This is a genomic window from Alteromonas sp. AWQ4_252, assembly GCF_056158205.1.
Genome location: NZ_JBSWSV010000001.1, coordinates 2,479,192 through 2,709,877, shown reverse-complemented (window position 1 = coordinate 2,709,877; position 230,686 = coordinate 2,479,192). Strand labels below are relative to the sequence as shown.

At 45.5% G+C, this 230,686-nt stretch carries 179 protein-coding genes, 6 tRNA genes and 1 pseudogene (2 of these 186 running past the window's edge); 87 read left to right on the top strand and 99 right to left on the bottom strand.

Going from position 1 to position 230,686, the window contains the following annotated elements:
- Positions 1–875 carry the 3' portion of a helix-turn-helix transcriptional regulator gene (locus ACXACM_RS11975; protein ID WP_474821962.1) on the top strand. 133 nt of this gene lie to the left of the window's left edge, so only the last 875 of its 1,008 coding nucleotides appear in the window; the start codon falls outside the window, past its left edge; it ends in the stop codon at positions 873–875.
- Positions 876–904: 29 nt separating this feature from the next.
- On the opposite strand, the gene ACXACM_RS11970 is transcribed toward ACXACM_RS11975, so the two are convergent.
- The 5 genes from ACXACM_RS11970 to ACXACM_RS11950 form a co-directional block, all read right to left on the bottom strand.
- Positions 905–1,990: a cell division protein FtsZ gene (locus ACXACM_RS11970; protein ID WP_474821961.1), complete on the bottom strand. Its 1,086-nt coding sequence runs from the start codon at positions 1,988–1,990 to the stop codon at positions 905–907.
- A gap of 213 nt (positions 1,991–2,203) precedes the next feature.
- Positions 2,204–2,280 (bottom strand) — tRNA-Val (locus ACXACM_RS11965).
- 131 nt (positions 2,281–2,411) lie between these two features.
- On the bottom strand, positions 2,412–3,614 hold the full coding sequence (locus ACXACM_RS11960) for an MFS transporter (protein WP_474821960.1): 1,203 nt from the start codon (positions 3,612–3,614) through the stop codon (positions 2,412–2,414).
- A 268-nt stretch (positions 3,615–3,882) separates the two neighbouring features.
- Entirely contained in the window at positions 3,883–4,974 is a 1,092-nt protein-coding gene (locus tag ACXACM_RS11955) for a patatin-like phospholipase family protein (protein WP_474821958.1), read from the bottom strand.
- Positions 4,975–5,031: 57 nt separating this feature from the next.
- On the bottom strand, positions 5,032–5,400 hold the full coding sequence (locus ACXACM_RS11950; RefSeq protein WP_474821956.1) for a VOC family protein: 369 nt from the start codon (positions 5,398–5,400) through the stop codon (positions 5,032–5,034).
- A 294-nt stretch (positions 5,401–5,694) separates the two neighbouring features.
- Here ACXACM_RS11950 and ACXACM_RS11945 point away from each other — a divergent pair, with 294 nt between their 5' ends.
- From ACXACM_RS11945 to ACXACM_RS11920, 6 genes are all read left to right on the top strand, one after another.
- Entirely contained in the window at positions 5,695–6,078 is a 384-nt protein-coding gene (locus ACXACM_RS11945) for an ACT domain-containing protein (protein WP_474821955.1), read from the top strand.
- A gap of 10 nt (positions 6,079–6,088) precedes the next feature.
- Positions 6,089–6,583, top strand: a complete 495-nt coding sequence (locus tag ACXACM_RS11940) for a PTS glucose transporter subunit IIA (RefSeq protein WP_474821954.1) — start codon at positions 6,089–6,091, stop codon at positions 6,581–6,583.
- Positions 6,584–6,720: 137 nt separating this feature from the next.
- Entirely contained in the window at positions 6,721–7,074 is a 354-nt protein-coding gene (locus ACXACM_RS11935) for an ArsC family reductase (protein WP_474821952.1), read from the top strand.
- Positions 7,067–8,194 (top strand): succinyl-diaminopimelate desuccinylase, encoded by a 1,128-nt coding sequence (gene dapE, locus ACXACM_RS11930; RefSeq protein WP_474821951.1) that lies wholly within the window; start codon positions 7,067–7,069, stop codon positions 8,192–8,194. The genes ACXACM_RS11935 and dapE overlap by 8 nt, the downstream gene beginning before the upstream one ends.
- Positions 8,191–8,868, top strand: a complete 678-nt coding sequence (locus tag ACXACM_RS11925; RefSeq protein ID WP_474821950.1) for a M15 family metallopeptidase — start codon at positions 8,191–8,193, stop codon at positions 8,866–8,868. The genes dapE and ACXACM_RS11925 overlap by 4 nt, the downstream gene beginning before the upstream one ends.
- Positions 8,865–9,008, top strand: coding sequence for a DUF2897 family protein (locus tag ACXACM_RS11920; protein WP_474821949.1), 144 nt, complete (start codon positions 8,865–8,867; stop codon positions 9,006–9,008). Before ACXACM_RS11925 ends, ACXACM_RS11920 begins: the two co-directional genes overlap by 4 nt.
- 18 nt (positions 9,009–9,026) lie before the next feature.
- On the opposite strand, the gene ACXACM_RS11915 is transcribed toward ACXACM_RS11920, so the two are convergent.
- The 7 genes from ACXACM_RS11915 to seqA all read right to left on the bottom strand — a co-directional run bounded on the left by ACXACM_RS11915 (position 9,027) and on the right by seqA (position 17,405).
- Complete coding sequence (locus tag ACXACM_RS11915) at positions 9,027–9,350, bottom strand: heavy metal-binding domain-containing protein (protein WP_474821947.1); 324 nt, start codon at positions 9,348–9,350, stop codon at positions 9,027–9,029.
- Complete coding sequence (locus ACXACM_RS11910; RefSeq protein WP_474821946.1) at positions 9,347–9,763, bottom strand: HIT domain-containing protein; 417 nt, start codon at positions 9,761–9,763, stop codon at positions 9,347–9,349. The genes ACXACM_RS11915 and ACXACM_RS11910 overlap by 4 nt, the downstream gene beginning before the upstream one ends.
- Positions 9,756–10,793 (bottom strand): succinylglutamate desuccinylase, encoded by a 1,038-nt coding sequence (astE, locus tag ACXACM_RS11905; protein WP_474821945.1) that lies wholly within the window; start codon positions 10,791–10,793, stop codon positions 9,756–9,758. The genes ACXACM_RS11910 and astE overlap by 8 nt, the downstream gene beginning before the upstream one ends.
- A gap of 72 nt (positions 10,794–10,865) precedes the next feature.
- Positions 10,866–12,176, bottom strand: coding sequence for a putative bifunctional diguanylate cyclase/phosphodiesterase (locus tag ACXACM_RS11900; RefSeq protein WP_474821943.1), 1,311 nt, complete (start codon positions 12,174–12,176; stop codon positions 10,866–10,868).
- Positions 12,177–12,362: 186 nt separating this feature from the next.
- Positions 12,363–14,849: a glycogen/starch/alpha-glucan phosphorylase gene (locus tag ACXACM_RS11895; protein WP_474821942.1), complete on the bottom strand. Its 2,487-nt coding sequence runs from the start codon at positions 14,847–14,849 to the stop codon at positions 12,363–12,365.
- A gap of 227 nt (positions 14,850–15,076) precedes the next feature.
- Complete coding sequence (gene pgm, locus ACXACM_RS11890; RefSeq protein ID WP_474821941.1) at positions 15,077–16,729, bottom strand: phosphoglucomutase (alpha-D-glucose-1,6-bisphosphate-dependent); 1,653 nt, start codon at positions 16,727–16,729, stop codon at positions 15,077–15,079.
- A gap of 46 nt (positions 16,730–16,775) precedes the next feature.
- A complete protein-coding gene (gene seqA, locus ACXACM_RS11885; RefSeq protein ID WP_474821939.1) occupies positions 16,776–17,405 on the bottom strand; it encodes a replication initiation negative regulator SeqA in 630 nt (209 codons plus the stop codon).
- 200 nt (positions 17,406–17,605) lie between these two features.
- Here seqA and ACXACM_RS11880 point away from each other — a divergent pair, with 200 nt between their 5' ends.
- From ACXACM_RS11880 to ACXACM_RS11870, 3 genes are read left to right on the top strand one after another with little or no spacing between them, the layout of a single operon-like run.
- Complete coding sequence (locus ACXACM_RS11880) at positions 17,606–18,523, top strand: AAA family ATPase (RefSeq protein WP_474821938.1); 918 nt, start codon at positions 17,606–17,608, stop codon at positions 18,521–18,523.
- Between the two features lie 2 nt (positions 18,524–18,525).
- Positions 18,526–19,488 carry a DUF58 domain-containing protein gene (locus ACXACM_RS11875; protein ID WP_474821937.1) on the top strand — a complete coding sequence of 321 codons (963 nt, stop codon included), beginning with the start codon at positions 18,526–18,528 and terminating at the stop codon, positions 19,486–19,488.
- Entirely contained in the window at positions 19,485–21,500 is a 2,016-nt protein-coding gene (locus ACXACM_RS11870; RefSeq protein WP_474821935.1) for a transglutaminase TgpA family protein, read from the top strand. Before ACXACM_RS11875 ends, ACXACM_RS11870 begins: the two co-directional genes overlap by 4 nt.
- A gap of 176 nt (positions 21,501–21,676) precedes the next feature.
- On the opposite strand, the gene fusA is transcribed toward ACXACM_RS11870, so the two are convergent.
- From fusA to ACXACM_RS11845, 5 genes are all read right to left on the bottom strand, one after another.
- Positions 21,677–23,764 carry an elongation factor G gene (fusA, locus tag ACXACM_RS11865; protein WP_474821933.1) on the bottom strand — a complete coding sequence of 696 codons (2,088 nt, stop codon included), beginning with the start codon at positions 23,762–23,764 and terminating at the stop codon, positions 21,677–21,679.
- Positions 23,765–23,930: 166 nt separating this feature from the next.
- A complete protein-coding gene (gene rlmM, locus ACXACM_RS11860) occupies positions 23,931–25,007 on the bottom strand; it encodes a 23S rRNA (cytidine(2498)-2'-O)-methyltransferase RlmM (protein WP_474821931.1) in 1,077 nt (358 codons plus the stop codon).
- Positions 25,000–25,380: a DUF423 domain-containing protein gene (locus ACXACM_RS11855; protein WP_474821930.1), complete on the bottom strand. Its 381-nt coding sequence runs from the start codon at positions 25,378–25,380 to the stop codon at positions 25,000–25,002. Before ACXACM_RS11855 ends, rlmM begins: the two co-directional genes overlap by 8 nt.
- The gene (locus ACXACM_RS11850) at positions 25,374–26,009 is read right to left on the bottom strand and encodes an alpha/beta family hydrolase (RefSeq protein WP_474821929.1); all 636 of its coding nucleotides are present in this window, start codon (positions 26,007–26,009) and stop codon (positions 25,374–25,376) included. The genes ACXACM_RS11855 and ACXACM_RS11850 overlap by 7 nt, the downstream gene beginning before the upstream one ends.
- Complete coding sequence (locus tag ACXACM_RS11845; RefSeq protein WP_474821928.1) at positions 25,999–26,898, bottom strand: transcriptional regulator GcvA; 900 nt, start codon at positions 26,896–26,898, stop codon at positions 25,999–26,001. The genes ACXACM_RS11850 and ACXACM_RS11845 overlap by 11 nt, the downstream gene beginning before the upstream one ends.
- A gap of 215 nt (positions 26,899–27,113) precedes the next feature.
- Here ACXACM_RS11845 and ACXACM_RS11840 point away from each other — a divergent pair, with 215 nt between their 5' ends.
- A complete protein-coding gene (locus ACXACM_RS11840) occupies positions 27,114–27,380 on the top strand; it encodes a hypothetical protein (protein ID WP_474821927.1) in 267 nt (88 codons plus the stop codon).
- Positions 27,381–27,444: 64 nt separating this feature from the next.
- On the opposite strand, the gene kdsA is transcribed toward ACXACM_RS11840, so the two are convergent.
- Genes kdsA through hemA form a run of 6 tightly spaced genes read right to left on the bottom strand, consistent with a single transcriptional unit; the run spans position 27,445 to position 33,527 of the window.
- Complete coding sequence (kdsA, locus tag ACXACM_RS11835) at positions 27,445–28,299, bottom strand: 3-deoxy-8-phosphooctulonate synthase (protein WP_474821926.1); 855 nt, start codon at positions 28,297–28,299, stop codon at positions 27,445–27,447.
- A gap of 15 nt (positions 28,300–28,314) precedes the next feature.
- On the bottom strand, positions 28,315–28,689 hold the full coding sequence (locus ACXACM_RS11830; RefSeq protein WP_474821924.1) for a SirB2 family protein: 375 nt from the start codon (positions 28,687–28,689) through the stop codon (positions 28,315–28,317).
- Complete coding sequence (locus ACXACM_RS11825) at positions 28,690–30,261, bottom strand: DUF3369 domain-containing protein (protein WP_474821923.1); 1,572 nt, start codon at positions 30,259–30,261, stop codon at positions 28,690–28,692.
- A 49-nt stretch (positions 30,262–30,310) separates the two neighbouring features.
- Positions 30,311–31,162 (bottom strand): peptide chain release factor N(5)-glutamine methyltransferase, encoded by an 852-nt coding sequence (gene prmC, locus ACXACM_RS11820; protein WP_474821922.1) that lies wholly within the window; start codon positions 31,160–31,162, stop codon positions 30,311–30,313.
- Positions 31,162–32,247: a peptide chain release factor 1 gene (gene prfA / locus ACXACM_RS11815; RefSeq protein ID WP_474821920.1), complete on the bottom strand. Its 1,086-nt coding sequence runs from the start codon at positions 32,245–32,247 to the stop codon at positions 31,162–31,164. Before prfA ends, prmC begins: the two co-directional genes overlap by 1 nt.
- A 14-nt stretch (positions 32,248–32,261) precedes the next feature.
- Entirely contained in the window at positions 32,262–33,527 is a 1,266-nt protein-coding gene (gene hemA / locus ACXACM_RS11810) for a glutamyl-tRNA reductase (RefSeq protein ID WP_474821919.1), read from the bottom strand.
- A 140-nt stretch (positions 33,528–33,667) separates the two neighbouring features.
- Between hemA and lolB the strand changes: the two genes are divergently transcribed.
- The 9 genes from lolB to ACXACM_RS11765 all read left to right on the top strand — a co-directional run bounded on the left by lolB (position 33,668) and on the right by ACXACM_RS11765 (position 41,080).
- Positions 33,668–34,273, top strand: coding sequence for a lipoprotein insertase outer membrane protein LolB (gene lolB / locus ACXACM_RS11805; RefSeq protein ID WP_474821918.1), 606 nt, complete (start codon positions 33,668–33,670; stop codon positions 34,271–34,273).
- Positions 34,273–35,139 (top strand): 4-(cytidine 5'-diphospho)-2-C-methyl-D-erythritol kinase, encoded by an 867-nt coding sequence (ispE, locus tag ACXACM_RS11800; RefSeq protein WP_474821917.1) that lies wholly within the window; start codon positions 34,273–34,275, stop codon positions 35,137–35,139. The genes lolB and ispE overlap by 1 nt, the downstream gene beginning before the upstream one ends.
- Before the next feature lie 4 nt (positions 35,140–35,143).
- Positions 35,144–35,219, top strand: a tRNA-Gln gene (locus ACXACM_RS11795).
- 31 nt (positions 35,220–35,250) lie between these two features.
- Positions 35,251–36,198 carry a ribose-phosphate pyrophosphokinase gene (locus ACXACM_RS11790; RefSeq protein ID WP_474821916.1) on the top strand — a complete coding sequence of 316 codons (948 nt, stop codon included), beginning with the start codon at positions 35,251–35,253 and terminating at the stop codon, positions 36,196–36,198.
- 141 nt (positions 36,199–36,339) lie between these two features.
- Positions 36,340–36,738, top strand: a complete 399-nt coding sequence (locus ACXACM_RS11785; RefSeq protein WP_474821914.1) for a hypothetical protein — start codon at positions 36,340–36,342, stop codon at positions 36,736–36,738.
- Positions 36,739–36,916: 178 nt separating this feature from the next.
- The gene (locus ACXACM_RS11780; RefSeq protein ID WP_474821912.1) at positions 36,917–37,546 is read left to right on the top strand and encodes a 50S ribosomal protein L25/general stress protein Ctc; all 630 of its coding nucleotides are present in this window, start codon (positions 36,917–36,919) and stop codon (positions 37,544–37,546) included.
- A gap of 5 nt (positions 37,547–37,551) precedes the next feature.
- Entirely contained in the window at positions 37,552–38,148 is a 597-nt protein-coding gene (gene pth, locus ACXACM_RS11775) for an aminoacyl-tRNA hydrolase (protein WP_474821911.1), read from the top strand.
- A gap of 23 nt (positions 38,149–38,171) precedes the next feature.
- Entirely contained in the window at positions 38,172–39,263 is a 1,092-nt protein-coding gene (ychF, locus tag ACXACM_RS11770; RefSeq protein ID WP_474821910.1) for a redox-regulated ATPase YchF, read from the top strand.
- A gap of 257 nt (positions 39,264–39,520) precedes the next feature.
- A complete protein-coding gene (locus tag ACXACM_RS11765; protein ID WP_474821908.1) occupies positions 39,521–41,080 on the top strand; it encodes a sodium:solute symporter family transporter in 1,560 nt (519 codons plus the stop codon).
- 52 nt (positions 41,081–41,132) lie between these two features.
- Here the strand turns inward: ACXACM_RS11765 and ACXACM_RS11760 are convergent, their stop codons facing one another.
- Entirely contained in the window at positions 41,133–42,440 is a 1,308-nt protein-coding gene (locus ACXACM_RS11760) for a short-chain fatty acid transporter (protein WP_474821907.1), read from the bottom strand.
- A 312-nt stretch (positions 42,441–42,752) separates the two neighbouring features.
- On the opposite strand from ACXACM_RS11760, the gene ACXACM_RS11755 reads away from it, so the two are divergent.
- The 5 genes from ACXACM_RS11755 to ACXACM_RS11735 all read left to right on the top strand — a co-directional run bounded on the left by ACXACM_RS11755 (position 42,753) and on the right by ACXACM_RS11735 (position 44,714).
- A tRNA-Met gene (locus tag ACXACM_RS11755) sits at positions 42,753–42,829 on the top strand.
- A gap of 29 nt (positions 42,830–42,858) precedes the next feature.
- Positions 42,859–42,943, top strand: a tRNA-Leu gene (locus ACXACM_RS11750).
- 4 nt (positions 42,944–42,947) lie between these two features.
- Positions 42,948–43,023: transfer RNA gene (locus ACXACM_RS11745), tRNA-Gln, on the top strand.
- A gap of 36 nt (positions 43,024–43,059) precedes the next feature.
- Positions 43,060–43,135, top strand: a tRNA-Gln gene (locus tag ACXACM_RS11740).
- A gap of 175 nt (positions 43,136–43,310) precedes the next feature.
- Entirely contained in the window at positions 43,311–44,714 is a 1,404-nt protein-coding gene (locus tag ACXACM_RS11735) for an alanine/glycine:cation symporter family protein (protein WP_474821905.1), read from the top strand.
- 46 nt (positions 44,715–44,760) lie between these two features.
- Here ACXACM_RS11735 and ACXACM_RS11730 read toward each other — a convergent pair whose 3' ends face one another.
- Positions 44,761–45,315 carry a carboxymuconolactone decarboxylase family protein gene (locus tag ACXACM_RS11730; protein WP_474821904.1) on the bottom strand — a complete coding sequence of 185 codons (555 nt, stop codon included), beginning with the start codon at positions 45,313–45,315 and terminating at the stop codon, positions 44,761–44,763.
- A gap of 144 nt (positions 45,316–45,459) precedes the next feature.
- Here ACXACM_RS11730 and ACXACM_RS11725 point away from each other — a divergent pair, with 144 nt between their 5' ends.
- Positions 45,460–46,035 (top strand): TetR/AcrR family transcriptional regulator, encoded by a 576-nt coding sequence (locus ACXACM_RS11725; protein ID WP_474821902.1) that lies wholly within the window; start codon positions 45,460–45,462, stop codon positions 46,033–46,035.
- Positions 46,036–46,198: 163 nt separating this feature from the next.
- Here the strand turns inward: ACXACM_RS11725 and ACXACM_RS11720 are convergent, their stop codons facing one another.
- The gene (locus ACXACM_RS11720; RefSeq protein WP_474821901.1) at positions 46,199–47,371 is read right to left on the bottom strand and encodes an FAD-dependent monooxygenase; all 1,173 of its coding nucleotides are present in this window, start codon (positions 47,369–47,371) and stop codon (positions 46,199–46,201) included.
- Between the two features lie 292 nt (positions 47,372–47,663).
- Here ACXACM_RS11720 and miaB point away from each other — a divergent pair, with 292 nt between their 5' ends.
- From miaB to ACXACM_RS11690, 6 genes are read left to right on the top strand one after another with little or no spacing between them, the layout of a single operon-like run.
- Positions 47,664–49,106 (top strand): tRNA (N6-isopentenyl adenosine(37)-C2)-methylthiotransferase MiaB, encoded by a 1,443-nt coding sequence (miaB, locus tag ACXACM_RS11715; RefSeq protein ID WP_474821900.1) that lies wholly within the window; start codon positions 47,664–47,666, stop codon positions 49,104–49,106.
- Between the two features lie 16 nt (positions 49,107–49,122).
- A complete protein-coding gene (locus ACXACM_RS11710; RefSeq protein ID WP_474821898.1) occupies positions 49,123–50,190 on the top strand; it encodes a PhoH family protein in 1,068 nt (355 codons plus the stop codon).
- Positions 50,187–50,660: an rRNA maturation RNase YbeY gene (ybeY, locus tag ACXACM_RS11705; RefSeq protein WP_474821897.1), complete on the top strand. Its 474-nt coding sequence runs from the start codon at positions 50,187–50,189 to the stop codon at positions 50,658–50,660. The genes ACXACM_RS11710 and ybeY overlap by 4 nt, the downstream gene beginning before the upstream one ends.
- A 33-nt stretch (positions 50,661–50,693) precedes the next feature.
- A complete protein-coding gene (gene corC, locus ACXACM_RS11700; RefSeq protein WP_474821895.1) occupies positions 50,694–51,551 on the top strand; it encodes a CNNM family magnesium/cobalt transport protein CorC in 858 nt (285 codons plus the stop codon).
- 4 nt (positions 51,552–51,555) lie between these two features.
- Positions 51,556–53,082 (top strand): apolipoprotein N-acyltransferase, encoded by a 1,527-nt coding sequence (lnt, locus tag ACXACM_RS11695; RefSeq protein WP_474821894.1) that lies wholly within the window; start codon positions 51,556–51,558, stop codon positions 53,080–53,082.
- A gap of 1 nt (position 53,083) precedes the next feature.
- Entirely contained in the window at positions 53,084–53,530 is a 447-nt protein-coding gene (locus ACXACM_RS11690; protein ID WP_474821892.1) for an Hsp20 family protein, read from the top strand.
- 16 nt (positions 53,531–53,546) lie between these two features.
- Here ACXACM_RS11690 and ACXACM_RS11685 read toward each other — a convergent pair whose 3' ends face one another.
- The 5 genes from ACXACM_RS11685 to dapB all read right to left on the bottom strand — a co-directional run bounded on the left by ACXACM_RS11685 (position 53,547) and on the right by dapB (position 60,688).
- Positions 53,547–54,545, bottom strand: a complete 999-nt coding sequence (locus tag ACXACM_RS11685) for an alpha/beta hydrolase (RefSeq protein ID WP_474821891.1) — start codon at positions 54,543–54,545, stop codon at positions 53,547–53,549.
- A 94-nt stretch (positions 54,546–54,639) separates the two neighbouring features.
- Complete coding sequence (gene greA / locus ACXACM_RS11680; RefSeq protein ID WP_474821890.1) at positions 54,640–55,116, bottom strand: transcription elongation factor GreA; 477 nt, start codon at positions 55,114–55,116, stop codon at positions 54,640–54,642.
- 114 nt (positions 55,117–55,230) lie between these two features.
- Positions 55,231–58,452 (bottom strand): carbamoyl-phosphate synthase large subunit, encoded by a 3,222-nt coding sequence (gene carB / locus ACXACM_RS11675; protein ID WP_474821888.1) that lies wholly within the window; start codon positions 58,450–58,452, stop codon positions 55,231–55,233.
- Between the two features lie 13 nt (positions 58,453–58,465).
- The gene (gene carA / locus ACXACM_RS11670) at positions 58,466–59,596 is read right to left on the bottom strand and encodes a glutamine-hydrolyzing carbamoyl-phosphate synthase small subunit (RefSeq protein WP_474821887.1); all 1,131 of its coding nucleotides are present in this window, start codon (positions 59,594–59,596) and stop codon (positions 58,466–58,468) included.
- Positions 59,597–59,887: 291 nt separating this feature from the next.
- Positions 59,888–60,688 (bottom strand): 4-hydroxy-tetrahydrodipicolinate reductase, encoded by an 801-nt coding sequence (gene dapB / locus ACXACM_RS11665; RefSeq protein ID WP_474821886.1) that lies wholly within the window; start codon positions 60,686–60,688, stop codon positions 59,888–59,890.
- Between the two features lie 216 nt (positions 60,689–60,904).
- On the opposite strand from dapB, the gene ACXACM_RS11660 reads away from it, so the two are divergent.
- The gene (locus tag ACXACM_RS11660; protein WP_474821884.1) at positions 60,905–61,585 is read left to right on the top strand and encodes a cytochrome b/b6 domain-containing protein; all 681 of its coding nucleotides are present in this window, start codon (positions 60,905–60,907) and stop codon (positions 61,583–61,585) included.
- A gap of 47 nt (positions 61,586–61,632) precedes the next feature.
- Here ACXACM_RS11660 and ACXACM_RS11655 read toward each other — a convergent pair whose 3' ends face one another.
- Positions 61,633–63,531 (bottom strand): propionyl-CoA synthetase, encoded by a 1,899-nt coding sequence (locus tag ACXACM_RS11655; RefSeq protein WP_474821883.1) that lies wholly within the window; start codon positions 63,529–63,531, stop codon positions 61,633–61,635.
- Positions 63,532–63,922: 391 nt separating this feature from the next.
- Complete coding sequence (locus tag ACXACM_RS11650) at positions 63,923–64,405, bottom strand: c-type cytochrome (RefSeq protein WP_474821882.1); 483 nt, start codon at positions 64,403–64,405, stop codon at positions 63,923–63,925.
- Positions 64,406–65,008: 603 nt separating this feature from the next.
- Between ACXACM_RS11650 and ACXACM_RS11645 the strand changes: the two genes are divergently transcribed.
- Complete coding sequence (locus ACXACM_RS11645; protein WP_474821880.1) at positions 65,009–65,863, top strand: family 16 glycosylhydrolase; 855 nt, start codon at positions 65,009–65,011, stop codon at positions 65,861–65,863.
- A gap of 96 nt (positions 65,864–65,959) precedes the next feature.
- A complete protein-coding gene (locus ACXACM_RS11640; protein ID WP_474821879.1) occupies positions 65,960–67,606 on the top strand; it encodes a glycoside hydrolase family 43 protein in 1,647 nt (548 codons plus the stop codon).
- A 101-nt stretch (positions 67,607–67,707) separates the two neighbouring features.
- On the opposite strand, the gene ACXACM_RS11635 is transcribed toward ACXACM_RS11640, so the two are convergent.
- Positions 67,708–70,920: an Ig-like domain-containing protein gene (locus ACXACM_RS11635; protein WP_474821878.1), complete on the bottom strand. Its 3,213-nt coding sequence runs from the start codon at positions 70,918–70,920 to the stop codon at positions 67,708–67,710.
- A gap of 335 nt (positions 70,921–71,255) precedes the next feature.
- Here ACXACM_RS11635 and ACXACM_RS11630 point away from each other — a divergent pair, with 335 nt between their 5' ends.
- A complete protein-coding gene (locus ACXACM_RS11630) occupies positions 71,256–72,011 on the top strand; it encodes a hypothetical protein (protein ID WP_474821877.1) in 756 nt (251 codons plus the stop codon).
- Positions 72,012–72,104: 93 nt separating this feature from the next.
- On the opposite strand, the gene ACXACM_RS11625 is transcribed toward ACXACM_RS11630, so the two are convergent.
- Positions 72,105–73,733 carry an apiosidase-like domain-containing protein gene (locus ACXACM_RS11625; RefSeq protein WP_474821876.1) on the bottom strand — a complete coding sequence of 543 codons (1,629 nt, stop codon included), beginning with the start codon at positions 73,731–73,733 and terminating at the stop codon, positions 72,105–72,107.
- A complete protein-coding gene (locus tag ACXACM_RS11620; protein WP_474821874.1) occupies positions 73,730–76,654 on the bottom strand; it encodes a glycoside hydrolase family 2 TIM barrel-domain containing protein in 2,925 nt (974 codons plus the stop codon). Before ACXACM_RS11620 ends, ACXACM_RS11625 begins: the two co-directional genes overlap by 4 nt.
- A gap of 366 nt (positions 76,655–77,020) precedes the next feature.
- On the opposite strand from ACXACM_RS11620, the gene ACXACM_RS11615 reads away from it, so the two are divergent.
- Complete coding sequence (locus ACXACM_RS11615; RefSeq protein WP_474821873.1) at positions 77,021–78,574, top strand: alpha-L-fucosidase; 1,554 nt, start codon at positions 77,021–77,023, stop codon at positions 78,572–78,574.
- 114 nt (positions 78,575–78,688) lie between these two features.
- Here the strand turns inward: ACXACM_RS11615 and ACXACM_RS11610 are convergent, their stop codons facing one another.
- From ACXACM_RS11610 to ACXACM_RS11600, 3 genes are read right to left on the bottom strand one after another with little or no spacing between them, the layout of a single operon-like run.
- On the bottom strand, positions 78,689–80,218 hold the full coding sequence (locus ACXACM_RS11610; RefSeq protein WP_474821872.1) for a sulfatase family protein: 1,530 nt from the start codon (positions 80,216–80,218) through the stop codon (positions 78,689–78,691).
- A gap of 54 nt (positions 80,219–80,272) precedes the next feature.
- Positions 80,273–81,145, bottom strand: coding sequence for a helix-turn-helix domain-containing protein (locus ACXACM_RS11605; protein WP_474821870.1), 873 nt, complete (start codon positions 81,143–81,145; stop codon positions 80,273–80,275).
- Positions 81,146–81,176: 31 nt separating this feature from the next.
- Positions 81,177–82,985 (bottom strand): sulfatase-like hydrolase/transferase, encoded by a 1,809-nt coding sequence (locus ACXACM_RS11600; protein ID WP_474821869.1) that lies wholly within the window; start codon positions 82,983–82,985, stop codon positions 81,177–81,179.
- A gap of 108 nt (positions 82,986–83,093) precedes the next feature.
- Between ACXACM_RS11600 and ACXACM_RS11595 the strand changes: the two genes are divergently transcribed.
- On the top strand, positions 83,094–85,295 hold the full coding sequence (locus ACXACM_RS11595) for a glycoside hydrolase family 3 C-terminal domain-containing protein (RefSeq protein ID WP_474821867.1): 2,202 nt from the start codon (positions 83,094–83,096) through the stop codon (positions 85,293–85,295).
- 88 nt (positions 85,296–85,383) lie between these two features.
- Here ACXACM_RS11595 and ACXACM_RS11590 read toward each other — a convergent pair whose 3' ends face one another.
- The 3 genes from ACXACM_RS11590 to ACXACM_RS11580 form a co-directional block, all read right to left on the bottom strand.
- Entirely contained in the window at positions 85,384–86,727 is a 1,344-nt protein-coding gene (locus tag ACXACM_RS11590) for a family 16 glycosylhydrolase (RefSeq protein WP_474821866.1), read from the bottom strand.
- Between the two features lie 41 nt (positions 86,728–86,768).
- A complete protein-coding gene (locus ACXACM_RS11585; protein ID WP_474821865.1) occupies positions 86,769–88,340 on the bottom strand; it encodes an alpha-L-fucosidase in 1,572 nt (523 codons plus the stop codon).
- A gap of 159 nt (positions 88,341–88,499) precedes the next feature.
- Positions 88,500–88,856 (bottom strand): L-rhamnose mutarotase, encoded by a 357-nt coding sequence (locus ACXACM_RS11580; protein ID WP_474821864.1) that lies wholly within the window; start codon positions 88,854–88,856, stop codon positions 88,500–88,502.
- A gap of 188 nt (positions 88,857–89,044) precedes the next feature.
- On the opposite strand from ACXACM_RS11580, the gene ACXACM_RS11575 reads away from it, so the two are divergent.
- The 3 genes from ACXACM_RS11575 (at position 89,045) to ACXACM_RS11565 (ending at position 95,712) form a co-directional block, all read left to right on the top strand.
- On the top strand, positions 89,045–92,266 hold the full coding sequence (locus tag ACXACM_RS11575) for a glycoside hydrolase family 2 TIM barrel-domain containing protein (RefSeq protein WP_474821863.1): 3,222 nt from the start codon (positions 89,045–89,047) through the stop codon (positions 92,264–92,266).
- A complete protein-coding gene (locus ACXACM_RS11570) occupies positions 92,263–94,134 on the top strand; it encodes an arylsulfatase (RefSeq protein ID WP_474821862.1) in 1,872 nt (623 codons plus the stop codon). Before ACXACM_RS11575 ends, ACXACM_RS11570 begins: the two co-directional genes overlap by 4 nt.
- Positions 94,135–94,197: 63 nt before the next feature.
- On the top strand, positions 94,198–95,712 hold the full coding sequence (locus ACXACM_RS11565) for a sulfatase family protein (RefSeq protein WP_474824325.1): 1,515 nt from the start codon (positions 94,198–94,200) through the stop codon (positions 95,710–95,712).
- A gap of 10 nt (positions 95,713–95,722) precedes the next feature.
- On the opposite strand, the gene ACXACM_RS11560 is transcribed toward ACXACM_RS11565, so the two are convergent.
- Positions 95,723–96,607, bottom strand: coding sequence for a helix-turn-helix domain-containing protein (locus ACXACM_RS11560; RefSeq protein WP_474821861.1), 885 nt, complete (start codon positions 96,605–96,607; stop codon positions 95,723–95,725).
- 166 nt (positions 96,608–96,773) lie between these two features.
- On the opposite strand from ACXACM_RS11560, the gene ACXACM_RS11555 reads away from it, so the two are divergent.
- Genes ACXACM_RS11555 through ACXACM_RS11540 form a run of 4 tightly spaced genes read left to right on the top strand, consistent with a single transcriptional unit; the run spans position 96,774 to position 104,035 of the window.
- Complete coding sequence (locus tag ACXACM_RS11555) at positions 96,774–98,168, top strand: c-type cytochrome domain-containing protein (protein ID WP_474821860.1); 1,395 nt, start codon at positions 96,774–96,776, stop codon at positions 98,166–98,168.
- A gap of 2 nt (positions 98,169–98,170) precedes the next feature.
- Positions 98,171–99,376 (top strand): NHL repeat-containing protein, encoded by a 1,206-nt coding sequence (locus tag ACXACM_RS11550; protein ID WP_474821859.1) that lies wholly within the window; start codon positions 98,171–98,173, stop codon positions 99,374–99,376.
- Positions 99,377–99,384: 8 nt separating this feature from the next.
- Complete coding sequence (locus ACXACM_RS11545; protein WP_474821858.1) at positions 99,385–102,606, top strand: DUF1553 domain-containing protein; 3,222 nt, start codon at positions 99,385–99,387, stop codon at positions 102,604–102,606.
- A 10-nt stretch (positions 102,607–102,616) separates the two neighbouring features.
- The gene (locus ACXACM_RS11540) at positions 102,617–104,035 is read left to right on the top strand and encodes a DUF1501 domain-containing protein (protein WP_474821857.1); all 1,419 of its coding nucleotides are present in this window, start codon (positions 102,617–102,619) and stop codon (positions 104,033–104,035) included.
- Between the two features lie 51 nt (positions 104,036–104,086).
- On the opposite strand, the gene ACXACM_RS11535 is transcribed toward ACXACM_RS11540, so the two are convergent.
- From ACXACM_RS11535 to ACXACM_RS11520, 4 genes are read right to left on the bottom strand one after another with little or no spacing between them, the layout of a single operon-like run.
- Positions 104,087–104,479: a hypothetical protein gene (locus tag ACXACM_RS11535; protein WP_474821855.1), complete on the bottom strand. Its 393-nt coding sequence runs from the start codon at positions 104,477–104,479 to the stop codon at positions 104,087–104,089.
- Positions 104,480–104,492: 13 nt separating this feature from the next.
- Positions 104,493–105,335 (bottom strand): family 43 glycosylhydrolase, encoded by an 843-nt coding sequence (locus ACXACM_RS11530; protein ID WP_474821853.1) that lies wholly within the window; start codon positions 105,333–105,335, stop codon positions 104,493–104,495.
- The gene (locus tag ACXACM_RS11525) at positions 105,332–106,246 is read right to left on the bottom strand and encodes a 3-keto-disaccharide hydrolase (protein WP_474821852.1); all 915 of its coding nucleotides are present in this window, start codon (positions 106,244–106,246) and stop codon (positions 105,332–105,334) included. Before ACXACM_RS11525 ends, ACXACM_RS11530 begins: the two co-directional genes overlap by 4 nt.
- A 38-nt stretch (positions 106,247–106,284) precedes the next feature.
- Positions 106,285–107,637 (bottom strand): family 43 glycosylhydrolase, encoded by a 1,353-nt coding sequence (locus ACXACM_RS11520; RefSeq protein WP_474821851.1) that lies wholly within the window; start codon positions 107,635–107,637, stop codon positions 106,285–106,287.
- A 671-nt stretch (positions 107,638–108,308) separates the two neighbouring features.
- On the opposite strand from ACXACM_RS11520, the gene ACXACM_RS11515 reads away from it, so the two are divergent.
- The 5 genes from ACXACM_RS11515 to ACXACM_RS11495 all read left to right on the top strand — a co-directional run bounded on the left by ACXACM_RS11515 (position 108,309) and on the right by ACXACM_RS11495 (position 116,015).
- The gene (locus tag ACXACM_RS11515; protein ID WP_474821850.1) at positions 108,309–111,956 is read left to right on the top strand and encodes a TonB-dependent receptor; all 3,648 of its coding nucleotides are present in this window, start codon (positions 108,309–108,311) and stop codon (positions 111,954–111,956) included.
- Positions 111,957–112,028: 72 nt separating this feature from the next.
- Complete coding sequence (locus ACXACM_RS11510; protein WP_474821849.1) at positions 112,029–113,729, top strand: Ig-like domain-containing protein; 1,701 nt, start codon at positions 112,029–112,031, stop codon at positions 113,727–113,729.
- An 89-nt stretch (positions 113,730–113,818) separates the two neighbouring features.
- A complete protein-coding gene (locus ACXACM_RS11505) occupies positions 113,819–115,321 on the top strand; it encodes a tryptophan halogenase family protein (RefSeq protein ID WP_474821848.1) in 1,503 nt (500 codons plus the stop codon).
- A 26-nt stretch (positions 115,322–115,347) separates the two neighbouring features.
- Positions 115,348–115,767, top strand: coding sequence for a hypothetical protein (locus tag ACXACM_RS11500; RefSeq protein ID WP_474821846.1), 420 nt, complete (start codon positions 115,348–115,350; stop codon positions 115,765–115,767).
- Positions 115,764–116,015 carry a putative glycoside hydrolase gene (locus ACXACM_RS11495; protein ID WP_474824323.1) on the top strand — a complete coding sequence of 84 codons (252 nt, stop codon included), beginning with the start codon at positions 115,764–115,766 and terminating at the stop codon, positions 116,013–116,015. Before ACXACM_RS11500 ends, ACXACM_RS11495 begins: the two co-directional genes overlap by 4 nt.
- Positions 116,016–116,211: 196 nt before the next feature.
- Here the strand turns inward: ACXACM_RS11495 and ACXACM_RS11490 are convergent, their stop codons facing one another.
- From ACXACM_RS11490 to fucP, 4 genes are all read right to left on the bottom strand, one after another.
- Positions 116,212–118,758 carry a glycoside hydrolase family 2 TIM barrel-domain containing protein gene (locus ACXACM_RS11490; protein ID WP_474821844.1) on the bottom strand — a complete coding sequence of 849 codons (2,547 nt, stop codon included), beginning with the start codon at positions 118,756–118,758 and terminating at the stop codon, positions 116,212–116,214.
- Positions 118,759–118,896: 138 nt separating this feature from the next.
- Positions 118,897–120,444, bottom strand: a complete 1,548-nt coding sequence (locus tag ACXACM_RS11485; protein ID WP_474821842.1) for a tryptophan halogenase family protein — start codon at positions 120,442–120,444, stop codon at positions 118,897–118,899.
- The gene (locus ACXACM_RS11480; RefSeq protein WP_474821841.1) at positions 120,422–121,942 is read right to left on the bottom strand and encodes a tryptophan 7-halogenase; all 1,521 of its coding nucleotides are present in this window, start codon (positions 121,940–121,942) and stop codon (positions 120,422–120,424) included. The genes ACXACM_RS11485 and ACXACM_RS11480 overlap by 23 nt, the downstream gene beginning before the upstream one ends.
- A gap of 94 nt (positions 121,943–122,036) precedes the next feature.
- Positions 122,037–123,461 carry an L-fucose:H+ symporter permease gene (gene fucP / locus ACXACM_RS11475; protein ID WP_474821840.1) on the bottom strand — a complete coding sequence of 475 codons (1,425 nt, stop codon included), beginning with the start codon at positions 123,459–123,461 and terminating at the stop codon, positions 122,037–122,039.
- 229 nt (positions 123,462–123,690) lie between these two features.
- Between fucP and ACXACM_RS11470 the strand changes: the two genes are divergently transcribed.
- Both ACXACM_RS11470 and ACXACM_RS11465 read left to right on the top strand, forming a co-directional pair.
- Positions 123,691–123,870 carry a hypothetical protein gene (locus tag ACXACM_RS11470; RefSeq protein WP_474821838.1) on the top strand — a complete coding sequence of 60 codons (180 nt, stop codon included), beginning with the start codon at positions 123,691–123,693 and terminating at the stop codon, positions 123,868–123,870.
- 20 nt (positions 123,871–123,890) lie between these two features.
- Positions 123,891–124,010, top strand: a complete 120-nt coding sequence (locus ACXACM_RS11465; RefSeq protein ID WP_474821836.1) for a hypothetical protein — start codon at positions 123,891–123,893, stop codon at positions 124,008–124,010.
- 175 nt (positions 124,011–124,185) lie between these two features.
- On the opposite strand, the gene ACXACM_RS11460 is transcribed toward ACXACM_RS11465, so the two are convergent.
- The 4 genes from ACXACM_RS11460 to ACXACM_RS11445 all read right to left on the bottom strand — a co-directional run bounded on the left by ACXACM_RS11460 (position 124,186) and on the right by ACXACM_RS11445 (position 128,194).
- Positions 124,186–125,121 (bottom strand): aldo/keto reductase, encoded by a 936-nt coding sequence (locus ACXACM_RS11460; RefSeq protein ID WP_474821835.1) that lies wholly within the window; start codon positions 125,119–125,121, stop codon positions 124,186–124,188.
- 10 nt (positions 125,122–125,131) lie between these two features.
- Positions 125,132–125,962 carry an amidohydrolase family protein gene (locus ACXACM_RS11455; RefSeq protein ID WP_474821834.1) on the bottom strand — a complete coding sequence of 277 codons (831 nt, stop codon included), beginning with the start codon at positions 125,960–125,962 and terminating at the stop codon, positions 125,132–125,134.
- A complete protein-coding gene (locus ACXACM_RS11450) occupies positions 125,959–126,978 on the bottom strand; it encodes a zinc-binding alcohol dehydrogenase family protein (RefSeq protein WP_474821832.1) in 1,020 nt (339 codons plus the stop codon). The genes ACXACM_RS11455 and ACXACM_RS11450 overlap by 4 nt, the downstream gene beginning before the upstream one ends.
- Before the next feature lie 439 nt (positions 126,979–127,417).
- A complete protein-coding gene (locus tag ACXACM_RS11445) occupies positions 127,418–128,194 on the bottom strand; it encodes an IclR family transcriptional regulator (RefSeq protein ID WP_474821831.1) in 777 nt (258 codons plus the stop codon).
- A 243-nt stretch (positions 128,195–128,437) separates the two neighbouring features.
- On the opposite strand from ACXACM_RS11445, the gene ACXACM_RS11440 reads away from it, so the two are divergent.
- Entirely contained in the window at positions 128,438–130,051 is a 1,614-nt protein-coding gene (locus ACXACM_RS11440) for a sulfatase family protein (protein WP_474821829.1), read from the top strand.
- A 202-nt stretch (positions 130,052–130,253) separates the two neighbouring features.
- Here ACXACM_RS11440 and dnaJ read toward each other — a convergent pair whose 3' ends face one another.
- The 3 genes from dnaJ to grpE form a co-directional block, all read right to left on the bottom strand.
- Entirely contained in the window at positions 130,254–131,384 is a 1,131-nt protein-coding gene (gene dnaJ, locus ACXACM_RS11435; protein ID WP_474821828.1) for a molecular chaperone DnaJ, read from the bottom strand.
- 180 nt (positions 131,385–131,564) lie between these two features.
- Positions 131,565–133,493 (bottom strand): molecular chaperone DnaK, encoded by a 1,929-nt coding sequence (gene dnaK, locus ACXACM_RS11430; RefSeq protein WP_474821827.1) that lies wholly within the window; start codon positions 133,491–133,493, stop codon positions 131,565–131,567.
- Positions 133,494–133,603: 110 nt separating this feature from the next.
- On the bottom strand, positions 133,604–134,230 hold the full coding sequence (grpE, locus tag ACXACM_RS11425; protein WP_474821825.1) for a nucleotide exchange factor GrpE: 627 nt from the start codon (positions 134,228–134,230) through the stop codon (positions 133,604–133,606).
- 231 nt (positions 134,231–134,461) lie between these two features.
- On the opposite strand from grpE, the gene ACXACM_RS11420 reads away from it, so the two are divergent.
- Positions 134,462–137,842 (top strand): PAS domain-containing hybrid sensor histidine kinase/response regulator, encoded by a 3,381-nt coding sequence (locus tag ACXACM_RS11420; protein ID WP_474821823.1) that lies wholly within the window; start codon positions 134,462–134,464, stop codon positions 137,840–137,842.
- A 78-nt stretch (positions 137,843–137,920) separates the two neighbouring features.
- Here the strand turns inward: ACXACM_RS11420 and ACXACM_RS11415 are convergent, their stop codons facing one another.
- The 5 genes from ACXACM_RS11415 to ACXACM_RS11395 all read right to left on the bottom strand — a co-directional run bounded on the left by ACXACM_RS11415 (position 137,921) and on the right by ACXACM_RS11395 (position 145,484).
- Positions 137,921–140,431, bottom strand: coding sequence for a TonB-dependent receptor (locus ACXACM_RS11415; protein ID WP_474821822.1), 2,511 nt, complete (start codon positions 140,429–140,431; stop codon positions 137,921–137,923).
- 193 nt (positions 140,432–140,624) lie between these two features.
- On the bottom strand, positions 140,625–141,653 hold the full coding sequence (locus ACXACM_RS11410) for a FecR family protein (RefSeq protein ID WP_474821821.1): 1,029 nt from the start codon (positions 141,651–141,653) through the stop codon (positions 140,625–140,627).
- Positions 141,654–141,688: 35 nt separating this feature from the next.
- A complete protein-coding gene (locus ACXACM_RS11405) occupies positions 141,689–142,297 on the bottom strand; it encodes an RNA polymerase sigma factor (protein ID WP_474821819.1) in 609 nt (202 codons plus the stop codon).
- A gap of 107 nt (positions 142,298–142,404) precedes the next feature.
- On the bottom strand, positions 142,405–143,046 hold the full coding sequence (locus ACXACM_RS11400) for a response regulator transcription factor (protein ID WP_474821817.1): 642 nt from the start codon (positions 143,044–143,046) through the stop codon (positions 142,405–142,407).
- A 116-nt stretch (positions 143,047–143,162) separates the two neighbouring features.
- Positions 143,163–145,484 (bottom strand): TonB-dependent receptor, encoded by a 2,322-nt coding sequence (locus ACXACM_RS11395; protein WP_474821815.1) that lies wholly within the window; start codon positions 145,482–145,484, stop codon positions 143,163–143,165.
- A 184-nt stretch (positions 145,485–145,668) separates the two neighbouring features.
- Between ACXACM_RS11395 and ACXACM_RS11390 the strand changes: the two genes are divergently transcribed.
- From ACXACM_RS11390 to nadK, 5 genes are all read left to right on the top strand, one after another.
- Positions 145,669–146,964, top strand: a complete 1,296-nt coding sequence (locus tag ACXACM_RS11390; protein WP_474821814.1) for a GntP family permease — start codon at positions 145,669–145,671, stop codon at positions 146,962–146,964.
- 7 nt (positions 146,965–146,971) lie between these two features.
- Positions 146,972–148,150: an E22 family MetX-like putative esterase gene (locus tag ACXACM_RS11385; RefSeq protein WP_474821813.1), complete on the top strand. Its 1,179-nt coding sequence runs from the start codon at positions 146,972–146,974 to the stop codon at positions 148,148–148,150.
- Between the two features lie 9 nt (positions 148,151–148,159).
- Positions 148,160–149,155, top strand: a complete 996-nt coding sequence (locus ACXACM_RS11380) for an extracellular catalytic domain type 2 short-chain-length polyhydroxyalkanoate depolymerase (RefSeq protein ID WP_474821811.1) — start codon at positions 148,160–148,162, stop codon at positions 149,153–149,155.
- 8 nt (positions 149,156–149,163) lie between these two features.
- Entirely contained in the window at positions 149,164–149,928 is a 765-nt protein-coding gene (locus tag ACXACM_RS11375; protein WP_474821810.1) for a 3-hydroxybutyrate dehydrogenase, read from the top strand.
- 70 nt (positions 149,929–149,998) lie between these two features.
- Positions 149,999–150,874, top strand: a complete 876-nt coding sequence (nadK, locus tag ACXACM_RS11370; protein ID WP_474821809.1) for an NAD(+) kinase — start codon at positions 149,999–150,001, stop codon at positions 150,872–150,874.
- Here nadK and ACXACM_RS11365 read toward each other — a convergent pair.
- Positions 150,871–151,515 (bottom strand): sulfotransferase family 2 domain-containing protein, encoded by a 645-nt coding sequence (locus tag ACXACM_RS11365; protein ID WP_474821808.1) that lies wholly within the window; start codon positions 151,513–151,515, stop codon positions 150,871–150,873. The genes nadK and ACXACM_RS11365 overlap by 4 nt on opposite strands.
- A 102-nt stretch (positions 151,516–151,617) precedes the next feature.
- Here ACXACM_RS11365 and ACXACM_RS11360 point away from each other — a divergent pair, with 102 nt between their 5' ends.
- Positions 151,618–152,058 carry a nuclear transport factor 2 family protein gene (locus tag ACXACM_RS11360; RefSeq protein WP_474821807.1) on the top strand — a complete coding sequence of 147 codons (441 nt, stop codon included), beginning with the start codon at positions 151,618–151,620 and terminating at the stop codon, positions 152,056–152,058.
- 146 nt (positions 152,059–152,204) lie between these two features.
- Here the strand turns inward: ACXACM_RS11360 and ACXACM_RS11355 are convergent, their stop codons facing one another.
- The 4 genes from ACXACM_RS11355 to ACXACM_RS11340 form a co-directional block, all read right to left on the bottom strand.
- Positions 152,205–153,614, bottom strand: coding sequence for a TolC family protein (locus ACXACM_RS11355; RefSeq protein WP_474821805.1), 1,410 nt, complete (start codon positions 153,612–153,614; stop codon positions 152,205–152,207).
- A gap of 4 nt (positions 153,615–153,618) precedes the next feature.
- Entirely contained in the window at positions 153,619–155,580 is a 1,962-nt protein-coding gene (locus tag ACXACM_RS11350) for a MacB family efflux pump subunit (protein WP_474821803.1), read from the bottom strand.
- 1 nt (position 155,581) lies between these two features.
- The gene (locus ACXACM_RS11345; RefSeq protein WP_474821802.1) at positions 155,582–156,760 is read right to left on the bottom strand and encodes an efflux RND transporter periplasmic adaptor subunit; all 1,179 of its coding nucleotides are present in this window, start codon (positions 156,758–156,760) and stop codon (positions 155,582–155,584) included.
- 227 nt (positions 156,761–156,987) lie between these two features.
- Positions 156,988–157,164 (bottom strand): hypothetical protein, encoded by a 177-nt coding sequence (locus ACXACM_RS11340; RefSeq protein WP_474821801.1) that lies wholly within the window; start codon positions 157,162–157,164, stop codon positions 156,988–156,990.
- A 47-nt stretch (positions 157,165–157,211) separates the two neighbouring features.
- Here ACXACM_RS11340 and ACXACM_RS11335 point away from each other — a divergent pair, with 47 nt between their 5' ends.
- Positions 157,212–157,814 carry a hypothetical protein gene (locus ACXACM_RS11335; protein ID WP_474821800.1) on the top strand — a complete coding sequence of 201 codons (603 nt, stop codon included), beginning with the start codon at positions 157,212–157,214 and terminating at the stop codon, positions 157,812–157,814.
- 492 nt (positions 157,815–158,306) lie between these two features.
- Positions 158,307–162,032, top strand: a complete 3,726-nt coding sequence (locus tag ACXACM_RS11330; RefSeq protein WP_474821799.1) for a TonB-dependent receptor — start codon at positions 158,307–158,309, stop codon at positions 162,030–162,032.
- 87 nt (positions 162,033–162,119) lie between these two features.
- On the opposite strand, the gene ACXACM_RS11325 is transcribed toward ACXACM_RS11330, so the two are convergent.
- The 3 genes from ACXACM_RS11325 to ACXACM_RS11315 all read right to left on the bottom strand — a co-directional run bounded on the left by ACXACM_RS11325 (position 162,120) and on the right by ACXACM_RS11315 (position 166,319).
- On the bottom strand, positions 162,120–162,380 hold the full coding sequence (locus ACXACM_RS11325) for a hypothetical protein (protein ID WP_474821798.1): 261 nt from the start codon (positions 162,378–162,380) through the stop codon (positions 162,120–162,122).
- Between the two features lie 196 nt (positions 162,381–162,576).
- Entirely contained in the window at positions 162,577–163,407 is an 831-nt protein-coding gene (locus ACXACM_RS11320; RefSeq protein WP_474824321.1) for a CheR family methyltransferase, read from the bottom strand.
- A 2-nt stretch (positions 163,408–163,409) separates the two neighbouring features.
- The gene (locus ACXACM_RS11315; protein ID WP_474821796.1) at positions 163,410–166,319 is read right to left on the bottom strand and encodes a methyl-accepting chemotaxis protein; all 2,910 of its coding nucleotides are present in this window, start codon (positions 166,317–166,319) and stop codon (positions 163,410–163,412) included.
- A gap of 647 nt (positions 166,320–166,966) precedes the next feature.
- Between ACXACM_RS11315 and ACXACM_RS11310 the strand changes: the two genes are divergently transcribed.
- Entirely contained in the window at positions 166,967–167,701 is a 735-nt protein-coding gene (locus tag ACXACM_RS11310; protein ID WP_474821795.1) for a dienelactone hydrolase family protein, read from the top strand.
- A gap of 75 nt (positions 167,702–167,776) precedes the next feature.
- Here the strand turns inward: ACXACM_RS11310 and ACXACM_RS11305 are convergent, their stop codons facing one another.
- Positions 167,777–168,706, bottom strand: coding sequence for a bifunctional helix-turn-helix transcriptional regulator/GNAT family N-acetyltransferase (locus ACXACM_RS11305; RefSeq protein ID WP_474821794.1), 930 nt, complete (start codon positions 168,704–168,706; stop codon positions 167,777–167,779).
- A gap of 256 nt (positions 168,707–168,962) precedes the next feature.
- Between ACXACM_RS11305 and ACXACM_RS11300 the strand changes: the two are divergent.
- Both ACXACM_RS11300 and ACXACM_RS11295 read left to right on the top strand, forming a co-directional pair.
- Positions 168,963–170,060, top strand: a pseudogene (locus ACXACM_RS11300) (PAS domain-containing protein); the annotation flags it as partial.
- Between the two features lie 9 nt (positions 170,061–170,069).
- Positions 170,070–170,705 (top strand): methyl-accepting chemotaxis protein, encoded by a 636-nt coding sequence (locus ACXACM_RS11295; RefSeq protein WP_474824319.1) that lies wholly within the window; start codon positions 170,070–170,072, stop codon positions 170,703–170,705.
- 198 nt (positions 170,706–170,903) lie between these two features.
- Here the strand turns inward: ACXACM_RS11295 and ACXACM_RS11290 are convergent, their stop codons facing one another.
- From ACXACM_RS11290 to ACXACM_RS11280, 3 genes are all read right to left on the bottom strand, one after another.
- A complete protein-coding gene (locus ACXACM_RS11290; protein ID WP_474821792.1) occupies positions 170,904–172,814 on the bottom strand; it encodes a TonB-dependent receptor domain-containing protein in 1,911 nt (636 codons plus the stop codon).
- A 239-nt stretch (positions 172,815–173,053) separates the two neighbouring features.
- Complete coding sequence (locus ACXACM_RS11285; RefSeq protein WP_474821791.1) at positions 173,054–174,547, bottom strand: methyl-accepting chemotaxis protein; 1,494 nt, start codon at positions 174,545–174,547, stop codon at positions 173,054–173,056.
- Between the two features lie 61 nt (positions 174,548–174,608).
- A complete protein-coding gene (locus ACXACM_RS11280) occupies positions 174,609–175,487 on the bottom strand; it encodes a diguanylate cyclase (protein WP_474821790.1) in 879 nt (292 codons plus the stop codon).
- Positions 175,488–175,957: 470 nt separating this feature from the next.
- On the opposite strand from ACXACM_RS11280, the gene ACXACM_RS11275 reads away from it, so the two are divergent.
- Entirely contained in the window at positions 175,958–176,632 is a 675-nt protein-coding gene (locus tag ACXACM_RS11275; protein ID WP_474821788.1) for a hypothetical protein, read from the top strand.
- A gap of 22 nt (positions 176,633–176,654) precedes the next feature.
- Here ACXACM_RS11275 and ACXACM_RS11270 read toward each other — a convergent pair whose 3' ends face one another.
- A complete protein-coding gene (locus tag ACXACM_RS11270) occupies positions 176,655–177,512 on the bottom strand; it encodes an SDR family oxidoreductase (RefSeq protein ID WP_474821786.1) in 858 nt (285 codons plus the stop codon).
- A gap of 107 nt (positions 177,513–177,619) precedes the next feature.
- Between ACXACM_RS11270 and ACXACM_RS11265 the strand changes: the two genes are divergently transcribed.
- The gene (locus tag ACXACM_RS11265; RefSeq protein WP_474821785.1) at positions 177,620–178,531 is read left to right on the top strand and encodes a LysR family transcriptional regulator; all 912 of its coding nucleotides are present in this window, start codon (positions 177,620–177,622) and stop codon (positions 178,529–178,531) included.
- Between the two features lie 225 nt (positions 178,532–178,756).
- Here ACXACM_RS11265 and ACXACM_RS11260 read toward each other — a convergent pair whose 3' ends face one another.
- Both ACXACM_RS11260 and ACXACM_RS11255 read right to left on the bottom strand, forming a co-directional pair.
- Entirely contained in the window at positions 178,757–180,529 is a 1,773-nt protein-coding gene (locus ACXACM_RS11260) for a sigma 54-interacting transcriptional regulator (RefSeq protein WP_474821784.1), read from the bottom strand.
- A 105-nt stretch (positions 180,530–180,634) separates the two neighbouring features.
- Entirely contained in the window at positions 180,635–183,064 is a 2,430-nt protein-coding gene (locus ACXACM_RS11255; protein ID WP_474821782.1) for a TonB-dependent receptor, read from the bottom strand.
- Positions 183,065–183,633: 569 nt separating this feature from the next.
- Here ACXACM_RS11255 and ACXACM_RS11250 point away from each other — a divergent pair.
- The 4 genes from ACXACM_RS11250 to recN all read left to right on the top strand — a co-directional run bounded on the left by ACXACM_RS11250 (position 183,634) and on the right by recN (position 189,166).
- Entirely contained in the window at positions 183,634–185,094 is a 1,461-nt protein-coding gene (locus tag ACXACM_RS11250) for a benzaldehyde dehydrogenase (RefSeq protein ID WP_474821781.1), read from the top strand.
- Between the two features lie 122 nt (positions 185,095–185,216).
- A complete protein-coding gene (locus ACXACM_RS11245) occupies positions 185,217–186,317 on the top strand; it encodes an NAD(P)-dependent alcohol dehydrogenase (RefSeq protein WP_474821780.1) in 1,101 nt (366 codons plus the stop codon).
- A 37-nt stretch (positions 186,318–186,354) separates the two neighbouring features.
- Positions 186,355–187,215 (top strand): alpha/beta fold hydrolase, encoded by an 861-nt coding sequence (locus ACXACM_RS11240; RefSeq protein ID WP_474821778.1) that lies wholly within the window; start codon positions 186,355–186,357, stop codon positions 187,213–187,215.
- 268 nt (positions 187,216–187,483) lie between these two features.
- Positions 187,484–189,166 carry a DNA repair protein RecN gene (gene recN / locus ACXACM_RS11235; RefSeq protein ID WP_474821777.1) on the top strand — a complete coding sequence of 561 codons (1,683 nt, stop codon included), beginning with the start codon at positions 187,484–187,486 and terminating at the stop codon, positions 189,164–189,166.
- Positions 189,167–189,262: 96 nt separating this feature from the next.
- On the opposite strand, the gene ACXACM_RS11230 is transcribed toward recN, so the two are convergent.
- Together ACXACM_RS11230 and ACXACM_RS11225 are read right to left on the bottom strand one after the other, a co-directional pair.
- Positions 189,263–191,503 carry an alginate lyase family protein gene (locus ACXACM_RS11230; RefSeq protein WP_474821776.1) on the bottom strand — a complete coding sequence of 747 codons (2,241 nt, stop codon included), beginning with the start codon at positions 191,501–191,503 and terminating at the stop codon, positions 189,263–189,265.
- Between the two features lie 253 nt (positions 191,504–191,756).
- Positions 191,757–193,541 (bottom strand): diguanylate cyclase domain-containing protein, encoded by a 1,785-nt coding sequence (locus tag ACXACM_RS11225; protein WP_474821775.1) that lies wholly within the window; start codon positions 193,539–193,541, stop codon positions 191,757–191,759.
- Positions 193,542–193,779: 238 nt separating this feature from the next.
- Here ACXACM_RS11225 and ACXACM_RS11220 point away from each other — a divergent pair, with 238 nt between their 5' ends.
- A complete protein-coding gene (locus ACXACM_RS11220; protein WP_474821774.1) occupies positions 193,780–194,139 on the top strand; it encodes an outer membrane protein assembly factor BamE in 360 nt (119 codons plus the stop codon).
- 62 nt (positions 194,140–194,201) lie between these two features.
- Here ACXACM_RS11220 and ACXACM_RS11215 read toward each other — a convergent pair whose 3' ends face one another.
- The 4 genes from ACXACM_RS11215 to dkgB form a co-directional block, all read right to left on the bottom strand.
- Positions 194,202–195,383, bottom strand: coding sequence for an endonuclease/exonuclease/phosphatase family protein (locus ACXACM_RS11215; protein WP_474821772.1), 1,182 nt, complete (start codon positions 195,381–195,383; stop codon positions 194,202–194,204).
- A gap of 91 nt (positions 195,384–195,474) precedes the next feature.
- Positions 195,475–195,921, bottom strand: a complete 447-nt coding sequence (locus ACXACM_RS11210) for a DUF3859 domain-containing protein (protein ID WP_474821771.1) — start codon at positions 195,919–195,921, stop codon at positions 195,475–195,477.
- Positions 195,922–196,020: 99 nt separating this feature from the next.
- A complete protein-coding gene (locus tag ACXACM_RS11205; protein WP_474821770.1) occupies positions 196,021–197,313 on the bottom strand; it encodes a DUF445 domain-containing protein in 1,293 nt (430 codons plus the stop codon).
- Between the two features lie 84 nt (positions 197,314–197,397).
- Entirely contained in the window at positions 197,398–198,201 is an 804-nt protein-coding gene (dkgB, locus tag ACXACM_RS11200; protein WP_474821769.1) for a 2,5-didehydrogluconate reductase DkgB, read from the bottom strand.
- A gap of 326 nt (positions 198,202–198,527) precedes the next feature.
- Between dkgB and ACXACM_RS11195 the strand changes: the two genes are divergently transcribed.
- A complete protein-coding gene (locus tag ACXACM_RS11195) occupies positions 198,528–199,313 on the top strand; it encodes a type 2 periplasmic-binding domain-containing protein (protein WP_474821767.1) in 786 nt (261 codons plus the stop codon).
- On the opposite strand, the gene rluB is transcribed toward ACXACM_RS11195, so the two are convergent.
- Genes rluB through ACXACM_RS11170 form a run of 5 tightly spaced genes read right to left on the bottom strand, consistent with a single transcriptional unit; the run spans position 199,292 to position 203,123 of the window.
- Positions 199,292–200,173, bottom strand: coding sequence for a 23S rRNA pseudouridine(2605) synthase RluB (gene rluB / locus ACXACM_RS11190; RefSeq protein ID WP_474821766.1), 882 nt, complete (start codon positions 200,171–200,173; stop codon positions 199,292–199,294). The genes ACXACM_RS11195 and rluB overlap by 22 nt on opposite strands.
- A gap of 1 nt (position 200,174) precedes the next feature.
- Entirely contained in the window at positions 200,175–200,801 is a 627-nt protein-coding gene (gene scpB / locus ACXACM_RS11185) for an SMC-Scp complex subunit ScpB (RefSeq protein WP_474821765.1), read from the bottom strand.
- Positions 200,785–201,633 carry a segregation and condensation protein A gene (locus ACXACM_RS11180; protein WP_474821763.1) on the bottom strand — a complete coding sequence of 283 codons (849 nt, stop codon included), beginning with the start codon at positions 201,631–201,633 and terminating at the stop codon, positions 200,785–200,787. The genes scpB and ACXACM_RS11180 overlap by 17 nt, the downstream gene beginning before the upstream one ends.
- A gap of 12 nt (positions 201,634–201,645) precedes the next feature.
- The gene (locus ACXACM_RS11175; protein WP_474821762.1) at positions 201,646–202,266 is read right to left on the bottom strand and encodes an L-threonylcarbamoyladenylate synthase; all 621 of its coding nucleotides are present in this window, start codon (positions 202,264–202,266) and stop codon (positions 201,646–201,648) included.
- A gap of 17 nt (positions 202,267–202,283) precedes the next feature.
- Positions 202,284–203,123, bottom strand: coding sequence for a PHP domain-containing protein (locus ACXACM_RS11170; RefSeq protein WP_474821761.1), 840 nt, complete (start codon positions 203,121–203,123; stop codon positions 202,284–202,286).
- 266 nt (positions 203,124–203,389) lie between these two features.
- Here ACXACM_RS11170 and ACXACM_RS11165 point away from each other — a divergent pair, with 266 nt between their 5' ends.
- The 7 genes from ACXACM_RS11165 to ACXACM_RS11135 are packed head-to-tail and all read left to right on the top strand — an operon-like array spanning position 203,390 to position 210,328.
- The gene (locus ACXACM_RS11165) at positions 203,390–204,979 is read left to right on the top strand and encodes an anthranilate synthase component 1 (RefSeq protein ID WP_474821759.1); all 1,590 of its coding nucleotides are present in this window, start codon (positions 203,390–203,392) and stop codon (positions 204,977–204,979) included.
- 1 nt (position 204,980) lies between these two features.
- Positions 204,981–205,595 (top strand): aminodeoxychorismate/anthranilate synthase component II, encoded by a 615-nt coding sequence (locus tag ACXACM_RS11160; RefSeq protein ID WP_474821758.1) that lies wholly within the window; start codon positions 204,981–204,983, stop codon positions 205,593–205,595.
- A complete protein-coding gene (gene trpD, locus ACXACM_RS11155) occupies positions 205,588–206,622 on the top strand; it encodes an anthranilate phosphoribosyltransferase (protein WP_474821757.1) in 1,035 nt (344 codons plus the stop codon). Before ACXACM_RS11160 ends, trpD begins: the two co-directional genes overlap by 8 nt.
- Positions 206,615–208,012 carry a bifunctional indole-3-glycerol-phosphate synthase TrpC/phosphoribosylanthranilate isomerase TrpF gene (trpCF, locus tag ACXACM_RS11150; protein ID WP_474821756.1) on the top strand — a complete coding sequence of 466 codons (1,398 nt, stop codon included), beginning with the start codon at positions 206,615–206,617 and terminating at the stop codon, positions 208,010–208,012. The genes trpD and trpCF overlap by 8 nt, the downstream gene beginning before the upstream one ends.
- Positions 208,013–208,033: 21 nt before the next feature.
- Complete coding sequence (gene trpB, locus ACXACM_RS11145; RefSeq protein ID WP_474821754.1) at positions 208,034–209,227, top strand: tryptophan synthase subunit beta; 1,194 nt, start codon at positions 208,034–208,036, stop codon at positions 209,225–209,227.
- Complete coding sequence (gene trpA, locus ACXACM_RS11140; protein WP_474821752.1) at positions 209,214–210,026, top strand: tryptophan synthase subunit alpha; 813 nt, start codon at positions 209,214–209,216, stop codon at positions 210,024–210,026. The genes trpB and trpA overlap by 14 nt, the downstream gene beginning before the upstream one ends.
- Positions 210,027–210,028: 2 nt before the next feature.
- On the top strand, positions 210,029–210,328 hold the full coding sequence (locus ACXACM_RS11135) for a YciI family protein (RefSeq protein ID WP_474821751.1): 300 nt from the start codon (positions 210,029–210,031) through the stop codon (positions 210,326–210,328).
- Between the two features lie 242 nt (positions 210,329–210,570).
- On the opposite strand, the gene ACXACM_RS11130 is transcribed toward ACXACM_RS11135, so the two are convergent.
- Both ACXACM_RS11130 and ACXACM_RS11125 read right to left on the bottom strand, forming a co-directional pair.
- Complete coding sequence (locus ACXACM_RS11130) at positions 210,571–211,551, bottom strand: helix-turn-helix domain-containing protein (RefSeq protein ID WP_474821750.1); 981 nt, start codon at positions 211,549–211,551, stop codon at positions 210,571–210,573.
- A 787-nt stretch (positions 211,552–212,338) separates the two neighbouring features.
- Positions 212,339–213,379 (bottom strand): hypothetical protein, encoded by a 1,041-nt coding sequence (locus ACXACM_RS11125; protein ID WP_474821749.1) that lies wholly within the window; start codon positions 213,377–213,379, stop codon positions 212,339–212,341.
- 871 nt (positions 213,380–214,250) lie between these two features.
- On the opposite strand from ACXACM_RS11125, the gene ACXACM_RS11120 reads away from it, so the two are divergent.
- The gene (locus ACXACM_RS11120; protein WP_474821748.1) at positions 214,251–215,771 is read left to right on the top strand and encodes a M20/M25/M40 family metallo-hydrolase; all 1,521 of its coding nucleotides are present in this window, start codon (positions 214,251–214,253) and stop codon (positions 215,769–215,771) included.
- A gap of 278 nt (positions 215,772–216,049) precedes the next feature.
- Here ACXACM_RS11120 and ACXACM_RS11115 read toward each other — a convergent pair whose 3' ends face one another.
- On the bottom strand, positions 216,050–216,709 hold the full coding sequence (locus ACXACM_RS11115) for a hypothetical protein (protein ID WP_474821746.1): 660 nt from the start codon (positions 216,707–216,709) through the stop codon (positions 216,050–216,052).
- Positions 216,710–216,814: 105 nt separating this feature from the next.
- On the opposite strand from ACXACM_RS11115, the gene ACXACM_RS11110 reads away from it, so the two are divergent.
- From ACXACM_RS11110 to ACXACM_RS11100, 3 genes are read left to right on the top strand one after another with little or no spacing between them, the layout of a single operon-like run.
- Positions 216,815–217,093 carry a PepSY domain-containing protein gene (locus ACXACM_RS11110; RefSeq protein ID WP_474821744.1) on the top strand — a complete coding sequence of 93 codons (279 nt, stop codon included), beginning with the start codon at positions 216,815–216,817 and terminating at the stop codon, positions 217,091–217,093.
- Positions 217,093–217,767: a response regulator transcription factor gene (locus tag ACXACM_RS11105; protein ID WP_474821742.1), complete on the top strand. Its 675-nt coding sequence runs from the start codon at positions 217,093–217,095 to the stop codon at positions 217,765–217,767. Before ACXACM_RS11110 ends, ACXACM_RS11105 begins: the two co-directional genes overlap by 1 nt.
- Positions 217,764–219,095 (top strand): ATP-binding protein, encoded by a 1,332-nt coding sequence (locus tag ACXACM_RS11100; RefSeq protein WP_474821741.1) that lies wholly within the window; start codon positions 217,764–217,766, stop codon positions 219,093–219,095. Before ACXACM_RS11105 ends, ACXACM_RS11100 begins: the two co-directional genes overlap by 4 nt.
- A gap of 46 nt (positions 219,096–219,141) precedes the next feature.
- Here the strand turns inward: ACXACM_RS11100 and ACXACM_RS11095 are convergent, their stop codons facing one another.
- Entirely contained in the window at positions 219,142–220,182 is a 1,041-nt protein-coding gene (locus tag ACXACM_RS11095) for an AI-2E family transporter (protein WP_474821739.1), read from the bottom strand.
- An 85-nt stretch (positions 220,183–220,267) separates the two neighbouring features.
- Here ACXACM_RS11095 and folX point away from each other — a divergent pair, with 85 nt between their 5' ends.
- Both folX and ACXACM_RS11085 read left to right on the top strand, forming a co-directional pair.
- A complete protein-coding gene (folX, locus tag ACXACM_RS11090) occupies positions 220,268–220,633 on the top strand; it encodes a dihydroneopterin triphosphate 2'-epimerase (protein ID WP_474821738.1) in 366 nt (121 codons plus the stop codon).
- A 9-nt stretch (positions 220,634–220,642) separates the two neighbouring features.
- Complete coding sequence (locus ACXACM_RS11085; protein WP_474821737.1) at positions 220,643–221,542, top strand: TIGR01777 family oxidoreductase; 900 nt, start codon at positions 220,643–220,645, stop codon at positions 221,540–221,542.
- Between the two features lie 18 nt (positions 221,543–221,560).
- Here ACXACM_RS11085 and ACXACM_RS11080 read toward each other — a convergent pair whose 3' ends face one another.
- Positions 221,561–224,086 (bottom strand): ABC transporter permease, encoded by a 2,526-nt coding sequence (locus ACXACM_RS11080; RefSeq protein WP_474821735.1) that lies wholly within the window; start codon positions 224,084–224,086, stop codon positions 221,561–221,563.
- Between the two features lies 1 nt (position 224,087).
- The gene (locus ACXACM_RS11075) at positions 224,088–224,783 is read right to left on the bottom strand and encodes an ABC transporter ATP-binding protein (RefSeq protein WP_474821733.1); all 696 of its coding nucleotides are present in this window, start codon (positions 224,781–224,783) and stop codon (positions 224,088–224,090) included.
- A 22-nt stretch (positions 224,784–224,805) separates the two neighbouring features.
- Between ACXACM_RS11075 and ACXACM_RS11070 the strand changes: the two genes are divergently transcribed.
- The gene (locus tag ACXACM_RS11070) at positions 224,806–225,468 is read left to right on the top strand and encodes an arylesterase (RefSeq protein WP_474824317.1); all 663 of its coding nucleotides are present in this window, start codon (positions 224,806–224,808) and stop codon (positions 225,466–225,468) included.
- 44 nt (positions 225,469–225,512) lie between these two features.
- Here the strand turns inward: ACXACM_RS11070 and ACXACM_RS11065 are convergent, their stop codons facing one another.
- From ACXACM_RS11065 to ACXACM_RS11050, 4 genes are all read right to left on the bottom strand, one after another.
- Positions 225,513–226,790 carry an amidohydrolase family protein gene (locus ACXACM_RS11065; protein ID WP_474821732.1) on the bottom strand — a complete coding sequence of 426 codons (1,278 nt, stop codon included), beginning with the start codon at positions 226,788–226,790 and terminating at the stop codon, positions 225,513–225,515.
- Positions 226,787–228,208, bottom strand: coding sequence for an amidohydrolase (locus ACXACM_RS11060; protein ID WP_474824315.1), 1,422 nt, complete (start codon positions 228,206–228,208; stop codon positions 226,787–226,789). The genes ACXACM_RS11065 and ACXACM_RS11060 overlap by 4 nt, the downstream gene beginning before the upstream one ends.
- Before the next feature lie 114 nt (positions 228,209–228,322).
- Positions 228,323–229,273: a tRNA-dihydrouridine synthase gene (locus ACXACM_RS11055; protein WP_474821731.1), complete on the bottom strand. Its 951-nt coding sequence runs from the start codon at positions 229,271–229,273 to the stop codon at positions 228,323–228,325.
- A 76-nt stretch (positions 229,274–229,349) separates the two neighbouring features.
- Positions 229,350–230,686 carry the 3' portion of a methyl-accepting chemotaxis protein gene (locus tag ACXACM_RS11050; RefSeq protein ID WP_474821730.1) on the bottom strand. 988 nt of this gene lie beyond the right edge of the window, so only the last 1,337 of its 2,325 coding nucleotides appear in the window; its start codon lies off the right edge, out of view; its stop codon occupies positions 229,350–229,352.

The following is a 230,686-nucleotide window of genomic DNA, read 5'->3' as shown; positions in this document are numbered from 1 at the left end:
GGGACTTAGTCAGCCTAGAAAATATTGGACTATTTGGGTTAGACGTTGATAAGCGCTCAAAACCCTACGGCTGGTTTATAAACGCTAACTTTAAGAAACTCAATTTAAGCTTAATGGACGGCAATACTGCACTTGCATTTAAGGTGCTTGAACAATCAGGTGCCACACTACCAAATTCTACACTTAAAGAAATGCAGCCTTATTTTGCAAAAGCGAGCCAGGTCTTAGAGCAAGATAGTGATTCTTTACTTACAAACTGGCTAAGATCGGTGGCCGATTCGCACGTTACGCAGCCGCTCATCCCCCCAGAAATAGATGCTGCTTCGTTTGAACGATTAAAAAGTGCAATATTTTTTAAAAAACAAATCTCTGCAGATATTAAGCGTATTTTCAGTGGTGGAAACGAAATGGTTTGGAAGCATTACGAAAAAGTTAACCCTATGGGGTTGGTTAAACAAGATGGCAGGCAACTCTTTGTATGCACTTTTGGATCGTTACACACAAGGCGATACGCATTGCCTTTACAATTTATTAGAAACGTTACCGTGACGGATGAAGACTGCCAGCAAGAATTTGGTGAACAGGAAAATATTCAAACCTTGTCAGCTAACAACAAAGAAGACATTCAGCTTAAGCTATTGGTTAAAAATAATTCTCTATTTTTACTTCACGGCTACAGACTGAGTAACGACCAAGTCATTACGCAATCTATTCAGACAGATAAATCTCTGCTGACTGCGACTGTTAAAGATACTAATAAATTACGAGCATTTCTGAGAGGCTTGGGCGACAACATAGAGGTCATCGCCCCTCAAAAACTGAGGCAGTATTTCAGCGAACTTTCTGAAAAGTTGTACTTCGCTTATCAGGAATAATCTGTGCGAAACAAGCAGATGTTTAATGATTAGCTAAACTCCCTACCCTGCAACCTCACAAAAGCAGGGATATCCAGGTATGCTGAATCCTTTTTTGATGATGTTGATATAGATACCTGCTTCATGGATATCACATTTTTCTCCTGTTCGAAGTTTTGGGCCTCAGAAGGCACACCTGTGGCGATAACTAAGACTTCACCAAAGTGCGGTAATTCTGGCGATAAGGTTACGCCTGTAATAATAAGAGTTTGAGGGCCATCAACTAAAGATTGGAGTGTCGCTAGCATTTCTTCATACATTGCTAAGCTAGGCTCTTCTTTGCACGTAAGCTGCGCAATAACGCCCTGCGCCCCAATTATGTTTTGCTTGTCTACTAATGGGTTTTCCAAAGCATGTTTTAATGCTGCGCTTAATGAACTGTCATCTTCAGCAATACCCACTCCTAACGCAGTATCCCCTTCTAGAGACAGAATGTGACTGAAATCATTAATGTCGACGTTGATATAACCCGTATTCGTAAGCATTACGATAATAGCTTCGACAATTCTGTGCATTTGCGTGTCACAATGACGAAATGCAGAGAGAAGCCCTACGGTTTCATCTAGTGCAGAAAGCAATGAATCGTTAGACATTACGAGTGTAGCGTTCGCTTTGCTTCGTATTGTTTCGAGTGCGTTTCTAGCAATGTCGCTTCGCTTGCCTCCCTCGGCTTTGAAAGGAAGCGTAACAAAACACATCACATCGATGTCGCTCTCTTTTGCTAAGTCAATTAGGATTGGCGTTGCACCGCTTCCAGTGCCACCTCCCAGGCCAGCGATAATGATAATAAGGTCAGCATCTTTTATTAATGTCGTTAAGGCATCTTTACTCTGAATGGCAGCATTGCTTGCTACATCCGGGTCAGCCCCAGCGCCATAACCCTTTGTTGTCGCTTCACCTATCAATACCACTTCATGATTTGTACATCTATGTAAAGCGGCGATATCGGTGTTAACAGAGCTAAACCTGATATTTTCATGTGAGCAAAGACTGGCCATGTTGCTGACAGCATTACCACCACAGCCTCCTATGCCAATAACGTGAATATTAATTTGTTCAGTTCTAATGTTTTGCATGTGCTTACTTTTGTACAACTAACGTTTTGTAAGCATGAAACAACTATGCGACAAAACATGACGCACTGAGTAAACCACAATGTTATTTATTCTTAATATGGAAACCGCAGTAAAAAAAGGAATACAGGAAATTATTTGATAAAACAGGAAGCTATTTCAAGAATGAATTAAGAGAGGCAAACAACGATGAGATATGGCGGCTTTAGAAAAAAATGGTGCGTCTACCCTGACTCGAACAGGGGACCTCTACCATGTCAAGGTAGCGCTCTAACCAACTGAGCTATAGACGCATTGAGATGTAATCAGCGATTGCTGAGAACGGCGCGTATAATAGCCGCGCCTATCATGGGGTGCAAGCAGTTTTTGACATAAACCGTTTAAACGAATAAGTTTTGCTCAGCTTGGTGCGTGCAGGCCACCTTTAAGAGGCAACCTGCAGGGCAACGTCGTTGCGGTTTCGGATTTGTGCATAACTCAATGCCCACATTACAAATCCTCCAAGGAACAGTAATGCTGAAGCATAACCCGTCATATTGAAGCTGCCACCAGAGGTTAACACCACGCCGCCCAGCAGTGGGCCAATAGCGTTTGCAGTATTAAACGCGCATTGAACTAACGCACCAATCATCGCGTGGCCTGTGGGGGATACGTCAAGCAACATAGACTGAATTACCGCAGCCAACCCTACGCTTGCTCCTAAACAAAATACGCTGATATACACCAGGTAAATATTGTGCGCAGCAAAGACGTAGAGTATTGAAATGCCAATGCTACACAAGAGTGCAATACCGGTGGTAGCCAGGGGCGAATGATCAGCCAATTTACCGCACACCAAATTGCCAATGGTCGTACCCACACCGAACATCATCATAGCGATTGAAATTGTTACCTCTGGCGCTTCAGTTACGTTAAGGATTGTGTCTGCAAGGTAGGTATAAATACAAAACACGCCACCAAAACCGATAAAAATAATGCCGGAAATAGACCAGATGAGCTTGTTCTTTAATACGCCAAATTCTTCTTTAAGCCGTGTGGGAGTTTTAATTGGGCTACTTGGTACAATGAAGTAAATGAGAAAAGTGGCGATAAAGGCCATTACGGCAACAATACCCATACACACGCGCCAACTGATATTTTGTCCTATCAAGGTTGCCATGGGTACGCCGACGATGGTTGCAATGGTTAACCCAGCAAAAACCTTAGACATATAACTAGCGCGTTTACCCTTAGGGGCCATTTCAGAGGCAATCAGCAACGCTGTGCCAAAGTAGGCTCCGTGGGGCAACCCGCTTAGCACCCGATAAAAAACCAGCTCTGGTAATGAAGTTGCAATAGCACTAAACGCATTAGCGATACACATCATTGAGGCAAATAGAATTAACGATGTACGACGGTTCGTTCTATTGGTGAGCAACATAAATAATGGCGCACCGATAACCACACCTATTGCATACCCACTTATGGCATTACCGGCTTCTGATGGTGTGATACTCAAGGATTCAGCAATGAGAGGCAACATGGACATGGACGAGAACTCAGTAAGCCCAAGAATAAACGACCCCATCGCCATAATAAATATCGGCCAAAAATGTGACCGCGTTTGTGCAGTATTTATAACTGTCATAACTACCTTTCAGGTTATTGCAAGATTTAACACAACAGCAATAGCTCACCTGGATTTAACCATGGCGGAAGCATTGATATTGACACAATTAAGAATGTAGGAAATTGTCGAAAGGATTATTTTATGATGTCCGCAGTTGTCACGACAAACAACGACGTTTTATTCTATTCTGTTTTTGCGAATTATACCGGCTGACAGCTATCCTTGAAAAGTCCTTTCGACCCTGAAAAATCTGCGTCCCGGCGCTCAGTGTGAGAAAAACGATTAATCAACCGGGTAAATCTGGCACTAACTTAAATGGAAGAGGCTGTATTTTGTCCATAATAGTGCCGTTGGCTGTGATCTCCATGAAGTATTCACCTAACCGATCTGTTTCTTCTAACACCTGCTGCCAATATTTAATTCGTGTAGCGGCATCCAGTTTTTTAAAATCATTCCTGTCTGGAATTTTACCATAAGGCAAGGACGCAACGAATTCGCTGGAGGGAACAAGCATAACCACATTATTGTAGCTACTGGCATGAGGTAATCGCCGTCTTATGCCCTTATCAAACCAGCCAGGAACGGGCGTTGGGTAAAAGTGTGGATATAACACTAGCCCCTCCTTTGGTCCGAATGACAGATCAAAGTGATAATCCACAATGCCGCCATCACGGTACATTCCCTTGGGCGCTTCCAATATATTTTCCACCCCTTCAAGCACTAATGGTATTGAGCCAGAGGCAAGAAGTACTTCTTTGACATTGACAAAACACAACTCGGAAATTTCAGTCTTGAGGTTGTACGGATCATTTATTTCAAAATCACTGCCTGGCGCAGAAAAAATATGACGGGAATAAAACGTCCCCAGGGCTTTTCGGCTTACAGCATTAGCCGCAGCGCTCATGGCAAGACCATGCATCTGGGTAAACCGTCCCCGGCTAGCCATGGCGTGATAGCAACGAGATACAAATATTTGAGCTTTAAAGCGCGGATTATTAAGAACATCCATCACACCATCTGAGCCCATAACAGCGGAAATGAGACTACGTGCCTTACAGGTAATTTCATTTGCTGATGGTTTTGCAGAATAAACTGTCTCAGAATAATGTTTGGCGAGGGCATTAATCGCTTTTAAAGGATCACTTTGAACGGCGCAAGCCGCTCTGAACGCCCCTGCGGAAGAACCTATCACCTGTACCTGTCCACCTCTGTTATTAAACCACTCGGGAAACAACACGCGGTCGAGCCCGGCAAGCACGAACCACTTAGGACCACCGGACGCGCCCAGAAAATAATTGAATAACAGAGGATAAAAGCCGTGCTTTTTAAGTGTCGCCAGCGCGCCTGGGCCAGCGTAAATATTCAGCGGCGCGGTCAATGGATAGTCCTTTACCTTATGGTCAAACCTTTACTCTACCAGCGCATCTGCGCTTTGTCATGAACACTCTCCATATAAAGCAAAACAAGCGCCGGACGGATCGGTAATATAAACAAACTGCGCATTCCCGTGTTGTCTTACTTCGCCCATTACCGTTGCCCCCTTCTCTTTAGCTTTGTGCAAGGCTTCATCAAAATCAGATACCGTAAAATACGTGATCCAGCCGCCCGGCACATCAGCATTAGCGCCTTGCCGATGACAAATTCCCCCCATAACATTCCCTGTGGCATCTTTCATGATGTAATCGTGATAGCCGTTCATGTCGACAGGTTCTTTTTCCCAGCCAAGTACATCCTGATAGAATTCACTCAGCTCATCGGCATTAGCAACGGTAAGATCACGCCAGGTTTCATTTGAATTGCTCATTGTCGTTCCATCTTTCAATTAATGTGTCAAGGTTTACAGAGTAAAGAAATTTCTCATTTTTCCAAATTTTTTTATTTAAAAGGTAGACATAGCCTGTGGAAAATGCATCTAAAAATACCAATGTTATCCACTGAACAATGTTTGACCTATTAAATTAATTCATATTTAACAGCAACCTACAACTTTAACACACACTACTCAACAAACTTATCCACAGATAAAGTGGATAACACAGGGTGAAGTCTTTTCTATAATCATTTAGAATTTACCTACTCACCACCAAACGTAAAATCAATGAGCAAACAAACTCTGGCGATTATCAACGAAGAATTTACCATCCACGCATTTGACCCTCACAGTGCTATTCCAGCACAAGTTTTAAACAGTCGTTTATTCTTTATTGGCAAAACTGAAGACACGCTTTCAATTGTAGTACCCAGCGCCATAAACCTCGTTTCTCTGGAATCAGATAAAGGCTGGCGCGCACTGGAATTACTGGGGCCTCTGGCTCTGTCGATGGTAGGCATTATGGCTAACCTGGGATCAGTACTGGCAAAAGCAAAGGTGAGCATGTTCATCGTCTCCACTTTTGACACTGACTTCTTTTTAGTGAAGGCCGACAAGCTGGATGATGCCGTTACTGCGTTAAGAGAAGACGGCTACACAATAATTGATTAGGTTGCCTGCCATGCCATGGATAAATCAACGCCCGCCAAATGCAAAGCGGGAGATAATACTCACCGCACCTGTGAACGGCACATTGGCCGAGCCTGGTGAAATTAACGCGCCGTTAGCGACCAAAGGGCTCTGGGGGCCAGCTTGTTTCTTTCACGTCGCCGGGCATACGTTAGTTGCACCCATTAACGCTACCGTGATTTCTCTGCCTCGCAATGGGTACGAAGTCACGCTCAAAACACCTTTTGGCCTGAAATTGTGGATAAGTCTGAATTTATCTAATCGCACGTTAATGGGTGAAAAGTGCGAGTTTTTATGTCGTGAAGGTCAAACGCTCAAAGCAGGCGAACCGATCTTCCGTTACCAATTGAACTGGATGAAACAAAACAACATTTCAACCGCCGGAGCCTTGGCTATGGTCAACGGAGAAAAATGCGCGGGCTTGAAAAAAACGCCATTGCAGAACGTCACCGCGGGTGTCGACCCCCTCGTCTACGTTTATCTTTAAATTACGTTTGTCGCAGCGCGATTTCACTTTTTTGGTCTTTCACCGCTGTGAAAAGAAGTTTGCCCGTGCCAGGCTTTGCATCCCTCGGTTAACAAAGCTAGACTGGCTGCACGTAAAAGCTAAGCAAATGTATATCTATGAGTACTACCCTTTATGGTATCAGTAATTGCGATACCATTAAAAAAGCCAAAAAGTGGCTTGAGCAACACAATATCTCTTATACCTTCCACGACTATCGCAAAGACGGGTTAAGTGAAGAATGGCTAAAACAAACGGCCTCTCAACTAGGGTGGGAAAACCTGCTAAACAATAGAGGGACGACCTTTCGCCAATTACCTGAGGCAGACAAAACGAACCTCGATGAACGAAAAGCCCTTGCACTGCTTTTGGCCAATCCCGCAATGATCAAGCGTCCTGTGCTTATTCACGACAATAGTTATCACCTGGCGTTTAAACCGGCGCAGTATGAGGAAATTTTTGCTGATGAGTGACGTTATCGACGTAGCCAAGAATCTTATCAACCGACGTTCCGTTACACCAGAAGATGCAGGCTGCCAGGAATACATGCAGGACTGGCTCAGCGAGTCTGGGTTTACCCACGAAACCATGGTGTTTGAAGACACTACCAATTTGTGGTCACGTCGCGGTACCCAAGGCCCTGTATTTTGTTTTGCAGGCCACACGGATGTCGTACCAAGCGGTCCAGAAGACGCCTGGCAGACCCCTCCTTTTGAAGCCACGGAAAAAGCAGGTTATTTACACGGTCGTGGTGCGGCTGACATGAAAGGGAGTTTAGCGGCGATGATGGTTGCTACCCGCCGTTTCGTTGCCGATCACCCTAACCACAAAGGCAGCATTGCTTATCTCATCACAAGTGATGAAGAAGGGCCGTTTATCAACGGTACCACCCGCGTGATCGACACCCTTGAAGCCCGTAATGAAAAAATCACCTGGTGTCTCGTTGGAGAACCTTCTTCTACTGAACAAGTGGGTGATATTGTCAAAAACGGACGACGGGGCTCGCTTACAGGCGATTTGACAATAAAAGGAGTGCAAGGTCACGTTGCCTACCCTCACCTCGCCAAAAACCCGGTTCACGATGGCGCTCCTGCGCTGGCAGAGCTAAGCCAGACTCACTGGGATAATGGCAACGCGTCGTTCCCTCCAACGAGTTTTCAAATATCTAACATTCACGCAGGCACAGGCGCAGGCAACGTTATTCCGGGCTCTTGCCAGGTATGTTTCAATTTCCGTTTCTCTACAGAAGTAACCGACAAACAATTGATTGAGCGGACCACCACCATATTAGACAAGCACGGCTTGGACTATGACATAAAATGGACATTTAATGGTCAGCCGTTTCTCACTGATAAAGGCGATTTGGTTGAAGCTACACAGTATGCGATTGAAAAGGCAACAGGGTATGAAACCAAACTTTCTACCGCTGGCGGTACGTCAGATGGTCGTTTTATTGCGCCTACAGGTGCTCAGGTTATTGAATTAGGACCGGTTAATGCCACTATCCATAAAATAGATGAGTGCGTCAAAATGCGTGATTTAGACATCCTCGTGGATATCTACTACGGTATCTTAGTCAGGCTGTTGGCATGATGCAGGACACCGCTTGGTTAGGCTTAGACAACCCTTATCTTACCTCTCTTGACAATGGTTTTGAGATACACCAGGACGTGATGGAAGACTGGCTTGCGTTGCAGCACGCCGCCCAGCGGGAAGGCATCGACTGTCAGCTGGTGAGCAGCTATCGCAACTTCCACCGTCAGTTGCAAATTTGGAATAAAAAGTGGCGTGGAGAAGCAACCCTGTTCGATAAGCACGGGGATGCTCTGAACCACCAACTGTTGGATGAAGATGCCAAAATTGACGCAATTCTAACCTGGTCGGCGTTACCGGGAGGAAGTCGTCATCACTGGGGCACTGACATCGATGTGTATGATAAACATGCCGTGGAAGCTTGTGGACAAGGCTTTGATCTCGTTGATGCAGAGTATCGGCAAGGTGGCCCTTGCTATTCATTGGCTCAATGGCTGAATGACAATATTGACAAGTTTGGCTTCTTTCGCCCCTTTATGAAAGACAACAATGGTGTCTCTGTGGAACTGTGGCACCTAAGCCATGCAAAGACCGCAAAGGCATTTGAACAACTACGCAGTGTAGACACTCTGGCTAACGCCATTTCCAGTGCTGACATGGAAGGCAAAGACGCTGTGCTTAATCGTATGGATGAGCTGTTTCACCGTTACGTATTAAATGAAGGTTTACAATGAGTATTGGTTGGGTACTTCTTATCATTGCATTGGCAATGGGGTTCATTATCGGTAATGTATTGTGGTTGAAGTCTTCTTCGAAGTTTTCTGTACCAAAAGGGTTTAAACCGCGAAAGTGGGAAGACGACGAGGACGATTGACCCCGTCACATTCTATTATTACTCGGCTATTCGAACGGCAGTACCTGCGATACTCACCATCAGCATACTGCCTTTATCGCCAATAACCTGATAATCAATATCAATACCAACCACTGCATTAGCACCCATGGCTCTGGCTTCCTGTTCCAATTCAAAAAACGCCAACTTCCTGGCTTTGGTTAATTCGTCTTCGTAAGAACCTGAACGCCCGCCAACAATATCCCGTATAGACGCAAATAAATCTTTAAATAAGTTTGCCCCCATCACCGCTTCACCCACCACAATGCCGTGGTACTGAGCAATAGTTTTTCCTTCAATTGTAGGTGTAGTGGTTAAGGTCATAGTTTTTCCTTGGTAATAAATGCCGCTTTAAGGCGACTGACATGGTCATTAAGTTCTTCAGTTCCGTAATGTATCGCCGGTTGTCTTCCCCAAATAGGTGCCGGCCAGGCGACATCACTTTCAAAACGCGCTACATGATGAACGTGTAGTTGTTTAACAATATTTCCCAAGGCAGCGATATTTAGCTTATCAGGCGTATAAAGCACCGACAGAATTTCGCTGCACAATAAGGATTCACTGGTATATTGGGCTATCTGTTCGTCGTCTAAATCGGTAAACTCTGTTGCGCCATTTACCCTAGGTACCAGAATGACCCAGGGAAATTGGGAGTCATTCATCAACAGAACTCTGCAAAGGGGTAAATCAGTAATAAATACCGTATCATTGTTGAGCCTGGGATCAAGTTCAAACATGTAAATCCTCCAGTTTAGTAGGAACAACCGTGAGCAATGCCCGTTGACCTAGCGCCACACTAGCATTCGGAAACACAATGGCTTCTCCCTCGTATTCTGCCACAAACGATTTGTCTCCATCCTGAGCCAAACAAACTCCCTTACTGAAGCCTGCAAAATTTGGCGTTGATGAATCGAAATGCAAGGTAAAGTCTTCTTGTGTCCTGTTTATCACCTGGTTAACTCGAAACAATTCCAGTGAATCTTTTTGCACGCTATACACCACATCCTGCTCACTCATCAGTCTCATTAAGGCATGCCTGGCCTCTTCAAAACGAGACATATCATTCTGTCCAAATGGTCTGACCTTACCTAACTCTACAGTGAAAGCGTGGGCTGCACACTGCTTGGAAGAAAAATAGCTGAATGTGGTAGTAGGCGACTCTGACAACAGTATCGTATTAACACCACAGGCTTGAAGAAACCCTATTTGCGCTAAGCTGTACGGTTGTCCGTGTAAAAATGGATAAACCGCAAATTTTTCGTTTTTAGACTCTTTAATGGCGGTGTGAAGGTCGTAGTGTAAACGGGTATTATCTGCGCCAGACATAGCAAAAAAATCTGTGACGGCATCTTCTAACTGTTTCGCGCGGAGGCGTTCAGGATTAACTTTTCCATCGCCCTGGCTGTGTGCGCCACTGAACAGACGGTTCATATTCTCTTCCACAAACCGCTCAGCGATGGCCATGGCAGGTAAATTCCCGAACAAGAACAATACGGGGTGAACCGGTTTCAAGGCTCCGGTAAAGATCTGTTTGACGAAATCATCACAGATTTCTATGGGTGCAGTTTCGTTGCCGTGAACCCCACAAGACAACACAATGAATTTACTCTTGTCATCCACAGCAGCAGGCATGAACTGCACAATGCCAGGGCCGATAATGGTTGCGGTAACGCCTGATGTCAGACTTAATGTTTGCGATTGAACAAGGTCGGGAGAAAAACGGGAAAGATTGAGAAAATCACCATGGGCAAGCAGTCGGCTTTGCATTATTGTCCTGTTTTGGCAGCAAATAAAAACCGATCATATCGACTTATGTCGAAAAAACAAATACTGAACTTGTTAAACTAGCATCCTGCGTAAAGGAGAGCCTCCAACCATCACTTCCCCTCGCGCCAGTTCCACGAATGCTGAAAGTGGCACTGCCCGCGAAAAGAGATAGCCTTGCCCGGTGTGTATGCCAATATCCCGAAGTATATGCAATTGCTCTATTGTCTCTACGCCCTCTGCTACTACCTCGCAGTTCTTTGCCTGGCCGATGACTTTCGCAGCTTCGATAATGGCACGGTTTACCGGGTTTTCGGTTAATTCCATTACGAAAGTTTTATCAACTTTAAGTACGTTTATATCCAGATCCCGGATATAAGCCAGATTAGAGTAACCTTTTCCGAAGTCATCAACCGCAATTTCAATGCCTAGCGCACCGAGTTGATGTAATTGCTTTTTCACCATTAACGAGTTGGATAGCGCTACATCTTCCGTTAATTCCAATTCGAAATTCGATAGCGGCAGGTTGTACTTATCTCGTAAGCGAGTCAAGTTAGGTATGAGCTTGCTATCGTATAGTTGTGTGGGTGAAATATTCACAGACAGGGAAACGTCAACGCCCTGCTGCTTCAAACGTTTCATACTTAAAAAAGCCTGCTCGAATGTCCAGTAAGCCAGCTCGTTCATCATATTATAAGATTCAGCTGCCTCAATAAGTGGGCCGGGAAAGAGCACGCCATCAAGAGGATGATTCCAGCGAAGCAAGCACTCAGCACTGACAATTTGCAAGGACCGTAAATCGACTTTTGGCTGGAAGTATAATTCGAGTTCGTTTTGCAATAGCGCTCTTTTCAGATCCGCCTTTAACGCTAAACTACGCCCGGTTTCGGCTTTTTCTTCCATAGTCATCAAATGGAAGTTTTCGTATTTATTTTCTTTAGCCTGTTTAAGGGCCGCCTCAGCCTTAGATACAAAAGCAGTTAACTCAAATCCATCTTGCTTACCAGCAACAGCCCCCACGTTAAAATCTGCAATAAAAGCGTGATTTTCATGGTGCATTGGCGTTTTGAAGTGCTCGACCAGATAATTAAAATTGGCTTGCAACTCACCGCTCTGAGTTTGGTTTGGAATCACTAAACCGAAGACATCACCACTAATGCGCCCAAAATAAACAGAATCGTCAAACAGCAAAATAATGCGATTTGCAATTTCCAGCAGAAATTGGTCGGCGACCTTGATACCAAGGCTGGTGGTGACATCAGAAAAGCGCACCACGTCAATCAGCATCAAGGAGAACTGCTCGTAACGGGATGCACATTTATCGATGGTATCGATAAACGCGTAGCGATTCGGTATGGTGGCCAGGCTTCTGTGTAAACGACTCATCTTATTTTCCGGCGTTAAAACAACGGCTAATGTCGGTAAACCTAATAAAAACACGGCTGTGGGAACTGAGCAAGGGTTATTTCGTATTGGTAACTATACCTGGCTATAAATCCCGGTTTACTATTTCGACACGGCATAAAAAAGAGGTGTCCATGGACACCTCTCTGGTCATAAGATTGCGCAGACTTATTTCACTGCGCAGGAATCCAACTGCCAAATACGCTCAACGTAATCAGAAATAGACCGGTCAGAGGTAAATTTCCCCATTTTTGCCGTATTAATAATAGCCATTTTCGCCCAGCGCTCTTTATCCCGATATGCCTGATCCACAAGTTGTTGGGCATCAGAGTACGCACGGAAATCGGCTAAAACTAAGTACGGGTCGCCGTGATCAAGTAAGCTTTGCTTAATTGAAACCAGCGCACCAGGTTTACCCGGCGTGAAGTAGTCTGTTTCCAGCCAATCCAGTACTGCTTTGATTTCAGCGTCGCGATAGTAATAGTCATAAGGGTTGTACCCTTCTTCCTTCAGGGCGTGCACTTCGTCTACGGTCAGTCCGAAAATGAAAATATTGTCGTCGCCAACTTCTTCAGCAATTTCGATATTCGCACCGTCAAGAGTACCAATGGTTAACGCACCATTAAGGGCCAGCTTCATATTTCCTGTACCCGATGCTTCTTTACCCGCTGTACTTATTTGCTCAGATAAATCTGATGCTGGAATCATCTTCTCCGCTAATGACACCCGGTAGTTAGGTAAAAATACCACTTTGAGTTTGTCATTCACCCGGCTGTCGTTATTGATCTTATCGGCCACCATATTGATGGCGTAAATAATGTCTTTGGCTAACTTGTAGCCCGGTGCAGCCTTGGCCCCAAAAATAAATACTCTCGGGTGCATGTCGTAATCAGGGTTTTCCAACAACCTGCGATATAACGCCATGATATGTAACAAGTTGAGATGTTGACGCTTGTACTCATGCAACCGTTTAATCTGTACGTCAAAAATTGCATTAACGTCTACATCAATTCCCAACGAGTTTTTGATCTCTTCAGCAAGCAGGCGCTTGTTTTCAAGCTTGACCTTCATAAATTGTTTCTGGAAGGTTTTGTTCTCTGCAAATTTAGCCAGGCCTTCAAGCTTCTTAAGGTCTGTCGGCCAATCTTCACCGATTTTCTTATCAATCAGCTTCGACAACGCAGGGTTGCAGGCCTTCAACCAACGACGAGGAGTAATACCGTTAGTAACGTTGGTTAACTTACCAGGCCATAGCTCATCAAATTCAGGGAATAAATTCTGCTTTACCAATTTAGAGTGAATTTCGGCCACACCATTGACAGCAAAGGATGCAATAACCGAGAGGTTACCCATGCGCACCATTTTCTCATTGCCTTCTTCGATAATAGATAATTTGATCTTTTTCGCATTATCGCCAGGCCATTTTTTATCAACCTCAGCCATGAATCGGTGGTTGATTTCATAGATGATTTCCAGGTGACGGGGCAGAATCTTTTCAAGCATACGGGCTGGCCATTTCTCCAGTGCCTCGGGCAACAAGGTATGGTTTGTGTATGCAAAAACTTTCGTACAAATGCCCCATGCACTATCCCAGTCGAGCTCAGCTCTATCAACCAAAATACGCATCAATTCCGGAATCGCAATAGCCGGGTGTGTATCGTTAAGTTGGATAACAACCTGATCGACAAACCTGCTCCAATCATCTCCGTGCGCTCGCTTGTAACGACGGATAATGTCTTTTAATGAACAACTGCAGAAGAAGTATTGCTGGATAAGACGAAGCTCTTTTCCGGCTTCGGTCTCATCATTAGGATAAAGTACCTTAGAGATAGTTTCAGCCTGCACGTTTTCGCGCTGCGCATCAACATAACCACCAGCGTTAAATACATCCCAGTTAAAATAGTGGGAGGATTCACTCTTCCACAAACGCAAGACATTTACCGTATTGCCGCCATAACCCACAACAGGAATGTCCCAGGGTACGCCTTTAACAATTGAACCAGGGTGCCACTCTTTTTGAATACGACCATTTTCACCGTATTTTGTCTCAACGTAACCGTACAGAGATACTTGCTGAATGGATTCAGGACGACAAATTTCCCACGGATTGCCGAAATCTCTCCAGCTGTCTGGACGCTCTATCTGCGCGCCGTTTTGTATTTCCTGGCGAAACAACCCGTGTTCGTAATGAATACCATAACCAATAGCAGGAAGCTCCATGGTTGCCAGAGAATCAATAAAGCAAGCAGCCAGACGCCCTAACCCACCGTTACCCAGAGCCATGTCGGGCTCTTCTTCCATAACGTCGGCGAGTTCTATGCCTAACTCTTTCAACGCATCGTTAGCAACGTCGTACAAGCCAAAGTTTTGAAGATTGTTTGATAACAAGCGACCCATTAGAAATTCCGCAGAAAAATAATGTACTGCGCGGGTGTCATTCATGTAATGGGTTTTCTGCGTTTTGCGCAGTCCCTCAAGCACCTGTTCTTGCATTGCAGCACAAGTCGCCTTCCACCAGGCGTAATTATTGGCTTTGTTTTCGTCCGTACCCAAGGTGCAATGAAGGTGACGGATCACAGCCGCTTTAAAGTCTTTTTTGGTACTCGCACTTACCGTTACTGGTACTGAAGCAGTTTTCGTAGTCTTCGCGTTCATATCAATTCTCTTTTTGCTATGAAAGGGATTAAACGACTATAAAGCAGCCGTTTTTCGTAATTTAATTACAACTTATCACGGTGATATGACAGGAATATAGCAGTGTTTCAAACGAAGTTTTGTAATTTTTTTGTTAAAATTACAAAAAAAAACGACTCCCTCGCGGAAGTCGCCTTTTAATTTACACAAAATTAACACTTATGCATCAAAAAAATTGCATTTGGCTTTTATTTGATTATTTTAGCCACCAGTGCTTCGGCTTCTTCAATTAGGTTTTGTAAGTGACTTTCACCGTTGAAGCTTTCAGCGTAAATTTTGTAAATTTGCTCAGTGCCGGATGGGCGAGCGGCAAACCATCCATTTTCCGTTGACACCTTCACACCACCAATAGCTGCATTATTTCCAGGTGCATGGGTTTGCACAGCAGTAATGGCTTCTCCCGCCAGGCTATCATTGGTCACTACTGATTTATCCATGGCAGAGAGTTTTTTCTTCTCATCCAGCGATGCAGCCACATCCACACGTTGGTAGCTGGGAGCACCAAATTTTTCCGTCAGTGCGTCGTAATGTTGGCCAGGATCTTTGCCTGTGACGGCGAGAATTTCCGCAGCCAGTAAACACATAATAAAGCCATCTTTATCTGTGGCCCATGTCATGCCGTTGCGTTGTAAGAAGATGCCACCAGCACTTTCCTCACCGGCAAAACCGATGTTATTGTCTGCCAAACCTTGCACAAACCACTTAAAACCAACAGGCATTTCCGCTAATTCTCTGCCTAAGTCAGTGGCAACACGGTCGATCATCGAACTTGAAACTAATGTTTTGCCGATTTTCAAATCAGCCGACCAATCCGGTCTGTGTGTATACAGATACTGAATAGCCACCGCGAGATAATGATTGGGGTTCATCAATCCGTGACTGGGGCAAACGATGCCATGGCGGTCAAAATCAGGGTCATTACCCCACGCCAAATCAAACTTATCTTTAAGTTCAATTAACCCAGCCATTGCATACGCAGACGAACAATCCATCCGCAATTTGCCATCTTTATCGCGACGCATAAAACCAAACTGGGGATCGACATTGTTATTTACTACAGTGATATCCAGATCGTATTTTTCCGCAATACGCGCCCAGTAGCCCACACCAGCACCGCCGAGTGGGTCCGTACCCAGTTTGAGTTTTGCCTTGGCAATGGCCTGCATATCGACAACATCGGCGAGATCATCAATATAGGCTTCCATAAAATCGGCTTCCTGCACCCGCTCTTCAGCGCGCGCCGTCTGAATGCCCATCCGCTTAACAGCTTTGCTGTTATCAGCAATGATCTCATTGGCGCGGTTTTGAATGATGTTTGTGACGTCACTGTCAGCAGGTCCGCCGTGTGGTGGATTGTACTTGAAACCACCATCAGAAGGTGGATTGTGAGATGGCGTGATCACGATGCCATCAGCTAACCCCGATGTTTGATTGCGGTTGTAGCGAATAACCGTCCGGGAAATTACCGGTGTTGGCGTGTAACCTCTGCTAGCGTTGTCACTGCGCTGAATGACGACCTGCACATTATTGGCACACAACACCTCGATGGCAGTAACCATTGCTGGCTCTGACAATGCGTGGGTGTCTTTACCAATATACAAAGGACCAGTGATGTTTTCAGACTGCCGGTATTCTGCTAATGCCTGGCAAATTGCAGCAATGTGAACGTCAGTAAAGGTCGTATTCGCTGCTGTCCCTCTGTGACCGGAGGTGCCGAAGCTTACCGCCTCCGCCGCTACTCCAGGAGTGGGTTGGTAGCTAAAGTACTGCGTAATTAACTCTGCAACATTAATCAGTTGCTCGGGTGCTGCGGGTTGTCCTGCCTGAGGGTGTAATGCCATTTTTCATCCTTTTATCACTATGCGTCGTGCTGACTTTTAAATAATGTTATGCAAACTTAGCAATAATTGCGCCGACTGCATCATCACTGTAACCCAAGGTTTCTACTACCTGTTTGAGCATAGCGACTTTTTTGGCGGTATTGTTGTTAGTCACTACCCAATAGTCACTATTTGGGATCTGTTTTGGATTGGTGCTACTGCCTGTACTTAATAGCGCTTCTTTACTGGTGGCAAAATAGATGCGGTTTTTACCTTTTATCTCTTCCACTTTAGAAAATTCACTTTTATGTAAATCGTGCAGTTCAGAAAGAATAAAGAGAAATTGGTCTACCCGCTTCGTATAATTTGCCAACGCTTTATCATTTATTCGATTTTCAATATCGCCACTGCCATTAACAAAGGCAGGCTCTGGTGCAGATGTTCTGGTAGCAGATTGGCGTTTTGGCGCCATCGCTTTTTTGCCTTGCGTTTTTGGTTTGGCAGATTGGGGCGCGTTATCCACCGTATTAACCGTCGCTGATTCCTCTACTACCGCAGATTCGACAGACACAGCGTCAGAATGATCAGCGTCTGTAATCAACAAGCGTCTGAGGATCTCAGAGGCACTCTCGCCGATGTGCTTAGTCTGGCTGGCGATAAACGTATAGAGTTCATCATCTATTTCTATTATTTTCATAGCTTACTTCCTTAACAATCCAGGTCATTATAGACAACCGCAACTGCGAAAACAGCACTTAATCTGCCTCGATTGCTGAATGGCTATTTTTCCATCAAAAAATACCCGTGTCCGTCTATACTCAGGTATTAATTCCCTAACCAATCGCTGACAGAATGTTGATACCATGGACAAATGAGCATTAGGATACAGGACACCATATGCGCCCCGAATTTAAAACGATTATTGAGGCATTGTCCGATGTTATTATCGGCAAACCCGACCAACTTAAACTGGCTGTTGCATGCATGCTAGCCAAAGGCCATCTGCTTATTGAAGATCTTCCAGGAATGGGCAAAACCACCTTGTCTCACGCTCTGGCAAATATATTTGGTTTATCGTACAGCCGTATTCAGTTTACCTCTGATTTACTGCCCACAGACATGTTAGGAGTGAATGTATTTAACCAGCAGGAGCATGCTTTCCATTTCCACCCGGGCCCTATATTTAATGAGTTGGTGCTGGCAGATGAAATTAATCGAGCGTCGCCTAAGACCCAAAGTGCACTGCTCGAGGCTATGGAAGAAAACCAGGTGAGTGTTGACGGTAAAACACGACCGCTTCCGGCGTTGTTTTTCGTTATCGCAACACAAAACCCGACTTTTCAAGGGGGCACTTTTCCCCTTCCTGAATCACAACTCGACCGTTTTCTTATGCGTATTTCCCTGGGATATCCTTCTTGGGATGCAGAAAAAGCTATGTTGAAAACAACTCAGGGACGGGAACGCCAGCAATTAGAAACCGTGATGTCCGGCGACAAATTTAAGCAATATCAGGTTGCCGTGCAGGATGTGACCACCAGTGATGCTGTTTTAAACTACATTTTGAATCTGGTTAATGAAAGCAGAAACAACAGTGCTTATCCTCACCCGCTATCTCCCCGCGCCAGTCGTGCACTACTCAATGCAGCCAAAGCATGGGCTTTTATTCACAACCGAGATTATGTAGTACCTGAAGATGTGCAGGCTACCTTTGTCGCAGTTGCAGAACACCGCCTGCATACAAGTCAGCACAAAAATACGATTGAAACTAGTTTGAGCCAGCAACTATTGGCCAGCGTCGATCCATTGGCTGCGTAGCGATGGGTCTGCGCCAAAACCTGAATATGATGTCAGACCATTGGCTTGACACACGGATCCCTCCCAGTGCCACTGTCCAGTTAAATAGAAAAAATATTTTTATTTTTCCCGGGTTGTTTGGGGGCTTCTACCTTGCCATGACAATCTGTCTGTTCGTTCTTGCGGTAAATTACCAAAACAATCTATTGCTGTTTTTAAGCCAGTGTTTATTGAGTTTATTTCTAATCGCCCTTTTCAGCGCTTATAAAAATTTCGCCCGGCTGGCGGTTTCAGCACAAACGCCCACGGCAGTACACGCCGGTGAAACCGCTTATTTACTGATAAAAACCCAAAAAGCGACTCCGGCTCCTGCAGGCATACTGGAGGTGGGATTAAAAAACCACAAACACACAAACTATCTCAATCTAGACGCAGGGGAATCAAAACTCGCCTTGCCGATCACCACTGATACCCGGGGGAAACGCCGACTGCCACGGATCACACTTCGAAGTGCTTACCCTTTGGGTATAGTGAGATGCTGGACGCATCTTGATTTTGACCAGGATCTCTGGGTTTATCCCAAACCCAAAGCCACTGACCATGCCTTCACTGAACACAACGACTCCGATGGCGATGCAATCAATAGTAGCTCTGGCAACGATGATTTCTTTGCGTTACAACCGTTTCAAACCGGCGACCCGCTGAATAAAGTTGCATGGAAAAAAGTTGCTAAAGGCGGAGAATGGGCGAGCAAGGTGTTTGTTCGCCAGCACGCGACTATTACCTGGCTTGACATAAATGCCTTAAACGCAGACACAGAGCAAAACTTATCAATGCTGTGCTGGCAGGTTAACCATTTAACTGAACTTAAATACACCTTCGGACTGAAGCTGGGAGACGTTATTATACCTCCTTCCAGTGGCAAAATTCATCAGCAAACCTGTTTAGAGGCCTTGACACTATACCCGAAAGGGCTTTCACAATGATGCACGCTCAACTACCAGTAGCCCGCTACTTACCAGGTTTTTTAATTGCAATATTCTACGCCGTTATTAGTGTATCACTGGTTGCGGATCTTCATTTTTGGATCTTACTGTTATGCTTCTGTGCCTGCATAGTCAGGTTTTTTCTCTACCTGGGCTGGTACAATCACGCACCGGGTAAACGGACAATAAACCTCCTTGCTTTACTGGCTTCGGCGGCACTCATTACCACCAGCGATGATATAGATATCCTCCATATCATGGTGAACTTGCTACTGCTGGCATGCTCCCTTAAGCTAATGCTGTTAAATCGTCGACGGGACTTTTATCAACTTGTGATAAGCGGCGTATTTCTGGTTGCATGCGGCTTTATATTTTATCAGTCATTGGTGCGCTCGCTTTTTTATATCGCGGCATTTGGCCTTCTTATTGTGGTTCTTCTTGCAGCACACACCCCCAACCTGCGGCTGTCGCAGCAAAGTAGAAAAGCTTTTGTACTGCTATTTCAGGCTCTTCCCATTGCAGTATTATTGTTTGTTTTCATGCCTAAAATTCCCCCTTTCTGGAAAATGCCTGAAGGAAAATCAACGGAAACAGGCTTGTCTGAACACATTACTCCCGGCGACATTGCCAACTTAACCAAGTCTGAAAAACTGGCATTTACTGCCTCTTTTGACGGCCCAATCCCAGCTCCACACCAGCGCTACTGGCGGGCTATAGTGCTAGAAGACTTCGATGGTGAAAGCTGGTCTGTCAGTGAAACACGACGTTATGCATCCGCTCAATTACAGGAGATGGGAAGACAATTTAGTCCGCAAGTAAAAGGTGAACCTTTTAGATACGAAGTTATCAGTGAGCCCACACAACAGCGCTGGCTATATGCACTGGATACTGCAGTACCCGCCTCGGAAGAAAGTAAACGAGACATCATTCAGGGATGGAACTATCAATTGCTTGCTAACCAACCTTTGTTTAGTCGTTTTTCCTATTCGGTAAACTCATTCCCAGACACCCCTCGCGATCAAGGCATTGTATCAATTGATAACCGGGTGAATTTACAGGCTCCAGTGCAGACAAATACACAAACTCAGCTATGGGTGAAAGAGCTTCGTGCTCGTTATCCTGATAACGAAGCCTATGCCAATGCAATAATGAATTTCTTTAAGGATAATGAATTTGAGTACACTCTGGCGCCGTCTGCCATGCCTTATAACCCTATCGATAACTTTTTGTTTACCCATAGAGCTGGCTTTTGTGCCCACTACGCCAGCGCAATGGCATACGCCTTAAGGCTTGCGGGGATCCCAGCACGAGTAGTGTCAGGTTACCAGGGCGGTAAGCAAATAAACGATACCACCATTAATGTTTATCAATACGATGCCCACGCTTGGGTAGAAGCCTGGTTGGATGATACTGGATGGCAAACTTTTGACCCGACCACTCAGGTTGCCCCAAGTCGGATCAGCGCTGGTTTTGAAGAAGCAGCTCGGTTTTCCGGTGAGTTAATGGGAGAGCACCCCTTTACAGGTTTAGGCCACTTGGAAGCCTTTGCCTTTTTCAGAACACTCTCGGCACAAATGGATTTCTTGTGGGGTAAATGGTTTTTAGGCTTTAACAGCGAAAAACAAAATGCCTTTTTCTCCAAACTATTAGGCGATCTCTCACCATGGAAACTATCATTACTGGGAATTGTGATAGTGCTTGCCATTCTCAGTGCACTGGCACTTTACTTCTTACCTGACTGGCGACGCAAAAGCCGGCCACCCCATTATAAACTTTACCTCGGGGCTACAGATCAGTTATACCGTCACTGCAATATTGCGCGGAAAAACCAAAGTCCGGGTGAACTACTGCATACGCTGGAAACCGAGCTCTCACCCATGGCACTGGCACCATTTCGCGTTATTACTGCTTATTTCGAACATTGTGAATATGGTGGCCCAACGGTGAGCGCAGCCGAAGCTAAAGTGGCATCAAGAAAATTTATTAAAGCATTAAAAAGAAGTTCGCGGTAGTTTATCAGTTCGCTCTTATCCTGTTGTTTAGGAACCGTCGCTCTTGCGATATCGCCTGGATCTTTTCGTGCCGTGCGTGATCAATGAGAGTAAATAAACTATTTTCAACCTACTGATAATTTCAGACAACAAAAAACCCGCCAAATGGCGGGTTTTTTAATCAAACAAGCAAAATATTACTTGGCGTTTTTACGCGCTTTTGCTTCTTCAATTACTTTTTCAGCTACGTTGTTAGGACATGCTGAGTAGTGGCTGAACTCCATAGAGAACTGACCACGACCTGACGTGATAGTACGCAGGTGTCCGATGTAACCGAACATTTCAGACAGAGGTACGTCTGCCTTGATGCGAACGCCAGTTGCGCCAGCTTCCTGGTCTTTGATCATACCACGACGACGGTTAAGGTCACCGATCACGTCACCAACATTGTCTTCAGGGCTGAACACGTCAACTTTCATTACCGGCTCAAGCAACTGAGGATTAGCTTTTGGAATTGACTGACGGAATGCACCGCGAGCTGCAATTTCAAAGGCAACAGCAGAGGAGTCAACGGCGTGGAAGCCACCGTCGTACAACTCAACTTCTACGTCAAGTACTGGGTAACCAGCAAGTACACCCTGGTCCATCATAGACTTAAAGCCTTTTTCGATAGCAGGGAAGAATTCTTTAGGTACGTTACCGCCCACAACTGTAGAGGTAAAAGTAAAGCCTGAGTTTTGCTCACCTGGGCGAATGCGGTAATCAATTTTACCGAACTGACCAGAACCACCAGATTGCTTCTTGTGCGTGTAGCTATCTTCTACAGGTGTAGTGATAGTTTCACGGTATGCAACCTGAGGTTGACCTACTTCCAATTCAACGCCGTAAGTACGCTTCAGGATGTCTACTTTGATGTCCAGGTGAAGCTCACCCATACCTTTAAGGATGGTTTCGCCTGAATCTTCGTCAGTTTCAACCTGGAACGAAGGATCTTCTGCAACCAGTTTACCGATAGCGATAGACATCTTCTCGTTAGCGCCTTTATCTTTAGGCTTAACAGCAATCGAGATTACTGGCTCAGGGAAGATCATTGGCTCTAGTGTACATGGGTGCTTAGGATCACATAGCGTGTGCCCTGTTTGAACGTTCTTCATACCAACAACAGCGAGGATATCACCCGCTTGCGCTGAAGTCAGTTCTGTACGCTCATCGGCGTGCATTTCAACCATACGGCCGATACGCTCAGTCTTACCCGTTGCACTGTTAAGTACAGTGTCGCCTTTGTTTAGCTTACCAGAGTAAATACGTATAAACGTAAGGGCACCGAAGCGGTCGTCCATGATTTTGAACGCCAATGCACGGAACGGCTCGTCAACAGATACTGTTGCAACTTCACCAGTGGGCTCACCAGTCTCTTCGTCAGTAAGCTCCTGTGGATCAACTTCTGTTGGAGAAGGTAGGAAATCTACAACCGCGTCCAGTACCAACTGAATACCTTTGTTCTTAAATGCAGAACCACAGTAGGTTGGGAAGAACGCCAGGTCACGGGTACCTTTACGGATACAACGCTTGATGTCTTCTAGAGACGGCTCTTCACCATCCATATAAGCCATCATCAGGTCGTCGTCCTGCTCTACAGCAGTTTCGATTAGTTGCTCACGGTATTCGTTCGCTTTTTCAACCATATCTTCTGGGATATCTACCACTTCGTAGTTCTCTGGCAAACCAGAGTCATCCCAAATGTACGCTTTCATATCCAGCAGGTTAACAACGCCTTTGAACTCGTCTTCGATACCGATTGGCAGTGTCATTACCAGTGGGTTAGCTGCAAGTACTTTCTTAACCTGGCCAACAACACGGTAGAAATCTGCACCCATGCGGTCCAGTTTGTTTACGAAGATTACACGTGCAACTTCTGATTCGTTAGCATAGCGCCAGTTTGTTTCAGACTGAGGCTCAACACCACCGGAACCACAGAACACACCGATACCACCATCCAATACCTTCAGTGAACGATAAACTTCAACAGTGAAGTCAACGTGTCCTGGAGTATCGATGATGTTCATGCGATGGTCGTTCCAGAAACAGGTAGTCGCAGCAGACTGGATAGTAATACCACGCTCAGCTTCCTGTTCCATGAAGTCGGTAGTTGACTCACCGTCGTGTACTTCACCCGTTTTATGGATTTTACCGGTAAGCTTCAAAATACGTTCTGTAGTGGTAGTCTTACCCGCGTCTACGTGGGCGAAGATACCAATGTTTCTGTAATGAGATAATTCTGACATTAGTTCACTTTCGTTGGTTCAGAGTAAAAAAACGGCCGGATTATAAAGGATTTCAATACCAGATTTATAGTCCTTTGCGAAAAAAGTCTAAAACTTATTCAACATTTTCGCGCCAAGCCAGTGCTTTTATGTTTATAAACATAAAGTTACCGTCAAAAAAGCAAAATTAACCTTTTATGACAGTAACGGTAACCTCGTCGCGATTGTGGTACAGATGCCGGACAGTAAACTGATAATCCTTCATTTTCTTACCTAATCGCGCTTTTATTTCCTCGATAGCAGATGTGACGGTCTCATAGCGTTTTTTCATGGGTAACTTCAGATTGAAGATGGCATGGTCTGCCCACCCTTTTTCAAGCCATTCACTCATTAGCACCGCTACCCTATCGGGGCGCTCTATCATATCACACACCAGCAAATCTACACGGCCAAATTTTGGCTTATAGGTAAAACCGTCTTCCGCGTAATGGTCAACAAGGCCGGTGGCCATAAGAGATTCGTCAATACTGCCATTATCAATGGCTTCAACCGTCATTTCCCGAGCAACCAATTGATAAGTCCAGCCTCCCGGACACGCCCCCAAATCTACCGCTCTGGCGCCTTCTCTGAAAAGGCTCGCCCGATCATTGTCATTCAACATAGTTAAAATGGCTTCTTCTAACTTTAAAGTAGAGCGACTCGGGGCTTTAGGCGGGAATTTCAATCGACAAATGCCATGGGCAAACGGACTTCGACAATCCGGATAAGAGTGACCAATATAGCAGTAGTCATAGTCGGTAAAGAAAACGTGTAATGCCCGCCCATCGTCCCTTTCTTTATAGGTAAGGCGTCCTTGCTTACGAAGCCCCTGACGCAGCGGTACGGTGAACTTCCGACAAAATTTCGCCAACGCTTTACCTGCTTCTGTATCGGCATGCTCTACGAACAACAAGGTGTTTTTCCAATCGTCCGAGTCTGCCTCGCCTATGGCATCCAAAACCGGACCAGCGCGATTGCTTTTGTCGAGAGCCTCAAGAAAAGCAGTCACCACAACAATTTGGCGAGGGAATATGGTATCAGACACAGCCAGGCGCTGGCCGACTCTGTCAGCATCACCGGGCTCGTAAAAGTGAAACAAAATATACCCTTGGTCTGGCTTAAACTCAGGATAACCGTAAATAGAGAAAGATACCGAGACGGACGCAATTTCATTTGCCGTATCGGCTTCATAACCTGGCCTGCAGTAAATTAACAAGCTATTCACTGTCTTGCCCCTTTGCTATACCCACAACTAACGCGCCCCATCCGACCATAAAACATAGTCCGCCTAGCGGCGTTGCAGGCCCGACGAATCGCCACTCCAGTAACGTTAGAAGATAAATACTGCCGCTGAATAATACAGTGCCAAGTACAAAACATAGCCCTGCAAATTTGAGCCAATTGTCTTTAACAAAGCGCTGTAATGCGGCTAAACAAAGCAACGCCAAAGCGTGGTAGAACTGATAATCGACCGCTGTATGAAACGCTGTCAACTGGGTTTCTGACAACACCGCTTTCAATGCGTGGGCACCAAAAGCGCCAAAAATTACAGATGCCAATGCTGACACTGCGCCTACAAGTATATAAGGTTTTAGCATGAAAGATGCCCGTATATAAATTTTGAGGCGGTATCAGCCGCAGCTATTAAATGCTCACTGTACTGATGGCCGCTTGCTTTGCGAGGCTTCAGGCTGTGATCGCCATCGGGAAGAAAATGCACTTTCACTTTATCAGATAAGCTGTAAGCCGCCACTTCCTGTTGGGTACCAAATGTATCTCTTTCACCCTGAACAATACAAACCAGCTTACTTATTTTTTCAAGATGCTCTGTGCGAAGCTTATCGGGCTTACCTGGTGGATGAAAAGGATAGCCAAAAACGATAGCGCCGGTTGCGCCTGACTTTTCAAGTACTCGCGTAGAAACTCTACCCCCCATCGATTTTCCTCCAATGAAAACCGGAACAGCTGCCGAACTTGCAATAGCTTCCGTTAGTGCTAAAAAATGCGCCTCAAGTTTGTCTATTTTATCCGGCGGTCTGCGTTTATTCGACTCAACCATGGTTTGCATATAAGGAAAATTAAAACAAATCACTGTAATGTTGCGTTCGCACAACAGCCTTGCCATGTCCTGGATAAATTCAGACGCCATGCCAGCGCCAGCACCGTGAGCAAAAATAAACACCGCTTGTTCTTTTTCGGCGCTAAAGGTTTGTGTACTAAACGTCATACTGCTCCTCTTCAACCTGAGCCAGGATCCAACTTCTGAAAGCAGCAATTTTACCTAAATCCGCCTGCGCTTCATCACAAACCAGGTAAAAAGCATCACGACTTGCCACTTTTTCTTCAAAAGGCATGATCAATCGCCCTGCATCTAACTCGGGTCGGGCCAAAATGGTGTTACCTAATGCAATACCCTGCCCCAGAGCCGCAGCTTGCAACACCAGCATAGAGTGACTAAATACCGGCCCCTGATTTACGTTAACACCATACACACCAACGCTTTTCAGCCAGTTTTTCCATGCTTCCCGACTCATATCGTGAAGTAGAATGTGGTGCCTTAAATCACTGAGTTTTTGCAGCGGTTTCGGCCCACTGAACAACAGTGGCGAGCATAATGGAGTCAAATATTCTGTATGAAGTTTATCGGCCTTTAGCCCGCTCCATCGCCCTTTGCCATAATAAATGGCAACGTCCACATCATCAGCCAGAAACCCTTCATCAAAATCCACCGCTTTAATCCGTACGTCGATGTCTGGATGCGCCAGGCTAAACTGGCTGATGCGCGGCACCAGCCATTGACTTGCAAAACTCGGAGGCATAGCCACCGTAACCGCCCCTTTACTTCCCTTCGCCAACAGCCTTTCGGTAGCTTCCTGCAGACTTTTAAAAATGTCTTTTAGTTCAAGAAAATATGCCTGCCCCTCTTCTGTTAACAACAAGGTGCGGTTTCGTCTTAAGAAGAGCTTCATAGATAAGAATTCTTCCAGCGCTTTGATCTGATGACTGACCGCCGCTTGGGTCACAAACAATTCATCAGCAGCCTTGGTAAAGCTCAGATGGCGCGCTGCAGCTTCAAAAGCCTTGAGCGCGTTTAGCGGGGGAAGACGTCTGTGCACAAATACTCCATTAAAAATGACAATAAGGTGAATTAAACATTAGATATACTAATGCGAAAACAACAATTTTATTCGGTTTAAGTACACTACAAAACTGTTTATTATTCACCCGCTTCCCAATTAGCACCATTATTTTCAATATGTTATGAGAGCGCATTGTTAATAAAAGGCACTAATTGTTAATTAATTTTAAATTATTTTTATTAGGTGTGAAAATGACTAAATTCAAAAAATTTATTAGCCAAATGGCTATAATCCTTGCATCAACCACTGCTTATCCAACTATTTCTGAGGAAGTTTCCACAGAACAAACCATGACGCCGGTTATCAATACTATTGACCTCAGTAGCCTTACTATTAATGTTCGCGCTGAAGTCACGCAAATTTTGACCACTGAGACTGAAGTGGCTCTTGCTAAACAGTTGCTCGCCATGAATGACAAAGAACAGCCAAAAGAGGTTTCTTCAGAAAAATCTGAATAACCTTCGTCCACACCTGATACGACTGCCAGCTCTGCTACAGAGCTGGCAATCGCCATCAGCGTTCCTAATCAGCACTAGTATCGAGTGGTGCAAACCCTTTAATCAATTCATCCATCGCTTTCATCTGCTCTAAATAAGCCTCCAGCTTAGATAACGGTAAAGCACAAGGACCGTCACATTTTGCTTCATCAGGATTCGGGTGTGCTTCAATAAATAACCCAGCTAAACCCAGTGCCATCCCACTACGCGCCAACTGAGCCGCTTGTGCTCGTCTGCCATCCGCTGACGTCGCCCGACCACCAGGCATCTGCAATGCATGAGTGGCATCGAAAATTACCGGGCCATATTCTTTCATGGCATCCATGCCCAGCATATCTACCACTAAATTGTTGTAACCAAAACAGCTGCCGCGCTCACAAAGAATAACCTTATCGTTACCTGCCTCATTGAGCTTGCCAATAATGTGGCGCATTTCATGAGGCGCAAGGAACTGGGGCTTCTTCACATTAATGACCGCGCCGGTTTGGGCCATTGCGACGACTAGATCCGTCTGACGGGCAAGAAATGCAGGTAATTGGATAACATCTACAACCTCAGCCACAGGTGCTGCCTGATGAGGCTCGTGAACATCGGTGATCAGCGGGACATCAAAAGTGCGTTTAATTTCTTCGAAAATCTTTAGCCCCTCTTCCATACCTGGCCCGCGATAAGAGGTAACAGATGAACGATTTGCCTTGTCAAAAGAAGCCTTGAACACATAAGGAATATTCAGCTTAGTGGTGACCTCTTTATAGTGCTCAGCAATTTTCATCGCCAGATCACGGGATTCCAATACGTTCATTCCACCAAAAAGTACAAAGGGTTTTTCATTATTAACAGTTATATTTCGAAAAGAAATTTCATGTTTGGAGTGGGTCATTTCGTTATTCCAAATCTAAAAAAACAAAGGTTGCTTAGTCACCGCCACATGGGCAATAGCAACAATACATGCCAGGGCACCGATAAACGCCGCCCATCTAACAATTGCAGTTCGCCCTAGTTTTAACGCTACTAAGCCGAGAAAAATATAGGCAACCAGACCAACGACTTTGAATGTGAGCCAACCTTGAGCCAACGGATACTGACTCAGGATGAAACAAAGCCAAATTGCACTACCCAGCAAAACCGTATCTATGACATGGGGTAATATTTTTGCCCACTTTTTTTGTAGTATCCCATTATTGTACTGCGACCAAAGAAAACGCAGGACGAAAAGAAATACACTCAGCGCCACTGCGGTGAGGTGTATGTGTTTGGCCATCATATACATTTAGTTTTCCTTATTAACGGCGTGCTTGTCTGACAGGCTGTGTTGGATAGCATCGAATCGAGGTGCATTATCTATTAACAACTTAACCAACTTCGGATCGAAATGTCTGCCGCTTTCATCGGCAATTGTTTTCAGAGTTTTTTCAAGGGTCCAGGCTGGTTTGTAAGGACGTTCATTACGCAATGCATCAAAAACGTCCACTAACGTGGCAATGCGGCTTTCAAGTTTTATGGCTTCACCTTTTAAGCCCGCCGGATAACCCAACCCGTCCCAACGTTCATGATGCTCTTTGGCAAGCAAAGAAGCCAGTTGTACAGTCGGGCTATCGGAGTCTTTAAGGATCTGGTAACCAAATTCGGCATGTTGACGGATTGAAAAACGCTCATCGTCTGTCAATTCGTCAGTTTTCATCAGTATTTGCGACGACACATTAGTATTGCCAACATCATGAAGGGGAATGGCCATTCTAAGGGTATAAACCTGAGTTTCTGTTAAACCTGCATAGCGCCCCAACAGATCTGCCATTTCTACCATGCGTTGAATATGCTTACTGGTATTAGTATGGCTGTCCATCGCTTTCCCCAAGCGCTCGATAATTTCCCGTTGCGTGCTTTCTACATCCTGGGTTATCAGCACATTCTCAAATGCCAGCTGAACATTATCGGAAAACAGTTTGAGTAAGTGCATACTGGTAGGCGTTAGCTTTCTTGGCACCCCGGATAAATACAACACAGCGCCTTTATGATGTTTGCTGTAGCAGTAAGCAGCTACATAGTCATCGCCAAAGATAATACGCTTTTCTCGCAATGCTTTAATGCACAGGTCGTAAACGTCAGCTGATATGCTTTCTCGGAGTTGCTGACCTTCAAAACCCGCATATTCACCATTACCGGCGAACACAAATAATTCATCTTCTACCGGGTCTGAATTTAACGGGCGAGAAACTGCAACAGCGTTCGTAATATAGGCTGCGTCCTGGGAAAACCCCATAATAGAGGACAGTTGCTGAATGAGCCCTTGCATAAATTTCTCTAAGGAGCGCGAGGTGAATAAGTCGGCAGAGGCATCAATTATTTTTTCAAGCCCGGCGCGACTTTCCTCTATTACCACTATATCTCTGTACGATCGCAGAGACGATATCATCGCAGTAAAAAGTTTTTGCGCGGTTAATTCTGTTTTGGATTTGTAGTCGTTGATATCGTAGTCGACAATAACCTGTCTTTCTGGCGCTTGTCCTGGTTGACCGGTTCTCAGAATAATGCGGGTGAAGTGATTATCAAGCTCATTGCGAATGTACTCAGCGACTTCCAAACCTGCGTTGTCTGTTTCCATTACGACGTCAAGAAGTACTACTGCCACGTCATCGTGTTGTCGGAAATACGCTTTAGCTTCATCACCGGTATAAGCACTAACAAATTCAAGGCGTTTATCATCGAGAAGAAAGTCACCTAAAGCTAGCTTGGTCATTGCATGCACTTCGGGTTCATCATCAACGATAAGTACTTTCCAGGTGCCCACTACCGGTAGTGTTTCCTCGCCATCATCATCGGCAAACAAAAAGTCATCGCTCATTCATACTATCCATGATTGTTTTAACACTAAAAGCATACGCAAAGTATGCCTATTCGCAAGTATTGTATTTACCCAGCGTGATTCTATCCAAGCCAGCAAGGTCTTGTATTGTCTCAACTTCACAATATCCAGCTGCTTCAAACAGGCTGCGAATAGCACTTCCCTGGGGATATCCATGCTCTAGTAATAACCAACCGTCAGCTTGTAAATGAGCAGTGGCACGGTGAATAATACGTCTTATATCTTCGAGCCCATCCAAACCGGACGTCAGTGCCGAGCGGGGCTCAAATCGCACATCACCTTTTTGTAAGTACGGGCTGTTTTCTTCCACGTAAGGCGGGTTGCTGACAATCATGTCAAATTTTGTAGTACCAAGTGCTGCAAACCAGTCACTTTGCAAAAACTGAACATTACTAAGCTGATTCAACTCAGCGTTTTGCTTCGCCAGTAGGATAGCGTCTGCCACCTTATCAACACCAGTAACAGTGATATCCGGGCGCTCACTTGCCAGCGACAACGCCACGGCACCGGTTCCTGTACCAAGATCGCACAAAGTGGAAGCATTTGGGGACAAGCGAGTCAAGGCATTTTCAACCAGTAACTCTGTTTCCGGCCGAGGAATAAGGGTGCTTGAATTGACAGCCAGACGCAGCGACCAAAAATCTCTGTACCCTAATAAATAGGCGACAGGCTCGCCCCGTACCCTTGCGTCAATCAATGCGCTAAATTGTGCATATACACTTTCAGACAGTGTTTTATCTGACCAGGTATACAGGTAGGCTTGATTTTTCCCAAGGCAATGGGCAAGCAAAAGCCTGGCGTCTGTTGAGGGAGATTCACTGCCCGCTACCGTTAACGCTTCTTTTGCCCAGGCTAACGCCTGGGCAATAGTTGAAGGCATTATTCGTCAGCCAATGATGCGAGTAAGTCAGCCTGATGTTCCTGCCTGATTGGGTCAAGCATGGCCGCAAGATCACCTTCGATGACTTCATCTAGGCGATAAAGTGTCAGGTTTATACGGTGGTCGGTCACTCTGCCCTGAGGGAAATTGTACGTGCGAATTCGCTCCGAACGATCACCACTTCCCACCAGGTTTCTACGTGTGGATGCTTCCTCTGCAGCGCGCTTTTCTTCTTCCATTTGATTGAGACGCGCCTGTAGTACAGACATGGCTTTGGCTCTGTTTTTGTGCTGTGAACGCTCGTCCTGACACTCAACCACCAACCCAGTGGGTAAATGGGTAACGCGAATCGCAGAGTCAGTTTTGTTTACGTGCTGACCACCCGCTCCTGAGGCTCGGAAGGTATCAACCCGCAAATCTGCAGGGTTTATTTCAATGGCCTCAGATTCTGGGATTTCAGGTAATACAGCCACCGTACAGGCCGAAGTGTGAATACGGCCTTGAGACTCAGTTTCCGGTACGCGTTGAACCCGGTGACCACCAGACTCAAACTTCATAACGCCGTACACGCCATCGCCGGATAGGTTCGCAATCACCTCTTTAAACCCGCCATGTTCACCTTCATTCTGACTGATCACTTCCACGCGCCAGCCCTGGGTTTCCGCATAGCGGCTATACATTCTAAATAGATCGCCAGCAAAAATAGCCGCTTCATCACCGCCAGCACCCGCACGGATTTCCAAAAAGCAGTTGTGATCGTCATTGGGATCTTTAGGAAGAAGTAGTATTTGTAGCTCTTCTTCTAAACAGGTCAGGTCTGATTTGGCTTGCTTGATCTCTTCCTGCGCCATTTCCCGCATTTCGGCGTCGTCTTCCTCAAGCATTTCTTCCGCCGAGGACAAATTTTCCTGCGCCTGCTGATACGCGTTAAAGCCTTTCACTACATCTTCTAACTGACTAAACTCTTTTGATAACCCGCGAAACTTTTCCTGATTCGAAATGGTCTCCGGATCGCCTAACAAGGCTTGCACTTCGTCAAAGCGTTCTACCAGGTGTTCGAGCTTTCTGACTACTGACTCTTTCATAATTTGATTTACCTTTATTTTTCTTGCTTTTGAGAGGCAAGATCCATTGCATCACCCAACCATTGGGTCAGTGCAACGTCATTTTTTTGTGCAGCTTTCCGCAACATTCGAGTGGGACCATGCATTAATGCATTAGTCAGCTTATAAGAAAGCTCTTCCAGAACATCTTCAGCACTGCGCCCATCTGCCAGTTGATTCATAGCTTTAGCGACAAGTTCGTCGCGAGACTGCATACCTTTTTGACGGTACTGGCGAACCAGGTCAATTGACTGCTGAGACTGTTTCCAACTGGCAAACTGACTAACTTGCTCTGCAATGATTTGTTCAGCTTCCTGGGCTGCGACTTCCCGTGAAGCGAGATTCTGCTCAACAATATGCTGCAAATCATCAACGGTATATAAATAAGCGTCACTCAGTTCATTTACCTGTGACTCAATATCACGGGGAACAGCAAGGTCGACCAAAAACATTGGCATATTGCGACGCTGCTTTAAGGCTTTTTCAACCATACCCTTACCAATTAAGGGCAATTGACTGGCCGTGGAGCTAATAACTATATCAAAGTCTTTCAAATGCTCTGGCAATTGGGAGAGGGTGAGTACATCAGCCTTCAACGTCTGTGCAAGTGCCTCTGCTCGTGCCACGGTTCTATTCGCCACAGCGAGGCGTTTAACACCCTGCTCTTTCAGATGCTGAGCAACCAACTCAATTGTCTCGCCGGCTCCAACCAGCAGCACCGAACGCTTTGGCAGAGCACTGAAAATATGTTTAGCCAGTTGCACAGCCGCGAAAGCAACAGACACTGCGTTAGCGCCAATCTCAGTTTCCGTGCGCACTTTTTTCGCAACAGAAAAGGTGTGCTGAAACAAACGCTCAAACTCGGAACCCACAGTTCCTGAATGCTTAGCGTCACTAAATGCTTGTTTTACCTGCCCCAAAATTTGCGGCTCGCCTAAAATGAGTGAATCCAGTCCGCTCGCCACTCTCATTACGTGTCGAACCGCTTCATCCTGTTGATGCAGATAGCTGTTTTGTTCGATATCTTCTATAGGAACATTGTGAAATTCGGCTAACCAGGTAAAAAGCGACTGTACCTCTTCCCTGCCGTTAATATAAATCTCGGTGCGATTACACGTCGAGACAATGACAGATTCCTCTACTCCAGCCCGCTCTTTTAAAGACGCCAGTGCACCCACCAGAGAGTCTGGCGTAAAAGCAACCTTTTCGCGTAGTGCAACAGGGGCTGTTTTGTGGTTAATTCCGAGGGCAGTAAAGGTCATTCAATTTCAAGCTGGCATCGTCGGAGCGGCATTGTACGAAAAAGCCAAAATGATTGAAAGTATTCCTGAAACTGTGTTCACATAAGTCTGAGTAAAATATCCTTCATCAGGCCGCTGTTTTAAACCGGGAATGCTAAATTATGAATTACAGGGTTTTGTTATCCTTTCTTATCGCGTTAGGGTTAAGTGCTTGCACCATCACCCCTGACGGCCCGCAAACCGCGGTTAACCTGCCATTGCAATTAGAAAAGCTCAAGGATGTGTCCCATTGGCAAATTCGTGGGAAAATGGCAATTAGAAAAAATCGTGAAGCCATTAGCGCCAATTTAAATTGGAAAACCGATGGCGCCGATTTTGATTTTAGATTAACAAACGTGTTGGGGGTAACCCTGGCCCATATGTCTTATCGCGATGGCCTCGCTACGCTTGAAGCTGATGGGGATACCCATACACACACTAACCCGTCAGTACTCATCTATAGTGTGACCAACTGGAATATTCCTATAGACAAATTACAAAATTGGATAAAAGGTCTGCCCCTTCAACAAGACGACTACCGTTTAAACGACAATCAACTACTTCTTTCACTTAGTCCGGGTTGTTCAGCTTGTGGTTTTTGGCAAGTCAATTACGGCCAATATGGTAACATTGATGGCGTGTGGCTCCCTCATCAGTTAACGCTGACACAGCCGCAACATAGCGATACGCTTATAAAAATTAAGATTAATCAGTGGACAATCAGGTAATGATTAAACAAGAGTGGTGGCCAAGCCCCGCTAAACTTAACTTATTTCTTCATATTCTGGGCCGTTATGATAATGGCTATCACCAGTTGCAAACCCTTTTTCAGCTTTTGGATATTGGCGATGAACTCGCCTTTGAGATAAATGATTCAGGAAAAGTTTCTCTTTCTTCCCCTTTAGCCGGGGTAAAAAACGAAGACAACCTGATCGTAAAAGCGGCATTGCTGTTACAGCGTCACACAAATACAACGAAAGGGGCGACTATTTCGTTAAACAAGCAACTACCTATGGGCGGAGGTATCGGTGGAGGTTCATCGAATGCAGCAACAACCCTGGTAGCGCTTAATACACTGTGGCGCTGCGGGCTTGACACACAGACGCTGGCACAGCTCGGGCTATCGTTAGGTGCTGATGTTCCGGTCTTCGTTAATGGCAAGACAGGTTTCGCTGGCGGCGTCGGTGAAAGTATTTCTGCCGTCGAATTGCCAGAAAAATGGTATGCGGTTGTCAATCCAGGTATACACGTGAGTACTGCCGATATCTTTAAAGAATCGGCGTTACCCCGGAATTCACCTGCTATAGCGTGGGAAGACTACGCTTTTGACAAAACCCGCAACGACTGCCAAGCAATTGTGTGTAAAAGGCATCCTGAAGTTGCAAATTTATTACAGTGGTTGGTACACTACGCACCGTCGCGGATGACGGGCACAGGTGCCTGCGTATTTGCCATGTTTAACGATGAAGCTTCAGCCCAGCGGGTAGTAAACAATTTGCCCGAAAAATGGTGCGGTTTTGTCGCCAAAAGTGTAAATACGTCGCCCTTACAAGAAAAGCTAGAACGCGTGAACGAAGCATCGGACATGAACTAAATTTTGGGGTATAGCCAAGTTGGTAAGGCAGCGGGTTTTGATCCCGCCATTCGTTGGTTCGAGTCCAGCTACCCCAGCCACCACTACTATCAATGCACTGAGGAACCACTTGTGCCAGATATGAAGCTCTTTGCAGGCAATGCCGTCCCCGAACTTGCCCATAAGGTTGCCGAACGCCTTTATACCAAATTAGGTAACGCCAGTGTTGGTCGCTTTAGCGACGGAGAAATCAGCGTAGAAATTCATGAAAACGTCCGTGGCTCGGACGTTTTTATTATCCAGTCTACCTGTGCTCCCACCAACGACAACCTGATGGAACTGATTGTAATGATCGACGCGCTTCGCCGCGCTTCCGCAGGACGAATTACTGCTGTTATTCCCTATTTTGGCTATGCAAGACAAGATCGTCGCGTTCGCTCAGCCCGGGTACCGATAACTGCCCGTGTTGTGGCCGATTTCCTATCTAACGTTGGCGTAGACCGCGTTCTGACTATAGACTTGCACGCTGAACAGATTCAGGGCTTCTTTGATGTACCTGTTGATAATGCGTTCGGAACACCTATCCTTTTGGCAGATATGGTACGACGGGACTTCGCTGACCCGATTGTTGTATCACCGGATATCGGCGGTGTAGTTAGGGCGAGAGCCACAGCTAAGTTGCTCAACGATGCCGATCTCGCCATCATCGATAAGCGGCGTCCAAAGGCTAACGTATCTCAGGTGATGAATATCATCGGTGATGTTACCGATCGCGACTGCATCATTGTTGATGACATGATAGATACCGGCGGTACCCTGGCTAAAGCCGCAGAAGCACTTAAAAATCACGGTGCTCGCAACGTTTATGCGTATGCAACTCACGCCATTTTCTCTGGCAACGCGCCGAAGAACCTCAAAGAGTCAGTGATTGATGAAATTATCGTCACTGACAGTATTCCACTGTCGAAAGACATGCAAGCCATCGGTAAGGTAAAACAACTGACCTTATCTGAGATGCTGGCAGAAACCATTCGTCGTATTAGTAACGAAGAATCCATTTCGGCCATGTTCGAGTACTAAGCCAGTTAAACACGCCCGTAGCAACAATGTTGCGGGTGTGTCTTGTGTTCACTTTCTGCGAGCGATCTTCTACTTTATTCATTGTTCACTCAGGCTTTTACCGGCACAATACGGTTTTACAACATAATTTCCTGGTGCAACATGAAACACTTTTCGTTGGCAATATTTGCCCTGTTCGCCCTTTCTCTATCGGGTTGCTCAGAGTCTGCAGACTCTGCCCCTGCATCTACAAATGACACCACACAACACTCCCCCCAGACCGAGAATAACCCAATGACTACAATGACAATTTCTGGAAAGCTGGTATATCAGCAACACGAAGGTGGTTTTCTAGGGTTTATTGCAGACAATGGCGAAAAATATACCCTTCGAGGTATCGACAAAGCTTATCGTAAAAATGGCATGACCTTAACTCTGTCAGGAGCAGTGCGAAACGACATTATGACTACCAGACAATTTGGTAGTGTATTTGAGGTTAAAGACGTACTGGCGTCTGACAGTAGCCATGTAGTAGAAAAACCTGGCGAAAGTGAGATGTAATGGCCTTCTGAGGCTTTTTATTAGCAAATCTGAATTGTATATCGCCACGCTCAGTGGTAGAATTCGCCGCCCTTTTATTTCGGGGCCGGCTAATAGCGTATTGGTATTCGCCGTGTCGCGTGAATTTTGGTCGCAAAAATTCACAAAAATAAACTTATAATCAATTGGAGACATATTAATGTCTGAAGCAATTTTTAACCTGGATGCGGTTATCCGTACTGACCTGGGGAAAGGTGCGAGCCGCCGCCTTCGTCATCAAGATAAAGTGCCTGCCATCCTGTACGGTGGTGAAGAAGCACCAGTAGCATTGACCCTTGATCACAACAAAGTGAACAACGCTGCTGATTTCGAAGCGTTCTACTCTCACGTTCTGACTCTGAACATTGACGGTCAGCCAGTAGAAGCGCTTGTAAAAGACATGCAACGCCACCCTTACAAGCCTAAGATCACTCACATCGATTTCCAACGCGTTATCGCTGGTGAAGAACTGCACACAAGTGTACCTCTGCACTTCATTAACGAAGAGAAATCTGAAGCAATCAAAGCTGGCGGTATCGCAGAACACCACGTAAACGAGATTGAAATCACTTGTCTGCCTAAAGACCTGCCTGAGTTCATCGAAGTTGACATGGCAGCTGTTGAAATGGATTCAACTGTTCACTTGTCAGATCTTACGCTACCAGCAGGTGTTTCATCTGTTGAATTGGCGAAAGGTGATGAAGCACACAACTTAGCGGTAGTAACTGTTAAGCCTGCGCCTAAAGCACCTGAAGCTGAAGAAGGCGAAGAAGACGCAGCTGAGGAATAATCAGCTTGTCATCAGATATTCGTCTGATTGTGGGCCTGGGAAATCCGGGCCCAGAATACGAAAGCACTCGTCACAACGCTGGCGCTTGGTTCTTAAATGAGCTGGCGGCGCGATACAACACTTCTCTCAAACCCGAAAGTAGGTTCTTTGGTCTCACCGGCCGTATCACTATAGGCACTCAAGATATTCGTTTGCTGTACCCCACCACCTTTATGAATAAAAGTGGGCAAGCGGTTGCTGCGTTAGCCAATTTCTATCGCATTCCAGTAGAGAATATCTTGGTTGCTTTTGACGAGCTTGACCTCCCCCCAGGCATAGCTAAGTATAAAGTGGGTGGAAGTTCCAGTCAGAATGGCATCCGCGACATTGTCGCTAAGATGGGAAATAACAAAGATTTCTTGCGATTGCGCATTGGCATCGGTCATCCCGGCCACAAAAGCAGGGTTACCGGCCATGTGTTAGGCAAACCACCGGAAAATGAGAAGCACGCTATTGAAGATGCAATAGATGAAGCCGTTCGGTGTACCGAAATTTTAATTAAAAACGATTTAAAGCAAGCCCAGAACAGACTGCATAGCTTTAAAGCTGACGTTCAGGGCTAATTAACTTTACAAGGGTTCAGCACATGGGTTTTAAATGTGGCATCGTTGGTTTGCCAAATGTGGGTAAATCTACCCTGTTCAACGCACTCACCAAAGCCGGAATTGAAGCGGCTAACTTCCCGTTTTGTACTATTGAGCCAAACACAGGCGTAGTACCAGTACCAGATTTGCGTCTCGACAAGCTGGCTGAAATCGTCAATCCTCAGCGGGTTATTCCTACAACAATGGAATTCGTGGATATTGCAGGTTTGGTTGAGGGTGCTTCAAAAGGCGAAGGTCTTGGCAACAAATTCCTCGCAAATATACGGGAAACCGATGCTATAGGGCATGTTGTCCGTTGTTTTGAAAATGACAATATTGTGCATGTTGCCGGTAAAGTAAGTCCGAAAGACGATATCGACGTGATCAACACTGAGTTGGCACTGTCTGATTTAGAGACCACGGAAAAAGCCATTCACCGCGTAGCTAAACGCGCCAAAGGTGGTGACGCAGATGCCAAGTACGAATTAAAAGTACTTGAAAAAATCAAGCCCCACTTAGATGAAGGTAACTTGCTGCGCTCTTTGGAACTGACCAAAGAAGAAATGGCGGCTATCAGTTATATGAACATGTTGACGTTAAAACCCACCATGTATATTGCTAACGTGAACGATGACGGATTTGAAAACAACCCGTATTTGGATCAGGTTAAAGCTATTGCTGCAGGTGAAAATGCCGTTGTTGTTGCCGTATGCGCAGAAATTGAAGCTGAAATAGCGGAATTGGAAGATGATGAGCGGGCAGAGTTCATGGAAGACATGGGCCTTGAAGAGCCCGGTCTTAACCGTGTAATTCGCGCAGGTTACAACTTGCTGACCTTGCAAACCTACTTTACCGCTGGTGTTAAGGAAGTTCGGGCCTGGACATTCCCGGAAGGCTCAACCGCACCGCAGGCAGCAGGTAAGATCCACACTGACTTTGAAAAAGGCTTTATTCGTGCTGAAATAGTGGGTTATGACCATTTCGTTGAATTTGGTGGTGAACAAGGCGCAAAAGATGCCGGTAAGTGGCGTCTGGAAGGTAAAGACTACATCGTTAAAGACGGTGACGTGATCCACTTCCGCTTTAATGTATAAGTAAACCTCAATGTTTTTTAAACACCGCCATTCGGCGGTGTTTTTGTTTTCAGCGCTAATCACCAGCTTCAGTAGGTTGAACGTATCTCAATACAGACTTTGGACGTAAACCAAGCCTCCGCCAAACTAGCTCACTCATCACCGCTTATTTCTGACATTTAATGTGATATGGTTAAAACAGAACCAATATTCTATTTTATTCATATCAAGCTCTATCTATTTAACGCTCACAGCGGAAGTAAATTCGGGAGAAAGGAATGACGTGGCTGGACTATTCCATTGTAGCTATTTATTTATTGGGTTTGTTAGCTTTGGGTCTGAGGTTTCGTCATCAGCACTCCAGCCAGGAGTATTTTCTTGGCGGTCGCTCTCTGGCATGGCCAACTTTGTCGTTATCAGTAATGGCCACACAGCTTTCCGCAATAAGTTTCATATCCGCGCCAGCATTTGTGGGGTTACGGGAAGGCGGAGGACTTATATGGCTCAGTTATGAGTTAGCCTTGCCTCTGGCGGTTATTATTATGCTCTGGCGCCTGCTCCCCACGTTGCACAATGCCAGCATAGTAAGTGTATACGATTATCTTGAACAACGTTTCTCCCGCTCCACACGTTTATTGATTAGTGCCGTTTTTCAGATAAGCAGGTCGTTTGCAACTGCCATCATGATTTACGCTATCAGTTTGATTTTACAGGGCACCATGGGTCTGAATCAGTTTCATGCCATTTTAGTTATTGGGGTCATCACACTTATTTATTCCGCCATGGGTGGCATGAAAGCGGTAGTCTATGGTGATGCAATACAAATGATCCTGATTATCGTTGGTGCCGCACTGTGTCTCTGGGCCGGACTGGATGCAGTCGGGGGTTGGGATAAAGTATTAGAAATCGTTCCTGAAAGCCGCTTACAAGCGGCGAACACTGAAACAATGGGCTTGCACGGAAGTGATTTTGGCTTACTTCCTATGCTGTTTGGCGGATTAATTTTATATGCTTCTTATTACGGGTGCGACCAATCAGAAGCGCAGCGAGCGCTCTCCAGTCATAGCGTTAGCGACTTAAAAAAGATGATGCTGACCGTGGCATTTGTGCGTTTCCCCGTCACTATACTTTACTGTGCTGCGGGTTTGGTTATTGGTGCTCTGGTCTTTTCAACACCTGACTTGCGACAGCAAATACCTGCAGGTGAACCAGACTGGATGATGCCCGTTTTTATTATCAATTACCTGCCTCCCGGTATCGTAGGTATTCTGGTGGTTGCCATTTTAGCTGCTGCCATGTCATCACTTAGTTCAGCAATAAACAGTCTTTCCGCTGTAACTACCGAAGACATCTGCCGAATTACTAACAAGAAGCCGGACAACAAAACTTATTTAATTCGCGCCCGAATTGCCGGCATTATTTGGGGGCTTATTACAATTACGCTCTCCCTTTATGCTGGCAATATCGCGCCTACTGTAATAGAGGCCATCAATAAAATAGGCTCCGTTTTTTACGGCCCGGTATTGGCGACATTTCTAGCCGGTATTCACAGCCGAAAAGTATCGCCTGTAGCAGCAAACGCGGGTTTACTTGCCGGTGTTACAGTGAATGTATTCCTATGGCTGAGTGACAATGAACTGTTCTGGTTTTGGTGGAATGTAATTGGTTTTGTTACGACAATAACTATCGCTGTGCTGCTATCGCGCCTGATGCCAAACGATTCGGCCCATAAATTACCTTCAGTCAGAGGGATCAGCTATCGCGCAGCCGCCCTGCTTGCGTTATGGTCTGGCATACTGGTAGTGATAGTAATTTATTTAGCAGACTGGCTGGCCTAGTGTGCTCATTGGTGTTGCGCCAAGGCCACAGCAAGACCAACCATTACCAGGTTCAAACCGAGTACAATACCAGGCCTATGATCAGGCCGGTTATGATTAATTGAACCACGCAAAAGCCCATGATGTCCTTAGCCTTCAAGCCAGCGATAGCAAGTACCGGCAGGGCCCAAAATGGCTGAATGAGGTTTGTCCACGCATCTCCCCAGGCGACGCCCATTGCCACTCTATTTACATCAGCCCCTAATTCCAGGGCCGCAGGCAATACAACCGGCGCCTGTACAGCCCACTGCCCGCCTCCGGAAGGTACAAAAATATTCACAATACCCGCACTGATGAAACTCCACACCGGTAATGAGTCAGCACTTGCAAAACTCACCAGCCACTGGGACAGGCTTTGGGCTAAACCGGACTCCACCATAACAGCCATAATACCCGCATAGAATGGAAATTGGATGATTATCCCTGCGCCACCTTTTACTGCCTGCTGTAGGCTGTGTAGCAACGCACGAGGTGTACCGTGTAGCACAACAGCTAAAAACAAAAACAGTCCGTTGACGATATTGAGATTAAGCGTGCCACCATTGAAAAAGTACATAGCCAGGTAGCCCAAACCAGACAAACCAATAAGCTGTGCAAGAACCACACTGTTTTCCAGCTTATCTGCTGGCCGATATTCTTCGACGTCGGGTAATGAGGCGTCTTCCAATTTGGAGGCAGGCACAATTACACTCTCTTCCCGCGTGGGAAGCATTAATCGATTGGCAAGGGGAACACTAATAAATAAAATTGCCACCAGAGCAAGATTAAAGTTAGCAAAAATGGTTTCAGAGGTAGCAATTACACCGATTTGCTCCGCCGTAAAGTGACCAGGGGTCGCAATGGTGAGCGGCACTGACCCGGCTAATCCACCATGCCATACCACAAACCCAGAATAGGCACTGGCGACTAACAGACGATAATCCACCTCAACGTTTCTCGCTAATGCTTTGGCAAAAAGTGCACCGACGACCAAGCCAAACCCCCAGTTTAACCAACTGGCAACCAATGATACGACTGATACCAAAACGATGGCTTTAGGTGCGCTGCCAGCCCAGCCAGCCAACTTTTCCAACGCGCTTTTGATCACAGGCGTACTGGCAAGCATATACCCTGAAACCAGCACTAACAGCATTTGCATAGAGAAGGTCAATAAGCCCCACAAACCGCTCCCCCATTGTTCTAAAACCTGCGTAGGTGATTGCCCTTCTATGGCGACAGCTGCAGCAAAGACAACAACAGTGAGTAGCAATACGAATATGTAAGGATCAGGCAAGTAACGATCCACAGCCTTAACAAATGGAGATGCTATTTTGCTAAGCATTTTTTATCTATCCCTCTACTGAAAATGCGCATCTGTGTATGCACATTAACGAAACCCAAATGACATTTTCGCTTAAAGAAATCAATTTAAGCCGAATCCTGACATTAAGTTCAACTAATTATCGAGTGTAAACTACTCATAAATATTGAATCTCAAGGTAACATATTGTTCTCTTTTTCGTCATTCTGCTGTCATAACAAGCAATTCAGTACACATTGTAAGCACTTAAAAAAAGTTAGTAAAAAAGGGGTTGACGGTAGGGAGTCATATACGCATAATACGCGCCACTTCCTGAGAGGGAAAAGAAAAAGAGGCTACGTAGCTCAGTTGGTTAGAGCACATCACTCATAATGATGGGGTCGCAAGTTCGAATCTCGCCGTAGCCACCATCTCTTCTTTATCAGGTATGTCTAGCTGCGCGGGAGTGGTGGAATTGGTAGACACGCTGGATTTAGGTTCCAGTGCTTCACGGCGTGAGAGTTCAAGTCTCTCCTTCCGCACCATTATTGGGGTATAGCCAAGTTGGTAAGGCAGCGGGTTTTGATCCCGCCATCCGTTGGTTCGAGTCCAGCTACCCCAGCCATTTTCTCAAAATAATTGCGATTTCGCGGTTATCACTTGGGGTATAGCCAAGTTGGTAAGGCAGCGGGTTTTGATCCCGCCATCCGTTGGTTCGAGTCCAGCTACCCCAGCCATATTTGAAAAGCCAGTCTCAGACTGGCTTTTTTTATTTATTCACAACACAAATCCATTCAGTTTATCTTAATAAATATTCAGCTTGCGCCGTCAAGAGTCTTTTACCCGGGCACTTATCTGATACTATACATTTTATCGCTTTTATAATAATTCAAAAAGTTAGAAGGAAATATTGTGATTAACGATATCGTATCGGCCGTAAATAATGTGCTGTGGGGAGACGGTCAGGTCCTTATCGTCATGTTACTGGGGTGTGGATTTTGGTTCACCTGGAAACTGGGTGCTGTTCAACTTAGACATTTTGGCCATATGTTTACGTTGATGAAGGGAAGCACATCCTCGACCAAAGAAGGTATTAGCTCCTTTCAAGCCCTGTGCACCAGTTTATCAGCGCGGGTAGGCACGGGAAATCTGGCAGGCGTTGCCGTTGCTATTTCATTGGGCGGAGCAGGTGCTATTTTCTGGATGTGGGTTATCGCGATTCTGGGCATGGCAACCGGCTTCGCTGAAAGTGTGCTTGGGCAATTATACAAAGTGAAAGACGACCACGGTGAATATCGCGGTGGTCCGGCTTACTATATCAAACAGGGGTTAAATAAAACCTGGCTTGCCATTGCCTTTTCCCTGTGTCTCTTTTTTGGCTATGGTTTTGTGTTCAGCGCTGTACAAGCGAATACCATTACCGACGCGCTGAATAATGCCTATGACTTCCCTCCCCTCTATATTGGTATCGCTATTATTTCTCTGGCGGCGCTGATTGTGGTTGGTGGGCTGCGGGGCATTGCACGGTTCGCAGAGTGGATAGTGCCTTTTATGGCCATTGGTTATGTTATTGCTGCCTTGCTCATCATGGCCATCAATATTACAGAGTTACCAGCTGTTTTACTGAGCATCATTAAGTCTGCTTTCGGCCTGGAAGAAGCTGGCGCAGGTATGTTAGGCGCTGCCATTAAAAATGGTATTCAACGAGGTTTGTATTCAAATGAAGCCGGCTCAGGTAGTGTGCCGCACGCAGCTGCCAGCGCCGCGCCCCAGCCTAATCATCCGGTTTCACAAGGTTACATTCAGATGCTGGGAGTGTTCGTTGATACCATGATCCTGTGTACTGCTACCGCCTTTATTATCTTGTTGGCTGGCGGTGAAGCCACAGGTCAAATGGAAGGGATCGGAATGACACAGGCGGCCATGAATAAACACATAGGCAGCGGAGGAACAAACTTCGTTTCCGTCGCTATATGTCTTTTTTCATTTACGTCAGTCGTGGCCAACTACGCCTATGGTGAAAGTAACTTACACATGTTCAAACTCGATAATAAAGTCGGTCGACTTATCTATACCATAGGTTATCTGGGCATGATTTTATGGGGTTCTGTGGCTGCGTTACCTACCGTTTGGGCCATGGCAGATATGACTCTTGGGTTAATGTCGGTAATTAACATAATTGCGATTGTGTGGATGACCCCAACCATTGTGTCTATTAGCAAAGATTATTTTATGAAATTAAAAACTGGCAAAGATATGGAATATAAGTCCGGAGACTGCGAGATCCAGGGAGAAACAGAAAAAGGAATTTGGTAACTGTAGCGGAGTGACCTGCCCGGTCACTCCAACTCAATATTGCAGCTTACTTGCTTGGCGACCATTCAAATTTAGCAAATGGCGCATCTACTGGTGTTTCGGCCAGGTGATTGGTGTAATTACTCATGACTTTTTGTGCCAGGATCAAAATGATATCCAACACATGACGGGATGTATAACCAGCATCAGAAAACGCCTTTTGAGCATCATCGTCGAAATGACCTCTGTTGCGGGTTAGCGACAACACGGCATTTTTCAATGCATTGAGTTTAGGATCAGACAGCGTCTCACCGTTTCTCAATTCCTCGATTAGTTTATCGTCTGCTTTCATGCTTTTGGCAATGGCTGTGTGAGCCGGAACACAGTAATGACACTCGTGTTCAACATTAACGGTTTGCCATACTACGGTTAATTCGTTGGCATCAAATGCCGTCTTCTGTGCCAGTTCATGAAGCACCTGATAACCTTCCAGCAATTGTGGAGATTCCGCCATAACGGCGTGCAGGTTTGGGATCATACCAAACGCTTTTTCTGAATTGTCCAAAAGCGGTTTAGCATCTTCTGGGGCGGTATCTTTGGTATGTAAAGTAAATGTTGTCATGACTTCTCCTATTGGAAGTAGAGTTTGCAAAGGACATTGGCACTTGTCGTTTCTGACCATAATTAATACAATAAGGCCACTTGAACGTGTGTTCAACCCAAAATTGAACATTCGTTCAAGAAATATGAAATAAGGTATATCAAAATGAAATATACAGACGAGATTGTTGTGGATAGGGCAACAAGCCTGTTTTGGCAAAAAGGTTATTCTTCAGTGGGTATGCGGGAACTCCAGCAGGCCCTTGATATGCGGCCGGGAAGCATTTACCACCGTTTTAATAGTAAGGAAGGACTATTTAAACGTGTTATCGAACATTATGTAGCAATGAGTGAAGCGCAACTTATTGATATTGCAAATCTTGAAGCTCCGCTCACTGAACTTCGCGGCTACTTCATAGAAACACTGACGAAGCCTGAACAAATGCAATATCAAAGGCAGTGTCTGCTGGTGAAAACCATTGCTGACATTGACAATGTCAACGATGACGTTCAACAGGCAATAACGAAAGGAATGAATGCACTTAGAAATGCTTTTGAACAGGTGCTAAAAAAAGCGCAGGCTACAGAGGCGCTAAGTGAAGATTGTGATACCAAACAACAATCTGTCTGGTTACAGTGTCAATTCGTTGGACTACGAACCTTTGCATTACTCAATAACGACACTAATCTTATTACCATGCTGGTAGATAAAACCATGGCCGATCTTTGCAGGGCTGATTAACCCTGCATCATCATTCTGATTAGCTGAATAACAAGCGAAATCATAATTAGCGGCCAAATCCAGCGGCTTATTTTTCCCGCGGTTTGTGGACTGATACGCATTTTGGACCGCTCAATTAACGGCACTATTATAATTAGCGCCAAAAACAGTACGCCCAGTAAAATCAGTACTTCCATTCATTCATCCCCATGGCATATTTCAACACCTGATGCTTAACCGGGCCTGCCATATCAGCGCCCTTTAACATCGCGTTTCTCAACCATTTAAGTGGGGCTATTCTATTACTAAACAAGAGGTAGAACCCATCCATAGCAGACATCATTATGCCGTTATCTCTTTTTCTGGGGCTCTCATAAGATTCACGAAGGCACTCGTAGAAATCAGCACTCTCAGGTCGACAAGACGCAGTCACAGCCAACAATGTAGATACGTCTTTAAACCCTAGGTTTACTCCCTGCCCTGCTAATGGATTAATCGTATGTGCTGCATCGCCGACAAGAATAATACCGGGCTGAACGTAGCAACTGGCATGTGCCCGAGTCAGTATAAATGCTGCTTTGTCTATGACCTCAAAATCGAACGACAGGGATGGAAATTCGTCTTCAATGATCTGTTTAAGAGCAGCAGGTTTTGACTGTTTCAATGCGCTAATTTTCTCGGCACTGTCGTACCAAATCAGCGATGCATAGTTTTCATACATCGGCAATAATGCGCGAGGGCCAGATGGTGCAAACTCTTGCCAGGTTCTTGGGGCACAAGGCGCAGCGCATTTAATCGTGATACCTAATGCTTGTTGTGCATATTGCCAGCCGTTTGTGCCGATGTCAGCCAAAGTTCTAACCTGACTTCTGGCACCATCAGCACCGATGAGATAACGACATGTTAGTTTTTCACCGTTGCTTAAAGTAATTGAAACACTGCTCTCATCCCATAGATATGACGACAATGTGGCATCAGTTATCCAGTCAATATGCGTCTCAGCCAAGGCATCATGACACCCAAGCTGCAGTAACCGGTTTTCCACAAAATAACCCAGTAACGGCTCGCTAATATCTCTTGCGCGAAATTCCGTTGCCATGCCAGGGGTTTCCCAGACAGCGAGTTCACTGTATTCCCGAAGTCGGGTTTTATTTATATGCATCCATGCGCCCAAAGTTTCCAACAACTGTTGTGATGTGAGGCTTATGGCTGAAACCCGTAAATCAGGAGGCTGGTCTGGAGAGAATGGCGCGGGTAACACACTTTCGATTATCGCCACGCGATAACCCTGTTGCACTAAGCCCAGTGCCAGTGACGCGCCAACCATACCACCACCATTAATACAAAAATCGTACATAACCCCTCCTGTAAAGAACCGTCATTATGACGCAAACTACTGATAACTACCATGAAGCCAGTGTTAATCGCTCCTCATAGATCTGACTGAAATGAAAAGCACCGACAATCAGCCAAAGTGTTTTTACTAATCACTGGGAAAATTGCGTTACAGCAGGTAAAATACGCGGCTATTTTGAACATTCCCGGCGGTTTAAAGGTGCAACTGATTCGCAATCGGAGTCAGCAAGCCTCTTCCTAAAAGGTAGGAAACACAACTTAATGATGCCGGTTACCTGAAACGTGACGTGAAAATGACCAAAAAGCTGTTTATTAAAACCTGGGGTTGCCAAATGAACGAGTACGACTCGGAAAAAATGGCAGACCTTCTCGATTCGACCCACGGTTATTCGCTTGCGCAGGAAGCAGAAGACGCGGACGTGATATTATTGAATACGTGCTCGATCCGCGAAAAAGCACAGGAAAAAGTGTTTCATCAACTGGGCCGTTGGAAAAACCTTAAACAAAATAAACCAGAACTTATTATTGGCGTAGGTGGCTGCGTAGCTTCTCAGGAAGGCGATCATATTCGTCAGCGCGCTCCGTTTGTCGACTTGATTTTTGGTCCGCAAACGCTGCACCGCTTGCCGGAGATGATCAATCAGTTGCAAGGTGGTGCCAAGTCGGTTGTAGATGTAAGTTTCCCGGAAATTGAGAAGTTTGACCGTCTACCTGAGCCGCGGGCTGAAGGTCCCACTGCGTTTGTTTCCATTATGGAAGGCTGTTCTAAATACTGCACGTTCTGCGTTGTACCCTATACACGCGGTGAAGAAGTAAGCCGTCCATTAGACGACGTCATCTTAGAGATTGCCCAACTGGCGGAGCAAGGTGTAAGGGAAGTAAATTTACTGGGTCAGAACGTCAATGCCTATCGCGGTGAACATCACGACGGCACGATTTGCCGGTTTGCTGAGTTACTTGAACTCGTTGCTGCCATAGACGGTATCGACCGCATTCGATATACCACATCTCACCCGGTTGAGTTCACCGATGACATAATCGCGGCATACGAAAACGTACCAGAGCTGGTGAATCACCTACATTTACCCGTGCAAAGTGGTTCCGATCGTATTTTGAACATGATGAAACGCGGCCATACAGCGTTGGAATACAAATCAAAAATTCGCAAATTGAGAAAGGTAAGACCTGATATTTGTATGTCTTCGGATTTTATTATCGGTTATCCCGGGGAAACCGATGCTGATTTTGAAGCGACAATGGATCTGATTCAGGCAGTAGACTACGATTTAAGCTTCAGCTTTATCTACAGTGCACGCCCTGGCACGCCGGCCGCAGATGCTGTGGACGATGTCAGTGAAGACGCTAAAAAGCAGCGACTTTACTTATTGCAACAACGTATCAATCAGCAAGCCCTGCGCATTGCACGCAACATGCTGGGTACAGAGCAGCGTATTTTGGTGGAAGGGCCGTCGAAGAAAAATCCTATGGAGCTATCCGGCCGTACTGAAAACAACCGGGTTGTGAATTTTGAAGGGACTCCGGATATGATTGGAGAATTTGTCGATGTGACCATCACAGATGTATTCTCCAACTCACTTCGTGGTGACGTAGTACGTAGAGAAAAAGACATGGGCTTGCGTGTAGCAATTTCGCCCCAATCTATCACAGCAAAGCATCAGGAAACCTTGCCTGATGTACTAGGCGTGGGCCAATTTGACCCATCACTATCAGCATAGCGAGGAATATTACAACTTGAGTACTCTGGTAAGCAACGAAGTTATTTTAGAACCTGCAGACAATAAACGTTTATCCAGCCTTTGCGGGCCGTTTGATGACAACATCAAGCAAATTGAGCGCCGCTTAGGGGTTGAAATAAGTTACCGGAACAACGCCTTTAAGGTGCTCGGTGATGCCTTGCAGGCCAATGGCGCCATTGAGCTACTCAAGTTGTTGTATATCGAAACTCAGCCGGTCAAAGGAGTGGTGCAACAACTTGAACCGGACCAGGTTCACCTGGCTATTCAGGAAGCTCGCTGCCTGGAAAAATCTGATTCCCCCTCTTACGGCAAAGAGGTGAACATTCGAACCAAACGGGGCGTTATCAAACCGCGAAACCCAAATCAGGCACAGTACGTGGCGAATGTTATCAATCACGATATCACCTTTGGGATTGGGCCCGCCGGAACCGGTAAAACCTATCTTGCTGTAGCATGTGCCGTTGATGCACTTGAGCGCCAGGAAGTACGTCGTATCTTACTTACTCGCCCAGCTGTAGAAGCGGGAGAGAAGCTCGGCTTTCTGCCTGGCGATTTATCGCAAAAAGTCGACCCTTATCTGCGCCCTCTTTACGACGCTCTGTTTGAAATGCTTGGCTTCGAAAAAGTGGAAAAACTTATGGAGCGCAACGTTATCGAAGTTGCACCTCTGGCATATATGCGTGGTCGCACGCTGAATGACGCATTCATTATTTTGGACGAAAGTCAGAACACTACCACCGAACAAATGAAGATGTTTCTCACCCGCATCGGTTTTAATTCAAAAGCCGTGATCACCGGTGATATTACGCAGGTTGATTTACCCAGGGGTGTGCGCTCAGGTTTGAGAAACTCTATCGAAGTACTGGAAAATGTGTCGGACATTTCGTTTAACTTTTTTAAAGCAGAAGATGTGGTACGTCACCCGGTTGTCGCTCGGATTGTTCAGGCATATGAAAAGTTTGATAGCGAACAAGAAAAAGTGCGCATAGCCAAACGCGCTGCAGCAGAGCGTGAAAAAGCAGGTGAGTCGCCTTCAGACAAGGGAGACAACTCCCCGTCATGACCGCCTTGGTTGACATTCAGGTAGCAGAAGATTTATCCACTAATCTGGCTACCTCCCTCCCCTCTGCACCAGAAGTTGAAGACTGGGCAAATACAGTATTGCAACATCTGGGCGAAGAGGATAAAGAGTTTACGGTGCGATTTGTAGACAACGACGAATCGCAACATTTAAACGCCACATACCGGCAAAAAAACAAACCGACGAATGTGTTGTCGTTTCCCTTTGAATGCCCGCCAGGTGTAACCATCAACTTATTGGGTGATTTGGTTGTGTGTGTACCGGTGATTTTGCGAGAAGCAGACGAACAAAATAAGCTAGCGCAACATCATTTTGCCCATATGATTATTCACGGCTTGCTACACTTATTTGGCTATGATCACATTGAAGATCAAGATGCAAAAGAGATGGAATCACTAGAAATACACATTTTGGCACAATTAGGCATTGACGACCCGTATCAAGAGCTTTAACTTTTAACAGACAGAGAACAAATAAGACCCACTATGAGCGAAGATAACCCTCACTCTACCAACGGTTCGACGAGCAAAGGTTGGTTAGATAAATTAAGACTGACATTTTCCGGCGAACCGAGAAGCAAAGAAGATCTGGTAGAGGTCATCACTGAAGCCGAACAACGGGAGCTGATAGACCCTCAAACCAGAGAGATGATTGAAGGTGTTATTGGCGTTAATGAAATGCGCGTTCGGGATATTATGATCCCCAGGACGCAAATGACCACCATTGATATTGAACAAAACGTCGAAGAATTTTTGCCTAAAATTCTCGATACCGCACATTCTCGTTTCCCGGTGATCAGCGAAGACAAAGATCATATCGAAGGCATATTACTGGCAAAAGATCTCCTCGGTTACGCCTTTTCCACAGAAAAAACCTTTCAATTGAAAGATGTTATTCGCCCGGCTGTCATTGTGCCCGAGAGTAAACGTGTGGATGTGTTACTCAAAGAGTTCCGTCAGCAACGCTACCACATGGCTATCGTAGTTGATGAATACGGTGGTGTATCAGGGCTTGTCACCATCGAGGATATTCTCGAGCTAATTGTGGGTGAAATTGAAGATGAGTATGATATTGACGAAGACGGCACCGACGATATTAAGCCGTTGAACAAATCCACGTTTACAGTGAAAGCCCTGACCGCCGTGGACGATTTCAACGACTTTTTCAAGACTTCATTCAGTGAAGAGGAAGCCGACACTATTGGTGGCATTGTGCTCAAAGCATTTGGACATATGCCAGAAACCAATGACGAAATTGAAATCAATAATATTCATTTCAAGATAACTAACTCAGACAAGCGCAGGCTTGTTCAGTTAAAGGTCACTGTTCCTTCCATGGAGTAACGCTTTGAAAGCCTGGCTCACTTATTTACTGGCGCTACTTAGTGGCGCCAGTCTTACATTTGCCTACGCCCCTTTCTCAATCTGGCCTGTTACTTTCTTTGCCATGGCAATAGCTATCAGGCAGTTGAACATGTCTTCCCGCCCATTTCTCACCGCCTGGCTATTTGGTTTGGGCTGGTTTGGCGCAGGGATCAGTTGGGTACATGTCAGTATTGCCGATTTTGGCGGCTTGCCTATCGTATTCTCAGTGCTGCTAATGATGTTGTTATGTGGTTATTTAGCACTTTATCCCGCCATTGCCATGTGGTTGGCTAAACGGTGTTTTCACGCTAAGTACTGGCCTCTTGCACTGCCTTTTATCTGGGTCGTGACAGAGTGGTGTAGAAGCTGGATGCTATCAGGTTTTCCATGGTTGTCTGTGGGATACTCCCAAACTGATAGCTGGCTGGCTGGTTGGATGCCGGTTATTGGAGAGACCGGTGTCACCGCATTAATCATTTCTCTGGCCGCTTCGTTAGCCCTTGTAAAGCATTATAAACACCTCATTTATCCATTAGTGCTGGTCGCGATTTGTTTTATTTCTGGTTTCCTTCTCAAGCAAGTACATTGGGTCACTAAAGATAAGTCCTACAACGTCGCCATGGTGCAGGGAAATATTGCACAATCATTGCGATGGGTGCCGGAGCAGGATGCGCCCACCATGGAAAAATATCGCATGCTAACTGCTCCGCTATGGCAAAACGATTTAATTATCTGGCCGGAAGCTGCAGTACCCAAGCTTGAACTGATGGCCACTGCCTACCTGGCTGAACTGGATAATAAAGCGTTTGAAACCGACACTGGCTTTATTACCGGAATTGTTAATTACAACTGGGAATCTGAAGAAGCCTGGAACAACCTTTTAGTTTTAGGCAAAACGACTCCCGACGCCCACAGTGCTCAATACCACTACTTCCACAACAATCGCTACGCGAAGCACCATTTACTACCGATAGGCGAGTTTGTTCCCTTTGAAGATTTCTTGCGACCCCTTGCCCCCCTATTTGATTTACCCATGTCGTCTTTCTCCAGGGGAGATTATGAACAATCAAATCTCATCGCCAATGGGATCCGCCTAGCACCAGCAATTTGCTTTGAAATTGCTTTCCCAAGGCAGGTTGCTGCTAATGTTCACAACAATACAGATATGATTATAACCGTAAGCAATGATGCGTGGTTTGGTCGTTCACACGGGCCAGCACAACACCTTGAAATTGCCCGGGTGAGAGCGATTGAATTTGGCCGACCGGTATTAAGGGCCACAAATAATGGTATTACGGCATTTATTAATGAAAAAGGTGACGTAGAAGCAGTCTTACCCCAATTTGAAGCTGGCAGCATTAGCTCGTCGGTACAAGCACAACGGGGTATCACACCCTATAATTATTTTGGCGATTTGCTAGTATGGGCGATCAGTGCGTTAGGGTTTGTACTGGCACTGTTCTTATCCCGTAACCGCACTACGCCAATACAGCAACAAGAGAGCCATTGACATGCCTACCATTGATCTGACACCGCTCTATCGCTCGTTTATCGGCTCTGACCACCTTGCCGCGCTGGTAGAAGCCGCTAATCGTGCAGAAAAACAGAGTAGCTATCCGCCTTACAATATCGAAATCATTGATGAATTTACGTACCGCATCACTATGGCTGTGGCAGGATTTTGTCAGGATGATATCGCGGTTGAAATTATGGATAACACACTGAAGATTAGCGGCAAAAAAGCCGCTACCAACAGTGAAAGAAAGTTTTTGCACAAAGGCATATCTGAGCGTAATTTTGAACGGAAATTTCAATTGGGCGATAACGTAAAAGTACTTGCTGCCGATATGGATATTGGTTTATTGCATATCGATTTAAAGCGCATTATTCCGGAAACGAAAAAAGCGCGCAAAATTGAAATCGGCAAACCCGCACTAGATCATCATAAAGACAGCTAGTTTTGTTTAGCATGAGTTAATGGCGAGCAGCAGTGTACTGGACCTGCCCAGCCATCGCTGCGTTTGCCAACCATTTTATGAACACCTGATGTTCAGTATCGCTCACGCCAATCACTGACATATGCGACTCCTTGTCGTTTACCACTCTGGTAACGTTAGGGAGCAACCACTTGTCTTGCAAACGGATATTACTGACCAGGTCTTTATCTGAACCGTAGGACAATACAGGCACTGACAGTGCTTCTAAATCTTTAAACATATCTGTTTCATCAACAGACAAACCTGCACGACGTAGCGCAAGTCTCGCACCAGCCCGAATAGAATCATCAGGCACAAGCTTACTTAATCGTGGCTTAAAAGTATGTGCCACACCGACTGTGGCACGATCAAACCTGTCCATTGGCGCTAATAAGATAAGACCTGAGATCATATCCAGCTTTCTGGCGGTTTTTACTGCGGCTAACGCGCCCATGGAGTGGCCAACCAGGTAAACAGGCTCATCGGCGAATGAAATTTTTGAATCAATAAATTCAGCCAGAAGTTCAGCATCTTTTACGCCAAAGCCCAAAGGTGCAGATGACTCGCCCTGCCCCATCATATCTGGCTCAATGACTCTGAAACCTAACGCCTGGAAATAAAACCCCGTGGCCATCCAGCTTTCCTTTTTGGCGCCGTAACCATGAAGTAACACGACAGTGCCTGAAAAAGCGCCTATCACACTATCGTCGATGGTAACTTCTTTCAGAAAGCTAAATTGGTTGCCGAAGTCCCGAGAAACGGAAAAGGATTTACTTGGCAAGCTTTGTGTCTTTGCTGCACCCTCGCGATAAGGGATGCACAATTCCTGTTTACCACTACACCACGATTTACTGACTACCCCCCACTGACTATACATTTCATCAAGGGTGGCTTGCTCATAATGAATAAGCTGTGCTGGAGATTCAATTCTATCGGCGACCATCCGTGAGCAGCCGCTGACTAAAATCAGGACTAAAAAAATAAAGAGTTGCTTCACTGGAAGGTACCGCTCTATTACATATTTGCCCTTCACTGGGCGAGATTAAACATACCCGAAGAGCAGGCGCTCTTCGGAACCAAGGTACAACAGATTAGATGTACTCAACTTCGATGATTTCAAACTCAACCGTTCCGGCAGGTGTCTGAATATTTACAACATCGTCTAATTCTTTACCAATCAAACCACGGGCAATGGGTGAATTCACAGAAATCAGGTTGTTTTTGATATCGGCTTCATCGTCACCTACTATGCGATAGGTGGTTTCTGCATCGGTTTCAAGGTTCATAATGGTAACTGTAGTACCAAAAATCACCTTACCGTTATTATCCATTTTGGTAACATCGATAATTTGCGCATTCGACAGCTTACCTTCGATATCCTGAATTCTGCCTTCGCAAAAGCTCTGCTCTTCACGGGCAGCATGGTACTCGGCATTCTCTTTTAAATCTCCGTGTTCCCGTGCTTCCGCAATAGAAGCAATGATCCGAGGGCGAACAACGGTTTTTAATTCGTTCAATTCTTTGCGCAATAACTCTGCGCCACGAGCGGTCATTGGATACTGACTCATGGATTTTTCTCACTTAGTTTTTGGTTGTCGCTGAGTTAAAAAAAGTGCGCCAAAGGGCGCACTTTTTTAGAAAAGGCTAATCGCGTATATTAACGCAATTTGTGACCTTTGTCATTACCCATGAATACGTGCATGCAATTCCTGCACGGAAGCAACCTTGTTACGGTCATCCGCAGATTTTGCACGAATGGTCGCGAATGCTGCATTCATTGTTGTGGTATACGTAATTTTATTTAATAACGCTTCACGACGAATGTATACAGAGTCAGTGATTGCCTGGCGGCCTTCCGTCGTGTTGATGATGTAGCTGTATTCACCGTTTTTAATTGAATCAACGATGTTGGGACGTCCTTCAGACACCTTGTTGACAACAGAACACTCAACACCTGCGTCAATCAGGCTCTTCGCAGTACCACTGGTCGCCTCAATCTTAAAGCCGGCCTCAATCATTGCCTTGGCAAGGTCGACAACACGGGCTTTGTCATTGTGACGAACAGACAGCAACGCTTTGCCTTCTCTAGGCAGTGGCGCACTGGCTCCCAGGTTGGCTTTTGCATACGCTTCCTCAAACGTATCACCTACACCCATCACCTCACCGGTAGAGCGCATTTCAGGCCCTAACAACGGATCAACACCCTGGAACTTGGCAAATGGCAGTACCACTTCTTTAACAGAATAAAACGGCGGAATGATTTCTTCCGTCACACCCTGAGACTGCAGTGATTTGCCGGCCATACAGCGGGCAGCAACCTTGGCAAGTGGTACTCCTGTCGCTTTGGATACGAAAGGTACGGTACGGGCAGCGCGGGGGTTCACTTCAATCAGATACACCTCACCATCTTTAATGGCAAACTGCGTATTCATCAAACCCACTACACCCAACTCTAAAGCCATATCACGGACCTGCTTACGCATGGTGTCCTGAATATCTTTTGGCAGAGAGTGTGAAGGTAGTGAACAAGCTGAGTCACCAGAGTGAACACCGGCTTGTTCGATGTGCTCCATGATGCCACCGATAACCACGTCAGTACCGTCACAAATTGCGTCGATGTCGACTTCAATCGCGTCGTCAAGGAAACGGTCCAACAGTACAGGGGCGTCGTTAGACACTTTAACCGCTTCGTTCAGATAACGTTTCAGATCTTTGAGGTCGTAAACGATTTCCATCGCTCGGCCACCGAGAACATAAGATGGACGAACAACCAGCGGGAAGCCGATTTCTTCTGCTCGTGCCAATGCCTGCTCAGTGTTAGTCACCGTAGCGTTGGCGGGTTGCTTGAGACCAAGCTTGTTCACCATGTGCTGGAAGCGCTCACGGTCTTCTGCACGGTCAATGGCTTCCGGAGACGTACCGATAATAGGTACACCATTCGCTTCAAGAGCCCGGGCAAGTTTCAATGGTGTTTGACCACCGTACTGAACAATCACGCCTTTAGGTTGTTCTTTGGCTACGATTTCCAGCACATCTTCTAACGTTACCGGTTCGAAGTACAATCGGTCTGAGGTGTCGTAGTCGGTAGAAACTGTCTCAGGGTTACAGTTAACCATGATGGTTTCGTAACCGTCTTCACGCATAGACAGTGCCGCATGCACACAGCAGTAATCGAATTCGATACCCTGACCGATACGGTTAGGGCCACCGCCCAGTACCATGATTTTATCTTTGTCTGTTGGTGCAGCTTCACACTCTTCATCGTATGTAGAGTACATGTACGCGGTGCTGGTTGAGAACTCAGCTGCACAGGTATCAACACGCTTGTAAACCGGAGAGATACCGAAGCCACGACGGATGTCGCGGATATCGCTTTCTGCAACATTAGTCAGCTCTGCCAAACGGGCATCAGAGAAACCTTTACGCTTCAGTGCACGGGTGAAATCTTCAGTCAGTGCGCTAACGCCCTGTTCTGCCACCTGGTTTTCCAGTTTAATCAGCTCTTCCAGTTGCACCAGATACCAGCGGTCAACATTGGTGTAAGAGAACACTTCGTCAACGCTCATACCCATACGGAAAGCATCACCGATATACCAGATACGTTCTGCGCCTGGGTTCTGAAGCTCATACTTGAGCTTGCTCATGGCTTCGTCGTCCTGGGGGTCCAGGATCGGATTCAGACCAGTCGCACCCACTTCAAGACCACGTAATGCTTTTTGCAATGACTCCTGCTGATTTCGGCCAATCGCCATCACTTCACCCACAGACTTCATCTGTGTAGTCAGACGGTCGTTGGCACCAGCAAATTTTTCAAAGTTAAAGCGAGGAATTTTAGTCACAACGTAGTCGATAGACGGCTCGAACGACGCCGGGGTCAGACCACCGGTGATATCGTTAGCCAGTTCGTCGAGGGTGTAACCCACAGCCAGCTTGGCAGCCACTTTCGCAATAGGAAAACCAGTTGCTTTTGATGCCAGTGCTGAAGAACGGGATACACGGGGGTTCATCTCAATGATAACCAAACGGCCGGTCTTAGGATCGACACCGAACTGTACGTTTGAACCACCTGTTTCAACACCGATTTCACGCAGTACGGCCATAGCCGCGTTACGCATGATTTGGAATTCTTTGTCGGTCAGTGTTTGAGCCGGTGCAACGGTAATAGAGTCGCCGGTATGCACACCCATAGCATCGAAGTTCTCGATAGTACAAACGATAATACAGTTATCGTTTTTATCCCGAACCACTTCCATTTCGTATTCTTTCCAGCCAATTAACGACTCATCGATGAGTAGCTCATTGGTAGGAGAAAGATCGAGTCCCCGGTGACAGATTTCGTTAAATTCATCGATGTTGTACGCAATACCACCACCGCTTCCACCCATGGTGAACGAAGGACGGATGATACAAGGAAATCCAATGCGGCTTAGCACGTCGTGGGCCTGCTCCATAGAATGAGCAATTTCTGCACGAGGACATTCAAGGCCGATAGACTTCATCGCTTTATCGAAGCGTTCCCGATCTTCCGCTTTGTCGATAGCATCGGCAGTAGCACCAATGAGTTCAACGTTGAACTCTTTGAGTACACCTTCACGTTCAAGATCCAGTGCACAGTTCAGTGCAGTCTGGCCGCCCATGGTAGGCAAAACTGCGTCAGGGCGCTCTTTTTCGATGATTTTGCGAACAACTTCCCAATGAATTGGCTCAATGTAAGTTGCATCAGCCATTTCAGGGTCGGTCATAATAGTAGCGGGGTTCGAGTTTACCAGAATTACCCGGTAACCCTCTTCGCGCAGTGCCTTACAGGCTTGTGCGCCGGAATAGTCAAATTCACAGGCCTGGCCGATCACAATAGGGCCAGCACCTAAAATCAAGATACTTTTTATGTCAGTACGTTTTGGCATTGTCGGCGAGTTCCTACTGTTTTGATTGTTCAATTAATTCGATGAAGTGATCAAACAGATCAGCCGCTTCATGCGGACCCGGGCTTGCTTCAGGGTGACCCTGGAAACTAAACGCAGGTTTGTCGGTACGGTGAATACCCTGCAGCGATTTATCGAACAATGAAATATGAGTAACTTCTAAGTTATCCGGTAACGTAGATTCATCAACTGCAAAACCGTGGTTCTGGCTGGTGATCATCACTGTACCTTTTTTAAGGTCTTTCACCGGGTGGTTAGCGCCGTGGTGACCGAACTTCATCTTCACGGTTTTCGCACCACTGGCCAAAGCCAGCAACTGGTGGCCTAAACAGATTCCGAATACTGGCAACCCTGTGTCAACAATGGTCTTAATCGCTTCAATAGCATAATCACAGGGCTCTGGGTCTCCAGGGCCGTTAGATAAGAACACGCCATCCGGACTGAGGGCCAATACGTCAGTTGCAGGTGTTTGTGCCGGTACCAGTGTAACCTTACAGCCGCGGTCTGCTAACATACGTAAAATGTTGTTTTTCACACCGTAGTCGTAAGCAACAACATGGTATTTCGCTTCTGCAGGCGTTACGTAGCCTTCACCAAGCGCCCATGTGCCTTTGCTCCAGGCTTGCACTTCCTTAGTGCTCACTACTTTGGCCAGATCCATGCCTTTTAAGCCCGGAAACCCCTTAGCATCAGCTAGTGCTTTGGCTTCATCTAAATCGTCACCACAGATGATACAACCGTTCTGCGCACCCTTGTCACGAAGGATACGAGTTAATCGACGGGTATCAATATCCGCAATTCCTACTACGCCTTTGGCAGTAAGGTATTCAGATAATGTTTGTTCGTTTCGAAAATTACTGGCTACGAGGGGAAGGTCACGAATGATAAGACCTTTGGACCAGATTATGTCTGCTTCGACGTCTTCAGAATTGGTACCGGTATTACCGATATGGGGGTAAGTAAGTGTAATGATTTGTTCAGCGTAAGATGGGTCGGTGATGATTTCCTGATAGCCTGTCATGGAAGTATTGAAAACCACTTCCCCAACGGCAGTACCAGAAGCACCTATCGCCGTTCCTTTAAAAACTGAACCATCCTCTAACACCAAAAGGGCAGAATTAGCCAAGTCAACCTCCAGATTAAGGATAACCGACGGTTTATACGAAAACCGTATAAACCCCACAAAAACGGGAAGTAATATAAAATGTTACTTCCCGTTAACTATACTTTGCAGCTAATAAAACGCGACTCGGGAGACCCGAAACGCTAAATTTTGGCAAATTCCAAGTATTATATAGGAGTTATCTCCTAACGTCTAATTCAAATTCAGAAAAATATCAAAAACACCTTATTTGATGAGTTTTCCTGGTCTAACCTGAAAAATCACCAATTATCTGGTGTTAACAATATTTAAGCCTTACGTTAACCCGATCACATCGTTCATACCATAACGTCCATTCGCTTTGCCCGATAGCCACAAAGCCGCGTGAACCGCGCCCTTGGCAAAAGTGAGACGGCTTGATGCTTTATGCGTAATTTCCAGGCGCTCGCCAATGTCTGCAAACAACGCCGTGTGTTCCCCAACAATATCACCCGCTCTTACGGTCGCAAAACCAATAGTTTTGTGTTCACGGGGAGGCTCTTTGCCTTCTCTTCCGTAAACCGCGCATTCTTGCAAGTTTCTACCTAAAGTATCGGCGATGGCCTCACCAATCGCCATGGCAGTCCCTGACGGTGCATCCTGCTTAAAACGATGATGGGCTTCGAGGATTTCAATATCCGCGCTATTGCCCAGTGCCGCTGCAGCCTGTTTAACTAACGCAAGCATAACATTCACACCTACGCTGTAATTGGCAGCGAACACCAGTGGAATCTTTTTGGCAGCTTCATCCAGAGAAGCGAGTTGCTTTTGCGATAACCCTGTGGTTCCAATAACTACGGGCTTATTGTGTTTGACACACCAGGCCAAATTGTCATCAAATGCAGCAGGAAGGGTAAAATCAATCACCACGTCAACATCGTCCGCGTTGAGTTCACTTACGGCCGTGCAATGAATTTCAAGAGAACCAATGCCCGCCAGTTCTCCCACATCAATGCCCACCCATGGCGAATCATCCCGCACAGTGGCGACAGCCAGGTCTGCCCCTTCTTGCTCTCGCACCGCTTCAATCAACACCCGCCCCATGCGACCGTTTGCACCCAGAATTGCAACTTTCATCTATTCATCTTCACTTAACTAAGTTGACCACATTTTGCCTGATGCATTTCATTTTTCAATTCATCGCGAATAAATATCGCATATTCCGCAGGTATTACCGCCTGATACTTGATTGTAATGTCGTTTAATCGCATGATTTCATCACATTCACACTCTTGTTAGGCTCTTAATGGCCAAAAGCAGTGTATTTCGTCTATAAACAAGCGAGGAGTAGAAATGAGTCAAAAATTAATCTGGGATGTCCCGACACGCTTGTTTCACTGGCTTTTGGTTGTTTCCATCACTGCTCAGTACCTCACCGCTGAAGTGCTGGACGACGCTATGCAGTGGCACTTTTATTTTGGCTACTTTACGCTTGGGCTTATTGTCTTTCGTATCATTTGGGGGTTTATCGGTTCAGATTATGCCAAATTCAGTCAATTTGTATCTGGTCCGAAAGCTGTACTTCGCTATGCTTCTTCTCTTTTCAACCGAAACTCTCAGGCCCATGCAGGACATAATCCGCTAGGTGGTTGGGTAGTTATAGTTATGTTGTTGCTGGTGTTGGCGCAGGCAGTTAGTGGCCTTTTCATGACTGACGACATCTTCTTTGATGGCCCATGGCGCGCCGCCGTTGAAGATAATACACTCAAGGTAATGGGTTTTATTCACCACACTGGGTTTAACGTGCTACTTGCTGTCATTGCACTTCATGTTGCCGCAATCGTGTTTTACGCAGTATATAAAAAGCAGCGTTTGGCCCCAGCCATGGTCCATGGAAAGAAAGAAACAGAGGAGCCAGCGATTAAAACGTCAAAATGGCTGGCCTTTATCATAGCGGCGTTACTTAGTGCAGCAGTGGTGTATTATGTTGTCGAAGTCGCTCCGCCGGAAGTTGAAGACGAGTTTTATTATTAAAGATAGTGGGAAGCACGAATGCTTCCCTCTTTTATATGAAAGCCTGGCTACTCGGGTTTTTCTCGTACCAATCCACGCTCGTGCATGATTGAAGTAATTTCTGACACGCTGCCAGGGTCATCTATAGTAGAAGGTATGGCCACTTCGTGATTTTCCGCTATTTGTCGCAGCAACTTGCGTAAAATCTTGCCTGATCGGGTTTTTGGCAGCCTGGAAACAACGACAGCCCGGTGGAAACAAGCAATTGGCCCAATTTCCTTCCTCACCATCGCCACCAGTTCAGCTTGTAAATCGTCTTCGTCAATGTCTGCGCCGTCTTTCAAAAGCACGAGTCCCACCGGGGCCTGACCTTTTAAAGCATCATGTATTCCAATGACGGTGCATTCAGCGACCAGTGGGTGCGCCGCAACCACTTCTTCCATTTCCCCGGTTGATAAACGGTGTCCGGCGACATTGATGACATCATCGGTCCGCCCCATGATAAATACATAACCCTCATCATCTTTATATCCGCCGTCGCCTGAAGTGTAATAGCCCGGGTAAGCGTCGAGATAGCTATGGCGAAATCGTTCAGTGTCTCCCCATATGGTGGGCAGACAGCCCGGTGGCATAGGTAATTTAATGGCAATGGCACCTTGCTCCCCGGCTGGGAGTGGATCTCCGCGAAAATCGAGCACTTGTACATCAAAGCCGGGAACCGGTAACGTAGATGAGCCCGGTTTGACTGGCATGTTTTCAATGCCTGTGGGATTGGCGCAAATTGACCACCCGGTTTCCGTTTGCCACCAGTGATCGACAACAGGTTTGGCGGTTTTTTCTACTGTCCACAAATAGGTTGGTGGGTCCAGACGCTCTCCCGCCATAAAAATCGTATCCAGAGAAGACAGATCAAAGTTCTGCATTTTGGATGCATCTGGATCTTCCTTTCTTATTGCTCTAAAGGCCGTGGGGGCAGCAAACAATGCTTTAATCTTGTACTCTTCAGCCATACGCCAAAAAGCGCCAGCATCGGGAGTTTTCACAGGCTTTCCCTCATACACAACGGTGGTACAACCGTGCAGCAGAGGTCCATAAACAATATAGGAATGACCAACAACCCAGCCCACATCTGATGCCGCCCAAAATACATCGCCGGGCGCCATGTTATATATCGCTGACATGGAATATTTTAATGCCACCGCGTGACCACCATTGTCCCGCACAACCCCCTTGGGTTTTCCCGTCGTTCCGGATGTATATAGAATATAGAGCGGGTCTGTACCCTTTACAGGCGTACACTCCTCCTCCCCGGCATCTTGCATTGCGATATCCCAGTCAATGTCCCCGTCACCCAATGAGGCTTCGGCCTGTTCTCGCTGGTATACGATAGTGGTATCCGGTTTGTGAGAAGACAAGGCAATAGCCGCATCTACCAGGGGCTTGTACTCAATAACTTTTGTCACTTCAATGCCACAGGAAGCTGTCACCAGGACTTTGGGTTGTGCATCCTCAATTCTCACTGCCAACTCATTGGGCGCAAAGCCGCCAAATACTACAGAGTGAATTGCCCCTAGCCTCGCGACTGCCAGCATAGCTATTACAGCCTGAGGGATCATGGGCATGTAAATTACTACCCTGTCGCCCTTTTCTACTCCTTGTTGTTTAAGGACATTTGCAAAACAGGCCACGCATTTGCGAAGCTCTGAATAGGAATATTTCGCTTTCGTTCCCGTTACCGGAGAGTCGAAAATAAGCGCGGTTTGATCTGCTCGCCCATTCTCGCAATGATAGTCCAAAGCCATATAAGACGTATTCATTTCTCCATCTGAAAACCAACGATAAATTCCATTCTCATCCTTTGACAAAATGGTTTCAGGCGCACTAAACCAAGGTACGTCCCCAGCTTTCTGCCTCCAAAAATCCTCTGGCTGCGATATGGAGTAGTTGTATTCTTCAGCGTAAGACATGACTTACCTCTTGATTTAATAAAGTTGGCCAGTAAAGAGAGAGTTAATCCTCTTTTGCCTTCACATTAACTCAAAATTTACAAATGAGGTGATAAGACTTATGTCGCAGATCTGGTAAAAAATTCGGAGTGCAAACTAAAACGTGTCGACTGTTCCGGTACATTTTCGCTCGTTCTGAGCGAACATCAGCCAGCAAGTGTTTACAGGCTATAAAACCCTCGGCTCGCTATTTATAGAAGTGGTAAGGCTGAACAAACTTTTTTTGCTCTCACTCACTAATACTTCAGAGGACAAGGATATATTTGAAAAAGAGGGAGCCGCAGGAACTAAACGGCGCAGAAGCGCCGTAAAAAAGGAACTATTTATAGTACTAAGCCAGCCAAAAAGAGGATTAATCGGCTTTGTAGTCGTCGTGACAAGATTTACAAGACGCACCCACTTGGCCAATCGCTTTGGCATATTTGCTCTCATCGCCCGTTGCAGCTACAGCCTGCAGGTTTGCAGCAGCAGTTTTCAATGCTTCTACTTTTCCTTCAAAATCAGACCAGTTTTCCCAAATTTCGTCTTTCGCTTCTGTGTCAACGTCGAATTTACGGGTATCCACTTTCACGTAATCGCTCATCATATCAGCGAGTTGCTCAAGACGCATAGCATTGGTAGCGATAACTTCCTGATCGAACGGAATTTTACCTTTTGCCATACCGCCCAAAGGGCCCATGTTGCTGTATACCAACTTGTACAGCGCTTGACGAAAGTTAGTGGCTGCCTGTGCGTGTTTTTCACTCATAGCAGCTTCCTGGGCCACTGCAGCCCCACTCGTCATTCCTGCCATTACTATGGCTGCCAACAGGCCGGTCTTGAACGCTTGTTTCATGTTTTTCTCCGTTACTTTGCAATTAAGTGGTGTCATGCATTGGGATGTTTGGCTGGTACGTGAGATGTATCCAGTACGCTTTACCATACCGGTTTTTTACTACGAAATACCAGTATCAATGGTTTTATTTTTTACAGTCACATTCGGTTTGTGCAATAGCCCACGGGATAAAACAAATAAATAAACGGTTAAATGCGAACTGATATCGCCAGCATCTGTTTTTAATGTCATGCGAGCACATTTTTTACATACTACAACCTTGAAGAAAAGTGCTCATCACGCATATGACAAACCGCATCACCACCAAAGGCCTAATATTTCATATGCAAAACAACCAAATCATAAAAGGAATCTAATTAAAATGAAACACAACAAACAAACCTAAATTTTATTTGAGCTAAATATATTTTAACTCAAATATAAATAATCAAATTTACATTTAATTTACAAAACGAGAGACCTATGCTTTACTCTAATTTCAGCCCTACCGGCAGTAAAATGGGCTGATATCAAAAGTGCATGCAACTACACCCGCATAAAATGTTGTCACGCATAGATTGCTTGGCATCAGCGCTTAATTACGACAAATACATAAGGTCTATAATGAAAATTACGCTTAGAAAACTTGTACACATTGCGCCTTTTATTGCCGCGTTATCGGCCAGTACCCCCTCCTTCGCTTTTACACCAGACGTAGATGGTGAGGGCAATTGGCTTATCAATAATGAAGGCTTCACCTTCGATGCCAGTATTAGTGATGAATTTAATCAACCAGGACAGTGGCAAACGCCGGACACGACAAAGTGGAATCGCTATCACCCAACGGGTTGGCTGGGAAACAACAGTTTTACTTACACCAATAATTTGGCGTATACCCACCAAGGCAATTTGGTTTTAGAGGCCAGACCTGGTGCGTTCTTTGGTGATAAACACACCACAGGTATTGTTTCAAGCAAACAAGCTCTAAAATACGGTTATTTTGAAGTACGCGCCAAAGCGGCAACTAATAACATTGCCAGCAGTTTCTGGTTTTTTAATAGAGACAATAGTAACGGCGACCAATATGAAATTGATGTATATGAACACTTTCCCTATGTTGGCTGGAACGACCAAACAAAAAGTAAAAGCAATATTCATCATTTTGTCTGGACCCAGCAAACCGGCAATGTCGATCAAATCCCCAACTATAGCTATGCACATACGCTGGAAAATAACGGTGTGAATACTGACTGGCATACCTACGGTGTCATGCGAACGCCAGGAGGAATTTATTTTTATGTCGATGGAAAGAAAGTCCGAACTATCTGGAAAAGCGCAGTAGCTCCCGCTGATTATCCAGGTGATTTTCCGATGCCTGTGATACTCGATATTTTAGTGTACGACTGGCAATCTGGCGATAATGAACCCCGTCAGGAACGCTCCTACTATCACGTCGACTATTTCCGAGCGTGGCGATAAGCACTTTTATACAGGGTAGAAATAGTGAATTTCTACCTTCCCTCACTACCCCACTTTTTTTGTACACTCTTGTTCAAACCATTGGAACTATTAATCATGCACTACACCGGTAAGGCTTTTCTAACCTCTTTACTTCTGTCTGCATTGAGTATGTTTGCTTTATCTGCACCCGAGACGTTCGACAACCCAATTCTCCCCGGCTTTTATCCCGACCCCAGCATTACCCGCGCGGGTGATACCTATTACATGACAAACTCAACATTTGAGTGGTTTCCGGCCCTTCCCATACATAAAAGTAAGGATCTGGTAAACTGGGAACTTATAGGCCACGGCTTAACAGAAAACAATGTTCCTGCCTTTACACTACAAGAAGGACTAAGAGATTCGTTAGGGATCTTCGCACCAACCATTCGCTTTCATAAGGGTACTTTTTACATCGTGACAACCTGCGTTGGCTGCAAGGGTAATCTCATCATTTCAGCCAAGGATCCTGCAGGCCCCTGGAGTTCTCCCGTATGGATTAAAGGCGCAGTAGGCATAGATCCATCGCTATACTGGGAAAATGGGAAAAGTTACTATCTCGGTGCCGGTTTACTCAACAACGCCAATGCGCCTAGCTGGCCCGGACAGAACGGCGTTTGGATGCAAGAAATTTCATTGGAAACCGGAGTATTAAAAGGAGAACCAAGACAGTTGACGTTTGGTCACGCGGCAAATGCACGCTGGGCGGAAGGACCTCGTCTTTTCAAAGTGGATGGGGAGTACTTGTTATTAATTGGCGAAGGCGGCACCAACGAATTCCATGCTGTCACGGTGTTCAATAGTCAATCACTCTGGGGGCCCTATGAACCGAACCACGCAAACCCGGTACTCACCCACCGCCACTTACAAAATACATATCCAATTACCCAAACCGGTCATGCTGACTTAATACAAACACCGGATGGAGATTGGTGGTCGGTGTTGCTGGCTAAGCGTCCCCTTGATGGCACAACCTTACTTTCAAGAGAGACATTTTTAGCGTCTGTTAAAATGCAAAAAAACGAAAGTGGTATCACACCTATTTATAATCCTGGCGTAGGACTCGTGAAGCAACAACAGAAGCGTCCCCGGCTACCATGGTCACCGTCAAGGCAACCTGTCAAACGAGACGAGTTCAACCACAATACCTTGTCGAAGAGCTGGAATATGCTACGAACACCCAATGATCGCTGGTTTAAGCTTGAAAATGGAACCCTAGTACTCAACCTCGCTGCTGCCTCCATTGATGACTTATCAAACCCTGCTTTTTTAGGTCGACGTTTTCAGCATCATAGTTTTACCGCGTCGACACGCCTGCGTTTTATCACTACACAAGACAATGAAACTGCTGGTCTTGTGTTATATCGGCGTTCAACGAACCATTATCAACTTGTTAAAGAAGCCAAGCAGATCTCACTGATTAAAACCGCGAAAGTCGCTGAGAAAGGAGAGGTAGAAGTAACCGAGATAGCCCGAACACCTTATGGTGACCCTGAAGTAATATTGCACGTTTCAATAACCGATAATAACGCCCAGTTTAGTGCAGGCCCTGACGAAAATACGTTAACGCCCATCGGCGCACCTCAACCACTTGATATCCTTTCTGATGAAATAAACCAACGTTTTAATGGAAACTACGTCGGTATGTACGCAAGCAGTCATGGTGAAGGGAGTCAAAACCAAGCATTTTTTGAATGGTTTGAGTATGAGCCGACACGTTAAATTGCCCATCGATAGAAAAGCGTACATTTACCCTAAGTAAATAAAAAAGCAAAGATCCAAAGTCTTTGCTTTTTTTGTTCATCAAAGTATTACACACCGGTTCAAGGCGTCGTCACTTCTTCCAACACGAAATCATCGGCGTACCAAGTGTGTCCTTGAGTCATGAGATTCACTTCAAATGAGGTTTGTGTATCCGGCCAGTTCACACCGTCAATTTGAATTTCCACTCTTTCCCATGTGCCAGTTTGCGTACCGCCAAACCATTTTTGCCCAGAGGTCTTCCAGCCGCCATTAGTGTTGATAAACTGACTCATGCCACCAGACCACGGACCAGTGCTAAGCCTTTTTAAATAAAAGCTCAGCGTGAAAGCCTTACCTGCTTTCATGAGCCCTTCTGGTAGTACAGACTCGTCAAGAGTAATCCCTACGCGACCATCGGTGGTATCAAACAGTATGCCGTAATCACCATTCATTGCCGCATCAGCAGTCACCACTGCCTGACCACTTGAGCCAAAGACATAGTTCCAATCCCCCAAATCACCTCTTTCAAAGCCACCATTGTCACCAAGTAAATTGTTTGTTGGGTTTGGAGGCGTCTCTCCGGAGGTAATTTCCACACCAGATATCGTATGACCATCAACACTGGTACGCCAATCACCACCAACCTGGCGAAGTGCGGCAATAATTTTATAGCCCTTACCAGCTGGCAGAATATCATCGAAACTCAGCGTTATCTGAGTTGTCCCCTCGCCAGCAGGAACAGTCAAACGGCTCAAACCCAACCATTTTCCGTCGGGCCCAATGAGTTCAAAAGCCACATCGCGTTCGATATCTGTGGAATAATCGATATCTAAAGTAATACTGCTCGCTGACTCCATAGTAGATACATCATTGGTAATCACAATCGTATTTCTTAAAGTGACTTCATCTTTCACATGCACCTGCGTGGTCGCTTCAAAATCTCCATCGAATGTACGCCCGATTATGTTCACATACCCTGGTGAAACAGGTGTGATTACACCATCCTCCACCGTCGCCACAGCCGGGTCACTCGATGTCCAAACGACATATTTATTAGTAGCGTCAGCCGGTAAAATGTTAGCTTGCAAGCGATAGGGACGATCTTTTTTGATAGCAATATCTAAAGGTAACTCAATACCTGAAACTGGTGTACCCTGATACGATTCTTCGGTATCGACAGTTAAAATGACAGAACTTATATGACCCTGGGTGTCAGGAAAAACAAAATCCACTATGTTGTCGGTTTTAAGGAACTTAGCCGGTACCGGAATTTCTATCACACCAAAAAAGTCATCCCGTGTGGCTTGGTCGGCACCGCGCCAGTCATTAGGGACTGAAACGCTGTGGCCGTTTATCCGCATTTGCGGCTGCTTAGACTTATCGTGTTTCCGTCCAATACCCAACTTTATCATGGCCATGCCTGGCGACGTGTTGTAACCATTTTGCGCAAAATGGTAATGCAGAGCCTTTGCGGTATTTTTAGAGCGTGCCGCGCGATCAAGCAGACGCGTCAATGCGCGACTTTCTTGCCAGTTATCGGGTTGACGACGTTTAATGCTCGCCAACTGACGCTCATAACTGCGCAATAGTGCTTGCAAACGCACTACTTCATTATCATTGATACTATCGTAAATTGCTTGGTCAAAAATAAATGATTCACTTAGTACATCTACAAACTGTGCCTCATCGTCAGGTAATGCCACATCATTAAAAGGAAATGACATCACCGTATCCTGAACGATAGGCTGTAAATAAATATCTGTATAATACGAAGATGATCTCACTATTGATTCAGGTGAAACCGTTGACGCCAGGGTATATTCTAGCACCACGGTTTCATGGGCCGCCATCATAATACTAGATGGCACTTGCGCTAGCACCTCGTCAGTGTAATTCGCTGCTCCGTCGTAAGGTACGTACAAGCGTTTAGCTCGCACCTGCTGTATGCCTTGATCAAAAGAGACGAAATTAAGCGAAACTGGCTTGCTGCTATCTTCATAATTGTTCAGGGCTACATACAGCTTGTCACCATAACTAAAGGCTTGGACAGCCAAGTCCGGGTCCTTTTCTTCAACTACCACCCTGTTACCTTTAACATCAGCCCACAGCAGATAAAACTTAGCCTTTTCTGTTGGCAAATAGCCCTTGACCTTAGAGCCAACAATCTTATCCGGGTCCGGTCGTAGTACCGCGGCAGAGTACGGGTTAAAATTATTAGCATCGTAAAACCACTTGGAAATGCCCGTAATGAACGGTACTGATGTTAATATTCGATCTTCACGTTCTAATAAAGAAAACAGAATATGATTATAGGATCGTAGTTCCTGCGAACTTTTTTCAGGGCTATATTCGAGTGGATAGCCTTCAACTATTCCACCATATTCCGTTACCGCGTGATCTTTTACCTTACCCCACTTTATAAAGCTGTAGGCCTCGATCATGTCGATAATGGCTTCGGCATTGCTGCCAGACCGAAAGTTGTCCTGCCCCGTCACGTTCACGCCATCGTATAAATGAAATGAAAAGGCATCCATGTGTTCACCGGCCACGTCCATGAACATTTTTTGCCGGGATGCCCAATGTGAAAAATCATTCAGTTCATAAGATGGCCATGCAGAGGAAAAACCAATCACTTGGGTATCAAGCCCACGTTGGTCAAAGGCTTTACCAATTTCGCCGAACCAGGTTGCCATACGGTACTGAACTTCAGCGTTGGCGACAGGATCCCACGGCCCTTCAACAAAATCACCAGCATGCACGAATGGCTCATTCATGGGTTCATAAAACACTGGGCGACTTTCATCATCAAAGAAATATTCGAAGTAATCGGCGGCCCAACGCGCGCCCTCAACTGGATCATTGCCTTCGTTGATCACGCTGGCAGGGTGCTCTGTAACAACGACCCGATTACTGTTAAAGGCTTTATAAGTCACGTTCTTCGCATTCTCTATGGCTTTTGCACCGTCGATAATGGCCTGCTCTGTAGAGGGATAATTTGACGTTTCACTCACTGCCATGGGGCCCCAAAATACTCGCCCATAACCGGCATTAAGTTCATGCTTAATAAACAATAAATCCATCTCAGCCGCGTCAGGATCAGCCGGGCTTGAATGAAGGTTAAAGAATTTGGTTCGATCCAATGTCGATGTATCACCAATGTAGTACTGTTGTAGTGGATGAATTGTCACCCTCACAGTGTCGATTTCGCGCGCTGCGCTCGCTTGAAAATACCCGGCAAACACCAGACCAACTATTACACCACAGTAAGATTGTTTTACAGCAAACCTTTTCATCAAACACCCCAATAATTTACATTTGAATATCAATGATTGCATATAAAAATATAGATGTAAAAAATTTTAACAAATAGATTCTTTCCCATACGTTTGACGCGACGACAAATCAGTAAAACACAAAAATAAATTAAAACATTAAATATCAGATATTTATAATTATAATCACTCATAAGTTTTTCTGGTAAAACATTCACCAACTGAACCATAATCGATGAAATCCCAACCAATTAAAGAGGAATAGGGTTCGTTAAGTAAATTAATTGTTAAAAATATTGCGCATCATACGGCATTGTTATATAAAAATATAAATTCATATACAAAGCAGGTTAAACATGAAAAAAATGTCCGCACGTGGATTTATTGCAATTGCGTTAATACCTTTTTTAACGCCAGCGTGGGCCGCCCTCGTTACACCAAGCAACGAGTTCGAGGCATCAGGACGCATCGCATTTGATACGGCGACGTCGCTTGTCACTGCGACACGTCAAGATGACTATTTTATCGTCGAAGGTATGAGCACAGATATCAACAATGGCACGGTAATAGGTGTTAATCCGTTATCGGGTTCACTCGGCTCGGCTTTAACGATGAGCAGTATGCTCAGCGCTGAAAATACAGACATCGATTTTGACTTTGTGCGCTATGATTTTGATTTCTTTTTTAAGAATAATACAGCGAATAGCTCGGCTGCTATCACCTTTGAGTACGATATCACATATGCTTTATCTGCCAGCGCAAGAAGTATAGATGATGATGCCTTTGCCGATGCAACGTTTGCGCTATTTGATAGTAATAATACCGAGCATCTGTTTTCTTCGTATTTCACCGAACTTAACGCAGGGCTTCAAACTTCAACGGATAGTGGCCAGATTCAATTCTCGCTAAATCCCGGAGACACAATTTCATTCAGCGGCTTTTATGAAGCCAATCTCTATACACTGGGTAACGCTGATTTTTCAGTATTGACCGACGCTACATTTAGTTTATCGTCGGTGGAGCTTAGCCCGGTATCGGTAACAGAACCCACCAGTATTGCCATGTTTTTGTTATGCTCTGCGGCTGCGATGTTAAGACGACGCAGGATGTAGCTCAGACTGACCTATCAAAAAAACGCCGCTTCAAGCGGCGTTTTTTTCCAGAATGGCGTAAATAGGCACTCTCAAAGCAGGTGCTTGCCAGATTTAATTCTCCAGTTGTTGACTAATCAGGATAGCATCGGCCTCGCCACGCCATGGCGATATAAAGCGTTGATCTTTTGTAATAATTTGCGGTGTAGTGAACTCGCCGGTAAGGGTATTAAACCAATGCGCGATGCGTTTATTGGCGCTTTTTTTCGGCTTTAAGTACCAATCTCCCCGGGACATCTGAAAATTATCTTTCGATACATAGATCAAGTACGTTTCCTCGTCGTTTACCAGAGTAAATCCCGAGCCGTTTTTTTCTGGCACGGGTTTGAAGTGAGAGAATGTAAACTCATTAAAGAAATCTGATAAATGCTTAAAATAGATAAACTTGGGATGTTCATCAGTACTTGTTGAGGCAAAAGGATGAGAAATAATGACATTCCAGGCATTGCCTTGCCAATAATAGGTACTGTAAACGCCTGCGAACAACGTCAACCAATTCCGGCGAAGGGATACCTCAGGGTCGGTATAATCACCGGGAAATACTTCGTAAGGTGATTGCTCATATCCTCCATGCTCGATGTTATAAATTGCTTTATCAGCAAACTGTTTTCTCACAGATAACATGCGATTATAAATATCAAAGCCCCAATCCTGGGTGGATATAAAGTCGACCTGCTCAGGATACTTTGCACAATACTTGTAATCGTGGACAGTAACTAGCCGTTGGTAGTGGTTAATACTTCGTAAACGTTCAATCCTCCCCTTTATATACGCTTCGTCCGCTCTGCCATAAAATAGTGCTTCTTTGGAAATATCCCAAACAATATTGGGAAACGCCTGATAACGTTTCACGACGTAATCAAAGTACATGTTGTCTGCGGGGCTATTCATATCAGGCCAATTGACCATTTTATTCCACACGTAAATCATGAGATGAGCCACCATGCGTTTATCGTGAAGCAAGTGTACCGTTCTATCTAACTTTTGAAAAAACACCGGATTAAGCGCACTAAAATCGGGGTCATTATTGGTGCCCAGAAAAGGAAAAATGTCTTCCCGACCACCAAACTCATGCTCGGGATGAGAGGCTAACTTTGGGTCTTTGGGCCAGTTAACATCATAGGCATACACATTCATCACCACGTGGTTAAAACCATGCTGTTGCACTAAAGACAATAAATGCTCACTTTTGGGTGTCGCTATGTTATTGTCATAATCTAATGCAAATAGCCAATCGAGCTCATACCCTAGTAAGAAATAGTCGCTTCCGTCTTCATATGCAAAGGCTTGTTGGTTGCGTTCAGACAATACCATGGCTCCATGGTTAGTAGGGTCTGGATTTGCAATAACATTAATCTCACCACGGCGCGCGTTAAGCTGCTCAACATCGCCTGTAATGCGATAACGCCACGCACCTGTCGTTGACGCCGAGAAACGCAACAACCACTGACTATTTCCGTCGTAAACAATTGGTACGATATGTTTTTTTCCTGAAGATACATGCTCAAAATGCGCATTGACCGAAGCAGTAAAAGGATGCTCGGGCACGCCATCAGTTTGTAACGCGATATCGAGTACTTCCCACTTCTCAATCTGATGAACCTGCCCGCTTTGTGCATGGCTAACTGATATGACTGTCATCAGCATGATTGTTACACCAAAACAACAAAGTGCCTTTTTCATTGTATTGCCCCGTTAAACTGTTGCACTAATTCAAAACCATTCAAGCGTACCGACTTATTGACGTCTTCTGCGCGCATTATCAATGTCGCCTCACCATGCTCATCGATGGTGAATTGATGAAGTGCATAGCCTGCAGCGCCTTTATTCGAGCCACCGTCGCCACGCTCCCCACCACCCGCTTCGGTAATCGCAATGCGTTTGCCATATGTCGGCATATAATCTTTCGGACTGTGGGCTTGGCTAGCACTTTTGAGCAAGAAGACAATGGGACTAATCACGTTAATATCGTCGCTAAGTACGTGATGCCAGGTTTTAAGAGTGTAGTCACCTTGTGCCAGCCCACGGAATGTGAGTGATATCGACGCTTGAGGTGCTGAATTTACACCATCTTCTATAAGGAAGCTTAAGTCGCCTGGAACCCCCCAGGTGTTGTCCCATGATAGCGCCTCGTCCGACGATATAGCCACTGATACACTTTCATCATTGAACGATGTGATGCGGCGCTCATCATCACCTTCACTATGTGACCAGATATAGAACCCCTCCTGAGGGTGTTGCTCTGCGTTACCCATGTCTGCGCTCAATACCAATGGGTCGAATATGACATGATTAACGCGCTGTGACGCTGAAGCCGGGGGGGCAGTTAACACAAGCGTCGCAGTATCGGATTTCAAACCATCGGCTTGCGCAGTAAGGGTAAGGGTTGAATTGGATGTACCAACCCTTACCATTACCGGAGCATGACCGTTTCGCCACGCTACCGGGTTGGCACCAATGTGTTTATTACCTACGATCTCACCATCTCCTTCTAGCGTGAAAGTCACACTGGGCGTATTACCGTCAACCGAAAAGCCATCAGCGTCGGTAACTTGTGCATATGCCATGATAATACTCGATCCATTTGCCTGCCCATCGAAACCATCAGTATCAAAAAACACCTTGAGTTGGCTTGCTGCCTGTCCTTTACGACGTTCGTGACGAGCAACAACCTCGCCATTTTCAAGGGCGTGTGCTCTCAATGTACCGCTTGACCATTTAAACGGCACGAAGATAGAAGGCGATGACAAATGTTGGTTTGCATCATCTCGCTGTGCCTTAAAACGGCCAAGAGACTCGTCATTGTGGAAAACTTCAACCTCTTGTGCATTGGTAAATAGCTGTACTTTGTCTTCAGACTGACCGCGTTCATCAGGGATATGCACCATGGGAAATTGCGTTAACTCAGACTGATACCAAAAGAAATTGGGTTTAGGCAGCCTAAAAGCATCCCAACTTGACGCCTGCCAGACAGACAAGTTTGGGTACTGCTCATCGCGTTTGATAAACGAATGACTGTCGTGTGCGCTCCAGGAAGCCAGGCCAATTAAATTTGGATCGCCTTTATAACGAGACACAATTTCCTGCAAGGTGACACTGTCGCTAGACCCTGTATGCTCCATCGCAAATAGTAAATCGTCTGCTGGTCGTTTTGCGCCCCTATAGTCCATTACCGCGTACAGATCGGTGATCCCAGAATGTTGTTCTCCTGTCCACAACGTACCGTTATTCATAGTAATGCGGGTAGGGTCTTCTTCTTTGGCTGCATAGTGAAGACGCTTGATGGTACCCCTGTGGTTAATTCCGGCCCCCCAACCCAATACGGAGGGATGATTGCGATGGTTTCGAATCATACGCCTGGCTGCTCGGTCCAAATTATCCATCCAAGCTTCGTCACCGATTCCAATCCACGTTGGAGGTTCCTCCACCACAATCAGGCCAAGCTCATCACAGGCATCTAAAAATGCGTTGTCATGTGGGTAGTGTGCAAGCCGTACTAAATTCATACCGGAGGCTTTGAATTTAATAGCATCCATTCTGTGTAAGTTATTTGGTACTGCGTCGCCAATATAGGGAAAGTGCTGATGCCTGTTCGCCCCGATAATTTCTATCGGCTCTCCATTTAACAAAAGCCCTTTATCCAGCTCAAGTTCAAAAGTGCGCAAACCTAACGGGTTCCTGCGACTATGCAACAATCGTCCCTTGCCATCGAAGATCTGACTTACTACAGTGTACAAATAAGGGTGTTCGGGTGACCAAAGCTTTACTTCCTTATCAATCCCCGTGGTATGTTTAACCAGGCTTGACCCGCCAGTTGTAATATCTTGCTGTGTTCGTTTTTTTGCAATGACTTTCCCTTGCGCGTCAAGGATGAGAGTCTGTAACGTAATCTGGGCCGACTGGTCACTGCGATTTATCACCTCACTTCTCACACTCACTGTCGCATTTTTAGGGGAAACCGTTGGTGTAGTAATGAAAATGCCGGATGTGGTCGATTCCCAGTCAAAGGAAAAGTGCACAGGAGATAGCACATTAAGATAAACATCGCGATACAAACCACCAAAAAGAATATAGTCAGCGGTATGGCCGTCTGGCGGTATTGTCGCATCGCGGCGATTATCTAATTCTAACGTAATCGTATTCGTCTTCCCTAATTCCGCATATTCAGTAATATCAAAATGGAAAGGCGTATAGGCGCTTATAGCATGTTCGCCTACATACTTACCGTTAACCCATAATCGGGTTCTTTGATGCGCGCCTTCAAATTCAAGAAAAATGAAACTGCCCTTCTCTCCTTCAATAAGCAAGCTACGTTTATAGTAACTTACGTCGCGATGAAACGTACGCTGTGATTTGTCATCGTCGCTGTCATCAAGATTAATAGAGGTGAGTGCATAACTATGGGGCAAGCTTACTGTGGACCAGGATGATGTCTGCCAGTGCTTTGTTCCTGGCATGTGAACCACAGCACCCTGGTGATAGCGCCACTGTAAATTAATATTTTCTCTTGACCCAACAGGTACTTTCATCATGGTTTTTACTTGCGCGCTAGCGTGCTGCGCTACAGTAAAAAACAACAGTAACATCAGTAAACGGATTAGCATATTTACAAACTTATATTAACAATCATAAAACAACAATACATCATTCAAATACAATTGTTAATATTTACATATGATTTTAATAAACATGATCGAGTTAATAAGTAAAATAAGATAATGCTTCGTGTTACCCACTCTATTCAGTGAATATAGAACTGTGCTGAAATTTTGTTAAGCACAGGAAATATAGCTATTTTTAGTTCACCCCCTTTTGATGAACAGCTGATTTAAAAAACACACGATAAATGCAAATTAGAAAATGCATTTTCATATGTAAATTTTATTTGCATTTGCAAGTAATTTATTATTATAGTGGATATAACGTTTTATTAACGTAAAGTATTCAAAATGGCTGGAAATAAATCTCTAATGAAAAAACTGTTAGCAATCTCCGTCGCATCTGCCCTTGCAGCTTGCTCACAACAATCACTGGATACATCGTCTGAGGACGCACATCCTGATCACAGTGCCAAATTGGCAGACATTCGAAAAGTGGCGAATCAAGGGCCATTTAAAGCAAGCTGGGAATCGTTCAAACAGTACGAGATTCCCACTTGGTATCAGGATGCCAAGTTCGGTATCTTTATCCACTGGGGGGTGTATTCCGTACCGTCTCACAATGGAGAATGGTATCCAAGAAAGATGTACTTGAGTGACACCGAAGAGTTCACTTATCAGCAGGAACGTTACGGACCATTGACCGAATTTGGATACAAAGATTTTATTCCTGATTTCAAAGCCGAAAAGTTCGACGCCGATAAGTGGCTTCAAGTCGTTAAAGACTCCGGTGCTAAATATATAGTGCCAGTGGCTGAGCACCACGATGGTTTCTCAATGTACGATAATTCCTACAGTCGCTGGGACTCCGTAGAGATGGGGCCCAAACGGGATATCATTGCTGAACTAAAAGCCGCAGCAGAAAAAGCGGATATCTACTTCGGTTTGTCCAGTCATCGTGCCGAAAACTGGTGGTTCTTTGAGGGTGGTCGCCAAGTACCCAGTGACGTTCAAGATGATGCATATCGCGACTTATACGGCCCTGCGATAAGCAGAGAGACATCCGAAGCAGGAGAAACGCCTCCTAGTCAGGCATTTATGGACGATTGGCTGTTACGCACCGTGGAGCTGGTAGATAAATATCAACCGGACCTTATTTGGTTTGACTGGTGGATGGCTTCTGAACCCTTCCATCAGCACGTAAAGGAATTTACCGGCTACTACTATAATAAGGGAAGTCAATGGGACACCATGCCAGCCCTGAATTATAAAGACCTCGGAGATTTCCGCTCTTACGCCCCAGGCTCCGCAGTATTAGATATTGAACGCGGACAAATGTCTGATATCTACGAACACTTTTGGCAGACGGATACCTCAGTATCGAAATCGTCTTGGGGTTACGTGACTAACCCGCAATACCGAGATGCGAACTCTCTGGTAGATGATTTGATTGATATTGTCAGTAAAAATGGCTCCATGTTGTTAAATATTGGCCCAAAACCCGACGGAACTATTCCACAGCAAGAAATTGATCTTCTGGCCGAAATTGGCAGTTGGCTAAAATTGAATGGTGAAGCAATTTACGGCACACGCCCCTGGGTGACATTCGGCGAAGGCTCTACTGTGGTCATTGACGGTACTCACTCCAATGATGGTGAAGCTCACCGGAAAGACTTCAACAGCTCAGATATTCGCTTTACTCAAAAAGGTGATGTGCTCTATGCCATCATGATGGCCTGGCCTGATGATAAGAATGAAATTACCATCCGCTCAATTAACACCGATAATTATGACAAGCGCGTCTCGAGTGTAACCATGATAGGCGATAACGCTCCGCTTACCTTCTCGCAAACTGACCAAGGATTAAAAGTGTCTCTACCGACACGTTCACCTTCTAAGTATGCGCAGGTACTAAAAATCATGTAGTGTTTTGGGTAGTCACCAAACCTGCCGGTGACTGCCTTTTTTCTAACTTGATAACGCCCCATTTTCAGTTATGAAAGGGGGCGTTTTTTATTATAAGTGAGGAAAAAAGTCGTGTCACTGTAGGTGTGTTGCTTGGCCAGATTCGCGAATATATTTATACCGCGTAGCCATCCGCGCTATCCGCTGTTGCTGCTCAGCATCACCAATAAGATTTTTTGATTCATCTTCGGTGATATTTTCAGCGAGATTAAACAGCCCGACAGGCTCAAAAAGCGATACCGCATGATTGCTTTGTATAATTAATTTCCAATCGCCTTCACGGTATATAAGTTCATTGCCCGAACCACCTTGCAACATCAGGTAATCGCGAAAAGCAGATTGTCCACTTTTTGTGAACAGGGGAAGCATATTAACAGAATCCGGAGCAATCTCGCGGTCTACTGGCTTCCCTGCAGCAGCGGCAACGGTGGACAATATATCCTGCACCATTACTGGCTTATTTAAGCGCAAAGGCTTGTTGATACGGTTTGGCCACGATACGATAAACGGCACCCGATGGCCCCCTTCATAAGGAGAGTTTTTACTGCCTCGATAGCTTCCACTCGGACGATGTCCCGATTCCAAGGTCCCCGGCACTCGATAAGTCAATCCGCCATTGTCAGACGTAAAAATAATCAGAGTATCGTTATATCGTCCCGACGTTTTTAACGCATCCATGATACGACCCACCTGCAAATCCAACTCATAAATCATGGCCAAATGATCCGAGGGAAAGCGCCCTGCCACTTTCTCGTTATCAAAAGTATCAGGCGGCATATGTGGTAAGTGTGCCATCGGGCTTGCATAGTAGAGAAACAGTGGCTCGTCTACTGGCTGCCGGTGTATAAATTCAGCGGCTTTGGCAGACAGGATATCTCCCATTTTGCGGGTATCCCAGCCGCTGTCACCCATGCCGTCCCCTTTGTCTGAAATAGTTCTAGTGTCAGAGACAGACTGGCTGTTTAAATGCCTTATGACGGACGTTGTTGACAGTGGTGACCACTGCTGATTTTCATACGCTAAATACAGCGGCCCCTGAATTCCGTCAGGCAGCATAAAGCTATAATCAAACCCCAGATCATTCGGGCCCCCGCCTACCATAGTCATAAGATCTACATTAGGTAGATTCCCTTTATCAGAACCACGGTAAATACTACTCTTATCTGAGAGTAGGAAATCTCCGCCTAAATGCCATTTGCCCACAAACGCCGTGCGGTAACCAGCAGCCTTGGTTACTCTGGCAAGCGTCGGATCTTCGATGCTAATTGCATTGGGTTGAAAGCTACCCCACACGCCCCATGGTGCATAAGAACGATAATTGTTGAATCCTGTCATCACCGCGTAACGCGTCGGTGCGCAAAGGGCTGTCGCAGAGTGAGCATCAGTAAACCAGACACCTGATGCTGCTAGTGCATCAATGTTGGTCGTTTTCACAACCGCCTCCTTGTTAGCAATACGTTCGTTGTAGAAACTAATATCCCCGGTGCCAATGTCATCTGCAAGAATGACGACTATATCAGTTTGCCGAGCCTCTTGACTCGCCAACGTGGGGAGGGCGACCAGCAGCCCACAAAGGACCGCTAAATAGCGTGGTATGAATGTCATAAAACTCCAACTTTTACATAGAAAAATAGTACCTTCCTCCACGAGCAGTACAAATTAGATGCGCAAGGCTTTCGAAATTATTGCTTTTCGATAACGATTAGGTGTACAGCCATATTGCTTTTTGAATTGCGCGATAAAATGTGAAGGATTAGAAAAGTTAAGATCGTAACTTAGGCGGGTGATAGAGAGTTCACTTTGCCCAAGCAGTCTGGCAGCATGATAAAGACGGTGACGCAGCACGTATTCGGAATAGGAAAAACGGAACACACTTTTAAATACACGTGAGAAGTAAGAAGGAGACATATGGCACTGCTTAGCCGCTTGTTCTAAGTTTAAATCAACGCTGTTTTGCGAACTGAATATATTCATTACAGGCTGTAATCTATCTTTATGTGGAATCGTACTGAGCATGCGTGGCACATTCACATTTGATATAGTGCCATGCTCTTTAAGCATGACCAAGGCAAGATTGAGTAAAGCCATACTTTTGGGGTTGTGCTTATCGCTATTGAAACTCTGATGGGCCCATTTAACAATTTGCATTAACTGTGTGCGGAATTCTGGCGCTACTCGCAAATGCATGCCCACTTCGAACAAATCAGAAAGGTCATGAAACCCTTCTTGTTGGAACAATGTTCGAGGGAATTGAACGATATACCAGGATTTCTCTTTGTTCGTTAAGTCAAAATCATGGGTTTCCATCTCTGGGGTAAATACAATGTCGCCATCATGAAGCTGCGCTTCGCCCCTGTGGTAGAAAAAGGTGCCCTCGACTTTTTCAAAAAATATCAGCTCGTGTACTTCATGGAAGTGCATTTCACATTGATAGTGATCATTTTCGCCATACGTGACGTGGTGAATTTCAATATCATACCCTTTCTTGATACAACAAGGCTCACAATATACGCCTGCGTTTTGAGTCAACATTGATTCAATCCTCTACGGTCTTTTTTATAAATTACTTCACGCGGATGGTCACTGAGGAAGATATTCCGTTTCTGCTGTAGGGCTCCCCACCGCCATTCGCTAATGGGTAAGCGTCATCCCATGAAAAGACTCGAATAATGGCATCACCCACAGCGTGCGCCGTTATTTCTCCAAACTTGTTAACCGATACAATGTCCGGGGCACTTGATTCCCAAATCACGCCCTGTCGATGTGCATTTTTAGGTATGATTGAGACAGTCACTTTCCGACTTTCACCAATCCGAAGTGACGTATCTGTTAAAGAAAGTTCGAGGCTTTTAACTGGTTTAATCGCGTGCTTGTCGAGAATATAGCCGAGTTCATCATACCCTCGCTTTTGTGCTGCGGTGAGCTTATTCACGTCCAACCCACTGTATCGCTTCAGTTTCCATTTTTTTTCTACCACTTTATCTCCCGCGCGTTCGAGAAGATCTGTGGTGAGGTCAAAAAAACGTCCGTAGGGAAAATCAATATCCGGAGCATAGCGTTTATACTGTTTGTTGAATGCATAACGCAGGACAACGTCTTCGTCTTTATAAGTGTTATTGCCGATAAACCAGGTATAAATATATTCTCTATGCTCTTTCGTGGTTTTACCGCTTATTTGTGGCCAAAAGCTAATACCGTCGACTTGTTCTGCATTAGGCATAGCAACACCTGCGGCCTCGGCTATCGTGGGGTAAATGTCGGTGAGGTTGACTAAGCCATCGTAAACGTTTATCGGTCCTTTCCTTCTTTTAGCAATACGTTCAGGAAAGTGAAGAATAAGGGGCACATGCAAACCATTATCGGCATTCCCCCCTTTACGACCCGGGTACAACGTGCCATCTGGTAAAATATGCGCAAAGGTTTCCTTGGTGCCATTATCCCCCATTACTACGATGAGTGTGTTATTGAGCACGTTTTGTTCACGCAACGTAGAGACAACATTTCCGATCATTTTATCCATATAGGCAATCATATCCGGGAAATACTGGCGGTCGTCACCACGGGTATTGTTGTAGTCTGCATTTTCCGGAAAAGTATCAAACACGCTGTGTGGTAAGGTATCTGGCGTAGGTTTGTGGTCGTCATGGACCAATATCATGGGATAGTAAAGGAAGAAGGGTTTATCTTTGTTTTTCTCGATAAATTGCCGTGCGTGACGGTTGATAATATCAGGGCCATACCAACGACGACCCGTTTGTGGATCCACGTCTGTTCGTCCCTGATAGTTCACTGTTTTGCCATTAATCACAAGGTTAGGGTTAATGTATCGCTGTCCTTCTGTGACGACATCAAACGCTGCATAATCATCCCACCCAAATTCACTGATATAACGCTGTGCAGGTAGGGCTGATGTTCCACGGGTTTGTTTCCACTTGCCAAACAATCCCGTAACGTACCCAGCACGCTTGAACGCGTCGCCAAATGTAATATCGGAGCTATGTTGAGATTTGGGTTTAAGATAGTTACGGTCGTTTCGTTTGCCGCTCATAAGAGCAATACGCGTGTTTTCACAAATGGGATAAGCAAAAGCGCGATCGACTCTGATGCCCTCTGAAGCTAAGGCATCAATATTAGGCGTAGAAAATTCGACTTGGGTAAACTCGCCATCAAAACTATGGAGCCGGTTAGCACCGTAAGCGGTAACCCCATAATGATTCAGATCATCAATGAGAATCAACACCACATTCGGTCTCGGCGCTTTGTTTTGCCTTTTAGTATTATCTTCTAACACCTCTGCATAAACATACGCTGCCTGCCAATTTAAAAACAACCACAACGCACTCAATCGACAAACACGAGATATTTTCAACATAACGCACCAATTAAAGCAGAACACGCGATTCACATATGATACACTTTATTCACATTTGATGTGAAATTTTTTTGAAATATTCATTGGATATGTAAATAGAGAGAACTTATGAAAATCAGAAAAACGCTGGCTGCTGCGATGGTATTGTGTATGTCAGTACCCTCCTTAGCCAAAGACAAATCCTGGCTCGATCCCCAACGTCCCATTAATGAACGAATTGAAGCGTTAATCAGTGAAATGACACTGGAGGAAAAGGCCTCACAATTAATCAATAGCAACGTTGCTATACCGCGTCTTGGTATGCCCGAATACGACTTCTGGAATGAAGCACTTCACGGTGTTGCCCGAAATGGCCGGGCGACCGTCTTCCCGCAGGCCATAGGTATGGCTGCAACGTTTGATGATGCTCTTTTATTGGATGTTGCTACAGCAATCTCAGATGAAGCACGCGCAAAGTATAATGTGAGTATCGATATTGGAAATCGTAGCAAATATTCGGGACTCACATTCTGGACACCTAACATCAATATTTTTAGAGATCCTCGTTGGGGACGCGGCCAAGAAACGTATGGAGAAGATCCCTACCTCACTGCGCAGATGGGTAAAGCTATGGTGAGAGGGTTACAAGGTGATCATCCTACCTATTTGAAGACAGCGGCAGCAGCAAAACACTTTGCCGTCCATTCTGGCCCTGAGGCACTCAGACATGAATTTGACGCTATCGCAACACCAAAAGACATGTTCGAAACCTATTTCCCTGCGTTCGAAGCATTGGTGAAAGAAGCAAACGTAGAAACCGTGATGGCAGCCTACAACCGTGTCAACGGGCATCCAGCTGGTGGTTCAGACTTTCTTCTGAACACAGTACTTCGGGAGGCATGGGGATTTACGGGTCATGTCGTGTCTGATTGCTGGGGACTGGCCGACTTTCACCTTTATCACGGTACTACAAAAGATGAAGTAGAATCTGCTGCACTGGCAATTAATACCGGCACTGACCTAAATTGTGGCGCTGTGTACAAGTCACTGCCTCAAGCGGTAAAAGCCGGGTTAGTAGAAGAAGCCACAATTGATAAACGCTTGCGCAATGTATTGGCCACGAAATTTAAGCTTGGCTTCTTCGACCCCAAAGAAGCCAACCCCTATAACGCTATCTCTCCAGATGTGATCAATTCAGATGCCCACGGTAAGTTGGCATATGAAATGGCCGTTAAGTCCATTGTACTTTTACAAAACAAAAACAATGTCTTACCTCTAAGTAAAAATATTCGTAACTTATACGTCACCGGCCCGTTTGCCAGTAGCAGCGAAGTATTGTTAGGTAATTACTATGGATTGAGTGGGAAAACGACAAATATCTTAGATGGTATCACCGCTACAGTGAGCCCAGGCACAACAATCAACTATAAACAAGGTATTCTGCCTTTCCAGCAAAATGTAAACCCTATAGATTGGACCACGGGTGAAGCTAAACAGATGGGCGATGCCATTGTCGCGGTCATGGGTTTGTCAGGCGCTTATGAGGGAGAAGAAGGAGAAGCGATAGCCTCGCCGCATAAAGGCGACAGATTATCACTGGATTTACCCGAACATCAAATTGAGTTTTTACGCAAACTTCGTAAAGATAATGACAAACCTGTTATCGTCATTATCACCGCCGGTACGCCGGTAAATCTTGAAGAAGTAGCCGAACTAGCCGACGCTATCGTTTTCGCTTGGTACCCCGGTCAAGAAGGCGGTACCGCAGTGGCTGATATTCTATTTGGTGAACGGTCGCCGTCCGGTCGACTCCCGATCACTTTTGTAAAATCTGAAGCGCAATTGCCGCCTTACGATGATTACAGTATGAAGGGGCGCACTTATCGCTACATGAAAGACACGCCCATGTATCCCTTCGGATTTGGTTTAAGTTATGGCAGTGTTAGTTTTGACAACATAACCGTTAAAAACGTGGAAAAAATACACAAAAGCAGCGATGAAAAAGCCGCATTGGCTATTACTGTGAATATCACTAACACCAGTGAGCGTGAATTTGAAGAAGTGGTTCAACTGTACCTGCGCACTCCTCATGCAGGTGTCACGCAACCTTTGCATGCCTTGAAGGGGTTTAAGAGAGTTAAACTTCATGCAGGCGCAACCCAAGAAATCTCATTTTCACTTCCGAAACAACATCTCTACGCCATTAATGAAGCGGGTAAACCCGTTTTACTTCGCGGTGAATACGAAATAATTGTTGCGAACGCCTCACCGGGTAAACGCAGTGAAACCTTAGGCGCAGCCACACCGCAAAGCCTTCATTTTACGCTTTAACTGAAACATAAAGAAGGCCAACTTACGTTGGCCTTTTGAATTAAACAGCGAGCGGGTAACAGCATACTATACGTACCTAGTCTCAATGTTATTGCTTTAACACCGCCACATTGTCCACCAACATAAGTCCTTGCTCAGGTCCTTCCAGGCGCAATGAGACAGTTTGACTTTTCCCCATAGATACCACCATTTGATGTAATGTGAAGTTATCGCCTGCTACAACTGCCGATGCTAACGTGTCGCCCAGTTCGTTTACAACACGTAATACACCACCATGAGATCCCGGCGCATGTTTAGCATAAGCAGAAATAACATAATTACCTGAACTGTCGATGCGAAAAGTTTGCTGTGCGCTACTTTTCTGGCCAACCTGCAATCCCCACGCATTGGTATAGCTATAACCGGGGGCATCAGTAAACGCCGCTTCTGAGCCGGACAGAGACCACTGTTTATCGCGGCTATCTGCTTCGAAGCCACCCGCTTTAATCAGATTATCCGACAACGCTTGTAATGCATAACCGCGTACGTGGTCGTAGTACGCAGTATTGATACGCATATCATCTAACTCGGCTTCAGTCGGATACGGAGCATGACCTTCGGGTATCCACTGCGGCTGCCAGTCATAAGTTTCCACCACCATTCGGAGCGACATGTCGCTATTAAATGGAAGTTCATCTTGCGGATGAGCAAGATCGACCGTTCCTGTCAGTTCACCGTTGAAGTAAAAATGCATTTGATTCGGCGTTACCCACCACATGGAAAAGGTGTTAAAACCATCAGACAACTTTTTACCGCTATCAAATTTGGCCCCTTTTGAAAGATATGGGGCCCCCTGACATTTGCCGTCTGCCAACTGAGTCGGTTTGTAGTGAGTATTCGAGCGCATAACATTAGCCCAGCTTTCTTCAGGCCACCCCCCAATGGTTTCAAGAATATCAAGCTCAGTGGAATGCGCTTTTCCGCATCCTTTATCCTTGTCATCATGTTCATCTGAGTGTAGCCAGAACGTGGTCGACATTTTAGTTTTAGATGCCTTGATACGTGCCTCATAGTAACCGAATGTTGCTTGCGCTCTACCTGATACCGCGGCACCTGCCATTGTATATGTATCGTTTGGGTTGGGGTGTGACGAGGTGCGAAGCGCAAGTGTGCCGTCTTTTACAGTGACGTTACTGGGAAGAAATTCTGCCGGCGGACGACCTTGCCAGGTTGTAATGTGATCTCGCCATTTTCGCGTATCCAACGATACCCCATCGAATTCATCAGACATACTTTCTACTTTGGCCCATCCATACCCCATGGGCGCCTCAGGAAGGTAGCTGGGATGAGCCATATTCGCTTTTTCATTTTGTGAGACGACTTGCTGACAACCAGACATAAGAAAAGATGCCGCTATTGCAACACTAAGCGGGTTCGCTTTTATAGTGATCATGCTTGTTTCCTAATAAATCAAATTGAGGGATTCCCACGTTCTTATAAAATATCCGCAGGAGGAGGATTTAATTCTATTTTTATGCCTAATGCATAATTGCCAGGTAGCGATGCGGGCAAGGTTATGGTGAGTTTGTCAGCATGCTGCGTCCAAGAGACCTCCGAATTGTCAGCCAGTAAAGAAACACGCTTGATGCTATCTATAAGGTGATGCTGTTCACTGCCAAGGGCATTGAGTGAAATTAGAGCACCCGGTTTTGGCTGCTCAAGCACGAAGGCGTAGACAGTTTGGCCTTTACGTGTGTAGCGAATGTCGCTAGAAGTATAGCCGGTGTCTTTGTGGTTCCCGTGCAGGACCAGCTTGGCGTTAGTCGGACCTTGACCAAAAACGCTGAAGGGCCGAGTGCCATAAATGCCATCGCCGTTGTTGTCTAGCCAAGCGCCCAGTTGATGGAGTACGGCAACTTGATCTTCAGAAATAATACCGTTGACGTCAGGTGCTACATTCAGTAGAAGAGAGCCATTTTTACTCACAATATCAATGAGGTCACCAATTAACTGATGTGCCGGCATAGTCTGCCAATCGTCATTATAAGACCAACGCCAGCCGCCTAAAGACATATCCGTTTGCCACGGCATATCTCTTATACGGTCTAGTTTTCCAGATTCCACATCAAGGACAGCTGCGCCATCTGGGACAGGTTTGTAGCTAATATTTTTGTAATTTAATACAACGCCTTGGTCACGCGCAGCAGCTTGATTGTAATACTGTGCGATGAGCGTTTTTCTCTTCTCTTCGTACTCAGGGTTTGAAAAACCAAGGTCAAACCAAAGCAAATCAGGCTGATATTGCTTTATCATATCCATACTGCGCAAATACCATTGATTTACATGCTCGTCGCTATGCGGGTCAGTAATGTCGTGAGGCTTGCCATAGAAATCTTCAAAAGCGGGATCCATAGTGTCAGTGCCTTCTTTATAGCCCCACCAGTACCAGCCATAGGCGTAATGTGACGACATACCCACTTTCATGCCTTTTTTTCTTGCTTCAGTGAAAATTTCACCGACAACATCCCGCTTCGGTCCCATATTAACAGCACTCCATCGCGTGATAGTGGAGTCGTACATTGCGAATCCATCACAGTGTTCGGCAACGGGCACAACGTATTTGGCACCGGCTTTTTCGAACAGATCTATCCACTTTCTGGCATCGAAATCTTTGCCGTGAAACAGGGGAATAAAGTCTTTATAGCCAAACTCTTCTGTTCCGCCGTAGTGTTCGATGTGATGCCGGTATACACGATTTATCCTGTCAGGGTTAGGATTACCTTTAATGTCCAGGGTTTCTTCGCGGTACATGTGGTAGCCGTAAAAGGGACCGAGAAATTTAGGCACTACATAAGGCCCCCAGTGTATAAAAATGCCCAGTTTTCCATCGCGAAACCACTCAGGCGTTTGGTAAGCCTTGAGCGACGCCCAGTTTGCTTCATAAGGACCCGATATGAAGGCTTCCGATTCAAGGTTTTTGGTAGTGCTATCCGCGCTACCTGGCGCGCTAAACATGACCATCAGCGCGGCCGCGACATGAGAAAAGAGAGATAAACGGGCTGTCACAGTTTAAAGCCTCAGTACTATAGACCCTGAAAAGCTATCACATACAAACAGAACAATTCAAATTTAAACTTAACATTGGTTAATATTATGATTGTAATGTAACCCGCCGTTTACCCGTCTGAATTTTTACGGCTAGCTCTTATCACCAGTACCGCGTACTTAAGTGACGGCGTCTTTAAGGTCGTAAATTTTTGTCATTTCCACCCATTTCTGGCCATCTTTGGCCCAGGGAAGCGGTTTTTGGAACTGCCACATCAATGTTTCCCACTCCTCACTTTTCTTTTTCCCTTCTACAGTAGCAGGTTGTGTATTCGGGTCGAAATTGGGTTTTGTTTCCATGATCATAAACAATCGGTCACCAATATGGTAAATTTCCATGTCCACGATGCCCATTTCACGCATATTCTGTGTGATTTGAGGCCACGCATTTTCAGGCTTATGAAAATCGATATAACGTTCGATTAAAGAAGCGTCATCGATAAGATCTAAAGCCAAACAGTATCGCGTGTTATTCATTCTTTCCCCTTAATTCACCCATTGACTGTAGTCATTGTGCAAAAACAATTGTTGTTAATATGTAAATGCGTTACATTTAATTATATATGAAAAATTAATTTAACATGTGAATGACATTTTCACAAACAAGCAAATCTTCACATACTATGAAACGAGGTTTTTCCCCAATGCACTTAAAAGGATACGCTATGTTACTCGGTATTGCGCAAGCTTGCCTTTTGGCTATGCAGCTTGCTCATGCCGCGCCCCACAATATTGTTAACGATTGGGAAAACCCAGAAGTTGTCCAAATAAATCGGTTACCCGCACGTGCTACGTCATACTCTTTTGATAACAAGCAACAAGCACTAACAGGCGACCGCGACCAGTCGAGTATCATGATGCTTAACGGCGACTGGAAGTTTCATTTCTCTGAAAAAAGTGAAACGCGGCCCATGGATTTTTACCGTTTAGATTTCGACAGCAGTAATTGGGCTATCCTCCCCGTTCCCTCGAACTGGGAACTGCATGGCTACGGAACCCCAATTTACACCAATTCTGTTTATCCGATGTTTGAAGACGAAACCGATATTCAAGTACCATTGATAACCCGTGACAACCCCGTAGGTTCCTACCTGACAGAATTCGCATTACCTGAGCACTGGAAACAGGAACAGGTTATCCTCCATTTTGGTGGCGTCACATCAGCATACTATGTCTGGGTAAATGGTCATAAGGTTGGCTATGCTCAGGGCAGTCGGCTACCTTCAGAGTTTGATATCACTCCATACTTAAATGGTGGTAAAAATACGCTTGCGGTACAAGTTTTCCGCTGGAGCGACGGAAGCTACCTGGAAGACCAAGACCACTGGCGGTTAAGTGGTATCCACCGGGAAGTCATATTGATGGCGCAACCTAAGGTTGCCATTAACGACTTTTTTGTCAAAACTCATTTATCTGACGATTATCGTCAAGCTGTCATTGAAATAAAGCCTGAATTGTCCAACCCGCTAAGAAAAAAGGTAGATAAGTGGGAAATCACAGCACAATTATTTGATGCAAATAATCAACCATTAGCGCATGAGCCGATGAAGGTAAGTGGTAAAAAACTCACTCGTGTGGCCTATCCTCAGCGCGATAATTTTGCTTTTGGCCTATTGAAAGCAAACATAGCAGAACCTGCATTATGGACATCTGAAACACCGAATTTGTATACCCTCGTACTCACACTGCATGACGACACTGGCAAATTAGTTGAAACACGCAGTACCAAGGTGGGTTTTAGAGATGTCAAAATCAGTGACCGGGGTGAATTGTTAATCAACGGCAAAAGTGTAGAAATTATTGGTGTTAACCGACACGATCACGATGCTGTAAAAGGCAAAGCTCTCAGCCGAGAAGATTTGCGTCAGGATGTAATCAAGCTAAAGCAATTTAACTTTAACGCAGTGCGTACTTCACACTATCCCAACGATCCATACTTCTATGATTTAGCAGACGAATATGGCTTGTATGTCATGGACGAAGCGAATATCGAATCCCACGGCGTTGGCGGCTTAGTAGCTAATTTACCCGAATGGAATCACGCCATGAGCCAGCGAACTTTGCGCATGCTTGAGCGGGATAAAAACCACCCATCTATCATTTCCTGGTCGATGGGCAATGAATCGGGTACCGGTCCAAATTTCGCGTCAATGGCCGGTTGGTTAAAAGATATCGACCCCGGCAGAATTGTCCACTACGAAGGAGCACAGGGCGACCCAACTCATCCCGATTATGTGGGCTTGAGTGAACGCTATCCTACTGACAAGGAGAAGGCGCAATATTATACGCCACTGGCCAATCCTACTGATCCTAAGTTTGTGGACGTTATCAGTCGCATGTATCCGACCCTTGATGAGCTGAGAGGCCTCGCAGACAGTCCTTACATCGACCGGCCTATTCTTATGTGCGAATACGCTCATGCAATGGGTAATTCTGTTGGCAACCTCGCAGAATATTGGGACATGGTTCGCGAGCGCCCGAATTTAATTGGTGGGTACATTTGGGACTGGATCGATCAAGGTTTGGAAACGAAGAATGAAAAGGGAGAAACTTACCTGGCCTATGGTGGTGATTTTGGCGATACCCCTAATGCATCCAATTTCTGTATCAATGGCGTGATGGATTCTTATCGTCAACCCAACCCTCATGCGTGGGAAGCAAAGTACGTGTTTCAACCAGCTGCATTTACATTAACAGATACGGCAAAAGGTGAAATAGCCGTGTTGAACCGTTTTTTCTTTGATAATCTCAAGCAGTATGCACTAACCTGGACGCTTACCGAAGATGGGACACCTATTCAACGAGGCGCGCTCGACATTGGTGATTTGCCTGCCGGCGAGGAAAAAGTGTTATTAGTTGGATATGAAAAACCAACCATAAAGCCGGGCGCTCACTACTGGCTCAATCTGAGTCTTTCGTTAAATGAAGATACCAAGTGGGCGGCAAAAGGTCACGAATTAGCTAAAGCGCAATTTTCCCTGCCTTATTTCAAAGCAGCGACGGCGGTTGAACTGCCAAAGGCTTCATTAACTGTGAACGATACCGCTGAGAAATTAACCATCAGTGGCGACGATTTCTCCGTAGTATTCGACAAAGAAACAGGTTATCTCTCACGCTTTGATGCAAACGGAAAACCAATAATAACGGCACCTCTAAAACACAACTTCTGGCGTCCCCAGACCGACAATGACCGCATTGGCTGGCAAACCATGGAAAAGAAAAAAGTATGGTTTGACGCTTCTCAATCGCTACCTTTATCATCACTTGATGTCCAAAGTAGCAGCAACGGCACCTTAGTTCGGACTCGCCATCAACAAGGCGACGACATTCTTGTGGATACGCAGTACCTTATTGATGGCAATGGCACCATTTCAGTAACAATGGATTTAGATGCTGATACGAGCCTACCAGATATGCTGCGGGTGGGCATGACCACTGATGTCAACGGCAACCTTGAACGCATGGCGTACTATGGCAAAGGTCCACATGAGAATTATATCGACCGTAATCAGGGTGCTAAAACCGATGTTTATCGTGGTCTTGTCTCTGACTTTATTCATAATTACGTCAGGCCACAGGAAAATGGTAACCGCACCGGTGTAAGATGGTTAACACTGAGCAATTACGATAACCTCACTTTCACAGTGAAGGGTGAAGATCTATTGAGTATGTCTGTATGGCCATGGTCCGCTGAGAACTTACAAAATGCCACTCACCCTTATGAATTGATAACTCGCGATGTTTTTACCGTAAACATTGATCTAATCCAAGCGGGCGTTGGTGGTATTGATTCTTGGAGCTCAAATGCCGCACCTATTGAGAAATACCAAATCCCCGCAGGCCAGTATCGCTATCAATTCTCCTTAGAAGCTGGGACAAACCAGTGAAGTCATTGTTAATTAGGACGACCTGGTGGTGCCCCTTGTGGGCCTCCATGGTGTTAGCCGGGCTGTCTGCTTGTTCTTCAAGCCAGGAACCAGCAAAGCAGCCTCCGTCAACGGGCCGTAAACCAAACATTGTGATGATTGTCACCGACGATCAGGGGTATGGAGATATTGGACGTCACCAAAATCCTATTATTGATACGCCGAATATTGATGAGCTAGCGGCCCAAAGCGCCAGGCTAACAAACTTTCACGTCGATCCCACCTGCTCCCCTACTCGTTCGGCACTACTAACCGGTAAGCACTCTTTAAAAACAGGGGTATGGCACACCATTTTAGGGCGATATATGCTCGGCCCCGAGCATGAAACCCTGGCTGAAGTCTTACAAAGGCACGGCTATAGAACCGGTATTTTTGGAAAATGGCACCTTGGAGATAATTACCCCTACCGTCCACAGGACCAGGGTTTTACCGAGGTACTCATCCACGGCGGCGGTGGTATAGGCCAAACCCCGGATTACTGGGGAAATACGCAGTTCGACGATACGTACTATCGCAATGGAAAAGCAGAAAAATTTTCCGGTTACGCCACCAAGATTTGGTTTGACGAAGCCAGACAGTTTATTGATGCTGCCAGCAATTCGCCTACGTTCACTTATATTGCACTAAATGCACCTCATGGCCCCTACCGCGCTCCAGAGTCTTACATTGCCCCCTATGAACAACAGGGGTTGAATAGGACCATGGCAAGTTTCTACGGCATGATCAGCTACATTGATGAACAGGTTGGCGATCTGAAAAAACATCTAGCAGGCAAAGGCGAACTCGATAACACCATTTTTATTTTTATGACAGACAATGGCAGTTCATATCATCAAACCGATCAAACCACGACAATAACCCCTGCACATGCCACTTTGCTTAAACAACACCCCAACTGGAAGCCCAACGACGGTATGCGTGGCTACAAAGGTGAAGTATACGAAGGGGGGCACCGCGTGCCATTTTTTATCTCGTACCCTAATGGCACTCTAGTGCCAGGCGACTACGATCAACTGACTGCCCACTTCGATATTATGCCTACTTTGCTCGACTTAGCAGGTATAACGCATAGCAGCACGGATATAGATGGCACTAGCCTAGCATCATATCTGGCGACGAACGAAGCCGGTTCTCTCGCTGACCGACATATTATAGTTACCAATCAGCGGGTTTATCATCCTAGCGAAAAACGACCTATTGCTGTCGCACAAGGAAGATGGCGTTATCTCACCGAAGGTGAAAATGAAGCATTATATGATTTAAGCGCCGACCCTTCGCAACAAGAAAATGTAAAACATCGTTACCCCGATGTGTTAGCCCGAATGCGCCAGCAAAAGCAACAATGGTGGCGAGCAATGCAAAAAAACGGCTTTAAAGATCGTTACATCACAGTTGGAAACGATGCAGAAAACCCGGTTCGGCTTAACGCCATGGATTGGATGGAAGTACCCGACAACCAACCTGTGCCTTGGTTTATTGGACACCAGGCTCCTGCGCCAGAATGGGACTATGTGCATTGGTTAACAAAAGAGACTGAGTACCAGCCCCTTCCATGGTATATCGAAGTTGAACGAGCGGCACAGTATCGCGTGAAAGCTTATTTTCACGATGCGCCCGCGGCCACGCCCGTTGCTAAAAGATTTTGCGTTATTGAATCAAATGGCAAGACCACTATTCAGTCTGTTCATGGTCGTGCGTCCCATTGTGTACTCACATTGCCTCTATTGAAGGGCAAGCAAAAAATATCTGCCTGGTTTACCGATGACGACCAACAATTGACGAAAGACAAAGCCGCATTTTATTTGTATTTAGAAAGACTCGATAATTAAGGAAAAATTGTGCTCAAAAATCAGCAATCTATTCGCGCGCTTAGCGCCACACTTTTTTGCTTTATCGTCAGTGCCTGTTCTACACCTGACATTACTGTAGTGAGTAAAAGCGATACAACTTCAACACCCAATATTGTAATTTTTTATGTCGATGACTTAGGGTACAACGACATTGGTGTAAATGGAGGAAGCCACGTCAGTACCCCTAATATCGACGCATTAGCGAGTAAAGGGATCCGCTTTACAGATGCGCACAGTTCAGCGGCAACTTGCACACCCTCTCGATATTCGTTGCTCACCGGCGAATACGCCTTTCGCAATAATGCGGCTGTACTCCCGGGTGATGCGCCTTTGATCATTGATGTAGAAAAACCTACGTTACCAGATATGTTAAAAAAAGTGGGTTATCAAAGTGCCATGGTGGGTAAATGGCACCTTGGTTTAGGTGATGGCATAACCCCAGTAAACTGGAACGATGAGATAAAGCCAGGTCCGCGACAAGTCGGTTTTGACTACAGCTTTATCCTGCCTGCTACCGGAGACAGAGTGCCAGCGGTATATATGGAAAATGGCCACGTTCTTAACTTGACTGAAGGCGATCCGCTTATGGTCAGTTACGATAAAAAAATCGGTAACCGACCCACGGGAAAAGAGCACCCAGAACTACTCAGACAGCAAGCTGACCCGCAACACAGTGATACCATCATTAATGGCATCAGTCGAATTGGCTTTATGGCCGGTGGTAAATCGGCAGAATGGAAAGATGAAGACTTCTATCAAGTGTTCACAAACAAGGCTAATGATTTTATCGAACAAGCTGGAGATACACCTTTCTTTTTGTTTTTCTCATTCCACGATATACACGTTCCTCGCCTTCCCCACCCTCAATTTAAGGGCAAAAGTCGGTTAGGCATCCGCGGTGATGCTATCATGCAAATGGATTGGATCACCGGACAAGTGGTTGCCAAGCTGAAAGCCAAAAATATCCTGGATAATACTCTTATCATCTTTACCAGTGACAACGGCCCCGTGTTGAATGATGGATACGAAGACGGGGCTGACGACACTGACCATTTACATGCGCCTGGGGGCATTTATCGAGGAGGTAAGTACAGTGCGTATGAAGCGGGAACTCGCGTTCCTACTATTGTGCACTACCCCAATGCAGTGTCTCCAGGTGTGAGTCATGCTCTTATGTCACAAGTCGACATTTATGCCTCTGTTGCAGCGTTAGTAGGCGTGCCATTAGCGAAGAATGAAGCTATTGATAGTGAAAACCATCTTTCTGCTTGGCTGAACGCTGATAGTGCTGGTCGCCATGAGCTTATCGAAGAGTCTTACACTCTCTCACTAAGAACTGACAATTGGAAATTCATTGCGCCATCTTCCAAAGACAACCCCTGGATAGCCAGTGATAAAGGGATAGAATCGGGATTAGCAAATGCGGCTCAGCTTTACGATCTCAATAATGATCCCGGGGAAAGTAATAATATCGCTTCTCGTCATCCAGAGAAAACCGAGACCTTTACACAGCGAATTGCTGACATTGTTAAGCGAAAAACACGGCCTCAAGGCTAGCTCTTTCTCACTATTTACCTTTGGCTGAGGCCAGTTGTCGTAAATCGTATTCTTTGCGAAACGCACTGGCCGTTACCCCTACTTCCTTTTTAAAAGTACGAGAAAAATGGAAGATGTCGGCGAAGCCGCAATCTTCCGCGACCTTTTCCACACTATCATTAGTCAATAGCAACCGCTGTTTAGCCAGAGCAATACGCTTGTGCAACATGTAGCGTTTTGGCGACAAGGTAAAGGCAGCTTTAAATTTTCGGGAAAAATGCTCTGGAGACATATTGGCTGCTGCGGCCAGTTGGGTCAAACTTGGCGGACTTGTGACATTTTTGTTTATAAGTGAGAGCGAGGTAAGTAGTGCGGGATGCAGTAACTGATTGCGACGTTTGGGCCCTTCATCGAAAATGGATTTCAATGGTGCCATTAGCAACAACAGGAGACCTTGACGTTCAAAAATGGCACTGGGTTTTCTGCTCTGCATAGCGCGAATTAATGAATCAAACACCGTTGAGATCTGTTCCGGAGACTCACAACGAACCCTTTTTGGCTGCCCGTAGATCATGAATAAATCCACTCCCGAATCAAGACTTGCTTGGAAGTGTACCCACTTAAACGAAAGCGTGGTCTGTGCACTATGAGACAACAATTGGTAAGGCGGAATTAAATACAGATAACCTGGCTCCATGATCAATTCAAGTTCAGCAAACTGTAACGTTGCTCTTCCAGATTCGACATAGTAAATGCGATTGTAATGGTTAACAAATTGATTGCCTTTCCACTGCTCGCCAATTTGCATATCAAAAGCTGCATAAATGTGAAATTGCACTTGGCTTAACAAGGTATCGGGCTGCTGATTCTGCCAGACGAACCCACCAGATCCTGTTTCAAACTCTTCAATTATCACGGCTTTGTACCAATTAATACAAATTTGCTTCTCTAAGTATATGCACTCGAATAATTTTTACTAGTGAAATATCAATTTTATACAAAACAAAGTCAAGTTTATCAATGGCTACCAGATTTACAATTTAATAACATTGGTAACATCAGAAATACCTTACAAGCACACTATGGATTTATTTCAATTTATCGCGCGATTCCACGTATTGGTATTGCACTTGCCAATTGGCATTTTAATGCTCGCTGCGCTTCTCGAAGTCGCTACACGCTTTCGCGGACGGACAAGAAGTTCGCTCCTAAATACCGTTTGGTTTTGGGGCGCTGTTAGTGCCTTGGGAGCATGTATATTGGGATGGATGCTATCTCAAGCTGATGGCTACAGTGCCGAATCCATCTTTATTCACCGCACCTTAGGCATATCGGTCGCGGTTGTCGCATGGATGTGTTGGGTCATATTTCGTCGACAAATACATAGTATTTTCGTGTATTCCCTCTCCGGCACCATTCTCTTATTACTTTTCTCTACCGGCCATTATGGAGCTAACATGACGCACGGCGAAACTTATCTTGTGGAGTACGCCCCAGACCCCATCCGAGTTTTAGCGGGCTTTGAGCCACATCAAACGCCTCGCGAAAAACCGACAGAGTTAGGCAATGCAGATGTTTACCACGATGTAATTGGCCCAGTGTTAAAAAAGCGCTGTGCTAGTTGCCACAACGATAGCAAACAAAAAGGAGGCCTCAATCTCGCATCCTACGATGCACTTATGGCCGGAGGGAAAAGTGGTAATACGCTCGTTGCAGGTGACCCAGATGCAAGTGAACTGTATAGACGTATTACCCTTGATCATGACGACAAAGCCTTCATGCCTGCTGAAGGGAAAAAACCGCTCAGTGACGACGAAGTTGCCACCCTCGCATGGTGGATCAGAGCAGGCCTACCTCAGTCGGGTAACGTTGCCAACTACATCAATAAAGATGCCCAGGCAACCTTGCTAAATCGACTTCTCGGATTGGAGGGCAATGCATTGCCAAGTATTTCGCCCATCTCGAATAAACAATTTCAACAACTTAATCAAGCGGGCTTTGTAGTAAAGCGACTATCTCAAAGTTTACCGTATCTTGACTTAGACATGTCTCTTTCAGATAAAACCATAACTTCAGATGTTTTACTCCTTCTTGAAGAGATCAAAAGCCACGTGGTTTATCTCAATTTAGCTAACAAAACCCTTAACGCCGAGGTCATATCAACAGTAGCTCTCCTGCCCAATTTACAAAAACTAAGACTAGACAACACAACGGTGGTATCAGCAGACTTAGCGCCATTAGCTAAGGCCACCCAATTAACCTATTTAAATCTTTACGCCACTCCGGTGGACAATAGCGTGTTGCCCATTTTAGATACGATTCCTGCGCTTAAAAAAGCGTACTTGTCGGATACCCAGGTTCAGATCGACGCTAATCGCACTCATAGCACTGGCAGTGCAGGCCGTTATTACATCACTTCGTCTTCACGGAATGCTTCCGCAATGACAACACCACAGCGCAGTCAACAAACGGAGTAATTATGCACTCTTTAAAAACACAAGCCCAAGATAATGGGTTTCAACAGGCTCACCCTGTAGACAAAGGTAAAAGACAATTTCTTCAGGGTGGCGCGACACTGGGTAGCGCACTGCTTTTAGCCGGTATGAGTGGTTCGGTAACAGCCCATGAACCAGAAAAAAAACAACTTCCTAAAGCGGGGCGGTCACCACACGGCACTGTTGTGGGTCATGGAAACTTTCGTTACAAAGTTAATTATCACTGGGGAAGACTCGATCCTCATAAAGTACCAGTGGAAAATAGCCACGGTTTGGCCATAGACAGTCAGGGCCGCATTATCATGGTCACCGACAGTGATGTGAACAATTTTGTGATCTACAACAAAGATGGCAAATTGCTCGATGCGTGGGGTACCCAATACCCCGGTGCGCACAGTGTCAAAATTGCTAACGAAAACGGTGAAGATTTTATCTACATTGTTGATTGCGGCTGGGTACTCGATAGGAATAGGCCAAATAACGACTGGTCGACGAAATGGTATCGTCAAAGCGGTTTCATCGCCAAGCTCACACTGGATGGGAAGTTAGTCTACACCATCGGACACCCCGTCACTGCCGGTATTTATAGCCCTGACATGCGCTATCAACCCACCGACCTTACCATTGCGCCTAACGGCGATTTGTACGTTACTGATGGTTATGGATCTGACTTTGTCATTCACTACGATAGCCATGGCAGATACATCCGCCATTGGGGCGGTACAAGCAATGAAAATAAAAAACTCAATCTCGTGAATACCCACGGCATTGCTGTGGATACGCGAGACAGTGACAATCCGCACTTACTGGTAAGCTCTCGAGGAGAGCACCAAATCAAACAGTACAGCTTTACAGGCGAATTGCTCGGCAGTATCCATCTTCCCGGCGCGTACGTGGGCGGCCCCGTTTTCAAAGGTGAACATTTTTATGCACCAGTTTGCTGGTCTCATATAGATGGCAAGATGGCTCCCAACTCTGGGTTTATCACAATTCTCGATAAGAATAACCGGGTGGTATCTAATCCGGGGGGGCAACAACCCGAATACATCGACGGTCAGCTTCAGCCTATGAAGACGAATTTCGAAGTGTTTAATCATTGCCACGCTGTCTGTGCAGACGATGATGAAAACCTCTATGTAGGACAGTGGAATGCCAATCAAATGTACCCGATAAAGCTAGAAAGAGTGTAGGTAACAAGATGAAAACCATGACTTCTTTATCTGCAATTCTTGGTTTCAGTGTCTCTGCGACATTCCTGCTAGGAGGTTGCAGCAAACAAGCCAATGAACAGACCTTTGAATCGCCGCTGCCAGAGGTAGTGGACTTCAATTATCACGTCAAACCTATTTTGTCAGACACTTGTTACCTGTGTCATGGACCAGATTTGGCTAACGCAAAAGCCGGGCTCAGTTTAGCCAACTTCGACAGCGCCACTGGACATCAAACCGCGGAGGGGCGACATGCAATAGTCGCTGGTGATGCCAGTGAAAGTGAGACTTATTCACGCATCATGTCCGATGACGAAAATACTGTCATGCCGCCCCCGTCGTCGAACCTAACACTGAGTGCACGTGATAAAGCAATTATCAAAAAGTGGATCGATCAAGGTGCTGAATACAAAAAACATTGGTCTTTTATCAAACCTGAAAAAGCCCCTGTGCCTGCTGTAGCCAATGCGAATATGGCTGACAATGTCATTGATCACTTTATTCTTGAAGCACTTGACCAAAGAGGACTTTCCCCCTCTGAACGAGCGAAGAAAGAAATCCTCATTCGCCGAGTCACTTTTGATCTGACGGGGTTACCACCAACACTCGAAGAAATAGATGCTTTTTTAGCAGATACTGATGTCAACGCTTATGAACGCGTGGTTGACCGATTAGTAGCCTCACCTGCTTTCGGAGAACGTCTTGCCACCGAGTGGTTAGATGTGGCTCGCTATGCGGATACTCATGGCTACAGCACCGATTTTTATCGAGATATGTCACCTTACCGCGACTGGGTAATTAACGCTTTCAATGACAATATGCCATTCGATGATTTTGTAACATGGCAGATAGCCGGCGATCTGATGCCCAATGCATCCAAAGAGCAAATTTTGGCCACGGCATTTAATCGCATCCACGCACAAAACGGTGAAGGCGGTATTGTCAATGAAGAGTTCCGTGTGGAATATGTTAAAGATCGCGTTCAAACAGTGGGAACAGGTTTGCTCGGCCTTACTATGCACTGCGCACAGTGCCATGATCATAAATACGACCCCATTTCCGCTAAGGAATATTACGCAACTACCGCGTTTTTTAACAACGTTGAAGAGTCTGGACAAATTTCCTATGACCCCAACGACATTCCCGTTCCTACACTGATGCTTCCCACGAAAGAAGAACAGCGAAATCTTGGTAAGCTCAGTAACGAAATTGAACAGCTTACTGCGCACATGGATGCCCGTTTCGGTATCGATAATGCAGCCTTTAAACAATGGCTGCGGAATGATTTGAGAGTACAGGAAGCATCTGAGCATGCTGATCTGTTCGCCTATTTTCCACTAGGTGCGTCAGATAGTAACACCCATATTGCCAATCGCATCGATGAGAACGCACCAGGCAAAGTCATTTTTGGGTCAGATCCTAAGAAGAAGGACGGCGATGCCATGCGCCTCGTTCAGGATGAAAATCGTGAAGCAATTCAGCTAAACGGCGATGACCCACTTTACTTCCCTGATGTAAATGACTTTGAGCGTGCAAAGCCTTTTACTATTAGCTTAGACACTAAGCTGCCCGTGTCGTTGGAAGAAGGGGTGTTATTTCACTATAACAAGGCGGGTATTCTGTACAACTTTAAAGGTTTTGATGTTTCAGTAGAAGACAATCACTGGCTTGTCCGTCTGGCACATACTTACCCTTATAACGCTATCACGTTGCGCTCAACCACTCCCGTTGCCAAAGACATTTGGCAAAATGTTACCTTGACGTACGACGGATCGTCAAAAGCTGACGGTGTGCGCTTTTTTATCGATGGTGAGCCTATTGCTATGGAGATAGAAAAAGATAATTTGTACAAAGATTTCAAACACACCCGCGACGGCGTGTTAAAAGAAATCGGATTGAAAGTAGGTGCCAGATGGCGAAGCAGAGGTACACCGGATACCTTAGTTGATAACTTACGAGTTTATCATGATGCCCTCACTGGGGTAGAAATAGCCAATGCCTTTGGTGGTAAACCACAGACAGAATTTGATCAATCTGCATTGCTCGCTTTCTACAATCAACGGTTTAACAATGAGTTTCAGCAAGATGCCAACCGTTTGACCGCATTACGAACCAAACATAATGGGCTTGCTGAGCAAGTTCGTGAAGTCATGGTTATGCAGGAATCGCCAACAGCACGTCAAGCTTATGTATTGAATCGCGGTAGCTACGCTGAACACGGTGAGCCAGTCTCTCCAGGCGTCCCTGAAGCTATTATGCCTTTTGATGAAAGCTTGCCAAAAAATCGCCTGGGTTTAGCTTCGTGGCTAACCGACTCGAATAACCCCCTCGTTTCCCGGGTTGTGGTAAATCGCTACTGGCAATTAGTTTTTGGCCAGGGATTGGTGGCTACTGCGGAAGATTTTGGCAGTCAAGGCAAGCTGCCTTCACACCCTGCACTCTTAGACTGGCTGGCTGTCAACTTTGTGGAATCGGGCTGGAACGTAAAACAACTTATAAAGCTTATGGTGACATCCGCCACTTACAAGCAATCTTCAAAGGCTACGCCTGAACTTATGGAGACCGACCCTGAAAATATTTTACTCGCCCGTGGACCAAAAGCGAGGTTATCTGCCGAAATGATCCGTGATAACGCCTTGGCCACCAGTGGCCTTCTGGTAGACGACATCGGTGGCGAGAGTGTACATCCCTATCAACCGGATGGTATATGGCGCATGAACAACATGGATTACAAACAAGGCAGTGGCAGCGAACTTTACCGCCGCTCTATGTACACTATATACAAACGCAGCGTACCGCCACCCAATATGACCGCCTTTGATGCCCCCTCAAGGGCGCACAGTATAGGAACACGCCAACGCACGAGCACACCGTTACAGGCTTTGGCACTACTCAACGACCCTCAGATTGTTGAGGCATCTCGTGTCCTTGCCGAAAAGGTAATCGCTACGATCCCAAACACCCGAGAGCAACTGAAGCACGTTTATCGGCTCTTAACGAGTCGAGAGGCCAGCGAACAGGAACAGGCTCTGATCTTTGATATGTATAAAGAAGTTGAAGCACGGTTTAGTCAGTCTCCCGACCAGGCGGCCGCGTTTTTATCAGTGGGTGAAACCAAACCAGACGATTCGCTCGATAAAGTACAACTGGCATCCCTTGGAACGGTAACAAATATGCTCTTTAATCACGACGCCAGCGTCATTAAACGTTAGGAGAGGCACTATGTTAAACAGACGCAATTTTCTCAAAGGCTCAGTGCAAAGCATAGCTGCCGGAGCACTGGCAGGAGGCGTGCCATTTATGGCTCGCGGTCAAGCACTCAACAATGGGTTGGACGGCATTTTAGGTTCGCCCCATACACCGGCAAAAGCCAAAAGAGTCATATATTTGTTTCAAAGCGGTGGTCCTTCACAATTGGAAACCTTCGATTACAAACCCACGCTGGATAAACGTCACGGTCAACAGCTTCCTGCGGAAGTACGGGGTGATCAGGTACTTACAGGTATGAGCGCCCAGCAAAGCTCGCTGCCTCTTGCCCGTTCGGTTTACAATTTCAAGCAATACGGCGAATCTGGCGCTTGGGTAAGTGAGCTCCTGCCCCACACGGCTAAGATTGTCGATGATTTATGCATTATTCGTTCAATGCACACAGATGCCATTAATCACGATCCGGCAATCACCTTTCTACAAACTGGCTTTCCAATTGCAGGACGTCCCAGTATCGGCGCCTGGCTGAGTTATGCCCTAGGCTCAGACAATCCTAACCTGCCTCCTTTTATCGTAATGGTGTCCACTAATGCCGGTGGACAACCCCTGTACTCCCGCCTTTGGGGCAATGGGTTTCTACCCTCTATCCATCAGGGTGTACAATTTCGCGGTGGTGCAGATCCCGTGCTGTACCTCAATAACCCGCCGGGTCTGGATGTACGAACACGTTCTGCTCTTATGGAAAAGTTTCAGCAATTGCAAGATGCTCAGTATCAACAGTGGCAAGACAGTGAAATACGTTCACGAGCTGCGCAATATGACATGGCAGAAAGAATGCAAAAGTCGGTACCCGACGCAACGAACTTCAGTGACGAACCAGACTGGGTTTTTGACATGTATGGCCCCGACTCGCGCAAGCCTGGTACGTACGCCGCAAACTGTTTACTCGCCAGGCGTTTAGCTGAACGCAATGTAAAATTCATTCAGCTCTATCATCAGGGCTGGGATCAACATGACAATTTACCTGGTGGAATAAAAGCGCAGTGTGATAAAACCGATCAGGCGTCAGCGGCACTGGTAACCGATCTAAAGCAACGTGGACTTTTAGACGACACTCTTGTTGTTTGGGGCGGGGAATTTGGGCGGACAAACTACTCTCAGGGAAAGTTAACAGAAACCAATTACGGACGAGATCATCATCCAGGCTGCTTCACTATGTGGATGGCAGGAGGGGGCACGAAACCTGGCATTTACGGTGAAACGGATGAGTTTGGTTACAACATCATTAAAGACCCGGTTCATGTACATGACTTTCAGGCAACGTTAATGCACCTGATGGGTGTAGAGCACGAAAAATTAACCTATAAGTATCAAGGCAGGCGCTTTCGTCTTACAGACGTGCATGGAAAGGTAATGAAAAACTTACTCGCCTAGATTGTAAATGAGCAGCCACTCTACGTGTGGCTGCTGAAAATCTGACAGTTTCTAATCAGTTTTCTTATTAATAAACTCAGCAGATTGATGATCAGAACGGAAAGTGAACCGCCGAATATAGTTAGACCCCGACATCCAGGTTTTACCCGGCGGTATAACATATTCGTGATAAAGGCCCCATTGCAGACCTGCGGTTGGATGGGCATCTTTATCAAGGGATTCTACTAAGCCCATAGCGCTTGGTACTTGAGGGAGATAAGCCATAATTTCAAAGTTAATACCATCTGGCGCATATTGAATAGTTTGTTTCTCCGGCCCATCGTGTGATGAAACAAGCGCAATTCCACCTTTGTATTGCCATATACACAATTCATGGCCACTGTGTGTAATGGGATTGTAAGACGACTTTACGTAAGGTCCTTCGGGTTTGTCTGCAATAGCCACCCCCCAGCGAATTTCACGACCACCAGCGGTTTTTCGCTCCCCCCATCCGCTCGCCTTTGTAATACAGATAAAATTTATCCCGATAGAAAAGCAGTGTGGGATCATGCACTTTGTGGCTATCAAAATCGCCCTGCCTTACCACCGCAAAGCGATTGTCCTGCGTACCGGCCCACTTACCAGTTTCAGACGCCTTTAAGATCGGCGCGTCGAGTTTAGTCCATGGCCCGTCAGGAGAAGACGCATACGCCATGGCAACAGTGTTTTTTGTGCGATTTAAATACGGCGCTTTTATGGCCTGATAGACGAGATAAAAACGCCCGTTGCGTTGCAAAATTTCGGGTGTGAAAACTGAGCGATCGTCATAGGTGCCACGTTCCCCTGGCGAGACAGCAATCCCCTCTTCTTTCCAAGTATGTCCATCTAAAGACGAAGCGTACCAGATTTCTGCTTTGTCCCACGGGAATACTTTTGCATCAGGATCACCCGTACCAAACCCTACAGCTTCGCCGGTGGTGTGGGTATACCATGTATAATATTTACCATTAACCTGAATAACTTTGGAGGGATCTCGCCGGCTCACAGCCTTATCAAAAGCAAAATCACCAAACACATCTTGATACCGAAATTCGCCAAACCATTCTGCATTTTTATGATAATTTCTTTCAAGGGCGCGCTTAGAGGCAGCACTCATGGTCTCTGGATTGCCGATAGCTAAATAGTCGTAATCTGCCTGGGTATAACGTTGCGCATCAGATGATGAGTTCGGTACATCGTCATTAGCCTGTTTTTGTGTAAGATTGCAGCCAGACAACACCAGTGAAATGGCTATTGCAACGCTTAAATTCTGTATGTTCACTCCGCCATATTCAACGTTGGGAACGCACTAAGCTCCCGTATTTTCACGTCTCGATAAAAAACTTCAGCCCCTTCACTCTGAATTTGTAATTGACCCAAGGTTAGCGGGTTACCGCTGGCATCCATAGACTCTGTTATCACCATTACTACTTCCCCATTGACAACAAATATGGCCTCGTCGTGCAAGGCAAACAACTCCACAGTGTTCCATTCTCCATGTGCTTTATCAGGTTCAGCACTGGCATGACTATACCCGTGTACAACATGGTTTTGTGAACTCTCTGGGTCATAGTACAGCTGGCCAGCATGACGTGTTCCCCGAATGGTGCCGCTCGGGCCAGCTAAAGGTATATAATCGCCAAAATCATTCTCTTGAATTTGTAATTCCTGACACGCCTTCCAAACGCGCCAAAAGGCGCCATGCTCACCTCTACAATGGAAAAGTAAACCACTGTCACGTTTGGCTGTTAACCGAGGTTCCCATTTTTTATCACCCCACTTCACCTGAAAACTCAGGTGATAGTTTTCGTATTCTGCTTTACTGGTGAGCCCACCATAAATTTCCCCAGTAATATGAAGTACCAGCTCACCTTCTACCTCAGTTACGCTAAACACCTGTTTAATATCGCTATTAAGCCCCATGGCTGTATTGGGGTCTCCGTGCACATTAAGATTGTCTGCCTTAAACGTATTCACCGGCAGACCTTGCGTTGAGCTGTGTGGAACCCCCATCCAAATATCCCACTGAGATAACTCAGCATCTAGCAGAAAATGCCACTGCAGTTTCTTTTTCTCCACCAGCGTATTATTGGTAACCGCGCATCCTGAAAGAAGCGACACAATCCAAACTAAATAAATAGCAGGCAATGTCGCGAAAGACTTCCCCACCCATGATTGGGAAATAGGTATCACAATTAAACCTTTTGCACTGTATTGCATCGCTGAAACCATTATTTGAAACTCACCCAGTCGATATTAAATAAGTACTCTTCAGCATCGCCTGTAAATACAAATGAGAGATTATGCACACCGGTTAAGCGCTGACTAAGCGGTGCCTCGAACGCCTGCCATTTTTGCCATCCACCAGTATTTTTAATCGGTACTTTGGCAATGATATCTCCTTGCGGTCCGCCAAGACGAACCTCTACTGTACCGCCTTTCATCTGAGAAGATGCCTGAACAACGACCGTATCTGTTTTACCGTCAGAAAAATCGACTCTGTCATAATTCACCCAACCCCCATGCTTAATGTGATCGACCTGCCAGTTTGCAGGTAGTGATGTGCCGCTGGTTTTGGATACGGCGACGCCTTTGTCGGACAACATGCTATACCTGTCTATTTGAAGTCTGGCCGTTGCTAATGGTGTCCCTATTCCCCTTTCAGTGGGCGTCACAGGGTGTATTCTGCCTTCGTTGTCGAAAAACAGATAGTCGGCACGCATTGATCTTAAATGTTGGTCCTGACTAATCTGATGGTGATGATAAAAAACGTACCATTGGTTGTTGTATTCAACGACAGAATGGTGGTTAGTCCAAATACCGTCACGCCAGCGCTGCATGAACATACCTTGATATTCGAATGGCCCCATAGGACTATTACCTATGGCATAGGCCAGCTCTTCTGACCCGCTCGGTGAATGAGGGAATGTAAAGTAGTAGAGACCATTACGCTTAAACATAAATGGCCCCTCTTTGTACTTTGCTGGTAACCCCATGATGGCTGCCGGTTCACTGGCTAACTCCACCATATTGGGCTTCAATTTCGCCACATATAACGTTTCGCCGCCTCCCCAGTAAAGATAAGCCTGTCCATCGTCATCAATAAAGGCATTGGGATCGATGCCACTTACACCGGCAATATAATCATTTTGCACAGTAAATGGGCCTTGTGGTTTATCGGCTATACCTACACCTATACGCCGAAAACCGCTTTTATCCAATGGTATGTCGGGAAAATAAAAGTAGTATTTACCGTCTTTTTCAATCGCATCTGGCGCCCACATGCCAAAGCCATCTGTTTCGCCCCAGGGGACATCAGATTGATCTATCACCGTGCCATGATCCTCCCAATCATGTAGATTTTGAGAAGAAAAAACATTGTAACTCGGCATACAAAAGCCATTGTTGCCAAAGCCCTCATCACACTTTACGTCGGTTGAAGGATAAACGAATAATCTGTTTTCAAATACTCTGGCTGTAGGGTCTGCCGTAAACATATAATTTACAAGTGGGTTATCTGCCATCACAGAGAATGGCAGATGACAAAGGGTGAACAACCCTAGTATTACGCGATTTTTCAACATATCTTATACTTCCGCTTAATAGTGCACATATAAACACATGACTTTATATATACACTAACAGCTGATTTTATCTTGTTCAAGAAATGTTAACATTGTGTTTTATCGCTTTACCGGGCTTTACCTATTCCGGCTTTCAATGAAGGGAAAGTTGTATTCGTGTTACATTATGCTTTGGATGTTTTAACTCTCTATCAGCAATGATTTTTATTTCACGTATCGCTGTTTTTACTGTCGTCTCTACCCGTATAGCAAAATATCATCGACGTTGACTCAATGCGCCTACCAAGCAAAATTTTTTGATTAATACTTTTTGCAAAAAAAAATTTCATTTAAATTAATAAGATATTTTCACTCTGACTACTATAAATAATTTGTCTTATGCTTCTTTACAAGCCTTCAGGTCACATCTGCCCCCGACATCCTCTCCCTTCACGTTGTCGATTGCCCGATTCACCATTATTGACGTGTATATTTTAAAAACGTTATTTCATATGTAAAATATCTTTACATAAAAGAAACAACTCAATATACTCATCAATATATAAAAAAGTGATTTTATATATAATCAAAAAGAATGCACACTGAACATTTAGTCGTACTGGTTTGAAATTGGGCTATACAGCGTCTCAGCGCGACCAAAAACAGCTGGTATTAAACAGGAGAACGTATAAATGTCTGCAAATTTCAAATTAAAGCCACTCGTCGTTGCGATGATGCCACTTTTATTTGCATCGCACTCTGCAACAGTCTTCGCACAGGAAGCTGAACAAGAAACTGCGGCAAGTGAAGACGATAAGAAGAAAAACGATAAGGACGAATTAGAAGTCATCGAAGTATCTGGGTATCGCGGTAGCGTGATTCGTTCAATCAACGCTAAAAAACTGTCAGACGGTGTGCAAGATTCGATCTTTGCAGAGGACATCGGGAAGTCTACTGATCAGAACATTGCTGATGCTTTATCCCGAGTCACGGGTGTGACTGTTCAAGAAGCCGATGGTGAAGGTACACGCATCTCCGTGCGTGGTGCCGGTGCTGCCCTTAACCAAATATCACTCAATGGGGTTGCGCTGACCTCAGGATTAAATGGGTCAGGTTCGAATCAAAGTGTTTCTGACGAAAGTGTCGATTTAAGTACTTTCTCATCAGATATTCTCTCCTCTATTAATGTTATTAAAACAGCGGCAGCAGATCACGATGAAGGTTCGTTAGGTGCAAACGTTATACTGAGAACGTTCAAACCATTAAGTGTTGCTGAAGATCGCCGCTCGCTTGAAATTCAGGGGCGCCACAATGAATACGCGGAAAAAAATAACTTTAAGATAAGCGGGACCTTATCTGAAAAGTTCTTTGACGATACCCTCGGTATTATTGTTACGGCTTCTAAAGAAACACAGGATACCCGACGGGACTCATTGGGAGGCGACTGGTTGTCGCCGTATAAAGTAGCCAGGATAAGAGAAGGTGGAGCGAGAAACCTGGATGGTGAAATCATCGGTGCAGAGCGAGATGCACTCATCGCAAACGGGCGTTCATTTAATACTTTTGTGAATACCCGTGATCGTGACACCATGACAATGGGTATCCAGTTTTTACCTACAGACGTTACCGATGTTCAACTCGATTTAAGTTATTCGAAACAAACCTTTGAGCAAGACTCCCACGGTATCAATGTAACGACACCCGATTTATCTGTTTTGGGTTCCTCAGTAACGAACTTCTATAACACTGAGTTCAGTGGCCCCATTCCTGAAGGTCAAACACACCTTGGCCCAATTTTCACCGATCCACAGGAAGACTGGTGGACGCTAGATGAAGATAGCAATACGTTGGTAAAATCTATTAACCGGTTTGCCACGGGAGGGTTCTCTCGTCAACTTTCCGGAAACGAGACAGAAAACAAAGTTGCTACGTTAAAAATTACGCACGAAATCACCCCAGATTTACTTGCCGAGTTCACAGCCGGTTATTCAAGAACCGATTTTGAATCTTTGCCTAATGCATCGGTACGAACACAAAACTGGAACCGTATTCCGTTACCGGATCTGGCCGAAGTGCCCGTCGTTGATCCTAACGGCAACCCTGTACTTCAACCTGTTGGGTTTGACTGTAGCACCGGTCAATGCGTATTGGTCACGGGTGATCAGCCAGTATCTTACGTTCCGACCAACGCTGGCGGTGCACAATCTAATATCTCTCCCACTGGCTTTAGCCCATACGACCTTAATGCGAACCACCTAGGCGGTCTTTCCCGTTTTAATGAGGAGCAAATCGATACCAACAAGTCTGTCTTCTTAGATTTTGACTGGTTAGTAGACTTCGCGGGTGTCAGCAAAGTGGAGTTTGGTGCTAAATACTCAAGCCGCGACAAAGAAGTCTTCACCGATTATCAGGACTTTGCAAATACTAATGATGTGGTCTTAAACCCAGAAACAGGTGAAATTATTTCCGGCCTAGGTCAAGGTGACATTACGGTGGCCGACTTTACGTCTGGAACAGGGTTACCGGTAAACAACTTTTTTGATGGTCTTCTTGGCTCTAACGCCGACCAATACAATACTGACTACCTGAACGGTTGGGCTATTCTTGACCCCAAAAAAGCATTTGCCGAACGTTTCCAAATTCCTAATTCAGAATTGGTTAGCAATAACAATGGCGACAGGCAAATCACCCAAGACAACATATCTGCCTATGCTAAACTGAATTTTGAATATTTAGATTCTAAACTCACTGGTAATGTGGGTGTGCGGTTTGTTCGTACAGACAATACGTCGGTGGGCAACTCTACCTTTACCTTTAACAGCCAAAACGTTGCCTTCGACCCGGTGGCGATGATTTATGAAAAGCAACTGGCCAATACGTCCCTGGCACCTTGCCCCGAAGCCGTTTTTGTCAATGGTTCAGTAGTGGATCCAGATCCCAGCATTTACCCCTGTTATGACCCTAACTTCTCAGGCATTGTAACCGACGACGCGGGCAACTCTATCGACAGAGGTTTTGCTGTGGAGTACGACGAAAATGGCAACGTGATAAGTGCCATCGGTCAATTCCCTCAAAATGACCCGGTAACCAACAATGCCAGAAGCTGGTACGGCTTACTCGACCATCGCGATACATCAACACAGGCAGCCAGTGCGCAGGCGTTACTCGACGCCGGCGTGATCTCATCTTTGCGTGAAATTAACAATCGTGCTTTTGCGGGTACCGGTGAAAACCGGTCAGACATTTGGTTGCCTAGTGTCAACATTAACTATGCTGTTAACGATGAACTTATCGCGCGTTTTGCTGCATCTAAAACCATGGCGCGCCCACGCTTTGATTCGTTAACACCGGGTTTCAGCGCCAATGAAAACCCCTGGGGTGTGGATTCCAGTAGCATTCGCACAAACAACCCGCAATTACAGCCGTTGACGTCCAACAACATCGATGTGTCGCTTGAATGGTACTTTAACAAATCCGGCCTGGTCTCTTTTGCTTTATTTAGAAAAGATATGAAGAACTTTGAAGAGCGCGTCAGTGCTGAAGTATTCCTCAAAGATATTCGTACAGACTACGGTTTGGAATCCATTTCACTTAACGAGGTTATTATTAATCCGGGTACTGAAACCGAAGTTGTGAATCCTAACGACGGTCGTATTACTCAAGTAAATGAAGTTACACCACTCAACAGTGATTGCTTGCCATTCAGAGTCGTTCAAGTGCAATTGGCTGACGTTTTACCGGTCGCATGTCGCAACTTCCAGGCAAGTGTATTGAGAAATGGTAAAGGGGCATTAACTCAGGGTATAGAAGTTTCTTACAATCACTCTTATGACTTCTTGCCTGGTTTTTGGTCTGGTTTAGGTGTGAATTTCAACTATACCTTTGCAGATTCAGAAAATGACACGGATTTCGATGAAACTTTACAACGGGCTGTGCAGGCTGTCCCGCAAGCGTATACACCGCGCCACAGCGCCAACACCACGGTATTCTGGGAGAAATATGGCCATCAATTGCGCCTGACGCACCGGTTTAATTCAGACCAGTTTGTTGGAGAAGTGACGAATGGTAATGCGTGGCAGGACTCCACAACTCGACTGGATTTCAGTGCCAGCTACAAGTGGAATGAAAATCTCACCTTCACGTTCCACGCGCTTAACCTAACAGACGACATTACCCGCACGTATTTCACGGCACGTGATATTACCCTTAGAGATGCAGAAGGAAATGTCACTATTCTAAGCGAGGGTAACGCATTAACAGGTGATGTTTATGAAGGGCGAACCATCACGGAATATAAAACTGGTCGACAGTTCCGTGTAAGCGCAAGAATGAACTTCTAACTTTCATAAATAGTATTGCAGCGCCTGTTACCAACAAAAAACGGGCGCCGAAAAAATTGGAGAACTAGTAAGATGCACACAAACTTACTTAAAAAATGCAGTTTAGGATTGGCAGTGTCATTGGCTCTTACCGGCTGCGGTGAAAGCGATGGTACACAAAAAACCTTTGGCGATAATCTGGAGGCACCTCAGGTTGACAACACTACTCCATCAGTGACATATAGCGAAAATGAAACTGTCACCCTAGATCTCACTGCCGGTGTCACCAACCCTGAAGATACGCCTATTTTCATTCGTAAATTAACTTACCTTGAGAAGGTTATCGACGAATTTGGCAATGAAGTTCCTGGGCCTGACGGCATGGTGCAAAACTTGTTTGTTGGCCCCCCCTTGCCCAACCGCGCCGTTACTGCTGTACAAAATGATCTCACCATAGACGGTACAACCTTTGAAGATGTATTGGTACATCCTTACACTGTTGAGCAACGCAATGCATTAATTGCTGAGGTGAACGCACAAAACAACGAAATCGAACAAAGCAATAACGCTGATGACGACCCCAGTAACGATGAACCGCTTTTAGAAGTGCCACCAGAGCTTTACTCTCAGGGTATCTATCGCTTTACTTACTCAGTAGACAATGGCGCAGATACACAACCCGAGGTGGAATTAACGGTTACCATCAATGGTGCTGAAGTAGAGGCTGAATCTGTTGAATTATCCAGTTCTTCCGATGTTGAAGTTGCCAAAGGCTACACAGCTCAAATTCTGGCTTCATTAGCGCCTGATAATACGACTTACAACGTGCCTGTATACACCAGTATGAATCCACAGATAGCAACGGTTGATGCCAACGGGCTAATCACTGGTGTAGAGTTTGGAACATTTACTGTTCTGGTGGAAAATCAGGCTGGTAGCGTATCTGAAGAGGTGACGGGTGAAGTCGTTCCACTGACTGACCCAACCGGTATTGATATCATTGATGACGATACTGCCAGCACTCCTACCACCCTTGCTATGGTCAATGTGCCATTAGATACGCCAGTAGATTTGGATTATCTACTGCTCCCGGTAACAGACGATGTTGAATTTACCAATGAGGTAGTGTGGTCCTCATCAGACACCACGAAACTAACTGTAGATGAAGACGGACTTGTCACTGCGCTTAAATATAATAACGCGGTTGATATGCAGGAAGACAATATTGTTGTTGTGACTGCGACGGTAGAAGGCACGAGTATATCTTACGATACCGAGGTAACCATAGTAGCTGGCACAAACCTGATGGCCGCTGGCTTACGGGAATTTAGCTCACCAGAAGCGTTAGGGCCAGACTTCATCTACGCCAGAACAGATGCAGGACAAGTTAACACTGGCGTAATTGAAATCCGCGATGACGCTAACTCTATCGATGGACCTAGCTTGTACGTTAACTCCACTGGTGATAAGGGTGTAAAGGCACAATTTTCAACCAAAGCGTTTGCCCATGCCGGCATTGATACCAGCACACCACATGAAGTGAGCTTTGATGTAAGGTTCGTTCAGGGCACAAGGATGCAGGTTTACTTCCAGTCTCCTGGCGTCATTAACTGGCAAAACACGGTACTAACCGCTACCGATGAGCAAGTGGCAAATGGGGAAGTGCTGCGCTTTACTCATCGATTTAATAACCCTGGTGAAAGTCGTAATGACGGATCATTCTTCTTTAACTTCCACGTCGAACCGAATGTAGAAGCCTATATTGACAACTTTTCTTACGAAAACGTCGAATAAAGCCGATATATTCTAATCAAGCCCCGTTCTTCGGGGCTTTGTTGGTAACACGCTTCCACATCTATAATAATGAAGAAGGCGGTTGTCTTATGAATAAAACAGCGATAGCTATCCTTGGCGGAGGTACAGCTGGTTGGATAACGGCCGCGATACTGGCAAAAGGCTTACCAGCAGACAAGTTTGATATCAACCTCATAGAAAGTCAGGCCATCCCCAGTGTGGGCGTTGGCGAGGCGACCATTCCCCCTATCGTAAAACTATTGGCTTTTTTAGACATTAATGAAGGCGAGTTTCTTAAACACTTGGATGGTACCTATAAATATGGCATCCAATTCGAAGATTGGGCTGAATTAGGTAACCAATACATGCACGCGTTTGGCGATATTGGCACATCATTTGATACGCTGCCGTTTCATCAAGCCTGGCTTAAATCAGCACATACCCTAGGGTTAAGTGAATTAGGTAGCTTTATTCCCAGCGCTGTTGCAGCAAACGCAGGCAAATACCATCCGCCGGTTGCGGTGCCATGTGGGGCCAATCCTTCGCACTTTTACCCTCTTTCTCTGTTGTTCTATGCTTATCAATTTGATGCCGGTAAATTAGCAGATTTTTTGAAAGACTATGCCTGCTCGCGAAGGGTAAGACACGTGGAGGGCAAAGTAAGTCGCATCAACAACAAACCAGACGGTGATATATGCAGCCTGACGCTATCGGACAAGCAGAAAATTAACGCAGATTACTTCATCGACTGTTCAGGAACCGCTGGGCTTATCAATAAAACCCATTTTGGCTGCCCGTTTGAAAAATGGCACGATGAGTTGCCCTGTGACTCTGCGGTCGTTGCACAAACGACACGAACCACCTCACCTGCGCCATTTACTCGCTCTATTGCCATGCCTGCCGGATGGCGATGGGAAATTCCTTTGCGTCATCGTAACGGTAACGGCTATGTTTACGCCAAACGCTTTACGAGTGACGAACAAGCCCTTGAAACGTTCACCCGCGCTTTAGAAGGCCAGACACTTATAACAGACCCAAAGGTTCTGCGCTTTGAGACAGGGTGTCTTAAAACGCCCTGGTTTCGCAATAGTATTGCTGTAGGGTTGGCTGCAGGCTTTCTTGAACCACTGGAATCAACGAGTATTCATCTCATCCATAAATTCGCAATGACACTCAAAGATAGCTTTTTATTAGGCACTGATATGGTTAAAGAAGCTGAGCAGTTCAATAAGCAATTTTATGAAGAAGCCCTGAGTATAAAAGACTTTCTCACTCTTCATTATCATGTGAACCGGCGGGAAGATACGCCGTTTTGGACATATTGTAGACATATGCCTATATCAAACACATTAAGACAGTACTTAGCAGAATTTAGCAAGACCGGACACATTACCTTGCCGCAAAACAGTTTATTCCCTTTTGAAAGTTGGTTTCAGATTTTAGTGGGTCAAGGCTATTTACGTGATTATGCGAGATTCTCTGATCATCGTGTTACTGCCAGCAATGCGAAGACGTTCTTCACAAATGTCAAATTGGCGATTCAGTCAGAGATTAGCCGGTTAGCAACACATCAATCCTACTTACAACAATAGCGTGCGACAACAAAGAAGGTGATAGCATGATAGCGAAAACATCGTTAAAAAGAGCATTGCAAACAACATTAATCACATCAGCCTGTTTTACTCCTCCTGCATTAAGTTTTGGCACAGATCCGGTATCAAGCTATCTCACCCAAGGGCAATCAGTAGGTGACTGGCACATGTCCTTGGGTAATGGTTTGAATTATTACATACCGGTTAGAGATCAACGAGCGTCTACCATGCGCGGCAATCTTACCGTGAAACCAGGCAAGATAAACAAATCCGGTGATGCGTTACACCTGACCTGGAAAGGTAGAGTAGTAAAAAATGAATGGGGTGGAAATGCGCTTTACGACAGCACATTTACTATTGGGCGCGCGAATGTAAATATTGACTCGGTGAAAGACGTTGCGGCGTTGGTGCTGAATATTAAGGTCCACCGTGCCCCAATGAGCTGACTAAAATTAATCTACAATGTCAAAATTCAAACAAGTGTGGAGCGCAATACCCTATAAATACAACGTTGAGAAAGCTTGATAAAGGCGTGTGGATTAATCTTCCCATTCCGCTAATGTGCTTCAATCCTGCGTCTGAATTTGACTTCAGTCAATTGTCAGGTATTGCTATCAGTACCCAGGGTAAGCTGGAATTAGAAATTGCTAATATCGGCCTTGCGCCATTGCCCGAAGGCGCTACAGGTTGCTAAACAACTCGCTCTCCCAACCGTCTGAGTTAGGTAGGGAGAGACAAGTCTGAGTACTAACAGTACTTCCGATACTACTGGTTAGCCTGTTTCCACACCCTGACGTATTTTACTCGATATGCCTCGTCTGTCCGACTCTGGTCAGGCAACGCTTTAAACCACTTATTCGATTCATTATTCACGTTGATGGTGATTTGCCTCAGCGAGTCGCGTTAATTGTCATCGTTGCAGGTTTTGCTCCTTTAGTGGAAACCTGCATGGTAATAATCCCGGTAGTATCTGTGCTCTGAATAACAGCGAGTGCTCGCCCATTGTGAGGCACAATGGTATTTCCCTTCTCGTCTTGTACACTATTTTCTGAGCCATTATCCACAGCCAGTAGTCTCGCCGGACCTGTCAGCGAAAATTTAACCGCACCTTCATGGTTTTGCACGGTGTTGCCCTTGGCATCCACCAAACGAACATGTACGTGTGAAACATCATAGTTATCGGCATTCAAATTTTCTTTGGTGGGAGTTAATTCAATAGAGGCTAATTCTCCGTGGGTTCTCAAAGCGTACTCCGTTACAGCTGTGCCTTCGTTATACCCGACCACCTTCAACTCACCAGCTTCGAAAGGCACTTTCCATAACAAAATTCGATTATTCTCATCACTAAGGGTTTGTTTACCAAGGGAGCGACCGTTTAAAAATAATTCACTTTCTTCCGTATTAGCATACACATGAACAATGACCTCTTGATTCGCCGCGTAATTCCAGTTGTTTTCCACGTTGTACCATTCCCACGCACGAAGCCATTGCATTTTTTCAATAGCATGAGGTCTTTCCTTATATACCCATTTCCCCGAACTATCTAATTGATACTCGGACGCCTCAGCCTCTATCGTGGCTAAATAAACCTTAGGTTTGTCAATCCAAAAGCTTTCGAACTGGTGTCCCCGTGGCGTTTTATTGCCCGCGTAATCAAACAATGAAATTTCCAGACCTTTGCGTGGCCAAGGGCCCGCTTCGCCTTTGTAAGCAAAACCAGTCCAAATGAAGATACCCGGAATGAAATCGCGGTCTTTTGCCGCTTTCCATTCTGGCCAAGTTCCCCAGTTCTCAGAGCCATAAATTGGTTTGTCGGGGTACACGGAATGAGCAGCGTCATATTCCTGTGCTCTGTAGTTAAAACCCACGACATCAAGGGCATCGGTATAACCACTCACGAAATTAACTGACGGTGTTACCATACCTGCTGTGACAGGTCTTGATGAATCCAGCCGCTTAACAATGTTAGAAAGGAAATGCGCTGTTACGACCAATGTGTCTTCTTCATCACCTTTGTTCTTTTCGAAGACTTTTTTCACGCGTTCAGGTTCATATACCGGTGAGTTTTTACCGTAGTATGCTTCATCGTTACCATCCCATTGCTGTGAAGCCGCGTAATAAGGATAAGTCCATTCTATTTCGTTACCGATACTCCACATAATGATGGAAGGGTGATTAAAGTCTCTGCGGATCAAATCGGTGAGATCTCGCTCTGCCCACTGAGGAAAATGACGCGAATAGGAATTTACTGACTCGCCTTCTCCTGCGTTATCACTAAGAAACACCACACTCTTATCTTTAGGACGAAGCCAATCGTCAAACATTTCCGCAATCACTAAGAAGCCCATTTCATCTGCCAGGTCGATGAGATCGGTGGAATGAGGGTTATGTGCTAGTCGAATGGCATTCACGCCAACGGATTGCAACTTCTCTAAACGGTAACGCCAAATGGCTTTTGGTACTGCTACTCCCACCGCACCAGCGTCATGATGCAAATTTACCCCTTTGAATTCAGTTGGCTCACCATTGAGTAGAAACCCTTTATCAGCGTCAAAGGCTATGCTTCGAATACCGAATACGGTGCTGGTTGAATCCAGTATTTTGTTTTGAGCGCGTAACGTGATGTTAGCGGTGTAGAGGTGAGGCGTATCCACACGCCATAAAGATGGTGTATTAACTATTAGTTGTGTATCTACCTTCCCCACTTTTACCGAAGATACCGGCGAGGATGATGTGGCGACTTCCCTGCGGTCTGCATTCAGTATACTGACATCCACAAAGACATTTTCCGTATCGGCTATAGCAAGTGAGAGCTTTGTACTCACAGATACCTTGGCACGGTGCTGACTTACTTCTGGTGTAAGGATTTGCACGCCCCAATGGGCGATATGGCTAGCATTCGTTTTCACCAAACGCACATCGCGGTATATGCCTGACCCCGTGTACCAGCGAGCGTCATTATAAGCGGTTCTGTCCACTTTTACGGTGATCTCGTTATTCCCTTCACGTGCAAACGGCGTTAAATCTACCGCAAAGCTGATATAACCATTCGGTCTGCCGGTGGCGAAATGTCCATTTATCCAAATCTGTGCATTGTTGTAAACGCCATCAAATTCAAACCACATGGCTTTGGAAAGATCATCTTTAGTCAGAGAAAACTGCTTTTTATACCAGCCAATGCCGCCCGATTTAAAGCCCGTGCTAGAGGCCGCCGACTCCTGTGTGTAGGGTAAATCTGCAGACCAATCGTGGGGTAGTCGAACTGGCGTCCAGTCTTGAGAAGTCAGCCCATCTATGAGAAAAGCACCCTCTACGTTGCCTAAATGAAAATACCAATTAAAATTGAAGTCCAGCGTCTCTCGGGGTTCACCCACAGCACTGACAGCAAATGTGCTGCAAAACAACATCATTGCAAACAACGACAACACTCTTTTCATTATCACTTTTCCCTTCATCATACCGGGTAAAATTACTCAGTGGGTTGTAATACACTCCACATGCTAGTTGACCTTCTCAGATGGAAATACGCCGCATATGACCAAAAGTGTTACATTCATGTCATGGTTATGTGGTTACTAGGGTAGACGTTGTGGCATAGCGTCGGCCTGTAGTCGAAGCTTTGACAAAATTGCGTCGTGTAGCGGGTAATGTTTTGCGCTCGTTTCAACGAAATGTTTAATTTTCTGCATATCGACCCGCATAGGCTCAGGCAATGTGGATGCTTCGCGATATGCTTCTTCAAATACCCCTTTACCCGCCAACAAACACAACCAGGATTCGTGGCCAAAGAGTTGTAAACTGACTTTTTCTTCTTCTAACACCCGCGGTACGCTCTTCCCTGATCGCCACGTATCCCAAATTCGCATAAGCCTGGCTGATGGAGTATGACTCCTGGCCGCCTTCCAGTATGGCGAGTCATGCCTGCTATTCGCTAAATAATGAAGTTCGATATAGTCGCGAACACAATTAAATCGATCTGTAAGCTTAGCGTTATACTTGTTTACATTTTCGAAAGGGTTATCGGTACTCCCATGCTCTATGGCACTGACAAAATCAATGATGGATTGGCTCGTGAAATGCAATGCCGTGGCCTCTAAAGGCTCAATAAACCCTTGGGACAAGCCCACAGCGAGAACATTCTTCTCCCACCCTTTCTGATAATGGCCTACCCGCATTTTGAGGTGGTTAAAAAGGGTGTCTTCTGACAGCCCTAGATGTTGTCTGAACTCTTCTTGCGCATCCTCAGCCGATAAGTATTGACTGCTGTATACATAGCCATTTCCGTAGCGATTAGTCAGAGGTATTCTCCACGCCCAGCCACTGGATAAGGCCGTGGAAATCGTCATCGGCGGTGTTGATGCCTCACGTTCTGTTACCACGGTCACCGCTGCATCATTTAACAAACTGTCTGCGAAGCTTTGATACGGTACGCTTAACGCTTTACCTAATAGCAGTGAGCGAAATCCCGAGCAATCAATGAAAAAATCTCCGTGAAAAACCTGCCCATCGTCTGAAATTACATGGGTAATCTCTCCGGTTTCGCTTTGTTCAACCCGGGTAATAGTCGCAACGTGATGCTTCACATTCCATGACAGCGCTTTTTGTTTTAGAAAACGCGCCAGCAAAGTAGCATCAAAATGATAGGCATAAGCCATATCGAATGGATAGTGTTTCGGTGCCACCGGCGCCTTGTGCTGCTTGGCAAGCTCACACGCCAGGAGATACTGATCAGGGTGCGCATGCACATCAAACCCTTTGTGCCTAAGCTGGATATTTTGGAAAAACTCGTGCTGAAAGTATTCATCAAGCTGCGAATAAAAAGGATGAAAATAACTACTGTAATCCGGATCGCTGGACCAGTTAACAAATTGAATGCCGGTTTTAAAGGTGGCATTGCATGCAGGCATCCATTCTTGCGCATCGATACCCATCTCTTCAAAAAAGCCTTTTATGGATGGAGTAGTTCCTTCACCCACCCCAATGGTACCAATGGCATCTGATTCCACAATACTAATGTCGATGGGGTGATCCCGCCATTTTTTTGCTAAATAACACGCACTCATCCAGCCCGCAGTACCGCCACCTACAATGACGATTTTTTTAAACGGCAACGTTTTCGCCATGCGTATCCCCTTTTATCAGTGCAGTGTTATGTGGTACAAAGTTTAAACAGCAGCCTTGAAGTTTGCGCGTCATATCGTCAATATTATCGCGTATGATCTGAGCCTTAGGGTGAGGGCGCAGCTCGCTATCAGGGAAGTGTTCCAAGCCCGCAAACAGCGCATACCAAACTGATTCGCCGATGATATCGGCAATAGGATCAATCTGTAAATCTTCGCCATTGACCCATTCAGTAAATAGTTTACGTCCCACCGGTGGCAATGCGTTAGCGTCCTGTGGTGTTTGCCAGTAAGGCGTATCACGACGGCGGTTTAAGAGCAGAAGCATGTTGTTGAATGTTTGCACGTACGCGAATCGACTTTTTAGACGGTTATTGTAATCATCGATGACTTTCGCGTAGTCGTCCTGACTTTGTACACTCATTGTAAATTGTTCAATCATTGTCAACGTGTGCGAAACACTAAACGGTTCGCTCTCATCATTGTTACCACATGTCTCCCCAACAGCTAGACAGTTTTGTATCCATGGCTTGGAAACAAGATAATTCGGGTTCGCTACTACATAGCGTTCAGCGGTATGGCGATAACCCAATGATGCAATATACTCATCGAGTAACGCGACAGCCTGATCTTCACTTGTAAAACGGCTACTGAAATGGAACTGAAATTCTGTACAACCCTGAATAAAACATTGTTTCACAAAACCACATCGCAGTGCCTTGGTTCGCGTTTCACTGACGGGGGCAGTATGCGCCAGGCGACACAACACCTTCCTGTCATTAATTCGCACTTGCGGTAAGCCGTCTACTGCGTACTCAGGCATGTGACGTATCAACAGTTGTTGTGCACCAGTGCAATCAAAGAAATAATCGCCCTCAATCACCTGCTCATCGATTACAATTGCAACCAATTGGCCATTGTGTTTACGTTGTAAAGATTGAATAACGCCATCTACAACAATAATGTTGTTTCTTTTGGCGGCGTCGAGTAACAATGCGACTAAAGCGCCATAGTCAACCTGATACTGATAGTGTGTGTCAAACGGAAAGTCTTGCGATTTAGGTGACAGATTTTGCTCAGCCAGAGCGTTACTCAAAAAAAAGTTGTCCACCGTAAAATCTAAATCATAGCCTTGTCTTCTTAACTGGCTAATTTCCTGCAATAGAGGACGATGAAATATATCGACGTCGGACCTTGTTGCCACACTAAATGGCTTTGGTCCGAAGCCTGTATACTGATTTCTCAACATAAATGAAGCTTTGGTAATGCGAACCCACTGCGCTTCTTCAATCTGATAATAGCTGAGTAAACGGTTTAACTCTCCACCTGCAATAATCACATGAGCTGGAGACTGCGTCTTGTTCGACCCGGTTATACGAATGGCGGTGCTCGCTGACTTATAGGCTCTTCTTAAAGCTAAAGCGGTCAATAGACCATCCAGCGTTAAGCCCGCAATGGCAATATCTTGTGGAATAGGCAACACAAAAACACCCCACTTCATTGTTAAAATATATTCGATAACCTGACAGTATCGCGCTGAAGAAATGCGATACTGACATGCAGTTTACCCGAGTCTCATTTGGAACAGCAGGCCTCTAACGCGCGAATTTAAAATGCGCCCGATAACCGAACCAACAGATCACAGCAAAACAAATTAATGGCAATATGAAGGACGTCTGTACTGATGGAATACCATCAATGAAACCATTGGCATCAATCATAGCCCCCTGCAAAGGTGGCATTAGCGCCCCTCCGACGATAGCCATAACCAACCCAGCGGAAGCCAGGCTGGCATCTTCGCCCATTCCTTTGAGCGCAATGCCGTAGATGGTTGGGAACATTAACGACATACACGCTGAGGTAGCAATTAAGCAGTACAACCCTGTGTATCCTCCGGCGAAAATAGTGCCCAATGACAACAATAGCCCGCCAAGTGCGAGTATCATGAGTAGTTGCCCTGGTTTGAAGAAACTGAGTAAGAAAGTACAAATAAAGCGACTGGCCAAGAAGATCCCCATCGCGATCATGTTATAGTTTTGTGCCTGAGACGCGGTAAGGCCGACAGAAGTCATGCCATAGTGAATAATGAACGTCCAGCACATGATTTGTGCCCCAACATAAAATGCCTGAGCAATAACACCTTCTAAATAGCAGCGGTTTGCGAACAACCGACCAAACGCCGCTTTTAGCTCGCTTTTATCTAATGTCGAGGCATGCGCCATAGTTTTAGGCAGTCTACTCATCAGAAAAACCACAAACATAATCGCGACAATGGCAGCAATGGCAACATAAGGCCCTCTCACTGTCACAAGGTCTGCTGCCTGCATAGCTTGATGCTCTAAGGGATTATTTTGTGCGAAGTTCACCAATGCCGATGTAAGCTCTCCATCTACCTCAGAAGGCAGCATTTGAGCAAACTCTGGGTGAGCCGCTTTTTCTTGCTCGCGAAATGCTTCAACACGTAATTCACTCAAAATGTAATTACTAGCAACGAACATTCCAGCCAACGAGCCGATAGGGTTAAACGCCTGTGCTAAATTCAAACGCTGGGTAGACGTATCCGGGTGCCCCATAGACAACACATAAGGGTTGGCTGTAGTCTCAAGAAGCGCAAGACCACAGGTGAGGATCCACAGCGCCGCCAAGAAGAATGAAAACTCCATGTATACTGAAGCCGGAATGAATAAACTTGCTCCAATCGCATATAATCCCAGCCCAAGAAGAATGCCTGATTTATACGAGAAACGCCTTATAAAGATGGCAGCGGGTATTGCCATTACGCCGTAACCCAAGTAAAAAGCAAACTGAACGAGACTACTTTGCGCGTTGGATATCATGAAAATATCTTTGAACGCTTTGACTAACGGGTTAGTCACGTCGTTGGCAAAACCCCAAAGCGGAAAAAGTGATGCCACGAGTAAAAAAGGAAGTATGAACTTCGTTTCCAAAATTTTCGGTTTAGCTGCCGGTGACATATGTATAGGCACTGCCTCTTCACGCTGTTCTACTCCGCCTATCATTTTATTCCCCTGATTTATTTTTGGTTTTCTCTTTTTATATGTAAACCTTGCCCATGAAATTACGTAACATATCATTCAACAAACATTTACATTAGCTCAACTTTACCTTTGTATTAAATAAAAGTCGATACATACACAAATTAAAAAAGAGATTTAACCAAACTTGTGAACAAGAAGTAATATATTTGCATATAAATTTATATATTCATATAGAAATTTTAGGTAAGGTGTGATTTTAAAAAAACAGAGCGATATGCTGTCACGTCCACAAGCCAAGAAAGCTGTTTTGCACGTTCATAATGACGACAACGTCATGATGGCAATTCGACCCCTGTCTGAGGGTAAGTACATTGGCGACGACCTTGCCAATACGCGCGATAGACTGGCAAGCTTGATGCAGGACGAGTAACCTAAACAGAGACCCCGGAAATGTTTAGTGCTGAGCAAGTACTATTAAAACGGGCTAACAACAAAGAAACATTTGATAAAATTGTCACCCTGGTAGAAAAGTCGCTGAGCACCATTCAAAAGGGCGAACAGCCTTTTTGATCACATCCTCGCCGTGGCATCTGGTAAAAAATAAGAAACGAGGAAAATGACAACCGGGAAATGGCTATTTGGAAAAACGGTGTCACCTTGTGAAAACAAAACGCCTGAGTGTTAATGCTCAGGCGGTGATAAGTTAATGATTCCGTCTTTACCAGGGCCGATACCCATATGTTTCTTAGTCCTGATTTTCGGGATAACCCGAAGGCCATGTGCAGGGCACCCCTGTAAACAAAGCTTGAACCTCTTCCATAAGGGCTTTGTCACCTTGCTTCGCTGCCCATTCGACATTTTTAACAATATTTTTTGGATTAGCAGTACCCACCAATGTTGAAGCAATAGACGGATGATCTATGGCGAATTGCAACGCCAGCGCAGTTATATCAACCGCTTGCTCCTGGCACAAAGCTTGTGCTCGCAAGCAAGCCTCTTTCAATGCGTCAGAAGCAGGGTGCCACTGGGGCGCTCCACGCTCAGTTAACAAGCCCATCGCGGTGGGGGACGCATTGATGATACCGACGTCTCTGCTATCGAGTTGAGGAATAATGCTTTTCAGCGAACTGTCGTGAAGAGCATATCGACAATAAGTCAAAATACAGTCAATATTGTTTTGTGCCACAACGTCCGAGAACACTTTTAATGGGTAACCTGTTACCCCAATATAGCGCACCCTCCCTGCTTGTTTAAGTTTTTGCAGGCATGGGATTGCTTCATCCATAATTTGCCTCATGTCGGCAAATTCAATGTCGTGTAGAAACAAAATATCGACATCATCAACCCCTAACCTGGCACAGCTTTCGTCCAAGCTTGAGAGAATACGCTTTTCGGAAAAATCAAAATCAGCGAACTCAGCACCATAACGACCTGCTTTTGTGGAGAGCACAAATTTTTCTCGGGGAACGCTTTTGAGCGCCTTGCCGAGCACAGTTTCTGCCACGGTATTGCCGTAGTAAGGCGAAACATCGACATAATTAATCCCTAAATCAAAAGCGGCATGGACCGTATTTATGCCTTCCTGTTCACTGATATTTCTGAACACGCTGCCCAGTGGCGATGCTCCATAACTGATTTGAGACAACTTCAGATCAGTCTTCCCTAATTGACGATATTGCATAATTTCCTCACTACAGGCGGTAGAAGCGTTTAGCGTTCAAACCAAAAATCTGCGCAGCGTGCGCTGGGCACGTCCGTTTTACATAGGTATCAACCAAATTGAACACCTCGGTATAAGTTGCGGCAAGTTGACACACTGGCCAATCAGAACCAAATAGAAGTCGTTCAACTCCAAACGCGTCGGATATTACATCCAGGTAAGGCCAAAACGTCTTTTCACTCCACTGATTGTGGTCCGCTTCGGTAACCATTCCCGACACCTTGCAATACACGTTGCCATATTTAGCGATAGCGTACATATGCGTTTTCCAAGCGTCAAAATTGTCGCCGGTGGCAATACTTGGCTTGGCAATATGGTCGATAACTAACCGCTGAAGAGGCAATACTTCAAGTAATTTGAGGACTTGCGGCAACTGGTGAGCGAATATCAACAGATCATATGTATAGTCGTGTTGATGTAACAGACTAACCCCACGGATGAAATCCGGTTGCAACATGAAATCCGGTTCTCTCTCGCCTTGAAGAACATGTCTGAACCCTTTTAGCTTAGTATTCGAGCGCCAACACGCTAACATGCTCTCAAGCGCAGGCGAGCGCAAATCGACCCATCCCACTACGCCTTTAATAAAAGGGTTGGCTTGTGCTAATGACAATAGCCAGTTCGTCTCTTCTTGACTTTGTCGCGCTTGCACAGCAATGCTGCCGTCAAGTTGATGCGGACGACTTACCTCAATCAGGTTTGCAGGTAAGAAGTCTCGTTTCAGCACATTGTCGTTGTCGCCAATCCAATCGTACTCGACCGGGTCGTAGTGCCAAAAATGCTGATGTGCGTCTATTCTCATGATTCATCCATTTCAACTACTGCTTTTACCACACCGCTCTCTGGTTTTGTCCAACATGCAAAATCCTGACAAATTTCACTAAATTTCCCGGTGTGGGTGATAAGCGCTTGGCTTTGCACTACCCCTTCTTTCAAACAGCTCACCACAAACTCGAAATCTTGTAAGGTGGCGTTTCTACTCCCAAGTAACGTGGTTTCCCGCTTGTGAAATTCCGGATCATCAAAGCAGATACTTTTCTTTATCACGCTAACGAATACGATTTTGCCGCCGTGAGCAAGATTAGTAAAGGTAGACTGCATTGCATTTACGTTGCCTGTGCAGTCCATAATCACGGTGGGATATTGACCGTCAGTCAGTGCCGAGAGCTGAGCATTCACATCTCCAGTTGCATCTACAACCCCGTCAAAATTGTAAGCTGCATTACAACAGTCCAATTTATCCTGACGTACATCAGATACAAAGACTTTGGCACCAGCCACTTTTGCAAATTGTGCTGTCCCCAAACCTATGGGTCCTGCACCTTGCACTAAAACAGTATCGTTCGCAGTAAGTTCTGCTCTCCTTACTGCATGCGCACCTATTGCCAGGCATTCGATGATAGCCATGTCATTGAAACTTAAACCGTCAGTTACAACCACAGCAGATTCCGGAACACAGATGTATTCGCTCATCCCACCATCGCGGTGAACACCGAGCACTTCAATATTAACACAGCAGTTCGTTTTACCACTTTTACAAGCAATACACTCACCGCAATGCAAATAGGGAATAATGTACACTGAGGCACCAGATGCAACGCTAACGCCCTCACCAACGGACTCAATGGTGCCCGAAAGTTCATGACCCAGAATACGGGGATATTCGAAAAAAGGTTGATTGCCACCGTATGCATGAATATCCGTCCCGCAAATGCCAATGGATTTAATCTTTACAAGCACTTCTTTTGCCTTCGGAAAGGGCTTTTCAGCGTCCCGCTGCTCTAGAATGCCGGGCTCTATACAAACGACAGTTTTCATCAAATTCTATCCTTCGCTATCTACACGTTGTCAATAATGATGACAAAATAATAACATCCTCACGAAAAAACTCACCATTTATTTTTTGCATATGAATGCAAACATTTATATTTACCTTTAAATGCCATTATAAATCAAAAGACCCCGCAAACGGTCCTTAATATTGAACCAATCAAGAAAACATCCTAAGACCATGAATAAAAACAATTTAAAAATAACCAAGACTTTATTTTACACATCGAAGATAGTTGCCTTGGGTATGAACGGGATTAGTATGAAAATTTATTTTATGGGTAAAATTGGCGAGAAAAATATAAAAACGACGCTGAAAATGTAAACGAGATGTAAAATTTAGGGTTATCGACCCTCACAAAAAAAATAGAAAGTGAGGGCTAAAAAAGCGAGGACGTTAAGATGGCAAGCGTATTGGCACTGTGGCTTATAACTTTCTAACAACCCCGTACGTTATTGCTTTGGATATTTCATCAGCTGCCGTTTTCAATTCTTGCAACACATCTTCTATACCCATAATTTCGGGCATTCTCATAATATAAGGGATCGTTAAAGTTGCTACGGCGTGGTCTGTATCAATGATCGGGTAGGACAGATCGGTTACACCTTGCACGAAGGCACTCGGCGCGCGCAAGTACCCTTGCTTAGCGACTTTTTTACAATCACTTAGAAACTGCTTGATTTCATCGTCACTGTGATGCTGTTTCAACAACTTCATCATTGACTCTTTCTTCTCGGCAGACTGATTCACAAACAGGATTCTACCTGAAGCAGCAAATACAATTGGACGTCGATATCCTACCCTCACTGAATACGATAGATTACTGGGTGTTTCGACACGGGAAATAACCACAATCTGCTCCTGCGATTCAACTGCGATATGGCAGGACATGCTAGTCTTCTCTGCTAATGCCCGCATAATAGGCTGTGCATACTCCAGAATATCTTTTATTGGCTCGTGCTCGGTACCTAACTGCAGTAACTTTCTCGTTACCTGATAGCCATCAATATCTTCGCTCTTCTCAATATAACCTCTTTGTTCAAGCACTAAAATCATCCGATATATTTCAGCATTTGAACGTCCAAGCTTTTCCGCGATGGTAGACGTGCTCAAAGGCGTAGAGTCTTTGGACAGCAGTTCCAATATGTCCAACCCTTTCTCAAGGGCAGGTGCCGAATACTTTTTAGATTGTGTCGCGCTCATTGATAAACCTTTTGTTTATTTTCAGTGTAATGGCAGAGTAATAACTAAGTATTTTAAATACGAAAAAACAATTATCGTATATCAATTTTAGTGCCTTTTAAGAAGATGTCGATAGCTGGGTGTAAAAGAAATGACAAGATGGAAACGAGAATAAAACCCTAAGATCAATAGACAGTAGGATTATCTTAATATAATTTATATTTGATTTGACTTAATTATATATAACGTAAAGGTGATAATGCTATGCTTCGCGTTTATTCTGGCGTATTCGCGCTTCTGATAATAATCTTCATCCATGGCTGTGGAACTACTACGAATACCTCTACACACAAAAAAAACTATAACATCTTATATATTATGACTGACGATCACGCAGCACATGCTCTTGGTGCATATGAAGGAAGGTTCGCCAAGCTCAACCCTACACCAGCACTAGACCAACTCGCTCGTGAAGGAACGCGTTTTAGCAATGCGTTTGTGACAAACAGTATTTGTACTCCCAGCCGGGCTACTATTCTTACTGGTCAATATAGTCAGACAAATGGTGTACTGGACTTACGGGGTGCTATCGAAGCCCCTCAACAACACCTTCCACGCCTTATGTCAGAGGCTGGCTATGAAACCGCGGTTATTGGAAAGTGGCATTTAAAAGCGGAGCCGGCTGCTTTCGATTACTATCAAGTGCTTGAATCTCAGGGCACGTACTTCGATCCAAAGTTTAGAATACAGGGCGACAAAGACTGGCCGCAGAACGAAGTTCAGTACACTGGGCATTCTTCAGATGTAGTGACGGATCTGACAATCGAGTGGTTAAAACGAAGAGACAGCGAACAACCGTTTTTCCTTATGCATCAGTTTAAAGCGCCTCATGATATGTTTGAGTATGCGCCGCGTTACGAAGACTTTCTTGCAGCAGAGTTCATTCCAGAGCCAGATGATTTATATGCCGTAGCCAGCACCTTCGGTTCTATCGCAACGAGAGGAAAGAAAGATAGACTTCGTACAGAAATCGGCACTTCGATTTCAAAGCGCAACAATCGAAGAAATATGGGAATAGATCTGGGTGTAGACCCTAATTTAGACGACGAAGCCTTTACTCGCGAAGCCTACCAACGTTATTTAAAAGCGTATCTTCGCTGTGTTAGAGGGGTCGATGATAATATTGCTCGTCTTCTACAAACGCTTAAAGATACTGGCCAATATAACAACACCATCATCATTTATACGTCAGACCAAGGAATGATGCTTGGAGAGCACGATTTACAAGACAAACGCTGGATGTTCGACGAGTCCATTAGAATGCCTTTAATTGTGAAACATCCTGACGCCAAACAAGTTAATGTTAAACAAGACATTATCATTAACAACACAGACTTCGCGCCTTTTATCTTAGATCTCGTGGGTATAGATACTCCGGAATACATGCATGGTAGAAGTTTTAAAAACGTCCTTTTTCAGGCCCCCCTAGAAAACTGGAGAACAGCCAGTTACTACCGCTATTGGACCCACAGAGCTTATCACGATGTACCAGCCCATTTTGGTTTGCGTACAAAAGATTACAAACTGATTTTCTACTATGGTACAAATCACATGAATAACCCCTACCCCTACTATGACAAAGAATGGGAGTCAAAAACCGGGCAAGCCAATAATGTCATAGATACACCGGTAGCGTGGGAATTTTATGATTTACGCAATGACCCGCAAGAACAAATAAATCTTTACGGAGACAGCCGCTATGATGCAGTTATTACGTCGCTAAAACAAACTTTGCGCGAGCAACGTGCAATGTATAGTGAGACAGACAAAGCCTACCCACACATACAAAAAATTATTGATAGACACTGGCATGATTAAGAAACAATTATTACCGCTACGGGTTATGCATTAGTGAACGCCACCGTTTATTAGAAGACGTATTATTACAATATCAGTGTTGATCATGCCTGTATTTTTATGTCCAAAGACGAGCAAAGGTATGGTGCGCGAAAGGATGAAATAAAAACCGGAGGTTAAAAATAACAAAGCCCTCTAGAATGAGGGCTTTAGATGTCAACGATTAATTAGTTAAATCATCAAAAAATTTCTTCACACCATCAAAGAAACCTTTTTCTTTTGGGCGATGCTTACCCGAATCGCCGCCCATTGAATCATCCAGTTCCTGGAGCAGTTCTTTCTGCTTAGACGATAAATTCACCGGCGTTTCTACAACCACTTTACACATCAGATCGCCAGTTACACCACTGCGCACAGACTTCACACCTTTACCGCGCAAGCGGAACATGCGGCCAGTCTGGGTTTCAGGGCTAACCTTAAGTTTTACTTTGCCGTCTAACGTGGGAACCTGCAATTCTCCACCTAATGCGGCAGTAGTAAAGCTAAGGGGTACTTCACAGTACAGGTTATTGCCATCCCGTTGGAAAATTTTGTGTTCACGAACATGTACCTGAACGTATAAATCTCCGGCTGGTGCACCGTTTTCGCCGGCTTCACCTTCACCGCTCAGGCGAATGCGATCGCCTGTATCGACGCCAGCTGGAACTTTCACAGAAAGCGTTTTTGTTTTCTCTTTACGGCCATGTCCATGACAAGCATCGCAAGGATCAGCAATAATTTTGCCCCGTCCTGAACAGGTTGGGCAAGTTTGCTGGACTGCGAAGAAGCCCTGACGCATCTGTACCTGGCCATTACCATGACAGGTAGGACAGGTTTTAGGCGATGTGCCTTTTTTCGCCCCAGAGCCATGACAAACATCACATTCCACCAATGTAGGTACGCGAATTTCTACGTCTTTACCGCGAACTGCTTCTTCTAAAGACAGTTCAAGGTTGTAGCGTAAATCGGCACCTTGGCGAGCTCGCGACTGACGCCCACCCCGGCCGCCGCCGAAAATGTCACCAAATACATCACCAAAAATATCGCCAAAGTCAGCACCACCGCCGAACCCTGCACCACCACGATTGGGATCCACACCTGCATGACCGTACTGATCATACGCAGCGCGCTTCTGCGAGTCGGTCAGGACTTCATAGGCTTCCTGGATTTCCTTAAATTTTTCTTCCAGTGCTTTATCGCCCTGGGTGCGATCAGGGTGATATTTCATCGCCAGCTTCTTATACGCTTTTTTGATATCGCGTTCGCCAGCGCCTTTATCTACACCCAGCACTTCGTAGTAGTCACGTTTCGACATATCGCTTACTTTTCCTACTCGTTACAACAAGTACCCGGTTTGAGCTTCGCCAAACCACACACTTCTAAATCACCCGGCTTTGAACCGGTCTTTACACGACAAAAGCGCAACAAGAATATCCTGCTGCGCCCGGCTATTACAGCACCCCGGTGCAGGCACCGGAGAAACACTGACTACAGCTTACTTCTTGTCGTCTTTCACTTCTTCAAATTCAGCGTCAACCACATCGTCATCTGCTGTATTTGCGCCAGATGCTTGCTCAGCACCGGCTTCTGCGCCACCAGCGGCTCCGGCTTGCGCCTGCGCAGCTTCCATCAGTTTAGAAGACGCCTGGATAAGCTCCTGTGTTTTCGCTTCAATTTCAGCTTTATCTTCACCTTTGGTGGCGGTTTCCAGCGCTGAAATAGCGGCTTCAATAGGTGCTTTATCGTCTGCACTTAATGCATCGCCCACTTCGTCAAGCTGCTTGCGGGTAGCGTGAATCATACCGTCGGCCTGGTTACGCGCCTGAATTAGCTCTTCAAACTTCGCATCAGACTCTTTATTGGCTTCCGCGTCAGCAACCATTTTTTCGATTTCATCATCGCTTAAACCAGAAGATGCTTTGATGGTGATCTTCTGCTCTTTACCAGTGTCTTTGTCTTTCGCAGAAACGTGCAGAATACCATCGGCATCAAGGTCGAAGGTTACTTCGATTTGCGGCGTACCGCGAGACGCCGGACGGATACCTTCAAGGTTAAACTGACCTAAAGACTTGTTACCGGCAGCTTGTTTACGCTCACCTTGCAGTACGTGTACTGTTACTGCAGACTGATTATCTTCTGCTGTAGAGAAGGTTTGCGATTTCTTAGTAGGAATCGTGGTGTTCTTCTCAATCAGTGACGTCATCACGCCGCCCATGGTTTCGATACCTAAAGACAGAGGCGTTACGTCAAGCAGCAGTACGTCTTTCACGTCACCAGACAATACACCGCCTTGAATAGCTGCACCAACAGCAACGGCTTCGTCAGGGTTAACGTCTTTACGTGGCTCTTTGCCGAAGAAATCAGTTACATACTTCTGAACAAGAGGCATACGGGTTTGACCACCAACCAGAATGATATCGTGGATATCAGATACTGACAGATCAGCGTCAGACAGCGCTTGCTTAACCGGATTCAGTGAATCCTTCACCATGTCTTCAACCAGAGATTCCAGTTTTGCACGAGTCAGTTTAATGGCTAAGTGCTTTGGACCTGAGGCATCAGCAGTGATGTAAGGCAAGTTAACTTCAGTTTGCTGTGAAGAAGACAGTTCGATTTTCGCTTTCTCACCAGCTTCTTTCAAACGTTGCATAGCCAATGGATCTTTACGAAGATCAATGCCTTGATCTTTCTTAAATTCTTCTACGAGGTAGTTGATAACACGGTTGTCGAAGTCTTCACCACCTAAGTGGGTATCACCATTGGTCGCCAGTACTTCAAACGTGTGCTCGCCATCTACTTCGTCGATTTCGATGATAGAGATATCGAACGTACCACCACCTAAGTCGTAAACCGCAACAACGTTATCACCTTTCTTCTTATCCATGCCGTAAGCAAGGGCAGCAGCAGTCGGCTCGTTGATAATACGTTTTACATCCAAACCAGCGATACGACCAGCATCTTTAGTTGCCTGACGTTGAGAGTCATTAAAGTAAGCAGGTACAGTAATAACAGCACCGGTTACTTCTTCGCCCAAGAAATCTTCAGCAGTCTTCTTCATCTTTTTCAGCACTTCAGCTGAAATCTGAGGAGGCGCCATTTTTTCGCCTTTGCTCTCAACCCATGCATCTCCATTGTCAGCTTTGACAATTTTGTAAGGCATGATGTCGATGTCGCGCTGTACTTCTTTATCTTCGAAGCGACGGCCGATAAGACGCTTAATCGCGAACAAAGTATTGGTTGGGTTGGTAACTGCCTGACGCTTCGCAGACTGACCTACCAAAGTCTCGCCATCGTTTGTGTAAGCGATGATTGAGGGGGTTGTGCGATCGCCTTCGGCGTTTTCAATTACGCGAGGTTTGTCGCCGTCTAGAACTGCGACACATGAATTCGTTGTACCTAAGTCGATACCAATGATTTTACCCATTACGTGTCTCCAAAATAAGAATCTTTAATTTCTGCAATATTAGTGGGGTTATTCCCACATATTTTCAATAGTCGCCAGAAAAAATCTGTCGTTTTTGGCTTCCGCCCCGGTTATACCTGCGTGTCAACACCACCGTCTGGTGCACGAGACACCATCACCATGGCTGGACGAAGCAAGCGACCGTTGATCTGATACCCTTTTTGCATCACCGCCATCACTGTATTGGGCGCGTGATCTGCACTTTCCTGCATAGACATGGCCTGATGCAATTCAGGATTAAACCCTTCACCCTGAGGATCAATAGGTGTTAACCCGAATTTTTCAATTGTGCTAACGAAAGATTTTAGCGTCATATCTACGCCTTCAAGCAATGGCTTAACCGCTTCGTTGTCACCGTCACCGGCCTGTAATGCCCGTTCCAAATTATCAATGACAGGTAGTAATTCACCGGCAAATCGCTCAAGGGCAAATTTGCGGGCTTTTTCTACTTCAGCTTCAGCGCGGCGACGGGCGTTTTCCATATCAGCACGAGCGCGCAATACACCGTCTTGTTGCTCTTTGATCTGCGCCTGAGCGTCAGCTAACGCATTTTCAAGCTCATAAATTTTCTGTTCATGCTCTGAAACAGGTTGTGCCTGTTCAGTTGCATCCGCCGCGTTTTCAGTCGCTTCGTCTGCCTGTATTACTTCAACCTCTTCTGGCTGATTTTGATCCTGCACGTCGCGGTTATCGCTCATGCTATCCTCCCAACAATACTCATCTGCGGTGAATTTTCACTTCACTGCCTGTCTACAATTTCTGTATCACAAACAGTATTAATGCGTTCAGTGGGGCTATTAATGGGGTTACTTACTTCCCCTTCAAGGGTATCCATGAAATTTTTGTGGCTAAACTGCGATTTTTTGCAATTTCATTGTTTCGGAGATTGCGGTACAGTTTGTTAACAACTTGTATTACGCAGATTTTCTATGTTCAGCATTTGGACAGTAGGTGCTATCACCGTTGTCTATCTGGCTTTCCTGTTCCTCATTGCATTCTGGGGCGACAAGCGGTTGCGCGACAATCGACAGCACCCGGTTTTATACAGTCTCGGGCTCGGTATTCACTGCACTTCATGGGCGTTTTTTGGTACCACCACCCAAGCGTCTCAGTTTGGCTGGGCGCTCGTACCTACTTATGCCGGGATCATTCTGGGCATGGCCTTTTTGTACCCGGTATTGCTAAAAGTATTTCGGTACTGCCAAAAGCACAATGTCACGTCTCTTGCTGATTTTTTTGCATTGCGCTTTAGACAATCTCACTATTTAGCCGCTTCGGTAACGGTACTGTGTTTTATTGGTGTTATCCCTTACATCGCGTTACAGCTTGACGCCATTTCAGCCAGTATCCGCCTGATTGCTTATGATGCTGAACAAGGCACAAACACGGTGGGTTTATACGTAGCCGCACTGATGGCCTTATTCGCCATTTTATTCGGTACTCGTACTTTAGATTTAACCGACAAACATCCCGGTCTTGTCCTTACCATCGCCGTAGAATCAGTGGTTAAACTCACAGGGCTATGCATCGTTGGGCTATTTGTTTGCTACCAATTATTCGATGGTCCCTTTGACTTAATTGCCCGTGCTGCCAATCACTCCGTTGCCAAAGAACTATTATACACACCAAGTGCGCCCTTGGTTTATGCGAGTCATGTGTTGCTGGGTGTCTGCTCCCTGTTCGTTTTACCACGTCAATTTCACATGAATTTTGTGGAATGCAATGGCGAAGGTGAGATGGCGACAGCGCGCTGGTTATTCCCGCTGTATTTACTCGGTATGACAGTATTTATTTTACCTATCGCTCTGGCGGGCCACGTACTTTTAGATACTTCCGACGTTAAAACCGATGCCTTTGTACTTGCACTGCCACTTTTTGCCGACAACATGGCGGTATCCCTTGCCGCGCTTATTGGCGGGTTGTCAGCGACCACCAGTATGATTATCGTTGCGACCCTGGCGCTTGGAATCATGATTTCAAATAACCTTATTACTCCTATCTGGCTAAAAATAAGGTTAAAGAGTGACCCTCATAACACTTTGCGCCCTACTACCTTACTCACAGTCAGACGTATAACAGTATTAGTGGTACTCTCGGTGGCGTTCTGGTATCACGCAAACGTAAGCCAGTCCGCGCCTTTGGTGAATAGTGGCGTCATTGCTATCGCCTTACTCGGACAATTGTTACCTGCCATGCTGTTGAGTTTATATTGGCAGAAAACCACCAAAGTAGCCGTATTGACAGGCATATTTGTTGGCTTCATTTGCTGGAGCATGTGGCTTCTCTACCCCTCAATACTGTCGAGCTACTATTTTGAAGCCCCGCCTTCTGAACTTGCGCTTGGTAAACGGTTTATCGTTAGCCTTATCATCAATACAGTTACGGTCGTTACGTTGTCATGGCTAATGCACAGTGCAAGAGATCAAAACGCCTTCGCGGATAACGGCACGTTCAATCAAACAATTAACCAACCCGACATGGCTATCCGCATTGCTGACTTGCTGACACTTACTGAGCGGGTACTCGACGTCGATGTCAATCAAACGCTAAAAGCGCAGCTTTCCTCATCACCGGCGAAAACAGAAGGCATTGCCAGCACGGCGTTGTTGTTGAGAGCAGAAAAATTACTTGCAGCTCAGGTGGGGACTCCCAGCGCGCGTATTTTGTTATCTGCCATCGCTCAAACCAGACAAGGCGCACTTAATCACATTGTAGATCTGGTGGAAGAGGCCTCACAAACCTTTCAGTTTAATCACGAAATTTTACAGTCGTCTGTACAAAATATTCAGCAAGGGATATGCGTGCTCGACCAAGAGTTGACCTTACTGGCCTGGAATGAGCGTTATAAAGAGCTCTTCAACTATCCAAGGGGATTTCTCAAGGTTGGTTTGCCTATTCAAACACTGCTGAAATACAACGCGGAACGGGGATTACTGGGTAAAAAATCGGACGTAGAAACTGAAATCGATAAGCGTGTAGCTTATATGCAAAAAGGCAGTGCTTATAAGTACGTCCGAACGCAGACTGACGGAAAAGTCATTGAACTCAACGGCAGCTCTCTCCCTCATGGTGGTTACGTGACAACCTATAGCGATATTTCAGAATATATTCGAATTCAGGATGAATTGCGGGCTGCGAAATCAGATTTAGAAGCCAGGGTTATCAGGCGTACTGAGCAGCTGCAGTTCGCTAAGCTGGAAGCCGATCGCGCCAACGAGAGTAAGACTAAGTTCCTCGCCGCGGCCGGACACGATCTTATGCAACCTTTCAATGCCGCCACCCTTTTTGCCGGTATGCTTTCACAGAAAACCGCAGACAGTGAACTCGCCGGGTTGTCCCAGGGTCTGGTGACTTCTCTCAACAGCGCAGAATCGTTGTTGTCCACGTTACTGGATATGACGAAGTTAGAATCTGGTGTGTTGATTCCGCAAATCAGCGAGTTTGCACTGGATGACATTCTCACCCCCCTTATAAACGAATTCACTGTGATTGCTGAACAGAAAGATCTCTCGTTGCGCTATTCACGAACATCTGTGGTGGTGCGTTCAGATAAAAAGCTATTGCGCCGCATTATCCAGAACCTTATCTCCAATGCCATCCGCTATACCAAAACTGGCGGCGTCCTCGTAGGAGTACGACGTTGTTCAGCAAACCAGGTCAACATTTGCATCTGTGATACGGGCCCCGGTATTCCCGCCCATCAACAGGACGTCATATTTAATGAATTTCACCAGCTCGAACAACATCAAGCCAACCAGGGGCTGGGACTTGGATTAACCATAGTAGAACGCATTAGCCAGTTGTTACAACACGATATCAACTTGCGTTCGGTAGTAGGCTCAGGCACGCTTTTTACGGTCAATACGCCCAGAGCAATGCGCGCATCAAAACAGTACGTCAATGTTAAACACGCTCATACTTCTGCTGAGTCAACATTGTGGCTGGCTGGAAAGACGGTGTTGTTACTGGAAAATGACATACAGATCATCGATGCGATGACTGCATTGCTGCAAGAGTGGGGAGCCACAGTGATAAGTGCAACATCGGCTTCACAGGCGCAAACATTGTGTCCGTCACCGCCAGACTTTCTGCTAGTGGATTATCATTTGGACTTTGGCAATAAAGGCACAGACGCGGCGCAGGAATTACAAGCTCATTGGGGCTGCAATGTGCCGGGGATCCTAAACACAGCGAATCGCGACGATGGGGTACGTGACGAGGCAACCGCAGCTGGCCTGCGTTACCTGCCAAAACCCATAAAACCTGCCGCCCTTAAACGCATAATGAAGAAACTGATTGTAACCAGCTAACCTAATGATGCTAAGCATAGTGTTTAGTACTTTCTGTGACGAAAAAAGGCGCACCTGGACCTGTGCGCCTCAACTTTGTTAAAACTCGGCGCGTAAACCCACACCGTATGTGGCTGGTGCGCCGACCAAACGGGCCCCAGCGTTTAGCTCCAGAAAGTAGGTCTCGTCAGTAATATTTCTACCGTAGGCAAATGCGGTAAACCCGTTTCCGAGGTCTAAATCCACATTAATATTCAACAAGCTATAATCTGGCACTGTATTGCCAGTCCCGGCGTTCAGGCGGTTAGTTTCCTCGTCGTGGAAGGTATAGCTCATCCGCGTAGACAAAAGCTTGTCAGAAAACACCGTTACACTATGGTTGAATGAAATGGCGTAAGAAAGTTCTGGTGAACCTGGAAGCGGGTCACCCACGGTATTTTCCACATCGTTCACCCGGTTCGAATTGAACTCGGTGATTTCCGTATCCAGGTATGTCGCAGATGTATTTAAAGAGAGTTGATGTCCTCCTTTGTTAATCAGGACAGTGCTAAACGCAATTTCAGCACCGCGCACTTCAGCAGCCCCCACATTAGTTCTGCCATTGGTGTCGTTGGACAATCGCGTGGTAGCCTGCATTTCTTCAAAATTATAAGCAAACAGATCCACACTGGCACTGATAGCATTAGTGTTATATCGCAATCCCAGTTCCAATGAATCTACAGTTTCTGACTCGAATGGTTCCGTTTCTTCCAATGAAAAAATAGACGTGCCGTCGAAGCCTCCCGCTCTGTAACCGTTGCCAAGGGAAGCGAATACATTCAGGTTGTCAGATAAATAGTATTGTGCGGTTAACTTGCCTGAAACATTGCTGTCATCAAAGTCCTTATCCCAGGAGAATAAACCTGGAGAATTGAACACATCCTCATAAATTGATGTACCCCAGGGGTCTAAATCTTCGTTGTAACCAGAAAATTTTGCTGTATCCCTGGTGTAACGCACACCGGCAGACAACTTCAAATCGTTGGATACAAACCAATCGATGTTACCAAATGTGGCAAAGCTGTTTCGTGTTTGCGCATATGGAGAGGTGTATTGAGAGCGTACAGCAAAGCTTGTCCAATCACTGACAAAGTCTACCGTATCGCTGACGTAGAATACGCCTGCTATCCAGTCTATATCGCCACCCTGGCCGTCGCTAAAACGAATTTCCAGAGACGATTGGTCAAGGCTTTCGTCAAACGCATATTTGTATCGTGGGAAAGACGTTCCATCACCATTCCCCCCCATTTCACGTTCGCTTTCCTGATAACCAAAGAGTACATTCAGGTTGAGATCTGCGTGAATTTGATGAGCAAGTTCACCATTAAGGCCTTCAATATCGATAGTGTGACGGTAATATTCGTCGGCGTAAAAAGCGTAAGGATCGCTGTTTTCACCAGCATTGCGACTAATACCAGACCCGGTTTCCTCCGCCAGAGCAATGCGGTCGTACTGTAAAGTATCGCCATTGTCTGAACTCATGAAATAACGCAGGGTTAACTCGGTATTCGGTTGAAAGGTATAAACTCCCGTTGCACGTAACGCGAAGAGATCTTTATCACCAAACCCGTCTCGCTCACCCGGGTCGTTGACTGCAGGGATCACACCTTCAAAACCTTCAGGAACAAAACCGGCGAAGTCACCCGCGCCTTTTCCATCCATGTAGCCACCACCTTGTTCGAACTTCGTAGCAATACGCACTTTGAGCTTGTCTGATACCGCACCTCCGAAGGCAACCTCACCCTGGGTATAATCATAACTTCCGTATTCAACGCTTGCATAACCCTCAAATTCCTCCGAAGGCCGCTGAGTAACAGCGTTAATCACGCCTGCTGTGGTATTTCTTCCGTACAGGGTACCCTGCGGCCCTTTGAGCACTTCGATGCGTGCCAAGTCAAACAAGGGCATTCCCAGATAAGCATTTGACGTCTGGTAAATACCGTCCACATGTAATGCCACTGACGGGTTTCCGTTCGGTTTGTAGTCGTCGGCCCCACCTATCCCGCGGATGGTGATAAAACTGTTATTGGCTCCGCCAAAGGCAGAATTAATAGAGATTCCCGGCAGCGCATCAACCAGCCCTTTAAAATCAGTAACACCTGCATCCTGAATTTGTCTCGTATCGAGAACCGACACTGCGGCTGATACGTCCATCAGGCTCGTATCTCGTTTCGTCGCCGAGACTACGATTTCATCGATAGTGGTGGTGTCGTCCGCTTTACTTTTGGGTGCATCTGAGGGCGATTGCATTGCTTTTTTAATAACAAAAGTTCCATTGCTTTGCTTGATGGCCTCTAAACCTGACCCTTCAAGCAGTTGTGCCAGTGCATCAGCTATGTCGTACTTACCCGTTAACGCCGGTGCATCAAGGCCGTTAACCAAACGACCTGGCGCTATAATCATCACGCCAGACTGATACGACAACTGGTTTAACGCCGATGGAAGTGGCGCTTTTTCCAGTGAAATTTCTACGCTTTCCTGTGCCATCACGTTAAACGGTACTGTCACGGTTAATGCAGCAGCAACGGATGTAGCTAACAAATTTCGTTTTACACAACGGGTCGAGATCATTCTGTTTTCTCCGATCCAAACAGCTCATGCTGTTTATTGAATTTCAAATTAAGTGTGTTGCAGTCGACTGTCGTGAATAAAGAGTCAGATCGGGAAAATATTTTTCAGGCTTTTCGCAGGTTTCACGAAACCTTCACAAATGTATTTGAATTGTTAACGCGCTTCTGTCTTCCATCAGAAACGCGTCGACAGATCATTCTTGCTGGGTATAAGTAACAGTAATCCGCCCAGCAGATTTATGTATTGTGAGTGGATAAGCGGCCGACAATGATTCAAGCACCGATTCAACATTGTCTGTTTTCACAATGGTATTGATTGACAGCTGAGCAATTCGCGCATCATTAGCAACAATCGTGTCGCTAACATAGGGTTGAATGCGAGCAAAGAATTCATCCATGGGCGTGTTGCCAAACACCAGCTTATTCTCCATCCAGCTCAGGGCGTCCCGTTTGTTGAAGGTCGTGATTGCCGACACATCCTCACCACTATAATCTGCACTTACGCGTTCTCCGGCTTTAAGATTTAAAGTGTAACCAGTTGCATCCTGCCCGCTCACACGGACGCTGCCTTCAACCACAGATACACGTGTTTGACCCTGGAAATGACTGACCTCAAACTCGGTCCCCGTTACTTCAACGGTGTTTTTGCCATTTACCACTACGAAGGGTGAATCCGGTTTTTTCATGACATCAAAAAAAGCCCTTCCGGCCACCAGAGTTACGGAGCGCAGTTGATTCGTGTGCGCAAATGTCACTTCACTGCCAGGCCCCATTGTCAGGCGACTGCCATCAGCCAGGGTTACTTGCTTAGTTTCTGCCACCGCTGTGATAAAAGTAACAGGGTCTGCCGGGTTAACTGATGACTGATCCGTGAAGGACACCTGAAGTAATATGGCAATCACTACTGATGCCGCCAGCGCTAGTGTGACAGAAAATACGTTTTTGACCTGTTTACCTGACGTTTTTGAGGCCTGTTGAGAAACCTCTGCAGAACCATATTCAATGGCACTATCAGTGAAGCCGCTCTTATCCCATAGAACAACAATGTCCTTATAAGCTTTGCGATTTGTTTCGCTTTTTGCGTACCAAACATTGAACTCGTTTTGATACCGGGATGCTAACGCGGGATCATTCATTAACGTAAACCAATGCACCGCCTGATCAATCACTGCATTTCCTGTTTCATTTCCAGTTCCATTATCCATGGGTGTTTTATTGCTCATGACATTCTCTCAACCTGACAACGAAAGCTCAGGTGTTATTCATCGTGGTTCAGTGTGGCGGCAAGAGCGCTCAGCGCACTTTTCAGTTGACGGCATATGTCAGCAACACTCCAACCCGTTTCATCGGCTATCTGCTGGTAGGTTTTACCGTCAATGCGACTCGCGTGCACCACGTATTTTTGTTTTTCTGTCAGCCCGTCAAAAATCCCACCGAGGTGCTGAAGTGTCTGTTGATTATGAAAAATCTTATCTGGTTCAGCGTATGACAACAGTTCCTGCTCCAGACCTTCATGGGTGTCTGGCAGATAATCCGTTAACCAGCGTTCAGACTTGCGGGCCCGCAAGATAATATTGACAGAAATTTTGTAAAGGAAGGCTTTGGGGTGCGTAATGTGAGCCCGGCATCCCATATTAGCAAGTTGATAAAATGCCTCTTGGGCCACATCTTCAGGATCGGGCGGACCATCTCCATATCGCTTACGCAAGAATGCACATAGTCCTTTCCAGTGCGCCCGATAAAAATCGTGTATATCGGTCGTTTGTGCCTTATCAGTGGTTTTGCTTTTTTCCTTGCGCAATGCAGTTTTTTTAATGGTCGTCCGTTTTTCAAAACCCACGTTGAGAGCTTTAGATAATGTGTTCACGCTGTACTCACATTCGATCAGTATTGCATCGCTGCACGCTATAAAGGGCAAACACAGTACGGTAGAAATGTTACAGATTTTTGTGCGCTGGAAAAATCAGGCTGGCTCTAGTCAGCGCCAGTCAACTGCCTAAAAAGCACGCCGGCTTTGGTGCGATTTATCACATTGAGTTTTCGAAGTACCGCAGATGCGTGTTGCTTAACCGTCGATTCTGAAATAGAAAGCTCGTAAGCAATTTGCTTGTTGAGCAAACCATCAGACATCATTTTAAGCACAGTAAACTGATGTGGCGTTAACTGAGATAAGCGCTCGGCAAAATCGGCCTGAACACTATCAGCATATTGATTTAATTCATTATCTAACCCTTCGGGTAACCATTGCTCCCCGTCCATCACCTGGGTCACAGCATCGGCAATAACAGGCAGTGGCGTAGATTTGGGTATGAAGCCACTGGCACCCAAATCAATTGCTTTGCGGATAAGCGCTGGTGAATCTTCTGCAGATACAATAACCACAAGAACATTCGGGAAAGAAGTGCGAACTTCACTTAAACCCGTTAAACCGTCGTTTCCTGGCATGTGGATATCCAGGAAAACCAATTCTATATCGTCATCGGTTCGAAGCGCCTCGCGGGCTTCGGGAAAGGTAGCCACCTCTGTAACCCTGTTGCCTACAATGTCAGTGATCGCTTGACGCATCGCTGCCCGAAAAAGGGGGTGGTCATCGGCGATTAATACATTTGCCTGCATAGTAAAACCTAAATAAACACTATCAACTATACTCTGACTAAGCTGGCGGCAGTAATCAAGCTGTATTATGACAAAGGCGACCGAAGTCGCCTTTTTAGCTTTGAAGTGCTGCTTGATCAGAAGCGGTAACCCACAGTTAACTGAACTGTGCGCGGATCGCCGTAATAGCCTATCAGTGTCTGGTCGTTACCCAGCCCCGGGCCATACGTACCATCTTCATTGCGCGTCACAAAGTCGTAACCTCCCACCAGGTATTCTTCATCGGTCAGGTTTTTGACATGTAAGCCGCCGTACCAGTTACCTTCCATACTCTCCCAACTGACACCCAGATTAACCATACCGTAAGCATCCTGCTCTATTAAGTCACTGGTTTCAAACAACAGATAGTCATCACGATAATAATAATTCGCGTTAAATACGAAATCGCCCATGTCGGTTTGAAGTAAGTAATTAGCCCCTATGTTCAGGGTGTTCTCAGGCGTACTTGCCAGACCAATCAAAGGCGGTGTGGCGTTGTTTTCTTTTATTTCAAAATCAATATAGCCATAAGCCACATCGAAACTCAACGCAGCATTGACCACGTAGGTCATTTCAACCTCCAGGCCTTTGGCAGCTGTTTCTGCGGCGTTACGCAGACGCTGTAGTAGTGCAGTCGGATCATCCGAGTTCCCTTCAATACCTATGTACTGACGATCTTTATGCTCATAGCTGAACAAGGTGGCATTGAGTCTAAACTGACTGGTTACGTCACTTTTTACCCCCAGTTCGAATGAGTCAACGACTTCCGGATCAACGCCCGGTTCGTTAATGGTTGCCCGCGGGTTAAATGTGCCCGATTTGAAGCCTTGCGCATAGCTTGCAAAGAACATGGTATCGTCGCTGTACTGATATTCTGCGCCCACACGAGGCGTGAAACGCGACCAACTTTCTTTTGCGGGCGCGTCCAGTACCCCATCTCCGTTACTGTCACTACCCAGAACTTGTGGCATGACCACACCATCCGGGCGGGTGTAGCCGTCGAGCCATCCTGACTCCGGGTACAAGTTAAACAACACAGTGCCGTTATTGACCGTCGCTTGTTTTTCTTCGTCGGTATAGCGCGCGCCCAACGAGAGTGACAGTTTATCGGTGATATCATAGTTAACTTGCGTATAGGCCGCCCAACTCTCACTGTTGTTGCAACCAGACACTTCCCGGGTAAACCCTGTTGTGCCTTCAGGGAAAATGCCCAACGCCGCATAATCGCGCCCCAATACCCCTAAGATTGCGTCAAACACACCACATGATTCGCCGTCGTAATAATACAGCCCGCTGACTACACTAAACTGGCGCCCCGCATAATTAACTTGTAATTCGTGGGTATCGTTAGAATCGTCATAAATTGCCGGGACATCAAAAATATCCAACTGGGTATTGTCGAAATCGATATTTGTGTCGGAGTAACTCTCCCGATGCGAACCGATGTACTTCACCTCTAAGTTATCCGTGACGTTATATCTGGCCAACCAACTGTAGCCTTCAAGCTCGACATAATTATCAGTAGGCATGCTGGTGTACGAATCGAATACGGAGTCGGGCTGCGGCGCATCAGTGCGAAGACTGGGCAATAAGCGATATCCCCCTTTAGCGTTGGAATCATCTTCGGTTTTATCCCAGCCAAAACGCAAGAAAAGATTATCAGAGGGGTGAATTTCCAGTGTCAGGCGGGCAGCCCAGAGATCTTTATTATAGTTTTCTTTGTCCTGCCCATCTAAGGCGGAAATTAGAAATTCGCCATAGCCATCGCGATTGAGATTGGCATACCCCATTCCCAGGTACACCTTATCTTCCACCAAAGGGATCTGGCCGGTGAGTTTTACGTCCCGGCGACTGTAATTGCCCACAGTCACTTCAGCGTTAAATTGTGGCTCGCCAGTCATTTCCTTGGTCACGTATTTTACCGCACCACCAATAGTGTTTTTACCGTACAAGGTGCCTTGTGGGCCCCGCAATACTTCAATACGTTGAACATCGAGTAAATCCAAAACAGCACCTTGTGGACGGGCAACATATACGTCATCGACATAAATACCTACGCCTGGCTCATAACCCCAGAGGGGATCTTGTTGCCCCAGACCACGAATGAACGCCGTGAGTGTAGAGTTGGTACCGCGACTTGTTTGCATCGTCGTATTGGGAGAAAACTGCTGAATTTCCGTGAGTACACTGATCCCCTTCTCGTTCAGTTCAGCGGCGCCTACAGAGGTAATCGCCACAGGCGTTTCCTGTAGTGACTCAACTGTCTTACGGGCGGTAACCTCGATGCGTTCCAGCTTGCCAGTTGCTTGCTCCGTTTCTTCCTGTGCCAGTGCATTGGGTGCGTTAATACACGCCACAGCTACAGCTGCCGCACATAACGAACGTGAAAATACAGGTGAGTGATAATGTGTCTTAGTCATGAGATGTGTTCCTTGTAATATTTATTAACTCAGAATCTGAAGCAACGGTCTGTGTAAACTCTATGTTAAATTTGTGTTTCAGTAAGTAGTACCATCGTACTATGGGCATCTTTCTGATTTCACGACACAATTTAATGCGTTCCTGAAGCACCTGCGGTCACAGATTGTCATTAAGGAACCTACTATGATAAGTATGATTGGACTGACGGGCGGGCTTGCACTGCTCATCATTCTCACTATTCGCGGGATGAACTTGTTTATAGCCGCGCCTTTGTGTGCCGTGATTGTGGCACTCACCAGCGGCATTCCGTTATTTCAGGGTGAAGAAAATTTCGTCACTCTATACATGAGTGGTTTTTCCGGGTTTATTGCTGCCTGGTTTTTCATGTTTTTACTCGGAGCTATTTTTGGCAAGTTTATGGAAGACACGGGGGCCGCAGATTCTGTAGCCCGATGGATTGTAAACAAGTTGGGCTTTAAACATGCTGTGTTAGCAGTGGTTCTGGCCTGCGCAATTCTTACTTATGGCGGCGTGAGCCTCTTTGTTGTGGCGTTTTCAGTTTATCCCATGGCACTTAGCTTGTTTAAAGATGCCAATCTACCCCGCCGTTTTATTCCCGCTACCCTGGCATTTGGCTCTGTAACCTTTACGATGACTTCGGCAGGTTCTCCTGAGATCCAAAACTGGATCCCAATCAAATACCTGGGTACTTCGCCCTTTGCAGCTTGGGAAGTCAGCCTTGTAGTTGCCGTATTTATGGCGGTTTTCGGATACTGGTGGTTAAAACGCATGATAGGGAAAGCTATTGCCAACGGCGAAACGTTTTCAGCCCGCCCGGAAGACCCACAAATTGCAAAACGGGATTACCCTCACCCCATCACAGGCATTTTGCCCTTAATCGTTGTGTTGTTACTTTCGTTTTTGTTACACGACAGTATGGCACAACTCGCTCTCATTGTTGCACTCGCCGGTGGCGTGCTTACCCTGATGATTATCAACTTCCGGCATTTTCACAATCTGGCCGCAGCTATTAATGCTGGTACTACAGGAGCCCTGGTTGCCATCGGTAATACGGCGGCAGTGGTAGGCTTTGGTTCCATCGCTAAAAATACAGAAGCATTTCAGCAAACCGTTACTATCATGACTCACATTCCGGGCAACGAGCTTATCGGCGCGGCCATAGCAGTGAGCGTTATTGCCGGTCTCACCGGTTCAGCGTCGGGTGGACAGGCTATTGTGCTGCCACTGGTTGCTCCTCATTATATGGATCAGGGGGTAGAACCAGAGCAACTTCATCGCATTGTTTCTATTTCTTCTGGTGCACTGGATTCGTTGCCCCATAACGGCTATGTTGTTACCACTATTCGCGCTATTTGCCGTGAAACCCATCAGGCTGCTTACCCGGCCATGGCCGCATTAACCGTGGTGGTTCCACTGATTGGTCTTGTTATGGCTATCACAATGTTTAGTATTTTCTGAGGCCAATATGAAGGTTATTTACATACTCTTGTTAACCGTATTCGTTGCTTCGCCAATAACCAACGCGGCAAGCTTACTAACAAATAAACAGACGTTTACAACCTCAGATTTCACTACTTTCGGTGGTACAGTACTGCCAGAAGTAACTGTAGGCTGGGAAAGCTACGGCACATTAAACGAGAATAAAGATAATGTGATTTTAATTACTCATTATTTTACCGGCAATTCTCATGCCGCCGGTAAATATAATGAAAGCGACACGCAGCCGGGTTATTGGGATGCCATCATAGGTCCTGGCAAAGCGATCGACACAGAGCGTTTCTTTGTCATTAGCGTCGATTCTCTCGCCAATTTAGGTGTACACAACCCCAAAGTACGTACAACCGGTCCGGCGTCAATCAATCCACTAACCCAAAAGCCCTATGGGCTGAGCTTTCCCGTTATTACCATTCGCGATTTCGTCAATGTGCAAAAAGCTTTGCTTGAGAGTCTGGGGATAAATTCTCTGTATGCGGTAATTGGGCCCTCTATGGGCTCAATGCAAGCGATGGACTGGGCCGTAGCTTATCCGGAATGGGTTCCAAGGATGGTCGCCGTTATTGCCGCCGGACAAAGCGATGCATGGACCACGGCAGCCCTTGAGCAATGGGCCACTCCCATCAAACTCGATGCAAAATGGCAACAAGGCAACTACGCTACGGATGACGGACCGGTGGAAGGCCTGGCGGCATCGCTTATGATAATTACTCAACAGGCACTCACTCCCGAATTCTTTAATCAGCAAGGTAAGTTATTGGGATACACGCCCGTTGAATCTGGCCCGCTTAAAGATATTCTGGCAAAACACAGTATTGTAGAGTGGCTCTACCAACGAGCAAAACAACGCGCCGCTGAAATGGACGCGAACCACTTGTTATATTTGGTGCGGGCGTGTCAGTTGTTTATCGCCGGCCATAATGGCAATCTGGAAGAGGCGATGGCAAAAGTTAACGCGAAAACCCTGTTTTTGCCTGCCGAGAACGACCTACTGCTATTACCGTACATGGCTGAGTTGCCTCATGATTTGTTAAAAGGCCAAGACAAGGCAACACAAATTTCTGCGTTGGAAGGTCATCTTGGCCATCTCGAGGGTGTGTTGGATATTCAGGAAAAAGCGAACGAACTACGCGCATTTCTGCAGGACTAAGGGGGTTTCATGAAAACATTACTTACAATGGCGATAGGTATTGCTGGTTCGCTTGCGGTGCATTCTGCCCTGGCGCAATCGGCGCAACTCAACCTGAAAACAGACAGCATAACCGTTTCTGGTTTGTCTTCTGGTGGTTACATGGCCAACCAACTTCACCTTGCTTATAGTGATTGGGTTAAAGGCGTTGGGATCCTGGCTGCTGGCCCTTACTATTGCGCCCAAGGCGATATAGGCACTGCCCTGAAGCAGTGTGTGGATAAAACAGAAGCTCCGCTTGACGTTACGGCTCTTACGACGCAGCTTAAGCAGTGGGAAACCAAGGGCAAAATTGCTGCCTTGTCACATTTAGCCAATGATAAAATCTGGCTGTTCCACGGCACTCGTGATGTGCGCGTTATTGCAGACGTCAGCAATGCACTTGACGAACAGTACCGTTCACTTGTTGCAGACGAACAAATTAACTATGTGAATGACAAGCCCATTGCCCATCTTTTCCCGACAATGTCCAATGGCGGTGCCTGTATGTCATCAGAAGCGCCCTATATCGGCAGATGCGACTACGACGCAGCCGGAGAGATGCTCAATTTCCTTTTACCTGAGTTAAACGAACGAGCGGAAACTGTTACGGGCAGTGTCATTACCTTTGACCAACAGGCTTTAGCGGGAAACGATGCAAAAACCATGGCAGACACAGGCTACGCGTATGTACCTAAGGCTTGCGCAGAAGGAGAAGCCTGCGAGGTTCACGTCAGTTTTCACGGCTGTAATCAATATGCCGACGCTGTTGGAAAAGCCTACGTTGAACAAACCGGCATTAATAATTGGGCAGACAATAACCAAATGGTTGTGATTTACCCGCAAACCCGCAAGTCATTATTTATGCCCCTTAACCCACAAGGCTGTTGGGATTGGTGGGGTTATACCGGCGACGATTACGCCACCCGTGATGGCAAACAGCTAAAAGCCATTAGAAATATCGTACTTGGACTTTCATCAAAATAGGATCTTCTATGTCTTTAAACGTTTTTATAACCGGTGGCGCCAGTGGTATCGGCTATGGGATTGCCGAGCATCTTGCCAAAGACGGGCACCACATTATTGTGGCCGACATCAACCCATCGGCAGCGCAATCCGCAGCCCGACAATTAACTGAAGCGGGGTTCAGTGCTCAGGCCATCGATGTAGATGTATGTGATGCACAGCAAGTCGCAGCGCTTCCTGGTCGCCTGGATGGGGTAAAAGTTGATGTATTGGTTAACAATGCCGGTATTCAGCACGTGGCGAAAATTGAAGATTTTCCAGCGGAAAAATGGCAGCAGTTAATCAATATTATGTTGGTTGGGCCTGCGCTATTAACGCAAACATTTTTGCCTGATATGCGCAGCCGGAATTTCGGTCGAATCATTAATGTGGGCTCTATTCATTCCCTTGTGGCCTCGCCTTTTAAAAGTGCCTATGTTGCAGCTAAACACGGCTTGCTTGGTTTCGCCAAAACCGTGGCACTGGAAACAGGTGACTGTAACGTAACCATCAATACTTTGTGTCCGGCTTATGTGAAAACACCACTTGTCGAAAAGCAAATTGCCGCTCAGGCTAAAGAAAATAACCTCACCGAAGAACAAGTGGTCAATGAAATCATGCTGCAGCCAATGCCGAAAAAAGCATTTATTTCGGTGGAAGAACTTGGCGCAACCGCACAGTTTCTCATCAGTGAACACGCCCGCAATATAACAGGTCAAACCATGGTGCTCGACGGTGGCTGGGTAGCCCGATAGCGCTTTATTTTTTGATATCAGCTGTGCTAATGTCCGAAAAACGCTTTTGTAATCGGATGTTAGCCGCTTTATGACTTACCAGACAGTGGGTTTAATAGGAAAACCTGACCACACCGGCACTCACGACAGCTTGAATCAACTCGCTGCCTACCTTGAAAAGCGCGGCTGCCGCATCTTGGTGGAAGAATCCATAGCTGATGAAATGGATCACGGTCAATATCCTGCCGCAAATCTGGTCACTATTGGTAAAGAAGCTGATTTAGCAGTAGTCATTGGCGGCGATGGCAGCATGTTAGGTGCCGCCAGGGTACTCTCCCGTTTTGATATTCACGTGGTTGGGGTAAACCGTGGAAATCTGGGGTTCCTTACCGATATACACCCTGATCAAATAGAAGAGCAGCTCGATCTTATTTTTGCCGGTGAAAGCTTTGTAGAAGAGCGATTTTTACTTGAAGTGTGCGTCTATCGCCACGAAAAACTCAAAAGCAGTAATGCTGCCATGAATGAAGTGGTGCTTCACCACGGTAAAGTGGCGCATATGATGGAATTTGAAGTCTATATTGACGGGCAATTTGTATTCAGTCAGCGTTCCGACGGTTTAATTGTATCCACGCCTACGGGTTCCACTGCTTATTCATTATCTGCAGGGGGCCCCATTATTGTGCCTCACCTCGACGCATTAACCCTTGTGCCCATGTTTCCCCATACCCTCAGTAGCCGGCCGATTGTGGTCGATTCCAAAAGCACCATCTCTATGCGGGTCTCGAAGGTGAATAGCGACAGTCTGCAGGTGAGTTGTGACAGCCATATTGTACTCCCTGTTCTACCAGGAGATGAGATCCGTATTCACAAAACCCAGGACACGTTGCGCTTAGTTCACCCCAAAGGCTATAGTTATTTCAATGTCTTACGTAACAAACTTAGTTGGGGAAGCCGGTTGTACTAGAACCGGTAGTCCAGCATATCGACGTCTCGTTTAAAGTAGTTTCCTACCTGTTCTGCCAATTCGTCGGTGTAATAATCCCGATAGTTTTTTCGGTTGGTTTCTTTTCGCTTATGGGGTAACGCTATTTTTTTCAGGCCAATGTGCTCGCAAATACCATCGAAATCAGCCTGAATATTTTCGTACTTCCCCACCCGATCCACCAGCAAGTTACCCCGTAAGTCAATGAGATAGTCTGTTTGTAGCTGCATGGATGTATCAATGTGATATTGGTACGGTCTGTCCGGGTCTAATTTCCAGCGCATAAAATCCTTAAAATGAGTATGCCCTCCCATCACCGACGGCCTTTCCCGTTTAATATGATGAAAAGAGCTAACCTGCAGATCCCATGGGTTTCGTACAAATGCGAATTTAAACAACTGATTAAAGTACTCTGCTGGAAGCATTTCTTGTGCAGCGACAATTCGGCTGTGGCGAGGAAAGCGACAACCGAGCTTGTGCCCCGTTAATTGACTCAGCTTGTTTACAGTAAACTGGGCCGCTCCATACTTCCAGCTCCAACGATAAGGAGAGAGTGCTTTTCTCACACTCGTGCCCCCGGTTTTAGCAATGTGCACAAATAAAAATTGGTGGCGATGAGACAACAGCAAATGAATCCCTCTACTGACATAAACAAACTAACTAATGAAAATGTAGCAGCATTCTGGTACACAGAGAAGAAGAATACTCACGGGACAGGAGAACCCATGCTCAGATTAACATTATTTCTTATTTTACTTGTAGCCCCTGGTGTTTGGGCAAAAGGATCAAATACCCAGCTTGCCACTCAACTACACACATTTTTGGCAGGCGCGGGTGTTAACGACCCCGCTATCCATGATGCCTTTTGGGCCGATGAGCTGGTCTATACCAGCTCTAACGGCACCCGGTTTGGCAAAGCGGCGCTCATGCAAGGCGTTAATGAAACAGGAAAGTTAGCGCCACAGGCCGTGACCACCCGCTACCGCGCTGAAGATATAGATATTCGCCTGGTCGAACAAATAGCACTTCTCAATTTTACCCTTGTAGCTGAGACTGGCGATAACAAGGTAACCGGAAAATATTTAAACAGTGGTGTATTCGTGTGGCGTGACAACCGATGGCAAGCAATCAACTGGCAAGCAACAATAAAACCTCTGGATCATTGACCTGCGAGAAATGGATATTGTGACAATCCATGCTTAACCTGCGGGATAAATTCGTGCAAAGACACTGTTCGCAGTGTTTACATTGGGAACGCAAAAGCCCTTTACCTAAGGGCTTTTGCGCTTTGTGGATTGGAAATACTAACAAACTAAAAAGAGGATAAATCGGCCCCTGCACTTTCTCGATAGGTCGCGATGACGGAAGAAAGAACAGCTTGATAATTACTGATCACAGATTGCCTGGCAGAGAAAAAACTGCGTTGGGCATTAAGTAAATTCAGAAAGTCTGTATCGCCGGCTTTATAGCGAATATCTGCAAGACGATAGAGCTGCTGATTGTTCTCAAGTGATGCAGTTGCGTAGCGGTAACCCTGCTTATTAAACGCCAAATTGGTTTGGCTGTTCAACAAGGCTTCGATGGCACTGAGCACGGTCTGCTGATACTGCAAAATAGCCAGATCCACGTCCGTTTTTGCCGCTTGCTCTGCAGCTTCCAGCCTACCGCCATCAAACAAAGTTGCTGCAGAGCTTATTGCTGCGCCTAACGTCCACCCTTGCGCTAAGTCAAGCAGATCACTAACACCAACATCTGCACTTAAGTTCATACCCGGAAGCCCGGCTACTGACGCTTCGTAAAATGCTAAATCAGCCTGCTTAAATTGCGCTATGGCTAACTGAACATCCGGACGCTGTTTGAGTACCTCTGCACTTAGCGTTGGTGCCACATCCGGCAATGCAAAATCGGTAAGCGAAAGGGAAAGCAACGCTTTTAGCTGAGGTGTATTAAGCTGCATAGATTCGCGACCTAACAGGACTGCCAACGCCCGCTCATTCAGCGTTAAGCTATTGCGAAGTCGCAGTACCTCTGTCTGGGCACTAATTAATGTATTACGCTGCTGAGATACCTCGATACCAGAAGTATCACCTTCTTCAAAGCGTATTTGAACCAGCTTTAGTAGTTCTTCGCTAATTTCTACGTTTTGTAAAGCAATTGACAGTCTCGACTGCAATGAAATTTGCTCAAGCAGGGTATTTAAAAACAATGCCTGAGTATCTAACAGTGCATCGGTAAATTGATACTGAGCGGAATCAATACCCAGCTGACGACTGCGCTGCTGGGCGTCGCGGGTTCCCCAAATGTCAGCGTCATAATTAAGTCCCAGGCCGCCCGACGTTGAATGACTTGAACGACCACTATCTAGGTCTCTTCCACTGCGCCCGGATACCCTTGCTGTTGCTGTGGGCACATCGCCTGCGTTAGCTTGTTCTAACAGAAATTGTGCTCGTTTCACGCGCTGCTGAGCTTGGTTAAGCGTTAGATTTTGGGTTTCAAGTGTTTTCATCACGGGGGCTAATTCGGGCACTTTGAACACCTTCCACCAGGATGTAGTTACCGTGTTATCAGAGTCCGTTGATGTCGCCATTGACAACGCCTGCGTATCAGTTTCGGGCAACGTTGTAGAAGGTGAATAAGCACAGCTTGCTGTAAGCACTATACAAGAGAACGCGCACAGTAATGAACGAGCACCAATAGGCATGGTAAAACGTAAAGAATGCATGGCGTTACTCCTCTGCCAGTGCGTCGATGGGGTTAAGCTTTGATGCTTTTTGCGCAGGTGCGTAACCAAAAATGAGTCCTACCGCGAGCGACGTGACAAACGCCAAAACGGGCGGCATAAGTGTGAAGGCGACAGGCACACTAAATGAAGCAACAACAAGCACGACGAGATAGCCCAAAAGAATGCCGAAAATGCCACCCAAGATACACACTACCCAAGCCTCGATATTGAACTGGCGCAAAATATCGCGAGGTTTGGCTCCGGTTGCAATACGTAGTCCTATTTCCCGTTTGCGTTCTGATACGTTAACCAGCATGATATTCATTACGCCGATACCGCCAACAAACAATGATATGCCAGCTACAGACGCCAAAAGCCAGGTCAATGTATCCTGTGTTTCAGTTACCGCTTCCACCAACGACTCTGTGGTACGCACCATCACGTCTTCCTGGCCATGCCTAGCTATCAGTAATGCCAGTACATCGTCTTTTACCTGGCTGGCCACTTCAGTACTTTTTGCTTTTATTGTGATACTGCTTAAATAGTCTCGTCCAAACACTTTCAAACGCCCTGTGGTAACAGGAATAAGTACTTCGTCATCCATATCATTACCACCAGCACTGGCTCCTTTAGAATGCAGTACGCCAATAACCTGATAGAAGGCATTTTGCATCAGAATGTACTCGCCCACAGCCCTGTATTTATCTTCAAAAAGGGTTTCCGCCACCGTGTTACCTATCACCACAACTGGCGCATAACTTGTTACATCTTCGTCACTAAAAAACACACCCTGGGCCATTTCCCAATCTTTGGCATGAAAATAGTCTGGCGTAGTGCCCGTAATGCGCCCTGAAAAGTCGTTTTCGCTGTATCTGATGGTTGCCCGAGCACTTCTTTCCGGCGCGACATAGGCTACTCCGGGAACATCTTTCAATGCGTTAGCATCATCTAAAGTTAGCGATGCGATATCACCTGATGAACGCATGTTTTTCCCGCCCGGCCTAATAGAGATTAAGTTGGTGCCAATGGTTTCAATGCGATCTAACACTTGCTGCTTTCCGCCTTCGCCAATGGCCATCATGGTCACCACCGCCGCGACACCAATTATGATGCCCAAGAGGGTTAGCAAGGTTCTGAACCAATTCATTTTGAGCGCGTTGAAAGCCATGGATAACGCAGAAAAAACGGATATACTCGGGTAAGGCTTAATTGCCGTTTGAGCGTTATGTTGACTAGCATTAAACGCTTTTTCCCCCTCCTCCGCTTCTAATTTGATGGTAGTCTGTGCAGCCTTTGTATCGGTAACTACACGTCCATCTAATAAATGAATTTGCCGATCAGCATGTTCAGCAACGGCTTTGTCATGGGTAATAAGAATAATAGTCACCCCTTCAGCGTGAAGCTCTCGAAGCAGTGCCAGAAGCTGCTCACCGCTTGCTGAATCAAGGGCACCCGTGGGCTCATCGGCCAGTATAACTTCTGCCCCATTTATTAGGGCGCGGGCTACCGAGACACGCTGTTGCTGACCTCCAGAGAGCTCTCCGGGCTTGTGCTCTTTTCTACTTGAAAGCCCTAATTTATCAAGCAATTGCTGTGCTTTTTGTGTGCGTTCCTCGTTAGGCGTGCCGCTATATATTGCCGGAAGCGCCACGTTTTCTGTCGCATTTAGCGACGACAGTAGCTGATAACGCTGAAAAACAAACCCAAATGTTTTCAGGCGAAGGGCAGAAAGCTGATCGGAATTTAGTGTTGATACCGATTGTCCATGAATACGATACTCGCCATCTGAAGGTGTATCCAAACACCCTAAGATATTCATTAAGGTGGACTTCCCCGACCCCGATTGCCCCATAATGGCGACGAATTCACCCTTGTCTATTGATAACGACACATTATCTAACGCGGTCACTTCAAAACCTTCTGTTTTGTAGCGGCGCGACACGCCATCAAGCTGAATTAACGACATATTAGAGCCCGTCGCGGGGGCGCGGTGGACCCGATGGGGGCTGTCCTCCCGGCATCCTGCGCATACCCGCTGCTGGCATTGCACTGCCATCAGCCAAACCCACTACCACTTCATCACCTTCCGACAGGCCTTCTGTAATTTGAATATGAGTTCTATTTTTTATGCCTATTTTTACCGGGGTGCGAACTACATCATCCCCTTGCTTAAGCATCACAAACTGATTTCGACCGCGCCCTTTCACTGCCGCCAGAGGAACAGAAAGTGCCCCCTCCTCTTGCGCTTGTACAAAAAACACTTGTGTTGTCATGGCATCCATTAAATTGCGGTCAGGGTTATCTACATCAATAAGCACCTGATATAGCACCACGTCGTTAAGTACAGTGGGCGTAGGTAGCACTTGACGAACGGTAGAGTGATAGAAGGTTTTGTTATCACCGAGCGTAGAGAAATACACGGGCATACCGCGCTTTATTTTCTGCACATCAGCTTCAGACACTTCTGCGCGCAGCGTCATTACCGATAAATCTGAAATTTGGAGCAAAACGGGCGCGTTCTGATTCGCGTTAAGCGTTTGCCCTTCCCGCACTTGTAACGTTGCTACCGTACCTGAAATTGGCGCAAATATCTTTGCAAAACCCAGCTTGGTAATATCACCTTCCAGCGACGCTTCGTCGGCCTTAATTTGTGCAATGCTCGCTGTGATTTTGGTATCAATAACTTTAAGGTTGGTGTTACTGCTTACCACAACATCCTGGCTGACTGCGTTTTGTTTAAACAGGTTTTGGTTACGCTGCGCTCTTACTTCGGCGAGTTCTCGCTCTGCCCGTAGCTGGGCAAGTTGGGCCTTTTTGCTATCCAGCGCCGCTTGAGAATTTTGTACTTGGGTTTCAAATACACGGGCATCTATTTCTACCAGCAAATCGCCTTCTTTGACAATATCACCCTCTTCTACGTGAATGTTATCTACCTGTCCTGAAACCTGAGCGCCTAGCTCTACGTAGCGTTTGGGCTCTAATTGCCCAGTGGCAACCAAACTAAGCTCAATGTCCTGAACAACGGCAGGTTGAAAAAGAAAGTCGGGCCGTGACGACGATTTAAAAAAGACAGAGTAAAGGGCGTAGCTGGCGGCACCTAGTATGATTGCGACCAGAAAGCACTTAATAAAAACAGAATATTTCAACGTGTTAAGTCCTGAAAAAATAGGTTTAAACTATACTCAATGTAAAATCCATAAACGACAATACTGACGATACTTTACCCATCTTTACATTTCTTCTATCCCTTTACCTTATTGATTTTCCATATTTAATAGCATTTTCGATTAAGTAGTCTAAACGCGCGCTTGTTAGCTGACATCGACCCAAGCTGTAGGCTGTTTAGGATTGTCAGTACAATAAAACCTCTGGATCACTGGCCTGCGAGAAACGGGTATTGTGACAATCCATGTTTAACGTACTGGATAAACTGTTTTACCTTTTCTTGATTGCATCGCCCTTCCAGGCTTACCGCCTGGACGGGAAGCAAGTTATCTTCGTAGTTTGCTAACACACTCACTAATTCCCCCGACGCCAACTCATCTGCCACCTGTACACCTCGATGTCCGCACTGGTAGCAAAATTGGCATTGTCGGTGTGGAACTCAGTACAAGACGACGAAACCGGCTGAACGGCACTCTACTTCATGTGGCGAATAACACCCTTGAAATAACCGTAGATCAGAGTTTTGGCAATTGCCCCAAGTACATTCATAAACGATTTACCTCGGATCAAACTACTAAGGCAGACGTTCCATCACAAACAATTCGTCGTTTTACCAAACCAACCCAACAACACTTGGTAACAATTCTTCGGGCTGATACCTTTTTTGCATCCCGCCACAACCATATAACCAGTGACTGCAGACAAGGTGTTGACGTTTCTCACCGAGGTGGCCAACCTGGCTTTATTCATGTTTTAGAAGATACGCTCGTGATCCCCGATTACAGCGGTAATAAATTTTTCAATACCCTCGGAAACATTGCGTTGGACTCCAGGTTCGGCTTGTGTTTTATTGACGACAATACAGGTGAATTACTGTTAATCCAAGGTACAGCCGCCGTTGAGTGGGACATTGAGAAATTGCCTGAAAGCCCGGGCGCGGAGCGGTTTATTTTGGTGGTTATAAACAAAGTCATCGCTATTCAGGGCTACTTCCCCATGCGCTTTCAAATTACAGAGCGATCGCCATACGTGTAGTCTTATTTCATATTCTTCGTAGCGTAACAAATGCAATGGACTGCTTTTAAAAGCAATTCAAATTCAGTGGCTCGTCTTTAAAATATTTGCAGCAGAAATATTCCACAAACCGCACAAGGAAAGAATAATTAATACCCCAAAAACCCAATCAAAAAAAATAAGCAGCAATTTCCTAACGCGCTGCTAAATAAAGATAAAACCCCATTATTATTAAGAAACAATAGATTTAAAAATAGCTTCCCCTCTCTTAACCCATACCAAATAATTAATATTTTATTGCTAAATTTACAATTATTGACAGTAAATTATTCTTGATATTTTAATTTACATTTGCTTAATTAGTCATCGCCAGAAGGGCTATAACAACAACTATTTTTGCTCGGTTATTTATCTCAACCATGATTGTTGAGATGTGAAGACCGCCAATTCGGCGCGGCATTTTTCGCGAATAGGACATGAAAATAGAAATATTACAAAATCTAGGGAACGTAAATGAAAGCCATTCAACACTCGAAAACCGCAATAGCAGTGAGTACTGCACTGATCCTCAGTACCGGCTACACCTCTGTGGTATTTGCAGCACAAGATTCCACTCAAAATACATCGCTAAGTGAAGCGGAAAATCTGGAAATCATTCAGGTATCAGGTATCCGCTCTTCGTTGCGTGAAAATCTCAACAACAAGCGATTTTCCGATTCCATCGTCGACTCAATCAATACGGAAGATATCGCGAAAAATCCAGACAAGAACATGGCCGAAGCACTGCAGCGTATAGCAGGTGTTCAAATTGAACGACAATTTGGAGAGGGGTCTAAAATATCTATCCGGGGTACATCGCCAGAACTTACCAACACACTAGTTAATGGGCAGTCAGCAAAATCTGCATCGTACCTACCCGGTGAATCAGAAAGTAACGCGTTTGACTTTTCCAACATACCTTCAGAACGAGTATCAAAAATTGAAGTGCACAAGTCAGCCCGTGCAGACTTGGATGCAGGTGGTATTGGTGGTACGGTCATTCTACATACCAAGAAACCGTTAGAGCAAGAGAACGGCTACGGTTACTTAAATGTTGAGGGCGAATACAATGATTCGTCAGAAAAGTCATCCCCACAAATTTCTACCGCTTATAACTATGTGTCAGACAATCAAAAATTTGGTGCCTCTGTTGCGGTAAGTCTGCAGCAACGTAACGCATTTCGTACAGGATTTGAATCAGGTGGCCTGGGGTCAGGTACAGGGTTTCAACAAACCAACGCCATTTCATGCCCCACTGAGGCCTGTAACAGCAATGATATCAAACTCAGGCACATGAACGGTCACAACCTTGTCATTACCCGTCACATGGCGATGAACGGCTATACTTACGGCGACTTAGAAGCGGTAGCTGGCAACGGCGACTCATACTGGCCAACCGACGACCCTGCTAATTCGGGGGTATGGAATAACAGCACACAGAACTGGGGTCAACTGGATGAAGTGATGGACCCGACATACATAGACCCGGACTGGGGTTTGTTCTGGGGTAGTCGCAGAACTGGTGGGCTTGGCCAAACCTCGCCGCGACATATCGGCAACAACGTTTATTCTCCGGCCTTTTCAACAGATGAAAGCCGTCTAGATACTACAGTTAACTTACAGTGGGCACCCACAGATAATTTAAACTTTAACTTAGAGTTAAACCGCAATGTTTCGGACAGAGACAACAAAAACGATAACCTGTACGCGCAGACGTTCAGGATGAGTCAATTGCTGTACAGCAACGAAGTTTCTGGTATTGACCCGCGCCTTGTAATGGACCCTGTTCAAGATATCGTTTTATCTGCAACCTACCCGGTAGATGGCGTAAACCTGGTGCGCGGTGCCGGTATGGTATGGGACGGAAACAATTACTACGCAGGTGATACCCGCTGGGGTGAGATGGTAAGAAGGGATTCCAACGACCGCAGTGGCTCTGAGACTGAACAAGACAGATTCCACCTAACCATGGATTATCTGGTCGAGGATTTTGTCGTTAAACTGCAGGTAGGTCGTACTACCGCGAACAGCACAGTGCTCGACAGGGCTACAACACTTGCCACCCGTTATGGCGACTATGAAACACCTTACTCCGGTGATGATGCGGCACTAAAAATTCCGACTTATGAAGGTGTTAACCTTGGCTATGCCTACAACCCGGAAACGGAGAAAGTGTACTGGGGGTTAGAAGCTGATCCATCGTTAACAGGCGAAGAACTGGCCGCTGCACAACAACGGGCTGAAAACTTTCTGTTGGCCCCTACCAACGAATTTTATTTGCTTACCGGCGGATTGAGAAACACAGCCCGCTACCGTGACAATTCGGAAAACTTTTTTCAAGGTGATATAACCTGGGAGCTCGATAACGACTTTTACATCGATAGCGTAAAATTTGGTGCAAAATACCGTGATATTCGCCGTACCGAGCGCTACTTCACTGAGAACGCGACCTTCCATGGCTATGCCAACGAAACCAGCGAATTTCCTCTGATCCTTGCAGATCAACTTGTGGGCGGTACAGTGAGCGGGCTTGATACCGCAGGCCATAACACCCCTAATGAATACTTTGACATTGATCAGGCTAAGCGCAACACTTTGTTAAATGACCACTTCTTACTGTTACATTCGGAAGGGTCGCCAAACCGGGGAGCTTGCGAAGATGCCATTGCAGCATCCGGTTCCGATCTATACTACGGCTGTCGGTCCGGCCTCACAGAATCAGCAGGCGACTACTATGACGTGACTGAAGAGTTGCTGGCCTATTACGCTATGGTAAATTTCAGTACAGATCGCATCAGAGGTAACTTGGGTATTCGTGTCGTAGATACCGACCGTGAGTCTATTGGTCGCGAAGTGGCGAAGGACGAAAACGGGCAATTGCTGTCTTACCCTCAGGATCCCAATGACCCCGGCTACATAGCAGAGCTTGCCGGGTTTAACCAATACGTGCCCTTGGAACAGACCAGTTCCACCAAGGACTACCTGCCAAGTTTCAATATCTCGTATAACCTGACGGACGAAATCATTATTCGTGGGGCGGCATCAAAGAATATCTCTCACCCCAGTCTTAATCAACTGCGAAGCAATTTCTACCTGGTTACAGAGAGAAGCCGTTTGTATACCGATGGCAGGCAACAGGATCTGACTGACGAAGGTCTTGCAGAACGGTTGGCAATGGACTCTCAGCGTCGAGGTTCAGTAGGTAACCCTAACCTGGGCTCCTACTCATCCGTAAATTCTGAAATAGGCGTGGAATGGTATTTTGACAAATCGTCAATATTCACCGTTACAGCATTCCAAAAAGACATTAAAAATATGGTTCGCTCCACCTCCCGTGTACAAAACCTTGACTATTTAGGTGATGAAGGCAGAACGGACAATAATGGTTATCCTATATTTGGTGACTACGTGGTCAGCTCATATTTCAATACCGGTGAACAAAAAGTGCAAGGCATTGAAGCGCAGTTGCAACATGACTTCGGCAACGGATTTGGTGGCCTCATCAACTACACCTACACGGATGTGCCCGATCAGAAATTTGTCACCTCAACCTTCGCGTACGAAATTGGCGATATGACGGACATAGAAACCCATCAGTCGGATCCATCACAGCGAGAGTACTTTGAAGTTACCGGTTTCACGGCTAAAACCACCGCTCAGAGTGAGCCCATGTTTGGTCAGTCCAAAGATACGTTAAATGCCTCTGTTTACTTCGAAAATGAGAATTACTCTTTGCGCTTGTCTTATAACTACCGCAGCGAATTCGCCAACCAAAGCAGCAGCGAAGGCATACGCTTTACTGATGCGCGGTCGCAATTGGATTTCAAAGCCACTTATCAAATTATGGATAACCTGGTGGCGAGTTTCTCGGTTATTAACCTGACTGACGAAAATGTCGTTCATTACCTCGACACATCTCAGATTGTTAACGACCCCGTGGTAAACAAAATGAAGTGGATTGATGAAGTTGACGAAAATGGTGTGGCGACCGGCAATCGCGTGGTGGCGACAGATGACAACGGCAATGAAATTGTCGAGTCTTCAATCACCGGCGAAGAAGCGTTCCAAATCCTGTCTGAAGCCAGCGGTATATCGGTTGAAGAGTTGAAACCTTACTATGAGAATCGTTTAAATCGCATCGTAGTAAACGAATGGACAAATGGCCGTCGTTTCTATGTAGGTGTGAACTATACTTTTTAATTGACCAATAATGACGCAGTCGCTTTTAAAGTGGCTGCGTTAATTCTCACTTGCCTATGTAGTACGACTCTTCTGGCTGTTCCCAGATTAACGCTCACAGTTTCCATGGTCGGTGCCATTAGGTTCGCGTATACGCTTCAGCAGCACGTTGTCTTTGATGGGGAAGAGGTATACCTTGAGCGAGTAATCATAACGTAAGTCGCTTGCAAGAATGGGAATATTTTTTCTGGATGCACCGGTGCTGACTAATTCATCAATTAGAAGCGACATTGCAGAAACGCGGTTTTTTCCAGCGATGTCAAGTGTATCCTCGATCCCAATGGCAAATTTACTCTGCTCTGGTAACATGAAGTGGTTCAGACCTCCAACCCCAGAAATAGGCTCGTATAGGCAAGCCGCAACACAAGAACCGAGGACGCACGCAATATTTTGTTCTGATCAGTAACAAAATACTGACCAGGCAAAAGATTAACGGCGTCAGTAGAGAGATGCTTATCATAGTAACTAAGGGGTAAATCGCAGTTACACGGCTCTATTTATTCTCCTAATTGGCAGAACGATAAATGGTTTTGCCTACCGGCCTCACCAGATTAGTGTACATATTGAAGTTTTCAGAATGCCCCGCCATGTAAAGGCCACCCGGTTTCAACATATTCACCATTTTCTGTAACACACTTAGCTGAGTAGGTTTATCAAAGTAAATCATGACGTTACGACAAAAAATAACATCTAGCGGCCCTTTGATATCCCACGATTGGTCTGTGAGGTTTAGCTTTTTAAACTGTACCATTCGGCGCAATTCATCGACCACCTTAACTTTTCCCTCATTTACCCCCTTCCCCTTATGGAAAAATTGTTTTTGCCGATATGATGGTATTTTTGAAATAGAGGCTAAAGGATAGACACCCGCTTTTGCTTTAGTCAGTACCTTGCTATCTATGTCGGACGCAATGATTTTTACAGGCGTTTCAAATGTGCCAAAAGCTTCAGCTACTATCATGGCAATAGAATAGGGTTCTTCTCCAGTCGAACTCGCAGCACACCAAATGGTAGATACATTTGGATTTTTACTCAGGTAGTTAGCTAGCGCGGTAAAATGATGAGGCTCTCGGAAAAACGAGGTCAGATTTGTGGTCAATGCATTTATAAATTGTTCCAATTCTGACTCGGACTTATTCACCACTACAAGATAGTCACTAAAGCTTTTTAGATTGAGAGCTCGTATGCGTCTCGCAAGACGGCTATATACCATGGCTTCTTTTGCATCAGAGAGGTTAATCCCCGCTTTTTCAAACAGCATTTGTTGCACGTTTTTGAAGTCCGCCTTTTCAAAGGCGAACTCCTTCGTGCCCTCAAGCTTCTGAACGGCAGTCATCATTAAAATGACTCCCACTCACTTTCAACTGGCATTGCGGGCTTAAGTGCGTTTGACTTTGGTTCTCGTTCTAATACCGGTACTTCACGTGGCTTGTGAAATTCGCGGTGAGTTAATCTCTCAACTTGCTTCACTTCTCTCACGGCACGACCGTCAACATTAAATACAGAAACGCGCTCGTTTAGCTGCGCTGATTGCTGCTTTAAACTATCAGCAGCGGCTGCTGCCTCTTCGACAAGGGCGGCGTTTTGTTGCGTCATTTCATCCATCTGAACAACAGCTTTACTGACTTCCTCTATTCCTGACGCCTGTTCACCTGAAGCAGCCGCTATTTCTGACATAATATCATTTACACGTTTGATGGCAGTCACAACCTCCGCCATCGTATCGCCAGACTTCTCCACTAACTGGTTACCGCTGGCTATTTTGCTCACAGAATCAGAAATTAACTCTTTAATGTCTTTTGCGGCCTCTGCAGAACGTTGAGCTAAGTTTCGCACTTCTGAAGCCACGACCGCGAACCCCCGGCCTTGCTCACCCGCGCGCGCTGCTTCTACCGCTGCGTTCAGTGCCAAAATATTTGTTTGAAAAGCAATACCATCAATCACACCGATAATGTCTGAGATTTCCTGTGCTGAGTCATTGATTTGCATCATGGTTTTTACAACCTCTCCGATGACTTCACCACCGTGAGATGCAATCTGAGTTGCTTGGGCTGCCAAACTATTTGCTTGCTCGGCATTTTCCGCGTTAAGCTTCACAGTCCCCGTTAACTCTTCCATACTCGACGCCGTTTCTTCTAGACTTGAAGCCTGTTGCTCCGTACGGCTTGACAAGTCAGAGTTACCAGTCGCAATTTCGCCTGATGCCACATTGATGGTTTCAACAGCCTCATTAATATTTATAATCGTGCCACGCAATTCGTTGATAAACTGATTTATAGCTTCGCCAAGAACAGTAAAGTCCCCGTCGAGTGCATGATCTATCTCGACCGTTAAGTCCCCCTCAGTTAGCTTAGTCATCACGTTTTTAATTTCATCTACAGCTTGCGTTCGTCCAGTGATATCAGTAGCAAATTTAACCACGCGGAAAGGCTTGCCGCTATGGTCGAGTATGGGATTATAAGAAGCTTGAATAACCACCTCTTTTCCGTTTTTTCCCACTCTGCGAAACTCACCCGACGAATAAGTGCCATCGCGCAGGCTATCCCAGAATGCGGCATACTCAGGACCAGCACGGTAGACCGGATCGACGAAAATACTGTGATGCTTGCCTTTGATTTCTTCCAAGGTGTAGCCAACAGTTTTCAGGAAGTTTTCGTTAGCGTGCTGGATAATACCATCCATACTGAACTCGATAACTGCCTGGGACTTCCCAATTGCAGCGAGCTGCCCTTCAAAATAGGCATTTTTCGTTTTTTGTTCGGTAATGTTGCTTGCGTATTTAACCACCTTAACAACTTTACCTGCTACATCCATAATTGGGTTGTAGGTTGCCTGAATCCAAATATCAGAACCATCCTTTGCGACGCGATGAAACTCACCAGAATAGAACTGACCTTCGGCTAGTTGTTTCCAAAAGAGTTTGTAAGGCTCTGCCTCTCGCTCTTTTTTAGTGACGAAAATACGATGATGTTTCCCTTGAATTTCGTCCAATCCATAACCTACAGTTGCGAGAAAATTGTCGTTCGCAGTAATAATGTTGCCATGCATGTCGAATTCAATCACCGCCTGAGATTTATTTATCGCGTCAATCTGACCGGTGTTAAACGCATTTTTAAGCTTTTGCTCGGTGACATCTGACGCGTACTTCACAACTTTGAAGGGCTGACCAAACTCATCAAATATTGGATTATAAGACGCTTGGATCCAGAGTTCGCTACCATCTTTTCTTACGCGTTTGAATTCACCTGATTTAAATTCGCCTTTTTTCAAATCTCGCCAGAACGCGGCATATTCAGGACTCATCTTGTAATTAGGCTCTACGAACATGCTATGATGCTGACCTTTAATATCGTCGATATCATAACCTGTTACAGCACAAAAGTTGTCGTTTGCCTGCTGTATGATGCCATCTAAATCGAATTCTATAACTGCTAACGATTTGCTGATAGCGTTTATCTGGCCTTCGAAATCTGCGTTTTGACGTTTCTGCGCTGTAATATCAGTCGCGAATTTTACCACTCGAACAATGTTGCCGAGCTTGTCGTAGACGGGGTTGTAGGAAGCTTGAATCCAAAATCTGTCGCCATCTTTAGCTACACGACAAAATTCGCCGCTGAAGCGTTCACCATGTCTAAGTGCTTTCCAAAATTCACCGTATTCTTGTGAGACCCCATAATCTGGTAGGACAAATAATCTGTGGTGTTTCCCAACAACCTCCTGTTTTGAATAGCCGGTTAGTTTTAAAAAGTTGTCATTGGCATCTTCAACTATTCCATCGGGTGTAAAAGTAATTATTGCCTGGCAACGGTCGAGTCCGTCCAACACCCCTGATTTATATTGCAATTCCTGGTCGTTAACCCACTCTACTAATGTACCCAGTTCATAATCTTCATCACTTTTTATAGTTGTAAGTCTGAGTGTAAAGAGCAAATTACCGATAGGAAGTAAAAAAGAATCTCTTTGATGGCAGTTGGCATATCTGTGGGCCAGTTCGGGAGTTTTGGAAAAAAAGTCAGTGATGGGAGTGCCGACTAAATTATTATAATTAATAGATGGCAGACTAGACTGAAAATCTTGTTGATATTTCTCAAATAACTTCGAAAATGCGTTATTAGCAAAAGAAATATTATTGCTCATATCTACTAACATCAAACACGCCGTACTTTCATTTAACGCTTTCTCACGAAAGCGCGAAAGATTTTGTGTAGCTGCCAGTTCTTCATTGTTAAAAATGTTAAATACGCCCATGATTTAGCCTACCTTTTTGTGCTGCCCGCCCCACGACGAACTTATGTGTTCTGAAAAAAGCTACTTTAGACATTCAGCTTACCGCCCATGGCAGCAACCTGTACTACCTGAAAAAGTTTAAGGACTATCGCTAATGACACCCTGTGTTACTTAATTCGCAGTTGAGGCCTTGCACTTCCGAAATATCAATAATGAAAGTCAATCAATGAGCGGTTATTCAAACTGCGGTTACCAATATCCACAACAAAACGCCCGACTCTGTGGACCCTATCGGGGATTTCTGCTTTGAATAACGTATGACAGCGCCCAAATTGATGCCTGCTAAATCAGCGAACGTACAAAACCTAAAAAAAGTATGGCTCGGTTTACAATAAGCTCCATTATACTTTTGATTACTTTATTTAGTTTATTGCTTTAGCGACATTTGCGACACAACTAAGTGCTTATATGTCATTGAGGTGGTGAGTGAAACTCTGTTGTCAGGTTTGTAATGTGACATGATTATGGGTTCGCAGATTAACAGGTGACGGGAAAAAATCGCAGTTTAGTAAGTCCCCCCGATACACGAGTTTTTCTATAATGACGATAACTATTTAGTTTGCTAGTATGAGCTCTCGAAGACGTTGGGAACATTAAGACGATAATTGATGATTATTCAAAGACAAAACGAAACACTTCATACCCCAACAGGCCCTATGCGGGTTACTGTATATCGCCCGCAAGAGAGGGGAAGTTACCCAGCCATTATCTTTTTTTCCGAGATTTTCCAACAGACCGCTCCAATAGTACGTAGTGCGCAAATTCTTGCCGGTCACGGTTTTGTCGTACTTGTCCCTGAAATCTTTCATGAGCTAAACCCCGAAGGAACAGTGTTAACTTACGATGACGCAGGCAAAGATAAGGGCAATACTGACAAATTTAGCAAACCACTTGAACACTATGACGCTGACAATCAGGTCATGGTCAACTATCTGAAAGCACAATCGTTTTGTACGGGCAGGGTCGGTAGTATGGGTGTGTGCATCGGCGGCCACTTAGCTTTCAGAGCAGCCTTGAACCCAAATGTGCATGGTGCATTTTGTCTTTATGCGACAGATCTTCACTCCAATACTTTACCCTGTGACGAAGGTAATCAAACACTTGCGCTTTCCCATAACATCAATTGTGAGATGGTAATGGTTTTTGGCAAACAAGACCCGCATGTCCCAGTGGAAGGGCGAAAGTTAATTCATGAGACAATGTTAGAGAAAGGCGTAAATTTTTCCTGGTTAGAAGTTAACGCACAACACGCATTTATGCGCGATGAAGGCGACAGATATGATGCAGCCCTTGCGCTGCAAATGTATCGCAACGCTGTAGACTTTTTTCACCGGTGCTTATAAAACAGTGGTCTTATCTCTAACACATCGGTTTTCTAGCGTGGTTTTTTATTCCAACTTTTGATAAACCTCACGCAGTTATAAATGTAGTTCCATTTGCACGTCACATCTTGCGTAGGGCGATGAAGCGCCTTTGATGTGTTGAAAGCCTAACTTTTGGTATAAATTCAGAGCAGGAGCTAAAACTGAGTTACTCTCTAGATAGAGCCGTTTTAACCCCATGCGCTGCGCCCTGTCTATAATACTTTGACCTAATAGCAAGCCAACCCCTTTGCCTTGGGCTTTCGGTGATACCGCCATTTTAGCTAATTCAAACGTGTGGGTGTTTTGCTTGATAAGCGCACAGCAGCCTACTGGCTCCCCCTTCTCTAAAGCAATCAAGATAACACCCGACTGATTCAGAATGTAGTTTTCAGGGCTATCCAGCGCTTTAAAGTCGGGCTCTTCCAGCTCCCAATATTTACTAATCCACTCGACGTTGAGTGATTTAAACGCCTTGCGGTATTTCGGTGCAAAATCCACAATTTTAATATCTCTCGACTCTCCATCAACTCTTGCGCTGATTGGTCGATATCGAAGATGTCTTTCGACTACACTAACCGCCTCCCATAAATCGACACCCGTTTCATCTTTTAACTCGTGCATCGCTGCGTCTATTGCATCACATTGCTTTATCATCTGAGGTACCATCGCTTTCCCTTTGCTATTTAGCGCCACCAGTGTAACTCTTGAATCCTCGCTCGACTTGTAACTTTCAATTAAGTCCCGCGCTTTCATTTCTTTTACGATTTTACTCACCGAAACATGAGAATGGTTTATCTCTTTGGCGATATTCACCACTGAATCTGTACCTTTAGAAGCGAGTACGTAAAATACTGGGAACCATTTTGGCTCTATTGCAAATCCAAATTTCGCATAAGTATTTTCTGCATCCTTAGACACTTGCGCTGCTAATTGACGCAAGACCGTGCCTAAAGCGATTTGCCCTAATTCATTAAATGACTTCACAAAACAAACTCCGTAACCAGTTACGGATAAATTAGCAACCTAAGGAAAAAAGTCAAATGAATTTCAACTGCTCACTAAAACTTGTTATTTCGCTTAAAAAGTCTGGCCCTGACTGCAAAAATTAGCGTTTCTGGAAGCTGTGCAATGGATCAATCCCTGACAAAAATAAAACTAATCTTAAGTTTAATCGAGATTATTGGAAAAAGTTCGAGACCTAATCTATACAAAAAGCTATTGATTAAAATCAGGTAGCACTATGAATTTTTTTTCCAATGAAAATGCATATAAGCAGGCACTCGCTCAGTCAATTTTAGCGGTAGTCACTATTGACGAAAATAACAACGTTACATTTTACAACGATGCGGCTCAACGTTTATGGGGATACTCTGCAAATGAAGTAATTGGTAAAAACATAAAGAAGCTAGTCCCTCAGGAGCACCAATCTAATCACGATACTTACGTTAACAGCCACCGAAAAACAAACGTAAATAAAATTGTTGGCAGCTCACGAGAAGTAGAATTGGAAACTAAGAGTGGAGAGCGTGTCTGGGTACAACTAGCGTTATCTCAAGTTATGGTAGGTGGTAAAAAACACTACACAGCTTTCGTTCGCGATGTCACTGACGAACGTGAATCACGAGAAATTGTTGAACAAACACTTGAACAAGCTCTGGATGCCGTAATTTGTATCGACGAGAATAATAATGTCACCTTATTTAATGCTTCTGCTGAAAATCTTTGGGGGTACAGTAGACAGGAAGTTATTGGGCAAAATGTAAAAATGTTAGTTCCCCAAGAAATTCAAGCCAACCACGATAACTATGTCAATGCTAACAGGGAAACGGGTCAGGACAAGATTGTCGGAACAAGCCGGGAAGTAAAAATCGAACGCAAAGACGGCAATTGTTTATGGGGACGACTTTCATTGTCCAAGGTTCGGCTGGCAGATAGGACACTATACACAGCTTTCATTAAAGACGTAACCGAGGAAGTGAAGCAAAGAGAGTTACAAAGAATGCTTTCCCTTGTTGCAAACGAAACTGATAATGCCGTTATTATATCTGATGCAGATGGCCTCATAGAATATGTTAACAATGGATTCTATCGTTTGACTGGCTGGAAGCTCGATGAAGTCCGAGGTAGAAAACCCGGCTCATTTTTACAAGGTGAGGAAACAGATCAGCGCACAGTAAGTGTCATTCGCCAGAAATTAAAAAACCGAGAAGCTTTTTACGATGAAATTCTTAATTATAAAAAGGACGGTACGCCATATTGGACCTCCCTGTCGATAAACCCAGTTTTTAATGAGGGAGTTCTAGTTAACTTTATCGCGGTACAAGCTGATATTACCCGGGTAAAACAGATGGCGCTTGACTTTACCAACAAACTCAAGGCTATCGGCAGTGCACTGGTTCTCATGGAAATGGAACCAGATGGAAAAATCATTGAAGCAAATAAGTTGTTGCTTCAAACACTCAAAGATGTAACGAGTTCTCAAGAGTTCGCTAATGAAGTAATGAATAGCTTAACAGCGGAAGACAAATCCACCTTAGAGGCCTCGGGTTTTGCTTCAAAAATCGTCGAACTAAACGTTGGCGAAAACTATTTAGCCTTCGATGCCAGAGTAAGCGCATTAAAAAATTTCAATGGACAGATAACCCGCTATGTTTTCTTTGCCGTAAATATATCGTCACGTAAGCAGGCTGTTAATGATACACAAGAAGCCATGCAAGAATTATTGGTTACCAGCCAGACTATTAGTAATATAGTCGGCACTATCAACTCAATTTCAGAGCAAACAAATTTGCTCGCATTAAATGCTGCTATTGAGGCTGCGCGTGCAGGAGAAATGGGAAGAGGATTTGCCGTTGTTGCCGATGAGGTCAGAACATTGGCTGGCAATTCTAAATCTTCGTCCAATGAAATTGATAACCTCGTGAAAGCTACGGTTTCGAAAATAGACGAGTTAGCTCAGCTGATTCAGCGGATTGATGGCTAGTTAATAACCGAAGACGAAGCTATCACAGCTAAAGGGCAAAGATAAGTTTCGATGTACTAGCTCAGACTCGGTCTGACCGACAAGTTTGGGCGATGTGGCAACGTACATCAGTTTGGGAGTGGGCTAAGGTCAGATCAGGTCTGACCCAGTGCACACTATTTGCACAAAAGCCAGTGGCTCATGCAATACCCGCTGCTTTCAGAACGTCCAATTTACCCCTAGCCACAATCTTCTTCCGTCTTCAACGTACCCAAACTCTTCGTACCGCATTGTTTTATCAAATGCATTGTAGAGCCCCGTTTGCAATTTAACATTGCGCGTAAGCTTGGTGTTGTAACCTATGTCAAACAAACCAACCCCTGGGGATAAAATAGAACGTGAAGATACTGACGTTAACGCCGTTTCTTCCCCTCTTACTGTCCATCTAGACCAAATTTCGCGTTCTTGAGATAGACGATATGTGGTGTTTAGCGTAAACAAATGTTTAGGCTGTTGAACCAAAGGTAGGCCTTCATTTGAACCTGTTTTTTGTTCTGAACGCGTGTAGCTGTATGCACCATTAAATGACCAGTTTCCAACGTTGTACTTTGCCGCGAACTCTGCACCGTACGATTCAGCTTCGTCGATATTGATATTGTAGCGATCCGTTTCATCCAAACAGACTGATAGTTCACATGATGCGATGGCAATTTTATTATCGAAATCATTATGGAACACGGTAATGCTGTACTCCAAGCCATCATCACCAGAATAGTAAAGCGCGAGTTCTTTGTTTAATGTAGTTTCGGGTGATAAGTCCGGGTTACCGTAAACATCTCCCCCACGGCTTTCCTGAATCCATCCATCAGCCATTTCTCGAAGCTCAGGTGTACGATAGCCAGTAGAGACACCACCTTTCAGTACCCAATTGTCATTGAAGTTATACACCGCGTACGCACGAGGGCTAATTTGGGAGCTAAACTGTTCATTGTCATCAAGACGAATACCTAGCGTGAAGGCCAAACTATCGTTAACACGCCATTCATCTTCGCCATATAAAGACCATTGACTGTTTTCAATATTGGTCGCCTCGCCGCCGTTTGTATCAAAGTCATCCAGTGACTCTTCAAGAAACTCCGTGCCAACAGTAAGCATGTGGCTATCGCTAGCTGCCCAAGACCATTGAGAATTAAAGACCAGATTATCAATCGTGATATCTCGCCCTATGTTTTCAACCGACTCTTGCTGAATATAACTTCGAGCAGTCACATCATCATACTTTCCCTCGTGAGTCAGTGCATATGAATGTCTCTCGCTTTCAGTCTCTGATAAGGAATTTCTCTCTGGCAACGACTTACCGGGTGTGGATATACGTGTCTGATCTTGGAAGATGTACTCAAACGTGAGTGTATCTGTAGTATTTGGTGTTAAGTGAAACGCTGTACGAATGTTGCTTAGATCTTTTTCCGCGTAGCCTCGTTCAATATCGTCTTCTTCTCGCTTTTGATAAAGGCCGCTGGCTGTAATGCTCAACAAATTCTCGATTAACGGCCCGGAAAATGCCAGCTGAATCTGACTGTCTGAGCCACTGTCTGAATTTTCCTGAATTTTTGTTTCTGCGCGAAGGTTACCACTCCATTTTCTAAAGTTTTTGCGGGTGATGATGTTGATTACCCCACCCATTGCGTCTGAACCATATAAAGTAGACATAGGCCCGCGCACAATTTCAATACGTTCTATGCTGTCCAGTGGCGGCAACCAATCTTGTTCATACCCGCCACTGCCATTTGGCTGAGACTCTCTTCCCGTTTGCTTTTTTCCGTCAACAAGAATGGATGTGTACTGGGCTGGCAAACCCCGGACGCTGATATCTTGGCGGTATCCGCCACCAGTTACAGTTACACCGGGCACGTCTCGAAGGGCGTCTGTGATATCTTTGTAAGCTCGCTGCGCCAGTTGTTTTCTATCAATGATGCTCACTGACGCGGGAGCTTGAGACAAGAGTTGCTCAAAGCCAGAGGCCGTAACAGTGATGCTCTCAACCTTGTTTTGTTCGTCAGATTGGGCATACAAATTTGAGCTAAATAAAGTACACAGCGAAATTGTCAATAAAGAGGGTGAAAAACGCATACTTAATCGATTAAAAGAAACAGTGAACTAATGATAATCGTTATCATTTTAATGTAAAGTAAGATTTCGCTTTGATTCTTCTATGAAATTTGACTACAACTGGCGTCAGGCTGCTGTGCAAGTAAAATCGCATCGCGTTTTGAACTTTGAGGAGTACTTCCATCGTTTGGTCATACACACTCCTTTTAGGCATATTATGCCTCTTTGACGAATTTGTCCGTATATTAGGGCATGAAATCTTAAACCTTGAAGCTCGTTAAATCTTGCTGGATGTGGTTGCTCAAAGAGCTCAGTTGCTCTGTTAATATCGTAGAAGATTTAGCATTTTTGGCTACATCAATAGTCAGATCAGTAATTGACGACACTTTGGTATTTACGTTTGTCGTGACCACGCTTTGCTCTTCAGTGGCTGTCGCTACACCTGAGTTCATATCATTGATAATTTGTATATGTTTTATTATATCTTCAAGAGCCGCGATAGCATGCGATGACTCATCAATGGTGGCACCAAGCCTATCTTTAGTGGTGAACATCAATTGGCTGGCGTCTTCAGATGAAGCTTGTAAATCGTTTATAATCGCTTCAATTTCTTTTGTAGAGTCTTGAGTGCGCTGTGCAAGTGCACGGACCTCATCGGCAACCACTGCAAATCCACGACCTTGTTCGCCTGCTCTCGCAGCCTCTATGGCAGCATTCAATGCCAATAGGTTTGTTTGCTCTGCAATTCCTTTTATTACTGTAAGTACGGTATTAATGAGTTCACTTTTTTCATTTAGCTCAGAAATTTTAGTCGAGGTCTCTCCAATACTTTCACCTAAGCTATGAATATCATCTACGGTTTTTTGTACTATCTGATTACCCGAGCTTGCAAGCTCGTTACAGCTTTTAGTTTTGTCTGATGTTTGTACGGCGTTGTGAGACACTTCTTCAGTGACCTTTGACATTTGACTTAACGCAGCTGATACCTCTTCAATTTCGGTTAACTGGAGCTGAGTTTCATTCACATTGTTATCAGAGTGTTTTCTTATCTCTTCGGCACATACTGAGAGGCGTTCTGCGTTTTCAACAATCCCTTTCACCAATATCTGTAGATTCGCTACAAACCTGTCGAAGGTATCTGCCAGCTCACCGACTTCATCATTTGATTGGATGTTAAGACGCCGGGTTAGATCTCCTCCGCCTTGAGCGATTTCTGCCATCGCGTCTGACACTTTGCTCAACGGTAATAGCACATATCGCGATAATACAAACCAATTAGTACCGCCAAGGACGGCAATCAAAATTACCCCTATCAATAAAAACATCCATTTAGCTGCGAAAAGCAGAGCGTGATTAGTATCTAGTAGATAGGAAACTTGAAGGTGGCCTATGTCTTTTTTTCCTTCCCATGTTATCGCTACCCTCGCTCTACTGATATCGTGCGGCTGAGCGTTGGCCTCTTTATCTACCGCACTCGCAATCGGGTTTCCCCGGTGATCAAAGGCCTCTATTCGCAATACATGAGGATAAGCCACAAAAGATGAAAGGATGTCTTGGGTTAATTCATTATCGTATGCAAATATAGGTTCTTGCATAACAATAGACAGCGCTTGATTAGTGTCGCGCATATCTTTCTCTAACTGCTCATCGAAATACTGGCTGGTTGCAATATAACTAAGACCAAACACTACTAGCATTACAGCTAATGAAACGAAAGAAAGTGTGATCATGGATTTTTGTTTTATTGATTGCATGGTTTTTCCGTAAATTAGCTCAATTGAATAGGCTGGTTTACTCAAGTACTCAAAAATGTGCTTACTGTAACTTTTTTATATCTAACCAGAATTCCGTTCTGTCTAACGGAGTATCAGGGTGTAAATGAGGATTCTCCACTCGAAAAACAGTTCGGTCAGCAATGTTTGCTTTGGTCAATACATCTTGAATCATGGAATTATTAAAAAAGAGTTCGTCGTAACTACCGTCTTCTATGGCCATCTCAAAGCCGCTGTAAATAAGGTCATGCAAACGCTGTTCACTCTTATTCACATAAAAGTACATGGCATAGGGATAAACCAGCATTACGTTCGAATCTACAACAAGGTCAAGATGCTTGTGATTGGCAGCCTCAATAAATGGTTCGTGCAGCGCCCTTGGGAAATAATCAAACCTTCCCCCTTCTAACATTGGAAATAAGTTTTTATATTTGATTGTGGTTACCGTGGGAATATCGGCACTTATTAATATTTGTGTATCGCCCCAAAAACGTCCCTGCCCTGCCTCAAATTTCAAAAGGTCTTCAAAGGTTTTGATAGTGGAAAAACGCGTCTTGTCTTCTTTTCGAATAAGAAATATACGATGCCCAAGCAACCCTTTTAAAACAGGAATGCGAACTGCTTCAAGGCGTTCGTCTTTTTCTTTATCTCCGCCAGACCACATAACGTCAAGATTTTCAGCTTCGACTTCACTGACCAATTGCGCCTCGTTGAGTACTTCGGGAAGGGTCGACAATTTTATTGATGGCGCGCTTTTACTTAATGCCAGCGCTAAAATATCGTACAGAATTTGCTCCTTCTCCCCTACTACTTTTGGCACCACCACCGTCTGCGCGTGCGAAAAAGAAAGCAAAGCAAAAAGGAAATAAGTAAGCTGCAGGAAAGAGAACTTTCTCCATAACTTCATAAAACCAACTTCCACTCAAAAGTAACACAATTTGAAAAGCATAGTACAAAAGTAAGGATTTAGCGCTTTTTGGCAAAAATCTTTAGGTTTCATTTGATGGGTATTTTATTTTTCTCAGAAGGCTCAAACTGTGTGGTACTTCTTTGCAATAGTGCCGGATTAAACAAGGTCAATATTTATTTTGATCTGCGTTTATGGCCCTGCTCAAATTGGGACTTACATTCTAGCTCTAGTTTTTTAAAATCTTACCTATGACTAAATGTTAGGTACTATCTAGTGTATACTTGAAAAACAAATATGACGCTGTTTTTTAACGAGAGGTTAAATCGTTGATTAGATTGCCTGGTTATCTTACGTTAATTCTTTTTTTGTACTGCTCTTCCTCATATTCAAAGGTTTATCTCTACTCCAGTGACTACAGCCATAAAACAAAACTTCTAAGCAATTCTTCCCATGGCGATAGTTATATAAGTCTGCTGCGATTGATGGTGGATACCTATGATTTACAATTAGTGCCTTTTACACGTGCAATGTCTTATATAGATGAACGAGAAGAAGCATCCTGTCTATTATTTGCAAGAGAGAATGAAGAAAGATTAAACGATTACTTGTTTTCTTTTCCTATTGCGATACTTCCCTCAGTTTATTTGTATCAGAAGCGCTCAGATAAAGTTTTGGAGAAGCCTCTGCTTAACGAAAGTGGAAAAATTTCCAGTTTAGAAAAGCTGATGGCGTCCGATAAAAATAGTTTGTTGTTATTAGCAGATGGTATCAGTTATGGCGATTTTTTAGATAACGAAATAAAAAAAATCAATACCGAACAAATATTTAATGTTGTATTGGGTGATTCCGACAACCCCGTTTTCGATATACTCAGCCACCGAAGAATTAACTATGCGTTAATGTTTCCTTCAGTTTTGAGAAATGAAAATATTGCAAAGCTTCGAGCTTATGACATTGAAGGGAGTGAAACCTATACGAGTAGCCATATTCTATGCAACCGCACAGAAGAAAGCCGCAAGTGGTTGACTAAAGTGAACAACAAGATAATCGCTCTTTATCAAAACCCTCGTTTTATGGAGGAAGTTTTAATTGATGCTCCCGCACACTTGAGAGCCGAGATAAAGTCAAAATTATTGTCATTATCTAGCTTAGACTAATGCGCGAGAGTCAGTATTTTACTTAGCGTTTTAATTTTGTAATGAGTGTTTCACGCAGGGTTTCAGTTGGACGACCAAGTAGCGATGATAAGGTGCCGCTATTATCTCGGAGCCACCCCGAGGCGGCATAATGCTCTGAATCTGCCAACGCAGCTGCCATACCTTCAGGCAGCCCAACTTTAATGAGTGCTTCTCTATAAGCGCTCTCATCCATGTCTAAAAAACCAATATCTTCGCCGGTAATTTCAGATAGGGTGGAAGCATACTCCATTAGCGTAAAGCCCGTGTCGCCAGCAAGCTCATAAATTTTGCCTGCTTGATTTTGCGATGATAGAAGAACGGCCACTGCGGCGTCTGCATAATCTTGTCGGCTAGCGGTAGACAAAACTCCCTGCTTTGCAGCGCCTGCCACCGCTCCCATCTGCAGCACGCTGTCTACATTATCGGTGTAATTTTCCGTGTACCACCCATTTCGTAGAAACACGAAAGGCGCTGACACATCTTTAAAATATGCCTCGGTTTGTTTATGTTCTTGCGCTAACAGCAAAGGAGACGTATCCGCTTTCAACAAACTGGTATAAGCAATGAGGCTAACGTTTTGTGCCACAGCTGCATCTATTACCGCTTTGTGCTGCTCAAAGCGTTTCCCAAACTCCGTACCTGATATTAACAACAACTTCTCGACACCCTCTAAAGCTGACTCAAGCGTTTCCGGTTTATTGTAGTCGGCCTGCCGTACTACTACTCCCAACTGCTTTAATGCATGTGCGTTATCAGGGTTGCGCACTAGTGCAACAATTGTGTTTGCCTTCTCTGTATTAAGCAGTGTTTGAATAACTTTTTGACCTAATTGTCCATTAGCGCCGGTTACTGCAATCATAATCTATCCTCTATCAATTAAATGAGTATTGGTTGAATACAAAGGTGATTATGTGCGTGAAACACTGTTATGATAAGTAGACACATACAGAACGAATTGTCACGAATATGAGTACAATTAACTATTCACATCTTAAGGCACTCGCCGTATTTGCCAGCGTAGTAGAGTTTGGAAGCTTTGCGGAAGCTGCTCGCCGCTTAGGCTCCAGTCGCTCTCGAGTAAGCGAGCAAGTGGCTGGTTTAGAAGCATCTCTTGACGTGCGTTTACTGCAAAGAACCACTCGACAGCTCATGCTTACTGACGAAGGAAATGTAGTATTTTCCCATGCGAAAAAATGCCACGAGATTTTGCATGGTATTGATGAAGGCCTGCGTCAATCTACGCCAAAAGGAAGAGTATCAATAACAGTAACCAACGACATTGCACACAAGTTTTTATTACCGTTGCTGCCTGAATTCAAACATCGCTATCCTGAAATAGACTTAAACATTGTGAGCAGTGACGATAAACTCGATCTAATCGCTCAGAATATTGATATTGCACTTCGAATTGGCTTACCACAAGACGATTCTCTGGTCGGCAGGGTCTTATACCAAGAACAATTCGCCTTATATGCTAGCCCAGATTATCTCAAGAAATATGGTGAACCTAAGACTATTGCAGAACTTAATAATCATACCTGGATCTTGCTGTCTCAGTTAAATTCACGAACCATGCATTACTTAATGCTAGATGACACACCGATAGCCATTACACCCAAACATTACGAGCTGTGTAATTCCCCTCATTTAGCTCAAGAAATGGTAAAAGCAGGGTTAGGAATTTCGACGCTGTTACCTTCAACGGTGCAAAAAGAAATCGCATCTAAGGAACTCGTACGAATTTTTCCGTCGCTTGGCAGCGAAACCTTGTTGTTTACGTTGGTTTACCCTTCCCGTAAGCATGTGCCAAGCCGAACCAGAGTATTAATTGACTATTTAGTTGAGACTTGTCGCTTTAGCGATGAAGCTTCCTTTTAACAGTATAATGCGCTATGCAACGGGCATTGCTTGTTGCGATATTGTACTTATGAGGTTTGCGCACTGAAAAGCTTTACTTAAAACTAGACTGACTCTATAGATATTTGCAACATTTTTCAGTTATGGAGCAACACTCAACCTTTATTACCCTCCCTTACCTACCGTTGAATAATGATGGTTACAACAATCGGGGCTATCAGGTCGTAACAAAAATTGATAGCGATATTAGGATTTTTTTAAACGATAAGCCAACTGTGCTCTGCTAATACCTAAACGACGTGCAGCAGCAGAAAGGTTACCCTTTTCAGACGCGACAGCCTCAGAAATAATTTGTTTTTCAAGCTTATCGAGCGAAAAGCCCCCTTCGTGAATATCTGAAAGTTTCTCTAAGACTTTCATGTCGCTATTTTTGGCGTTAACCAGAGAGCCCGTTTCATCTAGCGAAAAAATCTTCAATTCAGGGAGTTCTTCTTTTTGAAACATATGGTGCAAATCCACAGGTTCTCCCTGCTCCGCCCATATGACCCCTCGCTCTACAATATTTTGAATCTCCCGAATATTGCCAGGAAAGTCATAATGGAATAGCGCACGAGATGCTCGCAATGTAATGCCTGGTAAAGACTTATCATGTAAGGCACAGAATTTTTGGAAAAAATAATCTAGCAGTAACGGAATATCATCCCTGCGTTGTTTTAATGTTGGAATGGCAATTGGAAACACATTCAACCGGAAAAACAAATCTTCTCGAAAGTCTCCCTGTTTTACCGCCTCTCGTAAATCAAGATTAGTGGCGGCAACAACACGAACGTCCACTTTTATAGCCTGTGTACCCCCAACACGTTCGATCTCCTGTTCTTGCAAGGCGCGCAATAGTTTACTTTGCCCGGCCGGGCTCAAGGTACCCAACTCGTCCAGAAAAAGAGTGCCTCCGTCTGCGCGTTCAAAACGCCCTGCGCGACTTTGGCTAGCTCCAGTAAACGCGCCTTTGTCTACGCCAAACAATTCTGCCTCTAACAGGTTTTCTGGAATCGCGGCACAGTTAAAAGCAACAAATGGTGCTGCTGCGCGTTTGCTACTTTTGTGAAGTGTGTGTGCAAAAAGCTCTTTGCCTACGCCCGACTCACCGGTAAGTAAAACAGTAGCTCGTGTGCCAGCAACTTTTTGAAGTGCTTGTCTCGCTTTTACAAAAGCGGCAGATACCCCAATCATTTTGTCGCCTTCTTCTGGATCATAACTCGAAGGCATAATTTTTGTTTCTGCTTTGCATTGCGCGGGTGTTTTTACCGAAAGGTCTACGCCACTGTCTATTTGAAAATCAAGTTGTCTCAACGCTTTAGGCCAAGCATTCGCATTTTTGCCAACCACGCGACATTTGTCATGTCCCATGCCCTGACATTTCATTTCTCTGAAGATAACTAAGGTGCCTAAAAGCGAACTTACGTAGCCCATCGCATAACCCAGCTCCATCCAACACACAGGCTCTGCGCTAACGCCATACGCTTTTACGTGTTGTTCAGATTCACAACTGTTATGCCAGTAAAACTCTCCGTTGTAGGTACCTTTATCACGATCAAATTCTATGTGTACTGTTTCAACGTGAACAGCTCCCTCAAGCGAGTGCATTTGAGGGCCGGCTTCAAATATGGCTGACGGATCGGCGTTTGGCCAACGTTGCCTGACTAAATCAGCGTCTCTACAACCCGACGTATAACCAGACCGCATGAACAACTGTTTAGCCGCATCATACCCTAATGCATTAATGACCTGCTCTCGCAAACTACCAAACGAACTATCATGAAAAAGGAACATTCGCTGTTCGTTCATCCATATACGGCCATCTTCCGGCGAAAAAGAAATTCCGCTTGCTAACGCTTTGAGGGTTGGGTTTGACGAATCATCAGATACCAGGCTAGACGCGCTCTTGGTATCGGTAGTTTTCGAATCAATCAAATCAGAGAGTGGTACCCTTTTTTCAGAAGGAGATTCAGCTTTATCCAAGTGTGGCCTGCGTCGATTGAGTAAATACATGGTTAACTTTATGTTATGTGGGTGAGGTACAGTTGTCCAGAGTATCGCGAAAAACCGCGATACTCTGAGGTAGGACTAGTAGCGAAATGAGAATGTAAGCGACCACGTCCTTGGCGCGTTGTATACCACTTGCGTAGTACCAACATCGTTGTTGCGGAAACCTGTCACGATGACTCTTTCATCGGTAAGATTGTCACCGCGCAAGGCAAGTTCCCAATCTCCGTCTTCTGAAATGTACTTCACTGACGCGTTGTACATACTATAAGAAGGTTGGTTGGTTCCTGGTGAATTCTCAGAGATATTTGCGGTTTCTGATCTAAATGCCCAATCCCCCAAGAATACCCATTCTGCACCAGATGAAGTCATATAGTGGTAGCGCAGGCCAATACTTGCAGAGTTTTCAGGTGTGTTCACAAACTTATCGTCGAGGGTTAACGTAGCACCTTCAGCAAGCTCAGTGTATTTTGCATCAATGTAACCATACGATGCGTTCAAATAAAGGTCTTCGGTTAAAATAAATTGCCCTTCTAACTCTAAACCACTGATTTCACCACCCGCCGCATTTTCAAAAAAAGGAGACAATCCACGGTTAACCGTCACTTGAATGTTGTCATATTTCGTGTGGAAAAGTGCAGCGTTAAGCTGAGCAGAGCCATCCCAGAAACGAGACTTAATACCTAACTCAAAGCTATCCGCTTCTTCTGGTTCAAATGTAGGTGGCAAGCCGCTTGGCTCAGGTACTGTTAGACGAGTTGTCCAGCCGCCTGACTTAAAGCCCTGAGAATACGAACCAAAGGCCATTACATCGTCGCTGATATGGTACTGAAGACCAAAGTGAATTGACGTATCATCAAACGTTTGTTCATGCAGGCCCAATGGGAACACGCGTGTTAGATCTGTCTGATCTGGGTACAACGCAGAAGGAAAACCAACTTTGATACCGAACTGATTCAGTTCTTGTTGCTTGCCTTCGAATGTTTTCTCTTCTTCGGTGTAACGCACCCCTAGAGTCGCCCCCCACTTTTCATTGAAGCGATAGTTCATATGTACAAACGCAGCAAAAGCTTCATTCTCAAAATAGTTGGGGCCGTATACCTGCACCATGCCTTCAGCAAACACTGGTGTATCAATCAATGAGCCGTCTTCTGTGAAATAGTATAAACCAGTTACCCACTCCAACCTGTCGTCAAATGACGCACCAGTTAGCTGCAACTCTTGCGAGAATTGGCTTTGATCCATAAAGAAAGATGTATCTACCATCACCATAGGCATACCAGAATTGTCAACGCCAAAACTTGACTCTAACTCTCGATAGGCAGTAATTGACTTCAACGCCATACCATCGCCTAGGTGGTAATCCAAGGTTAATGCGCTACCCCATGCTGATAGCTTGCTAAAGTTACTACCTGAAGCATAGGTGATATCAGGGTTTCCAGTGATGAACCTTTCATCAATCGGCAGGCGGTCGTTAAAAGGGTTATCGTCTACGTTTGCACCGGCAAGCGCCGTTCCAACGGTTGCCCGGGGCCCACAAGCCGCACCTAAGCCAATCGCATCTAGCGTGGCGACATCTAAACTAATACAAGTGTTGTATAGCGCACCTAAGCTTGCCTCGGGATCAATAGAGATTAAAGTAGACGGCGCTGCGCTCTCATTGGTGTCGGTAAAGTCTGCCGAAAAGGTTACTGTTAAATCATCACTCGGTGTATAAAGCGCTTTAAAGCGGCCATTAATGGCGTTTTCAGCTCCGGCTTCATCGCCGTATGACTGCTGGTTACCAATTGTATTAAATTTTCCTGTATCAGAAATAGACAGTTCACTTCCTGGATACGGTATGCGTTTTTGGTAACCATCTCTTCGCTTTGAAGAAAACGAAACTTGCGAAAGTAAATCTTCATTAATTGGAAGATCCGCTGAAACTCGGATGTCCTGACGATTGAAGCTACCTAATACTGCTTCTGCACGAAAACCAAATGAGTCTGATGGACGACTTGTTACTATGTTTAAAGCTCCACCGATGGTATTTCTGCCAAACAAGGTACCTTGTGGGCCTTTCAATACCTCTATACGCTCTAAATTCAAAGTATCAACTACAGCACCAAGTGTTCTTGCATAGTAAACCCCATCAACGTACAAACCCACACCAGGTTCAAGATTGAAGGCAAAGTCGTTTTGGCCTATACCGCGAATGAAAGCACTCAATACAGAGGAAGAGCCGGCAAAGGGTGATGTAGCATCCATTTCAACATTAGGTATATATGCAGAGACTTCAGTCACGTTAGAAATATCGTTGTTCTTCAACCCTTCCGCTGACATTGCTGAAATGGTGATAGGTACCTCCTGTACATTCTCAGTTCGCTTTTGTGCAGTAACTTCGATTACTTCTAACGATGTCTTAGCTGGTTCGTTGTTTTGTGCTTGAGCAACATGAGGTTGCAGAGCCGCAACAGAGGTAAATAGTGACAGGGTGACGCCCATGGATAGCTTGCTTAGCTTAAAAGGCATTGTGTTCTCCAATTTCTTCATTAATTATATGTTTAATTGTGTTACCAACTTGTTAATCAGTTGTGTATTTAGCAAAAGAAGAACCAACGCTTTAAATTAAATCATAACCAATTGTATTAAATAAAATTTTTACACAGAAGTTATTGTTTTTATGTTGTCCAATGCAGTTACCGAAATTATTCATATGATAATTTTTACTTCTACCACTTTATCATTTGATCATATTTCTAGGGTTCAAATGCGATTGACTTTAGGAGACGGCACTTTGCCAAAATAGGCGTAAACAAATTCAATAAACCGGATTTACAGCACTTCGCCACATTTTTATCAAATGAACAAATCGAAAGGTTAGAACAAGTTAAATTTATTCATTTGATTGAACGGTTTAATTTGGTAAACCAAAGCTAAGCAATAGGCACCTAATTGCGGATGCCTTAAAATCAACCACTTGTTAACAATAATACATACGATTTTTACCCCAAATACACATTTGGCATGTGCTTTGCTCAATCAAACTCGAATTAACAACCTTTCAAAATTATTCACATTACAATAAAAGGAAAATCTGTATGTCGTGGTTAGAGTCTGATAAGCCTTGGCAAAACAACACTTTTAATGGTGACTGGATTTCGCTCGGTAGCGATTTAATCTCAGTGACTGAGCCAGGAAACGGTGATGAACTAGCAAAAGTTTCTAATGTGTCAAAGGACGATGTACTAACCGCAGCCAATACAGCCGCCACTGCGCAACAAACGTGGAAAAAAGTATCGCCAACTGAAAAAGCAGACATTTTTCTAAAAGCTGCCAACTATCTGCAAGAAAATTTTGAAGACATTAGTGTTATTGTCGCTAGAGAAACTGGTGGCATTATTCCTAAGGGGCAACACGAGGTAAACTCAGCAATTACATTGCTAAAACTTGCAGCGTCTACCGCCATGCAACCCAAAGGCCTGCAACTTGCCAGCGAGCATGAAACTGAGTCTTACGCTCGCAGGGTACCGCATGGTGTTGTGGGAATAATATCACCCTTTAATTTTCCTATGATATTAAGTACACGTTCTGTGGCGCCAGCGTTAGCAACAGGTAATGCCGTCGTATCAAAACCTGATCCGCAAACGCCTCTGGCAGGTGGCCTTATCCTTGCCCTAGCACTAGAGCATGCTGGTTTACCTAAAGGCGTTTACCAAGTAATACCTGGTGGCGTAGAAGCGGGTCAAGCACTATGTGAAGCGCCGGAAATCGGCTTGGTATGTTTTACCGGATCAACAGTCGCAGGTAGAAAGGTCGGTGAAGCGTGCGGTAGAAACTTGAAAAAAGTATCACTCGAACTTGGTGGTAAGAGTTCAACAATAGTGCTTGAAGACGCCGATTTAGACGTAGCAGCAAGCAACATTGCGTGGGGCTGCTACATGCACCAAGGGCAAATTTGTATGGCATCTGGTCGCGTACTTGTACACGAAAAAATTGCAGACGCCTTAAAAGAAAAGCTCGTTGAAAAAGCAAAAAACCTCCCAGTTGGTGACCCTGCTACAGGAACCGTTGCTATCGGACCGCTAATCAACACTAATCAAGTTGCAAAAGTGAGTGCTATTGTCGACGACTCTATTTCGCAAGGCGCTGTGCTAGAAGCCGGTGGTGTTGCCGACGGTACATTCTACTCTCCGACTGTACTTAGTAATGTACAACCAGGAATGCGCAGCTTTGAAGAGGAAATCTTTGGTCCAGTAATCAACATCACAACATTTAAAACCGATGAGGAAGCAATATCGTTAGCAAATCACGGTGAATATGGTCTTGCGGGTGCGGTCATTTCAAATGATCTAGCTCGCGCTCATGCAATAGGCGAGTCGTTGAATGTTGGTCTTCTCCATATTAACGATCAAACTGTGAATGACGAGTGTGTAAACCCATTTGGCGGATGCGGTAACTCTGGAAATGGTAGCGCTATATGCGGCCCTGCTGACCTAGAGGTATATACACATTGGCAGTGGGTAACAGTCAAGAGAACGGCGCAAATGAAGCCATTCTAGTGTGAGCCTATGAACTAAGGTCAACGCGTTAAACGACATGTTGTCTTTAGCATATGTTAGACCACTTTATATGTACTCATTTCAATAATGAGTTGAACCGAAGTAAGGGTAGGTAGAAAAAGATGAAAATAAATGCCGCTATTGCCAGAGATAGTTCTCAGCCATTATCAATAGAACAAATTATAATAGAAGAACCTCGTGCAGACGAGATTCGCGTTAAAGTTGTCGCTACAGGTATTTGCCACACCGACCTTGTAGTAAAAGCCGGACTTCTTCCTACTCCCATGCCGGTTGTGTTAGGACATGAAGGTGCGGGTATCGTCGAGTCAGTGGGTGAAAATGTCACCCATATGAAACCTGGCGATCATGTAGTAATGACATTTAACTACTGTAATCACTGCCCTAGCTGTGACGAATCGGCCTATAGCTATTGTCATGAATTCTTCCCTCGTAATTTTTTTGCCGAAAGAGAAGATGGCACCAGTGCGCTAAGTCAAGAAGGCGAACTTATACATGGAAACTTTTTTGGGCAATCTTCTTTCGCTACCTACGCTATTTGTCACACAGCTAACGCTGTTAAAGTGCCACAGACTGCAAACTTGAAAGAAATAGCACCATTGGCGTGCGGTATTCAAACCGGCGCAGGTGCGATTTATGAGGCGCTGCAAGTAAAAGCTGGTTCAAGTGTTGTTGTATTTGGTACAGGATCAGTTGGACTTTCGGCCATAATGACAGCAAAACTGCTTGGCGCCTCTTCAATTATCGCCGTAGATACCAAACCAGAGCGAACAGCAATGGCACAAGAGCTGGGAGCTACACACGTTGTTGACCCCCTTTCGACGAAAGCTTCAGAAGAGATAATTAAAATTACTGGTTACGGCGTAAACTTCGCACTCGACACTACCGGGATCCCAGAGGTTATTCGCGATGCTGTTGAATCGTTAGCGCCAATGGGCCGCTGTGGAATTTTAGGTGCTTCTGGCCCAGATGCAGAAATTAAGCTTAACGAAACTCATTTTATGAGCGGTGGTCGAAGCCTTATTGGCATTGTTGAGGGCTCAGTAAACCCACATACCTTTATTCCGCAAATGATCGATTGGCAAGCCGAAGGCGTGTTTCCTTTTGAAAAACTCATTAAGTTTTATTCACCTGAGCACATTAATCAGGCAATTGAAGATACCGAGACCGGCGTATCAATCAAACCAGTGATTTGCTGGGAATAGCGCGTATTAAAAAGAACCAAGCAAGGGAAGTAGGTCGATGTATGTAGAGTCACCCGAAACTTACCAATTTGAACATAAAGGATACAGTATTCGATACAAAGATTCTGGCGGCGAAGGTCCAGTTCTTTTTTGCTGTACTGGTGTTGGAGCTTCGCTAGAGTTGTGGACTTACCAATTCTTGCTTGCCAAAAAAGGGGTGAGAGTGATTGCGTGGGACTACCCAGCACACGGGTTGTCATCAGAGGGAACCCCTTTAAGCTCGTTAGATGAGTTTGCAGAGCTTGGGCTAGCCTTGCTGAATCAGCTACAGGTTAAAGCCTTTAGTGTAATAGGTAACTCTATGGGTGGCGCTATTGCACTTAGAATCGCAAACAAAGCAGGTCGTAGAGTAAGAAGTCTTTTCTTACTCAATGCTGCAACCTTGTCAAAAGACTCACCCGTACCGTTTAGAATCATGTGTTTGCCTTTGTTAGGTGAACTAATAACCGCACCGGGCGAGGTGGCGTATACCAATCAGGTAAATGCTATATTCGACAATACGATTGATATTAACCCAGAGATATTGGCGGCGATTAAGCGCAACACGTCAAAAAAACAAAAGCAACGAGGGTTTTTACAAGGTGTTCGTATAATCAACAACCTACGTGGACAACGGCCAGAATTGGTCAACGAGAGCCTGAAAATACTAAGAAAGCTTCACTGTCCTGTTGCGTTTATCCATGGACGAAACGATAAAGTTATTCCCTTCCGAGCGTCTTTTGCTGCGCACCAATGTTGCGAAAATTCAACGCTTAATATCATAGACTCATGTGGTCATACGCCACAAGTTGAATGCCCTGATGTGATTAACGACACTATTGTTCAACGGCTCAATGGGAGGGAGGTTTCGACGTGTTAACATGCAATAGACGAATCGAGATAAATTAGTTTAACACTTAGTGAAGTACTGGATAGTGATGTTAAAGTAATTTTTATAGCAAGCTCGGTTCTGTGCAATGTAGTGTGAAAGTGACCTACTAGCAATGCAGTACTTACCAGGAATTCTTTCGTAGGTGCGAATTTGCTAGGAAATTGATGATTTCTTCAGATGCAAGTTAATTTCACTTTACATCCCAAAGATACTGTATATATTTACAAGTACTGTATAAACATACTGCGGTGGACCCATGCTTGTTACGCTTTCAATCAAAAATTTCGCTGTCGTTAAACAACTCGCTGTTAACTTTGAAGCGGGAATGACCGCCATCACTGGCGAGACCGGTGCGGGGAAGTCAATCGCTATTGATGCCCTAAGCCTTTGTTTAGGCGAACGAGCAGATGCAGGCTCTGTGCGTAAAGATGCCAGTAAAGCTGAGATCATCGCCCACTTCAACCTCAGCAAACACCCCTTAGCCCTTAACTGGTTGGAAGAGCAGGAATTACTTGAAGAAGAAGAAAAGACCTGCTTCATTCGCAGGGTTATATCCCGTGAAGGTCGCTCAAAAGCCTTTATCAATGGCTGCCCCGTTTCTCTTCAGCAGCTTAAGCAGTTTGGTCAATACGTTATTGCTATTCATGGCCAAAATACCCATTTGCAGCTATTAAAAGAAGATTATCAGCGCAATCTGGTCGACCAATACGCCACACACCCTGATCTGCTCAAAGACGTATCAGACACTTATCGCAGTTGGCGGCAAAAACAAAAAGTATTAAAGCAGTTGCAAGAAGAAGCACAGATGCGTGCAGACAGACACCAGCTGTTGAACTATCAGGTTCAGGAACTCGATGAGTTTGCTCTGGAAGATGGCGAATTTACAGAGTTAGAAACCGAACACCGAAGATTGAGTAACGGGCAAGCTTTACTGGAACAAGCACAAACCAGTTTTTATAACTTGTATGAAAACGACGAAGGCAACGCCTTATCAATTATTCAGAACGGACTTGATAGACTGATCGATCTAGAAGCCCATGATTCTGCTCTCACCCCCATCATTGCATTACTTAATGATGCGTCTATTCAGGTTGAGGAAGCCGCAAGAGAATTGCGAAGCTATTGCGATGAGCTTGAAATTGACCCCTTGCGCCTCCAACAGGTCGAAACCCGTTACAGCAAGGCAATGGAATTGTCGAGAAAGCACGGCGTTAAACCGGAAGCACTTTACGAACACCACCTTTCATTGTCTGCCGAGTTCATCGCTTTAAGTCACGACGAAGACAGGCTGGTATCGCTGCTTGATGAAGTGGAAAAAGAAAAAAGCCACTACTTGTCAGCGTGTGAAGCCTTATCTGGTTCCCGAGCAAAGAGTGCTGAAAAATTAGCAGCAGCTATACAGACGCAAATCAGACAAATGAATATGCCCCACGCTGTTATGGCAATTGCAGTGAATCATCAGGCTGATAAAACGCCGTCAGCCCATGGGCTGGACGACATTATCTTCCAGGTCTCAACAAACCCAGGGCAAAGTGTAGACAAGCTTGAAAAAGTGGTATCCGGTGGAGAATTGTCCCGCATAGGTTTGGCGATACAAGTATTAACCAGTGATAAACAAGCCACACCCACCATGATATTCGATGAAGTAGATACCGGTATTAGCGGGCCCACGGCGGCGATTGTTGGCGCACTATTACGCCGCCTCGGCAACGTAAGCCAGGTAATGTGCGTTACCCACCTTCCTCAGGTTGCCGCCCAGGCTCACAATCAGTTATTTGTGACTAAGTACAGTGATGGCAATACCACAGAAACGCAAATGCTACCGTTAACCCGCCAGGACAGAATTGACGAGTTAGCCCGTTTACTTGCCGGAGACAAAGTCACAGAATCAGCGTTGGCAAACGCGAAAGAATTATTGCAAAGTGCTGAAAACAACTGATGATATTCAACGTCAAAGGATATAAAAGCAAAGGCCTCTGATGAGGCCTTTGAATTATTGGGAAAGCTCCCAGCAGTAAGGTTACTTTAATAACGCCTACTGATAAAAGTACGGGCCTGACCAACTGTAAGTGTTACCTTCAATGGTCACACTGTGTTTTGCCAGGTTGCTATTATTATTGTTTGAGACAATAAACAGTTGCGTGTCTCCTTTAACATCAGTAATAGAAACCCCCGTATAATCCTCGGTATCAAGAACCACTGTTAATTTCTCGATACTACTTCTGGAGTTAATTGACGATTCGCTAACCGGGCTGTACGAACCGTGAGGCTCTACAATAGAAACAAACACAGTGTTCGCCGTGTCGTTTCTCCTAAGCGTAATGGCAGCATCCCGACGTAGATTAAAGTCTGGATCATTGGCACCAATTCGTGTTAGGTATATCTCGTCTTCAGCACGTGTGGTTGTTGTTAATGTGTAGTACTTACCACTTCCTAACCACTGAAACTTGGTGTTACCAGGGTTAGCCTTACCAAAGCCTTCAACAAATAAGTGCTGATAGCCATTGTCTTCACCGAATGGGGAAAGCGACTCTGGCGATTGATAGGTAAAGTTTTTATCTATTACCTGCCCCATGTAGTAAAAAGGCAAGTCGTACTGATTGTCCTCGTCAGACTTCACCCGCAATATGTCCAACACAAACGGCTTTTCAAAGTTTTCGTCTTTTATCATTGCCATAGTGCGATGCATGAAAATACCCGGGTACGCATTCTCCTCCGTAGCACTGACAACTTTTACGTTATCCTTCTCAGCGTCGAAGAAAAATAACTCAGAGTGATGTTGGCTTGCGACTTGGTATTTACCATCGAAGTGTTTTTTTCCATTCACCGAGAGGGTATTGTGGGCGATTGTCGTTTTAGCCCAGGTGGTATTTTCTTTTAAGTAGTTTCCTCCACCTTTTTGACCTATATTGACAAACCTTGCCAGACCGTAGTCTTGCAAAACTTCTTCTCCTCGTTCGTACAGAGAAAAAGATAGCTTATCGTAATGCCCATGGCTTAACCCTTGCGCAGCATATTTAAATACCAAAGTTAGTTCTTCGTCTCCATACCGCAAAATACCTACACCACCCTGGTCGCCATCTGGGCCATCACTCAAATTTACCGAACTTTTCACGAATGGCTCGGCCTTGCCATCTCGCAATGCCATCGCAGCTTCAAGACCAGATTCCTGCAATAAAACCTCGCCTTGTTTCTCTACAACACTGAGTAATCGAGGATCTTTTTCACCGTAAAAATAGGCTAAATCAACAGCAGTTACTAAAGAAGCTTTTTTATATGACATGCCCTTTTGGGCATCATTGAGTGGGAAGAACTCGCCATCGGCATCGGATAAATTTAGTAGTGCATCAATGCCTTTAAGCAGCACATTATCTTTGTGTTGTAGTACTTTTAGGTCTGGTCGATTGTTTTCCATAGCCAGCGCCAAAATGAGGAACGGATACATGGCATATCGCTGATAATAGGGCCCTTCTGTGTAATAACCGTCAGGTGAGAACGGTTCTTCAAGGTTGGCAAAAAAGCCTTTGCGCTGCCCCTCTACCTTGATAGTGCCACCGTCATTATCGGTTCCCCCCACCTCAAGACCATCATTGTCAATACCGTACAAGGCTCTTTGAATAAGTTCTTCGTCATTCATCACCAGGCCAATCATGCCAACCGCTGCGATTCCCCAGGTGCTATGATTGTGGACGCGGTTAAAAAACTGAGGATTTTCCAGCGAAATAAAATCGGCAAATGGGCGGAATAAATTATCCTCTAGCGTTTGCCGTTCCTGAGCAGAAAGATAATCGTATATAGCATCATAAGCCTGACTCATGTAAACCAGCCAATTGCTGTCATTCAAACATTGCCAGAAAAGCTTACCTCTGGCGTATGACCGCTCTTGAGGATGTAGCGGTAAACCCTTATACATTGCTTCGTATTGGAACAGCATATCGCGAATATACTTTGCGTATTTTTCATCTTCCAATATTTGATAAAGCACACCCGCTTTTTGGGCTATAAAAAAGTTTTGTTTATGACGCTGATGGGTGTATCCGCCTGAAAAATCCTTTGGAATTGGCGTATCTATACCCAGTTCAATTTCAGCATCTACCTCTTGCTTAACAACTGCCAGGCTCTTATCAAATAAGGGGACCTGCCCTAAATTATCTCTCATTCGTTCCACACCTTGCTCGGTGAGAATAAGGTTCGGGTGATTGTTCGCTTGGATTGGGAATGACGACATGCTTATACCAATGGCAAGCATGGTAAGACTAAATTTTTTAATGTTCATTTATTAATTTCCTTGTTATCAAATCGCCACTAGTGAAAATAAATAACAACGGTTGTAGGGTAAAAAAATGTTATTTAAAAATGACGATTTGTGATGAACACAATATCAGATGGGGCTTGAGTTGGAAGTAATAGTCAAAAAATTCACGAGCTATAGAGTAATTATTGTTCAGGCATCCTATTTTTGGCGTTTTATTACAACAACCAGGTATTATCTGAGCGATAAAAGTAATCAGAGCGTTGGTGTGATATTGCTATGTGTGAATACGTACACAATTTCGTCCTTCGGCTTTCGCCTGATATAAGGCAATATCAGCCTGCTTATACAATACATCGTAATTGGCTGTATTGGTATCGCCAACGGCTACACCGATACTGACCGTAGTTCTAGCACCCGATGGGGTGACTATATCAGCAACATCACTGCGTAGACGCTCAGCGAACTGGACCGAATCAGCTTCGTTTGAATCAGCCAACAAAATTACAAATTCTTCCCCACCTATTCTGGCAATAGCATCTGCTTTTCGGCACAGACCTTTTAATCTTCCAGCCAGTAGCACGAGGATGTCGTCCCCTACATCATGTCCATAGGTGTCGTTAAGCTCTTTAAAATGGTCGACATCTAACAAAAGAAAAGCCAGTTTGCCATGGTCTGAACCCATGGCCATAAGTCTTCTTTCAAGGAAGCGCCGGTTGCCGATACCAGTAAGTGGGTCTGTCTCAGAAGCAATCAATAAAGAAGCATTGGCTTGTTCCAACCTTAGCAATTTCTGCTGGCGTAATCGGAGGGTCAAAAATAACACCGCGCACAACAACGATATTACTATAACCATGAACAGAAACAGTGATGCACGTTTAGCTTCGCGTTCTCGTTGAAGTAAAGTTTCCTGCAAACTCGTCAGTTCTTGTTGCGAGGTTAGCTTATCTTCCAATTCCTTTATCATGCCTGCCTGTATAACAGGCTGAATGGTATTTCGCCGCGCGATATATTCAGCCTGCGTTTTAGCCGCCTCTTCATAAAAGCCAAGCTTCAGTTCCAGCAATGCAAGGTTTTCATACAGTTCAATCTCACTTTCCACAGATGTTTTGTTTTTAACCTTATCTATCCCTTTCCTGTAAAGCGATATCGCTTCATTGAATTGACCAAGGGTTGTATACAATTTTGCAAGTCCTAGATACGCCGCTGCAAGCGCTTGGGGGTAAGAACCTCCGCGCGGATCTTCAATTACGTGTTTATAGGTAGCAATGGCTTCATCATGTCTACTGAGCGCCTGGTAAACGTGGGCAAGGTTTACACTTGCTTCGCTATAAGTGAAATCGTAAATCTGATTCCCATCCACTAATATGGACTTAAAGAGCTTTAGCGCCTTGTCATAATAGTGAAGTTTTAAATATGAGACACCTAAGCCCACACTGGCATTCATTGCCATTTCATGGTTGTCGGTGTTTTTGTGAATGGCTACAGCTTGTTCAAAGTATTCTGCGGCTTCTGCGTAATCCCCCTGCGAATTGAGTACATTGCCTAAATTGTTGTAGACCATGGCCAGATCGGTAATGTTGTTACTTAGCTTTCCGAATTTTATTGCTTCTATGTAGTATTTAACTGCGTTGTCGTAATCAACGATCAGTTCGTAATAAACCCCTATTGAACGGTGGCTCACGGATAGCAAATGTGCGTCATTGGTGGCTTCGGCCGCATCGAGCGCTCTCGCCAAATACATAAATGCAGCGTCGTTTTTACCTAGATACATATTTGCCATGCCCACCAATCTTGACGCTTGGGCCTGGAGTTTTTCATCTTCAATAGTGAATGACAAGGCTTGTAGTGCAAGCTCTCGGGCCTGGCTTGGCTCTTGGTACAAATACACTTCACCAAGTTTAATCAACGAAGAAGGATCTGTATGGTCGGTATTGTCTGCACTGAGCCGTTTTTCTTCTAAAGCAACAGGTCGCGCTTCATCAGCCACAGCAAGGTGGGATGTTAAAAGTAGCAGAAATAAAAAGGTGATCCTGATGACTTTCTCTGTATTCACAGCCATGTGAAGGGGAGTACTCTCATTAATCGGTGCCTGGGCAGTTGGAATATTGAACAGTTTACGTACGCAAACAAAAAAGCGCTAGTACAAAGTGCAGAATCGAACTAATAAGCAGTTGATTGGTCATAGGTGATTGGGTAGCATGCTCTCGCGTAGTTTTTCGCGACAATAATAGAGAAGAGAAAATCCTCTTCATGTCATGCACGACACTAAAATTAAGCACAACTGGATAAATTCACCCATGAAGCTGTATCAATCTGCCATTTTGTTAATCGCTGTTCTTTTTTCTACTGCCTGCTCTAACTGGATTTATCGCATAGACGTTCCCCAAGGCAACTTTCTCGATGAGAGGGATGTGAAGAAATTAAGAGTAGGTATGACGAAGGAACAGGTTATCTATGTATTGGGCCATCCAATGGTACAAGACTCTTTTGACAAGGATACCTGGTACTATGTGTACGACATGAAAAGAGGCATGGAAAAACGAGGCAAAGATTTCCAAAAGCAACTAGTCATGACTTTTGATAGTGAAAACAAGTTATCCGCCGTGACGGGTGACTTTGAATTATCTGAAGATTTCAACACACCACTGGACCAATAAGTTTTCTTCGAGCAGTTGTTTCTGCTGTTTATACGGGCGATGAACTTCCAACGCCCGCTCGATTAATCGATAAGTGTTATATCCAGCCAGACTAGTCGGTGGTCTGAACTTGCTTTTCTATCTGCAACTAAACGATACAACGCATCTTCTGGTTTAGGCCAAAACACACCGCCCTCTTTAGGTACCATACCATATGAAGACGGTAATACGTAATCAGCTCTCGCTCCCCAGTATGCAGTATACCGACTGCTGAATGACTCTTCGAAGGCTTCCGCTCCTCCCTCACTTTCAGGTATCAGGCTACTGTTAACCAATGGATTTTTCGTGAGTTGCTCAATGACGTCAGGACGATGTTTGTCACCAATATCAGCAGCGTTAAAATCTCCCACCAGCACAAATCGACTTTCCTCAGTAAGACCTGCGGCCTTATTGTTATCATCATAAATATACTGGCCTTTATAGGGTGATAAATAATCTGCCATCAAACGAATTTCATCTGCGTTTCGTTTGCCATTTCGATCTTCCGGACCGTCGAAAGTAGGCGGTGTAGGATGCATCGCTAAAATATGCACTGTCTGACCGTTCACCTTTACAGGAATATCCCAGTGAGATTTGGAGCTTAGCCGCACCGAAGCCCACTCTGCCTCATCATACCAAGGCTGCCCGGTATCAGGGTCAAAGATAGTCAAAGCATCTGGCATATCACGCCATTTAAACGCAGTAAGTGTGTGTACATTGTCAACGTCAATGGGATATTTCGATAGCAGTGCCATTCCGTATTGACCGGGATAAAGTCCATACCCGTAGGCATCCCCTCCTACACTTTCTTCTTTGCCGTTGTTGTCGAGGTCGAATGGCGTGGGCTCACCCGTATTAACTGGCGAAATGTACACATAGGGGTAATTCACAGGCTTTTGCCCTTGTTGGCTTACGTGAAGGTAATCAGACACGAACTTTTTGACCCCTTTTGATACATCAGGAATATAATCAAACTCGTTAAGTAAAATAATATCCGGGTTTATCCTTTGGATAATTTCAGCAATGTTTTTAACCTGAGGGTGTTCACCTGACGCTAATACCGCTTCAAGCACTTGGGGGCCTGGTGTTTCACTCACATCTTTATAGTTGTTGGCTTCCATACTCACATTGAATGTTGCCACTCTCAGTATTGGCTCTTGCTCTTCTGCACACCCTGCGACAAACAACGTAGCCAGACACCAGCCGATAAAAAATCTTTTTTTCATTCTTTTCGTTTATTCCTAATTTGTTTTTCTATTTTTTAGAGCAAAAGCGCTCGCTGAAAGTGTTGCAAACAGCCTTTGAAGGCCATTGTGTTTAGGTTCTTCGCAGTTTCGGCTTTCCTCTGCGCCAAAACTGCGCCCCTTCATAAGGCTCATCAGGTTCGACGGTAAACGTTTTGTCAGCAATGAGTTTGTTTTCTAACGACAGTGTCATTCGCCAATCACCCACTTTGTCTTCAAGGGGTTCCCACAGCGTGTCGCCGAGATAAAAATCCCAGTCGTTAGTGCGCACGTATTCTTCACCGGTGAATGGTGGCATGGGATTACCTTTTTTATCAGGAATGTCGGGGTGATAAATACAGTAGTGAACCTTATGATTTTTCGCACGTTTTATATTAACAGTGAACCCAAATTCGATGTCTACCTCAAGCGGGACGTCTAAGGTAAACGTTTGTATTTTTGGTAATGCCTTCTCTTCAGCATTCCATTTTGAATAAATCCCATAAGTAAGAATGTCTACAATGGGCTGTCGCTTTGCCACGAAATGGTCCTAAAATAACGTTTTCGATAGAATATCAAAAATCACCTTAAATGGCGTTATGTGGAATACCAAAACTACTGAACTTGCTGCAGCTGTCTCTTAAAGATAGGAAATACCCTGCTCAATGACAAACAATACTGCGCCGATGGCCCCTCCTACAAGGGTGCCGTTAATTCTTACTTTTTGTAGATCTTTACCGATATTTAATTCGATTTGCTCAGCCATTTGCTTGTCATCCCACGCCAAAATAGTCTTGCGGATATGATCTGTAAGAAAATCTGCCATGGCTGGTGCAACATAACGGGCGGCGCCTGAAATATGTCCGTTGACAGCCTGGGCAAGGGTTGCATCAGAGCCAATTGTCCGCCCGGTTTCCTCCAGGGCATGGGCTAATTTTTCCTTCAGCTTACCATTTTCTGATGTCACGTCATTGAGTAACCAGGTTTTCACGTCTTGCCAGACGGTAAGCAGATAATGTTGCAGTTTTTCATTCTCCAGGAACTTTTCGCGTAATTCACCGAGTTTAGCGTCCATTACCGGGTCGTTTTCCATCCTTGCAATGAAGGAGTGTAAGTAACTGTCAACGCTTTCTCTAACCGGGTGAGCTTTGTCGTGAGCTATGTCCGAGAGCAAGCTCACCAAGGCTTTAGACGCAATATGCGCCCCCTTCTCACTGATCCATTCAGACGGCAGCACTTTTTCAAGCCTGCGATACTCCAGTTTCAACCATCCATGCAGTTTGCCAGCAATGTATGCTTCACTCTCTGACCGCTGGGCTAATTCAGCGACCTTGAGCAAAATCTGATCAAGTACCTCCTGATGGCGTTGTTCGCTTGTCAGCACCCGCAAGGTGCCCGCAGCAACGGGTGAAAGGTCAACGTTTCGAAATGCCCTTTGCACGCCGTTTAGCATTAGCTTTTGTACCGGTTTGTCATCGAAAACCCGGACTACACCCGCCATCATACCTGAAATAAAATGGGATACCCGTCTGCTGTTTTCTGGCACTTGCAGCCAGCTAGCAACCCCCTGAGCAGGGCGACTTTCCCGTATTAGCCGCTGAATAGCGGTATCATTAAAAAATTTCTCTTTGACGAAATCAGAAAGGTTGGCGGCTACAGCCGCTTTGTTTCGAGCGACAATATTAGTGTGGGGTATTGGCCAGTGAGCGGGAATGGGTTTAAAAAGTGCAGTAACGGCAAACCAATCTGCCAAACCACCGATGAGCGCAGCTTCTGTTGCCATTTTTAGCATGCCAGCCCAAAAAGGCCATGGAGCAAGCCACTGTTTGGTTTCGGCAACGGTGAGTAATACAAACAGCAATGCAGCACCAACCAGCCAGGAGGTCGCAATGCGTTTTGCTCGGGCGAGTTGCTTTGGTTTATCCCTGTGCATGAATGACTCATTTTACATTGTAATGAAAATTATATGGAGGCGGGTAAAGAAAGTGCAAGCTCCTCCATGAGCTTTACATAACAACTAGTCCCAATCTGGGGCGAAATCTGGGTTGACGATACGCTCTCCGTTATCCAGTTCATCTATACGAACGATATCGTCATCGGTGAGGTTTACCGATGTATACGCAATATTATCTTTAAGATGCGACTTGTCAGTGGACGACGGAATGGTGTGAATACCCTTTTTATCCATCCATGCTAGCACCACCTGAGCTGGTGTAGACTGGTGTGCTTGGGCAATGGCAACTAAAGTTTCGTCCTGCATAACCTTACCAACCGCAAAAGGCATATACGCAGTTACAGAAATGCCTTTTTCCTTACAATGCTCGACCAACTGTCGGTTTTGCATGAAAGGATGTAATTCAATTTGATTTGTCAGTATTTCACCTTTGCCCAGAATCGACTCTGCTTCGTCAATTTGCGCCATAGTGAAATTAGACACGCCAATATGTCGTGTGAGCCCCTCGTCTTTTGCCTCCTTAAGAAGCGACAAATATGTGGACATTGGGATCTGACTATTCGGTGAAGGCCAATGGATGAGTAATAAGTCGATATAGGCCATTTTCAATTTATTCAGGCTTTCGTGAACGGAAGGAATAAATGAGCCTTGATCTAAATTTTCATGCCATACTTTTGTGGTAACGAAAAGTGACTCTCGGGGTAATCCGGCAGTTTGAATACCATCACCCACCTGTTCCTCGTTACCGTAGAATTGAGCGGTGTCTATATGTCGGAACCCTACTTCGAGGGCATCGGTTACCGTTTGCCTTGCCACATCATCTTCGAGTCTAAAAGTACCTACGCCAAGTTGCGGCATGGTTTGCATAATTTCCTCCTGTTACTGAAACAAAAATGGGGATTCCCCCCAAGTACGTGTTGAACTTTGCGGTGCGTTGCTGCAGCAAAGGTCGGCATGGTCTAACTGTCCATAGCTACGGAAAAACAAGATTTTGAGTTTACTTTTACCCTGCACTTCGTATCAACAAACCAAGAAAGCCCTTACATTCACAAGATTAAAAACGCTAGAACAGGTTTCAAGGACAATTGCGTATAGGTTTTGATACAGTTATTTAATTGTAGTGACGGATCAGTTTGATAGCGATTGATACAATTTTTATTAGTCGTTAAATTCAGATTATCGAGGGCAACCCTATGGGTTTACAAAGGGCGGTACTTTGCCTGGTACTAACGTGTTTATCTTCTTTTGTTAGTGCAAAAGACACCTTTTACATTGGGGTAGAAGCTGATCAGGATCCACTCGTTCAGCCGATAACTGGCCGTCACTATCATCCTGTGGTTGAAGCTGTTCTGCAAGCGTTTGCTCTTAAGGAAGGTATTCGTATTGAATTTGTTTCCCTTCCAAATGAAAAGTTTAGTCGATGGTTTAATGACAATACCATCGACTTTCGTTTTCCTGATCATCCGAGGTGGAGTGCCTCACAACAAACCTTATTTTACAGCCAACCCATTGTAAACGTATGTGAAGTAGTGCGCTTCATGCCGCTAAACAGCTGGATGAGAATGCCGGATGTCAGACGCCTTGGTACTTTAGAAAATATGCCCTTACACTCTGACTGGAAGAAACAGGAACGCAAAGGCCTGACTCAGATAGTCACGTATCAGAATGAAAATGACCTGGTGAACGCGGTGGTAAGTGGAGAGGTGGATGCCGTTCTTGGAGCTAAGGAACAAATACAGTGGGGCCTGCAGCACTTGGGTGTCGCTGAAGACACGCTAGTGCCTTCAACGTTTTTGGCTGATAAAAAAGGTAGTTTGCGCATTTCCAGTACAAACTATCCGGCCATGCTCGAAAAACTAGATATGTTCATCAAGACCCATCAAGGTTTAATCGCGCAGGTGGCGCGAAAAAATAACATCGATAACGCCAGAGCTTGTGGGCGACAACCGGTTAAGCGTCAGTCTGAACTGGCAGACTGATTCTTCTGGTGGTTTTGCCGCGCCCGGTGCTTCTTCACAGAACGGCGCATCCGGGTTAGTCGCGCGTGGTCAAGTTTTCCTTGTTTTACATCCACCAAAGACTGTTCTTCATCTGACAGCTGCACCAATTTGCGCAATTTGTTCACATCTTCCAATCCCAGTTCAACCCAGGCACCTTGCGGCAGACGCTTTTGCAATTCAACTGGGCCATAGCGTACCCGCATTAGGCGACTAACCTGCACGTCCTGGGATTCCCAGAGACGACGTACTTCCCTGTTTTTTCCCTCGGCCAATGTGACGTTGTACCAACGGTTCATACTTTCATCATCACCCGCCGCTTTAGCACGAGGTGTGATCTCCAGAAACTTCGCCATACCGTCTTCGAGCTCTACGCCGGCTTTCAACTTGCTGAGCGTTTTACCCGACACTTCACCAAAGACACGTGCTGCGTATTCCCTTTCAACTTCGCAACGAGGATGCATCAGTCGATTGGCGAGCTCGCCGTCATTGGTAAATAACAACAGACCACTGGTATTGATATCCAGACGACCTACTGCAATCCAGCGTCCGATTTTTATAGAGGGTAAGCGTTCAAACACCGTAGGTCTGCCCTCAGGATCGTGGCGGCTGCACAATTCACCTTCTGGCTTGTTATACATGAGTACGCGACAGACCGGTTTCTCTGTTTGGCGGGACAATAAATGGCCATCGACCCGTATTTGTGCTGATGGCTCTACGCGATCTCCTAACGTGGCAATTTTACCATCTACTGAGACGCGACCGGCTTCGATCCATCGCTCCATTTCACGTCGAGAACCTAACCCCTGGTTAGCCAGGACTTTTTGCAATTTTTCACTCATTTTATTCTCGCTTTTGTTCAGCGGTTTCAATCGCACGGTCATCTTCAGACGGTGCATCCAGTGTAGCCGTCGCAGGCGGCTCAGTTTGGTCGTCCAGTGCCTCAAATACATCAGAACTGGGAAGATCGGCCAAAGATTTTAACGAAAAATAATCTAAAAACTGGCGTGTTGTCGCGTACAAAGCAGGCCTGCCAGGCACTTCTTTATACCCCACCACTTTTATCCAGTTTCGTTCGGTAAGCGTACGCACAATATTACTACTTACAGCAACGCCGCGAACGGCTTCTATCTCACCACGAGTGATAGGCTGTCGATACGCTATAAGTGCTAGCGTTTCGAGCATGGCGCGGGAATATCGAGGTGCATTCTCCTGCCACATTTTGCTCAGCCACGGGCTTAAACTATCTAAAGACTGAAAGCGGTAACCACTAGCCACTTCAACCAGTTGAACGCCCCTGGGCTGATAGTCCAGAACAAGCGTATTTAGTACGTCATTAAGCGCCCTTTCGCTCACCTGAAAATCCGATAAAACGGTTTCCCTGAGTGTAAGCTTAGACATGGGCGCATCGGCCACAAACAGCGCGGCTTCGACTAATTGCTTGAGCTGTTCTTTATTGATTTTCTTCATGCTGGCCTAATTTTACATGAATTCTCGAATAAGGTCCTGCCTGAACGCACAACAATAATTGTTCTTTCACGAGCTCAAGAATAGCTAAGAACGATACCACCACGCCACCTCGACCTTCCTCCAGCGTGAACAAAGCGTCAAGCGGTGTGTAGGTGTCGCTGTTCACCATGGAGAGGATCTGGCTCATTCTCTCCCGGGTACTTAGTACTTCACGCTCAATGGTATGATGCTCAAATGCTGCTGCGCGTTTCATCGCATGACTAAACGCCAAAACCAATTCCTGTAAGCTAACCTCAGGTTCTACCCTGATGGGGGCAACGCTCTCGGTCACGTCCGCTTTCACTGCAAAAATGTCCCGCTCTAATCGGGGCTGGGTATCGAGTGATTGCGCGGCAACCTTAACCGCTTCGTATTCTCGCAGACGACGAATTAATTCCGCTCTTGGGTCTTCTTCTTCATCGTTATCATCGCTTCGCTTTGGCAACAACAGACGAGATTTTATTTCTGCTAAAATGGCCGCCATAAGTAAGTACTCAGCCGCCAACTCCAGTTTCAGGCTTTTCATTACCTCAACGTATTCCATGTACTGGGCAGTAATATCCGCAACAGGCAATGCGGTAATATCAAATTTCTGTTTGCGAATTAGATACAACAGTAAGTCTAAAGGCCCTTCAAACGTTTCCAGAATGACCTCAAGGGCATCCGGTGGAATAAACAGATCCTGCGGTTTTTCTATGAGAGCTTCACCGTGGATAAACGCCAAAGGCAAAGGCTGCTGCACCGGTTCGGGTGTTACATGCTCTTGTGCGTTATCCACTTCACTCATAGACATTCTTGCGCGATTTTAAAGAAACGGCGTTGGGTCGCCGCTACCTTCCCTAATTACTTCGGCGGTTCCCTCAGAAAAATCGATAATGGTTGTGGGATCTTCGCCTAAATACCCGCCGTGTATGATGAGGCCAACCTGTTTTTCCAGCTTGTCACGAATATCATCAGGATCAGATTCTGCGATATCATTACCAGGTAAAATCAATGACGTAGACATCAACGGGGCATCTAATGTTTCTAAAAGCTTTAATGCGATGATGTTATCAGGCACGCGAATACCAATGGTTTTGCGCTTGGGGTTTTGTAACCTTCTGGGCACTTCACGAGTAGCTTTAAACACAAATGTGTACGGTCCAGGGGTATTGTTTTTAATTAATCGAAAAGCACTGTTATCGACTTTTGCGTAAAAAGATAATTCAGACATATCCCGACACATTAGCGTGAAGTTGTGATCCTGCTCAATCTGCCGTATCTGACAAAGCCGCTCAAGAGCACGCTTATCTTCCATTTGACAACCAATGGCATAGCCAGAGTCAGTGGGATAAACCACCACTTCGCCCTGACGAATAAGTTCTGCAGCTTGATTGAGCAAACGCTGTTGAGGATTATCCGGGTGTACATAAAAAAACTGACTCATAACCTTTTCCTCGATGATTATTGACACACTGCCCAGTTGTGCCAGATAGGCGTAAGCGACGACGCAATGCCCAGGTTTTTTCCCAGCTCTGTCCAGCGGGACGGAAAATGAAAATCAGAGCCAGCAGATGCTAAAAGCTGGTGTGTTTCTGCCAACTCATTAATAAGTGCTTGTTTATCCGAACTTATTCCCGGAAAAGCGGTTTCCATAGCATCGCCGCCTAAGGTAGCAAATTCTGCAACCAGCCTGCGAAGCCATTTCGCGGTCATATCATAATGAGCAGGATGCGCCAGGACAGCCTGCCCACCCGCTTTATGAATAGCTTCTATTGCCGGAGCCATGCCTGGCCAAACGGCTTTCACCATTGCCCGCTTCCCTTTGCCGAGGTATTTTTTAAAGGCGCTATCCATGCTGCTTACGCCGTATTCATTCACCAGAATACGGGCAAAATGTGCCCGGGTTACCTGCCCTTCCCCAGCTGCAGAAAACGCTTTTTCAGTAACACCGTCAAACCCGCACTTCGATAGCTTATTACCTATTTTAAGCGCACGTTCGCATCTTATTGATGTCTGTTCGACTAAAAACTTCTGAAGGAATGCATCGTCTCGCTGAACGTTGAGCCCAACAATATGAATATCAAAACCGTGCCATGCTGTGGAAATTTCAACACCGTCGATGATGGTCATAGCCCGTTTCTGGCAAGATTGTGTTTTGTGAGCTTCATGCAGGCCTGCCACGGTATCGTGGTCGGTAATAGCCAGCACATCCACCTGCATGTTATGGGCACGAAGCACAAGTTCCTCTGGTGTAAGGTGCCCGTCTGAGTGTTTTGTATGACTGTGTAGATCTATTTTCAATGTCTTATGCAAATTTCCGGTTGACACAACTTCAATTTTGTTTTCTTCTATAGGGCATATTATACGTACTTACCCCTTCGATGCCTATCGAAGAATTTAGAGAGAAGACATGCAAAAGCAATCTGCAGTTTCTGTTGTAATCAACGCTGTTTGGTGGTGGCACTCCCAGTAATGTCGGGCGGTGTATGCATGAGTGCGTAAAAGAACACATTAAAGGCCCGTCTAACGGGCCTTTTTTTTTAATCGCAGCGGGAGAGAATGCGACAATGAGTTTAGCAGAACTGGGCACTGAACCAGGTAAAGTGGAAACAATCGAACAACGGGGAACGTATCTTCACGACCCGCTAGCGGCATTTACGCACGTTTGTGCAAACAAAGCTAATGCACTGCTGCTGGAATCTGCAGAAATAGACAGCAAGGATGATTTGCAAAGTTTGTTGATGGTCGACGCTGCCATGCGTCTGGTGTGTAAAGGCAATCAGGTAATTTGTACAGCACTGACAAAAAATGGTGAGTCTGTATTACCTTTGATTGAATCCCACTGCCCGGCTGGTACAGATATAACGCGGGAAAACAATTCAGTGATCCTGACCTGTCATGATGCCGATAGCAGCCTTGACGAGGACAGCCGCCTGAAAGCAGCGAGCGTTTTCGACACATTACGCTTGCTGGTGAGTGACATAACCCCTATCAGACAACATCCCCATGCCGTCTTTTTAGGAGGTGTGTTTGCTTATGATTTACTTGCTACCTTCGAGGTGTTGCCCGATGTACCCGACGGAGAGAACGATTGTCCAGATTACGTTTTCTACCTGGCAGAGACACTACTCACGGTAGATCATCAATCCAGGGAGACCAATTTAATTGGCAGTGTATTCAGTGGCGCCAACGTGGCTCAAAGCTATTTTGATGTTGCTCAGCGTTTGGAGGATCTGCAGGCAAAGCTTGACCATATACCTCAAGCAGCTCCACTTAAGGCAACCGCACAGGCAGACACTACAGACATTGATATCGACAAAAGCGATGAACAATATATAGACGACGTGATAAATCTGAAATCCCACATTCTCTCCGGCGATATTTTTCAGGTTGTTCCTTCACGCACATTTTCGCTTCCTTGTCACAACCCGCTTGCTGCATACGCTCAGCTAAAAGTTAGTAACCCCAGCCCCTACATGTTTTATATGCAGGATGTTGACTTCACAATATTCGGCGCATCTCCCGAGTCAGCCATAAAATATGAAACACAAAGCAACCAGGTAGAAATCTACCCTATTGCTGGCACACGCCCTCGGGGTAAACGTCCGAATGGCGACATCGACGCCGATCTAGATAGCCGTCTCGAGCTCAACCTTCGCGAAGACAGTAAAGAAAAAGCGGAGCACATTATGTTAGTGGACTTAGCCAGAAATGATGTGGCAAAAGTGAGTGAGCCAGGCACACGGTTTGTGAAAGATTTGCTCAAGGTCGATCGCTATTCTCATGTTATGCACCTGGTCTCCAGAGTTGTCGGCCAGCTTAGACACGATCTTGACGCCCTTCACGCCTATCAGGCGTGCATGAATATGGGGACGTTAGTAGGCGCGCCGAAAGTCAGTGCTGCCAACCTTATACGGCAAGTAGAGCAGAAGCGCCGGGGGAGTTATGGCGGCGCTGTAGGCTACCTCAACAGTAACGGTGACATGGATACTTGTATTGTTATTCGTTCTGCCTACGTAAAAAACGGCCGCGCATACATCCAGGCGGGCGCGGGCGTGGTTTACGATTCTGACCCGCAATCTGAGGCTGACGAAACCCGCGCCAAAGCCCAGGCCGTGATTAATGCTGTTAAACGTTCACTAACGCCAGGAGAATAATATGCGTGACAACATTACGGTTTTTCTGTTGGATAACGTCGATTCGTTTACCTATAACCTGGTAGACGAACTTCGGGCGCTGAACTTACATATTATTGTGTACCGAAACACTGTGGATGCTGAGTTGCTTTACACTCGCATGCAGGAAGAAGCAAAAAAAGCACCGGTTCTGTTACTGCTTAGCCCGGGACCTGGTGCGCCCCATGAAGCTGGCTGCATGCCTGCACTTCTTGCGAAAGTGCAAGGCACTTTTCCAGTATTGGGTATTTGCCTTGGTCATCAGGCCATTGTTCACCACTATGGTGGCATTGTAGATCGTGCTGCAGAAGTTATGCACGGCAAGTCCTCTGCCATTACCCACACTGGTGAAGCCATGTTTGCGGGTTTACCCCAACCCCTGCATGTAGCCCGTTATCACTCGTTGGCGGCCACATCATTGCCAGAAGGGCTCAACCCCATCGCACATTTTGGCGACACCACCATGGCGGTGTATCACGAAGCAGATAGAATGCTAGGCTTTCAGTTTCATCCGGAATCCATACTGACCGCAGAAGGCAGCCGTCTTTTACTGCAAAGTATTCATTATTTAACGAACGAGGAGCCAGCTGATGTTTGATGCGTCTCTTTTACTTGAAAAACTTTTTGACAAACAGCACTTGAGTCAGGCTCAGTCATTTGCTCTGTTCAACAGCATTATGCGCGGTGAACAGCCGGAAGCAATACTGGCGACTATTTTGACGGCACTGAAACTCAATGGCGAATCGCCGAATGAAATTGCCGGTGCGGCCAGTGCAATGGTGTCAAATGCTCAGCCCTTTCCCACACCAGACTACCCGTTTGCCGACATCGTCGGTACCGGTGGCGACGGCCACAACACTATAAATATATCCAGTGCAGCTGGTGTGGTTGCGGCAAGTTGTGGCGTGAAAGTAGCAAAACACGGCAATCGAAGTGTGAGTAGTCGCTCAGGCTCAGCAGATTTATTTCGCGAATTCGGCCTTAAACTCGACATCACTCCTGATGTTGCCAGACAATGCCTTGATGACGCGAATTTCTGTTTTTTGTTTGCCCCCGTATATCACGCAGGTATGCGTCACGCCGCTCCCATCCGTCAGCTTTTGAAAACCCGAACAATATTTAATATTCTCGGTCCATTGGCCAATCCAGCTGGCCCGACGCATGGTTTGTTCGGCGTTTACTCCCCTCACCTACTTGATTCCTACGCGCAAACCCTTATGCTGCTTGGCCAGCACAGAGCTATGATTGTTCACGGCGACGGCCTGGATGAGCTTGCCTTGCACGGCGAGTCACAAATTGTAGATTTGGAACACGGTGATTTGCGCAAGTTTACTGTTTCAGCAGAAGATTTTGGTTTACCTTCCTACCCGTTAAGCGCCATTGAAGGGGGCGAACCTGAAGATAATCGCAAGATGATAGAAGCTGCCCTTGCCGGTGAAGGGGAAGAAGCTCATCGCGCCGCAATTGCTATGAATTGTGCAGCCTTGTTGAAGCTCACTGACAAAGTCGCGACATTCAAAGAAGGAGCTGAAATGGCAATGGAATCAATGAATAAGGGCAACCCGCTTTCTGTTTTGAAAAAAGCGGCCACAATCAGTCATCAGGAGAGTAACATCGATGAGTAATGTGTTAGCGAAGATTGTCGCCGACAAACACGTTGAACTGGAAACCCTAATGGCAGAGATGCCGTTGGCATCGTTTGTCGACACCCTCACGCCATCGACCAAAAGTTTATTCAAAGCGCTTAGCGAAGAAAATGCCGGTTTTATTTTTGAGTGTAAGAAAGCGTCGCCATCAAAAGGGCTCATTCGTCCGGAGTTTGACCTTGATGAAATACTCAATGCCTATACACCTTTCGCGGCTGGCATCTCGGTACTCACAGATAAGAAATACTTTCAGGGCAGCTACGATTACCTGGCCTATGTGACCGCCCGAGTACCTCAACCGGTACTTAACAAAGATTTTTTCGTCAATGAATATCAGGTGTACTTAGCAAGGTATTATCAAGCTGACGCTATTTTACTTATGTTAAGTGTGTTGGACGATGAGCAATATCGTATTTTATCAGCCCTTGCTGACACCCTTTCCCTCGACGTCCTTACCGAAGTGAGCAACGAAGAGGAAATACATCGGGCCATTGCACTGAAAGCTAAAATCATCGGAATTAATAACCGGGATCTTCGCGATTTATCGACCAATTTAGCCACCACAGAAAAGCTGGTGCCGCTACTTGATAATGCAACCCACGATTATGTGGTTATTTCTGAATCAGGTATTTACACCAACCAGGACGTGCGTCGTCTTGCTCCCTTGTGTCAAGGGTTCTTAGTGGGCAGCGCGCTGATGGCACAAAGTGATCTTGAGGCTGCGGTAAAAGGCCTGGTTTACGGCGACATCAAAGTATGCGGCCTAACCAGAAAAGAAGACGCCCAAGCCGCGTTCGCACAAGGTGCCAATTACGGCGGATTGATCTTCGCAGAAAAGTCCAAACGCTGTGTATCTTTAGCCGCTGCAACAACCATCGTCGAGTCAGTACCGGGGCGTTATGTTGGTGTATTTGTTAATCAAGCCACTGACATAGTTGCAGACATTGCAAACGACCTGTCTCTATACGCTGTTCAGCTTCACGGTGACGAAGATGCAACTTATCGGCAAATTTTACGTCAGCAATTACCTGCAGGATGTCAGATTTGGCAGGCCGTTGGAGTATCTGGCAACCTGCCAGACACCATCACCGAAACCCTGAATGACGATCTCGTAGATAGAGTTTTACTCGATTGCCAGGTGGGTAAAGAAAAAGGCGGTACTGGCCAGGCTTTTAACTGGCAATTGCTCAAAGACATTGAAAACAAAGAAAAGCTGATTATTGCCGGTGGCATTAATACGGAAAACTTTGTCGATGCACTTAATACGGGTGCCGGTACTGTCGATGTGAATTCTGGTGTAGAAGACGCACCAGGTCAAAAATCTGCTGAAAAGCTGGCTGCGCTGTTTTCTATAGCGCGGCATTATTAACGCAACATAACAGGATCATTCATGAACCAACTCGATTCAAAATTTGGGGATTTCGGTGGCATGTATGTGCCGGAATTATTGATCCCAGCATTAGATCAACTCGAACAGGAATTTATCAAAGCTAAAGACGATCCTGCCTTTCAGAAAGAATTTACCGATCTACTCAAAGACTACGCGGGGCGGCCAACTGCCATGACTCTCACCCGCAATTTGGTGAGTAACCCGAAGGTAAAACTTTATCTGAAACGAGAAGACTTGCTTCATGGCGGTGCCCATAAAACCAATCAGGTACTGGGACAGGCACTACTTACAAAGCGCATGGGCAAAACGGAAGTCATAGCGGAAACCGGCGCAGGTCAACATGGTACGGCAACAGCGCTGGCTTGTGCACTGCTCGGACTAAAAGCGCGAATTTATATGGGTGCGAAAGACGTAGAGCGCCAGGCGCCTAACGTGTTTAGAATGCGTCTGATGGGCGCAGAAGTGATCCCCGTGAACGCAGGCTCTGGCACATTAAAAGATGCGGTAAACGAAGCATTGCGGGATTGGTCTGCAAACTATGACAAAGCACACTATCTGTTGGGTACAGCCGCTGGCCCTCATCCATTCCCCCATATCGTGCGTGAATTCCACCGCATGATTGGCGAAGAAACAAAAGCGCAAATTCTGGAAAAAGAAGGCCGGTTGCCCGATGCTGTGGTGGCATGTGTGGGGGGTGGTTCGAACGCCATTGGTATGTTTGCTGACTTTATCGACGACTCGTCAGTTAAACTCATCGGGGTGGAACCTGCGGGTAAAGGGCTTCACACCAAAGAGCATGGTGCCACTATTTGTACTGGCTCGAAAGGAATTTTACACGGCGCATACACTTACATAATGCAAGACAAAGAAGGACAGATTGAAGAGAGTTACTCTGTGTCTGCAGGTCTTGATTATCCCGCCGTTGGGCCGCAGCATGCCCATCTGGCTGACATCGGTCGTGCTGAATATGTAGCCGTTACCGACGACGAAGCTTTAAACGCTTTTCAGCTTCTGGCCAGAAAAGAAGGGATTATTCCTGCCCTCGAATCATCCCACGCGCTGGCTCATGCATTGAACATGGCCGATGAAGCTGAGGACGACACCATTATAGTAGTCAACCTGTCCGGCCGCGGCGATAAAGACCTTGCGCACGTTATCAACATTTTGGGAGAAGATTTCAATGGATCGCTATAGTGAAATGTTCCAACGCCTTGATGAGGTAAACCAAGGCGCTTTCGTTCCCTTCGTCATGGTGGGTGACCCGGATATTGAGACCTCAGAAAAAATCATTTGTCAGTTAATTGAAAGCGGCGCAGATGCACTCGAGCTCGGTATACCCTACAGCGATCCCATCGCCGATGGCCCAACTATTCAGGCAGCAAGTATACGTGCGTTGAACAATCACGTGACACCTGAGGGCTGCTTTGGTTTGCTTAGCCGGGTACGTGAAAAATATCCCGACGTCCCTATTGGCCTTTTGCTTTACAGCAACCTTGTTATGGCCAGAGGCATTAGCGAATTTTATGCTCGGGCGAAAGCAGCGGGGGTAGACTCCATTTTAGTTGCCGACGTGCCTTTGCGCGAAGCCTCGCCATTTATCAGTGCCGCAACAGCCGTAGATATTGCTCAAATACTCATTGCGCCACCAAATGCCACTGAGGAAACACTAAAGGAAATTGGCAAGCATTCTGCTGGCTACACCTACTTGCTGGGCAGAGCTGGCGTCACGGGCGTAGAAACGGCGGCCGATATTCCTGCAGATACGCTAATCAGTCAGCTCAGCGCCTATGAATGTGCGCCACCACTACTTGGTTTTGGTATTTCATCACCGGCTCAGGTGCAAACAGCCATTAAAGCCGGTGCCGCGGGCGCTATTAGTGGGTCAGCTACGGTGAACATCATTGCCCAGCATCTTAACGATGTTCCGGCCATGCTGGCCAAATTAGATGAATTCGTCGGTAGCATGAAAGCTGCAACGCAAAAGGAAAGTTAACGATGTATTACATGATTTGCGCAACCGATTTTCCAGATAGCCTGGACAAACGACTCGCTGCTCGCCCGGCTCATTTAGCCCGCCTTAACGCGCTTAAAGACGAAGGGCGTTTATTTGTGGCAGGCCCCTTCCCTGCCATCGATAGTGAAGACCCGGGCCCTGCCGGTTTTACCGGCTCATTAGTGGTGGCAGAATTTGACTCACTCGAAGCTGCACAACAATGGGCCGATGCTGACCCTTACGTAGAAGCAGGAGTGTATGACACGGTAGTAGTAAAACCGTATAAGAAAGTCCTTCCCTAACTTGCTTTTCCCTTTGGCTTTGAGCAGTCGACGTATACAGCTCAAAGCCACTCTTTTATCGATACTAATGAACTAAGTCTGACTGTCTTTTGTGTACGTGAAGCAGACAATGGCGCACTCATTGCGAGCGACAGATAAGAAGCGAGCCTCTTTCAAAAAAGAGGTTCGCGATCGACGTTTTTTAAGAATAAGGCTTAATTTCTGAGTGATTTGATTCGAGAGGAATTAGCTTAATTGCCGAATTAACCTTTATCCTTGTTCAACAACCCCATCAAACCAACAAGCGAAGCGAATAAAACAGCTCCTACTGGCCAGATAATCCAGGTGATATCCCATCTCATTGTCCAGAAGCTCCAAGCTAGATAAACGGCAACCAATAATGGCCAGTAGAAAGCGGCAAGTGCTTCAACCTTTTGAGTCTTCTTTTTCTCACGTGGGTGGTATTCACCTTCTTTGATTAAAAGACTGTATGCATTGTATTCAGTCGACGCAGGAATTATCAGGTACAAACCCGCTGAGATCATAAAAAACAGCACACACAGCATTTTTAAAATTAAGTCAGTCGCTCCACTGTTAATCACAACGAATAGAAAGGGGACAACGCTTAAAATAAAGAAGCCGATACCAATCGATAACTTCTGATGATAGCCTGGGCTCATTTGCTGAAGCTTTTCCTTAAAGATGCCTCTCACACCATATTCCAGCTCAAATTCATCTTTTTCAATCGAATCAATTTCGCTCGAAAGCTGACCGGTTCTTACAAAGAAGCTAACACCCACAGACACCATCACAAGCATTATTACAATTCCGCTTAGTGTCGCGTTATTAGAAGTCAGTTTCATTTGTTCTGTTTCTGCCATCGATAAAAGCAAAAACAGAGGGACGACTGAACAAACACACAAAAGAACGCCTTTTACGGTAATTCGGCTGTTGATATCTTTACATTCAACATACCGGTTAGCCTGAGCAAGACTAATGTTGTTCACGCCTGGCTCAACTTCACCTCCGATTGACTCAATAGTCTCCACTTCATCTTTTAATAAGTAATCGGTGGTCACGCCAAAAATATCCGCCATTTTGATGATTTTGTTTAAATCCGGGATGCTATTGGTGCTTTCCCATTTAGAGACGGACTGTCTTGAAACACACATTTTCTCGGCAAGTTCTTCTTGAGACCATGCCAGTTGTTTTCTTAATTTGATAATTTTATCTGCAAGTATCATTGCGTTGATTCCTCTGTCTGAAGCTGTAGCCAGAATAGGAAAATGGGCAGTTGCGAACTACCAATCAGGGACGGAATTTTGTCAACCAGTGGTTGCAATTTAGATTGCTCGTGTGAATTACACAATAAAATAACTAAAATATCAGAGCGTTATAAAAAATACATTAAAAATGTACGTTTATTGTCTGAAGCTGCAAGGACTCTGGCAATAAGGTATTCACCCTGCAAATATTACCAGCTAAAGATCCTGAAATTCAGAACGATGGCAAGCGCTGGTTTTAGGAGCCGGGGGAGGGTCTACTGGATTTTAAAGGTTGTTTACACTGGCAACACACGTGGCCCAGATTCGATTACGTGAGCAATAATTATGGTCATGATGATACTGAGCTGACTCAGTGGACAGAATCTTTTGACAATTAACTACGCGAAGGCTAGTCACTTTTCTAAATGCTGAACGTCCGCTCCTTGTCTCAAGATGCCTGTGAGCTCGTAGGACTTCTGTGTACGTAAAGCGGAAGTTGGCAATAATAAAACTTAAGTTCAGTATTGAGCGACTAACAGGCACTCGACTTTATTTAATCGAACGACCTCTGCGAGGCAGCAAGCTGACGTAGCTTTTTCCTAAGATTACTGATGGCCTTGTCTAAAAACGGCCTGTCAGACAGCAAAATAAGTGTTAACTGGTAATATAGTTACTACAAAGTAGTTTAGTAATTAAATCGATAGCTCCCCTTCGTAATTACACTACTACACTTTAGTGTTAGTGACTTGGTGATCACAATTATTTATCACATTCCCTGTAAATTGTAGGTCCTACCACATCTTGTATCAGCAAGGTCAGTTTTTTCTTCGTTAGTTAAACCACCTGCGGGTATTATCCGCCTAAACAAAGCTTCATCCATGCATCTTGAGAAATCAAGATATTTATCAGTATGATCCTTGTAAGAACTTATAAGATAGTATACCGGTCTGAAATAGAGTTTCTGTTTGGTTGTAATGTTGTAGCCTTCGTAAGACATTGATATATCAGCGCCATTGTCTAACAGATATGTAATTGCTCTGTCTGCTTCTTCTTGAGTTAATGAACTCGTATAACTATGCTTCAATGTAACAGGGTTATAATTTCTGTTAATTGCATAAATTAATAATGTAAAGCCATTAGGGCTGCCTTTTCTGACATTGATATTGACCCTTGCTACCATTCGTTTGTAATGTTCAAAATCTTTAATTCCATGGTGATATTGATTAAGCCAGAAAAAATCATCTTCGGATATAAAATCTTTCATTTTTAACATAACAATGTCACTGGTTGGGCGTTTATAAAATTGATAATCTGATTCCCTAAAAAGAGAATACTCCTCTGGTTCCTCGGATTTGCCAATTGCTTCTGGAATGATTTCATTACTTGTAGATGATTTAGCTTGTGGGGGGTTATTATATGTCCTCTGCACTTCAGAAATTTGTTGTGCTTGTGTGCCAATATCCGCAGTATTGTCTCTGTTGTAGTCATTGGTTTCATTTTTATTGTCGCCATCAGAAAACACCGCTATGCAGACTATAAAAAAAGCTATGGCTCCAAAAAAGTTCAGCACACCGCCTTTTTTGGCTGGCTTGGAAGTTTTTCTTTTTTGCTTACTTTTACCTTTTCTTAACTTTTCAAGTTCAGCTTGTTGTCTATATTTTTCCCTAATTTGGGCTGAGCGTGCGGCATTTTGCTTATCTAACGAATTCGCCATGGCCCCATCGAAAGAACCGGGCCGAGATGGGTCGTATTCGCCGGTTCCATAACCACTAACATAGCCATCGTTATAATCGTCATTATTGCTCATACTCTTATTCCTATAATCAACTTATAAATCAAATTATTTGTAGCAAGTACAATTTATTTATTCATTGAGGTTTAACCTAATATCGTTCATTATATAAATGACTGCCTTTAACTTGTATTGGTAGAATAAAACAGTCCACATAATTAATGCAAGAAGGACTCAACTAAATTAATCTTGATATTTTCTTGGTTCATAAATTAGGTATTATTAGTTAATTGGGAGACTGATTACTAAAATCCCAAATTTACTTTACACTGCAAAAATATTGTGGCGCAATTGAAATTAACGTCTTCGCTTTTTTAAAAATGCTTTCCCCAAAAGCGTTATCATGGTATTTACGAGCACCTAGCTGCTCTATAAGTTGTGTTCAGCAACAAAACATTTCCAGTCTTTACCTGTAGAATAATTCTCAGTATGTGTGATGACCATATGATTAGGCCCTTCTACGACACCAATTGTTATTGCGAAATATTTTTTTTAGTAAACTTTGACCTACTTATGACCGCTACTGGATGGCAACCGCCATACAAAAATGGCTTTATCAATATCGGGAATTGGCACAAACCGGAACTTCCGCTTCTTGTCTTTAACTGCCTGTCGGGTTAAATCTTATTCGTCTCTATACAATAAGCATCTGACATTTGCTTCAAGATGACCTGTTCTGCACTTTATGCAGGCTCATCCCATATTCGATTAAGTTTAGACCGTAGCTGCGCTTACAAAGCTTTGTTAAAAACACAAACCTGCAAGGTTAGGATACATATCCTTTTTATAGGCAAAAACACAGATAATCCGGTTAAGACACCTTCCAACATGATGAAATACTCTTCAAAATGGTGTTTCACACACGCTTTCAACCCGGAATATCCTCATGGACAGACCTTTCTTTTTTCTGTGTAAGTCGCTGCTCAGTGCTGCAATGGTAAGTATTTTCTCTGCGCCGGTATCTGCCGGCACCGAAGATGCTGTAAAACACATTTTTCCTGAATATCTTAGATACCTGACATTACCCAATGTAGCGAAAGAATCGCCGTCTGATATTAAAGCGGTGGCTGAATGGACCCGCGATACTTACCGGAAACACGGACTGAATGCCAAGCTGCTTCCTGATGGTCAGACACCCATGGTGTATGCCGAATACATGGAAGCAGGCGACGATGCACCGGTCGTACTGTTCTATGCACACATGGACGGACAACCGGTTAATCCGGAACAGTGGGATCAGGAAAGTCCATGGCAGCCTGTACTTAAAGCCCTTGAAGGTGACAGCTGGCAGAGTAAACCTATGACTGCCCTCACTTTCACGACGGATCCTGAGTGGCGTATTTTTGCCCGCTCAGCCTCTGATGATAAAGCGCCCATCATGATGTTACTGGCTGCTATTGATACATTGAAAGCGGAAAACAAAAAGCCGGCAGTGAATATTAAGGTGCTGCTTGATTCACATGAAGAAGGCGGGCCTCCTACCCTGATCGATGTTATTAACCGCAATAAAAATCAGCTTCAGGCCGACGGTGTCGTCATGCTGGACGGGCCGATGCATCCGTCAAACAAACCCACACTGGTTTTTGGTCACCGTGGTGCATCTATGGTGAGACTGACAGTATTTGGTCCGGTATCGGACAGCCACAGCGGCCATTATGGCAACTACGCTGCCAATCCGGCTTTCCTGCTGGCTGATTTACTTAGCAAGATGAAAGATGATAATGGCCGGGTGACGATTCCCGGCTACTATGATGCGATTAAATTTGATGATGATTATGCCAGCGCACTGGATGCAGTACCCGCAGATGAAGCGGCTTTAATGAAGCGGCTGGGCATTGCAACAACAGAGAAAGTAGCCGGAAACTACCAGCGGGCAATTAACTACCCGTCTTTGAATATTAACGGGCTTTCTGCTGCCAGTACTGAAGCTACCCGTACCATTATTCCAGCTACAGCTACGGTGACAATGGATATCCGCACAACAAAAGCGGCAACGGCAGAACGTCAGATCAAACTGGTGAAAGATTTTGTTATCGCACAGGGCTATCATTTGGTTGAAGAAGCGCCGACAGCCAAAGAACGGGCGGAATTTCCGCGAATTGCCCGCTTTATCTCGTATACCGGCACGGCTGCATTGCAAACGCCCCTGGATGAACCATTGGGACAATGGGCACTAACAGCTCTGTATGCTGTCAGCGACTCGGAGCCGGTTATTATTCCCATGATGGGAGGCACTGTACCTACCTCGCCGCTGGTATCCGGTTTGCAAAAACCGGTCATTCTGCTTCCCCTTGTGAACGCAGACAACAACCAGCATGCACCGAATGAAAACCTCAGGCTGGGCAACTTCTTCAGCGGCACAGAAACCCTGTATCAAATGTTCATAACACCGCTAACGCAAAGTTAAGAAACCCTAAAAGACCGCCTTCCGGCGGTCTTACTTTTTCAAACAGATTCCACATAACGGCTGACTCCCGATGCATCACCCTTCGGTGTGCCGCTATTTTAGGAGGCGGTTGACACAGCCTTCACCGGACTTAAAGATAAATAAGCTCCAATATTGGCATCCCAGTCAGTGGTGTAAAAACTGAACACTTTCACCTTATGGGGGGTTGACGCCTATCAGCTTACCGTAGCTGTTATCCCGTGGCATACGGTTTATATCGTCACCGCAGTATGAAGTACCTATGAAGGTAAATCGGCAACCATTCGAATTAGCTGGTCTAAATGAGTCTTAAAATTCAACCTACCGGAATTAGCTAAAGCATCGTTGTTATCCATGCTGGCCAAACGTTCTGACATGGTTAGTTTATTTAATGGGAAAGAGGCTGCACTATTTAGACTTTCCCAACGGAAATAACCAATTCCTTCTCCGTTTACGAACAGCGCTTGCTCTGGAGATATTCCCTTAAGTCGTTGTTTCTCGCTATCGAGTAAAAGGTGGTGAACTGCAACGTTGCGACCATCAAAACCTTTTAGCGATAAAGGAATTGTCCAGAGCTTATTGTGTTCTCCGTGGTAACTTTTTTGAGCAATGAATAACTTGCCATCTTCTTCCAAAACTGAAACCAATGGGTAACCAGACTGCTCAGTAAATGATGCCACGATATCAGAAACAAAATATTGGGGAGGAAATAACTCGGTAAAGTCGGTAGTCGTCACATTTTTACCATGATGGGCCTCTACATACCTACAAATTACGAGTCGCAGCAAATCTTGACCAACATGCCCTTCAAGCATTTCTAATACGCTTCTGCCTTTGGTGTAGTAAAGTTGTCCCGCACCTTCGTTATCCGCCCTGCCCCTGATAAAAACAAATCTGTTAATGCGCCGGGTTAACCCCAATTTATTCCCGGTTCAGCCAATGTTCATTTCAGTTGACTATGCTAGGATATCACCTGATTGTTTATTCACAGTAAAGTTACCTGAAGAGTATTGCAAAGCACCACTATGAAACTGTTAGAGCCGCTGTTTGTCATTTTGTTAACGCTGGGATGTTTCTCCCAGGGTGCGATGGCACGCCAGGATCGTGATCCGCAACCGTTGGATCGCACACAGGCAGCCGCGCGAGCACAGCAGCATGCGAAAGGCCGGGTGCTGCGCGTTGAGCAAACTAAAACTAAGTTTCGGGTAAAAGTACTGAAGGAAAACGGTCGGGTTGTGATGCTAGACGTAGACCGGCGAACCGGTCAGGTGCAACCAACAACTAACAGGGACAATCAACATTAATGCGTATTCTCATAGCAGAAGATGACAGCAGACTGCTGACGCAGTTAGATACGTTTTTACAACAACACGGGTACAGCGTTGATTTGGCAGACAACGGCGAAAACGCGTTATTCCAATTGCAGGAATACAGTTACGATGCCGCTATTGTGGATATTGGTTTGCCTTTGCTTGACGGTTTCGACGTGATCCGTAAAGCGCGGCAAAACGACATTCGTACGCCAGTGCTCATTCTCACTGCACGGGATCGCTGGCAGGAAAAAGTGGAAGGCTTAGACGCCGGTGCCGACGATTATTTAACCAAGCCATTTCACAACGAAGAATTGCTGGCCAGAATAAAGGCACTGATCCGCCGGGCGTCTGGTCAGGCAAACCCAACGATTCAGTTTGGCCCGATTAGCTTAGATACAGTTTCAGAGGAAATTTTACTCCATGAAAGTCCCATGGAACTGACGGCCTACGAATACAAAGTTATGGAATACCTGATGCTCAACCCGCAAAAGGTGGTCTCCAAAACAGAACTTACAGAGCACATCTACGATCAGGATTTCGACCTCGACAGTAACGTCATTGAGGTATTTGTTGGCCGACTCAGAAAAAAGCTGGATCCAAACGGGGATCTCAAACCTATTGAAACCCTGCGCGGACGAGGCTATCGGCTCAATCGCAACTTATGAAAAACCTGTCGCTAAAACTTCGAAGTCTGCTGGTTGCGTTTATCGCGCTGGCACTTTTTATTCCGTTTAGCGTATTCACTCTGGACAAAGCCTTTACCGAAAGCCTTACGCAAGCAAAGCACAACGAGCTTAAGCTGATGAATCTAGCCCTCGTATCAGCATTTGAATTAGATGGTGATGTACCTTACATGCCGGAATTACTGTATGAAGAGCAGCTAAATCTGCCTGATTCTGGCTACATTGGGCTCATTGTGTTCAGAGGTGAAATCGTGTGGAAATCGGCCTCTGCGCTTCACAATACTTTTACTCAGCCACCGGCCTCAGCCGAAGTGGGACAAGAGCGTTTTTCACTCGTTGAAGACGGTAACATAGCTAAGCTCTCCAGCTATTTTACCTATGCTTTTACTGCTGAGTTTGCCTCCGAACGGGATTTTGAACCTGTACACTTCTATATCATTAACGATAAAACTGAGTTCAATCTTGAACGGCAAGCTTATCTGCGCACCTTGTGGCAGTGGTTAGCCATGTTGGCGGTAGGTTTGCTGGTTTTACTTTTGGTAGGAATCAATGTTGTACTTAAGCCGGTCCGACAGTTAATTAGCGAGATTAGTCGCACTGCTAACGGTCAGCAGCCCCATTTAACACAACGGTACCCGGTAGAGTTTATCGGGCTTAAAAACAGCATTAACCGCTTAATTGACGTAGAGGCAGAACAGCGGAGTCGCTACAAAAACAGTCTTGGAGACCTGGCACACTCATTAAAAACGCCACTTGCTGTGGCAACGGGGGCACCGGGCTTGTCTGCAGAAACCACGGAAGCATTACAACAAATAGACAATATTATTCAGCGCCAACTCAAGCGTTCTGCAGCAGCCAAATCAGGATGGCAGGCAAAGGTCAGTGTTGAACCTCTCGGTCACAAACTGATCAACGCCATGAAAAAAGTCCATCGGGAGCGAAACCTTAAATTCACCGTACAGGTTCATGACACCTGTGAATTCAGGGGCGACGAAACTGACTTAATGGAGATGTTGGGGAACCTGTTAGACAATGCATGTAAAGCCGCTACAAGCCTTGTTCAGCTTAGTCTATCCCACGAAGGAAAATGGCATCAAATTATCGTAGAAGATGACGGCCCGGGTATTCCCCACGAGCAGAAGTCTGTACTGCTTGAACGTGGTAAACGGCTGGATACCTACATTGAAGGCCAGGGGATTGGTATGGCCGTAGTGTCTGATTTAGTCGCCATTTACGAAGGCCGTCTCGAGATACTTGATAGTGAACTCGGCGGTGCGAAGGTTGTTTTGTCGTTTCCAGCAACACAGTAAAGTTACCCAGCCAACAATCTTAGACCGTTTTGCTCCGTTATTAAGACTATGAACTCTGTTTACCTTTATCGGCACCACTAGACAGCAACACTGCAAGCCACTGACTTTCTTCCCGGGATTCCAGGGCTATTTTAACCACCATAGTTAGTGGTACAGACAACAACATGCCCACACTGCCGAGTAACCACCCCCAAAAGACTAAAGACAGGAAAACCACCAGCGTTGATAAGCCCATACCCCGCCCCATTAATCTGGGTTCGACCATGTTGCCCATCACCGTGTTGACCATCACAAAGCCCAAAGCTACTAACCCGGCGGTACCAACACCGTACTGCACAAGCGCTATAAGCACTGCAGGAACAGCCGCAATAATTGAACCGATATTGGGAATATAATTGAGTAAGAAAGCCAATACGCCCCATAATAAGAAATGATCGACGCCGAGCACATAAAGCCAGATGCCAATGATCAGGCCCGTGCCCAGGCTGACGACAGTTTTGATGGCAAGATAGCTATTCACCGACTGAATAAAGCGGTCGATGTGCTTCATTTTCATTTCAGGATCGGCCAGCGCGGTATGCAGTCGCGACGGCATGCTGTCGGCTTCAAACAACATAAAAATTACGGTAAGCAAAATTAAGAACAAGTTGGATAAAGCTCCACCCATACCACTTAAAAAATTAGTTGCTACCGACATTGCCATACCCGGGTCGAAATGCTGAGTAAATAATTCCCGGTTAACGTTAATATTGAAGGTCGCCAGTTTATCAATCACCCAGGCAAACTCGTTATCTAGTTTTTCCCGGTATTGGGGCAGGTTTTCCTTAAAATCTGTTAATGATTGCCCAACAAGGCCTGCCAATAGAAAACCGAAAACCAGAATAAGCAGTATTACTAAGGTGATAGATGCCCATCTTGGAATGTGTCGTGACGTGGCCCAATTAATGATAGGGCTGCACGCAATGGCGATAAACACAGAAAGAAAAAATGGCACCATGATAGCGCTTGCAGCTTTAATACCTGCAAATACCACGACAAGGCATGCTAAAACCATCATCGCTTTTGCAGTGGGAGATTTAATTTCCATAGTGTACTTATGTAATGTCCGGTTTCTGCTATCAAATTAACAAATTATACTGCTGATAGATATACTGAAAACAACGAGAAAAGAAATGACGTTAAATCAAGCTACCATCCGAATCAAAAACCTGCGTCTGCGAACTTATATTGGCATTAACGACGATGAAATTCGCAACAAGCAAGACGTGGTTGTGAACGTAAAAATGCATTATGACGCAGCCAGAGCAACCGACACCGACAATATGCAGGACGCCCTCAACTATAAAACTGTCACAAAGGCTATTATAAAATTAGTCGAAGACAATCGGTTTTCTTTGCTGGAGAAATTAACAGCTGATGTATTGGCCATTGCTGCGCAGCACGATTGGGTAACCTATGCTGAAGTGGAAGTAGACAAACCACACGCGTTGAGGTTTTCGGATTCTGTATCACTAACATTGTCCTGTACAAAGGACTAAGAGGGTAATTTGAACATACTGCTTACCGGTGGCACAGGTCTTATAGGCTCTCGCCTCATTACCAGGCTAAACGGCGAATGTCACTTTACTGTGGTTTCACGATCGCCAGAAAAAGCCAGACTTCAGCTTCCTGAAAGCGTTAATGTTGTGTCGGGCCTACATGATGTACCCGATTTCTGCGACTTTGATGCTGTGGTGAACCTGGCCGGGGAACCCATTGCTGACAAGCGATGGACGGCGCTTCAAAAGCGCCGGATATGCGACAGTCGTTGGGACTTAACAGAGCAGTTGGTAGAACGTATAAAGAAATGCAGCTTCCCGCCTGGGGCTTTCATTTCAGGTTCAGCCATTGGTTTTTACGGGAGGCAAGAAGACAAGCCTGTTACCGAATGCAACTACACTGTGCACGAAGAGTTCACCCATACTGTTTGTAATCGTTGGGAGAACATTGCCATGAAAGCGGCCAGCGACAAGGTCAGGGTATGCCTGCTACGCACGGGAGTGGTACTTGATAAAAATAGTGGCGCTCTTCCCAAGATGGCATTGCCTGTAAAAATGGGGGTAGGCGGAAAAATAGCAAATGGACAACAATATTTATCCTGGATCCATATTGACGACATGGTAAAAGGAATCGTTCACTTGTTACATAACAGCAAGTGCGAAGGGGCATATAACCTTACAGCACCAACGCCTGAAACCAATGGCGATTTCACACGAAAACTCGCGCATACGCTACACCGGCCAGCCATTTTCACTGTGCCAGCGTTTGTACTTAAAATATTGATGGGGGAAGCTGCCGATTTAGTGATAACCGGCCAACGAGTGCTTCCAGAACGTTTGCTAGAGGGCGAGTTTACCTTCCAATACCCTACCCTCGAACAGGCTCTTCAGCAAATTTATGGCGGCTAAGCGGCCGCCATCCAGCCTTTATACCATTTTCCGTAACAGCGCGGTGGTGTTCAACGACAGTAATCTCCAGCAACCTATTGCGCCTAGCACGCCAACCATAGCTGCGCCAACAACGGGGGCAATTATCCAAAAGCTCGGATGCAAAGAGGCTTCCATCTGAAACACGTGGGTTTGCAGCAGAAAAAGGCTTAACTCATTTGCCACCGCAGCCATGAAACCAGCTACTGCGCCAATGATGAGGAACTCGTAGACCACACTCAATCGTATTAGCGAGCCTCGAGCTCCCAGCGTACGAAGTATTGCCAGTTCCTGCTGTCTTTCATCCATAGAGGCCTGCACCTGAGCGATCAATACCAGGACCCCGGCCGCTAACACCAAGACCAGAATAAACTCCACTGCCAGCGACACCTGGTCGACTATATCCCGCAGTTGATTAATTCGCGCATCAACGTCAAATAGCGTCGCCGACTGGAAAGGTAACAATAGCGAGGTTAGCTCGGCCTTGCGCTCGGTTGGTAGAAAGAAACTGGTGATATACGTTGGCGAGAACGCCTCCATAGCTGCCGGAGATAATACAAAGAAAAAGTTAGGCTGCATGGTTTGCCAGTCTACTTCGCGTAAGCTTGTCACCCTGGCCGAGACCACTTCACTGCCGATATTGAACGTAAGTACATCACCTAAGACTATATCCAGCCTTTCAGCTACATCTTCTTCCACAGAAACCGGATAAACCCCATCTTCCGGTGATGTTGTCTCGTCGCCTTGCCATATGCCAGCAGTAATTTCATTGCCAGGCTGTAAGGTGTCACTCCAGGTTAAATTGGCTTCTCGACCCAATCCATCCCGGCCTTCGTTATCCCTCGGCGAGTCCTCTTTCGTCACTTCGGTATTTACACGTTCTTCATTAACGGCGACGAAACGGCCACGAACAACAGGATAAAAATCTGACATTTGAACATCAGCCTGAGTAAAGTGTGCTTCAAGTTCAGGTTTTTGCTCGCCTGTAATATTTATCAGGAAATAGTTTGGCGTGCCTTCCGGTAACTGCGCCCGCCACTGCGAGACCATATCATTTCGCATCACCAGAACAATTAATAAGAGCAGTAAAGTGATTGAAAAGCTAATGAGTTGGACACTGTTGTCCATGGCCCGGCGGCGGATCCTAGCCCACGCAAGTTGACGGGCGCCCATAGAACCACTACCAAGTTTTCGGCCCAAGCGAATAAGCCCGAGAGTAACCACCAGCAGGCCTACAATTAAGGCGCAGCCTGATGCAAAAAGAATTACGCTAATTTTTAAATCCTGGCTGTACATCCACATCAAACCAAAGATAGCGCCACCGGCTGCAAAGAACTGCAGACTTCTGGCGCTAAGCCGCGCATCCATATCCCGCCTGAGCACCCGTAACGGGGGCACGGAGAAAAGCCGCAACAAAGGGTATAAAGAGAATAAAAGCGCGCAGATAACACCTGTCAATACTGCGATGACCACAGGCCGCCAATGCCACACATCAAGAGCCACATCTACCGTACCTGCCAGCGCGGTAACTACAACCTGTTGAATAATAAATCCAGCAATTATGCCTAACACAATACCAACCGTGGCGATAAAGCAAATTTGCAGTGTGTAGATACGTTGGATGGTCGCTTTACTGGCACCCAGCGTTTTCATAATAGCAACAGGGTCGAAATGTCGCTGACTGTAGCGCTGAGCAGCCACTGCAATAGAAACAGCGGCGAGAATGATCGCCAGTAAGCTGGCTAACAGAAAATACCGACCAGCTCTGGCTACTGAGCGACCGATTGGTGATTCATCATCTTCCACTGAACGCCAACGATGGATTTCATTATCCAGATTTGGACGCAACCAATCGAAATAGCTATCGAGTTCTGCGTTGTTTCCAGTAAAGTACGCCTTGTATGTGACGCGGCTCCCTGGCCCTGTGATATTCGCTGCATCCAAATCGCTTTTGCGAATGAGAACGATGGGATCAGAATTAAATACACTAAAGCCAGCGTCGGGAATTTCCGCTAATACCCTGGTAATCGTCAATGCGCTGTCACCAATATATACGACATCACCAATATTGACGTCCAGTAGCTGGAAAAGTCGGGAATCTAACCATGCTTCGCCAGGCGCAGGTAAACCTGTGCTATCCAGAGGATCACCAAACGGCGCATCGGCTACACGTATGACCCCTTTGAGTGGATACTGGTCATTAACAGCCCGCAAATCTACCAGCGACATGTTCTCTTCACCGTAGGCCATTGAGCGGGTTGATACTTGCTCGGCGGTTTGGAGGTTTTGCTCTTTGGCTGCAGCAAGCCAGTCCGGGTTGATTGGTTGGGAGGAACGCAACTGACTATCTGCAGCCATAAAACTTGCCGAACGCTCGGTTAACGCTCCTTGTAACCTTTCACTAAACAGCGACAACGACAACACAGACGCTACTGACAATACAATAGCTAACAAAATAATGGTTAGTTCGCCGCGCCTGGCTTCGTGTTTAAATAGTCGCCAGGCTAAATTATACGCCGTGCCCATATTATGCTCCCTGCGCCAGGTCGGAAGGCGTTGTGGTGGTTTCTGTTAATGCGCCCGCTTGCATGGTCAGCTGTCTTTGGCAGCGTTGTGCCAGTGCATTATCGTGGGTCACAAGAACCAGTGTCGTGCCAATATCCTTGTTCATTTGAAACAACAACTGCTCAATTTTATCGCTGTTGGCCGCATCGAGATTACCTGTGGGCTCATCAGCAAAGAGGATTTTTGGCTGTCCGATAAATGCACGGGCAATGGCAACACGCTGCTGCTCGCCGCCAGATAGCTGGTTGGGGTAATGATGTGCCCGATGGGACAACCCCACCTGTTCGAGAATTTTTTGCGCCCTGGCTTTGGCATCTTTATAACCGGCAATTTCTGCTGGTAACATCACATTCTCAATGGCAGTCAGGCTTTGAACCAGCATAAAGCTTTGAAAAATGAAGCCCACTTTCTCGCCTCGCAAGCGCGCTCTGGCCTCTTCATCCATGGTGTGCAGTGGTGCATCATCTAAGTATATCTCTCCGCCAGACACTTCATCCAGGCCAGCCAGTAAGCTCAATAAGGTGGATTTACCGGAGCCGGACGCACCGACAATGGCAACGGACTCGCCATCCTTGACTTCAAATGAAATTGGATGAAGGATCTGAAGTTCACCTTCACTCGTACTTACGTTTTTTATAATATTTCGGGTGCTGATCATAGGAGTCGTCGCTGTCGTGGGTTTGCTACATCAATATCGCCGCAAATTAATTATATTGGCTTTACTCTTTTTACCGCTTCTGGTGGTTTCAGATCATCTTTATGCAAATAGCGATGATCAAAAAACGCCTTCACAATTCAAGCTGTTAGTATTAGGAGACAGCTTAAGCGCTGGTTACGGGTTAACGCAACATCAGGGTTGGGTTAGTTTGTTACAAAATCTGTGGCGGCACGATGAGCTTCAGATTGATGTTATAAATGCTGCGATAAGTGGAGAGACCACGGATGGCGGCCTTGCCCGGCTTCCCAGGCTGTTAGAACAACACTCACCAACCCACGTGTTAATTGAGTTAGGTGGTAATGATGGCCTGCAGGGCCACAATGTGCAAAAAACAAAAGCCAACCTCGACGCTATGGTAACCATGGCAAAGGAATTCGGTGCATCCGTGTTCATTCAGGATATGGAAATACCCACGAACTATGGTCGACGCTATACACAATTATTTGCCAACGCCTTTGACGATGTGGCCAAAGAAAATGACATCACCCTCATTCCGTTCTTCCTACAAGATGTAGCGCTGAACCCTTCGTTAATGCAAAAAGACGGTATACACCCCAATGCCGAGGCGCAACCTATGATAGCTGAGTTTATGAAACAACAGCTTACGCCACTTATTGTGAGATAAAAAAAGAGGACGCCTTGGCATCCTCTTTCTTACAAGCTGTAATATCAGGGTTTTATATAATGGGATGGCTTATCGGAAGTGTTGTCTGACAGCCTCATATAACGGTCTCGCAATTTGGTCTGACGAGATGTCATATCAATAGCCTCACCTTCGATAAACACTTGTTCAGCTGCTTCCGTAACCTCAAGTGGATCACCACTCCAAATGACAACATCAGCGCGCATTCCCGGCGCAAGAGAGCCAACTTTATCCTCAATACCGAGGATAGTAGCCGGTACAGATGTCAAACTAGCGATACCACCTTCGTAGGACAATCCGTTCGCTACCGCATTACCAGCATGCTGCGCAGCCAGCCGAATGTTGTGGGTATCCATACCAATGGCAACCTTTACGCCCGCGGCTTCGAGTCTTGCAGCGTTGTGAAGTGTGGCTCCCAGCTGGCCGAAGTTACCCGGAAGGTTCAGTTGCGGATCTAAAATAACAGGGATGTCTGCACTTGCGAGTTGATCTGCCACGCGCCAAGCCTCTACACCGTGTAACAGCACTATGCGCATACCAGGATGACGCTTTTTGAAAGCCAGTACCTGACGAATATCGGCCGCGCGATCTGCTTCAATAAACAAAGGCATATCGCCTTTTAGTACGCCTCGCAATGCTTTGACATCTGCTCGCGAATTTATGCCGTCCCAATGAGTAATCAGGTTTGGAATTTGAAGGGTATTTTTAGCTTCATCAATCAGTGCTTCAAGGGTTACCCATAAAGCCGACCGGGAGCCACCATGGCTATCAACAGCATTTCCATCCACATTGACAACCATAAAAGCCTTTTCTTTTAGTAGATCGGCCTCATCGTCCAACCCGATTACTGCACCCTGCCCATGAAAGAACATATCAGTGTACTGCACCGTGGTTGCAGCAGATGTCACGCCTTCGATGCGGCTTACGTCAATAAGAGTAGAATCAGGGTTGATTGCGTACGTCACATCTAACGCAGCCCCGGTGTTGGTGATCGGTGAAGGACTTGCCGAGGCATCGACTTCTCCAGCCCAGGACGACACTTCTACCAGGCCCAAAGACGTTAGTGCACCAATGAACCCTGGGGTTACTACCTTTCCGGTTGCATCTACGCGAGTATACCCCTCGGGTACTTGCTCACCTTCAACGACGCGACTGATCATGCCATCTTTGAGTAATACCGTTCCAGACTCAATTGTGCCTTGTTTTGTCTGAGTAATAACCTTGCCACCCACAATGGCGATGTTTTCTGCCAAGGTACAGGTGCTAATTGCTGCGGCGATAGCCAATGAAAGTAAACGCTTCATTTCTCATCTCCTTCGCCTACTTGTCCTACTTCAAAATCACTTAACGGCCAGCTTTGAGAGTCGTTGAGGTTATACGCAAGACCGCCATCAACAAAAACCTGCTCTGCCTTGCTGTAAGTTGAAAACGGATTGCCTGTCCAAAGCACCACATCAGCATTTTTTCCCACTTCCAGCGAGCCAGTTTTATCAAAAATACCCAGCGACTTCGCAGGATTAGCACTTAACCACTGCCACGCTTGTGCCATAGAGATATTAATGCCGGCTCGACGTCCGTCTGACCAAGCCTTAGCAGCTTCCTGATTAAGGCGCTGAATGCCCAGTTCATCGTCGGAATGAACGATGGCACACCCTTTAGCCTGATGCACCACAGGAATGTTTTCCCTGATACCGTCGTAGGCTTCAAGTTTAAAGCCCCACCAGTCTGCCCACATGGAAGCACACACATTATTCTCGGTTAGCTTATCGGCAATTTTGTAAGCTTCCACCGCATGATGAAAAGAACCAATCTGGTAGTCAAACTCTTTCATCATATCCATCATTACCACCATTTCATCAGCACGGTAACAATGCATGTGAACAAGAATATCCCCATTTAACACACCTGCCATGGTGTCTTTATCTAGGTCGCGTTTTGGCGCTTTAGGGTTCTTTCCAGCGTCGTAATCAGCCTCGTATTTTTCCCACTCACGCATATACGCCTGGGTATCAGCCCACGCCTGACGATAGCCTTTTACGTTGCCCATGCGGGTCATGGGGCCGCCCTTCTTGCCGTATACCCGTTTCGGGTTTTCGCCACACGCCATCTTCATGCCGTAAGGCGCTTCCGGAAATTTCATGTCTTGCATTGTACGGCTCGGTACGTTTTTAAGCACCACAGAACGCCCGCCAAACAAGTTCGCTGAACCTGGCAATATTTGCAACGACGTTACACCACCTGCCAGCGCGCGACCAAACCCGGGATCCTGAGGCCATACCGAATGCTCAGCCCACACTCCGGGCGTTACCGGGCTGGTCATCTCATTACCGTCAGACGTTGAACCTACAGAAGGTGATGGATAAACACCGAGGTGACTGTGATTATCAATGATACCAGGGGTTACCCATTTTCCTTGACCATCTATCACTGTGGCGTTTTCGGGGAAAGAAACCGTATCACCGACGGCAACAATTTTGCCATCAGCAAAATAAATCATGCCGTTTTCTATTTTGCTACCCAGCCCGTCGAGAATGGTTACATTTTGAATAACGGTGGGATTGCCCGGGATCGGTGTATATGTGCTCGGGTAAGGATCTGTATTAATTGATAGGTAGGCAGCCTGCTCTTCTGTTTCTGCGGGCTCATCAGAGCAAGCCACAATCGCAACAGAACACAGACAGGCCAGCGCTACGGCCAGCTTTGAAGGTGTGTGGTTCATGATAGTATCCGTTTATAGTTTGTATTATGTGTATGCCACCACATTCAACAGTGTGATGAACATAATGACGACTACGAACTTAGACAAACAAACGGCCTTTCACAATAGGTTATAAGATTAAGCAACCTCAACATGCGAGGATTGTCTTTTTAAAACAGCCACAATGTCATCGGCCTTCTGCATGCGCCGGATGTCATCAAACAGCGTATCTGCTTGTGCATACTGACGTTTGAGGTAGCCACACCACTGCTTAATACGGTTGGGATAGTAACGGCCCTTGTCACCATAGATTTCATAACCCGAATAACGGATCAACAAACTGGCTACTGCTTCCCATGGCATTGGGCCTTCAACTCCGCGAATCGTTTGAGCCAGATTCGGCATCGCTAAAGCGCCACGTCCTATCATTAAATCTGTGCACGCTGACTGCTGTTGACAGATTCTTGCGTCGTCAGCTGTCCAGATTTCACCATTCGCTACCAGTGGAATATCTGTATGCTCCCGTATTTTGGCAATCCAATCCCAGTATGCTGGCGGCTTGTACCCTTCGGTTTTGGTACGGGCGTGAACAACTAGCTGATCCGCGCCCGCTTCCGTTATAGCCAGTGCATTATCAATGGCCAGGTTTTTATCTTCATAACCAAGACGGATTTTTGCCGTGACAGGTTGCTCTGCTGGTACTGCATCTCTTACAGCTTTGACAATCTTGTAAAGGGTTTCGGTTTCTTTAAGCAATACCGCCCCGCCCTTACTTTTATTTACCGTTTTCGCAGGGCATCCGAAATTGAGATCCACACCGGGCGAGCCTAATTCGACGGCAGTTTGCGCATTCTCTGCCAGCCAGTCCGGATGCTGACCAAGTAACTGCACGCGCACAGGAACGCCTGCGGGCGTTTTCGCACCATGATGTAATTCCGGGCACAGTTTGTAGAATGTCCGTTTGGGTAACTTTTGATCCACTACCCTGATAAACTCAGTCACGCAGAGGTCGAATCCACCGACACGTGTCAGCATGTCTCTCATCAAATGATCAACAACACCTTCCATGGGCGCAAGTAAAATTCTCATAACAGATACAGTCCGGCAAACCCTTAACGTGGGACGAGGTAAAATGGCCGCGAAGTGTAGCAGATTTGCCTTTGTGTTACACGGTAAATGCTGCTACGAGCTGCTTGGTTTCCCTTGCCATCCGGGCTAGCTCATCCGTCGCTTCCGAGGCTTCTTCTGTGCCTCTGCTAAGCGCTTCTGTCATCTCTGCAATTCGACTGATATTTTCACTCACACTGTTAGACGTTGCATCCTGTTCCTCTGTTGCAGAAGCCACACTGTCTGCCATAAGCTGAACTTGGATAATAATCGTTGATAACTCTTTCATTGCCGTCGTCACCAAGTCGACCAAGTGAATTCCCCCATCCGCGGCGGTAGACGCTTTGTCCATCTCTTTGACTGAACGACTCGAAGAGACATTCATTTTTTCAACGATTTGGCCTATTTCCACAGTACTTTTTTGCGAGCGGTTAGCCAGTGCGCGCACTTCATCGGCAACCACTGAGAAACCACGTCCCGCTTCACCAGCCCGTGCCGCTTCGATTGCCGCATTTAGCGCTAAAAGATTGGTTTGATCTGCGATAGAAGTGATGTCACTTAATAACAAGTTAATCTCTCCTACTTCATGCTGTAGTGATGAAATGACTTGTGTTGACTCACCAAGAAGCTTCACCAGTAGTTTAATATTTTCAGCAGCCAGGTCTGCCCGTTCCATATTTTCTTTTAAGCCGGAAGAAGCGGTTTCAGTTTGTGAGAGTGACTCCGTGGTGTTTTTTGATACATCAGCAATCGACATTGATAACTCTTCAACAGACGAGGCGACCATCTGAGTTTCTTCCAGTTGTTCATTTGTCTTACTACGACTTTGCAACATGATTGCACTGAGAGACTCTGACGCATCCGCAAGCTTAGATGCATCCGTTTTTATGGTCTTAACAATTTGGTGGATTTGGTCAATAAACTGATTAAAAGGCTGGATCACATTATTTATTTCCGGAATAGATGCAGGCTCTAACCTTGCTGTTAGGTCTCCCTCTCCACTTGTTAACGCTTTACATGCCATGCCTAACCGTTGTAACGGTTTGACCATGGTGTTTGCCAGCCACAATGCAATTACAACGGCAACAACGATAACAAAAATTGCCTGGACAGACATTGAGGTTAGCAGTGTAACACGCAAGTCATTTGCTGGCTGTAAAGCCTCCTCAACGTCAATTTCTGCGAGCAATGCATAGGTATATTCTCCAATTTTAACGGGGGAAAACGACGAAAAAACTTCCACCCCCCTATAGTCCTTTACAACCCTGAAGCCATCCTTGCCAGTCAGTGCATCAACACTAGATGAAGAACGCACTTCCTGTAACCCGATTGACGTGCCTGCACCCTCTATTTGTTGGGAAATCGAAGGGCTGACGTTGTTAATTGCCGCGAGGT

Excerpts from the sequence above, each read along its gene's own strand:
- ACXACM_RS11850 (WP_474821929.1), bottom strand. The coding sequence starts at position 26,009 with ATGACGTTTAGTACACAAACCTTTAGCGCCGAAAAAGAACAAGCGGTG.
- ACXACM_RS11545 (WP_474821858.1), top strand. The coding sequence starts at position 99,385 with ATGAAAACCATGACTTCTTTATCTGCAATTCTTGGTTTCAGTGTCTCT.
- ACXACM_RS11270 (WP_474821786.1), bottom strand. The coding sequence starts at position 177,512 with ATGATTGCAGTAACCGGCGCTAATGGACAATTAGGTCAAAAAGTTATT.
- nadK (WP_474821809.1), top strand. The coding sequence starts at position 149,999 with ATGACTTACCAGACAGTGGGTTTAATAGGAAAACCTGACCACACCGGC.
- ACXACM_RS11175 (WP_474821762.1), bottom strand. The coding sequence starts at position 202,266 with ATGAGTCAGTTTTTTTATGTACACCCGGATAATCCTCAACAGCGTTTG.
- ACXACM_RS11290 (WP_474821792.1), bottom strand. The coding sequence starts at position 172,814 with ATGCGTTTTTCACCCTCTTTATTGACAATTTCGCTGTGTACTTTATTT.
- ACXACM_RS11385 (WP_474821813.1), top strand. The coding sequence starts at position 146,972 with ATGAAGGTTATTTACATACTCTTGTTAACCGTATTCGTTGCTTCGCCA.
- ACXACM_RS11630 (WP_474821877.1), top strand. The coding sequence starts at position 71,256 with ATGAAAAAAATGTCCGCACGTGGATTTATTGCAATTGCGTTAATACCT.
- ACXACM_RS11095 (WP_474821739.1), bottom strand. The coding sequence starts at position 220,182 with ATGGAAATTAAATCTCCCACTGCAAAAGCGATGATGGTTTTAGCATGC.
- ACXACM_RS11180 (WP_474821763.1), bottom strand. The coding sequence starts at position 201,633 with ATGTCTATGAGTGAAGTGGATAACGCACAAGAGCATGTAACACCCGAA.
- ACXACM_RS11455 (WP_474821834.1), bottom strand. The coding sequence starts at position 125,962 with ATGAGAATAGACGCACATCAGCATTTTTGGCACTACGACCCGGTCGAG.
- ACXACM_RS11610 (WP_474821872.1), bottom strand. The coding sequence starts at position 80,218 with ATGACATTCATACCACGCTATTTAGCGGTCCTTTGTGGGCTGCTGGTC.
- ACXACM_RS11220 (WP_474821774.1), top strand. The coding sequence starts at position 193,780 with ATGAAGCTGTATCAATCTGCCATTTTGTTAATCGCTGTTCTTTTTTCT.
- ACXACM_RS11510 (WP_474821849.1), top strand. The coding sequence starts at position 112,029 with ATGCACACAAACTTACTTAAAAAATGCAGTTTAGGATTGGCAGTGTCA.
- dkgB (WP_474821769.1), bottom strand. The coding sequence starts at position 198,201 with ATGCAAACCATGCCGCAACTTGGCGTAGGTACTTTTAGACTCGAAGAT.
- ACXACM_RS11590 (WP_474821866.1), bottom strand. The coding sequence starts at position 86,727 with ATGATCACTATAAAAGCGAACCCGCTTAGTGTTGCAATAGCGGCATCT.
- prmC (WP_474821922.1), bottom strand. The coding sequence starts at position 31,162 with ATGCCTTCAACTATTGCCCAGGCGTTAGCCTGGGCAAAAGAAGCGTTA.
- ACXACM_RS11875 (WP_474821937.1), top strand. The coding sequence starts at position 18,526 with ATGGGTCTGCGCCAAAACCTGAATATGATGTCAGACCATTGGCTTGAC.
- ACXACM_RS11600 (WP_474821869.1), bottom strand. The coding sequence starts at position 82,985 with ATGTTGAAAATATCTCGTGTTTGTCGATTGAGTGCGTTGTGGTTGTTT.
- seqA (WP_474821939.1), bottom strand. The coding sequence starts at position 17,405 with ATGAAAATAATAGAAATAGATGATGAACTCTATACGTTTATCGCCAGC.
- fusA (WP_474821933.1), bottom strand. The coding sequence starts at position 23,764 with ATGTCAGAATTATCTCATTACAGAAACATTGGTATCTTCGCCCACGTA.
- ACXACM_RS11440 (WP_474821829.1), top strand. The coding sequence starts at position 128,438 with ATGCTTCGCGTTTATTCTGGCGTATTCGCGCTTCTGATAATAATCTTC.
- ACXACM_RS11460 (WP_474821835.1), bottom strand. The coding sequence starts at position 125,121 with ATGCAATATCGTCAATTAGGGAAGACTGATCTGAAGTTGTCTCAAATC.
- ACXACM_RS11240 (WP_474821778.1), top strand. The coding sequence starts at position 186,355 with ATGTATGTAGAGTCACCCGAAACTTACCAATTTGAACATAAAGGATAC.
- ACXACM_RS11135 (WP_474821751.1), top strand. The coding sequence starts at position 210,029 with ATGTATTACATGATTTGCGCAACCGATTTTCCAGATAGCCTGGACAAA.
- ACXACM_RS11395 (WP_474821815.1), bottom strand. The coding sequence starts at position 145,484 with ATGACTAAGACACATTATCACTCACCTGTATTTTCACGTTCGTTATGT.
- ACXACM_RS11605 (WP_474821870.1), bottom strand. The coding sequence starts at position 81,145 with ATGTTGACTCAAAACGCAGGCGTATATTGTGAGCCTTGTTGTATCAAG.
- ACXACM_RS11780 (WP_474821912.1), top strand. The coding sequence starts at position 36,917 with ATGTCTGAAGCAATTTTTAACCTGGATGCGGTTATCCGTACTGACCTG.
- ACXACM_RS11065 (WP_474821732.1), bottom strand. The coding sequence starts at position 226,790 with ATGAAGCGTTTACTTTCATTGGCTATCGCCGCAGCAATTAGCACCTGT.
- ispE (WP_474821917.1), top strand. The coding sequence starts at position 34,273 with ATGATTAAACAAGAGTGGTGGCCAAGCCCCGCTAAACTTAACTTATTT.
- ACXACM_RS11520 (WP_474821851.1), bottom strand. The coding sequence starts at position 107,637 with ATGTTGAAAAATCGCGTAATACTAGGGTTGTTCACCCTTTGTCATCTG.
- ACXACM_RS11310 (WP_474821795.1), top strand. The coding sequence starts at position 166,967 with ATGATTATTCAAAGACAAAACGAAACACTTCATACCCCAACAGGCCCT.
- ACXACM_RS11130 (WP_474821750.1), bottom strand. The coding sequence starts at position 211,551 with ATGATACTTGCAGATAAAATTATCAAATTAAGAAAACAACTGGCATGG.
- astE (WP_474821945.1), bottom strand. The coding sequence starts at position 10,793 with ATGCAAAGCCGACTGCTTGCCCATGGTGATTTTCTCAATCTTTCCCGT.
- ACXACM_RS11485 (WP_474821842.1), bottom strand. The coding sequence starts at position 120,444 with ATGGCGAAAACGTTGCCGTTTAAAAAAATCGTCATTGTAGGTGGCGGT.
- ACXACM_RS11915 (WP_474821947.1), bottom strand. The coding sequence starts at position 9,350 with ATGACCTTAACCACTACACCTACAATTGAAGGAAAAACTATTGCTCAG.
- ACXACM_RS11285 (WP_474821791.1), bottom strand. The coding sequence starts at position 174,547 with ATGCAATCAATAAAACAAAAATCCATGATCACACTTTCTTTCGTTTCA.
- ACXACM_RS11360 (WP_474821807.1), top strand. The coding sequence starts at position 151,618 with ATGCTCAGATTAACATTATTTCTTATTTTACTTGTAGCCCCTGGTGTT.
- ACXACM_RS11375 (WP_474821810.1), top strand. The coding sequence starts at position 149,164 with ATGTCTTTAAACGTTTTTATAACCGGTGGCGCCAGTGGTATCGGCTAT.
- ACXACM_RS11295 (WP_474824319.1), top strand. The coding sequence starts at position 170,070 with ATGGCGCTTGACTTTACCAACAAACTCAAGGCTATCGGCAGTGCACTG.
- hemA (WP_474821919.1), bottom strand. The coding sequence starts at position 33,527 with ATGACCTTTACTGCCCTCGGAATTAACCACAAAACAGCCCCTGTTGCA.
- ACXACM_RS11960 (WP_474821960.1), bottom strand. The coding sequence starts at position 3,614 with ATGACAGTTATAAATACTGCACAAACGCGGTCACATTTTTGGCCGATA.
- prfA (WP_474821920.1), bottom strand. The coding sequence starts at position 32,247 with ATGAAAGAGTCAGTAGTCAGAAAGCTCGAACACCTGGTAGAACGCTTT.
- ACXACM_RS11165 (WP_474821759.1), top strand. The coding sequence starts at position 203,390 with ATGAGTTTAGCAGAACTGGGCACTGAACCAGGTAAAGTGGAAACAATC.
- carB (WP_474821888.1), bottom strand. The coding sequence starts at position 58,452 with ATGCCAAAACGTACTGACATAAAAAGTATCTTGATTTTAGGTGCTGGC.
- trpCF (WP_474821756.1), top strand. The coding sequence starts at position 206,615 with ATGAGTAATGTGTTAGCGAAGATTGTCGCCGACAAACACGTTGAACTG.
- ACXACM_RS11120 (WP_474821748.1), top strand. The coding sequence starts at position 214,251 with ATGGACAGACCTTTCTTTTTTCTGTGTAAGTCGCTGCTCAGTGCTGCA.
- kdsA (WP_474821926.1), bottom strand. The coding sequence starts at position 28,299 with ATGACCCACTCCAAACATGAAATTTCTTTTCGAAATATAACTGTTAAT.
- ACXACM_RS11205 (WP_474821770.1), bottom strand. The coding sequence starts at position 197,313 with ATGCACAGGGATAAACCAAAGCAACTCGCCCGAGCAAAACGCATTGCG.
- trpD (WP_474821757.1), top strand. The coding sequence starts at position 205,588 with ATGTTTGATGCGTCTCTTTTACTTGAAAAACTTTTTGACAAACAGCAC.
- ACXACM_RS11935 (WP_474821952.1), top strand. The coding sequence starts at position 6,721 with ATGAGTACTACCCTTTATGGTATCAGTAATTGCGATACCATTAAAAAA.
- corC (WP_474821895.1), top strand. The coding sequence starts at position 50,694 with ATGAGCGAAGATAACCCTCACTCTACCAACGGTTCGACGAGCAAAGGT.
- ACXACM_RS11970 (WP_474821961.1), bottom strand. The coding sequence starts at position 1,990 with ATGCAAAACATTAGAACTGAACAAATTAATATTCACGTTATTGGCATA.
- ACXACM_RS11925 (WP_474821950.1), top strand. The coding sequence starts at position 8,191 with ATGATGCAGGACACCGCTTGGTTAGGCTTAGACAACCCTTATCTTACC.
- ACXACM_RS11225 (WP_474821775.1), bottom strand. The coding sequence starts at position 193,541 with ATGGCTGTGAATACAGAGAAAGTCATCAGGATCACCTTTTTATTTCTG.
- ACXACM_RS11105 (WP_474821742.1), top strand. The coding sequence starts at position 217,093 with ATGCGTATTCTCATAGCAGAAGATGACAGCAGACTGCTGACGCAGTTA.
- ACXACM_RS11465 (WP_474821836.1), top strand. The coding sequence starts at position 123,891 with ATGTTTAGTGCTGAGCAAGTACTATTAAAACGGGCTAACAACAAAGAA.
- ACXACM_RS11690 (WP_474821892.1), top strand. The coding sequence starts at position 53,084 with ATGCCTACCATTGATCTGACACCGCTCTATCGCTCGTTTATCGGCTCT.
- ACXACM_RS11390 (WP_474821814.1), top strand. The coding sequence starts at position 145,669 with ATGATAAGTATGATTGGACTGACGGGCGGGCTTGCACTGCTCATCATT.
- ACXACM_RS11075 (WP_474821733.1), bottom strand. The coding sequence starts at position 224,783 with ATGATCAGCACCCGAAATATTATAAAAAACGTAAGTACGAGTGAAGGT.
- ACXACM_RS11635 (WP_474821878.1), bottom strand. The coding sequence starts at position 70,920 with ATGAAAAGGTTTGCTGTAAAACAATCTTACTGTGGTGTAATAGTTGGT.
- ACXACM_RS11855 (WP_474821930.1), bottom strand. The coding sequence starts at position 25,380 with ATGCTAAAACCTTATATACTTGTAGGCGCAGTGTCAGCATTGGCATCT.
- ACXACM_RS11555 (WP_474821860.1), top strand. The coding sequence starts at position 96,774 with ATGGATTTATTTCAATTTATCGCGCGATTCCACGTATTGGTATTGCAC.
- ACXACM_RS11125 (WP_474821749.1), bottom strand. The coding sequence starts at position 213,379 with ATGAGCAATAATGACGATTATAACGATGGCTATGTTAGTGGTTATGGA.
- ACXACM_RS11500 (WP_474821846.1), top strand. The coding sequence starts at position 115,348 with ATGATAGCGAAAACATCGTTAAAAAGAGCATTGCAAACAACATTAATC.
- rluB (WP_474821766.1), bottom strand. The coding sequence starts at position 200,173 with ATGAGTGAAAAATTGCAAAAAGTCCTGGCTAACCAGGGGTTAGGTTCT.
- grpE (WP_474821825.1), bottom strand. The coding sequence starts at position 134,230 with ATGAGCGATAACCGCGACGTGCAGGATCAAAATCAGCCAGAAGAGGTT.
- ACXACM_RS11330 (WP_474821799.1), top strand. The coding sequence starts at position 158,307 with ATGAAAGCCATTCAACACTCGAAAACCGCAATAGCAGTGAGTACTGCA.
- ACXACM_RS11725 (WP_474821902.1), top strand. The coding sequence starts at position 45,460 with ATGAAATATACAGACGAGATTGTTGTGGATAGGGCAACAAGCCTGTTT.
- ACXACM_RS11575 (WP_474821863.1), top strand. The coding sequence starts at position 89,045 with ATGTTACTCGGTATTGCGCAAGCTTGCCTTTTGGCTATGCAGCTTGCT.
- ACXACM_RS11870 (WP_474821935.1), top strand. The coding sequence starts at position 19,485 with ATGATGCACGCTCAACTACCAGTAGCCCGCTACTTACCAGGTTTTTTA.
- ACXACM_RS11160 (WP_474821758.1), top strand. The coding sequence starts at position 204,981 with ATGCGTGACAACATTACGGTTTTTCTGTTGGATAACGTCGATTCGTTT.
- ACXACM_RS11195 (WP_474821767.1), top strand. The coding sequence starts at position 198,528 with ATGGGTTTACAAAGGGCGGTACTTTGCCTGGTACTAACGTGTTTATCT.
- greA (WP_474821890.1), bottom strand. The coding sequence starts at position 55,116 with ATGAGTCAGTATCCAATGACCGCTCGTGGCGCAGAGTTATTGCGCAAA.
- ACXACM_RS11625 (WP_474821876.1), bottom strand. The coding sequence starts at position 73,733 with ATGAAAAAGGCACTTTGTTGTTTTGGTGTAACAATCATGCTGATGACA.
- dnaK (WP_474821827.1), bottom strand. The coding sequence starts at position 133,493 with ATGGGTAAAATCATTGGTATCGACTTAGGTACAACGAATTCATGTGTC.
- ACXACM_RS11055 (WP_474821731.1), bottom strand. The coding sequence starts at position 229,273 with ATGAGAATTTTACTTGCGCCCATGGAAGGTGTTGTTGATCATTTGATG.
- ACXACM_RS11950 (WP_474821956.1), bottom strand. The coding sequence starts at position 5,400 with ATGAGCAATTCAAATGAAACCTGGCGTGATCTTACCGTTGCTAATGCC.
- ACXACM_RS11380 (WP_474821811.1), top strand. The coding sequence starts at position 148,160 with ATGAAAACATTACTTACAATGGCGATAGGTATTGCTGGTTCGCTTGCG.
- ACXACM_RS11480 (WP_474821841.1), bottom strand. The coding sequence starts at position 121,942 with ATGAAGTGGGGTGTTTTTGTGTTGCCTATTCCACAAGATATTGCCATT.
- ACXACM_RS11550 (WP_474821859.1), top strand. The coding sequence starts at position 98,171 with ATGCACTCTTTAAAAACACAAGCCCAAGATAATGGGTTTCAACAGGCT.
- ACXACM_RS11940 (WP_474821954.1), top strand. The coding sequence starts at position 6,089 with ATGCCATGGATAAATCAACGCCCGCCAAATGCAAAGCGGGAGATAATA.
- folX (WP_474821738.1), top strand. The coding sequence starts at position 220,268 with ATGACGTTAAATCAAGCTACCATCCGAATCAAAAACCTGCGTCTGCGA.
- ACXACM_RS11315 (WP_474821796.1), bottom strand. The coding sequence starts at position 166,319 with ATGGGCGTATTTAACATTTTTAACAATGAAGAACTGGCAGCTACACAA.
- ACXACM_RS11825 (WP_474821923.1), bottom strand. The coding sequence starts at position 30,261 with ATGAGCGATGACTTTTTGTTTGCCGATGATGATGGCGAGGAAACACTA.
- ACXACM_RS11900 (WP_474821943.1), bottom strand. The coding sequence starts at position 12,176 with ATGAGTCGTTTACACAGAAGCCTGGCCACCATACCGAATCGCTACGCG.
- lolB (WP_474821918.1), top strand. The coding sequence starts at position 33,668 with ATGAATTACAGGGTTTTGTTATCCTTTCTTATCGCGTTAGGGTTAAGT.
- ACXACM_RS11720 (WP_474821901.1), bottom strand. The coding sequence starts at position 47,371 with ATGTACGATTTTTGTATTAATGGTGGTGGTATGGTTGGCGCGTCACTG.
- ACXACM_RS11580 (WP_474821864.1), bottom strand. The coding sequence starts at position 88,856 with ATGAATAACACGCGATACTGTTTGGCTTTAGATCTTATCGATGACGCT.
- ACXACM_RS11100 (WP_474821741.1), top strand. The coding sequence starts at position 217,764 with ATGAAAAACCTGTCGCTAAAACTTCGAAGTCTGCTGGTTGCGTTTATC.
- ACXACM_RS11275 (WP_474821788.1), top strand. The coding sequence starts at position 175,958 with ATGGTGGATACCTATGATTTACAATTAGTGCCTTTTACACGTGCAATG.
- ACXACM_RS11640 (WP_474821879.1), top strand. The coding sequence starts at position 65,960 with ATGCACTACACCGGTAAGGCTTTTCTAACCTCTTTACTTCTGTCTGCA.
- dapE (WP_474821951.1), top strand. The coding sequence starts at position 7,067 with ATGAGTGACGTTATCGACGTAGCCAAGAATCTTATCAACCGACGTTCC.
- ACXACM_RS11320 (WP_474824321.1), bottom strand. The coding sequence starts at position 163,407 with ATGACTGCCGTTCAGAAGCTTGAGGGCACGAAGGAGTTCGCCTTTGAA.
- ACXACM_RS11415 (WP_474821822.1), bottom strand. The coding sequence starts at position 140,431 with ATGATCTCGACCCGTTGTGTAAAACGAAATTTGTTAGCTACATCCGTT.
- ACXACM_RS11505 (WP_474821848.1), top strand. The coding sequence starts at position 113,819 with ATGAATAAAACAGCGATAGCTATCCTTGGCGGAGGTACAGCTGGTTGG.
- ACXACM_RS11880 (WP_474821938.1), top strand. The coding sequence starts at position 17,606 with ATGCGCCCCGAATTTAAAACGATTATTGAGGCATTGTCCGATGTTATT.
- ACXACM_RS11615 (WP_474821873.1), top strand. The coding sequence starts at position 77,021 with ATGAAAAAACTGTTAGCAATCTCCGTCGCATCTGCCCTTGCAGCTTGC.
- ACXACM_RS11945 (WP_474821955.1), top strand. The coding sequence starts at position 5,695 with ATGAGCAAACAAACTCTGGCGATTATCAACGAAGAATTTACCATCCAC.
- ybeY (WP_474821897.1), top strand. The coding sequence starts at position 50,187 with ATGACCGCCTTGGTTGACATTCAGGTAGCAGAAGATTTATCCACTAAT.
- ACXACM_RS11355 (WP_474821805.1), bottom strand. The coding sequence starts at position 153,614 with ATGCATTCTTTACGTTTTACCATGCCTATTGGTGCTCGTTCATTACTG.
- ACXACM_RS11265 (WP_474821785.1), top strand. The coding sequence starts at position 177,620 with ATGAGTACAATTAACTATTCACATCTTAAGGCACTCGCCGTATTTGCC.
- ACXACM_RS11785 (WP_474821914.1), top strand. The coding sequence starts at position 36,340 with ATGAAACACTTTTCGTTGGCAATATTTGCCCTGTTCGCCCTTTCTCTA.
- ACXACM_RS11080 (WP_474821735.1), bottom strand. The coding sequence starts at position 224,086 with ATGGGCACGGCGTATAATTTAGCCTGGCGACTATTTAAACACGAAGCC.
- ychF (WP_474821910.1), top strand. The coding sequence starts at position 38,172 with ATGGGTTTTAAATGTGGCATCGTTGGTTTGCCAAATGTGGGTAAATCT.
- ACXACM_RS11655 (WP_474821883.1), bottom strand. The coding sequence starts at position 63,531 with ATGTCTTACGCTGAAGAATACAACTACTCCATATCGCAGCCAGAGGAT.
- ACXACM_RS11230 (WP_474821776.1), bottom strand. The coding sequence starts at position 191,503 with ATGAACATTAAAAAATTTAGTCTTACCATGCTTGCCATTGGTATAAGC.
- ACXACM_RS11250 (WP_474821781.1), top strand. The coding sequence starts at position 183,634 with ATGTCGTGGTTAGAGTCTGATAAGCCTTGGCAAAACAACACTTTTAAT.
- ACXACM_RS11910 (WP_474821946.1), bottom strand. The coding sequence starts at position 9,763 with ATGTTTGAACTTGATCCCAGGCTCAACAATGATACGGTATTTATTACT.
- ACXACM_RS11645 (WP_474821880.1), top strand. The coding sequence starts at position 65,009 with ATGAAAATTACGCTTAGAAAACTTGTACACATTGCGCCTTTTATTGCC.
- ACXACM_RS11215 (WP_474821772.1), bottom strand. The coding sequence starts at position 195,383 with ATGAAAAAAAGATTTTTTATCGGCTGGTGTCTGGCTACGTTGTTTGTC.
- miaB (WP_474821900.1), top strand. The coding sequence starts at position 47,664 with ATGACCAAAAAGCTGTTTATTAAAACCTGGGGTTGCCAAATGAACGAG.
- ACXACM_RS11245 (WP_474821780.1), top strand. The coding sequence starts at position 185,217 with ATGAAAATAAATGCCGCTATTGCCAGAGATAGTTCTCAGCCATTATCA.
- ACXACM_RS11840 (WP_474821927.1), top strand. The coding sequence starts at position 27,114 with ATGACTAAATTCAAAAAATTTATTAGCCAAATGGCTATAATCCTTGCA.
- ACXACM_RS11895 (WP_474821942.1), bottom strand. The coding sequence starts at position 14,849 with ATGAACGCGAAGACTACGAAAACTGCTTCAGTACCAGTAACGGTAAGT.
- ACXACM_RS11350 (WP_474821803.1), bottom strand. The coding sequence starts at position 155,580 with ATGTCGTTAATTCAGCTTGATGGCGTGTCGCGCCGCTACAAAACAGAA.
- ACXACM_RS11660 (WP_474821884.1), top strand. The coding sequence starts at position 60,905 with ATGAGTCAAAAATTAATCTGGGATGTCCCGACACGCTTGTTTCACTGG.
- ACXACM_RS11595 (WP_474821867.1), top strand. The coding sequence starts at position 83,094 with ATGAAAATCAGAAAAACGCTGGCTGCTGCGATGGTATTGTGTATGTCA.
- dapB (WP_474821886.1), bottom strand. The coding sequence starts at position 60,688 with ATGAAAGTTGCAATTCTGGGTGCAAACGGTCGCATGGGGCGGGTGTTG.
- ACXACM_RS11420 (WP_474821823.1), top strand. The coding sequence starts at position 134,462 with ATGTTCAGCATTTGGACAGTAGGTGCTATCACCGTTGTCTATCTGGCT.
- ACXACM_RS11490 (WP_474821844.1), bottom strand. The coding sequence starts at position 118,758 with ATGAAAAGAGTGTTGTCGTTGTTTGCAATGATGTTGTTTTGCAGCACA.
- dnaJ (WP_474821828.1), bottom strand. The coding sequence starts at position 131,384 with ATGTCGAAACGTGACTACTACGAAGTGCTGGGTGTAGATAAAGGCGCT.
- ACXACM_RS11445 (WP_474821831.1), bottom strand. The coding sequence starts at position 128,194 with ATGAGCGCGACACAATCTAAAAAGTATTCGGCACCTGCCCTTGAGAAA.
- ACXACM_RS11650 (WP_474821882.1), bottom strand. The coding sequence starts at position 64,405 with ATGAAACAAGCGTTCAAGACCGGCCTGTTGGCAGCCATAGTAATGGCA.
- ACXACM_RS11730 (WP_474821904.1), bottom strand. The coding sequence starts at position 45,315 with ATGACAACATTTACTTTACATACCAAAGATACCGCCCCAGAAGATGCT.
- pgm (WP_474821941.1), bottom strand. The coding sequence starts at position 16,729 with ATGGCATTACACCCTCAGGCAGGACAACCCGCAGCACCCGAGCAACTG.
- ACXACM_RS11830 (WP_474821924.1), bottom strand. The coding sequence starts at position 28,689 with ATGTATATGATGGCCAAACACATACACCTCACCGCAGTGGCGCTGAGT.
- recN (WP_474821777.1), top strand. The coding sequence starts at position 187,484 with ATGCTTGTTACGCTTTCAATCAAAAATTTCGCTGTCGTTAAACAACTC.
- fucP (WP_474821840.1), bottom strand. The coding sequence starts at position 123,461 with ATGATAGGCGGAGTAGAACAGCGTGAAGAGGCAGTGCCTATACATATG.
- ACXACM_RS11620 (WP_474821874.1), bottom strand. The coding sequence starts at position 76,654 with ATGCTAATCCGTTTACTGATGTTACTGTTGTTTTTTACTGTAGCGCAG.
- ACXACM_RS11450 (WP_474821832.1), bottom strand. The coding sequence starts at position 126,978 with ATGAAAACTGTCGTTTGTATAGAGCCCGGCATTCTAGAGCAGCGGGAC.
- ACXACM_RS11400 (WP_474821817.1), bottom strand. The coding sequence starts at position 143,046 with ATGCAGGCAAATGTATTAATCGCCGATGACCACCCCCTTTTTCGGGCA.
- trpA (WP_474821752.1), top strand. The coding sequence starts at position 209,214 with ATGGATCGCTATAGTGAAATGTTCCAACGCCTTGATGAGGTAAACCAA.
- ACXACM_RS11325 (WP_474821798.1), bottom strand. The coding sequence starts at position 162,380 with ATGTTACCAGAGCAGAGTAAATTTGCCATTGGGATCGAGGATACACTT.
- ACXACM_RS11540 (WP_474821857.1), top strand. The coding sequence starts at position 102,617 with ATGTTAAACAGACGCAATTTTCTCAAAGGCTCAGTGCAAAGCATAGCT.
- ACXACM_RS11255 (WP_474821782.1), bottom strand. The coding sequence starts at position 183,064 with ATGCCTTTTAAGCTAAGCAAGCTATCCATGGGCGTCACCCTGTCACTA.
- ACXACM_RS11410 (WP_474821821.1), bottom strand. The coding sequence starts at position 141,653 with ATGAGCAATAAAACACCCATGGATAATGGAACTGGAAATGAAACAGGA.
- ACXACM_RS11515 (WP_474821850.1), top strand. The coding sequence starts at position 108,309 with ATGTCTGCAAATTTCAAATTAAAGCCACTCGTCGTTGCGATGATGCCA.
- trpB (WP_474821754.1), top strand. The coding sequence starts at position 208,034 with ATGAACCAACTCGATTCAAAATTTGGGGATTTCGGTGGCATGTATGTG.
- ACXACM_RS11765 (WP_474821908.1), top strand. The coding sequence starts at position 39,521 with ATGACGTGGCTGGACTATTCCATTGTAGCTATTTATTTATTGGGTTTG.
- scpB (WP_474821765.1), bottom strand. The coding sequence starts at position 200,801 with ATGAAGAAAATCAATAAAGAACAGCTCAAGCAATTAGTCGAAGCCGCG.
- ACXACM_RS11760 (WP_474821907.1), bottom strand. The coding sequence starts at position 42,440 with ATGCTTAGCAAAATAGCATCTCCATTTGTTAAGGCTGTGGATCGTTAC.
- ACXACM_RS11110 (WP_474821744.1), top strand. The coding sequence starts at position 216,815 with ATGAAACTGTTAGAGCCGCTGTTTGTCATTTTGTTAACGCTGGGATGT.
- ACXACM_RS11920 (WP_474821949.1), top strand. The coding sequence starts at position 8,865 with ATGAGTATTGGTTGGGTACTTCTTATCATTGCATTGGCAATGGGGTTC.